Origin of the sequence: Streptomyces hamibioticus, assembly GCF_047946815.1 — a bacterium.
GTDB lineage: Bacteria > Actinomycetota > Actinomycetes > Streptomycetales > Streptomycetaceae > Streptomyces.
Genome location: NZ_JBKKQY010000001.1, coordinates 6,967,138 through 7,191,667 on the forward strand (window position 1 = coordinate 6,967,138; position 224,530 = coordinate 7,191,667).

The 224,530-nt window shown below is 73.1% G+C and carries 203 protein-coding genes and 12 pseudogenes (2 of these 215 running past the window's edge); 101 read left to right on the forward strand and 114 right to left on the reverse strand.

Going from position 1 to position 224,530, the window contains the following annotated elements; all coding sequences use genetic code 11:
* Both ACLGIH_RS31800 and ACLGIH_RS31805 read right to left on the reverse strand, forming a co-directional pair.
* Positions 1 to 1,873, reverse strand: partial view of a SpoIIE family protein phosphatase gene (locus tag ACLGIH_RS31800; protein ID WP_416528738.1) — the 5' portion only. Its footprint begins 629 nt before the window's first position; the window shows 1,873 of its 2,502 coding nt (coding positions 1-1,873); its start codon is at positions 1,871 to 1,873; its stop codon lies beyond the left edge, outside the window.
* A 100-nt stretch (positions 1,874 to 1,973) separates the two neighbouring features.
* Positions 1,974 to 5,969: a HAMP domain-containing protein gene (locus ACLGIH_RS31805; protein WP_416528739.1), complete on the reverse strand. Its 3,996-nt coding sequence runs from the start codon at positions 5,967 to 5,969 to the stop codon at positions 1,974 to 1,976.
* Positions 5,970 to 6,311: 342 nt separating this feature from the next.
* Between ACLGIH_RS31805 and ACLGIH_RS31810 the strand changes: the two genes are divergently transcribed.
* Together ACLGIH_RS31810 and ACLGIH_RS31815 are read left to right on the forward strand one after the other, a co-directional pair.
* A complete protein-coding gene (locus ACLGIH_RS31810; protein ID WP_416528740.1) occupies positions 6,312 to 6,683 on the forward strand; it encodes a PRC-barrel domain-containing protein in 372 nt (123 codons plus the stop codon).
* Between the two features lie 46 nt (positions 6,684 to 6,729).
* On the forward strand, positions 6,730 to 7,176 hold the full coding sequence (locus ACLGIH_RS31815) for an ATP-binding protein (RefSeq protein WP_416528741.1): 447 nt from the start codon (positions 6,730 to 6,732) through the stop codon (positions 7,174 to 7,176).
* Between the two features lie 21 nt (positions 7,177 to 7,197).
* On the opposite strand, the gene ACLGIH_RS31820 is transcribed toward ACLGIH_RS31815, so the two are convergent.
* Positions 7,198 to 7,632, reverse strand: a complete 435-nt coding sequence (locus ACLGIH_RS31820; RefSeq protein WP_416528742.1) for an ATP-binding protein — start codon at positions 7,630 to 7,632, stop codon at positions 7,198 to 7,200.
* 273 nt (positions 7,633 to 7,905) lie between these two features.
* Here ACLGIH_RS31820 and ACLGIH_RS31825 point away from each other — a divergent pair, with 273 nt between their 5' ends.
* On the forward strand, positions 7,906 to 8,178 hold the full coding sequence (locus ACLGIH_RS31825) for a DUF4190 domain-containing protein (RefSeq protein WP_416528743.1): 273 nt from the start codon (positions 7,906 to 7,908) through the stop codon (positions 8,176 to 8,178).
* A gap of 18 nt (positions 8,179 to 8,196) precedes the next feature.
* Here the strand turns inward: ACLGIH_RS31825 and ACLGIH_RS31830 are convergent, their stop codons facing one another.
* The gene (locus ACLGIH_RS31830; RefSeq protein WP_416528744.1) at positions 8,197 to 10,101 is read right to left on the reverse strand and encodes an AMP-dependent synthetase/ligase; all 1,905 of its coding nucleotides are present in this window, start codon (positions 10,099 to 10,101) and stop codon (positions 8,197 to 8,199) included.
* 153 nt (positions 10,102 to 10,254) lie between these two features.
* Between ACLGIH_RS31830 and ACLGIH_RS31835 the strand changes: the two genes are divergently transcribed.
* The gene (locus ACLGIH_RS31835) at positions 10,255 to 10,488 is read left to right on the forward strand and encodes a DUF6480 family protein (RefSeq protein ID WP_416528745.1); all 234 of its coding nucleotides are present in this window, start codon (positions 10,255 to 10,257) and stop codon (positions 10,486 to 10,488) included.
* Between the two features lie 31 nt (positions 10,489 to 10,519).
* Here ACLGIH_RS31835 and ACLGIH_RS31840 read toward each other — a convergent pair whose 3' ends face one another.
* From ACLGIH_RS31840 to ACLGIH_RS31865, 6 genes are all read right to left on the reverse strand, one after another.
* Positions 10,520 to 11,608 (reverse strand): glutamate--cysteine ligase 2, encoded by a 1,089-nt coding sequence (locus ACLGIH_RS31840; RefSeq protein ID WP_416529531.1) that lies wholly within the window; start codon positions 11,606 to 11,608, stop codon positions 10,520 to 10,522.
* 110 nt (positions 11,609 to 11,718) lie between these two features.
* Positions 11,719 to 13,941, reverse strand: a complete 2,223-nt coding sequence (gene glgB / locus ACLGIH_RS31845; protein ID WP_416528746.1) for a 1,4-alpha-glucan branching enzyme — start codon at positions 13,939 to 13,941, stop codon at positions 11,719 to 11,721.
* A gap of 1 nt (position 13,942) precedes the next feature.
* Positions 13,943 to 15,307: a maltokinase N-terminal cap-like domain-containing protein gene (locus ACLGIH_RS31850; protein WP_416528747.1), complete on the reverse strand. Its 1,365-nt coding sequence runs from the start codon at positions 15,305 to 15,307 to the stop codon at positions 13,943 to 13,945.
* A gap of 31 nt (positions 15,308 to 15,338) precedes the next feature.
* Positions 15,339 to 17,057, reverse strand: a complete 1,719-nt coding sequence (gene treS, locus ACLGIH_RS31855; RefSeq protein WP_416528748.1) for a maltose alpha-D-glucosyltransferase — start codon at positions 17,055 to 17,057, stop codon at positions 15,339 to 15,341.
* Positions 17,054 to 19,051, reverse strand: a complete 1,998-nt coding sequence (locus tag ACLGIH_RS31860) for an alpha-1,4-glucan--maltose-1-phosphate maltosyltransferase (protein WP_416528749.1) — start codon at positions 19,049 to 19,051, stop codon at positions 17,054 to 17,056. The genes treS and ACLGIH_RS31860 overlap by 4 nt, the downstream gene beginning before the upstream one ends.
* 54 nt (positions 19,052 to 19,105) lie before the next feature.
* On the reverse strand, positions 19,106 to 19,426 hold the full coding sequence (locus tag ACLGIH_RS31865; protein ID WP_416528750.1) for a DUF5133 domain-containing protein: 321 nt from the start codon (positions 19,424 to 19,426) through the stop codon (positions 19,106 to 19,108).
* A 240-nt stretch (positions 19,427 to 19,666) separates the two neighbouring features.
* Here ACLGIH_RS31865 and ACLGIH_RS31870 point away from each other — a divergent pair, with 240 nt between their 5' ends.
* The gene (locus tag ACLGIH_RS31870; RefSeq protein ID WP_416528751.1) at positions 19,667 to 20,182 is read left to right on the forward strand and encodes a pep a2; all 516 of its coding nucleotides are present in this window, start codon (positions 19,667 to 19,669) and stop codon (positions 20,180 to 20,182) included.
* Positions 20,183 to 20,208: 26 nt separating this feature from the next.
* Positions 20,209 to 22,335 carry a glycogen debranching protein GlgX gene (glgX, locus tag ACLGIH_RS31875; RefSeq protein WP_416529532.1) on the forward strand — a complete coding sequence of 709 codons (2,127 nt, stop codon included), beginning with the start codon at positions 20,209 to 20,211 and terminating at the stop codon, positions 22,333 to 22,335.
* A 2-nt stretch (positions 22,336 to 22,337) separates the two neighbouring features.
* Here the strand turns inward: glgX and ACLGIH_RS31880 are convergent, their stop codons facing one another.
* Positions 22,338 to 23,147, reverse strand: a complete 810-nt coding sequence (locus ACLGIH_RS31880; RefSeq protein ID WP_416528752.1) for a VOC family protein — start codon at positions 23,145 to 23,147, stop codon at positions 22,338 to 22,340.
* Between the two features lie 239 nt (positions 23,148 to 23,386).
* Here ACLGIH_RS31880 and ACLGIH_RS31885 point away from each other — a divergent pair, with 239 nt between their 5' ends.
* The gene (locus ACLGIH_RS31885; protein WP_416529533.1) at positions 23,387 to 23,716 is read left to right on the forward strand and encodes an ANTAR domain-containing protein; all 330 of its coding nucleotides are present in this window, start codon (positions 23,387 to 23,389) and stop codon (positions 23,714 to 23,716) included.
* An 81-nt stretch (positions 23,717 to 23,797) separates the two neighbouring features.
* On the opposite strand, the gene ACLGIH_RS31890 is transcribed toward ACLGIH_RS31885, so the two are convergent.
* On the reverse strand, positions 23,798 to 24,592 hold the full coding sequence (locus ACLGIH_RS31890; protein WP_416528753.1) for an RNA polymerase sigma factor SigF: 795 nt from the start codon (positions 24,590 to 24,592) through the stop codon (positions 23,798 to 23,800).
* 369 nt (positions 24,593 to 24,961) lie between these two features.
* Between ACLGIH_RS31890 and ACLGIH_RS31895 the strand changes: the two genes are divergently transcribed.
* Complete coding sequence (locus tag ACLGIH_RS31895) at positions 24,962 to 25,486, forward strand: hypothetical protein (RefSeq protein WP_416528754.1); 525 nt, start codon at positions 24,962 to 24,964, stop codon at positions 25,484 to 25,486.
* A 16-nt stretch (positions 25,487 to 25,502) separates the two neighbouring features.
* On the opposite strand, the gene hemC is transcribed toward ACLGIH_RS31895, so the two are convergent.
* The 3 genes from hemC to ACLGIH_RS31910 all read right to left on the reverse strand — a co-directional run bounded on the left by hemC (position 25,503) and on the right by ACLGIH_RS31910 (position 28,405).
* On the reverse strand, positions 25,503 to 26,438 hold the full coding sequence (gene hemC / locus ACLGIH_RS31900; protein WP_416528755.1) for a hydroxymethylbilane synthase: 936 nt from the start codon (positions 26,436 to 26,438) through the stop codon (positions 25,503 to 25,505).
* Positions 26,439 to 26,485: 47 nt separating this feature from the next.
* A complete protein-coding gene (locus tag ACLGIH_RS31905; protein WP_416528756.1) occupies positions 26,486 to 27,262 on the reverse strand; it encodes an NPP1 family protein in 777 nt (258 codons plus the stop codon).
* 162 nt (positions 27,263 to 27,424) lie between these two features.
* On the reverse strand, positions 27,425 to 28,405 hold the full coding sequence (locus ACLGIH_RS31910; protein ID WP_416529534.1) for an ATP-dependent DNA ligase: 981 nt from the start codon (positions 28,403 to 28,405) through the stop codon (positions 27,425 to 27,427).
* A gap of 108 nt (positions 28,406 to 28,513) precedes the next feature.
* Here ACLGIH_RS31910 and ACLGIH_RS31915 point away from each other — a divergent pair, with 108 nt between their 5' ends.
* The 4 genes from ACLGIH_RS31915 to ACLGIH_RS31930 all read left to right on the forward strand — a co-directional run bounded on the left by ACLGIH_RS31915 (position 28,514) and on the right by ACLGIH_RS31930 (position 32,490).
* Positions 28,514 to 29,026, forward strand: a complete 513-nt coding sequence (locus ACLGIH_RS31915) for a MarR family winged helix-turn-helix transcriptional regulator (protein WP_416528757.1) — start codon at positions 28,514 to 28,516, stop codon at positions 29,024 to 29,026.
* Between the two features lie 221 nt (positions 29,027 to 29,247).
* Positions 29,248 to 29,628 carry a DoxX family protein gene (locus ACLGIH_RS31920; protein WP_416528758.1) on the forward strand — a complete coding sequence of 127 codons (381 nt, stop codon included), beginning with the start codon at positions 29,248 to 29,250 and terminating at the stop codon, positions 29,626 to 29,628.
* On the forward strand, positions 29,625 to 30,134 hold the full coding sequence (locus tag ACLGIH_RS31925) for a peroxiredoxin (protein ID WP_416528759.1): 510 nt from the start codon (positions 29,625 to 29,627) through the stop codon (positions 30,132 to 30,134). Before ACLGIH_RS31920 ends, ACLGIH_RS31925 begins: the two co-directional genes overlap by 4 nt.
* Positions 30,135 to 30,153: 19 nt before the next feature.
* Positions 30,154 to 32,490, forward strand: a complete 2,337-nt coding sequence (locus tag ACLGIH_RS31930; protein WP_416528760.1) for a SpoIIE family protein phosphatase — start codon at positions 30,154 to 30,156, stop codon at positions 32,488 to 32,490.
* 57 nt (positions 32,491 to 32,547) lie between these two features.
* Here the strand turns inward: ACLGIH_RS31930 and ACLGIH_RS31935 are convergent, their stop codons facing one another.
* Positions 32,548 to 33,159, reverse strand: coding sequence for a DNA polymerase ligase N-terminal domain-containing protein (locus ACLGIH_RS31935; protein WP_416528761.1), 612 nt, complete (start codon positions 33,157 to 33,159; stop codon positions 32,548 to 32,550).
* A 73-nt stretch (positions 33,160 to 33,232) separates the two neighbouring features.
* Positions 33,233 to 34,063: an aldo/keto reductase gene (locus ACLGIH_RS31940; RefSeq protein ID WP_416528762.1), complete on the reverse strand. Its 831-nt coding sequence runs from the start codon at positions 34,061 to 34,063 to the stop codon at positions 33,233 to 33,235.
* 225 nt (positions 34,064 to 34,288) lie between these two features.
* Here ACLGIH_RS31940 and ACLGIH_RS31945 point away from each other — a divergent pair, with 225 nt between their 5' ends.
* On the forward strand, positions 34,289 to 35,275 hold the full coding sequence (locus tag ACLGIH_RS31945; protein WP_416528763.1) for a TauD/TfdA dioxygenase family protein: 987 nt from the start codon (positions 34,289 to 34,291) through the stop codon (positions 35,273 to 35,275).
* A gap of 37 nt (positions 35,276 to 35,312) precedes the next feature.
* Here ACLGIH_RS31945 and ACLGIH_RS31950 read toward each other — a convergent pair whose 3' ends face one another.
* The gene (locus ACLGIH_RS31950) at positions 35,313 to 35,933 is read right to left on the reverse strand and encodes an L-threonylcarbamoyladenylate synthase (protein ID WP_416528764.1); all 621 of its coding nucleotides are present in this window, start codon (positions 35,931 to 35,933) and stop codon (positions 35,313 to 35,315) included.
* A gap of 161 nt (positions 35,934 to 36,094) precedes the next feature.
* Between ACLGIH_RS31950 and ACLGIH_RS31955 the strand changes: the two genes are divergently transcribed.
* The 3 genes from ACLGIH_RS31955 (at position 36,095) to ACLGIH_RS31965 (ending at position 40,174) form a co-directional block, all read left to right on the forward strand.
* Complete coding sequence (locus ACLGIH_RS31955) at positions 36,095 to 37,624, forward strand: helix-turn-helix domain-containing protein (RefSeq protein ID WP_416528765.1); 1,530 nt, start codon at positions 36,095 to 36,097, stop codon at positions 37,622 to 37,624.
* Between the two features lie 242 nt (positions 37,625 to 37,866).
* On the forward strand, positions 37,867 to 38,103 hold the full coding sequence (locus ACLGIH_RS31960; RefSeq protein WP_416528766.1) for a hypothetical protein: 237 nt from the start codon (positions 37,867 to 37,869) through the stop codon (positions 38,101 to 38,103).
* A gap of 412 nt (positions 38,104 to 38,515) precedes the next feature.
* Positions 38,516 to 40,174: a catalase gene (locus tag ACLGIH_RS31965; RefSeq protein WP_416528767.1), complete on the forward strand. Its 1,659-nt coding sequence runs from the start codon at positions 38,516 to 38,518 to the stop codon at positions 40,172 to 40,174.
* Positions 40,175 to 40,202: 28 nt separating this feature from the next.
* Here ACLGIH_RS31965 and ACLGIH_RS31970 read toward each other — a convergent pair whose 3' ends face one another.
* Positions 40,203 to 41,096 carry a fructosamine kinase family protein gene (locus ACLGIH_RS31970; protein ID WP_416528768.1) on the reverse strand — a complete coding sequence of 298 codons (894 nt, stop codon included), beginning with the start codon at positions 41,094 to 41,096 and terminating at the stop codon, positions 40,203 to 40,205.
* A gap of 130 nt (positions 41,097 to 41,226) precedes the next feature.
* On the opposite strand from ACLGIH_RS31970, the gene ACLGIH_RS31975 reads away from it, so the two are divergent.
* Both ACLGIH_RS31975 and ACLGIH_RS31980 read left to right on the forward strand, forming a co-directional pair.
* On the forward strand, positions 41,227 to 41,550 hold the full coding sequence (locus ACLGIH_RS31975; protein WP_416528769.1) for a hypothetical protein: 324 nt from the start codon (positions 41,227 to 41,229) through the stop codon (positions 41,548 to 41,550).
* A 167-nt stretch (positions 41,551 to 41,717) separates the two neighbouring features.
* Positions 41,718 to 42,245, forward strand: a complete 528-nt coding sequence (locus tag ACLGIH_RS31980; RefSeq protein ID WP_416528770.1) for a hypothetical protein — start codon at positions 41,718 to 41,720, stop codon at positions 42,243 to 42,245.
* Positions 42,246 to 42,793: 548 nt separating this feature from the next.
* Here the strand turns inward: ACLGIH_RS31980 and ACLGIH_RS31985 are convergent.
* The gene (locus tag ACLGIH_RS31985; protein ID WP_416528771.1) at positions 42,794 to 44,155 is read right to left on the reverse strand and encodes an MFS transporter; all 1,362 of its coding nucleotides are present in this window, start codon (positions 44,153 to 44,155) and stop codon (positions 42,794 to 42,796) included.
* Between the two features lie 492 nt (positions 44,156 to 44,647).
* Between ACLGIH_RS31985 and ACLGIH_RS31990 the strand changes: the two genes are divergently transcribed.
* Together ACLGIH_RS31990 and ACLGIH_RS31995 are read left to right on the forward strand one after the other, a co-directional pair.
* Positions 44,648 to 45,637, forward strand: a complete 990-nt coding sequence (locus ACLGIH_RS31990; RefSeq protein ID WP_416528772.1) for an NAD-dependent epimerase/dehydratase family protein — start codon at positions 44,648 to 44,650, stop codon at positions 45,635 to 45,637.
* Positions 45,634 to 46,590, forward strand: coding sequence for a glycosyltransferase family 9 protein (locus tag ACLGIH_RS31995; RefSeq protein ID WP_416528773.1), 957 nt, complete (start codon positions 45,634 to 45,636; stop codon positions 46,588 to 46,590). The genes ACLGIH_RS31990 and ACLGIH_RS31995 overlap by 4 nt, the downstream gene beginning before the upstream one ends.
* Positions 46,591 to 46,750: 160 nt before the next feature.
* Here ACLGIH_RS31995 and ACLGIH_RS32000 read toward each other — a convergent pair whose 3' ends face one another.
* The 5 genes from ACLGIH_RS32000 to ACLGIH_RS32020 form a co-directional block, all read right to left on the reverse strand.
* On the reverse strand, positions 46,751 to 47,314 hold the full coding sequence (locus tag ACLGIH_RS32000) for a hemerythrin domain-containing protein (protein WP_416528774.1): 564 nt from the start codon (positions 47,312 to 47,314) through the stop codon (positions 46,751 to 46,753).
* Between the two features lie 159 nt (positions 47,315 to 47,473).
* Positions 47,474 to 48,028 carry a DoxX family protein gene (locus ACLGIH_RS32005; protein ID WP_416528775.1) on the reverse strand — a complete coding sequence of 185 codons (555 nt, stop codon included), beginning with the start codon at positions 48,026 to 48,028 and terminating at the stop codon, positions 47,474 to 47,476.
* A gap of 143 nt (positions 48,029 to 48,171) precedes the next feature.
* The gene (locus tag ACLGIH_RS32010) at positions 48,172 to 48,900 is read right to left on the reverse strand and encodes a metallophosphoesterase family protein (RefSeq protein ID WP_416528776.1); all 729 of its coding nucleotides are present in this window, start codon (positions 48,898 to 48,900) and stop codon (positions 48,172 to 48,174) included.
* Positions 48,900 to 49,193 (reverse strand): hypothetical protein, encoded by a 294-nt coding sequence (locus ACLGIH_RS32015; protein ID WP_416528777.1) that lies wholly within the window; start codon positions 49,191 to 49,193, stop codon positions 48,900 to 48,902. Before ACLGIH_RS32015 ends, ACLGIH_RS32010 begins: the two co-directional genes overlap by 1 nt.
* Positions 49,190 to 49,894: a nucleotidyltransferase family protein gene (locus ACLGIH_RS32020; RefSeq protein ID WP_416528778.1), complete on the reverse strand. Its 705-nt coding sequence runs from the start codon at positions 49,892 to 49,894 to the stop codon at positions 49,190 to 49,192. The genes ACLGIH_RS32015 and ACLGIH_RS32020 overlap by 4 nt, the downstream gene beginning before the upstream one ends.
* Positions 49,895 to 50,056: 162 nt before the next feature.
* On the opposite strand from ACLGIH_RS32020, the gene ACLGIH_RS32025 reads away from it, so the two are divergent.
* Positions 50,057 to 50,365 carry a hypothetical protein gene (locus ACLGIH_RS32025; protein ID WP_416528779.1) on the forward strand — a complete coding sequence of 103 codons (309 nt, stop codon included), beginning with the start codon at positions 50,057 to 50,059 and terminating at the stop codon, positions 50,363 to 50,365.
* A 71-nt stretch (positions 50,366 to 50,436) separates the two neighbouring features.
* On the opposite strand, the gene ACLGIH_RS32030 is transcribed toward ACLGIH_RS32025, so the two are convergent.
* Positions 50,437 to 51,618, reverse strand: a complete 1,182-nt coding sequence (locus ACLGIH_RS32030; RefSeq protein ID WP_416528780.1) for a PP2C family protein-serine/threonine phosphatase — start codon at positions 51,616 to 51,618, stop codon at positions 50,437 to 50,439.
* Positions 51,619 to 51,783: 165 nt separating this feature from the next.
* Here ACLGIH_RS32030 and ACLGIH_RS32035 point away from each other — a divergent pair, with 165 nt between their 5' ends.
* Positions 51,784 to 52,197, forward strand: a complete 414-nt coding sequence (locus ACLGIH_RS32035) for an SRPBCC family protein (RefSeq protein ID WP_416528781.1) — start codon at positions 51,784 to 51,786, stop codon at positions 52,195 to 52,197.
* Positions 52,198 to 52,382: 185 nt separating this feature from the next.
* The gene (locus ACLGIH_RS32040; protein WP_416528782.1) at positions 52,383 to 52,997 is read left to right on the forward strand and encodes a hypothetical protein; all 615 of its coding nucleotides are present in this window, start codon (positions 52,383 to 52,385) and stop codon (positions 52,995 to 52,997) included.
* A 76-nt stretch (positions 52,998 to 53,073) separates the two neighbouring features.
* Here ACLGIH_RS32040 and ACLGIH_RS32045 read toward each other — a convergent pair whose 3' ends face one another.
* Positions 53,074 to 53,436: a peptidase M23 gene (locus tag ACLGIH_RS32045; protein ID WP_416528783.1), complete on the reverse strand. Its 363-nt coding sequence runs from the start codon at positions 53,434 to 53,436 to the stop codon at positions 53,074 to 53,076.
* Between the two features lie 3 nt (positions 53,437 to 53,439).
* Positions 53,440 to 55,146: an aa3-type cytochrome oxidase subunit I gene (gene ctaD, locus ACLGIH_RS32050; RefSeq protein WP_416528784.1), complete on the reverse strand. Its 1,707-nt coding sequence runs from the start codon at positions 55,144 to 55,146 to the stop codon at positions 53,440 to 53,442.
* 288 nt (positions 55,147 to 55,434) lie between these two features.
* Between ctaD and ACLGIH_RS32055 the strand changes: the two genes are divergently transcribed.
* The 4 genes from ACLGIH_RS32055 to ACLGIH_RS32070 all read left to right on the forward strand — a co-directional run bounded on the left by ACLGIH_RS32055 (position 55,435) and on the right by ACLGIH_RS32070 (position 58,752).
* Positions 55,435 to 55,629 carry a hypothetical protein gene (locus ACLGIH_RS32055; protein WP_416528785.1) on the forward strand — a complete coding sequence of 65 codons (195 nt, stop codon included), beginning with the start codon at positions 55,435 to 55,437 and terminating at the stop codon, positions 55,627 to 55,629.
* A 278-nt stretch (positions 55,630 to 55,907) separates the two neighbouring features.
* Positions 55,908 to 56,951, forward strand: coding sequence for a polyprenyl synthetase family protein (locus ACLGIH_RS32060; protein ID WP_416528786.1), 1,044 nt, complete (start codon positions 55,908 to 55,910; stop codon positions 56,949 to 56,951).
* 164 nt (positions 56,952 to 57,115) lie between these two features.
* Positions 57,116 to 57,991 carry an ABC transporter ATP-binding protein gene (locus ACLGIH_RS32065; RefSeq protein WP_416528787.1) on the forward strand — a complete coding sequence of 292 codons (876 nt, stop codon included), beginning with the start codon at positions 57,116 to 57,118 and terminating at the stop codon, positions 57,989 to 57,991.
* On the forward strand, positions 57,988 to 58,752 hold the full coding sequence (locus tag ACLGIH_RS32070; RefSeq protein WP_416528788.1) for an ABC transporter permease: 765 nt from the start codon (positions 57,988 to 57,990) through the stop codon (positions 58,750 to 58,752). Before ACLGIH_RS32065 ends, ACLGIH_RS32070 begins: the two co-directional genes overlap by 4 nt.
* Before the next feature lie 45 nt (positions 58,753 to 58,797).
* Here the strand turns inward: ACLGIH_RS32070 and ACLGIH_RS32075 are convergent, their stop codons facing one another.
* Positions 58,798 to 59,034, reverse strand: coding sequence for a hypothetical protein (locus ACLGIH_RS32075; RefSeq protein WP_416528789.1), 237 nt, complete (start codon positions 59,032 to 59,034; stop codon positions 58,798 to 58,800).
* Positions 59,035 to 59,227: 193 nt separating this feature from the next.
* On the opposite strand from ACLGIH_RS32075, the gene ACLGIH_RS32080 reads away from it, so the two are divergent.
* Positions 59,228 to 59,842, forward strand: coding sequence for a CAP domain-containing protein (locus tag ACLGIH_RS32080; RefSeq protein WP_416528790.1), 615 nt, complete (start codon positions 59,228 to 59,230; stop codon positions 59,840 to 59,842).
* Positions 59,843 to 59,868: 26 nt separating this feature from the next.
* Here ACLGIH_RS32080 and ACLGIH_RS32085 read toward each other — a convergent pair whose 3' ends face one another.
* The 4 genes from ACLGIH_RS32085 to ACLGIH_RS32100 form a co-directional block, all read right to left on the reverse strand.
* A complete protein-coding gene (locus ACLGIH_RS32085; protein ID WP_416528791.1) occupies positions 59,869 to 60,921 on the reverse strand; it encodes a terpene synthase family protein in 1,053 nt (350 codons plus the stop codon).
* Between the two features lie 406 nt (positions 60,922 to 61,327).
* Positions 61,328 to 62,251, reverse strand: coding sequence for an alpha/beta fold hydrolase (locus ACLGIH_RS32090; RefSeq protein WP_416528792.1), 924 nt, complete (start codon positions 62,249 to 62,251; stop codon positions 61,328 to 61,330).
* A 136-nt stretch (positions 62,252 to 62,387) separates the two neighbouring features.
* Positions 62,388 to 63,539, reverse strand: a complete 1,152-nt coding sequence (locus tag ACLGIH_RS32095; RefSeq protein ID WP_416528793.1) for an alpha-lytic protease prodomain-containing protein — start codon at positions 63,537 to 63,539, stop codon at positions 62,388 to 62,390.
* 185 nt (positions 63,540 to 63,724) lie between these two features.
* On the reverse strand, positions 63,725 to 64,174 hold the full coding sequence (locus ACLGIH_RS32100) for a hypothetical protein (protein WP_416528794.1): 450 nt from the start codon (positions 64,172 to 64,174) through the stop codon (positions 63,725 to 63,727).
* A gap of 474 nt (positions 64,175 to 64,648) precedes the next feature.
* Here ACLGIH_RS32100 and ACLGIH_RS32105 point away from each other — a divergent pair, with 474 nt between their 5' ends.
* The 3 genes from ACLGIH_RS32105 to ACLGIH_RS32115 all read left to right on the forward strand — a co-directional run bounded on the left by ACLGIH_RS32105 (position 64,649) and on the right by ACLGIH_RS32115 (position 67,642).
* Positions 64,649 to 65,506, forward strand: a complete 858-nt coding sequence (locus ACLGIH_RS32105) for an oxygenase MpaB family protein (RefSeq protein WP_416529535.1) — start codon at positions 64,649 to 64,651, stop codon at positions 65,504 to 65,506.
* Positions 65,507 to 65,613: 107 nt separating this feature from the next.
* Positions 65,614 to 66,579 (forward strand): DMT family transporter, encoded by a 966-nt coding sequence (locus ACLGIH_RS32110; protein WP_416528795.1) that lies wholly within the window; start codon positions 65,614 to 65,616, stop codon positions 66,577 to 66,579.
* Positions 66,580 to 66,787: 208 nt separating this feature from the next.
* Complete coding sequence (locus tag ACLGIH_RS32115) at positions 66,788 to 67,642, forward strand: RNA polymerase sigma factor SigF (RefSeq protein ID WP_416528796.1); 855 nt, start codon at positions 66,788 to 66,790, stop codon at positions 67,640 to 67,642.
* Between the two features lie 43 nt (positions 67,643 to 67,685).
* On the opposite strand, the gene ACLGIH_RS32120 is transcribed toward ACLGIH_RS32115, so the two are convergent.
* From ACLGIH_RS32120 to ACLGIH_RS32135, 4 genes are all read right to left on the reverse strand, one after another.
* A complete protein-coding gene (locus tag ACLGIH_RS32120; RefSeq protein WP_416528797.1) occupies positions 67,686 to 69,011 on the reverse strand; it encodes a lipase family protein in 1,326 nt (441 codons plus the stop codon).
* Positions 69,012 to 69,871: 860 nt separating this feature from the next.
* Positions 69,872 to 71,938, reverse strand: a complete 2,067-nt coding sequence (locus tag ACLGIH_RS32125; protein WP_416528798.1) for an iron ABC transporter permease — start codon at positions 71,936 to 71,938, stop codon at positions 69,872 to 69,874.
* A gap of 7 nt (positions 71,939 to 71,945) precedes the next feature.
* The gene (locus tag ACLGIH_RS32130) at positions 71,946 to 72,926 is read right to left on the reverse strand and encodes an ABC transporter substrate-binding protein (RefSeq protein ID WP_416528799.1); all 981 of its coding nucleotides are present in this window, start codon (positions 72,924 to 72,926) and stop codon (positions 71,946 to 71,948) included.
* Entirely contained in the window at positions 72,923 to 73,780 is an 858-nt protein-coding gene (locus ACLGIH_RS32135; RefSeq protein WP_416528800.1) for an ABC transporter ATP-binding protein, read from the reverse strand. Before ACLGIH_RS32135 ends, ACLGIH_RS32130 begins: the two co-directional genes overlap by 4 nt.
* Positions 73,781 to 74,013: 233 nt before the next feature.
* On the opposite strand from ACLGIH_RS32135, the gene ACLGIH_RS32140 reads away from it, so the two are divergent.
* On the forward strand, positions 74,014 to 74,190 hold the full coding sequence (locus ACLGIH_RS32140; protein WP_416528801.1) for a hypothetical protein: 177 nt from the start codon (positions 74,014 to 74,016) through the stop codon (positions 74,188 to 74,190).
* A gap of 73 nt (positions 74,191 to 74,263) precedes the next feature.
* Here ACLGIH_RS32140 and ACLGIH_RS32145 read toward each other — a convergent pair whose 3' ends face one another.
* From ACLGIH_RS32145 to ACLGIH_RS32170, 6 genes are all read right to left on the reverse strand, one after another.
* Positions 74,264 to 74,899 carry a sugar O-acetyltransferase gene (locus tag ACLGIH_RS32145; RefSeq protein ID WP_416528802.1) on the reverse strand — a complete coding sequence of 212 codons (636 nt, stop codon included), beginning with the start codon at positions 74,897 to 74,899 and terminating at the stop codon, positions 74,264 to 74,266.
* Positions 74,900 to 74,940: 41 nt separating this feature from the next.
* On the reverse strand, positions 74,941 to 76,977 hold the full coding sequence (locus tag ACLGIH_RS32150; RefSeq protein WP_416528803.1) for an RICIN domain-containing protein: 2,037 nt from the start codon (positions 76,975 to 76,977) through the stop codon (positions 74,941 to 74,943).
* A 148-nt stretch (positions 76,978 to 77,125) separates the two neighbouring features.
* Positions 77,126 to 79,174: a beta-galactosidase gene (locus ACLGIH_RS32155; protein ID WP_416528804.1), complete on the reverse strand. Its 2,049-nt coding sequence runs from the start codon at positions 79,172 to 79,174 to the stop codon at positions 77,126 to 77,128.
* Positions 79,175 to 79,212: 38 nt separating this feature from the next.
* Positions 79,213 to 80,556 (reverse strand): ABC transporter substrate-binding protein, encoded by a 1,344-nt coding sequence (locus ACLGIH_RS32160; protein ID WP_416528805.1) that lies wholly within the window; start codon positions 80,554 to 80,556, stop codon positions 79,213 to 79,215.
* An 89-nt stretch (positions 80,557 to 80,645) separates the two neighbouring features.
* Entirely contained in the window at positions 80,646 to 81,521 is an 876-nt protein-coding gene (locus tag ACLGIH_RS32165) for a carbohydrate ABC transporter permease (RefSeq protein WP_416529536.1), read from the reverse strand.
* Positions 81,522 to 81,602: 81 nt separating this feature from the next.
* Entirely contained in the window at positions 81,603 to 82,529 is a 927-nt protein-coding gene (locus ACLGIH_RS32170; protein ID WP_416528806.1) for a carbohydrate ABC transporter permease, read from the reverse strand.
* A gap of 352 nt (positions 82,530 to 82,881) precedes the next feature.
* Between ACLGIH_RS32170 and ACLGIH_RS32175 the strand changes: the two genes are divergently transcribed.
* Entirely contained in the window at positions 82,882 to 83,880 is a 999-nt protein-coding gene (locus ACLGIH_RS32175; RefSeq protein WP_416529537.1) for a LacI family DNA-binding transcriptional regulator, read from the forward strand.
* A 33-nt stretch (positions 83,881 to 83,913) separates the two neighbouring features.
* Here ACLGIH_RS32175 and ACLGIH_RS32180 read toward each other — a convergent pair whose 3' ends face one another.
* Both ACLGIH_RS32180 and ACLGIH_RS32185 read right to left on the reverse strand, forming a co-directional pair.
* Entirely contained in the window at positions 83,914 to 84,726 is an 813-nt protein-coding gene (locus tag ACLGIH_RS32180) for a ribonuclease BN (protein WP_416528807.1), read from the reverse strand.
* A 546-nt stretch (positions 84,727 to 85,272) separates the two neighbouring features.
* Positions 85,273 to 85,536, reverse strand: a complete 264-nt coding sequence (locus tag ACLGIH_RS32185) for a hypothetical protein (RefSeq protein ID WP_416528808.1) — start codon at positions 85,534 to 85,536, stop codon at positions 85,273 to 85,275.
* Between the two features lie 124 nt (positions 85,537 to 85,660).
* Here ACLGIH_RS32185 and ACLGIH_RS32190 point away from each other — a divergent pair, with 124 nt between their 5' ends.
* A complete protein-coding gene (locus tag ACLGIH_RS32190; protein WP_416528809.1) occupies positions 85,661 to 86,722 on the forward strand; it encodes a glucose 1-dehydrogenase in 1,062 nt (353 codons plus the stop codon).
* Between the two features lie 54 nt (positions 86,723 to 86,776).
* Here ACLGIH_RS32190 and ACLGIH_RS32195 read toward each other — a convergent pair whose 3' ends face one another.
* The 9 genes and pseudogenes from ACLGIH_RS32195 to ACLGIH_RS32235 form a co-directional block, all read right to left on the reverse strand.
* Positions 86,777 to 87,169 (reverse strand): hypothetical protein, encoded by a 393-nt coding sequence (locus ACLGIH_RS32195; RefSeq protein ID WP_416528810.1) that lies wholly within the window; start codon positions 87,167 to 87,169, stop codon positions 86,777 to 86,779.
* Between the two features lie 153 nt (positions 87,170 to 87,322).
* Positions 87,323 to 87,652: pseudogene (locus ACLGIH_RS32200) on the reverse strand (hypothetical protein); the annotation flags it as partial.
* 109 nt (positions 87,653 to 87,761) lie between these two features.
* Entirely contained in the window at positions 87,762 to 88,985 is a 1,224-nt protein-coding gene (locus ACLGIH_RS32205; protein WP_416528811.1) for a cytochrome P450 family protein, read from the reverse strand.
* Positions 88,982 to 90,205, reverse strand: a complete 1,224-nt coding sequence (locus ACLGIH_RS32210; RefSeq protein WP_416529538.1) for a cytochrome P450 — start codon at positions 90,203 to 90,205, stop codon at positions 88,982 to 88,984. The genes ACLGIH_RS32205 and ACLGIH_RS32210 overlap by 4 nt, the downstream gene beginning before the upstream one ends.
* A 65-nt stretch (positions 90,206 to 90,270) precedes the next feature.
* A complete protein-coding gene (locus ACLGIH_RS32215; protein ID WP_416528812.1) occupies positions 90,271 to 90,888 on the reverse strand; it encodes a GTP-binding protein in 618 nt (205 codons plus the stop codon).
* Complete coding sequence (locus ACLGIH_RS32220; protein WP_416528813.1) at positions 90,869 to 91,216, reverse strand: DUF742 domain-containing protein; 348 nt, start codon at positions 91,214 to 91,216, stop codon at positions 90,869 to 90,871. The genes ACLGIH_RS32215 and ACLGIH_RS32220 overlap by 20 nt, the downstream gene beginning before the upstream one ends.
* Entirely contained in the window at positions 91,213 to 91,620 is a 408-nt protein-coding gene (locus tag ACLGIH_RS32225; RefSeq protein WP_416528814.1) for a roadblock/LC7 domain-containing protein, read from the reverse strand. The genes ACLGIH_RS32220 and ACLGIH_RS32225 overlap by 4 nt, the downstream gene beginning before the upstream one ends.
* Complete coding sequence (locus ACLGIH_RS32230) at positions 91,617 to 93,251, reverse strand: sensor histidine kinase (protein ID WP_416528815.1); 1,635 nt, start codon at positions 93,249 to 93,251, stop codon at positions 91,617 to 91,619. Before ACLGIH_RS32230 ends, ACLGIH_RS32225 begins: the two co-directional genes overlap by 4 nt.
* A gap of 316 nt (positions 93,252 to 93,567) precedes the next feature.
* The gene (locus tag ACLGIH_RS32235; RefSeq protein ID WP_416528816.1) at positions 93,568 to 94,269 is read right to left on the reverse strand and encodes a GAF and ANTAR domain-containing protein; all 702 of its coding nucleotides are present in this window, start codon (positions 94,267 to 94,269) and stop codon (positions 93,568 to 93,570) included.
* Positions 94,270 to 94,375: 106 nt separating this feature from the next.
* Here ACLGIH_RS32235 and ACLGIH_RS32240 point away from each other — a divergent pair.
* Both ACLGIH_RS32240 and ACLGIH_RS32245 read left to right on the forward strand, forming a co-directional pair.
* Positions 94,376 to 94,854, forward strand: a pseudogene (locus ACLGIH_RS32240) (Rrf2 family transcriptional regulator).
* Positions 94,855 to 95,335: 481 nt separating this feature from the next.
* Positions 95,336 to 96,043, forward strand: coding sequence for an adenosylcobinamide amidohydrolase (locus ACLGIH_RS32245; RefSeq protein ID WP_416528817.1), 708 nt, complete (start codon positions 95,336 to 95,338; stop codon positions 96,041 to 96,043).
* 180 nt (positions 96,044 to 96,223) lie between these two features.
* Here the strand turns inward: ACLGIH_RS32245 and snpA are convergent, their stop codons facing one another.
* Complete coding sequence (gene snpA, locus ACLGIH_RS32250; RefSeq protein WP_416528818.1) at positions 96,224 to 96,928, reverse strand: snapalysin; 705 nt, start codon at positions 96,926 to 96,928, stop codon at positions 96,224 to 96,226.
* A gap of 199 nt (positions 96,929 to 97,127) precedes the next feature.
* On the opposite strand from snpA, the gene ACLGIH_RS32255 reads away from it, so the two are divergent.
* The gene (locus tag ACLGIH_RS32255) at positions 97,128 to 98,120 is read left to right on the forward strand and encodes a LysR family transcriptional regulator (protein ID WP_416528819.1); all 993 of its coding nucleotides are present in this window, start codon (positions 97,128 to 97,130) and stop codon (positions 98,118 to 98,120) included.
* Positions 98,121 to 98,223: 103 nt separating this feature from the next.
* Positions 98,224 to 98,652: a hypothetical protein gene (locus ACLGIH_RS32260; RefSeq protein ID WP_416528820.1), complete on the forward strand. Its 429-nt coding sequence runs from the start codon at positions 98,224 to 98,226 to the stop codon at positions 98,650 to 98,652.
* A gap of 331 nt (positions 98,653 to 98,983) precedes the next feature.
* Here ACLGIH_RS32260 and ACLGIH_RS32265 read toward each other — a convergent pair whose 3' ends face one another.
* Complete coding sequence (locus ACLGIH_RS32265) at positions 98,984 to 99,493, reverse strand: molybdenum cofactor biosysynthesis protein (protein ID WP_416528821.1); 510 nt, start codon at positions 99,491 to 99,493, stop codon at positions 98,984 to 98,986.
* A 106-nt stretch (positions 99,494 to 99,599) separates the two neighbouring features.
* On the opposite strand from ACLGIH_RS32265, the gene pgm reads away from it, so the two are divergent.
* Positions 99,600 to 101,240, forward strand: coding sequence for a phosphoglucomutase (alpha-D-glucose-1,6-bisphosphate-dependent) (gene pgm / locus ACLGIH_RS32270; protein WP_416528822.1), 1,641 nt, complete (start codon positions 99,600 to 99,602; stop codon positions 101,238 to 101,240).
* Between the two features lie 314 nt (positions 101,241 to 101,554).
* Here the strand turns inward: pgm and ACLGIH_RS32275 are convergent, their stop codons facing one another.
* On the reverse strand, positions 101,555 to 102,385 hold the full coding sequence (locus ACLGIH_RS32275) for an SAM-dependent methyltransferase (protein ID WP_416528823.1): 831 nt from the start codon (positions 102,383 to 102,385) through the stop codon (positions 101,555 to 101,557).
* Positions 102,386 to 102,493: 108 nt separating this feature from the next.
* Positions 102,494 to 103,030 carry a cysteine hydrolase family protein gene (locus tag ACLGIH_RS32280; RefSeq protein WP_416528824.1) on the reverse strand — a complete coding sequence of 179 codons (537 nt, stop codon included), beginning with the start codon at positions 103,028 to 103,030 and terminating at the stop codon, positions 102,494 to 102,496.
* A 124-nt stretch (positions 103,031 to 103,154) separates the two neighbouring features.
* On the opposite strand from ACLGIH_RS32280, the gene ACLGIH_RS32285 reads away from it, so the two are divergent.
* From ACLGIH_RS32285 to ACLGIH_RS32310, 6 genes are all read left to right on the forward strand, one after another.
* A complete protein-coding gene (locus tag ACLGIH_RS32285; protein ID WP_416529539.1) occupies positions 103,155 to 103,514 on the forward strand; it encodes a transglycosylase family protein in 360 nt (119 codons plus the stop codon).
* Positions 103,515 to 103,770: 256 nt separating this feature from the next.
* A complete protein-coding gene (locus ACLGIH_RS32290; protein ID WP_416528825.1) occupies positions 103,771 to 104,514 on the forward strand; it encodes a PepSY domain-containing protein in 744 nt (247 codons plus the stop codon).
* Between the two features lie 148 nt (positions 104,515 to 104,662).
* The gene (locus ACLGIH_RS32295; RefSeq protein ID WP_416528826.1) at positions 104,663 to 105,232 is read left to right on the forward strand and encodes a snapalysin family zinc-dependent metalloprotease; all 570 of its coding nucleotides are present in this window, start codon (positions 104,663 to 104,665) and stop codon (positions 105,230 to 105,232) included.
* Between the two features lie 262 nt (positions 105,233 to 105,494).
* Complete coding sequence (locus tag ACLGIH_RS32300; protein ID WP_416529540.1) at positions 105,495 to 106,457, forward strand: LysR family transcriptional regulator; 963 nt, start codon at positions 105,495 to 105,497, stop codon at positions 106,455 to 106,457.
* A complete protein-coding gene (locus ACLGIH_RS32305) occupies positions 106,454 to 107,560 on the forward strand; it encodes a polyprenyl synthetase family protein (protein ID WP_416528827.1) in 1,107 nt (368 codons plus the stop codon). The genes ACLGIH_RS32300 and ACLGIH_RS32305 overlap by 4 nt, the downstream gene beginning before the upstream one ends.
* Positions 107,561 to 107,868: 308 nt before the next feature.
* Positions 107,869 to 108,798 (forward strand): dihydrodipicolinate synthase family protein, encoded by a 930-nt coding sequence (locus ACLGIH_RS32310; protein ID WP_416528828.1) that lies wholly within the window; start codon positions 107,869 to 107,871, stop codon positions 108,796 to 108,798.
* Between the two features lie 20 nt (positions 108,799 to 108,818).
* Here the strand turns inward: ACLGIH_RS32310 and ACLGIH_RS32315 are convergent, their stop codons facing one another.
* Positions 108,819 to 109,373, reverse strand: coding sequence for an AAA family ATPase (locus ACLGIH_RS32315; protein WP_416528829.1), 555 nt, complete (start codon positions 109,371 to 109,373; stop codon positions 108,819 to 108,821).
* A gap of 659 nt (positions 109,374 to 110,032) precedes the next feature.
* Here ACLGIH_RS32315 and ACLGIH_RS32320 point away from each other — a divergent pair.
* The gene (locus ACLGIH_RS32320; protein ID WP_416528830.1) at positions 110,033 to 110,641 is read left to right on the forward strand and encodes a hypothetical protein; all 609 of its coding nucleotides are present in this window, start codon (positions 110,033 to 110,035) and stop codon (positions 110,639 to 110,641) included.
* Here the strand turns inward: ACLGIH_RS32320 and ACLGIH_RS32325 are convergent.
* Both ACLGIH_RS32325 and ACLGIH_RS32330 read right to left on the reverse strand, forming a co-directional pair.
* Complete coding sequence (locus ACLGIH_RS32325) at positions 110,604 to 111,650, reverse strand: fatty acid desaturase family protein (protein ID WP_416528831.1); 1,047 nt, start codon at positions 111,648 to 111,650, stop codon at positions 110,604 to 110,606. The two genes, ACLGIH_RS32320 and ACLGIH_RS32325, sit on opposite strands and share 38 nt — an antisense overlap.
* A 265-nt stretch (positions 111,651 to 111,915) precedes the next feature.
* Complete coding sequence (locus ACLGIH_RS32330) at positions 111,916 to 112,206, reverse strand: zinc-ribbon domain-containing protein (protein WP_416528832.1); 291 nt, start codon at positions 112,204 to 112,206, stop codon at positions 111,916 to 111,918.
* A 154-nt stretch (positions 112,207 to 112,360) separates the two neighbouring features.
* On the opposite strand from ACLGIH_RS32330, the gene ACLGIH_RS32335 reads away from it, so the two are divergent.
* The 6 genes from ACLGIH_RS32335 (at position 112,361) to ACLGIH_RS32360 (ending at position 118,083) form a co-directional block, all read left to right on the forward strand.
* The gene (locus tag ACLGIH_RS32335) at positions 112,361 to 112,702 is read left to right on the forward strand and encodes a hypothetical protein (RefSeq protein ID WP_416528833.1); all 342 of its coding nucleotides are present in this window, start codon (positions 112,361 to 112,363) and stop codon (positions 112,700 to 112,702) included.
* Positions 112,703 to 112,825: 123 nt separating this feature from the next.
* A complete protein-coding gene (locus tag ACLGIH_RS32340; protein ID WP_416528834.1) occupies positions 112,826 to 113,263 on the forward strand; it encodes a Fur family transcriptional regulator in 438 nt (145 codons plus the stop codon).
* A gap of 37 nt (positions 113,264 to 113,300) precedes the next feature.
* Positions 113,301 to 115,517 (forward strand): catalase/peroxidase HPI, encoded by a 2,217-nt coding sequence (gene katG, locus ACLGIH_RS32345; protein ID WP_416528835.1) that lies wholly within the window; start codon positions 113,301 to 113,303, stop codon positions 115,515 to 115,517.
* Positions 115,518 to 115,707: 190 nt separating this feature from the next.
* The gene (locus tag ACLGIH_RS32350; protein WP_416528836.1) at positions 115,708 to 117,132 is read left to right on the forward strand and encodes a Gfo/Idh/MocA family protein; all 1,425 of its coding nucleotides are present in this window, start codon (positions 115,708 to 115,710) and stop codon (positions 117,130 to 117,132) included.
* A gap of 49 nt (positions 117,133 to 117,181) precedes the next feature.
* On the forward strand, positions 117,182 to 117,655 hold the full coding sequence (locus ACLGIH_RS32355) for a hypothetical protein (protein WP_416528837.1): 474 nt from the start codon (positions 117,182 to 117,184) through the stop codon (positions 117,653 to 117,655).
* Positions 117,652 to 118,083 carry a PaaI family thioesterase gene (locus ACLGIH_RS32360; RefSeq protein WP_416528838.1) on the forward strand — a complete coding sequence of 144 codons (432 nt, stop codon included), beginning with the start codon at positions 117,652 to 117,654 and terminating at the stop codon, positions 118,081 to 118,083. Before ACLGIH_RS32355 ends, ACLGIH_RS32360 begins: the two co-directional genes overlap by 4 nt.
* A gap of 86 nt (positions 118,084 to 118,169) precedes the next feature.
* On the opposite strand, the gene ACLGIH_RS32365 is transcribed toward ACLGIH_RS32360, so the two are convergent.
* A complete protein-coding gene (locus ACLGIH_RS32365) occupies positions 118,170 to 118,919 on the reverse strand; it encodes a hypothetical protein (RefSeq protein WP_416528839.1) in 750 nt (249 codons plus the stop codon).
* Between the two features lie 262 nt (positions 118,920 to 119,181).
* On the opposite strand from ACLGIH_RS32365, the gene ACLGIH_RS32370 reads away from it, so the two are divergent.
* Positions 119,182 to 122,556, forward strand: a complete 3,375-nt coding sequence (locus ACLGIH_RS32370; RefSeq protein WP_416528840.1) for a pyruvate carboxylase — start codon at positions 119,182 to 119,184, stop codon at positions 122,554 to 122,556.
* 35 nt (positions 122,557 to 122,591) lie between these two features.
* On the opposite strand, the gene ACLGIH_RS32375 is transcribed toward ACLGIH_RS32370, so the two are convergent.
* Both ACLGIH_RS32375 and ACLGIH_RS32380 read right to left on the reverse strand, forming a co-directional pair.
* Positions 122,592 to 122,969 (reverse strand): mycothiol transferase, encoded by a 378-nt coding sequence (locus ACLGIH_RS32375; protein WP_416529541.1) that lies wholly within the window; start codon positions 122,967 to 122,969, stop codon positions 122,592 to 122,594.
* Positions 122,966 to 123,103 carry a DinB family protein gene (locus ACLGIH_RS32380; RefSeq protein ID WP_416528841.1) on the reverse strand — a complete coding sequence of 46 codons (138 nt, stop codon included), beginning with the start codon at positions 123,101 to 123,103 and terminating at the stop codon, positions 122,966 to 122,968. The genes ACLGIH_RS32375 and ACLGIH_RS32380 overlap by 4 nt, the downstream gene beginning before the upstream one ends.
* Positions 123,104 to 123,345: 242 nt before the next feature.
* On the opposite strand from ACLGIH_RS32380, the gene ACLGIH_RS32385 reads away from it, so the two are divergent.
* Positions 123,346 to 124,644, forward strand: coding sequence for a flavin-containing monooxygenase (locus ACLGIH_RS32385; RefSeq protein ID WP_416528842.1), 1,299 nt, complete (start codon positions 123,346 to 123,348; stop codon positions 124,642 to 124,644).
* Positions 124,645 to 124,714: 70 nt separating this feature from the next.
* Here ACLGIH_RS32385 and ACLGIH_RS32390 read toward each other — a convergent pair whose 3' ends face one another.
* From ACLGIH_RS32390 to ACLGIH_RS32420, 7 genes are all read right to left on the reverse strand, one after another.
* Complete coding sequence (locus ACLGIH_RS32390) at positions 124,715 to 125,842, reverse strand: tryptophan dimethylallyltransferase family protein (RefSeq protein ID WP_416528843.1); 1,128 nt, start codon at positions 125,840 to 125,842, stop codon at positions 124,715 to 124,717.
* A 226-nt stretch (positions 125,843 to 126,068) separates the two neighbouring features.
* A complete protein-coding gene (locus ACLGIH_RS32395) occupies positions 126,069 to 127,418 on the reverse strand; it encodes a cytochrome P450 (protein ID WP_416528844.1) in 1,350 nt (449 codons plus the stop codon).
* Positions 127,419 to 127,433: 15 nt separating this feature from the next.
* Positions 127,434 to 128,027, reverse strand: coding sequence for a GTP-binding protein (locus ACLGIH_RS32400; protein ID WP_416528845.1), 594 nt, complete (start codon positions 128,025 to 128,027; stop codon positions 127,434 to 127,436).
* Complete coding sequence (locus ACLGIH_RS32405) at positions 128,002 to 128,379, reverse strand: DUF742 domain-containing protein (protein ID WP_416528846.1); 378 nt, start codon at positions 128,377 to 128,379, stop codon at positions 128,002 to 128,004. The genes ACLGIH_RS32400 and ACLGIH_RS32405 overlap by 26 nt, the downstream gene beginning before the upstream one ends.
* Positions 128,376 to 128,777, reverse strand: a complete 402-nt coding sequence (locus ACLGIH_RS32410) for a roadblock/LC7 domain-containing protein (RefSeq protein ID WP_416528847.1) — start codon at positions 128,775 to 128,777, stop codon at positions 128,376 to 128,378. Before ACLGIH_RS32410 ends, ACLGIH_RS32405 begins: the two co-directional genes overlap by 4 nt.
* Positions 128,774 to 129,949: a sensor histidine kinase gene (locus tag ACLGIH_RS32415; RefSeq protein ID WP_416528848.1), complete on the reverse strand. Its 1,176-nt coding sequence runs from the start codon at positions 129,947 to 129,949 to the stop codon at positions 128,774 to 128,776. The genes ACLGIH_RS32410 and ACLGIH_RS32415 overlap by 4 nt, the downstream gene beginning before the upstream one ends.
* A gap of 313 nt (positions 129,950 to 130,262) precedes the next feature.
* Positions 130,263 to 131,384 carry an amidinotransferase gene (locus ACLGIH_RS32420; RefSeq protein ID WP_416528849.1) on the reverse strand — a complete coding sequence of 374 codons (1,122 nt, stop codon included), beginning with the start codon at positions 131,382 to 131,384 and terminating at the stop codon, positions 130,263 to 130,265.
* A 265-nt stretch (positions 131,385 to 131,649) separates the two neighbouring features.
* Here ACLGIH_RS32420 and ACLGIH_RS32425 point away from each other — a divergent pair, with 265 nt between their 5' ends.
* Complete coding sequence (locus ACLGIH_RS32425) at positions 131,650 to 131,859, forward strand: hypothetical protein (protein WP_416528850.1); 210 nt, start codon at positions 131,650 to 131,652, stop codon at positions 131,857 to 131,859.
* Here ACLGIH_RS32425 and ACLGIH_RS32430 read toward each other — a convergent pair.
* From ACLGIH_RS32430 to ACLGIH_RS32440, 3 genes are all read right to left on the reverse strand, one after another.
* Positions 131,856 to 132,185: an antibiotic biosynthesis monooxygenase family protein gene (locus tag ACLGIH_RS32430; RefSeq protein WP_416528851.1), complete on the reverse strand. Its 330-nt coding sequence runs from the start codon at positions 132,183 to 132,185 to the stop codon at positions 131,856 to 131,858. The two genes, ACLGIH_RS32425 and ACLGIH_RS32430, sit on opposite strands and share 4 nt — an antisense overlap.
* 47 nt (positions 132,186 to 132,232) lie before the next feature.
* Positions 132,233 to 133,330 carry a winged helix DNA-binding domain-containing protein gene (locus ACLGIH_RS32435; RefSeq protein ID WP_416528852.1) on the reverse strand — a complete coding sequence of 366 codons (1,098 nt, stop codon included), beginning with the start codon at positions 133,328 to 133,330 and terminating at the stop codon, positions 132,233 to 132,235.
* Positions 133,331 to 133,615: 285 nt separating this feature from the next.
* Positions 133,616 to 133,981 carry a thioesterase family protein gene (locus ACLGIH_RS32440; protein ID WP_416528853.1) on the reverse strand — a complete coding sequence of 122 codons (366 nt, stop codon included), beginning with the start codon at positions 133,979 to 133,981 and terminating at the stop codon, positions 133,616 to 133,618.
* 164 nt (positions 133,982 to 134,145) lie between these two features.
* On the opposite strand from ACLGIH_RS32440, the gene ACLGIH_RS32445 reads away from it, so the two are divergent.
* Both ACLGIH_RS32445 and ACLGIH_RS32450 read left to right on the forward strand, forming a co-directional pair.
* Complete coding sequence (locus tag ACLGIH_RS32445) at positions 134,146 to 134,223, forward strand: 50S ribosomal protein bL37 (RefSeq protein WP_416529542.1); 78 nt, start codon at positions 134,146 to 134,148, stop codon at positions 134,221 to 134,223.
* 197 nt (positions 134,224 to 134,420) lie between these two features.
* Positions 134,421 to 135,899, forward strand: a complete 1,479-nt coding sequence (locus tag ACLGIH_RS32450) for a glutamate-cysteine ligase family protein (protein WP_416528854.1) — start codon at positions 134,421 to 134,423, stop codon at positions 135,897 to 135,899.
* Between the two features lie 15 nt (positions 135,900 to 135,914).
* Here ACLGIH_RS32450 and ACLGIH_RS32455 read toward each other — a convergent pair whose 3' ends face one another.
* The 4 genes from ACLGIH_RS32455 to ACLGIH_RS32470 are packed head-to-tail and all read right to left on the reverse strand — an operon-like array spanning position 135,915 to position 139,770.
* The gene (locus tag ACLGIH_RS32455) at positions 135,915 to 136,373 is read right to left on the reverse strand and encodes a MaoC family dehydratase (protein WP_416528855.1); all 459 of its coding nucleotides are present in this window, start codon (positions 136,371 to 136,373) and stop codon (positions 135,915 to 135,917) included.
* A gap of 44 nt (positions 136,374 to 136,417) precedes the next feature.
* The gene (locus tag ACLGIH_RS32460) at positions 136,418 to 137,950 is read right to left on the reverse strand and encodes an acyl-CoA synthetase (protein WP_416528856.1); all 1,533 of its coding nucleotides are present in this window, start codon (positions 137,948 to 137,950) and stop codon (positions 136,418 to 136,420) included.
* A 10-nt stretch (positions 137,951 to 137,960) separates the two neighbouring features.
* On the reverse strand, positions 137,961 to 138,833 hold the full coding sequence (locus ACLGIH_RS32465; RefSeq protein WP_416529543.1) for an amidohydrolase family protein: 873 nt from the start codon (positions 138,831 to 138,833) through the stop codon (positions 137,961 to 137,963).
* A gap of 16 nt (positions 138,834 to 138,849) precedes the next feature.
* The gene (locus ACLGIH_RS32470) at positions 138,850 to 139,770 is read right to left on the reverse strand and encodes an SDR family oxidoreductase (protein ID WP_416528857.1); all 921 of its coding nucleotides are present in this window, start codon (positions 139,768 to 139,770) and stop codon (positions 138,850 to 138,852) included.
* A 147-nt stretch (positions 139,771 to 139,917) separates the two neighbouring features.
* On the opposite strand from ACLGIH_RS32470, the gene ACLGIH_RS32475 reads away from it, so the two are divergent.
* Positions 139,918 to 140,373, forward strand: coding sequence for a MarR family winged helix-turn-helix transcriptional regulator (locus ACLGIH_RS32475; protein WP_416528858.1), 456 nt, complete (start codon positions 139,918 to 139,920; stop codon positions 140,371 to 140,373).
* Positions 140,374 to 140,394: 21 nt separating this feature from the next.
* Here ACLGIH_RS32475 and ACLGIH_RS32480 read toward each other — a convergent pair whose 3' ends face one another.
* Complete coding sequence (locus tag ACLGIH_RS32480; protein ID WP_416528859.1) at positions 140,395 to 140,856, reverse strand: DUF3237 domain-containing protein; 462 nt, start codon at positions 140,854 to 140,856, stop codon at positions 140,395 to 140,397.
* A 244-nt stretch (positions 140,857 to 141,100) separates the two neighbouring features.
* Between ACLGIH_RS32480 and ACLGIH_RS32485 the strand changes: the two genes are divergently transcribed.
* On the forward strand, positions 141,101 to 142,747 hold the full coding sequence (locus ACLGIH_RS32485; protein ID WP_416528860.1) for an ABC transporter substrate-binding protein: 1,647 nt from the start codon (positions 141,101 to 141,103) through the stop codon (positions 142,745 to 142,747).
* A 33-nt stretch (positions 142,748 to 142,780) separates the two neighbouring features.
* Positions 142,781 to 144,229: an amidase gene (locus ACLGIH_RS32490; protein ID WP_416528861.1), complete on the forward strand. Its 1,449-nt coding sequence runs from the start codon at positions 142,781 to 142,783 to the stop codon at positions 144,227 to 144,229.
* A 94-nt stretch (positions 144,230 to 144,323) separates the two neighbouring features.
* On the opposite strand, the gene ACLGIH_RS32495 is transcribed toward ACLGIH_RS32490, so the two are convergent.
* Genes ACLGIH_RS32495 through ACLGIH_RS32515 form a run of 5 tightly spaced genes read right to left on the reverse strand, consistent with a single transcriptional unit; the run spans position 144,324 to position 149,604 of the window.
* On the reverse strand, positions 144,324 to 145,112 hold the full coding sequence (locus ACLGIH_RS32495; RefSeq protein WP_416528862.1) for an ABC transporter ATP-binding protein: 789 nt from the start codon (positions 145,110 to 145,112) through the stop codon (positions 144,324 to 144,326).
* Positions 145,105 to 146,100 (reverse strand): ABC transporter ATP-binding protein, encoded by a 996-nt coding sequence (locus ACLGIH_RS32500; RefSeq protein ID WP_416528863.1) that lies wholly within the window; start codon positions 146,098 to 146,100, stop codon positions 145,105 to 145,107. The genes ACLGIH_RS32495 and ACLGIH_RS32500 overlap by 8 nt, the downstream gene beginning before the upstream one ends.
* On the reverse strand, positions 146,097 to 146,963 hold the full coding sequence (locus ACLGIH_RS32505) for an ABC transporter permease (RefSeq protein ID WP_416528864.1): 867 nt from the start codon (positions 146,961 to 146,963) through the stop codon (positions 146,097 to 146,099). Before ACLGIH_RS32505 ends, ACLGIH_RS32500 begins: the two co-directional genes overlap by 4 nt.
* Entirely contained in the window at positions 146,960 to 147,910 is a 951-nt protein-coding gene (locus tag ACLGIH_RS32510) for an ABC transporter permease (protein ID WP_416528865.1), read from the reverse strand. Before ACLGIH_RS32510 ends, ACLGIH_RS32505 begins: the two co-directional genes overlap by 4 nt.
* Positions 147,907 to 149,604 carry a CocE/NonD family hydrolase gene (locus ACLGIH_RS32515; protein ID WP_416528866.1) on the reverse strand — a complete coding sequence of 566 codons (1,698 nt, stop codon included), beginning with the start codon at positions 149,602 to 149,604 and terminating at the stop codon, positions 147,907 to 147,909. Before ACLGIH_RS32515 ends, ACLGIH_RS32510 begins: the two co-directional genes overlap by 4 nt.
* 188 nt (positions 149,605 to 149,792) lie before the next feature.
* Here ACLGIH_RS32515 and ACLGIH_RS32520 point away from each other — a divergent pair, with 188 nt between their 5' ends.
* From ACLGIH_RS32520 to ACLGIH_RS32560, 9 genes are all read left to right on the forward strand, one after another.
* On the forward strand, positions 149,793 to 150,380 hold the full coding sequence (locus tag ACLGIH_RS32520) for a TetR/AcrR family transcriptional regulator (protein ID WP_416528867.1): 588 nt from the start codon (positions 149,793 to 149,795) through the stop codon (positions 150,378 to 150,380).
* A gap of 10 nt (positions 150,381 to 150,390) precedes the next feature.
* Complete coding sequence (locus ACLGIH_RS32525) at positions 150,391 to 151,311, forward strand: aminoglycoside phosphotransferase family protein (RefSeq protein WP_416528868.1); 921 nt, start codon at positions 150,391 to 150,393, stop codon at positions 151,309 to 151,311.
* Positions 151,312 to 151,542: 231 nt separating this feature from the next.
* Positions 151,543 to 152,031 carry a nuclear transport factor 2 family protein gene (locus ACLGIH_RS32530; protein WP_416528869.1) on the forward strand — a complete coding sequence of 163 codons (489 nt, stop codon included), beginning with the start codon at positions 151,543 to 151,545 and terminating at the stop codon, positions 152,029 to 152,031.
* 108 nt (positions 152,032 to 152,139) lie between these two features.
* Positions 152,140 to 152,733 carry a DinB family protein gene (locus ACLGIH_RS32535; RefSeq protein WP_416528870.1) on the forward strand — a complete coding sequence of 198 codons (594 nt, stop codon included), beginning with the start codon at positions 152,140 to 152,142 and terminating at the stop codon, positions 152,731 to 152,733.
* Positions 152,734 to 152,928: 195 nt separating this feature from the next.
* Positions 152,929 to 154,341 (forward strand): dihydrolipoyl dehydrogenase, encoded by a 1,413-nt coding sequence (lpdA, locus tag ACLGIH_RS32540; RefSeq protein ID WP_416528871.1) that lies wholly within the window; start codon positions 152,929 to 152,931, stop codon positions 154,339 to 154,341.
* Entirely contained in the window at positions 154,338 to 154,571 is a 234-nt protein-coding gene (locus ACLGIH_RS32545) for a hypothetical protein (protein ID WP_416528872.1), read from the forward strand. The genes lpdA and ACLGIH_RS32545 overlap by 4 nt, the downstream gene beginning before the upstream one ends.
* A gap of 212 nt (positions 154,572 to 154,783) precedes the next feature.
* Positions 154,784 to 156,379 carry a uracil-xanthine permease family protein gene (locus ACLGIH_RS32550; RefSeq protein ID WP_416528873.1) on the forward strand — a complete coding sequence of 532 codons (1,596 nt, stop codon included), beginning with the start codon at positions 154,784 to 154,786 and terminating at the stop codon, positions 156,377 to 156,379.
* Positions 156,376 to 157,818 carry an amidohydrolase family protein gene (locus tag ACLGIH_RS32555; protein ID WP_416528874.1) on the forward strand — a complete coding sequence of 481 codons (1,443 nt, stop codon included), beginning with the start codon at positions 156,376 to 156,378 and terminating at the stop codon, positions 157,816 to 157,818. Before ACLGIH_RS32550 ends, ACLGIH_RS32555 begins: the two co-directional genes overlap by 4 nt.
* A complete protein-coding gene (locus ACLGIH_RS32560) occupies positions 157,815 to 158,525 on the forward strand; it encodes a sulfite exporter TauE/SafE family protein (protein WP_416528875.1) in 711 nt (236 codons plus the stop codon). Before ACLGIH_RS32555 ends, ACLGIH_RS32560 begins: the two co-directional genes overlap by 4 nt.
* A gap of 100 nt (positions 158,526 to 158,625) precedes the next feature.
* On the opposite strand, the gene ACLGIH_RS32565 is transcribed toward ACLGIH_RS32560, so the two are convergent.
* From ACLGIH_RS32565 to ACLGIH_RS32585, 5 genes are all read right to left on the reverse strand, one after another.
* Positions 158,626 to 159,666, reverse strand: coding sequence for a LacI family DNA-binding transcriptional regulator (locus ACLGIH_RS32565; protein WP_416528876.1), 1,041 nt, complete (start codon positions 159,664 to 159,666; stop codon positions 158,626 to 158,628).
* A 114-nt stretch (positions 159,667 to 159,780) separates the two neighbouring features.
* Complete coding sequence (locus tag ACLGIH_RS32570) at positions 159,781 to 160,770, reverse strand: ACP S-malonyltransferase (protein ID WP_416528877.1); 990 nt, start codon at positions 160,768 to 160,770, stop codon at positions 159,781 to 159,783.
* Positions 160,767 to 162,053, reverse strand: coding sequence for a beta-ketoacyl-[acyl-carrier-protein] synthase family protein (locus ACLGIH_RS32575; RefSeq protein WP_416528878.1), 1,287 nt, complete (start codon positions 162,051 to 162,053; stop codon positions 160,767 to 160,769). Before ACLGIH_RS32575 ends, ACLGIH_RS32570 begins: the two co-directional genes overlap by 4 nt.
* The gene (locus ACLGIH_RS32580) at positions 162,050 to 162,322 is read right to left on the reverse strand and encodes an acyl carrier protein (RefSeq protein ID WP_416529544.1); all 273 of its coding nucleotides are present in this window, start codon (positions 162,320 to 162,322) and stop codon (positions 162,050 to 162,052) included. The genes ACLGIH_RS32575 and ACLGIH_RS32580 overlap by 4 nt, the downstream gene beginning before the upstream one ends.
* 278 nt (positions 162,323 to 162,600) lie before the next feature.
* Positions 162,601 to 163,296, reverse strand: coding sequence for a lipoprotein (locus ACLGIH_RS32585; protein ID WP_416528879.1), 696 nt, complete (start codon positions 163,294 to 163,296; stop codon positions 162,601 to 162,603).
* A gap of 474 nt (positions 163,297 to 163,770) precedes the next feature.
* On the opposite strand from ACLGIH_RS32585, the gene ACLGIH_RS32590 reads away from it, so the two are divergent.
* From ACLGIH_RS32590 to ACLGIH_RS32610, 5 genes are all read left to right on the forward strand, one after another.
* Positions 163,771 to 164,076 (forward strand): hypothetical protein, encoded by a 306-nt coding sequence (locus tag ACLGIH_RS32590; RefSeq protein WP_416528880.1) that lies wholly within the window; start codon positions 163,771 to 163,773, stop codon positions 164,074 to 164,076.
* Between the two features lie 188 nt (positions 164,077 to 164,264).
* On the forward strand, positions 164,265 to 164,402 hold the full coding sequence (locus ACLGIH_RS32595; RefSeq protein WP_416528881.1) for a hypothetical protein: 138 nt from the start codon (positions 164,265 to 164,267) through the stop codon (positions 164,400 to 164,402).
* A 27-nt stretch (positions 164,403 to 164,429) separates the two neighbouring features.
* On the forward strand, positions 164,430 to 164,978 hold the full coding sequence (locus tag ACLGIH_RS32600) for a hypothetical protein (RefSeq protein WP_416528882.1): 549 nt from the start codon (positions 164,430 to 164,432) through the stop codon (positions 164,976 to 164,978).
* Positions 164,975 to 165,583 carry a hypothetical protein gene (locus ACLGIH_RS32605; protein ID WP_416528883.1) on the forward strand — a complete coding sequence of 203 codons (609 nt, stop codon included), beginning with the start codon at positions 164,975 to 164,977 and terminating at the stop codon, positions 165,581 to 165,583. Before ACLGIH_RS32600 ends, ACLGIH_RS32605 begins: the two co-directional genes overlap by 4 nt.
* A gap of 153 nt (positions 165,584 to 165,736) precedes the next feature.
* Positions 165,737 to 166,378: a DUF998 domain-containing protein gene (locus ACLGIH_RS32610; protein WP_416528884.1), complete on the forward strand. Its 642-nt coding sequence runs from the start codon at positions 165,737 to 165,739 to the stop codon at positions 166,376 to 166,378.
* Between the two features lie 45 nt (positions 166,379 to 166,423).
* Here the strand turns inward: ACLGIH_RS32610 and ACLGIH_RS32615 are convergent, their stop codons facing one another.
* The 9 genes and pseudogenes from ACLGIH_RS32615 to ACLGIH_RS32655 all read right to left on the reverse strand — a co-directional run bounded on the left by ACLGIH_RS32615 (position 166,424) and on the right by ACLGIH_RS32655 (position 175,136).
* Positions 166,424 to 168,298, reverse strand: coding sequence for a SpoIIE family protein phosphatase (locus ACLGIH_RS32615; protein ID WP_416528885.1), 1,875 nt, complete (start codon positions 168,296 to 168,298; stop codon positions 166,424 to 166,426).
* 178 nt (positions 168,299 to 168,476) lie between these two features.
* Complete coding sequence (locus tag ACLGIH_RS32620) at positions 168,477 to 168,797, reverse strand: hypothetical protein (protein ID WP_416529545.1); 321 nt, start codon at positions 168,795 to 168,797, stop codon at positions 168,477 to 168,479.
* A gap of 138 nt (positions 168,798 to 168,935) precedes the next feature.
* Positions 168,936 to 169,463: a copper chaperone PCu(A)C gene (locus ACLGIH_RS32625; RefSeq protein ID WP_416528886.1), complete on the reverse strand. Its 528-nt coding sequence runs from the start codon at positions 169,461 to 169,463 to the stop codon at positions 168,936 to 168,938.
* A 118-nt stretch (positions 169,464 to 169,581) separates the two neighbouring features.
* The gene (gene glpK, locus ACLGIH_RS32630) at positions 169,582 to 171,099 is read right to left on the reverse strand and encodes a glycerol kinase GlpK (protein ID WP_416528887.1); all 1,518 of its coding nucleotides are present in this window, start codon (positions 171,097 to 171,099) and stop codon (positions 169,582 to 169,584) included.
* A 24-nt stretch (positions 171,100 to 171,123) separates the two neighbouring features.
* A complete protein-coding gene (locus ACLGIH_RS32635) occupies positions 171,124 to 171,969 on the reverse strand; it encodes an MIP/aquaporin family protein (protein WP_416528888.1) in 846 nt (281 codons plus the stop codon).
* Between the two features lie 248 nt (positions 171,970 to 172,217).
* Positions 172,218 to 172,586: pseudogene (locus ACLGIH_RS32640) on the reverse strand (hydrolase); the annotation flags it as partial.
* A gap of 52 nt (positions 172,587 to 172,638) precedes the next feature.
* On the reverse strand, positions 172,639 to 173,343 hold the full coding sequence (gene cuyB, locus ACLGIH_RS32645; RefSeq protein WP_416528889.1) for a cysteate racemase: 705 nt from the start codon (positions 173,341 to 173,343) through the stop codon (positions 172,639 to 172,641).
* Between the two features lies 1 nt (position 173,344).
* Complete coding sequence (locus ACLGIH_RS32650) at positions 173,345 to 174,121, reverse strand: sulfite exporter TauE/SafE family protein (protein WP_416528890.1); 777 nt, start codon at positions 174,119 to 174,121, stop codon at positions 173,345 to 173,347.
* Positions 174,114 to 175,136 (reverse strand): TauD/TfdA family dioxygenase, encoded by a 1,023-nt coding sequence (locus ACLGIH_RS32655; RefSeq protein WP_416528891.1) that lies wholly within the window; start codon positions 175,134 to 175,136, stop codon positions 174,114 to 174,116. The genes ACLGIH_RS32650 and ACLGIH_RS32655 overlap by 8 nt, the downstream gene beginning before the upstream one ends.
* A gap of 253 nt (positions 175,137 to 175,389) precedes the next feature.
* Here ACLGIH_RS32655 and ACLGIH_RS32660 point away from each other — a divergent pair, with 253 nt between their 5' ends.
* Positions 175,390 to 176,706 carry a benzoate/H(+) symporter BenE family transporter gene (locus ACLGIH_RS32660; protein WP_416529546.1) on the forward strand — a complete coding sequence of 439 codons (1,317 nt, stop codon included), beginning with the start codon at positions 175,390 to 175,392 and terminating at the stop codon, positions 176,704 to 176,706.
* Here ACLGIH_RS32660 and ACLGIH_RS32665 read toward each other — a convergent pair.
* The 4 genes and pseudogenes from ACLGIH_RS32665 to ACLGIH_RS32680 all read right to left on the reverse strand — a co-directional run.
* Positions 176,632 to 177,636 (reverse strand): annotated as a pseudogene (locus ACLGIH_RS32665) (helix-turn-helix domain-containing protein); the annotation flags it as partial. The gene ACLGIH_RS32660 and the pseudogene ACLGIH_RS32665 sit on opposite strands and share 75 nt — an antisense overlap.
* A gap of 114 nt (positions 177,637 to 177,750) precedes the next feature.
* Positions 177,751 to 179,205, reverse strand: a complete 1,455-nt coding sequence (gene argG, locus ACLGIH_RS32670) for an argininosuccinate synthase (RefSeq protein WP_416528892.1) — start codon at positions 179,203 to 179,205, stop codon at positions 177,751 to 177,753.
* Between the two features lie 100 nt (positions 179,206 to 179,305).
* Entirely contained in the window at positions 179,306 to 180,919 is a 1,614-nt protein-coding gene (locus tag ACLGIH_RS32675) for an alpha/beta hydrolase (protein WP_416528893.1), read from the reverse strand.
* Between the two features lie 247 nt (positions 180,920 to 181,166).
* On the reverse strand, positions 181,167 to 182,747 hold the full coding sequence (locus tag ACLGIH_RS32680) for a serine/threonine-protein kinase (RefSeq protein ID WP_416528894.1): 1,581 nt from the start codon (positions 182,745 to 182,747) through the stop codon (positions 181,167 to 181,169).
* Between the two features lie 65 nt (positions 182,748 to 182,812).
* Here ACLGIH_RS32680 and ACLGIH_RS32685 point away from each other — a divergent pair, with 65 nt between their 5' ends.
* Positions 182,813 to 183,274 (forward strand): GNAT family N-acetyltransferase, encoded by a 462-nt coding sequence (locus ACLGIH_RS32685; RefSeq protein ID WP_416528895.1) that lies wholly within the window; start codon positions 182,813 to 182,815, stop codon positions 183,272 to 183,274.
* Between the two features lie 42 nt (positions 183,275 to 183,316).
* Here ACLGIH_RS32685 and ACLGIH_RS32690 read toward each other — a convergent pair whose 3' ends face one another.
* Positions 183,317 to 184,090 (reverse strand): sulfite exporter TauE/SafE family protein, encoded by a 774-nt coding sequence (locus ACLGIH_RS32690; RefSeq protein ID WP_416528896.1) that lies wholly within the window; start codon positions 184,088 to 184,090, stop codon positions 183,317 to 183,319.
* Positions 184,091 to 184,317: 227 nt separating this feature from the next.
* Complete coding sequence (locus tag ACLGIH_RS32695) at positions 184,318 to 186,873, reverse strand: DEAD/DEAH box helicase (RefSeq protein WP_416528897.1); 2,556 nt, start codon at positions 186,871 to 186,873, stop codon at positions 184,318 to 184,320.
* A gap of 130 nt (positions 186,874 to 187,003) precedes the next feature.
* Here ACLGIH_RS32695 and ACLGIH_RS32700 point away from each other — a divergent pair.
* From ACLGIH_RS32700 to ACLGIH_RS32725, 6 genes and pseudogenes are all read left to right on the forward strand, one after another.
* A pseudogene (locus ACLGIH_RS32700) lies at positions 187,004 to 187,926 on the forward strand (phosphotransferase).
* Between the two features lie 99 nt (positions 187,927 to 188,025).
* The gene (locus tag ACLGIH_RS32705) at positions 188,026 to 189,192 is read left to right on the forward strand and encodes an ABC transporter substrate-binding protein (protein ID WP_416528898.1); all 1,167 of its coding nucleotides are present in this window, start codon (positions 188,026 to 188,028) and stop codon (positions 189,190 to 189,192) included.
* Between the two features lie 216 nt (positions 189,193 to 189,408).
* Complete coding sequence (locus ACLGIH_RS32710) at positions 189,409 to 190,404, forward strand: trypsin-like serine peptidase (protein ID WP_416528899.1); 996 nt, start codon at positions 189,409 to 189,411, stop codon at positions 190,402 to 190,404.
* A gap of 272 nt (positions 190,405 to 190,676) precedes the next feature.
* Entirely contained in the window at positions 190,677 to 191,444 is a 768-nt protein-coding gene (locus tag ACLGIH_RS32715) for an SOS response-associated peptidase (RefSeq protein WP_416528900.1), read from the forward strand.
* A gap of 143 nt (positions 191,445 to 191,587) precedes the next feature.
* Entirely contained in the window at positions 191,588 to 193,495 is a 1,908-nt protein-coding gene (gene htpG, locus ACLGIH_RS32720) for a molecular chaperone HtpG (protein WP_416528901.1), read from the forward strand.
* Between the two features lie 87 nt (positions 193,496 to 193,582).
* Positions 193,583 to 194,341 (forward strand): hypothetical protein, encoded by a 759-nt coding sequence (locus tag ACLGIH_RS32725; RefSeq protein WP_416528902.1) that lies wholly within the window; start codon positions 193,583 to 193,585, stop codon positions 194,339 to 194,341.
* 40 nt (positions 194,342 to 194,381) lie between these two features.
* On the opposite strand, the gene ACLGIH_RS32730 is transcribed toward ACLGIH_RS32725, so the two are convergent.
* A complete protein-coding gene (locus ACLGIH_RS32730) occupies positions 194,382 to 195,326 on the reverse strand; it encodes an aldo/keto reductase (protein WP_416528903.1) in 945 nt (314 codons plus the stop codon).
* A gap of 172 nt (positions 195,327 to 195,498) precedes the next feature.
* Positions 195,499 to 196,071, reverse strand: a pseudogene (locus ACLGIH_RS32735) (GAF and ANTAR domain-containing protein); the annotation flags it as partial.
* Between the two features lie 145 nt (positions 196,072 to 196,216).
* Here ACLGIH_RS32735 and ACLGIH_RS32740 point away from each other — a divergent pair.
* Positions 196,217 to 197,026: pseudogene (locus tag ACLGIH_RS32740) on the forward strand (transposase family protein).
* Here the strand turns inward: ACLGIH_RS32740 and ACLGIH_RS32745 are convergent.
* On the reverse strand, positions 197,027 to 197,203 hold the full coding sequence (locus ACLGIH_RS32745) for a hypothetical protein (RefSeq protein WP_416528904.1): 177 nt from the start codon (positions 197,201 to 197,203) through the stop codon (positions 197,027 to 197,029).
* Positions 197,204 to 197,539: 336 nt separating this feature from the next.
* On the opposite strand from ACLGIH_RS32745, the gene ACLGIH_RS32750 reads away from it, so the two are divergent.
* The 13 genes and pseudogenes from ACLGIH_RS32750 (at position 197,540) to ACLGIH_RS32810 (ending at position 211,526) form a co-directional block, all read left to right on the forward strand.
* Positions 197,540 to 198,838 carry an ATP-grasp domain-containing protein gene (locus ACLGIH_RS32750; RefSeq protein WP_416528905.1) on the forward strand — a complete coding sequence of 433 codons (1,299 nt, stop codon included), beginning with the start codon at positions 197,540 to 197,542 and terminating at the stop codon, positions 198,836 to 198,838.
* A 44-nt stretch (positions 198,839 to 198,882) separates the two neighbouring features.
* Positions 198,883 to 200,928, forward strand: coding sequence for a CocE/NonD family hydrolase (locus ACLGIH_RS32755; protein WP_416528906.1), 2,046 nt, complete (start codon positions 198,883 to 198,885; stop codon positions 200,926 to 200,928).
* Positions 200,929 to 201,028: 100 nt separating this feature from the next.
* A pseudogene (locus ACLGIH_RS32760) lies at positions 201,029 to 201,436 on the forward strand (cytidine deaminase family protein); the annotation flags it as partial.
* Between the two features lie 256 nt (positions 201,437 to 201,692).
* Positions 201,693 to 204,737: a Na+/H+ antiporter subunit A gene (locus ACLGIH_RS32765; protein ID WP_416528907.1), complete on the forward strand. Its 3,045-nt coding sequence runs from the start codon at positions 201,693 to 201,695 to the stop codon at positions 204,735 to 204,737.
* Positions 204,738 to 204,742: 5 nt separating this feature from the next.
* Positions 204,743 to 205,165 (forward strand): Na(+)/H(+) antiporter subunit C, encoded by a 423-nt coding sequence (locus ACLGIH_RS32770; protein ID WP_416529547.1) that lies wholly within the window; start codon positions 204,743 to 204,745, stop codon positions 205,163 to 205,165.
* Entirely contained in the window at positions 205,162 to 206,694 is a 1,533-nt protein-coding gene (locus tag ACLGIH_RS32775) for a Na+/H+ antiporter subunit D (protein ID WP_416528908.1), read from the forward strand. Before ACLGIH_RS32770 ends, ACLGIH_RS32775 begins: the two co-directional genes overlap by 4 nt.
* Positions 206,691 to 207,293 carry a Na+/H+ antiporter subunit E gene (locus tag ACLGIH_RS32780; RefSeq protein WP_416528909.1) on the forward strand — a complete coding sequence of 201 codons (603 nt, stop codon included), beginning with the start codon at positions 206,691 to 206,693 and terminating at the stop codon, positions 207,291 to 207,293. Before ACLGIH_RS32775 ends, ACLGIH_RS32780 begins: the two co-directional genes overlap by 4 nt.
* On the forward strand, positions 207,290 to 207,556 hold the full coding sequence (locus tag ACLGIH_RS32785; RefSeq protein ID WP_416528910.1) for an MrpF/PhaF family protein: 267 nt from the start codon (positions 207,290 to 207,292) through the stop codon (positions 207,554 to 207,556). Before ACLGIH_RS32780 ends, ACLGIH_RS32785 begins: the two co-directional genes overlap by 4 nt.
* The gene (mnhG, locus tag ACLGIH_RS32790) at positions 207,553 to 207,945 is read left to right on the forward strand and encodes a monovalent cation/H(+) antiporter subunit G (protein WP_416528911.1); all 393 of its coding nucleotides are present in this window, start codon (positions 207,553 to 207,555) and stop codon (positions 207,943 to 207,945) included. The genes ACLGIH_RS32785 and mnhG overlap by 4 nt, the downstream gene beginning before the upstream one ends.
* A gap of 134 nt (positions 207,946 to 208,079) precedes the next feature.
* On the forward strand, positions 208,080 to 208,472 hold the full coding sequence (locus ACLGIH_RS32795; RefSeq protein WP_416528912.1) for a hypothetical protein: 393 nt from the start codon (positions 208,080 to 208,082) through the stop codon (positions 208,470 to 208,472).
* Positions 208,473 to 208,573: 101 nt separating this feature from the next.
* A complete protein-coding gene (locus ACLGIH_RS32800; RefSeq protein WP_416528913.1) occupies positions 208,574 to 209,044 on the forward strand; it encodes a YciI family protein in 471 nt (156 codons plus the stop codon).
* 8 nt (positions 209,045 to 209,052) lie between these two features.
* Positions 209,053 to 210,225, forward strand: a pseudogene (locus ACLGIH_RS32805) (RNA polymerase sigma factor).
* A gap of 362 nt (positions 210,226 to 210,587) precedes the next feature.
* A complete protein-coding gene (locus ACLGIH_RS32810) occupies positions 210,588 to 211,526 on the forward strand; it encodes a DMT family transporter (RefSeq protein WP_416528914.1) in 939 nt (312 codons plus the stop codon).
* Here ACLGIH_RS32810 and ACLGIH_RS32815 read toward each other — a convergent pair.
* The 4 genes from ACLGIH_RS32815 to ACLGIH_RS32830 all read right to left on the reverse strand — a co-directional run bounded on the left by ACLGIH_RS32815 (position 211,470) and on the right by ACLGIH_RS32830 (position 213,807).
* Entirely contained in the window at positions 211,470 to 212,813 is a 1,344-nt protein-coding gene (locus tag ACLGIH_RS32815; RefSeq protein WP_416528915.1) for a glycosyltransferase, read from the reverse strand. The genes ACLGIH_RS32810 and ACLGIH_RS32815 overlap by 57 nt on opposite strands.
* A 191-nt stretch (positions 212,814 to 213,004) precedes the next feature.
* Complete coding sequence (locus tag ACLGIH_RS32820; protein ID WP_416528916.1) at positions 213,005 to 213,190, reverse strand: hypothetical protein; 186 nt, start codon at positions 213,188 to 213,190, stop codon at positions 213,005 to 213,007.
* Positions 213,191 to 213,301: 111 nt separating this feature from the next.
* The gene (locus ACLGIH_RS32825) at positions 213,302 to 213,670 is read right to left on the reverse strand and encodes a hypothetical protein (RefSeq protein WP_416528917.1); all 369 of its coding nucleotides are present in this window, start codon (positions 213,668 to 213,670) and stop codon (positions 213,302 to 213,304) included.
* Positions 213,667 to 213,807 carry a hypothetical protein gene (locus ACLGIH_RS32830; RefSeq protein ID WP_416528918.1) on the reverse strand — a complete coding sequence of 47 codons (141 nt, stop codon included), beginning with the start codon at positions 213,805 to 213,807 and terminating at the stop codon, positions 213,667 to 213,669. The genes ACLGIH_RS32825 and ACLGIH_RS32830 overlap by 4 nt, the downstream gene beginning before the upstream one ends.
* Before the next feature lie 190 nt (positions 213,808 to 213,997).
* Here ACLGIH_RS32830 and ACLGIH_RS32835 point away from each other — a divergent pair, with 190 nt between their 5' ends.
* Positions 213,998 to 215,800, forward strand: a complete 1,803-nt coding sequence (locus ACLGIH_RS32835; protein WP_416528919.1) for a thiamine pyrophosphate-requiring protein — start codon at positions 213,998 to 214,000, stop codon at positions 215,798 to 215,800.
* Positions 215,797 to 216,930, forward strand: coding sequence for an SDR family oxidoreductase (locus ACLGIH_RS32840; protein ID WP_416528920.1), 1,134 nt, complete (start codon positions 215,797 to 215,799; stop codon positions 216,928 to 216,930). Before ACLGIH_RS32835 ends, ACLGIH_RS32840 begins: the two co-directional genes overlap by 4 nt.
* Before the next feature lie 715 nt (positions 216,931 to 217,645).
* On the opposite strand, the pseudogene ACLGIH_RS32845 reads toward ACLGIH_RS32840, so the two are convergent.
* Positions 217,646 to 218,620: pseudogene (locus ACLGIH_RS32845) on the reverse strand (sigma-70 family RNA polymerase sigma factor); the annotation flags it as partial.
* A 155-nt stretch (positions 218,621 to 218,775) separates the two neighbouring features.
* Between ACLGIH_RS32845 and ACLGIH_RS32850 the strand changes: the two are divergent.
* A complete protein-coding gene (locus ACLGIH_RS32850) occupies positions 218,776 to 220,575 on the forward strand; it encodes a thiamine pyrophosphate-requiring protein (RefSeq protein ID WP_416528921.1) in 1,800 nt (599 codons plus the stop codon).
* On the forward strand, positions 220,572 to 221,726 hold the full coding sequence (locus ACLGIH_RS32855; protein ID WP_416528922.1) for an enolase C-terminal domain-like protein: 1,155 nt from the start codon (positions 220,572 to 220,574) through the stop codon (positions 221,724 to 221,726). Before ACLGIH_RS32850 ends, ACLGIH_RS32855 begins: the two co-directional genes overlap by 4 nt.
* Positions 221,727 to 221,773: 47 nt before the next feature.
* Here the strand turns inward: ACLGIH_RS32855 and ACLGIH_RS32860 are convergent.
* Positions 221,774 to 222,862 (reverse strand): annotated as a pseudogene (locus ACLGIH_RS32860) (molybdopterin dinucleotide binding domain-containing protein); the annotation flags it as partial.
* 2 nt (positions 222,863 to 222,864) lie between these two features.
* Between ACLGIH_RS32860 and ACLGIH_RS32865 the strand changes: the two are divergent.
* Positions 222,865 to 223,656 (forward strand): annotated as a pseudogene (locus ACLGIH_RS32865) (cytochrome P450); the annotation flags it as partial.
* A gap of 54 nt (positions 223,657 to 223,710) precedes the next feature.
* Here the strand turns inward: ACLGIH_RS32865 and ACLGIH_RS32870 are convergent.
* Positions 223,711 to 224,530, reverse strand: the 3' portion of a protein-coding gene (locus tag ACLGIH_RS32870) for an AI-2E family transporter (protein ID WP_416528923.1). It continues 248 nt past the right edge of the window; the window shows 820 of its 1,068 coding nt (coding positions 249-1,068); its start codon lies off the right edge, out of view — the gene reads right to left on this strand; it ends in the stop codon at positions 223,711 to 223,713.

Genomic DNA, 224,530 nt, shown 5'->3' on the forward strand with positions numbered 1-224,530 from the left:
TCACGCCGGGCATCTCCAGCGGGGCCTGCTCCGGCGGCATGATGGCGTGCTGCAACTGCAGCGTCAGCCGGGCGCGCTCACTGGCCTGCTGCTCGGTGTGCGCCAGCTGGTCCCGGGTCGCGGCCAGCGCCACCTCCGTCCAGTGCTGGGCGGAGATGTCCTGGAACGCCCCCCGGACGACGAGCAGGCGGTCGTCGGTGTCGAGGACCGGCTCGGCGACGACCCTGATGTGCCGGGTCACCCCGTCGGGCCGTTGCAGCCGGAGCGCCGCCGACGCCGGCCGCCGGTGGTGCAGCAGCGTGCGCAGGAACCGCCCGATGGCCACGGCGTCGTCGGGATGGGCGTGCGCGGGCAGTTCCTCCAGCGGCACGGGGGTGCTGGACCGCGGGCGCCCGTACAGGTCGAACAGCTGCCCGTTCCAGGTGATCTCCCCGGTGAGCAGGTTCTCCTCGAAGCCGCCGATACGGCCGAGGCGCTGGGCGTGCTGGAGCAGGCTCGCCAGGCGTGCCGTCTCGTCCTCGATGCGCCAGATCAGCAGCACGGCGCTGCCGTGCCGGCTGATGCTGATGTCCGCGATCGCCGACAGCGGCACCTGGTCGACCAGCGCGGTGAGGTTCATCCGCCGGGCCCGGAACGGCTCCCCGGTGGCGTACACCCGCTCCACCCGCTGGAACAGCTCGCTCTGACCGACGGCCATCGGATAGGCCTCCAGCAGCAGCGCGCCGTTCACCACGGCGCGGGCTCGCCCCGCCGGGTCCAGGAAGCGGCTGTTGACGTGGTGGATGCGGAAGTCCACCAGGCTCCCGGCCCCGTCCAGGTGCGGTACGAGGACCAGAGCGGGGTCGTGCAGCCCGTCGGCGAGGTCCGTCAGCTCCGCCGCGTCCGGCACCACCCTCGGATCCTGGCCGGTGCCGGGCACCTGCGGGTACGTCTCCAGCGTGTGGGCGCACAGCTCGGCCAGGGCCTCCACCTGGCGGACGACCTGGGGCGGCTGCGGGGCCAGCGGCGCCGGCCAGGCGATCTCCAGGACCCCGTGGATGCGGCCCCCGGTGCCCGCGGGCACGGCGACCCGCCCGCCGTCGGGGTGCTGGTGCCGGCCGATGCTGGGCAGTCCGGTGTCCGCCAGGGACGTGATCCACTGCCCCGTACGCTCGGTCAGGCCGCGCCGCGCCACGGTCGCCACGTCCGGCGGCACATACCGCCAGCGGGCGGCCTCGGCCGGGGAGAAGCCCGCACTGCCCGCCAGGGTCAGCGACCCGTCGGGGCCCGCCGCCCAGATGGCCACACAGGCCGCGCCGAGCGGACGCAGCGCCTGCTCCAGCAGGGCGTCGGCGACCGCCTGGGTGTCGTTCGCGGCCAGCGCACCGCTCTCCGCGGCCCGCAGCCGTACGGCGGCCGACTCGGCCGTCGCGTCGGTGCCGGTCTCCGCGTCGGTGCCGGTCTCCGCGTCCGTGCCGGTCTCCGCGTCGGTACCGGTGTCGGCGGCGGCTTCGTCGGCTGCGGCGGTGGCCGCCAGGAACGCGTCCGTCACCTCCGACATCCGGTCCCGGGCGGCCTGGTTGATGACGTCGACGGCGAACTCCAGCGGCGTCACCTGGGCCTGCTCCGCCAGCTCGGCGAGCTGCCGGGCGGCCTGGGCCGGACCGCACCGCAGCCGCTCGACCAGGATGCCCTTGGCGAGTTCGATCAGGGCGCGCCCCTCGGCCTCCGCCTGGGCGGCCCTGACCTCGCGGCTGAGCCGGTCCACGGTGGCCGCCAGCCGGCCCACGGGCGAACCGGGGGCCGGGCCCGCGAGGTCGGCGGAGCCCGCCTCGGACGGGACGTCGCCCGGCTCGGCGCCGGACGGCTTGCGCGGGTCGTCGAAGGAGTTCACGGTGCGACTGCTCCTCGGCCGGCGGGCGCCGCCGGGGCGCGCGACGGAAGCCGGCGCGCGCCGCCCGGTCCGCCGGGGTGCGGGACGGTGGCCGGCGTGCTCATGCGGGCAGCCAGCGCCGGACGCAGGCCATCAGGTCGCCGGTGTCGACGGGCTTGGTGACGTAGTCACTGGCCCCCGCGGCGAGCGACTTCTCCCGGTCGCCGGGCATGGCCTTGGCGGTGACCGCGATGATCGGCAGCTCGGCGTACTGGGGCATCCGGCGGATCTCGGCCGTCGCCGTGTAACCGTCCATCTCCGGCATCATCACGTCCATCAGCACCAGGGAGACGTCCGGATGGTTCAGCAGCGTCTCGATGCCCTTGCGGCCGTTCTCCGCGTGCAGCACCCGGAAGCCGTGCAGTTCCAGGATGCCGCTGAGCGCGAAGAGGTTGCGCGCGTCGTCGTCGACGACGAGGACGGTGCGGCCGGACGGCGCGTCCTCGCCGGGCGGTGGCGCCACGCGCCGCGGTTCCTCCGGCCGGACCAGCGACAGGACGTCTCCGGGCTCCTCGGCCGACAGGTGCAGTGCGATCCGCTCGCGCAGCTCGTCGAGGCCGGCCAGGAACTCCAGCGCCCCGCCCGGCGCGTCGGAGCGCAGCCGCTCCTCCAGGGCCGGGTCCGCGTGGTGGCCCCGGTGCACCAGCACCGGCACGCTCGCCAGCGCAGAGTCGCCGCGCAGGGCCGCGAGGAAGCGGGACGTCTCGGCCTGCGGCAGGCCGAGGTCCAGGACGACGCAGTGGCAGGGGTCGGCGGCCAGCGCACCGGCCGCCTCCTGCGCCCCCACAGCGGTGATCACGTCGAGCGTGGGGCGGGTGCCGGTGTCGTCCCGGCCGTGCGTCAGATCCGCGACGACGCTCTCCGCGACGAGGGTGAGCAGCCCGCGCGGTCGCTCCTCCACGACGAGCAGCCGCCGGGGGCGCGGCCGGCTGCCGACCGTGGGCCGGGGTGCCGGTGCCGGACGGGCGAGCGCGTCGGCGGCTGCGCCGGGTTCGGCGGCCCGGCGGCCGAGCAGCTCCCCGTAGTCGGGGCGGGCGACGGGCAGGAACAGCGTGAAGGTGCTGCCCTGGCCGGGCGTGCTGTCCACCGTGACGGCACCGCCGAGCAGCTGGGCGATCTCCCGGGTGATGGACAGGCCGAGTCCGGTGCCTCCGTACTTGCGGCTCGTCGTGCCGTCCGCCTGCTGGAAGGCGCCGAAGATCGACTCCAGTTGCTGTTCCGGGATGCCGATGCCGGTGTCCTTCACCCGGAAGGCCACCACGGCGCCGCCGCGCACCACGCCGTCCGGAATCTCATCCTCCGCTGCGGGCTCGACGACCAGCTCCACGCCGCCGCGCTCGGTGAACTTCACCGCGTTGGACAGCAGGTTGCGCAGCACCTGGCGGAGCCGGGAGTCGTCGGTGAGCAGGTCGGCCGGGGCGCCGGCCGACGTCGTGACCGTGAACTGCAGGCCCTTCTGCGTCGTCATGGGCCGGAAGGTGGCCTCGACGTACTCGATGAGCTGCCGGAGCGTCACCCGCTCGGGGGCGACGTCCATCTTGCCGGCCTCGACCTTGGACAGGTCCAGGATGTCGTTGATGAGCTGGAGCAGGTCCGAGCCCGCCGAGTGGATGATGCCCGCGTACTCGACCTGCTTCGGGGTGAGGTTGCGCGAGGGGTTCTGGGCGAGCAGCTGGGCGAGGATGAGCAGGCTGTTGAGCGGGGTGCGCAGCTCATGGCTCATGTTCGCCAGGAACTCCGACTTGTACTTCGAGGCCAGCGACAGCTGCTGGGCCCGGGCCTCCAGCTCCTGCCGGGCCTGTTCGATCTGGAGGTTCTTCGCCTCGATGTCCCGGTTCTGCGCCGCGAGCAGGGAGGCCTTCTCCGCCAGCTCGGTGTTGGAGCGCTGGAGCTCGTCCTGCTGCACCTGCAACTCCGTCGACCGGGCCTGCAGCTCGGCGGTCAGGCGCTGGGACTCGGCCAGCAGTTCGTCGGTCCGGGCGTTGGCCACGATCGTGTTGACGTTGACGCCGATGGTCTCCATCAGCTGGGCCAGGAAGTCCCGGTGGATCTGGGTGAACGGGGTGACCGACGCCAGTTCGATCACGCCGAGGACCTGGTCCTCGACCACGATGGGCAGCAGCATCAGGGCGGTCGGCACGACCTGCCCGAGACCCGAGGAGATGGTGACGTAGCCGGGCGGCAGCTCGTCCACCGTGATGGTCCGGCGGCTGCGCGCGGCCTGGCCGACCAGGGTGCGGCCGAAGGGGATGCGGGTGGGACGGCTGCTGTCGTCGGGCGAGCCGTAGGAGCCGACGAGCCGGAGCTCGGGACCGTCGTCGCCGTCCTCGGCGAGGTAGAAGGCGCCGTACTGGGCCGAGACCAGCGGCACCAGCTCGTCCATGATCAGTTCGGCCACGACGGGCAGGTCCCGGTGGCCCTGCATCAGGCCGGAGATACGGGCCAGGTTGGTCTTGAGCCAGTCCTGCTCCTGGTTGGCCCGGGTGGTCTCGCGCAGGGACTCCACCATCGCGTTGATGTTGTCCTTGAGCTCGGCGACCTCGCCGGACGCCTCCACGTTGACGGACCGGGTCAGATCGCCCTCGGCCACGGCGCTGGCGACCTCGGCGATCGCGCGGACCTGCCGGGTGAGGTTCCCGGCCAGCTCGTTGACGTTCTCCGTCAGCCGCTTCCAGGTGCCGGAGACACCCTCCACCTCGGCCTGGCCGCCGAGCCGGCCCTCGGTGCCGACCTCCCGGGCCACGCGGGTGACCTCGTCGGCGAAGGCGGAGAGCTGGTCGACCATGGTGTTGATCGTGGTCTTGAGCTCCAGGATCTCGCCGCGTGCGTCGACGTCGATCTTCTGCGACAGGTCACCGCGGGCCACCGCCGTCGTCACCAGCGCGATGTTGCGCACCTGCCCGGTGAGGTTGTTGGCCATGGAGTTGACGTTGTCGGTGAGGTCCTTCCAGGTGCCGGCGACGTTCGGGACGTGCGCCTGGCCGCCCAGCCGGCCCTCGGTGCCGACCTCCCGGGCCACGCGGGTGACCTCGTCGGCGAAGGCCGACAGCGTGTCCACCATCGTGTTGATGCCCTCGGCCAGGGCCGCGACCTCGCCCTCGGCCTGCACCGTGATCCGCTGGGACAGATCGCCCTTGGCCACCGCGGTGGCGACCTGGGCGATCGAGCGGACCTGCTGGGTGAGGTTCGACGCCATCACGTTGACGTTGTCGGTCAGGTCCTTCCAGGTGCCGGACACGCCCCGCACCCGGGCCTGTCCGCCCAGGTTCCCGGCCGTGCCGACCTCGCGGGCGACGCGGGTGACCTCGTCGGCGAAGGCGGAGAGCTGGTCGACCATCGTGTTGATGGTGTTCTTCAGTTCCAGGATCTCGCCGCGCGCGTCCACGGTGATCTTCTGGGACAGGTCGCCCTCCGCCACGGCGGTGGCCACCTGGGCGACGTTGCGGACCTGGGCGGTGAGATTGCCCGCCATGAAGTTCACCGAATCGGTGAGGTCGCGCCAGGTGCCCTTGACGCCCTGCACGTCGGCCTGGCCGCCGAGCCGGCCCTCGGTGCCGACCTCGCGGGCGACGCGGGTGACCTCGTCGGCGAAGGCGGAGAGCTGGTCGACCATCGTGTTGATGGTGTTCTTCAGTTCCAGGATCTCGCCGCGGGCGTCGACGTCGACCTTCTGCGACAGGTCGCCCCTGGCCACGGCGGTGGCCACCTGGGCGATGTCCCGGACCTGCGTGGTCAGGTTCCCCGCCATGGCGTTGACCGAGTCCGTCAGATCGGCCCAGGTGCCCGAGACCCCCGGCACCTTGGCCTGGCCGCCGAGCCGGCCCTCGGTGCCGACCTCGCGGGCGACGCGGGTGACCTCGGAGGTGAACACCGACAACTGGTCCACCATGCCGTTGAAGACCGTGGCGATGTCGCCCATCAGGCCGTCGGTGTCGACGGGCAGACGGGTGCCGAAGTCACCGTCCCGCACGGCCGTCAGGCCCGCGAGGAGGCGGCGGAGCTCCTGATCCCCCGGTACCGGGACCGCATCGACGCTCCCGGTGCTGTCGCTGGTCATGCGCACCCTCGTTCCGCTCCCCAGGAGTCCTCCCGGCCGAGGACTCGGAACCCGCCCGGACCGTCGGTCGGCCCGGCCTGTTGTGCGTGCATTTCCGCAGTTCACGGATTTGCCCGATCAGAAAAATACGTCAGAGGCTAACCCACGCCCGGGGGCGGGACAAACGCAGGGGCACGGTCGTGCGCCCGGGGTCGCACCCCGGCCCGGGCGGGTCGCGCCGACGTGCCGCGGCGCACACCGAATGCGGGTGCGCAGGGCGGGTATCCGCTGCTGTGGGGCCGGGACGGCGCACCGGGGCCGCCCGGACCGGACCCGTCAGCGACCCGGTAGGGAAGGAGCAGCGTGCCGAGGGACAGGATCTGGTCGTACGCGCCGGACAGCGGGCATGCCGAGGGGCAGGACCTGACCGGCTGTACGGTCGTCGCCGGGGACGGGGCCGTCGGCCAGGTGGACCGCCAGGCCGACCATTTCGGCATGCGGCACCTGGTCGTCGACACCGGTGTCTGGGTCTTCGGGCGCAGCGTGCTGGTGCCGGTCGGGCTGATCACGGGGATCGACACCCGGGCGCGCAGGGTCACCGTGTCCTGCACCCGGGCCGACATCAAGGGGGCACCCCGGTTCCGGACCGACAGCCAGACCATGGACCGGGAGTACCTGGCGGCCGTGGGCGACTACTACGACCGGCTGCCGCCGAGGGAGACCTCCGCGACCTGAGCCCGGTGCCCGGACACAGCCGGCGGAATGCGGGGACACGACTGACATGGAGCCGACCGAGCAGACCGCCGCGCCGGTCACCGCCCTCTCACCCGACGAGGTGACCGGCCCCGCCGTGGCACGGGCGTACGCGGAGGCGGTGGTGCGCGAACAGTGGAGTGCCCACGGCCGCCGCCCGCGCGACGAGGACGTCATCGACCTGCTGCTCGTCGTCTCGGAACTGGTCACCAACGCGATCCGGCACGGCGGCGGACTGGCCGGGTTCGAGGCCCGCCCCGCCGCCGAGGGCGTGTGGGTCCGTGTCCACGACTACAGTGACGTGGTGCCCGAGGCCGTGTACGGATCGGCCCCGTTCCCCGCCGGGCACCGTGGCAACGGGTACGGCTGGCCGCTGATCGTCCGGCTGGCGCGGGAGCTCACCGCCGACCGGCGCCCCGGAGGCGGCAAGACGATCGGCGTGCTGGTGCCGGTGCGGGAGGCGCGCGGCCTGTGACCCGCACCGCCGCGTGGCGGTTCACCAGGGCAGGAAGACGTGGATGTCCTTGCCGCGCTCGTCGGTGACGACGCTGACCTGGTCGCACAGCGTGTGGATGAGGTGCCAGCCGATGCCGCCCCCGCCGTTGCTCGGATGGAAGGGGCGCGGCGCGGGCGGGGTGGTGTTGGTGTCGTGCATGATCACGTGCACGCCGTCGAAGGTACGGCGCAGCCGCAGCTGGAAGGGGCCCGGGGCATACTGCACCGCGTTGGCCGCCAGTTCCGTCACGACCAGGAGGATGTCGTCCCAGTGCTCGGGGGCCGCCGGCGGCGCCACGCGCGAGAGGTCGTAGAGGAATTCCTCCGTGACCAGTCGCGCACCGGTCACATTGTGCAGCTCCCCGGTGAAGCTGGCGGTGCGGTTCGTGATCTCCTCGGAAGCCAGTGTCCTGTCCCAACGCGACTCGGCTGCCATCTCGCCTTCCCTGGCCCGGCCTGCGGCTGGGCTGTCGTCCTCTCCCTTGCGTCCCCTTCGTTTGTTAGTTCCCGTGCGGGCCGAGGCTACGCGCCCGTATGCCGGACCGTGTCACGTGACGGGGAGTGACGGTCCGAGCGCTCATCGTCCGCCGGTGGACCGCGGGCCGGAATGCGCGGCCGGTCCGGCGGGCACACGGACTGCGGAACACCCCGCAAGCGCTCCGCTGGAGAGCGCTCGGTTGTCCAACTTCCCGACCACCAGGAGATCCTGATGACCGGTTACGGCAGTTCTTCCGCAGCCTCCAGGTCCGGCACGAACGGCCTGGCCGTCGCGAGCCTCGTCTGCGGAGTCATCGGCGTGTTCGTGTTCAGCGTGATCCTCGGGCCGATCGCGATCGTGCTGGGCGTCCTCGGGCTTCGGCAGGCACCGGCGAAGGGCGGGTCCGGCCTGGCCAAGGCAGGCGTGGTGCTCGGCGTCGTCGCCCTGGTCCTGTACGCCGTCCTGCTCGCCGTCGGCGGGTTCAGCTGGTACGTCGGCGGCTGACCCGGCCCGCGCCGCGGGTCAGCGCAGGAACACGTTGTCCGAGTCGTCCCAGGCCGCGGTCTCGTCCGGCAGAGACCGCGGCCGGCGCGACCGGGCCTCGTACATCGCGTCGATCTCGGCGGCGTAGGTCCGCACGATCTCGTCGCGGCGCAGCTTCATCGAGGGCGTCAGCAGCCCGCTGGCCACGTCGAACGGCTCCGGCAGGATGCGGAAGACCCGGATCGACTCCGACCGCGACACCGCGCTGTTGGCGGCGGCCACGGCACGGGCGACCTCCTCGCGCAGCGCGTTCTCCTCCCGGGCCTCGCGCAGCGCCGCGTCACCCGGCAGGGCCAGCCCCGCCCGCCAGTGCGTCAGGAACTCCGGGTCCAGCGTGATCAGCGCTCCGACGCAGGGCCGGTTGTCGCCCACCACGACCGCCTGGTGGACCAGGGGGTGCATCCGCAGCCGCTGCTCCAGGGCGGCCGGGGCCACACTCTTGCCGCCGCTGGTGATGATGATGTCCTTCTTGCGGCCGGTGATCGTCAGATAGCCCTCGTCGTCCAGCTGGCCGAGGTCCCCGGTGGCCAGCCAGCCATCGCGCAGCGCGGCCCGGGTGGCGGCCTCGTCACCGATGTAGCCCTGGAACACCGACGGGCCGCGCAGCAGGATCTCCCCGTCGTCGGCCACCCGGACCTCGGTGCCGGGCAGGGGCCGGCCGACGGTGCCGGACTTCTCCCGGCCGAGCGGCTGCATCGTCACCCCGCCGCTGGTCTCCGTCAGCCCGTAGCCGTCGTGCACGTAGATGCCGATGCCCTCGTAGAAGAGCGACAGCTCGCGGCTCAGCGGGGAGCCGCCGCAGGTGGCACGCCGTACCCGGCCGCCGAGCGCGGCGCGCAGCCGGCGGTACACCGTCCGCTCGTACAGCGCGTGCTGCAGCCGCAGGTCGAAGCCGGGGCCCGCGCCTCCGGTCAGCCGCTGCCGCTCCAGGGCCGCGGCGAAATCCCGCGCCGTGTCCGCGGCCCGCTCGAACAGCCCTCCGCGGCCCGCCTGCTGCGCCGTGCGCAGGAAGTTCTTGTAGATCTTCTCCAGCAGGGACGGCACGGCGTAGAGGTAGGTGGGCCGGAAGGAGAGCAGGGCCGAGGTCAGCGCCGCCTCGGTCATCTCCGGCTCGTGGCCCATCAGCAGCCCGCCGCGGATGCACAGGCCCTGGATCATCAGCCCGTACACATGGGAGAAGGGCAGGAAGGCGAGGACGGCGCCCTGTTCTCCCGGCGGTGCCACGGTGTGCCCCCAGCCGGCGAGCAGCGTGTCGCAGACGCCGGCCAGGCCGCGGTGGCTCAGCGCGCAGCCCATGGCCCGGCCGGAGGATCCGGAGGTGTAGGCGACGACCGCGGTGGAGTCCGGCAGCACGATGCGGCGCATGGAGTCCACGGTGGGTGGCGGGATGAACTCCCCTCGGGCGGTCAGCTCCTCCAGCGCTCCGGCGTCGAGCTGCCAGACGTGGCGCAGTCCCGGCAGCGAGGCGCACACCGAGCCGACCGTCATCACGCTCTGCTCGTCCTCGACCACCACGGCCACGCAGCTGGCGTCCCGGAGGATCCACTCGACCTGCTCCCGCGAGGAGGTCGGATAGATGGGGACGACCTCGGCGCCCACCGTCCACAGGGCGTAGCTGAGCACCGTCCACTCGTACCGGGTACGTGCCATGATCGCCACGCGCCGGCCGGGCGCGATCCCGGACGCGATCAGGCCCTTGGCCAGGCCGGCCACCTCGTCGCGAACCTCCGCGGCCGTCACCTGCTCCCACTCGGCCGAGGCCGGGCCGGGGCGGCGGGCGAGCAGCGGCCGGGCGGGGGTGCGGGCCGCCGTGTCGAAGAGACTGTCGGCGAGCCCTCCCGTCAGGGGCGGGGTGGCCGGGGGAGCGAGGGCGACGTGGCGCATGCGCTGCTCCTGACAGGTACGGGGTGTGACGGAGCCGACGAGCACCGTCATCGGCGGTGCTCGAATCTATCCGAGGCGGCAGCGGGCGGGGGCGGGGACGGCAGAAGTGTGTCCGCTTTGATGATCTCGGCGGAATGGGGGGACCCGGACGGCATGAGTTACACGAATCCCGACCCCGAACCCGAACGCACCTCCGGCCTGGAACCGGGGGGCGGGGTGCCACCCGGCGAGACACCGCCCGCGGAGAGCAGCCTGCCCGAGGCGGGCCCGAGGGAGGACCACAACCCGCCCAAGGGCTGGGCCAAGGCACCGCTGACGCTGATCCTGGCGGTGGTGCTGCTGGTCGCCGCCGGCCTCCTGGCCTACGCGCTGGTCCTGATCCTGTGACCGGCCCGCCGGGCCCGACGGACGGAACGCCTCACTCCTGGGTGCGGCGCACGCACCCGGTGACGACGTCCCGCAGACTCCCCGTGCGCTGAAGCAGGTCCCGCTGCACCTGGGCGCCGTTGCCGCTGCGCAGCAGCTCGGCGGAGGCCGAACGGGCACGGTCGAGGTCGCCGTCGGTGGCCAGCGCCTCCCCGACGTGCTCCAGCAGCGCCCGAACGACCGCCTCCGCGGGCATCCGCCGCATGGTCGCGGGGTGCAGCAGCTCTCCGGCGAGCCCGGAACGGGCGGCCCGCCAGGCGGCCAGCCGCAGCAGGCTCACACTGGGGTCGACCGGCTCCAGGCCCTCCCGCCACTCCCGCGCGGCGGTCTCCACCAGGGCCCTGGCGAGTGCGGCCACCAGGACCGCGGTCCCGGCGTCCAGGCAGACGTCGGCGACCCGGAACTCCACCGTCGGGTAGCGCTCGGACAGGCGGACGTCGAAGTAGACCATGGCGGTGTCGAGGATGGTGCCCGTCGCGACCATGTCCGCGACCCGGCGGTGGTAGCGCTCGGCCGAACCGAAGAGTTCGGTCGGACCGGCCGACGGCCAGCGCTGCCACACCCGGCTGCGGTAGCTCTGGTAGCCCGAGTCCTTGCCCTGCCAGAACGGCGAGTTCGCGCTCAGCGCGGCCAGCACCGGCAGCCACGGCCGTACCCGGTCGATGACCGCGACGCCCTCCTCGTCGGACTCCACGGAAACATGCACATGACAGCCGAGGACGAGTTGCTCCTGGACCACCACGCCGTACTGCTCGGCCATCCACTGATACCGGCGGTTCACGCCGACCGCGGGGGTGACCGGGAGCGGGGAGGTGGCCAGCGCGGCGACGGCGCAGCCGATCTCCCCGGCGTACTCCGCCGCCTCCCCGCGGCACCGGACGATCTCGGCGTGGAGGCGCGCCATGTCCGTCTGCGGATGCGTGGCGAACTCCACCATCTGGTCGTGCAGTTCCTTCTCGAAGACGTCCTGCCCGGCGTCCTCGTGCTCGGCCCGGGCGAGCACCGCCGCGGACAGCGCCCGCGGCTCGCCGGACTCGGGATCGACCAGGAGGAGTTCCTCCTCCACTCCGACGGTGCGCACCGCGATGCCGCCCTTCTGTAATTCCTGCACAGCGACGACCAGGATTCTCGGTCGTACGACCCCGGATGCCCCTTACCGGCGGGTCGAACACCTGGTCGTGCCGCGCGGGCTCACAGATCGGCCGGCATCAGCCACACCGTCGCCAGCGGGGGAAGGGTGATCCGGACACCGCCGTCCTCCGGCTTGACCGGGTCGGGGTTGATCACGCCGCTGCCGCCGTAGGGGGCGGCGTCGGTGTTGAGGACCTCCCGCCAGGCGACCACGTCCTCGGGGACGTCGAGCCGGTAGTCGTGGCGGACGACCGGGGAGAAGTTCGACACCGCCAGCAGCGGGGTGCCCGCCGTGTCGAACCGCAGGAACGCGAGGACGTTGTCCTCGGCGGCGTCCACGGCCACCCACCGGAAACCGCCGGGATCGGTGTCCCGCTGCCACAGTGCGGGCGTCGCCCGGTAGCGGGTGTTCAGGTCGCGCACCAGGTCCCGCACCCCACGGTGGTCGCCCGCCGAGTGGTACCCGTCGTCCAGCAGCCACCACTCGGGACCCTGCTGCTCGGACCACTCCGCCCCCTGGGCGAACTCCTGCCCCATGAACAGCAGCTGCTTGCCCGGGTGGGCCCACATGAACCCCAGGTAGGCGCGGACGTTGGCGCGCCGCTGCCACCAGTCGCCGGGCATTTTCGACACCAGGGCCTGCTTGCCGTGCACGACCTCGTCGTGCGAGATCGGCAGGACGTAGTTCTCGCTGTAGGCGTACACCATCGAGAAGGTCATCTCGTGGTGGTGGTACTTGCGGTGGACCGGCTCGTGGGAGATGTACTCCAGCGAGTCGTGCATCCAGCCCATGTTCCACTTCAGCCCGAAACCGAGGCCGCCGGTGTCGGTGGGCCGGGTCACCCCGCCCCACGCGGTGGACTCCTCGGCGATCGTCACCACGCCCGGGCACCGCCGGTAGACGGTGGCGTTCATCTCCTGGAGGAACGCCATGGCCGCCAGGTCCTCCCGGCCGCCGTAGGCGTTGGGCTCCCACTGGCCGGAGTCGCGCGAGTAGTCGAGGTAGAGCATCGAGGCGACCGCGTCGACCCGCAGACCGTCGATGTGGAACTCCTCGCACCAGTACACGGCGTTCGCCACCAGGAAGTTGCGCACCTCGGTCCGGGCGAAGTCGAAGGTGTACGTCCCCCAGTCCGGGTGCTCCGCCCGGCGCGCGTCCCCGGGCTCGTACAGCGGGTCGCCGTCGAAGCGGGCCAGCGCCCAGTCGTCCTTCGGGAAGTGCGCCGGCACCCAGTCCATGATCACGCCGATGCCGGCCCGGTGCAGGGCGTCGACCAGGAACTTGAAGTCGTCGGGCGAGCCGAGCCGCGCGGTGGGCGCGTAGTACGACGTCACCTGGTAGCCCCAGGACGGGCCGAAGGGGTGCTCGGCGACCGGCATCAGCTCGACGTGGGTGAAGCCGAGGTCCTTGACGTAGGCGGGGAGCACGTCGGCCAGCTCCCGGTAGGTCAGGCCCGGGCGCCAGGAGGGGAGGTGGATCTCGTACACCGAGAACGGGGCCTCGTGCACGGGCGTGTCGGCGCGGTGCCGCATCCACTCCTCGTCGCCCCACGTGTAGTGGGACGCCGTCACCACGGACGCCGTGTTCGGCGGCTCCTCGGCGAGGCGGGCCATCGGGTCGGCCTTGAGGAACCGGTGGCCGTACTGGGAGGTGATCTCGAACTTGTACCGGGTGCCCTCGCCGACGCCGGGCAGGAACAGCTCCCACACCCCGGACGCGCCGAGGGAACGCATCGGGAACGCCGTGCCGTCCCAGTACGTGAAGTCCGCGGCGACCCGCACGCCGCGCGCGTTCGGCGCCCACACCGTGAAGCGGGTGCCGGCCACGCCCTGGTGGGTCATCGGCTCGGCGCCCAGCGCCCGCCACAGCTGCTCGTGCCGGCCCTCGCCGATCAGGTGCAGGTCCAGCTCGCCGAGCGCCGGCAGGAACCGGTACGGGTCGTGCACCTCGTGCTCGCCGGCCTCGTACGCCACCAGCAGCGTGTAGCCGGGGACGGCGTCCAGCGGGAGCACGCCCGAGAAGAGGCCGTCGCCCTCCGAGGCGAGGGGGTGCCGCTCGCCGTCGACGACCACGCTCACGGCGCGGGCGAAGGGCCGCAGCGCCCGGAAGGCGACGCCGCCGGACACGGGGTGGGCGCCGAGCAGCGCGTGCGGGTCGTGGTGGGCGCCCGCCAGCAGGCGGCCCCGGTCGTCGGGGTCCAGCGGCGGCGCGGTGCCGACCGGTCCGGTGGCGGACGGGACGGGACCGGACGGCTCGGGGAGCGAGGTGTCACGGAGGGCCATGTCAGTCTCCTCTCACGGCGAGTCGTTCGATCGCCGCCATGGGTACGGGAAGCCAGTCGGGGCGGTGCCGGGCCTCGTACAGCACCTCGTACACGGCCCGGTCCGTTTCGTAGGCACGCAGCAGGCCGTGCTTCTTGCGCGGGTCCCAGCCGGCCCGGGTGGCGTAGCCCGCGCAGTAGGCCTCGCGGCAGCGGCGCGCCCACTCCGGGCGCCACGGGCGGCGCTGCCGGGCGGCGTAGTCGAAGGAGCGCAGCATGCCGGCGATGTCCCGCACGGGGGAGTGGACGCTGCGGCGCTCGGCGAGCGGCCGGGACGGCTCGCCCTCGAAGTCGATGACGAACCAGTCGCGGCCGGCCCGCAGCACCTGGCCCAGGTGCAGATCGCCGTGGATGCGCTGGGCGGCGGGCCCGGCGTCGCAGGTGGCCAGCGCGGCGAAGGCGGACCGCAGCCTGGGCACGAAGGGCCGCAGCGCCGGCACCGCGTGCGCGGCGGAGGTCAGCCGCTCGGTCATCGCCGCCGCCGTCCGGCCGTTCTCCCCGGGCGCCCCGGCCGGGAAGGCCGACGCCAGGGCCAGGTGCACGTCCGCCGTGGCCCGGCCCAGCTCCTGGGCCTGCGCGGTGAAGTCGTCCGCGGCGGCCAGTGCGTCCAGGGCGAGCGTCCAGCCGTCGGCGGCGCCGGGCAGGAACGGCTGGAGGACTCCCAGCGTCGCCCCGTACGGGTGCGTGGTCCGGAACCAGGCCACCGGCGCGGGCACCCGGCCGCACCCCTGCCGGGCCAGCGCGCCCGTCACCTCCAGGTCGGGGTTGACGCCGGGCTGGATGCGCCGGAAGAGCTTCAGGATGAACTCGTCCCCGTACACCAGCGAGGAGTTGGACTGCTCCGCGTCCAGCAGCCGGGGCACCAGCCCGGCGGGCACCGGCCGCAGCGGGTCGCACTCGAAGCGCAGCGGGCCGGCGGTGCCGGGGTGCCGCAGCCGTTCCAGCAGCAGCTGGGCCGTGCGCGGATCGTGCAGCGCGTCGTAGACCGTCAGGCCGGCCAGCGGACCCTCCTGCACCCGCCCGATGATCGCGCGGCCCAGCCGTGGCGACGGCCGCTCGCGCACCCCGAGCAGCAACTGGTAGCAGTCGCCGGCCGGGGGTGTGCCGCCGGGCGCGGGCACGGACCCGTGCCCGGTGTGGACCAGCAGGTGCAGACAGCCCGGGAACAGCTCCGTCATCGACAGCAGGCCGAGGTCGGTGACGGGCCGGTCCTTGCCCGCGAACCAACGCTGCCGCGGCAGCCACTCGCGCAGCAGCCCGCCGAGCGACGCCATGGGCTCGGCGAGTTGCTGCGCGGGCCTCGGGCGCAGGGATGCGGTCTTCGGCATGGTGACGCGTCCTTTCCTCGGCCTGTGCCGCTCACACTCGGCGGCCGATGCGGGATGCGACTCGGGTGAGCCGGAACCAGTAGAAGCCGTGGCCGCCGAGGGTCAGCAGATACGGCAGCTCGCCGATGGCCGGGAACCGCACCCCGCCGAACAGCTCGACCGGATGGCGCCCGGCGAACTCCCGCAGGTCGAGTTCGGTGGGCTGGGCGAACCGGGCGAAGTTGTTCACGCAGAGCACCAGGTCGTCCTCGTACTCCCGCAGGAACGCCAGGACCGCGGGGTTGGAGGAGGGCAGTTCGGTGTAGGTGCCCAGGCCGAAGGCCGGGTTCTGCTTGCGGATCTCGATCATCCGCCGGGTCCAGTGCAGCAGCGAGGATGGCGAGGCCATCGACGCCTCGACGTTGGTGACCTGGTAGCCGTAGACCGGGTCCATGATCGTGGGGAGATAGAGCCGGCCCGGATCGCTGGTGGAGAAGCCGGCGTTGCGGTCCGGCGTCCACTGCATCGGGGTGCGGACGGCGTCGCGGTCGCCGAGCCAGATGTTGTCGCCCATGCCGATCTCGTCGCCGTAGTAGAGGATCGGCGAGCCCGGCAGCGACAGCAGCAGGGCGGTGAACAGCTCGATCTGGTCACGGTCGTTGTCCAGCAGCGGGGCGAGCCGGCGCCGGATGCCGATGTTGGCGCGCATGCGGGGGTCCTTGGCGTACTCGGCCCACATGTAGTCGCGCTCCTCGTCGGTGACCATCTCCAGGGTCAGCTCGTCGTGGTTGCGCAGGAAGATGCCCCACTGGCAGCCCGAGGGGATCGCCGGGGTCTTGGCCAGGATCTCGGAGACCGGGTAGCGGGACTCGCGGCGCACGGCCATGAAGATCCGCGGCATGACCGGGAAGTGGAAGGCCATGTGGCACTCGTCGCCGCCGGCGGAGTAGTCGCCGAAGTAGTCGACGACGTCCTCCGGCCACTGGTTGGCCTCCGCCAGCAGCACCGTGTCCGGATACAGCGCGTCGACCTCGCGCCGCACCCGCTTGAGGAACTCGTGCGTGGCGGGCAGGTTCTCGCAGTTGGTGCCCTCTTCGGCGTAGAGATAGGGCACGGCGTCCAGCCGGAAGCCGTCGACGCCCAGGTCCAGCCAGAACTTCAGCGCCGCCAGCATCTCCTCCTGCACGGCCGGGTTCTCGTAGTTCAGGTCCGGCTGGTGGGAGAAGAACCGGTGCCAGTAGTACTGGCCCCGCACCGGGTCGAAGGTCCAGTTCGACGCCTCGGTGTCGACGAAGATGATGCGGGCGTCGGCGTACTGCTTGTCGTCGTCCGCCCAGACGTAGTAGTCGCCGTAGGGGCCGTCGGGATTCTTGCGGGACTCCTGGAACCACGGGTGCTGGTCGCTGGTGTGGTTCATGACGAAGTCGATGATCACCCGCATGCCGCGGTGGTGGGCCGCGTCCACGAACTCCACGAAGTCGGCGAGGTCGCCGAAGTCGGGCAGGACGGCGGTGTAGTCGGAGACGTCGTAGCCGCCGTCCCGCAGGGGGGACTTGAAGAAGGGCGGCAGCCAGAGGCAGTCGACGCCGAGCCACTGGAGGTAGTCGAGTTTGGCGGTCAGGCCCTTGAGGTCGCCGATGCCGTCGCCGTTGCTGTCCTGGAAGGAGCGGACGAGGACCTCGTAGAAGACGGCGCGTTTGAACCAGTCCGGGTCCCGGTCCTTGGCGGGCGTGTCCTCGAAGGTGTCCGGTACGGGCTCGTTGACGGTCATGAGACGTACGACCCTCCGTTCGGCGCCGCGGCGGACGACTGCTGGACGTGGAAGACGTGCGCGGGGGCCCGGCCGGGCTCCAGCCGCACGTAGTTCGCCCTGCCCCAGCGGTAGGTCTCACCCGTCAGTTCGTCGTGGACCGGCGTGGACTCGTGCCAGTCGAGGCCGAGTTCCGGCATGTTCAGTGAGATCGTCGCCTCCTGGGTGCGGTGCGGGTCGAGGTTGGCGACCACCAGCACGACGTCGGACCCGGTGCGTTTGCTGTAGGCGATGACCGCGTCGTTGTCGGTGTGGTGGAAGCGGAGGTTCCTGAGCCGGTGCAGGGCCGGGTGGGCGCGCCGGATGGTGTTGAGTCTGGTGATCAGCGGGGTGATGGTGCGGCCCTCGCGTTCGGCCGTTTCCCAGTCGCGGGGTTTGAGCTGGTACTTCTCGGAGTCGAGGTATTCCTCGCTGCCCTCGCGCAGCGGGGTGTTCTCGCACAGTTCGTAGCCGCTGTAGATGCCCCAGGTGGGGGAGAGGGTGGCGGCCAGGACGGCGCGGACCTCGAAGGCGGGCCGGCCGCCGTGCTGGAGGTAGGCGTGCAGGATGTCGGGGGTGTTGGCGAAGAAGTTCGGCCGCATGTAGGAGGCCGCCTCGCCGGACAGCTCGGTGAGGTACTCGGTGAGTTCCTCTTTGGTGTTGCGCCAGGTGAAGTAGGTGTAGGACTGCTGGAAGCCGATCTGGGCGAGGGTGTGCATCATCGCCGGGCGGGTGAAGGCCTCGGCGAGGAAGATCACGTCGGGGTCGGTGCGGTTGATGTCCGCGATGACGCGTTCCCAGAACACGACGGGTTTGGTGTGCGGGTTGTCGACGCGGAAGATCCGCACGCCGTGGGCCATCCAGTGGCGCAGGACGCGCAGCGTTTCGGCGATCAGGCCGTCCATGTCGGCGTCGAAGGCCAGGGGGTAGATGTCCTGGTACTTCTTGGGCGGGTTCTCGGCGTGGGCGATGGTGCCGTCGGGGCGGTGGTGGAACCAGTCGGGGTGTTTGGCGACCCAGGGGTGGTCGGGGGAGCACTGGAGGGCGAAGTCGAGGGCGATCTCCAGGCCGAGGCCGGTGGCGCGGGCGACGAAGTGGTCGAAGTCGTCCAGGGTGCCCAGGTCGGGGTGGACGGTGTCGTGGCCGCCCTCGGGGGAGCCGATGGCCCAGGGGACGCCGACGTCGTCGGCGGTGGCGGTGAGGGTGTTGTTGCGGCCCTTGCGGAAGGTGGTGCCGATGGGGTGGATCGGCGGGAGGTAGACGACGTCGAAGCCCATCGCGGCGATCGCCGGGAGGCGGCGGGCGGCGGTGCGGAAGGTGCCGTGGGGCTGCTCGGGGGTGCCCTCGGAGCGGGGGAAGAACTCGTACCAGGAGCCGTACAGGGCCCGCTCGCGTTCCACCAGCAGCGGCAGCGGGTCGGAGGCGGTGACCAGCTCCCGCAGCGGATACCGGGCCAGCACCGCGTCCACCTCCGGCGTCAGCGCCGCCGCCAGCCGGGTGGCCACCGGCAGTGCGTCGTCGCGCAGCGTCCGGGCCGCGGCCATCACCACGGCACGCCCGGCGTTGCGGGGGACCCCGGCGGCGGCGCGCGCGAACAACTCGGCGCCCTCCTCCAGGACCAGACCGGTGTCGATCCCCGCCGGGACCTTGATCCGGGCGTGGTGCCGCCAGGTCGCGATCGGATCGCTCCACGCCTCCACGCGGTAGCTCCAGTGGCCCGGGGTGCCCGGCGTGACCTCGGCGCCCCAGCGGTCGGTGCCCGGGGCCAGCTCCCGCATGGGCGTCCACGGGCCGGGGCGGCCCTCGGGGTCGGTCAGGACGACGTTGGCGCCCACCGCGTCATGTCCCTCCCGGAACACGGTGGCGGTGACCTCGAACGTCTCCCCGGCCACCGCCTTCGCCGGGCGCCGGCCGCACTCCACCGCCGGGTGGACGTCCCGCACCGGGATACGCCCGATCTCCGCGGTCGTACTCATCGGTTCTCACCTCCGCCGTGCTCGAAGCCGGGCCTCATCCAGCCCGTCCAGGGGTCAAACCGCGCCGGAGGGGCTCTTCCGCACGGCCGGGGAACGCCGGTCCGTCACCGGCGGGCCCCGTCTGGCCGCCCGGGCCTCCCGGGGACGTTCGTTCTGCTCCCGCGCATAGGTGACCAGGCTCGTCCGCAGATACCGCTCGGCGGCGTCCGCGGCCTCCCGTGCGCAGCGCTTGCCCATCAGCACGCACAGGGTGTAGCCCGAGTCCTCGAACGTGGCCCGCACCGCCCGGTCGGCGGGCGAGGCCAGCATCAGGCGCTCCCAGGAGCGGTAATGACGCAGCTGCCGGGCGACTTCGGCTTTCGCGGGTAGCAGCATGGCGACGTCCCCTTCCGGGACTCGATGCGGGCGATCGAGTTCTTCACACATGGTGCACGTGCGGACACACACCGTCCTGTTGGATCTTCAACTACCTCGGGTGTCTCTCGTGTTGCACGAATGGACTACTGCTCCCACTCTGGAGTGACTCAGAAGCGACACATGCTCACGCTCCGTTCACGGGGCCCGGCCCGCCTGGGCCGAGGGGAGCGAGAGCTTCGCGGTGAGGAGCCAACAGCGATGAAGACCGCAGTGCCCTGCTACTACCACCTCGACGTGGAAGTCAGCCCGGAACGGGTCGGACAGGTCAGGCGCATCCTGGCCGCTCACCTGAAGTTCTGGGACCTGGAGAACCTCGTGGACCCCGTGTGCGGCGGCGCCGAGATGCTGCTGCGGGCGATCGACGAGCACGCGAGCGACAAGAACACCTCCATCGAGATGTGGTGGAACGGTCAGCACCTCATCACCGCCGTGGGCGGCAAGGACCACGCGCTGCGCCCCCATCACGACCTGCGCGGCTGCCTCCAGCACCTGGCCGCGACCAGCGACGGCTGGGGCTGCTGCGCCACGGATACCGGGGCCAAGGTGATCTGGTTCTCGCAGCGCGCCCGCGCCGGCGAGCGCATCCCGCTGGTGCCGACGGCGCCGGAGCCCATCACCCAGGAGGGCCTGGAGGTGCCGCGCGAGGTCATGCCGGTCGCCCGGCTGGCCGGTCCGGGCAGCACCACGAACGGTGTCCTGGAGGAGGCCCGGTGAGCGCCGCCAGGCCTAACTGGAAGGGGATGCCCGTCTGGAGCGGGCACCCCTACCCGCTGGGCGCCGCGTTCGACGGACAGGGCACCAACTTCGCCCTGTTCAGCGAGGTCGCCGAACGCGTCGAGCTGATCCTCGTCGACGACGACGGCACCCACAGCAGCATCCCGCTGCCCGAGGTCGACGGCTTCGTCTGGCACTGCTACCTGCCCGGCGTGGGCCCGGGGCAGCGCTACGGCTACCGGGTGCACGGCCCCTGGGCCCCGGCCGTGGGCCACCGGTGCAACCCGGCGAAGCTGCTGCTCGACCCGTACGCCAGGGCGGTGGACGGGCAGGTGGACAACCACCCCTCGCTGCTCGAACGGACCCCGGGCCGGCCCGACCCGGCCGACAGCGCCGGGCACACCATGCTCGGCGTGGTCACCGACCCGTTCTTCGACTGGGGCGACGACCGCCCGCCCCGGCGGCCGTACGCGGACACCGTCATCTACGAGGCCCACGTACGGGGCATGACCCGGACCCACCCCGAGGTGCCCGCCGAACTGCGGGGTACCTACGCGGGGCTGGCGCACCCGGCGGTCGTCGACCACCTCACCTCGCTCGGCGTGACCGCCGTGGAGCTGATGCCGGTGCACCAGTTCGTGCAGGACGGCGTGCTCCAGGCCCGCGGGCTGTCCAACTACTGGGGCTACAACACCATCGGCTTCTTCGCGCCGCACAACGGCTACGCCGCCCACGGCACCCGCGGGCAGCAGGTCACCGAGTTCAAGTCGATGGTCAAGACGCTGCACGAGGCCGGCCTGGAGGTCATCCTCGACGTCGTCTACAACCACACCGCCGAGGGCAACGAGAAGGGCCCCACCCTCTCCTTCCGCGGCATCGACAACGCCTCGTACTACCGTCTGGTGGACGGCGACTGGCAGCACTACTACGACACCACCGGCACCGGCAACAGCCTGCTGATGCGGCACCCGTACGTGCTCCAGCTGATCATGGACTCGCTGCGGTACTGGGTGACCGAGATGCACGTCGACGGCTTCCGCTTCGACCTCGCGGCCACCCTGGCCCGGCAGTTCCACGAGGTGGACCGGCTGTCGGCGTTCTTCGACCTGATCCAGCAGGATCCGGTGATCAGCCGGGTGAAGCTGATCGCCGAGCCCTGGGACGTCGGCGAGGGCGGCTACCAGGTCGGCAACTTCCCGCCGCTGTGGTCGGAGTGGAACGGCAAGTACCGGGACGCCGTACGGGACTTCTGGCGCGGGGAGGAGCACACGCTCGGCGAGTTCGCCTCCCGGCTGACCGGCTCCTCCGACCTGTACCAGCACAGCCGGCGCCGCCCGCGCGCCAGCGTCAACTTCGTGACCGCGCACGACGGGTTCACCCTGCGTGACCTCGTCTCCTACAACGACAAGCACAACGAGGCCAACGGCGAGGGCAACCGGGACGGCGAGAGCCACAACCGGTCCTGGAACTGCGGTGCCGAGGGCCGGACCGATGACCGGGCCGTCCTGCGGCTGCGCGCCCGCCAGCACCGCAACTTCCTGGCCACCCTCCTGCTGTCGCAGGGCATCCCGATGCTCTGCCACGGCGACGAACTGGGCCGCACCCAGCGCGGCAACAACAACGCCTACTGCCAGGACAACGAGATCTCCTGGATCGACTGGCGGCTCTCCGGCGAGCAGCGCTCCCTGCTGGACTTCACCCGGCAGCTCATCGCGCTGCGCGCCGCCCACCCCGTGCTGCGCCGCAGGCGCTACTTCCGCGGCGAGACGGTCACCAACGCCGACCAGCCGCTGCCCGACCTGGTGTGGCTGCGGCCGGACGCGCGGGAGATGACCGACGACGACTGGCAGCGCTCCGACGCCCACGCCGTCGGTGTCTTCATCAACGGCGACGCCATCGCCGAGCCCGACCCATGCGGCCGGCCGGTGGTGGACGACTCCTTCCTGCTGCTGCTCAACAGCCACTGGGAGCCGGCCGACTTCCGGCTGCCGGACGTCACCTACGGCGAGCGCTGGACCGCGCTGATCGACACCGCCGGCCCCGAGGACGCCCCGGACGAGGCGGAGCACAAGGCCGGCACGGTGCGGACCGTCGAGCCGCGCAGCCTGGTGCTGCTGTCCCGGCCCTCCCGGACCGGCCGGCCGACGCCATGAGGTCAGCGTTCGCGGCGCGCGGTCACCGTGAACTGCGCGCCGTCCCGGTCACGGAGCACGGCCTCGTCGCCGCCCTTGGACAGCACGCTGCCGCCGTGCAGCTCCGCGGCCCGCGCGCAGGCCTCGACGTCGTCGGCGTAGAAGTGGACCTGCCAGTGCGGGCGGATGGTCGGGTCGGGGGCCGATTCCAGGGCGCCCGACTCGATCCGCGCGACCACGTCGCCCCGGCTGCGCAGGACGACCTCCTCCCCCTCGTAGTCGACCTCGCAGCAGCCGGGCCGGCCCGACGCCCAGTCGAGGACCTGGCCGTAGAAGATGGCGGCGTCGAAGGCGTCGCGCGTGTGGAGTCTGATGAAGGCGGGCTGCGCGTGCCGCCAGGTCTCCCAGTCGGTGAACAGCTCCCCCTCCCAGACCCCGAAGGTCGCGCCGTCCCGGTCGGCCAGCAGCGCCGCGCGCCCCGGTGGCAGCGAGATCGGTCCGACCGCCGCCGTACCGCCGCGCTCCTGGACCCGGGCGGCGGCCTGGTCCGCGCTGATCACCGCGAAGTACGGCGTCCAGGCCACGGCCATCTGCCACATCGAGGCGACCGCGGCGATACCGGCGACCGGCGCTCCGTCCGCCAGGGCGATGCGGAAGCGGTCGCCCAGCCGGGCGGGCCGCCACCGCCAGCCCAGCACGGCCGAGTAGAAGTCCTCGGTGGCCGTCAGATCATGGCTGGTCAGACTCACCCAGCAGGGGGCCCCGAACACCGAGTGGGTGGAGAGGACGTTCTTCGCCTTCGCACCGGTGGGGGAGGTCATGTCGTGGTTCATCACTGTCGCGTCCTGGTCTCGTCCACCGGCAGCCACCGGTTCCCCACCAGTGTCCGGCCGGAAGGGCTGGGTGCGCCTGCCGAGTACCCCGACCGCACCAGTGAAACGACGGCACAACGGCCCGGACGGCCCAGTGAGCAGAGCGGTGGCAGGAGGAGACGGAGATGACGACCATGGAAGCGACGGGGCGAAACCCGCGCGGCACAGGCGGTGGCGGCGCACCGCACCCGGAGGTGACCATGCCCGGTGACGGGGGTTCGAACGAGATTTTCGAGCTGCAGGAACAGGTCCGGCAGCTGAAGGAGGCGGTGGTCTCGCACGCCGTCGTGGACCAGGCGATCGGCATGATCGTCGCCCTGGGCCGGGTCGCCCCGGACCAGGGATGGAGCGTGCTGAAGGAGGTCTCCCAGCACACCAACGTCAAGCTGCGCAACGTGGCGGAGCTGATCGTCCTGTGGGGACGCACCGGAGTGATGCCCGCCGAGATCCGCGCCGAACTGGAGGACGCGCTGGACCGCCACGGCCCCGCCCAGATCCCCGGTGCTCCGCCCGAGCGGCCGCGGAGGTAGCCGCCTCGAGCGGCCGCGGAGGCAGAGGGGCGGCCGGGGGCCGGGGGAGGCGGGCTCTGGGGGCCCGGTGGGCGGCCGTCGTCAGTTCGTCTCCGCGAGGATCTCCTCGCGGAGCTGGGCGAAGCAGCCGCTGAGCAGGCGGGAGACGTGCATCTGGGAGATGCCCAGCTGCTGGGCGATCCGGCTCTGTGTCATGCCCCGGAAGAAGCGCAGGTAGAGAATGGTGCGCTCGCGCTCGGGCAGCGCTTCCAGGCAGGGCCGTACGGCCACCCGGTCCACCACCGTGTCGAAGGCGGGGTCCGGCCCGCCGAGCGCGTCCCCGAGGGCGTAGCCGTCGGTGCCGGGCATCTCGGCCTCCAGGGAGAGGGCGGAGAAGCACTCCAGCGCCTCCATGCCGGTGCGCACCTCGACGGCCGTCAGATGGGCGTGCTCGGCGATCTCCTCCACCGTCGGGGCCCGGCCCGGGGTCGTCTGCGCCAGTTCCTTGAGGGCACGGCGTACCCGGTTGCGCAGGTCCTGGATCCGGCGGGGCACGTGCAGGGTCCACATGTGGTCGCGGAAGTGCCGCTTGATCTCACCGGTCACGGTCGGTACGGCATAGGCCTCGAAGGCGTGACCGCGAGCGGGGTCGTAGTGGTCGACGGCCTTGACCAGGCCCAGGGCCGCCACCTGGTAGAGATCCTCCAGATTCTCGCCGCGTCCGCGGAAGCGGACCGCGATCCGCTCCGCCATGGGCAGCCAGACCCGGATCAGCTCGTCCCGCAGCGCCTTGCGCTCCGGGCCGTCCGGCAACCTCGCGAGCCGCTCGAAGGCCGCGGCCGTGTCCGGGGCGTCGTCGTGCGGATGCTGCTTGGTTCTGCCGGCGATACGCGTCATGCGCACCTCCCTCAGCAGGGGTGCTGGATGGCGTGCCTTCCGGTCCGAAGCACTTCCCTGCCCCTTCCCGGCCGCACCGATTTCCAAACAATCACCCATATAACCCCCTGAACTACGCCAAACGGATCCGTGGGGCCAGGTGTGCGCGAGAGCGGCCAGGGCCGTGCGGAACCGGACGGTCACCGTGCGGAACGTGATGTGCGGCACGCCGGGGGCGGCCCGGTGGCGGGGCGCCGGCGGATTCCCGCTGCGCATCGCTTGATCACCGATCAAAACGGGTGAAGGCCCTGGCCACAGCGCATTCTGCTCATTTGACAGTGCACTGAGCACACAGATAGGAAGCAGCTCTCAGAGGTCGAGAGGTGCAGTGTGTACGAGCCGAACGTGGTCGGGGACTGGCAGGAGTACGACGAACACGCCGGTCTGCGGGTCCGCGTCCACCGTGTCGAACCGGCCGAGCCGCCGCGCGGACGGGACGACGCGGCCGAGGGGCTCACGTACTTCAGCGTCCGGGTGACCGTCGAGAACCGCGGGGAGCGGCAGGCCTGCGTGCACCTGGAGGACGGCCAGATCGACGTACGGATCGGGCCCGACGGGGAGGGTGCCTTCCTCGACTGGCGCAGCTCCCAGTTCATCGAGGGCTTCGACGTCTACCCGCTGCGCCGGGCCACCGCCGTGCTCTACGCCGCCGGCCCGGAGGCGCACCTGGGCCAGGTGGACGTGCAGGTGCAGTTGCGTGTCGACGACGAGTGGACCGGCCGGCGGCTGTGGACGGGCGGCATCGGTCTGCACGACCAGCCCCCCGGGCCCGCCGCGGGCGCCGGGCGGGACGGGGGCCTCGCGCACCAGGTGAGCGCGTTCCTGCGGGACCAGGCGGGGGAGGGCACCGCCTGAGTCCGGCCGCCCCGCGTCAGTGCGGGATGGCGTCGATGATCTCGCGGGCGCCCTGCCGCAGCAGTGCCACGGCGGCCGAGGTGCCGAGGGCGGCCGCGTCCAGCCGGCCGGCCCATTCGTGGGCGTTCAGCCGGGTCTTGCCGTCCGGGGTGAACACACAGCCCCCCAGGGAGAGTTCGCCGCCGCGGTCCACGCGCGCGTACCCGGCGATCGGGCTGTTGCAATGCCCCTGCAGGACGTGCAGGAACATGCGCTCCGCGGTGGCCTCCCGGTGCGTGTCCGGATGACCGAGGGCGCTGACCGTGTCGATCAGCCGGGTGTCGTCCGCCCGGCACTGCAACGCGAGGATGCCCGCCCCGATCGGCGGCATCATCGTCTCGGGGGAGAGGATCTCGCTGATCACGTCGGTGCGGCCGATGCGCTCCAGGCCGCTGGCCGCGAGCAGCAGCGCGTCCGCCTCGCCCGCGGCCAGCTTCGCCAGCCGCCGGTTAGCGTTGCCGCGGAACGGTACGCACTGCAGATGCGGATGGGTGGCGGCCAGTTGGGCGACGCGGCGCACCGACGAGGTGCCGATGCGCGTGCCCGGCGGGAGTTCGTCGAGGGCGCGGCCGGCCGGGTCGATCAGGGCGTCACGGACGTCGTCCCGCTTCAGGAACGCCGCGAACACCGTGCCGGCGGGCAGCGGCCGGTCGGCGGGCACGTCCTTGAGGCAGTGCACCGCCAGATCGGCCCCGCCCGCCAGGAGCGCGGCGTCCACCTCCTTGGTGAACGCGCCCTTGCCCTCGACCTGCGACAGGTCGCCCAGCCACTTGTCGCCCGTGGTCTTCACGGGCACCACCTCGGTGCGTACACCGGGATGCAGGCCGGACAACTCGGCGCGGACCCGCTCCACCTGGGCCAGGGCCATGGGGGAGTCGCGGGAGACGATGCGGACCGGTTCCGGGGCGGACATGCGGACACCCTAGTGCCGACGGGTGCCCGCATTGGCGCCGTTCCGGATCAGGCGTACGGGTCGAACGGGATGCCGGCGGGTTTGGCCGAGGCCAGCTGGGAGGCGAAGCTGCCGTCCTTGAGGCCGAAGTTGGCGCTGCCGAAGTCGTGGGCGCTCAGCTTCTCCCGCAGCCCGGCCGGGTAGCCGTTCCAGCCGACCAGCGCCGGGTACTGCCAGCTGCGCTCGTGGTTCTCCGGCGGTTCGTCGTTCGCGCCGGCCAGGCGGAAGCAGTGGGTGCCGACGCCGTCCTTGTGGTAGACGACCTTCGGGTGGGTGCCCTCGAAGCGGACCGCCGAGCGCGCGTGCACGGCGTACGAGCCGTGCCGGGAGGTCGAGACGTACTCGACGGTGCCGTCGCGCACCCACACCACCACGTGCTCCCAGTCGTGCCGGTGGCCGCCCAGGCTGCTGCCCGGCAGCGCCTGGTCCTTCTCGAAGTACAAGCCGTACAGGTACGCGCACCAGCCGTTGTCGCACTTGGCGCGCGAGTAGGAGTTGGTGTTTTCCAGGTCGAAGGCGTCCCGGCAGTTGCCGTTGAGGGCGCCGGTCGGTTTCAGGCCGCCGTTGACCGTGCCGTCGGGGCCGATGGCCGGCGCGGGGTAGCAGCCGTCGGTGTCGTAGTCGAAGGCGGGCTGGTACGCCCGCTCCTGGGCGTCGGCGTTGCCCGGCAGGGCCGGGGGCGGAGCGGCGAAGGCGGTGGTGGCCGAGGCGACGACGAGAGCGAGGGCACCGGCCGGCACGGCGAGCAGTCTTCGGCGGCGGTTTCGGGACGTACGTGACGTCACTGCGTCCTCCTTGGGGTCCGGGCGCAGCCCAACGGCTGTGGGGGGCAAGGGAGTTCAGCTTGACGGCTGGTGCCCCGGCGGGCCAAGGGGGTGTGGGCGCACCGGTGGTGAAGGGCGGCTCAACACTCGAGGACGGGCCGGTGCCCGGCGCCTGACGTGGCGTCAGGCGAGGTCGTCCGGGATGTCGGCGGCCGACTCCTCGGGCGCCAGGTCCGGGCGCAGCCGCAGCCAGGAGGGCTGGCGCAGCATCCCCTCCCGGGTGCGGGTGCTGAACCGGACCTCCCCGACCAGCCGGGGCACCACCCAGCGCGCCCCCGGCACCGCCGGTACGGGGTCGAAGGGGCACACGCCGGTCGCGGCGGCCCGCAGCAGCGCGGCCAGCTCGGTGCGCTCGGCCGCGCTCCAGCCGGTGCCCACACCGCCGACGTAGCGCAGTCGGCCCGCCGCGCGCTGACCCACCAGGACCGCGCCCGGCAGACCGGTCAGCCGCCCCTTGCCGGGCAGCCAGCCGCCCACGACGACGTCCTCGCTGTGCATGTTGCGGATCTTGATCCAGGCGCGCGACCGCACCCCCGGTTCGTAGACCGAGTCCAGCCGCTTGCAGACCAGGCCCTCCAGGCCGTGCTCGCGGGTCGCGCGCAGCGCCTGCTCGCCGTGGCCGACCAGTGCGGCCGGGGTCGACCAGGAGGGCCCGTCGAGGCCGAGATCCTCCAGGTGTCCGCGCCGGCGTGTGTAGCCGAGGGACACCAGGGAGCGGCCGGACAGGTGCAGGGCGTCGAAGAGCACGAGGTGGACGGGGACCTTCGAGGCCCGGCGCGCGGCCAGGGCGGGGTCGTGGGCCAGGCCCATCCGGGACTGCAGCAGCTGGAAGTCGGCGCGTCCCTCGTCGTCGAGGGCCAGGATCTCCCCGTCCAGGACGGCCGGGGTGGAGCCGAGCGCGGTGGCCAGCGGGTGCAGTTCCGGATAGGCCACCGTGATGTCCTGGCCGGAGCGGGCGCGCAGCCGCACGCTGCCGTCGCCGGGCAGGTAGACCACCACGCGCTGGCCGTCCTGCTTGGTCTCGTACGCCCACCGCGCGTCCTGCGCGGCCGGCGGCAGGGTGCCGGGCGTGGCGAGCATCGGAGGGATCAGCGGCAGCTCCACGCAGGAGTTGTCGACGGGTCCGTACCCCGCCACGCGCGTTCCCCGGCAGGTTCGCCTGAACGCCGGGGCGCTTACTTGAGTCACGCAAAGAGAGAGTAAAGTGGCCGCATGTCCACGCCACAGCCGCCCGAGGACGCCGCGACCCCCGAGGTGACCGAGATCGAGCGCGCGCTCGCCCGCATCACCTATCTGAGCACGCGGCACCGGCAGCACGACCGCCTGATGGCCCTGGCGGGCGTGCCGCTGGACCGGGCCGCCGTGGTCCTGCTGCGTCAGGTGGCCGACTGCGACGGGGTGCGCCCGGGTGAGCTGGCCGCGCGGCTGGGGGTGGAGGCCTCGCACGTCACCCGCACGGTGCAGCAGCTCCAGCGGTCGGGATACGTCACCCGTGTCCCCGACCCCGAGGACCGTCGCGCCCAGCGCGTCGAGCTCACCGAGGCCGGCTGGCGGGCCGTGGAGCGGGTACGGGCCACGAGCGCCCGCGGCATGCAGGCGGCCCTGGCCGACTGGTCGCCCCAGGAGCTCCGGCAGCTCGCCACCCTCTTCCACCGCATGGTCGACGACTTCTCCGCCCACGCGGCCGACGAGGACACCGCCCGGCAGCCGGCCGCCCCCGCCTGACGTCCGCGCACACCGCACACCGGAGGGTGGGGCAAAAGACCCTGGCCGCCGCCACCGGAGCCGGTGAACCGGCCCCCGGCCGGGTCGCTGCCGGGCGCGCCGCCGCGTGGTCGGCCGCCCGCCCGGCATCGACCGGCGCCGTGGCCGAGTGGAGCCGGTCCGGCCGCCACCCTTCTTACCGTCCAGTAATATCGCGCGGCAGGCCCCCCGGAGGAGGAACCATGTCCCGTTCCGAACGCTCACCCCTGTTGCTCGCCGGTCTGCTGGCCGCCGCCGGCGTCGCCCACTTCGCCCAGCCGCGTCCGTTCGACGCGATCGTGCCCCGCGGCCTGCCGGGAACGCCCCGCGCCTGGACGTACGCCAGTGGCGCCGCCGAACTGGCGCTGGCCGCGGGCATCGCCCTGCCGCGCACCCGGAAGGCCGCCGCACTGGGCACCGCCGCCTTCTTCGCCGCGGTGTTCCCCGCCAACGTGCGGATGGCCGTCGACTGGCGTCACCGCCCCGCCCCGCTGAGGGCCGCCGCCTACGGGCGGCTGCCGCTGCAGGTGCCGCTCGTGCTGTGGGCCCGCAGCGTGAGCAAGGGCGCCGAGGGCCGGCCGTGAGCGGGCGCCCCGCCGTGGGCGACACGGTCGAGGACTTCGCGCTGCCGGACGAGACCGGCACCGTGTGCCGGCTGTCCGGCCTGCTCGCCGACGGGCCCGTCGTGCTGTTCTTCTACCCCGCCGCCCTCACCCCCGGCTGCACCGCCCAGGCCTGCCACTTCCGTGACCTCGCCGCCGAGTTCGCCGCCGTCGGAGCCCGGCCGGTGGGCATCAGCGGCGACCCCGTCGAGCGGCAGAGCGAGTTCGCCGGGCGGCACGGCCTCGGCATGCCGCTGCTCTCCGACGCGGACGGCACCGTGCGTGAGCGGTTCGGCGTGCGGCGCGGGTTCTCCCTGGCGCCCACCAAGCGGGTCACCTTCGTCGTCGGGCAGGACCGCACGGTCCTGGAGGTCGTCCGCAGCGAACTGCGGATGGCCGCCCACGCCGACCGCGCCCTCGCCGCCCTGCGTGCACGCCGGGGCGGAGCGGCCGGGCAGGACACCGCCGCGGTTGATACCGGGCCGTAAACGGATAATCCTGGACGACATGGAGCACGCCTCGGCTGCGGCGATCGTGGACACCCACGGCATGGTGACGGGGTGGAGCGCGGGCGCCCGCCGGCTGACCGGCTACTCGGCCGAGGAAGCGGTGGGGCGGCCCGCGCGGGAGCTGCTGGCCGAGGACGTGGCACCCGGTGCCCTGTCCGCGCTGTCGGGCCCCGTCCTGATCCGCCACCGGGACGGCTCCACCGTCCCCCTCGGCCTGCGGGCCTGCCGGCTGCTGGCCGGGGACGGCGAGCCGGGCGCGTACGTGGTCACCGCCGATCCTCCCCAAAGGGGCCGTGAGCCCCTCACCGGGGAGGTCTTCCGGCAGGCGTCCGTGGCGATGTCCGTCTTCGACGTCCGGCAGCACTACCTGGGGGCCAACGACACCGCGTGCCGCATGCTGGGCATGACCGAGGACGAACTGCTCGGGCGGTATCTGCCGGACACGATGCGGAACATGGACGTCGACCACCTGGCCATCGCACGGCAGCTGCGGACGGTGGCCGAGACCGGCCGCCCCGTCAGCTGCGAAAGCGTCACCAGGGGGCCCGTGGTCCGGGAGGAGGCCCGGACCATCGAGATGTGGCCGATCCTCGACCCGTCCGGCGAGGTCACCGCGGTCGCCGTCGCGGCGTTCGACAGCACCGAGCAGCACTGGGCCCGGCAGCGACTGGTCGTGCTGAACGAGGCCGCCGCCGCCATCGGCACCACCCTGGACGTGGTGCGCACCGCCGAGGAACTGGTCGAACTCCTGGTCCCGCGCTTCGCCGACTTCGCCAGCGTCGACCTGCTCGACTGGGTGCTCGGCGCGGACGAGCCCTTCACGGTGCCGGCCGACGCCGTCGAACTGCGCCGGGTGGCCCACGGCGCCGCCATCGAGGGGGAACCCCGACCCTCGATCCATCTCGGCCAGAGCGACCTCTACCCGCCGTACTCGGCGCCCGCGCGGGCCCTGAGGGAGGGACGGGCGATACTGACCGCCCCGGGCGACCCGGACTTCGACCGGTGGATGCGGAAGCGCAACGCCGAGGCTCCGCAGAACCGCTCCTTCCGGGACCGTGTCTGCTCCGCCCTGGCAGTGCCGCTGCGCGCCCGCGGCACCAGTCTCGGCGTCGCGGTACTGGCCAGCGCCGCCCCCCAGGACCCCTACGACGCCGACGACGTGGTGCTGGCCGAGGAACTCGCCAGCCGGGCCGCCGTCTGCATCGACAACGCCCGCCGCTTCGCCCGCGAGCGCAGCACCGCGCTGGCCCTGCAGCACAGCCTGCTGCCCCGGGGCCTGCCCGGACAGGCCGCGGTCGAGGTCGCGCACCGGTACCTGCCCTCCGGGTCGGCGGCCGGTATCGGCGGCGACTGGTTCGACGTGATCCCGCTGTCCGGCAGCCGGGTGGCCCTCGTCGTCGGGGACGTCGTCGGCCACGGCATCGCGTCCTCGGCGACCATGGGCCGGCTGTGCACGGCCGTACGCACCCTCGCCGACGTGGACCTGCCGCCCGACGAACTCCTCACCCACCTCGACGACCTGGTCACCCACCTCGCGGCCGACGACAACGGCGAGGTCGCCGAACTGGGCGCCACCTGCCTGTACGCCGTCTACGACCCGGTCACCCGCGAGCTCTGCCTGGCCGCGGCCGGCCATCCGCCGCCCGCGCTGGTCCTCCCCGACGGCACCGCCCGGCTGGTCCCCATGACCGCCGGGCCCCCGCTCGGCGTGGGCGGGCTGCCGTTCGAGGCGACGGGGCTGACGCTGTCCGAGGGCTCCGTCGTCGCCCTCTACACCGACGGTCTCGTCGAGGGCCGCGACCGCGACGTCGACCACGCCACCGACGAGCTGTGCCGCACGCTGACCGCCCCGGCCAGCTCCCTCGACGCCCTGTGCGACACCGTGCTCAAGGCCGTGATGCCGGAGGACCCCAGCGACGACGTGGCGCTGCTGCTGGCCCGCACCCGGGCGCTGGGCGACGGCCAGGTCGCCACCTGGGACGTGTCGCCGGACCCCGCCCGGGTGGCCGCCACCCGGCAGTCCGCCACCGAGCAGCTCATGGCGTGGGGCCTGGCCGAGACCGCGTTCGTCACCGAACTCGTCGTCAGCGAACTGGTCACCAACGCCATCCGCTACGGCGAGCCGCCCATCCAGCTGCGCCTCATCCGCGACCGCAGCCTCATCTGCGAGGTTTCCGACGGCAGTTCCACCTCACCGCACCTGCGCCGGGCCCACGCCTACGACGAGGGCGGGCGCGGACTGATGCTGGTCGCCCAGCTCACCCAGCGCTGGGGGAGCCGGCAGACCGGCAGCGGCAAGACCATCTGGGCCGAACAGACACTGCCCCCGGGCTGAGGCCTCCGCTCGCTCGTCCGTCGCCGGCGCCGGCCGTTCCCCGGCCGGGCCGCCCGGTCACTCCTCGCTGCCGGCCGCCGCGACCTGTGCCAGCGTGCGGCCGGTCCGCGCCGACCGCGCCCGGTGCGGGTCCGGCGTGCCGTGTCCGGCCCCGGCGCCCGCGGCCTTGACCAGCAGCCACGCCTCCTCGCCGTCGTCGCCGGTGCGGAACCGGGTCAGCGCGTACTCGCCGCGCAGTTTGGCCCCGCGCAGCCGGAATGTGGCGTGTCCGCGCTCCAGCGACTCGGCGAAGTCGACCGGCCGCCCCCGGCGGTCGTGGCTCAGCGGCTCGTAGGTGCCCTGGTCCCAGACGATCACCGTGCCGCCGCCGTACTCGCCCGCCGGGATGACGCCCTCGAACTGGTCGTAGTCCAGCGGATGGTCCTCGGTGGGCAGGGCCAGCCGCTTGTCCCGCGGGTCGCCGGACGGCCCCTTCGGCACCGACCAGGACTTCAGCACGTCGTCCACCTGCAACCGGAAGTCGAAGTGCAGGGTGCTCGCGTCGTGGATCTGCACCACGAACCGGGGCGCCTCGTCCCCGCCGGACGGTGCCCGGCGCCCCTGCGGCTCGCCGGTCCGGTCGAAGTCCCGCTTGCCGCGGTACTCCCGCAGCCCGTTCCGCTGACCCACCGTGGACCCCTTTCCCGCGGGCTTCCCGCGGTTCTCCTGCGCTACCCGTGCCGACCGGCCACGAGTACCCCGGTCAGAACTCCTCGTGCACCTCCGGATCCCCGCCGAGCCGCCGGGGATCGCGGTCGGCCACGGCCCGCATCTGGGCGTCGTCCAGGCGGAAGCCGAAGACGTCGAGGTTGGCGCGCTGCCGCCCCGGGGCCGCCGACTTCGGGATCGGCACCGCGCCCAGCTGGGTGTGCCAGCGCAGCACCGCCTGGGCGGGCGTCACGCCGTGCGCCCCGGCGACGGCGACGACGGCCGGGTCGTCCAGCAGGTCGCTGCCGCGCCCCAGCGGGCTCCAGCTCTCGGTGCGGATGCCCTTGCGCTCGTGGAAGGCGCGCAGCTCGTCCTGCGGGAGCAGCGGATGCAGTTCGATCTGGTTGACGGAGGGCAGCACGCCGGTCTCCTTCTCCAGCCGTTCGATCTGCCCGGCCGCGAAGTTCGAGACGCCGATCGACCGTACGAGGCCGTCCTCGCGCAGTTTGACCATGGCCTTCCAGGAGCCGACGTACTTGTCCACCCGGGGCAGCGGCCAGTGGATCAGGTACAGGTCGACGTAGTCCAGGCCGAGACGGGCACGGGACTCCTCGAAGGAGGCGAGGGTCTCCTCGTAGCCGTGGTGCCGGCCGGGCAGCTTGGTCGTGACCACGACCTCCTCGCGGGGCACGCCGCTGCCGGCCACACCGCGGCCGACACCGGTCTCGTTGCGGTAGTTCGTCGCCGTGTCGACGAGCCGGTAGCCCGCCTCCAGGGCGCTGCGGACCGCCTGCTCGGCCGCGGTGTCGTCCAGCGGCCAGGTGCCCAGGCCCAGGGCCGGGAGCGTCGTGCCGTCGTTGAGCGTGTGCGTCGGGATGCTGATCACCGGGGGGCCTTTCCCTCGACTAGATACGGCCGGTGCGACGGTGCGCCGTCCCTCCAGAGTCACGGACAGGGCGCGCACCGATCAACCGGAGCGCGTCGCACACCGCGGTCCCGGGCAGCCGGCCCGGACGTCGGCCGCCTCGGCCCCGAGGCCCTGTCGCCACCGCCGCCGAACGCTGTCACGATCTCTGGTGGAGCCGACGACGGACGACCGACGGAGTTGCGCATGACGACGGACAGGGCCACGGCGGACGAGGCGTCGCGGGCGGCGGAACGGGCCGCGGGCGTCGAAGTGAAACCGGCCGCCGGCCACATCGGCGCCGAGATCACCGGCGTCGACCTGGCCGGCGGCCTCGACGACGCCCAGGTGGCCGTGATCCGCGCGGCGGTGCTGCGCTGGAAGGTGGTGTTCTTCCGGGACCAGCGACTCGATCACGCCGCCCACGTCGCCTTCGCCCGGCGGTTCGGCGAACCGGTCGTGCTCGGGCGGCGCGGCACGGCTTCGCCGCCCGACGTCCCGGAGATCGAGACCACCGCCGACCGGCTGGAACTGGGCGGCCGGTTCGGGATGGAGCACGACGAGTGGCTGCGGCGCCGCCGCCACACGCTGCTGCGCGGCTGGCACTGCGACCACGGAGCCCGCGTCGACCCGCCGGCCGCGACGATCCTGCGCGCGGAGACCGTCCCGCCGTACGGCGGCGACACCACCTGGGCCAACCTCGCCGCGGCGTACGCCGGACTGTCCGGGCCGGTACGGGACTTCGCCGACGGGCTGCGGGCCGAACACCGCTTGGGCGTCGGCTACCAGCCCCGGCCCGGCGACGACGCCTACGTCCGGCACCTGCTGGACCATCAGGTGGCGAGCGAGCACCCGCTGGTGCGCGTCCACCCGGAGACGGGGGAGCGGACGCTGTTCGTCAACGGCTACTACGTCGAGCAGATCGCCGGGCTCTCCCGGCACGAGAGCCGGGCGGTCCTCGACATGCTGCTGGAACAGGCGACCCGGCCCGAGTACACGGTCCGCTTCCGCTGGGAGCCGGGCAGCGTGGCCTTCTGGGACAACCGGGCCACCATCCACCTCGCCCCGAGCGACGCCGCCCACCTGGACCACCCCCGGATCATGCACCGCGTGATGCTGGCCGGGGAGGTGCCGTTCGGTGTGGACGGCCGGCCGTCGGAGCCGGTCGCCGGCACCGCGCCGGGACGCTGGTGACCCGCCGCCGGGCGGCCCGGTGCCGTGGGCCCCGCTCCTACTCGAAGCGCGACGTGTCGCCCGCTCCCTGGCGTACGATCTCCGCCTCGCCGCCGGAGAAGTCGACGACCGTCGTCGGCTCGGTGCCGCAGTCCCCGGAGTCGACGACCGCGTCCAGCACGTGGTCGAGCCGGTCCTTGATCTCCCAGCCCTGGGTCATCGGCTCCTCCTCCCCGGGCAGCAGCAGCGTGCTGGACAGCAGCGGCTCACCGAGTTCCCTGAGCAGGGCCTGGGCGACGACGTGGTCGGGGATGCGCACGCCGACGGTCTTCTTCTTCGGGTGCTGGAGCATCCGCGGCACCTCGCGCGTCGCGGGCAGGATGAAGGTGTAACTGCCGGGGGTCGAGGCCTTGAGCGCCCGGAACACGTCGTTGTCGATCCGCACGAACTGCCCGAGCTGCGCGAAGTCCTGGCACACCAGCGTGAAGTGGTGCCGGTCGTCCAGCTGACGGATCGTGCGGATCCGGTCGATGCCGTCGCGGCTGCCGAGGCGGCAGCCCAGGGCGTAGCAGGAGTCCGTCGGGTACGCGATCAGCGCGTCGGCGCGGATGCTGTCGGCGACCTGGGCGATGCTGCGCGGCTGGGGGTTGTCGGGGTGCACGTCGAAGTACTTCGCCATCCGTCGAGCTTATGCCTCCGGCGGACGGGCGCGGAGCACGCCCGGGGTGATGCCGCCCGCGGGCCGGCCGGGGGCGGCTTCGGTACCGGCGGGGCGCCGGCCATGAGGTAACGTCCCCGGCCTGGAGCCGACAGTGGGGCGAGGACGAGGAGCGGGCCGACGTGGCGGGCCGAGACAGCGACGGGACACGGCAGGGCGACGGGACGACCGACGGGGTGTGGGCGGCGGAGCTGCTCGACCACCTGCGGCCGGCCGGCCGCGATGTGCGCAGGGTCGTCTCCTGGCTGGCCGGGGCCGTCGACGCCACCGTGACGCTGCAGGACGGCACCGGGCACCTGCTGGCGGGGACCCCCGGCGCACTCGACGAGGACCTGGTCCGGGACATCGCCACCGGCCGCATAGCCTCCGCCGCCTGCGAGGACCGGGGGCGGCACCTGCGCCTGGTCCGGGTGGAGCGGCCCCGGCCGGCCCCGGCCGCCGTGCTGTCGGTGGCCCGCGCGACCCCCTTCGACCGGCCGGCCGCGGAGATCGTCACGCACACCGCCCAGGTCGTCGCCCTGCTGCTGGCCGCTCAGGAGTCGACCTCGGCGGGACAGCGGCTCCGGCGGGCCGCCTCCGACCTGCGCCTGGCCATCCTGCAGTTGCTGATGGTGGAGGACACCGTCTCCGCGCGCCGGGTCGCCGCGGGCCTGTGGCCGGGGCTGCTCGACACCGACACGGCCTGCGTCTACGTGATGGAGTGCGCCCCCGCGCAACGCGACCGCCTCGCCGAGGAGTGCCTCGACGCGACCGGCGAACGGGCCCTCGTCGTGCGGTGCCCGGCCATGGACGGCCACGTGATCGTCCTGACGCCGCGCGAGGCCACCGACGACATCCTGCGCACGCTGGTCGACCGGCATCCGGGGACCTTCCTCGGCGGCAGCGCACGGCACGGCCTCGCCCGCACCGCGACCGCCTACGGGCAGGCGGTCAGTGCCCTGGCCGTGGCCCGGTTCCGCGAGGAGCGCGCCGCCGTGTACGCCGAGCGGACCCGCCCGGAGCGGCTGATGGACCCGGCCGCGCTGTACCACTGGACGGCCCATCTACTGCGCCCGCTGGACACCCTGCCGCACCACACCCGAGCCGAACTCCTCGCCACCACCCGCCTGGGCCTGGAGTTCACCGCCGTCAGCACGGCCAAGGTCCTCGGCGTCAGCCGGAACACGGTCCGCGCCCGGATGGACCGGGTCGAGAGCCTGCTGCACACGGACTTCACCGATCTCACCGCCCGCGCAGCCGTCCACCTCGCGCTGAACGCCCAGGCCGGGCTGGACCGGCACCCGGCCGGCGGCGCCCCCGGCAATCCGGGCGCCGCCCGGCTGGCGGACCTGCTGACCGGGCCCGCGCTGCGCACCTGGGCGCACGATCTGCTCGGCCGGCTGGAGACCGATACCCGGAACCTGCGCCGCACACTGCGCGCCTGGCTCGCCGTCGGCGGCAACGCCGAGCGGGCCGCGCGGACCCTCGGTGTCCACGCCCAGACCGTGCGGGAGCACGTGCGCAGCGCCGAGCCCGTGCTCGAACGCCGGCTGCTCGACGCCGGCAGCGACCTGTACGAGGTCGTCCTGGCCCATCTGGCGGTGGGGGACCTCGACCAGCCCGTCCTGCACGGGACGAACCCGGACAACGTGGACTCACCTGTGCACGGCTGAGCCAGGACGGCCCGCCGACGGGCATCGACACGGTTCACAACGGCCGAGTCGTCCGCGTACGTTCAACGGGCCGCGGGGGCACGACCGGAACGGGGGACCGGTCGCGCCCCCGCCGCCCCGTTCCTCCCTGCCGGTCCCTTCCTGTCCTGCCGGCCCCTTCCGGGGGCTGTGTGCACCGCTCGGGTACGGGTACTCGGCCGTCCCGAACGAACGAGGACGGCCAAGAGGAAGAGGAGGCCCGCATGACCAGCGGCACGGAGACCGGCGGCCTGACCGGTACGCAGGACAAGGACTACAACCTGATCTGGTACGTCGAGTCGTGCCTGAACAACGCGCTCCGCCTGGAGAACTACATCCAGGACGCGGAGCGCCAGAAGGACACCGAGGTCGCGGAGCTGTTCCGCAAGGCGCAGGCGGACAGCCGCAAGGGCGCCGAACTGGGCAAGGGGCTTCTGCGCGCACGGCTCAACGGCGGCTGAGGGGATCGACGGCCGCCGGGCCCGGACACCGTGACGTACCGGTGTCCGGGCCTTCGGCGCGGCCGCGCGGCCGGCCGGGTGTCACGGCTGCGGCGACAGCTCCGCCATCCCGCCCCACCCGTGCTGGTCGGGAACGTCGACGTTGATGATCTCCGGCGTCTTCGCGATCGCCTCGACGGGTGTCACGTATGGGTGTGCGGCGACCGGCCCCGGCTGGCGGGGACCCGGGTCCGGCCCGAGGCTTGGTCCCGGGCGGTGCGCCGGAACGGCCGGTGAGTGACCCGCCGGTGCCGGGTACTCGGGCGGCCCGCGCGGGCCGCCGAGCGCTGCCCGCGGCAGCACCCACGCCTGACGGAAGCCACGAGTCGGACGTCACCCGCCTGACGTCACGCACGAAGGAGCCCACGAAACCATGACGGACGTATCGAGCCAGGGCCCTGCTCCCGGCGACGACCGCAAGGTGCTCACCAACCGGCAGGGCCATCCGGTCTACGACAACCAGAACCAGCGCACGGTCGGCGCCCGCGGCCCGGCCACGCTGGAGAACTACCAGTTCCTGGAGAAGATCAGCCACTTCGACCGGGAGCGCATCCCGGAGCGGGTCGTGCACGCCCGCGGCGTCACCGCGTACGGGTACTTCGAGGCGTACGGCGCCTGGGGCGACGAGCCGATCGACCGGTACACCCGGGCCAAGCTGTTCCAGGAGCGCGGCAAGCGCACCGACGTGGCCGTCCGCTTCTCCACCGTCATCGGCGGACGCGACTCCTCCGAGGCGGCCCGAGACCCCCGCGGTTTCGCGGTGAAGTTCTACACCGAGGACGGCAACTGGGACCTGGTCGGCAACAACCTCGGCGTCTTCTTCATCCGGGACGCGATCAAGTTCCCGGACGTCATCCACGCCCTCAAGCCGGACCCGGTGACCTTCGAGCAGCAGCCCCGGCGCATCTTCGACTTCATGTCGCAGACGCCGGAGTCGATGCACATGCTGGTCAATCTGTTCAGCCCGCGCGGCATCCCCGCCGACTACCGCCACATGCAGGGCTTCGGCGTGAACACCTACAAGTGGGTCAACGCCGAGGGCCGCACCGTGCTGGTCAAGTACCACTGGATGCCCAAGCAGGGCGTGCGCAGCATGACCGAGGAGGACGCGGCCAACGTCCAGGCCGACTCCCTCGGGCACGCCACCAAGGACCTCTACGAGGCGGTGGCGCGCGGCGAGTACCCGGAGTGGGAGCTGCTGGTACAGATGATGGACGACCACGACCACCCGGAGCTGGACTTCGACCCGCTGGACGACACCAAGACCTGGCCCGAGCAGGACTTCCCGCCGAAGCCGGTCGGCCGGATGGTGCTCGACCGGATGCCGGAGAACTTCTTCGCCGAGAACGAGCAGATCTCCTTCGGCACCGGCGTCCTCGTCGACGGCCTGGACTTCTCCGACGACAAGATGCTGGTCGGCCGGACCTTCTCCTACAGCGACACCCAGCGCTACCGGGTCGGCCCGAACTACCTGCAACTTCCCGTCAACCAGGCCAAGAACGCCCAGGTGCGCACCAACCAGCGTGACGGCCTGATGACGTACCACGTGGACGGCGGCGGCGAGAACCCCGTCGTCAACTACGAGCCGTCGATCACGGGCGGGTTGCGGGAGGCCGAGTACCCGACGCACGACGAGCAGGGACCGGAGATCAGCGGCCGGGTCACCCGCAAGCGCATCCCGCGCACCAACGACTACCAGCAGGCCGGCCAGCGCTACCTGCTGATGGAGCAGTGGGAGCGGGACGATCTGGTGAAGAACTTCGTCAACCTGCTCTCCCAGTGCCCGAGGCCCATCCAGGAGCGCATGGTCTGGCACTTCCTCCTGGTCGAGAACGACCTGGGCCTGCGGGTCGGCGAGGGCATCGGGATCAGCCCCGAGGACGTGGCGGGCCTGGAGCCCCTGGCGGGCCAGGACCTGACCGACGAGGACCGCAAGAGGCTGTCCAGCCTGGGCAAGAACCCGCCGCGGGACGTCGAGGGCCTCACCATGACCCACTGCGTCCCCGACGAACGGCACGTGGTGACCCGCTGAGCCCACCGGGCCCGGTGAGCCCGACGGGTCAGCCCCGCAGGGCCGCCCGGGCCACCGAGAGGGCCTGCGCGGCGTAACCGCGCCCGAACAGCACGGCGTGCACCAGCAACGGGAAGAGCTGGTGCACGCCGATGCGGTCCGCCCACCCGTCGGCGAGCGGCGCCGCCTCCCGGTAACCGTCGACGATCCGGTCCAGGTGGGGGCAGCCGAACAGGTGCAGCATCGCCAGGTCGGTCTCCCGGTGCCCGCCGTGCGCGGCCGGGTCGATCAGCCACACCCCGCCGTCGGCGCCCCACAGCACATTGCCGCTCCACAGGTCCCCGTGCAGCCGGGCGGGCGGCTCCGGCGGCCCCGCCAGCTCGGGCAGCCGCTCGCAGACCCGCTCGACGTCGGCCGCCTCGGCCGGCCGTACGGTGCCGTCGTCGACCGTGCGCCGCAGATACGGCAGCACCCGGTGCTCGGCGTACCAGGCCGGCCAGTCGGTCCCGTGGACGTTGCGCATCGGGGCCCGGCCGATCCAGGCGTCCTCGGGCCCGCCGGGCGGAGCGGCACCGAACGCGGGCGCACCCGCGGCGTGCAGCGCGGCGAGTTCCCGCCCGAACCGCAGCGCCGCCCCGGCACTCGGGCGGCCCTCCGCGACCCGGTCGACGACCAGCCGGTGCGGGTCTTCGCCGTACACCGCCGGCACCCGGACCGCGCCCGCGTCGGCCAGCCAGCGCAACCCGGCCGCCTCGGCCCGGGCCGCCCCGTCATGATCACCGTGCTTGACCATGACCACCCGGCCGTCGTCCAGGGCCACCTCGGCGAGCCCCGCGGACAGCGGGCGCTCCCGGACGACGGCCCGGCCGGTGAGCCGGGCCGCGACGGCACCGGGGCCCGCGCCGTCGAACGAACCGAAGGGGGAGGAGTCGTCGGCATGCACGGCGCCCAGACTACGACCCCCCGCCGCCCGCGTCCCCGGCCCGCCCGACGGTGGGACGCGCCCCGCCGACCCGGTGAAAAAGCCCCGTCGGGCCGTGGGAAGCCCCACGGAGCGGGGGAGCAGTGGGACCATGACCAGTTCAGCGTTCCACCGCACCGTCACCCTCCCGGCCTCCATCGCCGAGCAGGCCGCACAGCACCTCGAGCACGCCGTGCAGCGGGCCATCGACGGGGCCGCGACCCCGTGGCGGGCCTTCCGCGGTGCCGACGGCGGCGACTTCTCCCTGCCCGTCTCCGTGGTCGAGCAGGCCGCCGGCTGTCTGCTGGTGCTGGCCGCCGAGAGCGCCCAGAGCCTGCGGCCCTCGGCCCTGCGCGCCCTCATCGGCGTCGCCCTGCACCTGCGGGACGCCGCCGAGGCCGTCCACCGGCCGGCCGTGACGACTCCCGCCTGGTAGGAGGGCGGAAACTCGGTGACGCACCGTTGGCCTCTGCGCGCATGGGGGCCGGCGGATGTGTCCGAGGCCACGTGTTGCGGGAGACCCGGACTATGTCCTGCGGAAGGACCGGCGGCTACGGTTTCCGTACCCCTGTCTTCTCGAAGATCAGTTCGGACGGTCCGGCAGTGCATGCAGAACTCTCCCCGGTCATCGCGGCGACCGCCCAGTGGCTGACCCGCGCCTACCCGGCGTCGGGCGGCGCGCTGGCCGCGGCCCTGTGCGAGGTGCAGGCACGCCAGGCCGTGACGGTCGCGGCCTGGCTGCGCTATCCGACGCCGATGGACGCGGCCCTGGTGGGGGTCGCGGGCCCCGGCGGATCCGCCCGGCTCGACTGGGTCTCCGGCGCGGACGACGCCGCGGCCGGTGACTCGGCCGACGACGCCTGGCGCACCTGGGTCGACGAGGTCGTGGCCAGCTGGGCGGCCACGCTCCTGACCGATCCGGAACTGGCGGTCCTGGCCGTGACCAGCGTCGCCGACGACCACCACCGGGACGCGACCCCGGCCGCGTTCCGGCGCCTGCTCGACCCGGACGACCAGGACCGCCGGGCGGCGGCCCTGCTGCGCCACCCCGACCTGCTCGCCGCGGTGGCCGACCTGCACCGCACCGAGCTGCTCGGCCGCCTGGGACCGGGACGGACGCTGGCGGCCTGAGACGGAACGCCGGGCGGCCTGCGGCCGAACACCGGTGGTCTGCGGTCGGACGCCGGCGGTCTGCGCCTGAACACCGGCGGTCTGAGGCCGAACGCCTCGGCGGCGGCACCCGTCGCTCCCCGGGACCGGACCCCCCGGCCCAGTGTTTTCCCGAGTCCGGCCTGGGACACCGTGCTGTCCCGGCCCCGGCCCCGGCCTCTGGCCCCGGCCTCTGGCCCCGGCCTCTGGCCCCGGCCTCTGGCCCCGGCCTCTGGCCGCGGCCCCGGTCCCGGCCTTCGTACGGCCCCTCCGCCCCCCGGCCGGGGGGAACGCCGTCGGAGCCGCCGGGCCGACCCGGCCCTCGGCCGGCTGACCCGCCGGACCTGCCGGGCGGGCTCGTACGCTCCGCCCTCAACCGTCAGACGTCGTAGGGGCCGCCGGGCACGTTCGTCCGCCCAACTCCGTCTGCTCCCGGCTAGGCCACCGCGCTCGCCCGGCCCCGGCTGTCGAACCCGGCCGGAGCCGCCGGGCCGGCGGGGCGGGTCGCCCCGCCCCGGCAGGGCACGCGTTCAGGCCGCCGTGCCGATGGCCGCCCGGTCGGCCAGGTCGCCGCCCTCCGCGCGTATGACCAGGGGCGCCGCCGAGCGGCGGGTGTGCAGCAGGTAGCCCGCTCCGATCGCGGCGGCGATGGTCAGACCGCCCATGATGAGGGCGCCCCGGGCACCCGCCAGCTCCATCAGCAGGCCGACCGCGGGCGGACCGCCGAGGCTCCACACCGTGCCGACGCTGCCCCACACACCGAGGACGCGTCCGCGCATGTGGGCGGGCGGATCGGTCTGGAGGACCGCCGTTCCCGCGGTGTCGGAGACGGACTCCACCACGGCCATCGGCAGCACCAGCACCAGCAGCACGGCCAGCGACGGCGACATGCCCGCCACCACCTGCAGCAGCCCGCCCGCGGCGGCCAGCGTGCCGACCAGCCGGACGGAGGGCCTGCGCAGCCGGCCGCCCAGGACGGCGCCGATGATGCCGCCGACCGCCAGGACCGTGGAGACCGTGCCGAAGGACCCGGCACCGCCCGCCAGCGGCCCGGTGACGAGCACGGCCAGCGTCAGCGCGTAGTTGCGGCCGAAGACCGCGCTCACCCCGGTGACACCGGCCAGCGCCAGCAGGCGGGGACGACGGGCGAAGAAGGCCAGACCCTCCCGCACCGTCATGTCGCCGCCCGCGCCGCGGGACCGGCCGGGCGCGGCCTTCCGGACGGCCCCCCGCGCGGGACGCAGGAACGGGACGACCGAGGCCACGAACAGGAACGACACCCCGTTGGCCGCATACGCCGCGGCCGTGCCGAGGAAGCCGACCGTCACACCGGCCAGCGCCGCCCCGGTGAGCCGGCCCGCCTGGTGCACCAGGGCGCCCACGCCGATGGCGGACGGCACGTCCTCCGCGGGCACCAGGTCGTTGCCCAGCAGGGAGCACGCCGGGCCGTCGACGGTGGCGATGACGCCGGTCACGGCGGCCAGCACCATCAGGGAGGTCAGGTCCAGTCGGTCCAGGGCCACGAGCACGGCCGTCGTGAAGGCGACCGCGCCCAGCAGGGCCTGACTGACGGTGGCCGTCAGCTTCCGCGGCCAGCGGTCGACGGCCGCGCCGCCGAACACGCTGATCAGCAGCGCGGGCGCGGCCTGCACGGACATCGACAGACCCGTCGCGGCGGCGGATCCGGTGATCTGCAGGACCAGCAGGTTCTGCACCGTGAGCTGCATCCACGTACCGGCGTTCGACACGAAGTTCGCGAGGGACCACCAGCGCATGCTGCGGTAGCGCAGGGACCGCCACGGCGAACGGGAGGCGGGTGCGGGCGTGGACGGCGAGCCGGCGGGTTCGGGCGCCGGGACAGGGCGGACGGAGGCAGGAGAGGTGGAGGACACAGTGCGCTACTCGAAGGCGAGCCGAGAGACCCGGAGGGGAAAGGGACCGGAGCGAGGTCGCCGGCTGCACTGCACGGCCGCTCCACTGAGCCGGTGTATGGCGCGGACCATGGTGGCAGAGGGGGCCGGTCGGTCGGTGCCGGCGCACTGCGCCGGGCCGTCCTCACCGCGGCCAATCTTCCCTGAGCGGACGCCACTTGGTGCCGCGAGTGTGGTTGATCACAGCCGACGGGAGCCGTCGCTCCGGACCCGACGGCCGTGACCGCGGACACAGCGTCTCTGTTCACGGCCCCGGCCACAGCCCCGGTCATGGGCCGGTCATCGCCCGCTCCTCGGCCGTCGACGCCGTCACGTGGCCGCCCACCCTGCCGGGGTGGGACACAGTAGGCGTCAAGGTATGAAAGCGACTCACTGGGGCACCCGGGGACGCGTCTGTCGGCGCCGCGCAGCGGAAGGATGGTGGTCCTCGTGTTGCCGATGGCGGCATGCACCATGAAGACCGAGCCCACCGCGCCCTGGTCCCGCGCCCTGGTCACCGGTGGCGCGGGGTTCCTGGGCTCGCACCTGTGCACCCGGCTGCTCGATTCAGGAGTCGAAGTCGACTGCGTCGACAACCTCTCCACCGGCCGGGCGGAGAAGGTGGCCCACCTGGCGGGCCGGCCCGGCTTCCGCTTCCTCGAACGGGACATCACCGACCCCGGCTGCCCCGAGGTCCTGACCGGCCCGTACGACCTGGTCCTGCACCTGGCCGGCCCCGCCGTCGCCCGGCCGGACCGGCCCGCGGAGGTGCTGGACGCCGCCGGCCTCGGCACCCGCGTGGCGCTGGCCGTCGCCCGCCGCGACGGCGCCCGGTTCCTGCTCGGTTCCTCGCCGCCGCAGTCGCACGCCGCCGCCCACGGAGGCGACGCCGACCCCCTCGGCCCGTACGGTCCGTACGCCGCCGCCGTCCGGTTCGCCGAGGCCCTGGTCGCGGCCCAGGCGGGCGACCCCGACGCGAACGCCGGGATCGTCCGGCTGTTCCCCACCTGCGGGCCTCGGATGCGCACCGACGACGGGAGCCCGCCCGCCAGCTTCATCGAGCAGGCCCTGTCCGGAGAGCCGGTCACCGTCGCCGGGGACGGCAGCCGGACCCGCTCCCTGTGCTACGTCGACGACCTGGTCGACGGCGTGCTGCTGGTGGCCGCCGGCCGGTCGGTCCGGCCCGTGGACATCGGCGGGGACGAGGCGCCGTCGGACGCCGAGGTCGCCCGCCGGGTGATCGAGCTGACCGGTTCCGCGTCACCGCTCACCTTCGTCGACGGTCCGCAGGACCCCGCCCCTGCTCCGCGGCCGGTCACCGGCTTCGCCCGGGAGATCTTCGGCTGGATGCCGAGGGTGACCTGGCAGGACGCCGTCGAACGCACCGTCGCAGCCCTCCGGGACCTGCCCGAACCCGTGCCGACGGTGACCGTCGGGCGCGACGGCGGGGAGTGGTGGGCATGAAGGCACTCGTCGCCCACGCCGGCGAATTCGGCGACGTCCTCCAGACCGGACCGGCCGTCCGGGCGATCGCCAACCGGGCCGGCCGCGTCACGATGCTGTGCGGCGCCCGCGGCGCACCGGCCGCCCGGCTGCTGCCGCACGTGGACGACGTGGTGACCTGGGAGACACCGGGGGAGGGGACCGCGCCGGCCGCACCGGACGGCACCGGCACCGACACCGACGCGGTGGTCCGGCGGCTGCGCCGGGAGGCATACGACGTGGCACTCGTCCTCACCCCGGAGCGGCACGACCCGCTGCCTCTGGCGCGGCTGCTCCGCACCGCCCGGGTGGGCCGCATCGGCGCCGCCGGCGGCGGCACGGCCGACGGCTCCTTCTCCGACGATCCTCTCCTCGACGTCCGGCACCCCTGCCGGCCGGGCCGGCCCGAGGCCGAGGCGGCGCTCGGCACCGCCCTCGCCATGGGCTTCGGCCTGCGCACCGGGGACGACGGCCGGCTCCGCGTCCGCCCGGCCCCCGACACCGCCTCGCTCACCGGCAACGGCCCGTACGTCGTCGTCCACCCAGGCGCGGGCGACCCGGCCCGCGCCTGGGACGCCGACCGCGGCGCGGAGGCCGTCGCCCTGCTCTGCGACGCCGGCCACCGGGTCGTCGTCACCGGCGGGGCCGACGAGACCGCCCTGACCCGCAAGGTCGGCGGGGACACCGCCGTGGACCTCGGCGGGCGGACCACGGCGCGGGCGCTCGCCGGGGTGCTGCGCTCCGCCGACGTGCTGGTCACCGGCTCGGCCGGACCGGCCCACCTCGCCGCCGCGGTCGGCACCCCCGTCGTCTCGCTGTCGGCCCCGACGGCCGCCCCGGCTCCGTACCAGGTGCCGACGGCATGCGTCGACGCCCGAGGCCCGGCCGACGACGTGGTGCGCGCGGTGCGCGGGCTGCTGGGCGCGGGCGTCTGAACACACCCGGGAACCCACCCGGCGGAGAGCCCGCGGAGCCCACACGGCAGGGGGAACCCACGGCAGAGTGCCCGTGGAACGAACACGCACGGCTGAGGGCCCGGCGCTTCGGCGCCGGGCCCTCCACCATGTCGTCGTCCGCCAGGACGGACGGGACGTCTCAGTCGGCCTTGCCCCGGCCCGAGAGCGCGTCCCGCATCCGGTCGACCAGCCCCGCACCGGGGGCCATCAGCTTGTTCATCGGCGGCTTGTCCGGCGCGGACGGGTGCGGCCGCGTCGGGGCCGTCTTCTTCGCCTGCCGGACCTTGTCGCCCAGTTCGTTCAGCGCGTCCGGCGGACACGCCTCGCGCAGCCGGGGGAAGAGGTTGCCCTCCTCGTCGGCCACGTGCGAACGGATCTCACTCATCAGCATGCCCATGAGCCGGTCGAACTCGGGGTCGTCCGCCGCGCAGCCCTCCAGATCCTTCATGATCTGCTCGGCCTGGGCGTGGTCCTCGAGTTCCCTGTCCGCGAGGGCGTCGCCGTTCGCGACGTGCTCACGGACGGCCGGGTACAAGTAGGCCTCCTCCGCCACCGAGTGCCGGACCAGCTCCATCGTGGCCTGATCGGCGTACAGCTTGCGGTCCTTGTGACCCGACGGCAGGGCCTCGATCTTGCCGAAGAGCTCCTCGACCTCCCGGTGATCGGTCGTCAGCTCGTCGATGACGTTTCCACCATGTCCCATGCTTTCACCTCCACATAAGTCGCGGCGGCCTCGGGACCGGCCCGCCACGGGCATCGGGTCCCCCTGTCCCCGGCGGGCTAACGCCGGATCTGCTGGGGCATCCGGAACCAGCCGACCACGGACGGCCCTTCGCCGCCCGTCCGGCTACTCCTTCGGCGGCTAGCGGTGCAGCTTGGTGCGGAGACCGCCGGCCTTGGTGCGGAGACCGGCCGCTGCCGACGCCGGGCGCGTGGTGGCCCGCACCGAGCGGCGTACCAGGTGGGCGTCCCGCCGCAGGTCGTGAGCGGCGTGCCGGCCGCGCCACAGCAGCGACGGGGCGCTGCCGGTGTCGTCGGCCGCGATGAGCAGACCGCCCAGCATGGACAGGTTCTTGAAGAAGTGGATCTGCTGCCGGCTGCGTTCGGACGGATCCTCCGCCTCCCAGAACCGGTGCGCCGCCAGTGTGGTCGGCACCAGTGTCCCGGCGATGGCCAGCGCGGACAGCCGCGGGAAGCGGCCCAGGCCGAGCAGGATCCCGCCCGCCACCTGCACGGCGCCGCTGAGCCGGACGAGCTGTTCGGTGCGGTCCGGCAGCTGTGGCACGTTCTCGGCGATCGGCCGGACCACGGGTTCGGCCACGGGGGCCACGGATTCGGGATTGCGGACGGAGTTCAGGCCGCCGGTGACGAACATCGACGCGAGGAGGGGGCGGCCGACCAGACGCAGCGGACTCATGGTGTACTCCAGAGGTGTAGTGCTCTGCGGTCTCCAGCGGTCACCGGGTGCCCCGCCCGGTCGCCGCCATGCGGCACGGCTCCCCGGCCGGCGAGCCGTGCCGCATGGCGGCGACCGGTGCCGCGACCGGTCGGTGCCCGCGATCAGCCGGCGCCGTGCAGCCGGTACACGTTGAAGGCCCGGCGGATCACCGGCTGAGCCACATTGCGCACCCGGACGCCACCCGCCGTCATGCCGTGCTCCGTGCCCAGGTGCGCGTGTCCGTGCACCGCGAGATCGGCGCCGGCCGTGTCGATCGCCTCCGCCAGCAGATAGCTGCCGAGGAACGGGTAGATCTCCAGCGGCTCGCCGGCCAGCGTGTCGGCCACGGGAGAGAAGTGGGTCAGCGCCACCCGCACGTCGCAGCCCCGGTCCTGAAGCTCCTTCAGCGCGGAGCCCAGCGCGTCGGCGCTGCGTCGGGTGGTGCGCACGAACTCCTTCATCAGCGGCTCGCCGAACTCCCCGGCGCTGCGGCCGACGAACCCCCCGCAGAAGCCCTTGACGCCGGCCACGCCGACGCGGGCCCCGTCGCACTCCACCACGGTGCTGTCGCCCTCCAGGACCGTCACCCCGGCGTCCTGGAGGATGGCGGTGACCTTCTCGGGCTGCTCGTCGTGGTGGTCGTGGTTGCCGAGCACGGCGACCACCGGCACCGGCAGACCGCGCACCTCCTGCGCCACCACCCGCATCTCCTCCGGCGTGCCGTGCCGGGTGAGGTCCCCGGCGAGCAGCAGCAGATCGGCGGACTCGGGCAGCGTGTCGAAGGCGGGGCGCAGCAGGCCCTGGCTCTCCGGGCCCATGTGGATGTCTCCGACGGCGGCGACGCGGACCATCACAGCTCCTCCGCATGATCGGGCCGGGTGGTCTCCGCGACCACGATGTCACTGTGCACGGTCAGCCCGGCCAGCTCCTCGTGGACGACCCGCAGCAGGGTCTCCCGGCACTGCACGGAGGGCACCGTGCCGGTCACCACGACGGCCCCGGCCCGGATCTCGGACCGCACCCCCAGTTCGCCCAGCTCCTCGGCGGCGAGCCGGTCCTTGAGGTGGGCGACCCGGTACTCGACGTTCTGCGCGGGGGGCGGGGCGCCCGCCGCGGGGCCCTGGTGGGCGACGGGGTCGCTCATCGGTCCTCCTCCTTCGAGTCCTTCGGGGGAATGATCTCCAGCCGCTCCAGGATGAAGAAGAAAGCGGCCGGCATCGCCTCGTCCCCGCAGTCCCGGCGCACCGCCGCCCAGTCGATCTTCTCCCGCAGGGTGCGGGCGATCGGCAGCACCGCCCCGAAGTCGCAGTGGTGCTCGGAGAAGGCCGCCAGCAGGCTCCGCATGAGGTCGGTCGGGGACAGCACCGGCATGAGGACGGAGTCGACCGACAGCTCCTCGGCCCGCCCCAGCAGCTCCGCCGAGACCGGCTGGTGCGCCATCTCGAAGATCAGATCGACCTGCTGGCCGAGGCAGGTCGCCTTCAGCAGCCAGTCCTCGGGCGGCGTGTAGACCGTCAGCCCGGCCTCCCGCAGCGCTTCGGCGACGGACCCGGCGTCCTCGGGACGGATGCAGAAGTCGACGTCGTGCTGGAGGTTCTGGGTGCCGCCGTGCGCGTACACCGCGACGCTGCCGGCCAGGGCGAACGGCAGCCCGGTCTTCTTGAGCAGCGAGCCGACCTGCTTGGCGGCCTGGAGAATCGCCTGGTTGCGGTCGATCGGCAGGTCGTCACCGGCCGGGCCGGCCATGCCGTGCTGGGGGACCGGCCCGGGGGGCCCTGCTGCCAGACGGAGTTCGGACACGCCGGCGCGCTGGTCGAGAGCGTTGTCGTCGGCGGGCTGCGTCATCGCTGTCCCCTTTCCGGACCGTGCCGTGCTGCTCCGGCCACCAGGGAGGACGGGTTCCCCCGAGGCCGCCTCGATGTCCTTCGGGTACCCGGCGCCGAGGCGTCGACACGATCCGCGCCGATCCGGGCACTCGGGGGGCATGAATCCGGGCACTCGGGGGGCATGAACACGAACGACAGGCAGCACAGCGGCGCGGACGAGCGCCGGACCGTCGAGCGGCTGGTGTCGGCCTGGCTGGCGGAGACCGAACGGCACGACGACGCGGCGGCCCGCGAGGCCCGCGTCGGCTGGGAGCAGGGCTCCCTCAGCCCCCGGGCCGCCGAGGACCTGGCCACCTGGGTGACCGCCCGGGTCACCGACACCGGTTTCAACGAGGACGAGGGCCCGCAGGTCGAGGGGCCGCTGCGGATCACCCCGGCCGACAAGGACACGGTGCACGACTGGCTCCGGTCCCAGGGGCACCCGGTGTGAGACCCGCACGCGGACCGGACGGGCGGTGGGACCCGCGGCCCCCGGCCGGTGGGGACCCGCTCCGCCCCGGCTCACCCGGACGGGGGCCGCCACTCGAACATCAGCAGCGTCGCGTCGTCCCGCAACCGGTCGGTCTGCGCGTCCAGGATCGAGTGGATCAGCCGGCGCAGCGCCTCCGGGGCCAGCTCGCCGCCGGCCGTGGCCCGGATGACGTAGTCGGCGAACCGTTCGAGGCCCATCATCTTGGCCTCCCGGGTACGGGCCTCGGTGATCCCGTCGGTGTACATCAGCACCCGGTCACCGGGCTGCAGCGCCATCTCGTGGGTCTGGCGCGGCCGGGAGGCCAGCAGGGACGGCAGCCCCATCGGCGGGTCCGGCTCCCGCTCCATCGCGTCGATGAGCAGCTCGTCGTCCCGGATGAGCAGGGGCGCGGGATGCCCGCAGTTGCTCCAGCGCAGCACGCCGGTGGCCAGGTCGAGCTGGGCGACGACCCCGGTGCAGAACTTCTCGGGGAGCCACCGGGACAGCGCGTCGTCGATGCAGTCCACCAGTTCGGGCAGGTCGGCACCGGTCCGCCGGGCGTTGCGGCAGGCGGCCTGGGACACCGAGCTGGTGAGACCGGAGGCGAGGTCGTGGCCCATGGCGTCGAAGACCGAGACGTGCAGGGTCGTCTCGGTGAGCGCGTGGTCGAAGGCGTCGCCGCCCATCTCGTAGGCCGGCTCCAGTACGGCCGTCGACACCACGTGGGCGTTGCCGATCGTGCGCGGCGGCAGGAAGGCCCGGAGCATCTCGGAGGGAAGCTGCATCCGCTCCGTGCGGGTGCGCCGTACGAAGGAGTCCTCGAAGGCCCGCTTCGACGTGATCATCATCGCGAGCAGGGAGGCGAGCGCCCGGCCCCGGGTCAGCGACGCCGCGGTCAGGGAGGCCTGGTTGACGGCCAGGACACCCAGCCGCTCCGCCCCGTCCAGCAGGGGGTACCAGGCCGTGATCCCGCCCGTCTCCGACTCCTCCACGCGCAGCGACTGCGTGCGGTACGCCCAGCCGGCCAGCGAGCCGTCCACGGGCATGGCGGAGGCCACGTCGGTCTGCGGGACGAGATGGCGCTGCTGGATGTCGACGAGGTACACCACGGCGTGCTGCAGACCCAGCGCCCGGGCGCAGCGCGCCACGGCGGTGGACAGGTCCAGCGTCAGATGCTCCGGATCGGCGAGGAACTCCAGGAGCAGTCCCTCGCTCGGCTCTGCCGTCGACACTTCGTCTCCCCTCGTCGGAGATCCGCCGGAACGGGACGCACTGCCCAGCAGTCTGGCACCGGCCGGCCTGCCTCGCGCGCCGAGCGGATCACCCCGGGCACGCTTCGTGCCCGCCGTCCGGGGCACGCGGTCGGTGCGCCCGACACCGAGCCGAGGAGGGACGCCATGACCGAGTACGAACGCTCCCGCACCATGACCGCCCGGCCCGAGGACGTCTTCGACCGGGCCGCCGACATCGACGGACTCGACACCTGGCTGCCCCGGGACCTGCACGTGCACGCCGGGGAACCGCCCGCCGTCACCGTCCACGAGGACCGCACCGACCAGGACACCTCCGCGCTGCTGCGCGCCCGGCGCGAGCAGATGCGGCTCGAATGGGGCACCCGCGAGCAGGGCAGCTACGCGGGCTGGCTCCAGGTCGCCGGTATCGGCAGCGGCGCCAGTGAGGTGACGGTGCACCTGTCGTTCTTCGACGACAGCCACGACCCGGGACGGCGGGAGGTGACCGAGGCCCTCGACACCAGCCTGCGGCGGCTGGAGGAGCAGGTACAGGGGCACACCGGGCGCGCGGCGGACTGACGGGCCGGGCGGACTGTTGCCCGGCGGTGACAATCGGGACGGATCCGTTGCGGTGGAGGAGGGCAACGTTCACGGGTGCTGCCGGGTCGTACAGGGTGCCGGGACCGGGAGCGAACGGGAACGCGGTGCGCGCTCCCGCCCGGTCCGGCCCGACCGGCACCGTGACCGACCCACATGGGGGAAACATGTCCGTCCGTGTCCGAACCGCCCGCATCGCCCTGACCGCGTCGGCAGCCGCGGCGGCGCTCGCCGTGACCGCCGTCCCGGCCGCCGCCGCTCCGTCCGCCGCCACGCCCCGCTTCCTGGCGCCGGCCGAACTGCCGCCGCACCCGACCTCCGGCTGGTACGCCGGACCGGTCACCGCCGGGCAGCCGGACCCGCTGCCCCTCTGCGTGGGCGAGGCCCTGCCGTCCACCTCCACCCACCGCCGGTACTGGACCGAGTACGACACCGGTGCCCTGCAGGTCACCGTGGTGGAGCGCACCACCCAGCGGGCCAAGGAGTTCGCGGCCCAGCTGCGGCGGGATCTCGCCGACTGCGCGCGGACGCTGATGGAGCAGTACCCCGAGATCACCGCGAAGCAGAAGTACTACGGCCGGCTCGACGTCCAGGAGGGCGCCCACGTCTACGGCATCCACACCGAGGCGACCTGGGGAGCCTCCGACATCGGCCTGATCTCGGTGGGCCGGGACGGCCGGACCGTGACCGTCGTGAACTGGGGTCAGATGGGCACCTTCCGGCACGCCCAGGTCGCCGACTTCAAGGCGACCACCGTCCGGGCCGTCGAGAAGCTCCACTGACCGCATGCGTGCGGGGGCGGGCCGGTCGATCCGGCCCGCCCCGGCGCGCCGTGCGGCGCGCGCCGACGTGTCGCCCTCAGCAGTCCGGGACCCCGGCGATCTTCTCGCCGCCCCGGAGGTAGAGGTTGTCGACCCAGGCGATGCCGCTCCCGGAGAACTCCTGGACCGCCGTCCACCAGCGGTTGCCGCCGACGGCCGGGTCGTTGACGTACGCGCCGCGCTTCTGGCACACGGCGTCCAGCCAGTACTGCGACCGGACCGCGAGCACGTTGGACTTGGTGGTCGGGTGCTGGCGCAGGTTGACGTCGGTGGCCCGGATGCAGACGTCGGTGAGTGCCGGGTCGCCGCCGGCGGGCGCGGCCGGAGCGGCCTGTGCCGTGGTGGCGGGCGCGCCGGCGGTGAGCGCGGCCGCGGCCAGCACGGTGGCGCAGCGGCGCATCGGTCACCTGGCGTCCGGACCCTCCGGCTCCACCGCGTCCCGCCGTCCTGAGTACTCGGCCTGGTCGAGGCGGGAGATGCCGGGGTGGTGGAGGTCGAAGGCGGGGGATTCGGAGCGGATTCGCGGCAGTTGGCAGAAGTTGTGGCGGGGTGGGGGACAGGAGGTGGCCCACTCCAGCGAACGCCCGTACCCCCAGGGGTCGTCCACCTCGACCTTCGTGCCGTGTCTGGCGGTCTTCCACACGTTGTACAGGAACGGCAGGGTGGACAGGCCCAGCAGGAAGGCGCCGACCGAGCTGAGTGTGTTCAGCGCCGTGAAGCCGTCGGCGGCCAGGTAGTCGGCGTAGCGGCGGGGCATGCCCTCGGCGCCCAGCCAGTGCTGGACCAGGAACGTGGTGTGGAAGCCGACGAACAGCGTCCAGAAGTGGATTTTTTCCAGGCGGTGGTCGAGCATCCGGCCCGTCATCTTCGGCCACCAGAAGCTGAATCCGCCGAACATCGCGAACACGATCGTGCCGAACAGCACGTAGTGGAAGTGCGCCACCACGAAGTACGAGTCGGTGACGTGCCAGTCCATCGGCGGCGAGCCCAGCACGACCCCGGTCAGGCCGCCGAACAGGAACGTCACCAGGAAACCGGCCGCCCACAGCATCGGCGGCTCGAAGGACAGCGAGCCCTTCCACATGGTGCCGATCCAGTTGAAGAACTTCACGCCGGTGGGCACGGCGATGAGATACGTCAGGAAGGAGAAGAACGGCAGCAGTACGGCACCGGTGGCGAACATGTGGTGCGCCCAGACGGTGGCCGACAGCCCGGCGATGGCGATGGTGGCCCCGACCAGGCCCATGTAGCCGAAGATCGGTTTGCGGGCGAAGACCGGGATGATCTCGGTGATCACACCGAAGAACGGCAGCGCGAGGATGTACACCTCGGGATGGCCGAAGAACCAGAACAGGTGCTGCCAGAGGATCGCCCCGCCGTTGGCCGGGTCGAACACCTGAGCGCCGAAGCGCCGGTCGGCCTCCAGGGCCAGCAGCGCCGCGGCCAGCACCGGGAAGGCCAGCAGCACCAGGACCGAGGTGAGCAGGATGTTCCAGGTGAAGATCGGCATCCGGAAGATCGTCAGGCCGGGGGCGCGCATGCAGATGATGGTGGTGATGAAGTTGACCGCGCCGAGGATGGTGCCGAACCCGGACAGTGCCAGCCCCATGATCCACAGGTCGCCGCCGACGTACGGGGAGCGCAGCGGGCCGCTCAGCGGGGTATAGGCCGTCCAGCCGAAGTCGGCGGCGCCCTGCGGGGTGAGGAAGCTGCCCAGCACGATCAGCCCGCCGAACAGGAACAGCCAGTACGACAGCATGTTCAGCCGCGGGAACGCCACGTCCGGCGAGCCGATCTGCAGCGGCATCACCGCGTTGGCGAACCCGGCGAAGGTCGGGGTGGCGAACAGCAGCAGCATGATCGTGCCGTGCATGGTGAAGGACTGGTTGTACTGCTCGGCGGAGAGGAACTGCAGTCCCGGCCGGGCCAGCTCCGCGCGGATCGCCATCGCCAGCGCCCCGGCGATCAGGAAGAAGGCGAACGACGTGACGAGGTAGAGGTGACCGATCCGCTTGTGGTCGGTCGTGGTCAGCCAGGAGACGACCACCCGGCCCCGGGCGCGGCGCCGTGCCGCCCGGGCCGGAGCGATCGGTTCGGTCTGTGTCGCCATGGGCATCCTCGGTCGGTGCGGGACGCGCGGGCGGGTTCCGCGGGGCGGTCGCCGCGGCCGCGCTGTGCGTACCAGCGCAGCCCACGCCCGGGCGCACCGGCGGACGCCACGTCAGATGACGGGCGAACTGAGGCCGAATGGCTGAGCGTTTCTATCCGACCGGGTGGGTCGCCGGACGCCCTGGTGAGCCGGGCCGTCGTCACCCGAATGGCCCTCGACCGGTTCAGGTCACAGGGCGATCCGGTGTCTCCTGGAGAGTGACAGCGGCGTCCACGCTGGGAGGCCGAAATGTACGAGATGTGCGTGGGCCCGGAAGAGCCGGGCGGAGCACTGGTGTGGCATGTGATGGCCAAACAGGCCGCGGCCACCCTGTGCGGACAGAAACTGCGCGAACGGATCGCGGCGACCGACGGCGAGCGGGCACGGCACTGCCCGGACTGCATGGCGTCGTTCGAGAAACTGATGGCCACGACATCGTGCTGACGGACGTCGTGCGACCGGGGCCGCCCCACCGCATCCCGCGGCGCGGCGGCCCCGGCCGTGCGGTCGGAGTGATTGTCGGCTGGGTGCATGGTCATAGGGCTGCGCTGCCCCGGTGATCTTTCCGCGGCGGGTGCGCCGTGACGTCTCCGGGCGGCGTGTCAGCCGATTGACTGGCGCAGCGGCCGACGCCGTGCGCCGCCGTCGGCCCCCGAGGTGTCCCCCGGTCGCCCCGTCCTTCCGTCCTGCCCGAAACCCCGTGTCCTCGCAAGGAGTTGTACGTGTCGCAGATCACCGACCCGGCCCCCACAGGTGTCGTTCCACGTCTGGACTGGGTCGACGACGCATTCTCCCCCGCCCTGCGGGCGGCGATCGAGTCGCTGCCGGCGGCGGAGAGCCTGGTGGCCCGGTACCACCGGGGATGGTGCGAGGCCGACGGTGCCCCCCGCGCCACGGCGTCCGGCGGCGGCAAGACGGTCCGTCCGGCGCTGACGCTGCTGTCCGCGGTGGCCGTGGGGGCGAGCCCTTCGGACGCGGTGCCCGGCGCCGTGGCGGTGGAGCTGGTGCACGACTTCACGCTGCTGCACGACGACGTCATCGACGGCGACGCGCTGCGCCGGCACCGGCCCGCCGCCTGGTCGCTGTTCGGCACCCCGGCCGCCGTGCTCACCGGGGACGCGCTGCTGGTCGCCGCGCTGCGGGCACTGGCCGACGGGCCGCCGAACCGGGCCGCGGCAGCGGTGCAGGAACTCGTCTCCGCGCTGCTCGAACTGGTCGAGGGGCAGAGCCGCGACGTGGCGTTCGAGAAGGCCCACGAGGTGTCGGTGGCGGACTACCTCGACATGGCGGCCGGCAAGACCGGTGCGCTGATGGGCTGCGCCTGCGCCCTGGGCGGCGTGCTGGCCGGCGCGGACGCAGCCCGGATGGGCGGGCTGCGGGAGTTCGGCCGCCGGCTGGGCGTGGCCTTCCAGTGCGCGGACGACGTCCTGGGCATCTGGGGCCGCTCGGCGCGCAGCGGCAAACCGGTCGGCGCGGACCTCGCCGCACGCAAGAAGTCACTGCCCGTCGTCGCGGCCCTGGCCGCCGGCGGCCGGGCGTCCGAGCGGCTGCGCGCCCTGTATCGCGCACCGCAGCCGCTCGGCGACGACGACATCGCCCTGGCCCGCCACCTGGTGGAGGAGGCGGGCGGACGGCAGGCGGCCGAGGAGGAGGCACGGCGCCAGCTGGCGGCCGCGCTGCGCTCCCTGTCGTACGCCCGGCCGACCGCGGACGCCTACCGGCAACTGCACGACATCGCCTGGGCGATGACCCGGCGCGAGGCCTGAACCGACCCGTAACGACGAGCCGACCCACCGGGGCGGCGGGCCGGCGGTTCCCGTGACTTCGGTCCCGGAGGGGCGTTGTCCCAGCCGAGGCCGCCTTCGGACCCTCGCCCCGGCCGTGCCGTGGCCGCGTCGCGCGGCCCGGCCCGACGAAAAACAGTGGAGCCGTGCAGCACACCGAGCACAGCACAGCACTTCCGGACGACCTGCCGGCCGTCGCCGCCTACGGGCTGCAGGTGGCCCGCGGCACTCATCCGGTGCTGCGGAACGTCAGTTTCACCATCCCCCGCGGCTGCATCGTCGGCCTGCTCGGGCCGAGCGGCTGCGGGAAGACGACGCTGCTGCGCTGTGTGGTCGGCGTCCAGCAGCCGACGGCCGGCCACGTCCAGGTCCTCGGCCACGCCGCCGGCGCCTGGGCGCTGCGCACCCGCGTCGGCTACGTCACCCAGGCCCCGTCCGTCTACGCGGATCTGACGGTGCTGGAGAACCTGCGCTACTTCGCCGCCGCCCTCGGCATGCGGGGCTGGCGGCGCGAGGACGCCGTGGTGCGGGTGGTGAAGGAGGTGGACCTCGCGGCGTACGCGGACCAGCCGGTCGCCCGGCTCTCGGGGGGCCAGTACTCGCGGGTGTCCCTGGCGGTGGCCCTGCTGAACCGGCCCGACCTGCTGGTCATGGACGAACCCACGGTCGGTCTCGACCCGATGGTCCGCCGGGATCTGTGGCTGGTCTTCCAGCGGCTGGCGGAGGAGGGCACCACGCTGCTGGTCTCCAGCCACGTCATGGACGAGGCCGACCGCTGCGACCGGCTGCTGCTGATGCGCACGGGCCGCCTGCTGGCCAGCGCCGACCGGGAGAGCCTGCTGGAGCACACCGGCTGCGGCGAGGTGGAGGAGGCGTTCCTGCACCTGGTGCGGGCCGCGGCAGCGGCCGAGGCCCGCGCCCGGCAGCGTGACTGTCCCGACGGCCCCGTGCCCCACCTCCTCGACCAGGCCGGCGCACCCGACGCCGAGCGCACCTTCTTCGCCGCGGACACCCTCACATGACTGCCACGCATCTGACCGACCGGCTGCCGTTCTCGCCCACCATCACCACCGCCACGGCGGTCCGCGTGTTGCAGCAGATCTCCCGGGACAAGGGCAGCACCGCCCTGCTGCTGGGCATTCCCTGCATGCTGATGGTGCTGCTGAAGCTGATGTTCCACGACTCCGAGGCCACCTTCGAACGGGTCGGTCCGCAGGTCTTCGGCATCTTCCCGGTCATCGTCATGTACCTGGTGGCGTCGGTGTCGACGCTGCGTGAGCGCACGTCCGGCACCGCGGAACGGCTGCTGACCATGCCGGTACGGCGCCTGGACATCGTCCTCGGCTACAGCCTCGCCTTCGCGTTCCTGGCCCTGCTCCAGGCGGTGCTGTCCACACTGCTGGCCGTGGGCCCGCTGGGGCTGGACATCAAGGGCCCGGCCTATCTGCTGATGGTCATCGCCATGCTCGGCGCCCTGCTGGGCCTGGCGCTGGGCCTGCTGGTGAGCGCCTTCGCCCGCAACGAGTTCCAGGCGGTGCAGTTCCTGCCCGCCGGGGTCCTGCCCCAGTTCCTGGTGTGTGGCCTGTTCGTGTCCCGGGACGAGATGCACGGCGCCCTGTCCGCCGTGGCGAAGGTGATGCCGATGACGTACGCCGTGCAGGCGGCGGGCGAGGCCGCCGGACACTCCGGCATCACCGGGCTGTTCGTGAGGGACGCCCTGCTGATCCTCGCGTGTGTGATCCTCGTGCTCGTGGCCAGCGCCGCCACCCTCAAACGCCGGTGAGGGCCGTCGGATCGACGGCCCTCACGCGCACAGCCGACCGCGTCCCTAGCGCTGCAGCCCCCAGGAGAAGCCGCCGGAGACGCTGCCATACTTCGGGATCTCGAACGGGCCGAAGTGCATCGGCGGCTCGTGACCGCCGTGACCGCCGTGCCCTCCGCCGGGACCGGGCGAGATGACGCCCGGGGCCGGCAGCGGCGCGGCGCCGGCGGCCGACACGGCACCGCCCGCGGTCACGGCGAGCGCCACCAGCGAGACGAGGGCGGCACGACGCAGCAACGACATGGATAACCTCCAGGAACGATTCGGAAAACGGGGAAGTGGACTGTCGCCACCATATCCAATGCCGCTTGCCGAAAGCGTTGGAAATAGGGTCGTGTTCCCCCGAATGAAGGGGGAAGTCGAGCTGCGAATACACGAGCCGAAAAACACCTCCCCATACAAATTCAGGTATGGAGGGTGGCGTGTGAAAGGAAAGGTGGAACCGAAATTGTCCGGGACCTGGAAGACGGTGATCGCGGCCTGCGCGGCGCTCGCGGCGCTGTGGGAGATCCGCACCGCACCGGCGTGGGCGGGGCCGCCGCCCGTGCCGTCACCGCCCGCCCCCTACCAGGCACCCCTGTGGCCGACGCCCGAACCGGGCCGGTGGCAGGCCCCGTCCGCCCCCCCATCCGTCCCGGCCGCCCCGCAGAGCCACGAGCCCGCCGGGGGCGACCGGCGCGTCCGCATGGTCGCCGCCGTCAACCAGCACCGCCGGAAGGCCGGCTGCAAACCGGTGCGCGCGGACGCCGCCCTCGGCAGGGCCGCCCAGGCGCACAGCGAGCAGATGGCCCGCCGTCACCGCCTCACGCACACCGGAACCGACGGCAGCAGCCCCGCCGACCGGATGCGGGCCGCCGGATACCCCGTCGGCTCCGCGGGCGAGAACCTGACCGCCGGTCCCGGCACCGCCCAGGCCGCCGCGGCGGTGTGGATGCGCAGCCCCGCGCACCGCGTCATCCTGCTCACCTGCCGCTACACCCACGCCGGCGTCGGTGTCGCGGACGGGGCCGGCGGCCCGTGGTGGACCCTGGACCTGGCCTCGGGCCGCTGACACCCGCCGCCGGCGCAGACGGCCGGTCAGGCCAGGTCCGCGTCCCACCACCAGGCGATGCCGGGAGCGCCCTCCACCGGCCCGGGGCGGGTGTCGGCCGGTGCGTCGGCCCAGGGCGGCAGCGTGTCGTCCATCGCGTCGGGCCAGTGCCCGAGGCTCAGGTAGCGCGGCACCCGCAGTCCCCACTCGTTGTTGCCGCGGATGCCGTACCTGAGCCCCTGGAGATAGGTGGCCAGCGCACTGCCGGCCGACGGGCGGACCCGGTCGTGGAGCTGCAGGAACCGCAGCAGGATCCGGTCCCGCACGGCGGTGGCGAGTTCCACCGCCTCCGGCAGCGAGCAGGACCGCTCCTGCATCAGCACGGTGTAGATGTTCTGGTCGGCCTGCCCGCCGGACAGCTCCTTGACCAGCGAGTGCCGGTCGTTGTCCAGAGCGGCCACCATGATGGCCATCTCCGTCAGCGCACGGACCGCCGGCCGGTGCATCTCCCGGTCGGGGACTTCGGCGCCCGTCGCCAGTTCCAGCAGGGCGAAGGTGGGCAGGCCGCCCGAGGACAGCAGCCGCAGGCAGAGGAAGTCGTCGAGGTCCGGCATGAGCCCGGTCGCCTGGTTGCCGATCTGCCAGGCCACCCCGGACAGCCACGCGCGGTGGGCGTGCGCGAACCGGCTCACCTGCGTGGGCGGGGAGAAACCGCGGAAGCGGCGCACGATGTCCTGCAGCGCGGGGACGAACCGGTCCGTGTCCGCCGCCGAGTCCGTCTCGCAGGCCCGCTGGACGCGCCCGGCCAGAGCGTTGAACTGCGCCGGCCGGGTGCTCAGCGGGCCGCTGTCGCAGCGGGCGTCGTCGAAGGCGAAGCCCCAGTACACCCACAGGGCCGTGGCCAGCAGCCGGTCGTCCTCGGCCACCGGGGCGAACCGGGCGAAGAAGTCGGTGCTGTGCGTGGCCACGGTCCACGCCTTCTCACGCTCGGTGGCGCACATTCCACTGGCGCCGATCCATTCCACGGCCCGTTTCTCGACCTGCCGGACCCGGGGATGAATGGCGGACTCGAGGGGGCAGTAGATCGGCGGCAATTCCACGCCGGATACGGTGGATGCGCGAGAACCCATGACGAACGGGCACCTTCCGGTTGGGAAAACGGGAATGTGCCAACGATCATGCGGAAATGGCCGAGCCGATGACGGCAGGCCATCCCGCCGGGCGGACCGGGTCATTCGAAAGAGTGGTCGCCGCTTGGCCGTTGATGCCGGTTTCGGGGGGCGAGGGGGTCACGTGCGGCACCGGCCGGGCCGGGTCCGGCCATCACCCGCATGACGCAGTGTCATGGCGTCGGGCCGGGGCACCCGCAGTTGTGCCCGGGTGTGCCGTCCTCCCGCGCCCGGGCCGGGAGGGTGCGCCGCGGCCGGTATCCCCGAGTCGGCCGCGGCCCACCCGTTGCGCGACGACGCCCGGCGGCCGGGGACCCGCGCTCGACGACGGACGACATCAGGACTCGCCGGCAGAGCCGTCCGCCGGGTGTTCCGTGCGAGCGCCGTGTTCTTCGGCGCTCCGCCAGAACCTGCGCAGGGCGACGACGAGTTCCCCGGGCGCCTCTTCGGCGATGTGGTGTCCGGAGGCGATCGGGCCTCCGTCCAGCCGGTCGCCCGCCCAGTCGCGCCAGACGCTCAGGACATCGCCGTAGAGGTCGGCCATGTCGTCGCGGGTGGCCCACAGCACCTGCAGCGGACAGCCGATCCGTCGGCCGTCCCGTCGGTCGGCGTCGTCGTGCTCCCGGTCGACACCGAGGCCGGCCCGGTAGTCCTCGCACATGGCGTGCACGGTGGCCGGGTCGTGGACGGCGCGCCGGTAGTCCTCGTAGGCCTCGCGGCCCATCTGTTCCGGGGTGGCCTTGTACCACGCGTCCGGGTCGGCATTGATGACACGTTCGGCGGGCTTGTCGGTCTGTCCGAGGAAGAACCAGTGCCACCAGCTCGCGGCGAACCCGGCGTCGCAGCGCCGCAGTGCCTCGCCGATGGGGACGGCGTCCAGCACGCTGACGGCGGTCACGGCCTCCGGGTGGTCGAGGGCAAGGCGCGTGGCCACGTACGCGCCCCGGTCGTGGCCGACGACGGCGAACCGCTGGTGCCCGAGGCGGCGCATGACCGCCAGGCAGTCACCGGCCATGGCGCGTTTGGAATACGGGCTGTGCCGCCGGTCGGTCGGTGGCTTGCCGGACTCGCCGTAGCCCCGCAGATCGGGGCAGACCACCGTGTGACCGGCCGCGGCCAGCAGCGGGGCGACGCGGTGCCAGGTCGCGTGCGTGCGCGGATGACCGTGCAGGAGCAGTACCGCCGGGCCGCTGCCGCCGTGACGCACTCGCAGTTGTGCCCCGTCTCCCTCGCAGCGCGTCAGCTCGAAGCCGTCGAACACGTAGCCTCCTGTGTCTCGGAAACCCCGCTCCTCTGCCCCGAAAGCGCTCCGTCCATGTGAGGGCCGTCCAGTGGGGGCCCGGACCTCTTCGGGTCCGGGCCCCTTCGGGCCGGGGCTTGGCCGGGCCCGGGCTCCGTCAGGCCGTGTGCAGGGTCAGCCCGTAGCGGGACAGGATCTCGTTGACCGGCTGGAACCAGGTCTGACCGCCGCCGGAGCAGTTGCCCCAGCCGCCGGAGGTGACCCCCTGCGCCTGGTCCCCGCTGATGAAGGACCCGCCCGAGTCGCCGCCCTCGGCGCAGACGCTGGTCTTCGTCATCTGGTGCACGGCACCCTGGCTGTAGTTGACGGTCTCGTTCTTGGCCAGCACGGTGCCGCAGTGCCAGTGGGTGGTGGACCCGGAACGGCAGACGGAGGCGCCGACCGGGGCCTCGGCCGACCCGCGCACCAGCCGGTCGGGGACCGTGCCCCAGCCGAGCACCACCGGCACGGTCCACCAGCCGCTGCCCACGCTGACCCAGGCGTAGTCGTCGCCCGGGAACGACGAGCCCTGGAACGTGCCGATGTGCGAGCCGTCCCAGCCGCGGACGCCGGCACCCGTCCCGCCGCAGTGTCCGGCGGTGACGAAGCCGCCGTGCACCGAGAAGCCGATGGAGCAGCGGACGTTGCCCGTGTAGTACGGGTCGCCGCCGACCGTACCCGCCGCGAAGGTCCGCGGCGCGGACGGCACGGTCCGCACGGTGACCGGTCCGGCCTCGCGGGCCTGCCGCAGGAAGCGCCGGACATCGTTGTCGGCACGCTCGCTCGCGACGACGTCCACGACCACCGCGTTGGCGGCCGGATCGACATGCCAGCTGCTGACGCCCGCGGGTGCGCCGAGCCGGTCGACGCGTGCCTTCACGGCATCGAGCCGGCGGGCGCTGTGCTCGACGGTGCGCACGTCGGCGCCGGCGGCCTTCACCGCCCGTACCGTCGCGGGCGCCGCGTCCGGGGTCAGGGCCACGGTCAGCCGGCCGCGGTCGGCGTCGAACCACGAGCCGCCGTAGGCGGCCCCGGCGGTCCGGCGGGCCTTCGGCGCGAGCTCGGTGGCCTCGCGCTCGGCCGCCAGCCGCGCCTCGGCCTGTGCCCGGGTGAGGCCGAAGTCCCGCTGCATCGCCGTCAGAAGACCGGCGGAGGCGGGTTGGGTGGCGGGAGAGTCGTCGGCGGCGGCGGGCACGTTTCCGGCCGCGGTCCAGCTGCCGAGCATGAGCAGGACGGCGAGCCCGGCGTGCTTGAGTCTGCTGCGTCTCACGGGAGTTGCCCTTCGTCGTTCCAGCAAGGTGGGGTGGAACAACCGCGTTCTGAGAGCGCTCTCACGGGTTGGGCAGAGCTTAGCCAGCGCGAGGCGTCAGGTCCATGCCAATGGTGGGCGTTCTCCGGTACACGCCGGCCGCCCCTCCGGCCTGTGGGGTGGCGAAGAGGCGGCCGGGCCGGCCGTCAGTACCAGCCGGTCTGGGTGAGGACGTGGCCGTCGCAGGCGAGCCGGGTCCGCGAGACCCGCCCGTGCAGGTTGTTGCCGATCATCGTGCAGGCGTAGGTGATGCCCCGGTCGACGGTCTCGGAGACCCAGCCGTCGGCGCGCCCGGCACCGGAGTTCGAACGCTCCAGTACCGCGGCGCAGTTGGTCCGAGAGTTCTCGATCCGGGCGAACGACCCGCACTTGCCGGAGTAGAAGTACTTCAGCGCCATGCCCTCGGCGTACCGGGTCGGACCGATCTGCCGGAAGGTGCCGGCGCAGCCGGAGACGGTCGGGTACTGGCTCTCCATGCCGTAGGCCCCGTAGTTGCCGCCCGAGTGCGGGGCGGCCTGGGCGGGGGCCGGGGTGAGCGCCGGCATCGCGGCGGCTCCGGACGCGGCCAGCCAAGTGGTGAGCGAACGACGGCCCATGAGCCTCATTTCCGTGTCGGCGTGTGCTGGGACAGCGGACGCGACCGGCCGACGGCGGGGCCGGTCCCTGTTCCTGCCGCGACGTCAGGAGGCGGCCGGGGCGGCCGGTACCTCGCACATGTCAGGGCGGGGCCCGGCGAAGTCTCCCGTATCGCCGGTGCGGCCGTCGCCACCGACGGGTGCGCGCGTGATCGCTCCGGTCCGCCCGCGTGGCCCGCGCGCCGGCGCCCGGCGATGCGCGATGCCGCCGGTACCGGTCGCCGGTGGTGCGCGACCCCGCCCACGCGCCGGCTGCCGCGCGACCGCGGGCGCGTCACCCGGATGATCATCGCGAGGCGGCACCGACGCGCTGCTGCCGGGCCGCGGAGGCGCGGACGGAGCGGACGGAGCCGGGTCGCCCCGGAGCGCGAGCCGTGACGGCGGTGGTCCGCCGGGACGAGGCGCACACTTGAGGCAGGAGGCGAGGTGGCCACCGTGCTGTCGGGAACCCGCGAACAGCTGGGCCGGGCCCTGTTCCGCCGGGTGGCGGGGCCCCAGGGGCCGGCCAACCGTGCCCGGATCCACGACACCCCCGGCCCGCGGTGGTTCGGCCCCGAGCGTCCGATACGCGTGGTGCACGGCGACGCCTCGATGTTCGTCGGCGGGCTGCGCGCGCTGCTCCTCCAGTCGCTCCACCCGTCGGCCATGGCCGCCGTGGCCGCCCACTCCGGCTTCCGCGGCGACCCCTGGGGACGGCTCCAGCGCACCAGCACCTTCCTCGCGGTGACGACCTACGGCACCGCAGCCGACGCCCGGGAAGCGGTCGAGCGGGTCCGCGCCATCCACGAGCGGATCCGCGGCACGACCGCGGCGGGCGAGCCCTACCACGCCGCCGACCCGCACCTGCTGACCTGGGTGCACATCGCCGAGACGGACAGCTTCCTGTACGCCCACGAACGTTACGGCGCCCGCCCCCTCGACGCCGCGGGCTACGACGCCTACGTCGCCGACACCGCCCGCGTCGCCCGCGCCCTGGGCGTGCCCGACCCGCCGCTCACCCGGCAGGAGCTCACCGACCGGCTGGCCGCCTACCGACCCGAGCTGCGGGCCACGCCGGAGGCCCGCTCGGCCGCGCGCTTCCTGCTGCTCCGGCCGCCCCTGCCGCTCGCCGCACGGCCCTTCTACGCCGTACTGGCCGCCGGCGCGGTGGCGAGCCTGCCGCCCTGGGCGCGCGACCTGCTGCGGCTGCCCCGCATCCCGGTCGTCGAGGACCTCACGGTCGTACCGGCCGGAGCCGTTCTGACCCGGACCATCCGCTGGGCCATGACCCCGCCGCCCCGGCGTGCGGACTGAACGGACCTCGCGGCGGACGGTGACGTCTTCCGGCCGTCGATTGGTCCTCGACGGCGCCCGGAAAGTGGACCTCTCGGCGGGCCGCCGTGCTCCCTAGCGTCGCTGCCATGAACGCCACCACCACGCGCGGCGCCCTGCTCGCCGCCCTCGCCTGTGTCCTCGTCGGAGGGTCCTTCACCGCCAACAGCGTCCTCGGCGACTACCCGTACGCCGGCGGCCAGTTCCTGCGCTACGCCCTGGCCTTCCTGCTGCTCGTCCCCCTGGCCGGCGGGGGCGCGGCGGACCGGCTGCGGATGCCAGGGCCGGGCGGGTGGCTGCGCCTGGCGGTGCTCGCGGCCGTCGGCATGGTCGGCTTCAACCTGGCCGTCCTCGCCGCGGAGCGCACGGCGGAACCGGCGGTCCCCGGCGTCTTCGTGGGCTGCGCGCCGGTCGTGGTCGCCGTCCTCGTCCCGCTGCTGGACGGACGCCGCCCGCAGCGGCTGGTGCTGTGCGGGGCGCTGCTGGTGGCCGCCGGGGCGTTCACGGTGCAGGGCTGGGGCCGCACCGACGCGGCCGGCATCGCCTTCTCCGCCTGTGCCCTGGCCGGCGAGGTGGGGTTCGCGGTGCTCGCCGTTCCCGTGCTGCGGCCGCTGGGCCCGCGGCTGCTGTCGGCCGCCGTGTGCGGTGTCGCGGCCGTCGAGTCGGCGGTGGCCGGGATGCTCCTCGACGGCGCCGGGTGGCTGCGGCGGCCGGACGCCGTGGAGACGACCGCGCTGCTGTGGCAGGCCGTGGTGGTCACCGTCGTCGGGTTCGTGTGCTGGTACGTCGGCATGCAGCGGATCGGCGCCGAGCGCGCCACCCTGTTCTCCGGTCTCATCCCCGTCGCCGCCGCCTGCACCGCCCCGCTCGTCGGCACCGGCGCCTACGGCCTCGCCCAAGCCGCGGGCAGCGCGCTCGTCTGCGCCGGGGTCGCCGTGGGCTCCGGCGCGGTGCCCCGCCGCCGGGCGGCGCCGCCCGGGCCGGACGCCTTGCCGGCGGGGCGGGCGGAATCCGGGCGGACTGCGGAATCCGGGCGTACTTTGGAGAAGCGGTAGCGCGCCCGGGATGGGGCCAGGGCTCCGAACCCGCCCTCGGCCGCGAGCCGTTCGGCGGCCGCCGGCCGCGCCCGGTCCCGGACGCGAGAGGCACGGCACCGAAGTGGCCGGAATTCCCGGGTGCGTTCCCGGAATTCCGGGGTACCCGGACTGACGTCGGCCCGGCACGGGCAGGCACGGGGCACCGGCAACTGCGGGAGGACACCAGATGAGGACGGCGGCAACGACCCAGACGGCCAAGGCCGGTACGGACGCGGCGCGGCTGCCCGTGGTCGAGGACCCCTCCAAGGTCGCTCCCAAGGACGCCCGCGAGCTGTCGCGGCTGTTCTTCGACCAGCTGGCGGTGCTGGAGGAGGGCACGCCCGAGCACCAGTACGCGCGCAACACCCTGATCGAGATGAACATGTCCCTCGTGCGGTACGCGGCCTCCCGGTTCCGCAGCCGCGGCCCGGAGGAGCGGGAGGACATCGTCCAGGTCGGCATGATCGGGCTGATCAAGGCGATCGACCGGTTCGAGCTGACCCGCGAGGTGGAGTTCACCTCCTTCGCCGTGCCGTACATCGTCGGTGAGATCAAGCGCTTCTTCCGCGACACCTCCTGGGCGGTGCACGTGCCGCGCCGGCTCCAGGAGGCCCGGGTGGAGCTGGCGAAGGCGACGGACGAGCTGCGCAGCCGCCTGGGCCGCACCCCGACCGTCAAGGAGCTGGCCGAGCTGATGAGCCTGACGGAGGAGGAGGTCATCGAGGCCCGGGTGGCCGCGAACGGCTACAACTCCGCCTCCCTGGACGCCGCGCTCGGCGGGGGCGAGGACGGCGAGACGGTCCTCGCGGACTTCATCGGCGCCGAGGACGCGGCGCTTGAACTGGTGGAGGACTTCCACGCGCTCGCCCCGATGATCGCCGAACTGGGCGAGCGCGACCGGCGGATCATCCACATGCGGTTCGTGGAGGAGCTGACCCAGGCCGAGATCGGCGCACACCTCGGGGTGTCCCAGATGCACGTCTCCCGCCTGCTGTCCCGCACACTCGCCCGGCTGCGCGAGGGCATGCTCACCACGCGGTGATGCGGGTGGCAGGCCCTCGCGGCGGGTCGTCGCGGCGCACGGCTCAGGGCTGCACGGGCATGCTCCAGCAGTTGGAACCGGCCGGCTTCCCGGCCAGGCGGTCGGTGAGCCAGGAGATGGCCTTGCCCTGGTCGGCGAGGAGCGGCGAGACGTGGTTGAGCAGGTCGTTGCCGACGGCGGGCAGCAGCACCGCGTCGTAGGTGACCTTCGCGCCCTTGCGGCACCAGTCGACGGCCAGTCGGCGTGACTGGGCGTGCGGGACGAGGTTGTCGGCGACGCCGGTGGCCACCCGGACGGGGCTCTCGGGCTTGAGCGTGCCGATGCGTTGCTCGGCCAGGAGGGACCGCAGCGCGGGCTCCGACCGGACGATCTCGCCGAGCGACTGGCCGGTGGTCGTCCACGCCGTGGTGCGCGCGCCGTTGTAGGCGAACAGCGCGTCGCCGACGCACATGGTGGACAGGTCCTCCAGCGCCTCCCGTCCCGCCCGGTTGATGTACCGGTCCGCGATGGGCCGCAGGGACGGCTCGGTCTGCAGGAAGCCGTTGAGCGACCAGCCGATCGCGCCGGCCAGGTCGCCGCCGTCGATCGCCTCGGTGACCTCCGCCAGATCGGCGGGCGGGGCGCCGGCGTAGGTGCCCGCCAGCCGGACGTCCGGGGCGTAGGAGGGCTGGAGTTCGGCCGCGGCGGCCGCCGCGCCGCCGCCCTGGCTGTAGCCGAACAGCCCCACCGGTGACTCGTCGGTGACCGACGCCGACTCCAGCGCCCGGGCGGCGCGTACCGCGTTCAGCACGGCGTGCGCCTCGTCGACCCGGTTGACGTAGGTGTGCAGCCGGTCGGTGGCGCCGAGGCCGACGTAGTCGGTGACGACGACCGCGATGCCCCTGGCCAGCAGCCGGTAGATCGACACGTCCTCGTAACCCACCGACACCGTCCGGCCGTTGAACAGCAGCGGGCGCTCCAGGCCCATGGAGGCGGCGCACTGGTCGCCCTGGCCCATCGTGCCGGGGGCCACGGCCACCAGGGGGCGCGGTCCGTCGCCGCGCCACTTCGCGGACGGCTCGATGTAGGCGCCGGTCACGGCGACCGGACCGCCGTTCGCGTCCGTCGACTTGTACATCAGCCGGGTCGCCCGCCCCGGCAGCGGGCCGTCGAGGCCGGGCAGGCTCAGCGCGAGGCGGAGCGGTTCGCTGCGGACCAGCGCGCCGTCCTTCTCGGGCAGGTCGGCGGGTGGGGTGTAGAACGCCGGGATCGTGACGCCGCGGGACACCTCCGTGGCCGATCCGGTGGTGGCGGCGGCCGGGACGGCCTGGGCGCCGAGGGCGAGTGCCGCGGCGATGGACGCGGCGAGCAGGCGTGGGCGTGCGGGCATGGCGCACCTCCTGGGGAGGAAGGGGCGGACGGACCGGTCGTCCACGGTCCGGTGGGGTGGGTGGCGCTGCTCCTGTGGGGGTTACCGGACGGTATCCGCACAGGAGTTACCCCTGGTAGCACCATGCTGATTACGGTTCAGTAACTTGACGCTCTGTCTAACAAGCGCCACGGTGTGCGCAGCCGTACGCACGCGCCTCAGCCGGGCGGCCACCCCGGCCGGGCGCCCCGGCACACCAGGTCCGGGACCAGCGCGGCGATGTTCCAGGCGTCGCCCTCGCCCCGGTGGTGCCGTCCCTCCGGCGGCAGCCGGCGACCCGGAGGGCCTGGCCATGCCCGGCCGGCGCTTCAGCCCGTGGGCCTCGGCGAAGACCGCCTTGGCATGGGCGTGGGCGTGGTCGCGTCCGGGCGCCCGTCCGAAGGGCAGGCCGACGCCGGTCGCGCGGCACTGGCGGACGGACCGGCGCCGGGTCGTGGTCGCCCCGCCTCGCGCAGGGCCGGACCCCGGCGCCGTGCTCGCGCGCCAGGGTCCGGCAGTCCTCGGCGAAGCTCACGCCCGCATCGGCCACGTCCCGGGTGGAGCCGGTCAGCCCGCTGCAGAACGCGCCGGCCCCCGACCGGGCGGGCCCCCAGGATCCGGTGCCTGGCTACTGGCTTACGGGCCCGCTGGCCCAGGACGGCGAGCCCGATTTCGACGGTCTCGCTCACCGCGCCCGGCGACGGCCCGCCCGTCCCGGCAGGTGGCCTCCACGTCGATGACGTTCAGCAGCTCACCGTGCCCTCCCCCGGCGGCGAGTCCCTCCATGCGGGCACGGTACGAGGGCCCCGGCTCGCCGGCATCCGGTTTTCGGCGCGCGGCGCCTACCGCCTGCTCCGCACGAGCAGGTAGAGGAAGTACGGCGTCCCGATCACCGCCGTCATCAGGCCGGCGCCGAGCTGCGCCGGGGCGATCACCGTGCGGCCGGTCAGGTCGGCCGCGCACACCAGCGCGGCGCCCAGCAGCAGCGCGACCGGCACGACGCGCACGTGCCGCCGGCCCACCAGGCCGCGGGCCGCGTGGGGCGCCACCAGCCCGACGAAGCCGATGGTGCCCGCGCAGGCGACGGCGGTCGCGCTGAGCAGGACGCTCACCACCAGGAAGCCGAGCCGGCCCGCACCCAGCCGGAGCCCGAGCAGCCGGGGCGTGTCCTCGTCCAGGGACACCAGATCCAGCTCGGTGCGCCGGGCGACCGCGACGACGACGCCCACGGCCAGCACCAGCGCCACCGGCAGGACGTCGGGCATGGTGCGCCCGTAGGTCGAACCCGACAGCCAGGTCAGCGCCTTCGTCGCGTTGAACGGGTCGGTGAGCACGATCAGCAGGCTGATCAGTGCCGTCGAGGCGGCGGCGACGCCGACGCCCACCAGGACCAGCCGGTTCTGCCGGAAGCCGCCCCGCGCCGCCAGCCCGAAGACGAGCACGGCGGTGACCGCCGCGCCCGCGAAGGCCGCGCCGGCCACGCTCCACGTCGCGGCGGCGGGCACGGTGGTCACCAGGATCACGGCGCCGAGCGCGGCCCCGCCGGACACACCGAGGACACCGGGTTCCGCCAGCGGATTGCGGGTCACCGCCTGCACCAGCGTGCCGGCCAGGGCGAGCGCGGCACCCGCGCAGAGCGCCGCGAGGACCCGGGGCACCCGGGTGTCCAGGACGAAGGAGACGGTCCGGCCGGCCCGTCCCTGCGCCCAGTTGGCGACGTCACCGAGCAGCAGCTTGGTGTCGCCGACCAGTACGGCGGCGATCACCAGACCGACGAGGGCGGCCACGAGCACGGCCACGGTGGCCAGGAACGCCGCCCGGCCCGGGATGCGCAGCCGCTCCGGCGCGCCGGCCCCGGCCGTGTCCCGCAGCCGCAGGGCCATCACGACCAGGAAGACGGCGCCGACGAGGCTGGTGACGACGCCGGTGGGCACCGCCACGGCCGTGTCCGACGGGACGAGCGCCCGCAGCAGCACGTCGGAGCCGAGCACCAGCGCCGCCCCGGTCAGCCCGGCCGCGGGCAGCGCCGTACGCGACCGGGCGAAGCCGTGGAACCGGCGCACGAGCGGGCGCACCAGCGCAGGCGCGCACAGGCCGACGAACCCGATCGGCCCGGCCAGCGTGACGGCCGCGGCGGACAGCAGCGCGGCCAGCGTCACCACGGTGACGCGGGTGGCCCGCACCGGCACGCCGAGGCCGCGCGCGGCGTCGTCGCCGAGGGCGAGCGCGTCGATCCGGCGTCCCGTCAGCAGCAGCCCCACCAGACCGGTCAGCGCGAGCGGCAGCATCCACAGGACGCCGTCGAAGCCGTTCTGGCCGATGCTGCCCTGGTTCCACTGGTAGAGGCCCTCGGTCTGCTCGGGGAAGAGCAGCAGCAGACCCTCCGTCATGGAGTTCAGGCCCAGCATCAGCGCGGTGCCGGCCAGTACCAGCCGGACGGTGCCCGTGCCGAGCCCGGACAGCCCGAGCACCACGGCCGCCGCCGCCAGGCCGCCGGCGAAGGCGACGCCGGAGGACGCGAGCATCGGCAGGGAGAGGCCCGCGGCGCCGGCCACACCCAGGGCGAGGTACGAACCCGCGTTCACGGCGAGGGTGTCGGGGGAGGCCAGCACATTGCGGCTGACCGCCTGGAGGACGGCACCGGCCACGCCGAGGACGACGCCGACCAGGATCCCCGCGGTCATCCGCGGCAGCCGGGAGGCGATCACGACGGAGGCGTCGGCCGGGTCGGCCCGGCCGGTGAGCGCCTTGACCACCTCGGCGGGGCCGACGGCGGCGGTGCCCTGGGTGATGTCGACGACGGCGAGGGCGGCGACCAGGAGGACCAGCGCGGCCGTCACCGCGGCCGCACCGGGCCGGGACGTGACCGCCGGCGGACCGAGGACGGGCTTTGTCGCGGTGACGGCCATGGCCCCGCTACTTCGTCAGCGCGTCGACGACGGCGTCGATGTACGCCTGCATCGACCCGGGACCGCCGAACATCCAGATGCCGTCGGGCAGCCGGTACACGTCGCCGGCCTTCACGAACGGCAGGTTCTGCCACACGGAGTTCTTCGCCAGCGCGCCGGTGAAGGGCGTGCTGTTCTTGTCGCCGTCGTTGCCGATGTAGGCGAAGCGGGTGTCCTTCGGCAGCTCGGTCAGGCCTTCCACGTCGGTCGAGGCCAGGCCGTAGGCGGCGTCGCCCTCGACCTTCCAGGCGTTCTTCAGACCCAGCTCCTCGCTGACGGCGCCGATGAGGGAGCCGCTGGTGAAGGGGCGGATCGAGACCTGGTTGGAGGTGACGTAGCCGTCGGCGAAGGCGAACCGCGCGCCGTCGAGACCCGCGTCGGTCAGAGCCTTCCTGCCCTCGGCAGCCTTCGCCTCGAAGTCCTCGCGCACCTTCTCCGCCCGGTCCGTGGTGCCGGTGGCCTTCGCGATCAGGTCCAGATTGTCGAACATCTGGCCGATCTGGTCGGAGGCGTCGGCGGACTTCACCGCCAGGACCGGAGCGACCTCGCGCAGCTGCTTCACGGCGGCGGGCGGCAGGTCGCTGCCGGCGACGATGAGATCGGGGGAGAGCGAGGCGATGGTGTCCATGCTGGGCTCGCCGCGGGTGCCGATGTCCTTCGGCTCGTTCTTCAGCGGGACCGCGGTGTCCCAGGTCTTGTATCCCTTGACGTCGGCGACGCCGACCGGATCGACCCCCAGGGTGACGAGGCTCTCGACCTCGTTCCACTCGGTGGCGACCACCCGCTTCGCGGGGCCGTCGAGCTTGACCTCCTTGCCCGCGCCGTCGGTGAGGGTGATGGCCTCGGCGGGCTTCTCGGAGCTGTCGGCGGCGGGCTCGGTGGTGCCGCAGCCGGCGAGGGTGAGCGCCGCGGCGGTGACGGTCGCGGCGGTGAGCAGGAGGCTTCTCATGAGGTGGTGCCGAGCCTTTCGGGTCGTATGTGGTGGCGGCCGATCGGGCGGGTGCGCAGTCGGCCGGTGAGGGGGTCGGTGTCGACCTCGATCCGGATGCCGTAGACGGCGGTGAGGCGGTCCGCGGTGAGCACGTCCTCGGGCGGGCCGTCGGCGACGATCCGGCCCGCTTCGAGCAGCGTGATCCGGTCGGCGACGGCCGCCGCCTGGTCGAGGTCGTGCAGGACGACGCCGACGGCGATGCCGTGGTCGTCCGCCAGGTCGCGGATGAGGTCGAGGAGTTCGACCTGGTAGCGGAGGTCCAGGTAGGTGGTCGGCTCGTCGAGCAGCAGCACGCCGGTCTCCTGGGCGAGGCAGCTCGCCAGCCAGACCCGCTGCAACTGCCCGCCCGACAGGTGGTCGGCGCCCCGGTCGGCGAGGTCGGTGACGCCGGTCAGGGCCAGCGCGCGGTCGACCGCGGCGGGACCGTCCGGGTCCGGGCGGCCCCAGCGGCCCCGGTACGGGTAGCGGCCGAACTCGACGACGTCCCGGACCGTCAGCCCGCCGGGCGTCGGCCGCCCCTGCGTCAGCAGGGCGACGTAGCGGGAGAACTCACGGGGCGACAGGGCCAGGCCGTCGGTCCCGTCGATCCTGAGCGTGGCGCTGCGGGCTCGCTGCAGACGCGCCACGGTCCGCAGGAGCGTGGACTTGCCGCTGCCGTTCGGCCCCACCAGGACGGTCACTTCGCCGGGCCGGAGGCCGACCGCGGCGCCGTGTACGACGTCCACGCCGTCGTAGGCCACCGTCACGTCGGTGGCCGCCAGCTCATGACCGCGCAGCCGGAACGAGCCGTCCGCTTCTTCACCAGATCTCACGCGGCGAAGGTTAGCCTAACCTAATATCGGCTGGTGACGGTGGGGTCGGTCTGCCGCGCGTCACGCGGCCGGGCGCACCAGGCGGGGCGGGGAAACCCGGCGGCGGTGTTCACCGGGACGGACCGGGGCGTCCCGGCCGCCCCGGTCCGTGTTCGCCGGGCGGACGGGGGCATACGGGTGACACACCGTTCCGGACCACCGTCCGGAACCACCGACGACCGAGGGAGCGCACCGTGCTGGCCATCATCGCGGCGGTCCTGTTCTTCATCGCCTTTCTGATCAACGCAGCGGACATCTCCACCAACGACGTCTTCGCCTCGACCAACATCATGCTGATCGGGCTCACCGTCCTCGCCCTGCACCTGGCCGGGATCGGCGGCGGCTGGTCCGCCCGCGGCCGCCGCCGCTGAATCCCCGTCCCCGGCCGCCGCCCGGCGGCCGGGGACGGGGCCGCGGGTCACGCCCGCGCGGATGCCCGAGGCGTCAGCACGCGGGACGGCCGAGTGTGCGCGGCGGCCGGTGGGTCCACTCCCGGTCCGCGTCGGTGATCTCCCGCAGCACGCGCGCCGGGCTCCCGGCGACGACCGTCATGGGCGGCACACGCGCCGTCACCACGCTGCCCGCGCCGACGAGCGAGCCCCGGCCGACCGTGACACCCGGCATGATCAGCGCCCCCGCCCCGATCCACACGTCGTCCTCGACGCGCACCGGCGCCGAGAACTGGCTGCCGTCCCGGCGCAGCGCGGGGTGGACGGGGTGCCCGGTGGTGCTGACGGTCACGTGCGGGGCGAACATCACGCGGTCGCCGACGACCGCCTCGACGTCGTCGACCGGTGTCAGACCGAAGTCGGCGTACACGTCGTCGCCGAGGTGCACGTGGTTGCCGTGGGCGACGTGCAGCGGCGGCTCGATCCACACGCCGGTGCCCAGCGGGCCCAGCATCTCCCGGAGAAGCGCCCGGCGGCCCTCCTGGTCCCGGGCGCCGGTCCGGTTGCAGGCGTCGGCGAGTTCCTTGCCCCGGAAGCGTTCCTCCGCCAGGCCCTCCAGCCCCGGCCCGCCGTCGGAGTACAGCTCCCGCGCCGCCATTGTCCGGCGCACCTCGCGCTCTTCGGGTGTCATGGTCCTCTCCGGTGCGGTCGTTGGCCGTGGCGGGGCCTGGGTCAGCCGGTCACGTCCGTCACCGTCCAGCGCTGGTTGGCGCCGGAGTTGGGCGGCCACGTGGTGACCGAAGCGCCCTCGTGGGTGGCCTGGCCGCCGACCTCCAGCAGCCGTCCGGTGGCCGCGTTGACCAGCGTCCAGGTGCCGTCGCCGGTGGTCGACGCGATCCACTCGGCGGCCTCGTCGCGCCGACCGGTGCCGGGCTCCGCGACGGGCACGTCGTCGCGGACGGCGAGCCGCCTGCTCTGCGCCGGGTCGGTGAAGACGTAGCGCTGCCGGACGCCGTCGCCGGGGCGCACCGCGCTCAGCCGCCACCGCTGGGCGGCGCCGCCGTCACCCGTGCCGATGACGAGGCGCCTGCCGTCGCCCGCGACGGTCAGCGCCTTGCCGCTCTGCACGCCGGTCAGCGTGTAGGTGCGGCCCTCGCGCAGCGTCGCCGCGTCCCCCACGACACCGGACACGCCCGTGATCTCGAAGGACGTCACCGACTGCGCCGGCACGGTGAAGGTGGCCGTGCGCCCGTCGACCCGGACCGGCCGGTGCCGCTGGAGCTTGGCGCCGGCGCTGGTGACCACCGGGGTGACGGTGGCGTCGCGGCCGACATGAGCGAACTTGGACAGGTCGAGGGTGACCGTGCGGGACGCGGTGGTGCGGTTGACGTGGACGACCGAGGCGCCCCGCCCGTCGCGGGTCACGGCGGCGGCGCTGGAGGTGTCGTTCACCTTGACGAGCCGGTCGCCGGGCTTGATGAAGTGGGTGAAGTTGCGGGCGGTGTCGTACTTGGTGTTCGTCCGGATCGGGCAGGTTTCGAGGGTGTCCTCGGACGTGCAGCTGAACGGGATCTGGATGCTGCCCCAGTTGCCGCCCTTCGCCGACTCGCCGCCCGGCTGCATGTTGTCGTAGTCCTCGACCGGCTGCCAGAACACCCAGGCCCGGGGCTCCAGTTCGCGCAGGTCGTCGACGATGTGCTGGGCGAGCCCGAGGCCGGGGCGCATGTCGGTGAAGTCCTGGCCGTCGCCCCAGTCGCCGCCCACCTCGCTCATCCACAGCGGTTTGTCCGCGGCCTTGGCCAGGTCGCGCACGGTGGTGCGCTGCCCGGTGCCGTAGGTGTGGACGTTCATCCGGGCGACCAGGGCTCGGTCGGCCGGGGTGTAGGCGCTCCAGTTGCGGGCGAAGGTGCCGGGGTTGGTCTCGTCCATCGCGGAGATCCGTGCCTCGGTCCTCGCCTTCTTCAGTGCGGGCGCCAGGGCCTGGAGCACCTCGCGCTGGAGCCCGGGGCTCATGTGGGCACCTTCCTGGCGTCCGCCGACGGGTTCGCCGTCGGGGCCGAGGCGGGTGCTCCAGTAGGGCGTGTTGGGCTCGTTGAACGGGTCGACGGTGCGGACCCGGATGCCGTGCGCCTGCTCCAGCCGCTCGGTCGCGCCCGCGAGGTACGCGGCGAAGTCGTCGACCGCCTCCGGCTTGAGCTGGTCGGCCTCGGCGTCGAAGCCGCCGGAGACGTAGCCGCTGACGGTCATGAACCAGGGCGGGGAGTTGCTGAACGTCTCCCAGTGGTCGATGTCGTCCTTGACGCGCTCGACCCACCAGCGCTGGGTGGCGTCGGCGTCCTTCTTCCAGTCGGCCGGGTCCTCGGCGCTCCACCAGCCGGTGTCCTCGCGGGTGGTGCCCTCGGGCGCCCGCCACCAGCCCTCGACGGCGCCGCCGGCCCGCAGGTAGTCCCGGACGTCGGGGGCGTTGCCGCCGCCGATGTTGTAGCGGGCGATGTTCAGCGCCAGCCCGTCGTCGCCGAAGAGCATGCCGGCGAGCTTCTCGCGGATCTCGGGCGGGTAGTCGCCGGTGGCGTTGGCGAACCAGACCAGGCTGGTGCCCCAGCCCTCGAACCGCTCCTGCCGGTACGACGGGTCCGGCTGCACGGTGACGGAGGCGGCGGCCCCGGCCCGTGCCGCCGGGGCCGGAACGCTGACCAGCGTGGCCCCGGTGACCAGGGCGGTCAGGGCCGCGGCCGGGAGGAGCCGTCTGCTGGGGGTGCGGCGTGCCATCGTGTGCTCCCAACTGAAGGTGTGGTCGCTGCGGTGGCCCCTGCCGGCCGCGGGCGGGCAGCAGGGGGCGGCCCCGGAACGGGCGCGTGCCGTTCCGGGGAGTCGTGGGCGTGCGGCGGTGCCTCGGGTGCGGTGTGCGGGGGATGTCTCAGGCGGTCGCGGGCTGCCGCAGGACGGCGACCTCCCGGGGACCGAGCACCACGGTGCCGTCGGCGTCGGCGGTGCCGGTCAGCACCTCGCCGGTGAGCCCCGCGACCGGCACCCGCTCGTCGGTCCGGTTCACCAGGAACAGGAACCGGCCGCCGGGTCCCCGGCGCACGGCCGCCTCGACCCGGCCGCGCACGGCGGCGGGCAGTTCGCTGCCCACGCCGGCCGGCTCCAGCAGCCGCGGCAGCAGCGCGCTGAGCCCCTCGACGCCGAGCCGGGTGGAGACGTAGGCGGCGGACCCGGTGCCCGTCGGACGGCGGGTGACCGCGGGGCGGCCCGCCTGGTCGCCGGTGCGGTAGCGGGCGAGGACCTCGGTCTCCGGCGCGGTGACGGTGATCCGGTCGGTCCACAGGGCGCCGGTGACGGCGTCGTCGAGTTCCACGGTGTCCCCGGCGGGCAGCGGCCCGAACTCCTCGATGCGGATGCCGAGCAGTTCCCGCAGGGCGCCGGGGTAGCCGCCCAGCCAGACGTGGTCGTTCTCGTCGACGATCCCAGAGAAGTACGTGGTGACCAGGTGCCCGCCCTGCTCGGCGTAGCGCGTGAGGTCCTTGGCCAGCCCGCCGGGGACCAGGTGCAGCACCGGCGCGATCAGCACCCGGTGGCGGCCGAGGCCGGCGCGGGTGGTGACGACGTCCGCGCGGATGCCGAGGGCGAGCAGCGCGGAGTACCAGTCCAGGGCCTCCCGGTGGTACTTCAGCAGGGAGGTGGGGTGGGAGTCCTGCTCGGCGGCCCACCACGACTCCCAGTCGAAGAGGATGCCGACCTCGGCGGGCTCCCGTTCGCTGCCCGCCACCGGTGCGAGGGCCCGAAGCGTCTGCCCCAGGCCGGTGACGGCACGGAACAGGTCGCTGTCCGCCCCGGCGTGCGGCACCATCGCCGAGTGGTACTTCTCGGCGCCCGCCGCCGACTGCCGCCACTGGAAGAAGCAGACCGCGTCGGCGCCGTGCGCCACGTGCAGCAGCGAGTCCCGGGCCAGTTCGCCGGGCCGCTTGGCCAGGTTGACGGGCTGCCAGTTGACGGCGCCGGTGGAGTGCTCCATGAGGAACCAGGGCCGCCCGCCGGCGATGCCGCTGGTGAGGTTGGCGGAGAAGGACAGCTCGTCGCGGTCCTGGGGGCCGGGGTGGACGTAGTGGTCGTTGGAGACGAAGTCGACCTCACCCGCCCAGTCCGCGTAGTCCATGCCGTTGATGCCGCCCATCACCATGAAGTTGGTGGTGACCGGGACCTCGGGGGTGATCTCGCGGAGGACCGCCCGCTCCGCGCGCAGGTGGTCCTTGAGCGCGTCGGAGGAGAACCGCTTGAAGTCCAGCTGCTGCGTGGGGTTGGGGTGGGAGGCGGCGAGCCGCGGCGGCAGGATCTCCTCCCAGTCCCCGTAGCGCTGCGACCAGAAGGCCGTCCCCCAGGCGTGGTTGAGCGCCTCCAGCGTCGAGTACCGGGCGCGCAGCCAGTCCCGGAAGGCGCGGGCCGCGTCGTCGGAGTAGTCGTAGACGTTGTGACAGCCCAGCTCGTTGGAGACGTGCCAGGCGACCAGGGCCGGGTGGTCCGCGTACCGGGCCGCCAGCTCCCGGACCAGGCGCAGGGCGTGCTCGCGGAAGACGGGCGAGGTCGGGCGCCAGTGCTGCCGTGCCCCCGGCCACACCGTCTCCCCCCGCTCGGTGACCGGCAGCACCTCCGGGTGGGCGGTGGTGAGCCAGGGCGGCGGCGAGGCGGTGGCGGTGGCCAGGTCCACCCCGACCCCGCCCGCGTGCAGCAGGTCCATCACCTCGTCCAGCCAGCCGAAGTCCCACTGGCCGGGCCCCGGTTGCAGCCGGGCCCAGGAGAAGATGCCGACGGACACGACGTTGACGCCGGCCTCGCGCATCAGCCGTACGTCCTCCTCCCACACCTCCCGGGGCCACTGCTCGGGGTTGTAGTCGGCGCCGTACAGGAGCCGGGGGGCGGGGGCACCGTCCGGCCCGCGCCGCGGGCGGGACAGGAGGGTGGAGATCATGGGCGGTCCTTTCCGGTGGGTGACACGGGGCGGCGGTGCTACTGCTCGACGGTGAATCCCTGCTCGTCGCCGTACTCGGCGGACGCCTCCTGCCAGGACCTCAGGCCCTCGGCCAGCGTGGTGGAGGAGACGTAGGCCTTGCCGACGGTGTCGTTGAAGATCGAGTTGGCGTACACCTGGTAGGGCAGGTACGACCAGTCGTCGGCGACGTTCGCGGCCGACTCGGCGAAGATCTTGTTGGCCCGCTGTCCGCCGAAGTGCGGGAACTCGGCGTCCTGGAACTCTGCGGACTCCAGGTCCGCGGTGGTCGCCGGGAAGGCGCCCTCCTCGATCCGGGTGCGGACGCCCTTCCCGGCGTTGGCGTACTCGACGAAGGCGTAGGCCAGCGCCTCGTTCCGGCCCAGCTCGGGCAGGACCAGCGCGCTGCCGCCGTTCTCGGCGCCGGCGTCGCCGCCCGCGGCCCACTGCGGCAGCGGGGCCACCCGCCAGTCACCGGCGGCCTCCTTGACGCCGGAGGCGAGGTTGGCGGGCATCCAGGCGCCGATGGCGAGGGTCGCGATCGTGCCGTCGCCGAGGCCCTTGTACCACTCGTCGGACCAGCTGGTCACGGGTGCGACCAGCTTCTCGTCGAGCAGCTTCTGCCAGGTGGCGGTGTACTGCCGGGCGCCCTTGTCGCCGAAGTCGATCTGCACGCGGGTCCCGTCGACCGTGTACGGCCGCGAACCGGCCTGCCAGAGCATGCTGGTGGTGAAGCCGGCGTCCCCGGTGTCGTTGGTGATGTACGCCTTCGGGTCCGCCTTGCGCAGGGCGCGGGCGGCGTCGACGTACTCGTCCCAGGTGGTGGGTACGTCGATGCCGTGCTTGTCGAAGACCTTCTTGTTGTAGAACAGGGCCATCGGGCCGGAGTCCATCGGCAGGCCGTAGATGCCCTCGCCGCCGGGCCGCACCCCGTTCCACGGGCCGGGGGAGTAGCGGCCGGCGAGCTTGCCGGCGCCGAACGCCTTGAGGTCGGTGAGCTGCTCGGTCAGCGCGTACTGGCCCATCGCGTAGTACTCGACCTGGGCGACGTCCGGGACGCCCTTCTGCGCCGACATGGCGTTCTGCAGGGCGGTGTACTGCTCGTTGTTGGTGCCCGCGTTGACGAGGTTCACCTCGACGCCGGGGTGTTCCTTCTCGAAGTCGGCAGCCACCCGCTTGAGCGTGGGCTCCCACGCCCAGACGGTGATGGTGCCGCCCTTCTCCAGGGCCGCGCCGATGTCCGCCTCGGTCACCGCCTTCCGGTCCGGTCCGCCGTCGTCGGAGCCTTGGCAGGCGGTCGCCGCCAGGGCGAGGGCGCAGACGAGGCCGGTGCCGCGCAGCAGGCGGCGCGAGTGCTTGCGCATGGTGGTGGTTCCACTTCCTCGTGAGACAGGGACAGGGACAGGGACAGGGACAGGGCGTGGGGGTGACGAGCCGGGAAGAGGGGGCCGGGTCACTCCTTGACGCTTCCGGCGGCCAGCCCCGACCGCCAGTACTTCTGCAGCAGCAGGAACGCGACGACCAGCGGCAGGACGGTGATCAGCGATCCGGTGACGACCAGGTGGAAGACGGGCTCGCCACCCGCGGTCTCGGCCTGGGCGTTCCAGCTGTCCAGGCCCAGGGTCAGCGGATACCAGTCCGGCTCCTTGAGCATGATCAGCGGCAGGAAGTAGTTGTTCCAGGTCGCGACCATCGTGAACAGCAGGACGGTGACGATCCCGGGCGCCGGCAGCGGCAGCGCCACGGTGAAGAACGTGCGCGCCTCGCCCGCGCCGTCGATCCGGGCGGCCTCCATCAGCTCGGTGGGGACGGCCTCGCCGGCGAACACCCACATCAGATACAGGCCGAACGGCGAGATCAGCGACGGGACGATCACCGCCCAGGGGGTGTCGGTGAGGCCCATCTCGCTGAACATCAGGAAGGTCGGCACCGCCAGCGCCGTACCCGGCACGGCCACCGCGCCGGTGACCACGGCGAACACCGCCCGCCGGCCGGGGAAGTCGAACTTGGCCAGGGCGTAACCGCCGAGCACGGCGAGGAAGGTGGCACCGCCCGCGCCCACCACCACGTACAGCAGGGTGTTCAGCAGCCAGCGGGTGAAGACGCCGTCGTCGTAGGTGAACGTCTCGGCGACGTTGTCCCACAGGGCGAAGTCGCCGTCGAACCACAGACCGAAGGAACCAGACAGCCCCTCCTGTGTCTTGGTGGCGCTGAGCAGCAGCCAGACGAGCGGCACCAGACTGTAGAGCAGCACCAGGCCGGTGAGGACGGTGAGCAGCACGCTGCGCCGGGGCCGGCCGGGCCGGTACGGGCGGCGCGGGCCCCGCAGCCGGGGCGCGGGGCGGGGGCGCGGGGCGGGGGAGCCGTGGAGCGGCCGGAGACGGTGGCGACATCGCTGGTCATCGCTGCTTCACGCTCCCTTGCGCATGCCGCGCAGCTGGACGGCACAGGCGATGACCATGGTGATCAGCCCCATGACGATGGCGACCGTCGCGGAGTAGTTGTGCTGCCGGCCGTTGAAGGACAGCGAGTAGGTGTAGAGGTTGGGCGTGTAGTCGGTGGTGAGGGTGTTCGGCGCCAGCGGCCGCAGGATGGTGGGCTCGTTGAAGAGCTGGAAGCTGCCGATGACCGAGAAGATCGTGGCGATGACCAGGGCGCCGCGGAGGGCGGGGAGCTTGATGGCGGTGATGACGCGGAACTGCCCGGCGCCGTCGATCTCCGCCGCCTCGTACAGCGAATGCGGCACGACGCGCAGCGCCGAGTAGAAGATCAGCATGTTGTAGCCGACGAACTCCCAGGTGACGATGTTGCCGAGGGCGGCCAGCATCAGGTCCGGGGAGAGCGGGTCGGGCAGCGAGACGCCGAGCGCCTCGTTCACGTCGCCCACCAGCCCGAAGCGGCTGCCGTACAGGAAGCCCCACATCAGGGTGGCGACCACCGCGGGCACGGCGTACGACAGGAAGATCGAGACCCGGAAGAAGTCCCGGCCGTAGAGGCGCCCGCTGTCCAGGGCGAGCGCCACCAGCAGCGCGATGCCGAGCATGACCGGCACCTGGACGGCCAGGAAGAGCGAGACCCGGCCGAGCGCGGCCCAGAACCGGTCGTCCTGGAGGGCCTGCCGGTAGTTGTCGAGGCCGACGAAGGCGGTTCCGCCGATGAGCTGGTCGCGGAAGAGGCTCAGGTGGAGCGAGTACGCGATCGGCGCGAGGAAGACCAGGGCGAAGACGGCCGCGAACGGTCCGAGGAAGCCCCACCCCGTCCAGGAGCGGCGGTCCCGTCTCGCCGGGGGCGGTGCCGGCCGCGGCCCGGCGGCCGCCGGCGGTTGCAGCGTCGTCATGTACCCCTCGCTCGTCCACGTCCCGGAGGCGTCCGACGTTTACGCAAACATCGAACACCGCGAAAGAACGGAGGTCGACGAGGGGGTGGCTATGTTTACGTAAACATCCAGTGGCGGCATGCCTACACTGCCCCGAGGACGGCGGTCAAGGGTCCTTCGGGAACCCCGAGCCGGCCGCCGGGCGGACGACGGAGAGGCGGCGGACGGCCAAGTGGACACGGTGGAGAGCGCCCCGGCGGACGCGCCCGCGCCCGACGGCACCGAGGACCTGCCGTCCGGCTCGGCGGACGCGCCGGCCGGGCGGAGCGGGGGACGCGGGCGCCGGCGCGGTGCCCGCGCCCACTCGGCCTCCATGGCGGACGTGGCCCGCCTGGCGGGGGTCTCCTCGCAGACCGTCTCCCGGGTGTCCAACGGCTACGCCGGCGTCACCGAGGAGACCCGGCGCCAGGTGCTGGCCGCCATGAAGGAGCTGGGCTACCGGCCCAACAGCGCGGCCCGGGCGCTCAAGCGCGGCGAGTTCCGCACCATCGGCGTCATCACCTTCACCCTCTCCACCACGGGCAACGTGCGCACCCTGGAGGCCATCGCCACCTCGGCGGCCGCAAAGGGGTACGCGGTGACCCTGATGCCGGTGGCCCTGCCCACCCAGGACGAGGTCCGCGGCGCGTTCACCCGGCTGGAGGAACTCGCCGTCGACGCCGTCATCGTCATCATGGAGGTCCACCTGCTGGACGCGGCGACCGTCAGGCTGCCGCCCCATGCGCAGGTCGTGGTCGTCGACTCCGACGCGGGCGCCCACTACACGGTCGTCGACACCGACCAGGCGGGCGGCTCCCGCACCGCCGTCCGGCACCTGCTGGACCTCGGGCACCGCACGGTGTGGCACCTGGCCGGGCCCGAGGACTCCTTCGCCGCCCAGCGCCGCGCGGACGCCTGGCGGGCCACGCTCACCGAGGCCGGCCGCACCCCGCCGCTCGTCAGGGGCGACTGGTCGGCGGACTCCGGGTACCGGGCCGGGCTGGAGCTGGCCGCCCGCGAGGAGTGCACGGCCGTCTTCGCGGCCAACGACCAGATGGCTCTGGGGCTGCTGCGCGCCCTGCACGAACACGGCCGGCGGGTCCCCGAGGACGTCAGCGTCATCGGCTTCGACGACATCCCCGAGGCAGGCTCCTTCCTGCCGCCGCTGACCACCGTGCACCAGGACTTCGCCGAGGTGGGGCGGCTGTGCGTGGACGCCGTGCTGCGCAAGATGCGCCAGGAAGGACCGGAGCGGGGGACGACGCTGGTGCCGACCCGGCTGGTGGTGCGGGAGAGCACGGCGCCGCCGCCGCGGCCCGGGGCCGCTCCCTGACCCCGGACGGGGTCCTCTTCCACGTCCGGCGGCTCACCGGCGGTCGGCCCGCGGCCACCAGTGGTGCTCGCAGAACCAGCGGCCGACCAGGGCGCCGCCGAACACCACGAAGCCGACCCCGATCAGCCACGACTCCACCACCAGCACGATGCCGACCGTGCCGTAACTGATCGCGTTGTCGAGGATGAGCGGCGTGAAGACCAGGTAGGAGAAGCCCCGCAGGCCGATCAGGCCGGCCATGGTGGCGACGGCCCCGGGCAACAGGTCCCACCAGCGCACCTGACTGCCCAGCAGGAAGTGCTGCCCCCACCAGAAGAAGAGCACGCTGGCCACGATGGACAGCACGATCCGCAGCGACCCGTGCACGGCGGTCCGGGTCTGCACCTCCTGGTAGAGGTAAGCGGTCAGCGCCACCACCCAGGTCAGCTGGCGCCAGACCCGGTGCCACGGACCGGACGGCAGGCCCCAGATCCGCTCGTACCCGTTCTGCACGCTGCCCGCGAACGACACACCGAACACGGCGAGGGCGATGGCGCCCCACACGCTCGTGGTGCCGATCACCTTCGGCGGCGGGCTGATGATGTCGGTCAGTACCCGGGCGGACCGCCCGGTCAGCCCCATGCCGTCCGCCAGCCAGGCCGCGAAACCGCCGCGCCCCAGCGGATCGGCGGCGGCCACCACGATCAGCAGCGGGCCGAGGGTGACCAGGGCGAGCGTGGCGAACCCGAGCGCCCGGTGCAGCAGCTCCACGTCACGGCCGCGCCGGATGAGGGCGGTCGCGGCCAGCTGTTCCCACAGGTGCGGGAGCCGGTGCCGGTACCGGTTCACGGCATGCTCCTCGGGCACGGCATGCTCCGCGGAGAGGTCCTCCGACGGCTCGGGGAGGTGAAGGGGGTGACCCTGGTGGCGGCCCGGCAGGCGTGGCCGCCAGGAGACCCGGGCGGCCGGGCGGTCCGCCGCCCGGCGCGCCGGAACCGCGGGCCGCGGGACACCGCCGGACCGAGGAGAGCGGCGGCCGGAAAGCCGGCGTGGGCGGCGGTCCTGGTCCCGGCCGGCGGTGCCGTGGTGGCGGGGCCGGGATGGGGCGGGTCCGCCGTAGTGCGTTTCCTGCTCGGCATCCTGCTCCTCGTCGTCGTGACCGGCTCGTGCCCCCTGGCCTACGAGGCGGCCTTCGCCGGCACCGTGGCGGGCGCGCTGTGCTGCGACCCGGCGGGTGGTGGTACCGGCTGCTCCCGGAACCGGGGACGGCCGTGCCACCTGCCGCTCACCGCGACCGGCTCGGTGGTGGGCTTCTGCGTGCTCCTGAGGGCCGGCGGCCCGCCGCTGCCCGCCGCCGTCGCGGAGGCGCCGCGCCGGGGGCGGGGACATACAGCTGGAACAAGGGGTTTTCGGTCAGGACGTTACGGTCGTGCGATGACGCCGCCGCCCCGCGACACGCCGCTCGCCCGCCGTGCGGCGCCGGTCGTCAGCGGTCACCGAGGCCGGCGTGCCGGGCGTACGGCAGCAGGGCCGGCGGGCCGCCCGCGGCGCGCGGCGCGGGCTGACGGCACCGACCGCGGCGCCCGGGTCCGACACCATGTGCTCGTCCGGCACGGCCGGTTCGCAGCCGGCGGCGGCCGGCTGCTTCAGCAGCACCAGGACCGCGGCGGGGTCCATGCCGTACCGGGCGGAACCACGCGCGAAGGGCCGACCGGAAGGGTGACCTTTGCATGGGCCAAACGAAGCGGGGGACTCGCTCCTGCGAGCAGTGAGACGACGACCCGCCGAGAGGATGACCACCATGCGGGCACTGACCGTCCGCCCGGGCCGGCGCGGCTCGCTCGCGGTCGAGGATGTCGAGGAGCCGACACCGGCCGCCGGTGAACTCCTGGTCAGGGGCCTGGCGCTGGGCGTCTGCGGCACCGACCGCGAGATCGCCTCGGGCGACTACGGCCAGGCGCCGCCGGGGCGCGACCGTCTGGTCCTCGGCCACGAGTCGCTCGGCCGGGTCGAGCGGGCCCCGGAGGGCAGCGGGTTCGCCGCCGGGGACCTCGTGGTGGGCGTGGTACGGCGTCCCGATCCCGAGCCGTGCGGGGCCTGCGCCCACGGCGAGTTCGACATGTGCCGCAACGGCCGCTATCGGGAGCGGGGCATCAAGGAACTGGACGGCTACGGCGCCGGGCTGTGGCGCGTGGAGCCCGACTACGCCGTCGGCGTCGACGCCGGGCTCGGTCTCGCCGGCGTGTTGACGGAGCCCACCAGCGTCGTCGCCAAGGCATGGGAACAGATCGAGGCCGTGGGCCGGCGGGCCTGGTTCCGGCCCCGCCGGGTGATGGTGACCGGCGCCGGGCCCATCGGCCTGCTGGCCGCCCTGCTCGGACGGCAGCGGGGTCTCGACGTGCACGTCCTCGACCGGGTCACCGACGGGCCGAAGCCTGAACTCGTCCGCTCGCTGGGCGCCACGTACCACAGCGAGGACGCGCCGGACGCGCTCGCCGCCGTCCGGCCGGACATCGTCGTCGAGGCCACCGGCGCCGGGCGGGTGGTGTTCGACTCGATCCGGGCGACGGCGGCGTACGGCATCGTCTGCCTCACCGGCGTCTCGCCCGCCGGACGCCGGCTGACCGTCGACGCGGGCAGCATGAACCGCGAGATCGTGCTGGAGAACGACGCCGTGGTGGGCTCCGTCAACGCGAACCTGCGGCACTACCGGCAGGCCGCCGAGGCCCTGGCCCGCGCCGACCGGGAGTGGCTGCACCGGCTGCTCACCCGCCGGCTGCCGCTGGAGCGGGCGGCGGAGGCGTTCGACCACCACCCGGACGACGTCAAGACGGTGATCACGCTGGACGCCGACGCCGGCTGACCGGCCCGCGGTGCCCTTGCCCGGAGCCGGACCGGTTCGCGGAGCCGCGCCGGTTCAGGGGTCCGTGCGGTGCCGCAAGTGCTGGTTGTGCCACGTGATCGCGCGCCGGATCTGCGGTTCGTCCAGGCCGGTCCGGCAGCCTAGCTGCTCCATGCTGAGGGCGGACGGGCCGATGGTCAGCGCCCGGGTGAGCTTCGCCGCCCACAGCTCCTCCTCCACGAACGGACGGTGCCGGTAGCCCTCCCGGACGGCGTCGAAGTGGGGGTCGCTGCAGGCCGTGATCAGCCGCAGGCCGTCGTACCGGTCCTGGGTGGGGTGCGCGGCGGAGGAGTCCGGGACGTAACCCGTCACCGCCCGGTCCGCGGGGAACGTCGTGCCGCACAGGTCGCACAGTTCCAGCGGAACGGGCTCCTGTGCCCGCCGCTTGTTGCGCCGGCGCTTCCACATGGCGACTCCCGGTGCTAGCGCGTCGGCGTCCCGGCCATGGGGGACCGGTGCCGCTTTCCTGGAGTTACCCGGTCCGGCGGACGCAAACGCGTTCGGCGTCCGCACGCGGGACCGCGGGCGACTTCTTCACGCCGCGCCGCGGCTGCCGGAAGCCGGTCCGGCCTCCTCCGCCTGCTTGTGCTGCACCTGCAGACAGCGCACCGTCAGCCGCACGGCGGCGCCGGGCACAAGGACCCGCAGCAGGCACTCCGTCTGCTGGTACCAGGAGTCGGCGGACCCAGACCCCCCGGACACGACCGGCCCGTCCCGCTCCACCCAGTCCCGGGGGAAGAGGACGCCGAACCGCCATCGCACCCGGTTCTTCGGCGGGGAACGGCGGTACGGACAGAGCAGACAGTCCTCGTACAGGGCGGCGTCGGCGACCGCGCTCAGCCGGGCCAGGGCCGGCCCCGGCCCGGTGACCTCGGCGGTGGGCTCCGGCATTCTGCCTCCTCGACGGCAGGTGGGCCCGTTCCGCACCCACCTTCACACCACCGGGAGACCACCGCCGCCCACGGCGCGGGCCAGTGGACCGACCAGGTCACGGACGTCCTCAGGCCAGCTTCACCGGCAGCTCGAACAGGTCGTTCTGCGTCACCACGGGCTTGTTGCGCAGCTCGGACGCCGGCACCGCCAGGTCCAGCCGGGGGAACCGGGCGTACAGGGCGGGCAGCGCCACCCCGGCCTCCAGGCGGGACAGGGCCGCGCCGGGGCACACGTGCGGGCCGTGCCCGAAGGAGATGTGCCGGTTCTCCGACCGCCGGGAGACGTCGAAGTCACCCGCCGTCGGGCCGTGCGCCCGCTCGTCCCGGCCTATCGCGCCGTACGACACGATCAGCGCGTCCCCCGCGGGGAGCACCTTGTCGCCGACGGGGACGTCCTCGGTCGCGAAACGGATCAGGACGTGCGAGGTCGGCGTCGAGAAGCGCAGGGTCTCCTCGACCACCGCGGACCAGTCCACCTCGCCGGACAGGACCAGGGCGCGCTGCTCGGGGTGGGTGGAGAGGTTGACCACCGCGTTGACGATCAGCGAGATCGTGGTCTCGTGACCGGCGGCGACCATCAGCTGGAGGGTGGAGACGATCTCCTCGTCGGTGAGGCGGTCACCGTCCTCCGAGGCGAGGATCAGCGCGCTGGTGAGGTCGTCGCCGGGCGCGGCACGTTTGGCGGCGACCGTGTCGGCCATGATCCCGGCCAGCTCGGTGAGGGTCGCGACGACTTCCTCGGGCGGCGTCTGGGTGGAGAAGAACTTGTCGAACAGCACCTTCAGGCGCGGCAGCCGGGCCTCGTCGATGCCCATGAGGTCGGAGATCACGTACATCGGCAGCGGGTAGGCGAAGGCCGCCTTGAGGTCGACCACGCCGCCGTCCGCCGGCAGGCCGTCCAGCAGCCGGTCGGTGAGTTCCGTGATCCGCCCGCGCATGTGCTCCACCCGGCGCGGGGTCAGCGCCTGCGCGACGAGCGTGCGCAGCCGCCGGTGCTCGGCGCCGTCCACGGTCAGCATCGAGCGGCCGGGGTTGGCCAGGCCGATCAGCGGCCAGTCCGCGGGTATCTCGCCGCGCTGCCAGGCGCCCCACACGTTGATGTCCTTGACCAGTCTGGGGTCCGTCAGCAGCGCCTTCGCCTCGGCGTGGTGCGTGACCGCCCACACGGGCACGCCGCCCGGCAGCTCCACCGCGGCGAGCGGCCCCGCCGCGCGCAGCCGGGCGCTCTCGGCGTCCAGGTCGGTGACGAACGGGTCCAGCGGGATCCGGGCCTGATCGATACCGGTCGTCATGGCTGAACGCCTCCCAGGGCAGGGGTCGGGGTGAACCGCACGGGCAACTCGGTCAGCCCTCGCAGCCAGGGCGAGGGACGACGGGTGAGGGATGCGGCGGGCACCGCCAGGTCGATGTCCGGCAGCCGGTCGAGGACGACCTCGATGCCCGTCCGCGCGATCACCTCGGCGATCTCCTGCGCGGGGAACGGGCAGCGGTGCTCGCCGTGCCCGAAGGAGAAGTGCGCGCTGTTGCCGCCGGTCAGCGCGGAGCCGTCGGTGCGCACCTGCGGGTCGGAGTTGGCGCCCTGCAGACCGAGCAGCACCAGGTCGCCGGCGCGGATGCGGCGACCGCCCAGGTGTGTGTCGCGGGACGCCCAGCGGCCGGCCACGTTCTGAGTGGGCGTGTCCTCCCACAGCACCTCGTTCATCGCCTCGGCGACGCTGTTGCGGCCGCCGAAGAGGGAGGCGGCGAAGCGGTCGTCGGTCAGCATCAGGCGCAGCGAGTTGCCGATCCAGTCGGCGGTCGGCTGGTGGCCGGCGGCCAGCATCACCATCAGGTCCTGGGCGATCTCCTCCTCGCTGAAACCGCCGCCGTCGGCCAGCATCCGGGAGGCGACGTCGTCCGCGGGCCGCTCCTTGCGGTCGGCGAGCAGCCGTGCCATCGAGGTGGCGAGATGCGTCTGCCCGGCGATCGCCCGCTCCCGGCCGTCGATCATGTCGTTGAGGGCGGTGACCAGGGCGGGCCCCTGCTCGTCGGGGAAGCCGTACAGCCGGGCGAGGACACGCACCGGCAGCAGCATCGCGTACTCCCCGACGAGGTCGGCCTCGCCCTTGGCGCACAGCCGGTCGACGAGTTCGTCGGCGAACCGCTCGGCGTGGCCGCGCAGTTCGGCGGCGGGGACCTCCTCCAGCGCGTTGCTGATCATCGCGGCGCGCTCGCGGTGCCGTTCGCCGACGGTGTAGAGGATCGACGGCTGCTTGCGGCCGATCATCGGCAGCAGCGGCCAGTCGGCGGGGATGTCGTCCCACTGGTTCCACAGGTCGGAGTCCCGGCTGAACAGCACCGGGTCGCCGGTGACCTGGTGCAGTTCGCGGTAGCCGAGTACCAGCCAGGCGGGGACGCCGCCGTCCAGGAGCACGGGCGTGACGGCGCCGTGCTCGCGGCGCATCTCCCGGTACAGCCGGGCGGGGTCGGTCTGGAAGCGCGGGCCGCTCAGCGGAACGGCTTCGGTGGTGATGTCGGCGGCGGTGCCGGTCGTGATACCGGTCGTGGTGTCGGTCGTGATGTCGGTGGTCTCGGTGGTCACACGAACTCCCGTCGGGCCAGGGCGGCCTGGTCGGCGTAGTGGTCCTTCAGGTGCTCGACCAGCGTGATCAGGACCTGCTTGCTGGACTCGCGGGACCGGGCGTCGCAGTCGATCAGCGGCACCCGCGGATCGAGGTCGAGGGCGTCGCGGACGTCGGCGGGGGAGTGCCGGGGGCCGCCGAAGTCGTTGCAGGCGACGACGAACGGGGTGCCGTGGTGCTCCAGGCGGTCGATGGCGTACCACGAGTCGTCGATGCGGCGGGTGTCGACCAGGACGACCGCGCCGAGCGTGCCGGAGAACAGCCGGTCCCACAGGAACCAGAACCGCTCCTGGCCGGGCGCGCCGAACAGGTAGAGCACGTTGCGCGCGTCGAGGGTGATGCGGCCGAAGTCGAACGCCACGGTCGTGGCGGTCTTGCCGCGCACCTCGCTGATGTCGTCGACCGTCTCGCCGGCCTGCGTCATCGTCTCCTCGGTGTTGAGGGGGCGTATCTCGCTGACCGAGCGGACCATGGTCGTCTTGCCGACGCCGAACCCGCCCACGACCACGATCTTCAGACCGTTGTCGGCGGTGGCACCCAGCGGGGTACGGGCGTCAGAGATTGCGGAGTCCAACGAGCACCTGCTCCAGGAGGTCGGGGTCGGGGACGGCTGCGCTGCGCGGGTGGCGGGCGCTCACCCGGCCCGCGGCGTGCAGGTCGGCGAGCAGGATCCTGGTGATGCCCACCGGCAGCCGCAGCTCGGCGGCGATCTCCACCACGGCGGTCGGGAACCGTGTCATCCGCAGGATCGCCGTGTGCTCCGACTGCATGCCGGGCACCGGATCGCACTCGGCGACCACCAGCGTGACCAGGTCGAAGGGGTTGCCGGGCCCCGAACGGCTGCGCCCGCCGGTCAGGGTGTACAGGCGGTCCGGGGCGTCGTCCCTGCCGGGGCGGCTCATGACTCGCGTGGCGAGGCGCGCAGGTGCTCGCCGAGCTGCTCGACCAGTTCGCTCATGTTGTGGCCGACGAGCCCGACGTCCGCGTCCTCGCCGGTGACCACGGCGAGGTGCGCGCCCTCGCCGGCCTCCACGATGAACAGGATCCCGCCGTAGAACTCGGTCATCGCCGAGCGCACGCCGCCGCTGCCGTCGCCGAACTCCACGGACGCGCCGTGGGACAGCGACTGGATGCCGGCGGCGATCGCCGCGAGCTGGTCGGCCTGGTCCACGGACAGCTCCGGGGTGCGGCACAGCCGCAGGCCGTCCCGGGACAGCACGAGCGCGTGCCGCGCGCCCGGCGTGCGCTCCAGGAGACCCTCGATGAGCCAGGTGAGCTTCTCGTCGGCGGTGGTCGTGCCGGTCATGAGGTGGTGTCGCCTTCCGGGTGCGCATGCGAGTGGGACGGGTGGTCGGAGGGGGCCTCGGCCGGTGTCTCGGCCGGGACCCCGGTCGGTACGGGGCCGGCGGGGTCCGATTCGGTCTCCCGTGGGGCGGCGGGGCCGCCGCCGGAGGCGCGTACGGCCTGGCGGAAGCTGCTGAAGCGGGCGGCGCGTGTCTTGGCGTCGTCGGCGGCCGGCGCAGGGCGCGGCTCGGCGGTCCGGGCGCCCGCGCGGGCGCGTTCGGCCTCGGCGAGGGTACGTCCCCGGCGGCGCCTGGGCAGGCTCACCGGCCGTTCGCCGGTGTCCTGGCCGTCCGGTTCGCGGCCGGCCGGTTCGTGGGCGGGCGCGGGCTCGGCGTGGGCGGTGCGGTAGGAGGGCGCGGCCGGTGGCGGAACGGCGAGGTGCGAGGGGCCGTCCGGGGCGGGCCGGGCCGGCTGCGTCACCGGGGCGGCGGCGGGCGTCGGAACCGGAGTGGGCGCCGGGTCGCTCAGGATGTCCTGCGGGATGAGTACCAGCACCCCGGTGCCGCCCCGCGCGGACGGCCGGAAGGACACCTTCAGGCCGTACTTGCGGGACAGCCGGCCCACCACGGCGAGTCCCAGCCGGGTTCCGGACAGGCCGCCCAGCCCGGCGAACTCACCGGACACCGCCCGCTCCGCGCGGCGCAGCTGCACCTCGCCCATCACCAGGCCGCTGTCCTCCACGGACACGATGAGCCCGGACGGCACCTCCTCGACGTACACGTGGACCTCGGCCGTCGGCGGCGAGAAGTTCGCGGCGTTGTCGAGGATCTCGGCCAGCGCGTGCATCACGCCCTCGGCCGCGTGCCCGGCGACGGCCGTCTCGCTGGTCGAGTGCACCCGCACCCGCTGGTAGCCGGCGATCCGGCCCATCGCACCGCGCAGGATCGACTCCATGCCGATGGGGCGTGCCCAGCGGCGCCCGGAGCGGGCCCCGGCGAGCACGGCGACGGAGTCGGCGAGGCGGCCCGCCTGCGCGGTTCGGTGGTCGAGGTGGAGCAGGTCGGTGAGCACCTCCTCGTCGCTGTGCCGCTCCTCCATGGCGCGCAGGTCGGCGAGCATCCCGGTGGCCAGCGCCTGCATCCGGGCGGCCGCGTTGGCGGTGGCGGCGACGGCGGCGTCGCGTTCTGCGGTGGCCCGGTCCAGCCGCGCCCGGACCCGGTCGGTCTCGGCGCCGAGCCGCGCGACCTCCTCCGCGTGCCGTTGCGCCAGCCGCTCCCGCTCCTGCGCGAACTCCGCCGTCAGCCGGGCGCGTTCGTCCGCGAACTCCATCCGCAGGCGTTCCTGCTCCCGGCGGGTCCGCTCGGCCAGCCGGACGCGCTCCTCGGCGAGGCGTCCCGCGTCCGCGGTGGCCGCGTCCAGCCGGCGGCGGAGGAGCCGGAGGGCCCACAGCGCGTGGGCGGCCAGGGTCACGGCCACGCACAGCAGCAGCGCCGCGGCGCTCGCCCCCAGCCCGAGCGGGGCGCGCACCGAGGCGGGGGCCGCGGCGACGGCACCGCCGACGACGAGCGCCGACACCACCGCGCAGGGCAGGGCCACGGCGGTGAGGATGCGGGGCAGGGCTGGTCGGTCGCCAGGGCGGGCGGGCGCGGTCATCTTCGGGTCCTCGCCAGGCCGCCGGAGCGGCCCTCGTGTCGTCCATGGGGGCGGAACTGAGCGGGCGTCGGTCACACGGTGCTCAACCGGCGATCACTATACGAGAGTTCGTGATCGGTCAGGGGTGGGTCTTGTTCAAAGCTCGCCCATCTTTCTGGCGAAGCCGTCACGCCGCGCAGGACGACAGGGGCGAGGACGGTGGCGAGGAGGGTGGCGACGAGGATCACGAGGACGCGGGCGGTGGGGGCGAGTGGCAGGTCACGGAGGCCGGGGCTCCGGCGGCCGGGCTCAGGGGCCGGCGCTCAGGGGCCGGGTCTCAGGGCAGCCGGCCCTTCTCGCAGACCTGGCGGGCGACTTCGCGGAGCTTGACGTTGCGGTCCTGCGAGTAGCGGCGCAGCGCGTCGAAGGCCTGGCGCTCGGTGAGGTGGTGGCTGCCCATGAGGATGCCCATCGCCTCGCCGATGAGGTGCCGGGTGTCGATCGCCTGCTGCAACTGGGCATGCGTACGGGCGCTGGAGAAGGCGACCGCGGCATGGGAGGCCAGCAGCCAGCCGGCGGTCTCGCTGGCCTCGGTGAAGGCGCCGGGCCGGTGGGAGTAGAGGTCGAGCGCGCCGAGTTCCTCGTCCTCGGTGTACAGCAGGATGCCCATCATGCTGCCGATCCCGAGCTTCCTGGCCTCGGGTACGTAGGCGGGCCAGCGCCGTGCCGCGTCGGTGCCGCCGCCGAAGTCGACGATCCGGAACGTCCGCTCCGCCGAGGACGGGCGGGCCGCGTCGAAGCACGGGCCCTCCGACAGGCGTTCCTGGAGCCCGTCGCTCTTCACGACCAGTTCATCGGTGGGCGCCAGTGACTGCACCCGTTTCCCCCGCAGGATGAGGATTCCCGCGGCGTCACAGCCTTCCACCAGCTCGGTGGCGGATGCGGTGATCCGCTCCAGGGTGTCGTCCAACGACTCCTGCGCCAGCAGGTCGCGCGCCATCGACGCCATCTGACGAGCGAATGTGCGCCAGTCGTCCATGCGGTCCTCCTCCGTTGACCCGAGGTCCCCGTGCCCGACCCATGGTCGCCGGGGACCTCCCTGTTGTCCCCGGTGGGTCGAGGGCCCAAAGCGCAGCGGGCGGCTTCTGCCCGGCCGGGCGACGTCCGGTGCGCCGACCGCCGTACGGTCCGAGGCTGCGGTGCCGGGTGCCCCCCCGGCCCGGAGCGCCACTCCGGTGAGCAGGCCCGTGGCCGATGCGGCCGAGCCGGGGCGGGGACGGGGGTGCGCGGACTCAACCGCCCGCCGTGCCGTGCGGCCGGATGCGCATCCCGGGCCGGCCCCGGGCGGCGGGCCTCCGTGGGCCGGCTGGTACGGGAGCTGGAGGACGAGGAGGAAGTGGTCGGCTGCGAGGGCGAACCGCCCTGCCCGCTGCGGGCCGCCTGCCGGCTGCGCGGGGCGCTGCGCAGGGCGCAGGAAGCCTTCCACGCCGCTCTCGACCCGGTGACCGTGTCCGATCCGGTGGCCTCGCCGACCGGGCCGGTGCTGCTGGGGCTGACGACCGAGCGCCCCTACGGGCAGCGGCCCGGGACGCGGGCGCCGACGGTCCGCGGGCCGACCGGCTGACGGCCACCGCACGGCCGGAATCACGAAGATCACCCACCGATGACGACCATCTGCCGATGACCCCGACCTCCGGCTCGCCCGGCAGCGGCCCTCCCGCAGCCGATGGGGACCTCCCGCGACAGCAGGTCCAGCCCCCAGTGCGTTGAAACGGCTCTTCCGGAAGCGGCAGCCCGGGGCGGGCCATCAGCGCCCGCGCGATCAGGAGGCGGGCCCGCCGCCGGACCTCGTCGTCCTACATCCGCCCGCGACGAACGGCGTACCCGCTCGCGCCCGGAGGCCGTCGTGGGAAGCGGAAGGCTGTCGCCGGAAAGCGGAGGCCGTCGCCGGAGGCGGATGCCGTCGCGGGGGGTGGAAGGCCGTCGCGGGGAGTGGAAGAGCACACCGCCCGAGCAGGGGGCACGGCGGCCTGCTCCTCGGCGGGCGGCACGTACGATCGTCCGGTTCCACCCGACCGCCCCGTCCTCCCGAGGAGCCACCGCCGGTGCCCGCCGTCCTGCCGCATCCCCGTACCGGCCCCGGTCCTCGCACCGGTCCGCACCTGCTCACCTGGGACCGTCTGACCCGGGTGGAGGACGGTGAACGGCTGCACGCCCTGCTGTGGCGGGCTGGCCCGGGCTGGCGGACGGCCAGCAGCGCCGTCCTCGGCGGCGGCATCGCCGAGCGGGCCTGGGTGCTCAACGCCCAGGTGTCCCACGGCTACCGGCGCACCGACCCCGCCCGGCACCTGGCCGACCTCGCCCGGGAGGCGGGCGCCGGCGGCCCGGGGGTCGGCCTGATGACGGCCGCCGACGTCCGTGCCGCCGGGTGCGCGCGGGACGGCGGCGTGGAAGCGGTCGCGACCGCGGGCATCGCGGTGCGCGGATGGGCGGCCTCGCCCCGGGAAGGGGCCGCCGGGGCCGCCCCGCCCGGGACGATCAACATCGTCGCCGCGCTCCCGGTGCCGCTCGACGACGCCGCCCTCGTCAACGCGGTGATGACGGCCACCGAGGCCAAGGTGCAGGCGCTGCTGGACGCGGGGCTCGACTGCTCCGGCACGCCCACGGACGCGGTGTGCATCGCGGCCCGTGCCCCGCACGACGGTGCCGAGACACATGCCTTCGCCGGTCCCCGCTCGCTGTGGGGCGCCCGGCTGGCCCGCGCCGTCCACCGGGCCGTGCACTCCGCCCTGCCCGCCGGCGCACCCGGCTGACCGTCGTCTTCCGCGGACCGTGGGGCGCGAACGCCGAGCCGGGGATCCGCGCCGCGTCACCACCGTCCGCACGGTGGGACGCACACGGACGCGGGGCGGCCTCGGCCGGCCGCCCCGCGCCCGCTCGTGCGGTCACCGCTCGTGCGGTCACCGCTCGTGCGGTCTCGTGCTCGACGTGCGCTAGCGCCGGGCGGACTTCTCCAGCGCCTTGTCGAGAGCCTGCGCGAAGCCGTACGCCCACAGCTGGTTCACCCGCGCGCGCTCACGGGCGTCCGGGTAGGCGTTGGTGCAGGACGGGCCGGGGCCGCCGCCCGACATCAGCTCGCTGCACGGGCCCGAGTAGCGGTCGGGCAGGCCGAGCACGTGACCGGTCTCGTGCGCGGTGACCCGGGTCGAGTCGTACACCTGGTTCTGCCGGTAGTCGAGGAAGATGTAGCCGTTGCCGCGCCCGTCGGTGGAGGCGTACGAGCCGCGCGAGTCGTTGCCCTCGTAGTAGGCGAAGTCGGCACCCGAGCTTCTCTCCTGCAGCCGCACGTTGGACACCGAGCTGTTCCAGATCTGGGTGCTCCGGGATATCTGCGAGCGGAAGCTGGGCGCGCCGGAGGCGCTGTAGTAGACCGTGACGGCGGCCGTGGACTTCGGGTCGGCGGCGCGCCGCTCGGCGACGGACCTCAGGACCGCCTCGAAGAACTCCCGGGTGTCCTGGGCCTCCTGGGCCTTCTGGCTCGACGGGCCGGGCGTCGGCTGATAACCGGCGTACGTACCCTGGGCCTGCGGGGAGTGCGGCTGGGGAGCGGCCGCCGTCGCCGCCGGACCGGTGCCGAGCGCGGTGGCCGTCAGACCGAGACCGACCGCGGCGGACAGCATGGGCAGGGACAGTCGCATCGATGACTCCTTGTGTGTGGGGGAGAAGTCGTCATCGGTGAGTGTGAGGTCCGCTTCCGTCCACCGGGATGATGGCAACCGCCGATAGTTCCGCGCTATCACCGCCCCGACGAGTCGGACCGGAGTTGCCGGAACTCGCCCTGGTCCGCCGCCTTTTGTTCACCTGGCGCAACGAACTGTTCCGCTCTACGCTCCCCGCATGGAGCTCGAGGTGAGGCATTTACGCGCGCTGTGCGCCATCGCCGACGCCGGCAGCCTGCACCGGGCGGCCCGTCAGCTCGGCGTCGCCCAACCCACGTTGAGCACCCAGCTGGTCCGGATCGAACAGGCCCTGGGCGGCCCGCTGTTCGTCCGTGAACGCACCGGCTGCCGCCCCACGCCGCTGGGGCGCACCGTCCTCGGCCGGGCCCGGCCGCTGCTGGCCGACATGCGGGCCCTCGTCCGGGAGGCCCGGGCCGCCGCGGCCGGCGGCGACAGCCGGCTGCGTATCGGCTCGACCGCCAGCCGGGCCCTGGCCGGCTGGCTGCGCCGACTCAGACGTCCGGGCCTGGAGCCGACGCTCCAGATGGACGTCTCCGCCAACGCCCTGCTGCGCAGGGTCACCGACGGCCAGCTCGATGTCGCCTTCGTGCACGAGGTCGAGGGCTGTCCGCTGCACGTTCCCGAGGAACTGTGGCTGCGGGTCCTGGTCGAGCGGGAACCGCAGTTCGTCATGCTGCCCGCCGGCCACCCCGCCGCCGCCCGGCCCGTCGTCCACCTCGCCGACCTGGCCGCCGACTGCTGGATGGTCGACCCCACCGTCGACGGCGAGTGGGACGGCGTGCACCGCATGCTGCGCGCGGCCGGACTCGACCCGCGCGTCCTGCACGGCGACTACCACACGGCCGCGTCCCTGGTGGCCACCGGCGACGTCGTGACCGTCTGCCAGCCCAGCTCCCAGTCCCGCCCCGACGCGGCCGTACGCCGCCTGTACGGGGACCCGCTCGGCGTACGGCTGCTGCTGGCGGCCCGTACCCGCGCCGAACTGGATGCGGTCTACCCGGCGCTGGAGGAGGCGTACTGGGAGGTGGCCCGGCAGTCGTCCGCCTACCGCGAACTGCTGGAGAGCGCCGACCCGACCGCCCCCGCGCAACCCGCGTCCGGCCGACCGGTCCCCGGCACGCACCGCCCGGTGTGCGCGCCGGTCCGCTGAGCGTCCGTCACCGGCGGCACGCGGCACGGTCCAGCCGAGAGCCTCGGCGCGATGGGTGCCGTACGCCGTGTTTGCCACCGGAGCGAGCGGCAAAGCGGTGTCCATGACCGAATCGAACAATCACACGCAGCGTAAGACCGACGGCGCCCGCACGGCCGCGGGCAAGGCCGAGCGGACCGCGGACCGGGCGACCGCCCCGGCGTCCTCGGCCGCGACGAGCACCGCCGCCAAGGCCGGTGACACGGCATCAGCGGCAAAGTCCGGTGCCCAGCGGTCGGCCGAGGCCGCCACCGGGGTCGCGCACAGCGCGGCCAAGGGCGTCGAGGCGGGACGCCGGGCGATCGTCACGACGTCGGGTCAGGTCGCGGCCGGCGCCAAGACCGCCTGGACGGTCATGGCCGACCGCAAGCTCGTCGCCGCGGGGGCCGCCGCCGGTCTGACCGCGCTGAGCGCCGCCTCGTTCGCGGTGGGCCGCCGCTCGGGCCGCCGGACCCAAGGCCCCCTCACCCGCCTCACCGGTGGCCGCATCTGAGCCCCCGGGCCGTACGGGCCTGAGCGGTGTCCGGGTCCGAGCCGCAGGCGTCTGCCGGGTGGCCGGGTCCGAGTCGCGAGCCGCGCGGGTGTGACCGGCGGCCGGGTTCGGGCCCCGGGCGGCGCGCGCCTCACCGGTGGCCGGATTTGAGCCCTGGGCCGCACGTTGTCTGCCGGGTGGCCGGGTTCGACCCGCGAGCCTCGCGGGGGTGACCGACGGCCGGGTTCGAGCCCGGGGCGGCACCCGTCTCACGGCGCCGGTCGTGAGCCCGGGCCGTGCCGGCACAACCGGTGGGTGGGCTGAGGCCCGGTCGTCCGGGGGCCGGCTCCGGTCAGGTCGCGGCGGCCGGGTCGCGGACGACCCGGAACGTCGCCGGGCCGACCTCGAGCACTCCGTCGCTCAGCGGCGTGCACCGCACCCCGCCCTTGCCGCGCAGCGCGCGCTGGGCACCGGGGCCGACGGTGACGTCCATCCACGCACACGGCCGCGCGGGACGGTTCACGGCCAGGGTCACGGGCCCGTGTCCGCAGTCCAGGGCGATGGTCGCGCCGACATGGGCGTCGATGTCGACGCCGCGCAACAGCACGTTCCGGCGGGTGTGCCGCAGATCGGCGGCCGGGGCGATGGCCGTCGGCAGGTTCTCGGCGGACATGAGGGTCACCGCGGCGTCCCGATGGGCGGGCCGGGCGAAGAACCGGTCGCCGGCCAGCCCGAGACCGCGGCGTACCTCGACGCGCCGCACCCGCTCGTCGGCCGGGCCGGGGGCCGGTCCGTCCGCGGGGCGCCCGGCCAGCCGGTGGGCTGGCGACACCAGCAGTTGCAGCACCTCCACCTCGATCACGGTGCCCAGCCTACGCCCGGCCCTCTGGCAGTGGTCCCGTTCGCCCGAGGCACGGGGGAAGATGGGGACCGCGAGCACAAGGAGCACCGACGAGGAGGAGCGGGGCATGCACCCTGACCGAGCCGGCAAGCCGGCCGGACCCGAGGACCTGATCGACGTCGCACGGCTGGTGACGGCGTACTACGCGCTGCACCCCGACCCGGCCGAACCCGGCCAGCGCGTGGCCTTCGGCACCTCCGGACACCGGGGCTCGTCCCTGGCCGCCGCGTTCAACGACGACCACATCGCCGCGACCAGCCAGGCCATCTGCGAGTACCGGCAGGACCGGGGCATCGACGGGCCGCTCTTCCTCGGCGCCGACACGCACGCCCTGTCCGAGCCCGCCAGAGTCACCGCGCTCGAGGTCTTCGCGGCCAACGACGTCACCGTGCTGATCGACGACGCCGACGGCTACACCCCCACCCCGGCGGTCTCGCACGCCATCCTCACCCACAACCGTGGCCGCACCTCCGGCCTGGCCGACGGCGTGGTGGTCACCCCGTCGCACAACCCGCCCGCCGACGGCGGCTTCAAGTACAACCCGCCGAGCGGCGGCCCGGCCGGCTCGGACGCCACCTCCTGGATCCAGGACCGGGCCAACGAGATCATCGCGGCGGGCCTGAAGGACGTACGGCGCATCCCGCACGCCCGGGCACTCGCCGCGCCCGGCACCGGCCGCTACGACTTCCTCGGCACCTACGTGTCCGACCTGCCGAGCGTGCTGGACCTGGACGCGATCCGGTCGGCCGGGGTGCGGATCGGCGCCGACCCGCTGGGCGGGGCGTCCGTGGCGTACTGGGGTCGCATCGCCGAGCAGCACCGCCTCGACCTGACCGTGGTCAACCCGCTCACCGACCCCACGTGGCGGTTCATGACGCTGGACTGGGACGGCAAGATCCGTATGGACTGCTCGTCGCCGCACGCGATGGCCTCGCTCATCGAGCGGCGCGAGCGCTTCCGGATCGCCACGGGCAACGACGCCGACGCCGACCGGCACGGCATCGTCACCCCCGACGCGGGCCTGATGAACCCCAACCACTACCTCGCCGCCGCCATCTCCTACCTCTACGCCCACCGCACCGAGTGGCCCGCCGACGCCGCCGTGGGCAAGACGCTGGTCTCCTCCGGCATGATCGACCGGGTCGCCGCCGATCTCGGCCGCCGGCTGGTCGAGGTGCCCGTCGGCTTCAAGTGGTTCGTGGACGGACTGGTCGACGGCTCGCTCGGATTCGGCGGCGAGGAGTCGGCCGGGGCGTCCTTCCTGCGGCGGGACGGCTCGGTGTGGACCACCGACAAGGACGGCATCATCCTGGCGCTGCTCGCCTCGGAGATCACCGCCGTCACGGACCGTACGCCCTCCGAGCACTACGCCGCGCTCACCGAGCGGTTCGGGGCACCGGCCTACGCCCGCATCGACGCGCCCGCGACCCGTGAGGAGAAGGCCCGGCTGGCCAAGCTGTCCCCGGCCCAGGTCACCGCCGACACCCTGGCCGGAGAGCCGGTCACCGGCGTGCTCAGCGAGGCGCCGGGCAACGGCGCCGCCATCGGCGGCATCAAGGTCACCACCGAGAACGCCTGGTTCGCGGCCCGGCCCTCGGGCACCGAGGACGTCTACAAGATCTACGCCGAGTCGTTCCGGGGCCCCGACCACCTGACGCAGGTCCAGGAGGAGGCCAAGCTCGTCGTCCTGTCGGCCCTGGGCGGCTGAGCCGGCGGCCGGCTGGAGAATCCGCCCCCGACGGACGGGTGTGCACCGGCGGCCGGTGGGCACCCGGCTTCCGCGGGAAGGTGCAGGGGCGTGGCGGCGCGGCAAGGGACGGCCGCGCCGCCACCTGCATGCGGTGACGCTCGCCGGCACCGGCCGGTGACCCCCGTTCGACGGGAGCCGCAGGCCGGTGCCGGGCACGGTCACCGGCCACGCCTTCGGTCTCACGGTCCGGCCGTGGTCTCGCGGTCCGGCCGTCGCGTCGTCGGTCAGGGCGTTGTCCGGCCGGTCAGCCGGTCAGGACTTCGTCTCGCCGGTCAGGGCGTCGCGTCGCCCGGCTTGCGGCCCACTCCGCCGAACATGGCGACCTCCGCGGGCAGCGTGTCGCCCCCGGGTTCCGGGCGCCAGCGGTTGCAGGAGACGACACCGGGGGAGAGCAGCTCCAGACCGTCGAAGAACCGGGCGACGTCCTCCGGGCTGCGCTGGGTCAGCTTGGGCGTGCCGTGCTCGTTCCAGAAGGCCACCGCGGCGTCGACGTCGGGCATGTCCGGCCGAGTGACGGTGTGCGACAGCACGAGGTGACTGCCCGCCGGCAGGGCGTCGACGAGGCGCCGCACGACGCCGTACGCCTCGGCGTCGTCCTCGACGAAGATGACGACGCCCAGCAGCATCAGCGCCACGGGCTCGCTCAGGTCCAGTGTCCGTGCGGTGTGCTCCAGGATGGTGTCGACGTTGCGCAGGTCCTCGTCGAGGTAGTCCGTGCGGCCCTCCGGTGTGCTGGTGAGCAGCGCCTCGGCGTGGGCGAGGACGATCGGGTCGTTGTCGACGTAGACGACGCGTGACTCGGGCGCGATCCGCTGGGCGACCTCGTGGGTGTTGTCCGCGGTGGGCAGCCCGGTGCCGATGTCGAGGAACTGCCGGATGCCGCACTCGCCGACGAGATGCCGCACGGCGCGGCCGAGGAACTGCCGGTCCGCGCGTGCGTAGTCGCCGATCCCGGGGTGCAGTTCGCGTATCCGGTCACCGGTCTGCTGGTCGACCGGGTAGTGGTCCTTGCCGCCCAGCCAGTAGTTCCAGATCCGGGCCGTGTGCGGCTGGTCGGTTCTGATTCTGTCGCGCAGCTCGCTCGCCACGGGCCTGTCGGTCATGCGAAGTCCTCCGTCGCGGGCCCGATCGCCCGCCGTGATCCCTTGCCGTGATTCCTTGCGGAGTACGGTAGTTGACCCGGCGGGGGGCCGGTCACCGGACACCGGGCTTCACTGCCACACCTCGTGGCTGTCGCACACCCGCGCCCCCATGTTGCGCTCCATCATGCGCAGGGCGGCGTCCGCCAGATCGGCGTGGATGTGGGCGACGGCGTCGCGCGGCACTACGACGTCGAGGTGGCGGATGTGCGCGTCGAGCGACGAGTAGAGCACGCACTGCTCCGTCACCTGCCCGCACAGCACGAGCCGGTCGATGTCCTGTTGCTGGAGCAGGTAGTCCAGCGGAGTCCCGAAGAAGATCGAGTGCCGCGCCTTGACCACGAACAGGGAACGGTCGTCGGGCCGCAGCGGCTCGACGAGACCGGCGTGCGGGCCGGACAGCGCCTTGTCCAACAGCTCGCCGTGGTGCGAGCGCCACTCGCCGAAGTTGTCGTTGACGTAGATCACCGGTGCGTCCCGCTCCCGCGCCTGCCGCAGCAGGCGGGTCAGGACCGGCACCACGGACTTCACCGAGGGGATCAGCAGCTCGGCGTCCTTGTGGTCGTACGTGTTGATCATGTCGATGACGATCATCGCGGTCTTGCCCATACGGCCAAGGCTGCCACCCGCCGACCGCGGAGCCGGTCAGGCGCAGCCGCCATCCGTCCGGAGTACCCGGCGGCCCGTACGGCGAGTGCGTTCCGTGAGTGTATGTAACAGTCCGTTCATGATGATGTGCCAGAATGATCATGTGACCGGCCTGTGTGGTGCCGGGAGGCGCCGGATCGGGACCGCCCTGGTGACGCTGGCGGCCGCGGCGGCGCTGAGCGTCCCCACCACCGCCGTCGCGGCCTCGGCCGCCCCCCTCGGGCCCGACTGGGACGCCATCGCCGCGTGCGAGTCAGGGGGCGACTGGCAGGCCAACACCGGCAACGGCCACTACGGCGGGCTGCAGTTCGCGCAGTCGAGCTGGGTCGCGGCCGGCGGGCGCAAGTACGCCCCGCGCGCGGACCTGGCCACCCGTGCGGAGCAGATCGCCGTGGCCAAGCGCCTGGCCGCCCTGCAGGGCCTGTCCGCCTGGACCTGCGCCTGACCTCGCCTGCGCCTGGGCTTGCGCCTGGGCCGGACCCGGTCTGCGCCTGCGCCTGCGCCTGCGCCTGCGCCTGTGCCTGTGCCTGTGCCTGTGCCTGTGCCGGACCCCGCCTGCACCTGACCTCGCCTGCGCCTCGCAGGCGGGGTCGCCGACGGGGCCGGCATCGCACCGCGGCCTCCCGCCGCAGCGCGGCCAATCCGGTGGTTTCCGGCCCGTACCGGCGTGACCGGGCGGCGCCGGTGATACCGACAGCTCCATGAGCTCTGCGCGACGTCATCCCTCTCTTCCACACTCTCTTCGCTCCACGGCCCTGCGTACGGCGGCCGCACTCTGTGTCCTGGGCAGCTCGGCACTGGTACTGGCCGGCTGCGGAGACACGGACACGCGGGCCACCGGCACCGCGGCGGCACAGACCACCGGCCCGGCCACCGCCTCCCCCTCGCTCACCGACGACCAGGCCGAGCGGAAGGACCTGATCTCCCGGACCGAGGTCGGCTGGGACGACGCGGTGGACACCGCAGTCAAGGAGGTCCCCGGCGGCAAGCTCGTGGACCTCGAACTGAAGGCCACCCCGCGCGACGCCACGGCGTCGCCGGGCACGGACGACCCGACGCCCAGCACGCCGAACCCCGCGCCGTCCGCAGGGGCCCCGGAATGGGCCGTCAGGGTGGCCGCGGCCGACGGCACCGTGCACCACGTCGACATCGACGCCGTCAACGGCAAGGTCTTCCGCACCCAGTTGGACCCGGACCAGGACGCGGACGACAAGCGAGAACTCGCCGACCGGCTGAGCCGCGCCACCCAGACGCCGCAGCAGGCCGTCCAGAAGGCCACCGACCGGACCGACGGCACCGTCACCGGCATCGAGCTCGGCGAGAACGACGACCAGCGTCTCATCTGGTCCATCGACATCGTCACGACCGACAAGTGGGACAAGACGACCTACGACGTCGACGCGACCAACGGCGAGATCCTGCGCGAACACGTCGACCGGGACTGAGCAGCAGGTCGGTCACCACGTCGGACACCGGGCCGGCGCCGTACGCACACGGCGCCGGCCGATTGAGGGATTGGCCCCCGGGACCGGCGGGCAGTGAGCCCGACGTATGTCATGCGCACGACTGCCTTCCCCCACAAGGAGGTCGACCATGCACGTCCGCAAGCTCACCCTCGGCGCCGCTGCCGTACTGGCGGTGGCCTTCCCCCTCTCCGGCGGCCAGGCCACGGCCGCCCCCGCCCCGAACGCCGACCGCGCGCAGGCCGCCCGCGTCCTCACCTACGACGCCCGCGGCGCCGCGGAGTTCAAGACCGCCGTCGACCGGGGAGCGGCGATCTGGAACGAGAGCGTCGACGCCGTCGAACTGCGCCCGGTCACGGCCGGGCAGCGCGCCAACATCCGGGTCCTGGCGGACAACGGCTGGCCGCGCGCCCTGCCCACCTCCCTGGGCAACGGCACCGTGTACATCGGACGGCAGGCCGTGAACCAGGGCTACGACACGGTCCGCATCTCCTCCCACGAACTCGGTCACATCCTGGGCCTGCCGGACCGCAAGCCCGGCCCCTGCTCCAGCCTGATGTCCGGGTCCACCGCGGGAACCTCCTGCACCAACCCGTACCCCGACGCCGCCGAACGAGCCCAGGTCGAGGACAACTTCGGCGGCGCGCTGACCGCCCCGCGCGGGGAACCGGCGCCGCGGGCCGTGCTGATCGTGGACTGACGCCCGCCGGTCCCGGGCCGCACCGGCCGGCCGCCGGGCGCGCCACCAGCCGACCCGTCAAGCAGCCGGAGGCGGGTCGGCACCCTTCCCCGCCGTCCCCCCGTCAGGTCCGGACTCGGCGAGGGGTGACGGGGGCGGGTTGCCGCCCTGGGCCCGAATCGATCACCGTTGAGCCGCGAAGGTCCAGTCAATCCTCGGGTGTTCTTGCACATCCCCAAGCAACTTCTTGGGGGAGGCGCCGCATACTGTGTCGCCCGTGCCGATGACCTTCGACGATCTCCGCGTCTTCGTGGCGGTGTGCCGGGCGGGCAGCCTCAGTGCCGTCGCCCGTGACCTGTCCTGCACCCAGTCCGCGGTGAGCCAGCACGTCAAACGCCTGGAGCGCGCGACGGGCGTGCGCCTGCTGGAGCGCCGGCCGCGCGGTGTCGTGCCCACCCCGGCCGGCCAGGTGCTGCGCGCGGCGGCCGTGGAGGGGATGGCCGGACTGGACCTGGCGCTGCGCCGGCTCGGCGAACTGGCCCGCGGTGAGACGGGGTCGGTGCGGGTGACGACCGGCGCCACGACGGTGCGGCACTTCATGGCCGACGCCGTCGTCGCCTTCCGGGACCGGCACCCGGGCGCCACGCTGGAGTTCCGCACCGGCACCTCCAGCCGGAGCTGCTTCGACGCGCTCGCGGACGGCACGGTCGATCTGGCCTGGGTGACCATCGGCGGACCCGTGCGGGGCATCGAGCAGCGCCCCGTCGTCGAACTGCCGTGGGTCCTCGCGGTCCGGGCCGACGACCCCCTCGCCCGGTGTACCGGGATCGGGCCCGCGGAGCTGGCCGCCGCCCGGCACATCCGCCTCCCCGAGAACTCCTCGTCACGGGCGCACCTCGACACGGCCCTGGCCCGCCTGGGCGTCCACGTCACCTCGGACACCGGGGTCGCCGACTGGGACACCGCCATCCTGCTGGCGGAACTCGGCGTCGGACACGCCGTCGTCCCCGCCCTGCCCGGCCGGCGCTCCACCGGCACCCTGACCTTCCTGCCACTGCCGGACCTGGCACCGCTGCCGGTCGGCTGGGCGGTCCGCCGCTGGACCGCGCTGTCCCCCTTGGCCCGTACGTTCGCCGACACCGTGGCCCGCAGCTGTGCCCCGGCCGGTGCCCCCGCCGACGTGGCCGAGGACCACCTCGTACCCGCAGGATCCGACGATGCAGCAGGTGAAGGAGACGCCACATGAACGACCACGCCGACGAGGCCGGCACGGCACGGCTCAAAGAGCGGCTGATGGCGCGTGCCGCCGGATACGAGTCGGCGTTCGGCGCACGGTTCGAGGAGTACTTCGACACGCTGGAGGCCACCTTCGACGCACCCTCGTTCAGCCGCTACACCGCGGACTGCCTGCGCCTGCTGCGCAGCCTGTCCCTGCGCGGCGGGAAGCGGATGCGGGTGGTGCTCCTGCACGAGGCGGCCCGCCTGGTGACGGCCGACCCGGTCGAAGGGCTGGACGCCGCGGCGCTGAGCATCGAACTGCTGCAGACACACGGCCTGATCCACGACGACCTCATCGACGACAGCCCGCTGCGGCGGGGCGGCCCGTCCACCTACTACGCCTACCGGGAGAGGTTCCCGGACCATCCGCAGGCCGCGCTGGGCCTCACCGTGCTCGCCGGCGACCTGGCACTGGCGCTCTCCCTCCAGGTGCTGCTGGACGCCGGGGTTCCGCTGCCGGTGCGCCAGGCGATGGCCGAGGTGCAGACGCAGGCCGCGGCCCACACGTTCGTGGGTCAGATCGCCGACCTGGAGCGCGACTTCACCGACCGGCCCGGCGAGGAGGTCCTGCACGCCGTGGCCGACTACAAGTCCGCCCGCTACTCGGTGCTGGCCCCCATGCGGCTGGGCCTCCTGGCCGCCGGCGGGGACCCCGAGCGCCACGCTCCCGAACTGCGCCGCTACGCACGGCTGGTGGGGATCTGCGGCCAGATGCGGGACGACTACCTGGACCTCTTCGGCGATCCGGACGCCATGGGCAAGCCGGTGGGCACCGACCTCCGGGACGGCAGGCGCAGTTACGCCGTCGCCGCCCTGCTGTCCACCGTCACCGGCCCGGACCGCGCGGTGGTGGAGGCCGCGCTCGGCGACGCCTCGTGCACCCCGGAGACCATCGCCGCCGTCCGGCGGATCGGGCACGACCACGGGGTCGCCGACCGGATGCGGCGGGACATGGCCCACCATGCGCGGCAGGCCGCCGAGACGGCCTCCCACTGGCGGTCGCACTGGCGAGACGACGCGGTCGCCTTCTTCGAGGCGCTGCCGAGGTGGAGCGTGGAACGGGCCGGATGAACCGACCGGGCCGCACGGGCAGCGGCCCGCCCTCCGGCGGCGTGCTCCGGCCTAGGATGGCGCCATGGCCGTGGTCCACTTCGCAGGTGTCCCCGTCGACGACCGCGCTCCGGCCCAGGCGGCGCGGGCCGGAGCCCACCCGGCACGACGAGACCCACGACAGCGGCGTCCGGAACACCGGCCACCACGATCCGGACGGTGGGACCGGGTCCCCCTCGACGGCGGCACGCGCTGAGCCCCGGGCACCGTGCCCACCGGACGGTCCCGCCCGGGCCGCCCGGACGATCCCCGCGAGAGCTGGAGCACCCATGTCCTTCCCCACGCCCCTGTGCGGCGTCGTCCCGCCGGTCCTCACCCCCCTCACCCCCGCCGGGGAGGTGGACGTCCCGTCGGTGCGCCGGCTCGTCGAGCACCTGATCGGTGCCGGTGTGCACGCAGTGTTCCTGCTCGGGTCGAGCGGAGAGGCGGCCCACCTGACCGACGCCCAGCGATCGGCGGCGCTGGAGGCCGCCGTGGACACCGTCGCGGGCCGCGTCCCCGTCCTGGCCGGCGTCATCGACATGACCACGCCCCGGGTACGGGAACGCGCGGCCGACGCCGTCCGCGCGGGCGCCGACGCGCTGGTCGCCACGGCACCCTTCTACACCCGCACGCACCCCGTCGAGATCGCCGACCACTACCGCCGCGTCCGCGACGGCGCCGGCCTGCCCCTGTTCGCCTACGACATCCCGACCGCCGTCCACACCAAGCTGCCCCGCGGCGTGGTGGCCGACCTGGCCGCCGAGGGCACGCTCGCCGGGCTGAAGGACTCCAGCGGTGACGAGGGATCGCTGCGCCGTCTCCTGGCCGAGCTGCGCCGCCGCACCCGCGCCTTCTCCGTGCTCACCGGCTCCGAACTCACCGTCGACGGCGCACTGCTGGCCGGTGCCGACGGCGTCGTGCCCGGGCTGGCCAATGTCGACCCCGGAGGTTACGTACGGCTCTACGAGGCCGCCCGGGCCGGGGAGTGGACCGCGGCCAAGGCCGAACAGGACCGGCTCGCGGCCCTGTTCGCGCTCACCGAAGCCGGCGACCCGGCCGCCATGGGCCCCAACTCCCGGGCCCTGGGCGCCTTCAAGGCGGCGGCCCGGATGCGCGGCCTCATCGACTGCGCCGCCACCGCCGTACCGCACGTACCGCTCGACCCGGCCGCCGAGGACCACATCCGTACGTGCCTCGCCGAAGCCGGTCTCCTCTGACCCCGGGGCGGTGCCGTGCCCTACGCCCCGCCACCGGTGCGCGGCTCGGCCCAGCCGGTGACGGACAGCACTTCCCGCGCGATCTCCCCGACCGTCCGCCCGTCCGTCTTCACCCGCACCGCCTCGGCCGGTGCCCGGTCGTCCAGGAGCCGTGCCTTGCGGGTGCTGCTGCGCAACTCCCGCTCCAGCTCCGAGCCGATCTCCCGGCCCCTGAGCCGCTCCGCGGCGGTGACGTCCGAAGCGGTGAGCACGACACGGACGCTCCGCACCCCGGCGCCCATGGCCCGCTCGACCATGGCCGTGGCCTCGGGCAGCACACACAGGGTGTTCGTGTAGACGAGCCGGCGATACCCCCGCCGGGCGAAGTTGGCCCACACGTCCCGGAGATTGGCCTCCGCGATGCCGGAACGGTCCGGGTCGCCCTCGGGTGCCGGGTGCACCATCCCCATGAAATCGCCCTCCACCACCGCGTGCGGCACTTGCGCGGCCCGCAGCAACGCCGAGACCTCGAACGCCACGGTCGTCTTCCCCACTCCGGCCCGTCCGCCGATGAGCAGCACTTCCGTCTGATCCATGCGCACAGACTGCCGCAACACCGCAGGTGGCGGCACCGGGATAACGGGTGGCCCCCTCGCCGCCGGGCAGCGACAATCCCGTTCGGGACGGGACGGACGGGGCGGGAAAGGAAGAGGGGCGGGAAAGGAAGAGGGGCGGGACGGGAAGGGGGAGCACAGGGTCCTGACCGTGTTCGGCTGCGGGCGGTGCGGTACTCCGCTGACCGTGCCGGTGTCCCGGGTGGCGCTGCCCGTCCACGCCCATCAGTCCTACGGGCACGAGCTGTTGCCCCCGCTGATGGAGCCGGGGACGTACGCCGTGGACCCGGAGCCGTCCGGGCCGCCGTGGCGGAGGTGGAGCGAGGTCGGGGCCGAGGAGGCGGAGGCCAGAGGCGTCCACGCCCCGGTGCCTGTCCTGTCGTTCGGGGAGCCGGGGGCCGTCGTCGTGGCGCCGGGCGACGTCCGCGACACCGTCCTGATCCCCGAGCGGTGCGACGGCTACTGCGTGGGGCCCGACGGGCGAGACGGCCCCAACCTTGCCTGCGCGCAGTGCGGCCTGCCGGTGGCGACCCGCATCGACGACTGCACGTTCTGGCAGGCCGTGTGGCTCGCCCCGCACGCCGTGCACCGTATCGCCGAGGACGCCCCCCGCCGTCCCGGCGGCCGACTGGGAGACGGTGGTGGACCAGTGGCCCAGGACGCCGCCGGTCGAGCCGTCGGGGTGGTGGGACCCCCGGTGGGAGGCGGCGCTCGGCGCGGCGCTGGCCCATCTCCTGGCCGCCTCGCGGGGTGCGCCCGTGGCCCTGCCCGAGGGCCTGCTCACGCAGACACTGGGCCGTGCGCTCGACGTGCTGCTCCCGTCGGGCCCGCCGGCGCGGACCGCGGTCCTGGCCGGGCCGGGCCTGCCCGCACCTGACCCCGCGACCGACATCGCCCTGGTACCGCGGCATCCGCAGACGGGGGAGGTGTGGCGAGCGGGTGGCGACACGGCCAGGGTGCCCGTGGCCGCCGAGGTGTGGCTGCACCTGGCCTTCCCGCACGACCGGCCGCTGGTTCCGGTGGCGGGCCGCATGCCCGACGGGGTACTGCGCGACGATCCGCCGCCCCCGCGCCCCTGGTCCCTGTTCCGCCCGGACCGGCGGGTGTTCCTCGGCACCCTCGCCCGGCTGCCCGACGTCCGCCTGCCCTGGTCGCGGGGCATCCACGACCGGCTGACCGGGCAGCCGTGCGCACGCCCCTTCCAGAGCCTGTTCAGCGGGCGTCACGCAGGGGTTCCCCGACGCTCCTGAGGTGGCGCAGCGCCTCCCGGTGCGAGGCGAGCAGGCCGGTCTGGTGGTAGGGGATGCCCAGTTCGGCGCAGTACCGCTCGGTGATGACCTGGGCCCTGCCCAGGGCCGGGGTCGGCATGCTCGGGAAGAGATGGTGCTCGATCTGGTAGTTGAGACCGCCCATGAAGGCGTCGACCAGGGGGCCGCCCCGCACGTTGCGGGAGGTGAGGACCTGGCGGCGCAGGAAGTCGAGCCGCATGCCGTCCTCGATCATCGGCATGCCCTTGTGGTTGGGGGCGAAGACCGAGCCGAGGTAGATCCCGAACAGGCCCTGGTGGACGGCGATGAAGGCGAGTGCCTTGCCGGGGGAGAGGACGGTGAACACGCCACCGAAATACACCAGGAAATGGGTGACGAGGAGCGTGCCCTCCAGAACCGGCCGCTTCACCGAGGGATTTCGCAGAGCCCGGAAACTGCTGAAACTGAGGTTGAGGCCCTCCAGGGTCAGCAGCGGGAAGAAGAGGACGGCCTGATGCCGTCCGATGAAGCGCGGAAGTCCGCTGGCCCTGAGGGCCTGACGGCGGGACCAGACCAGAATGTCCGGGGCGACGTCCGGGTCCTTTTCCTCGTGGTTGGGATTGGCGTGGTGGCGGGTGTGCTTGTTCATCCACCAGCCGTAGCTCATGCCCAGCAGCAGGTTGGCGACCACCAGCCCACCGGCCTCGCTGGGGCGCCGGCCGGAGAAGACCTGCCGGTGGGCGAGGTCGTGGGCGGCCAGCCCGAGCTGGCCGAAGACCACGGCCGCCGCCGCGGCGACGAACAACTGGGCCCAGCTGTCACCCAGGGCGAGAAATGCGCCGACGCATCCCGTGAGGACGAGGGCGACCGTCCCGAAACGCAGGGTGTAGTGGAGCGGGCGGCGGCGCAGCAGACCCGCTCGGGATATGCGGCGGGACAACTCGGAGAAGTCGCTTCCCGTGTGCCGGTCGCGCGTGGACGAAGGCTCGGGGAGCACGATGGAATGGGCCATGTACCTCAGTATGGGAACGGCGCGGCGCCCGCAGAATGCGGCAGGCCCCCCGGGTGAGGGTGCAGGTAGCACCACCCCGCGGGGCGTGATTACCGGCATTTCCGGGTGACCGTGTCGGCCGCCCGTCAGCCGAACGCCTCGACGTACTCCTCGACCGGGCCCGGATCGGGCCCCTCGCGCAGGGCGAGGCGGTCGCCGAGGCGCTCCAGCTCCAGGACGGTGATCGTGTTCGCGCCGGGGCGGAGCAGCCGGCCGGCCCCGGCGGTCAGTAGCGGTACGGCTGCTGCTGCGGCTGTCCGTGCGGCCGCCCGTCGGGGTCACCGGCCGCCCGGTCCTGCAGCTGCTCCGCCTGCTCCGCGGTCAGCCGCTGCTCCGCGCCGCAGAACGTGCACTGCGTGGCGTACTTCGTGGAGACGGGGAACAGCGGCACGAAGAACAGCGTGAACTTCGTGACGCGCTTCCTCAGCGTGTGCGCGGCGGGATTCCCGCACTGGGTGCAGACCAGCGTCAGTATCGCGAGCTGGTACAGATACCCCTTGGTGCCGAAGATGATCATCTTGATCCCCGTCCTTCCCGTTCGATGCTGCTCACACAGTGCCAGAGAGCGGCGACAGGCTGTCGTGGAGGGCCCGATCGCCGTGCCCCGCGCCCCTCGCGTTGCGACAATGGACCCGTACCGCGTACCCAGCACCTGCTACGAGGAGGTCGCCGTGGCAGAGGAACACCCCGCGCGACCCGGAGCGGGGACGGCCCGGATCGCCGAGGCCGACGAGCAACGCGCCGTCCTGGTGCTCTCCGGCGATCTGCGCGGCGCCCCCGCGCTGCGGGACCTGGAGGAACTGCTCCTCAGCGAGCGGCTGCGCCGGTCGCGGAGCTGGGTGCTGGAACTGGCCGACCTGGACCATCTGGGCCTCGCCTGTGCGTATGCCGTACTGCGCGCCGTGACGAGTGCCCCGCAGCCGGTGGACCTCACCGTCCGCGGTGCCCACCGGCCGGTCCACCGGACGCTGCGCGAGGCGGGCATCGACGCGCTGGCCCGGTTCGAGCACTAGGGCCCGTCCGGCAGACCCTGACCGGCGGGTCACCGCGTGACGGACGCCCGGCACCCGGCGGCGCACAAAAATGAACGGTTCGTTTCCTTGAGTCGGTCGGGTTATGGGGATAGGTTCGCCCGCATGACGGGACCCCAGCCTCCGACCCCCGCCGAGGAAATCCGGGGCGTCGGCCTGCGCGTCACCGCGGCCCGTGTCGCCCTGCTCGAAACGGTCCGGCAGGGCGACCACCTCGACGCCGAGTCGATCGCCGCCGGGGTGCGCCACCGCGTCGGCCACATCACCCTGCAGGCCGTGTACGAGGGCCTGCACGCGTTCACCGCCGCCGGCCTCGTCCGCCGCATCGATCCCCCCGGCAGCCCCGCCCGCTTCGAGGGACGGGTCGGGGACAACCACCACCACCTCGTGTGCCGGTCCTGCGGTGCCCTCGCCGACGTCGACTGCGCGGTCGGCGAGGCGCCCTGCCTGACCGCCTCCGACGACCACGGCTTCGCCATCGACGAAGCCGAGGTCATCTACCGGGGCCTGTGCCCCGCCTGTTCCACCGCTCCCACAACCTGAGCACCGCGATCCGCCAGTTCGGAAGGAACGGAACACCATGTCCGAGAACCACGACGCCATCGTCACCGATGCGAAAACCGAGGACGCGGGCGGCTGCCCGGTCGCGCACGGGCGCGCCCCGCACCCGACCCAGGGCGGCGGAAACCGTCAGTGGTGGCCGGAGCGGCTCAACCTGAAGATCCTGGCCAAGAACCCGGCCGTGGCCAACCCGCTCGGTGAGGACTTCGACTACGCGGAGGCGTTCCGGAGCCTCGACCTGGCCGCGGTGAAGCGGGACATCGCCGAGGTGCTCACCACCTCGCAGGACTGGTGGCCCGCCGACTTCGGCCACTACGGCCCGCTGATGATCCGCATGGCGTGGCACAGCGCGGGCACCTACCGCATCAGCGACGGCCGCGGCGGCGCGGGCGCCGGTCAGCAGCGGTTCGCCCCGCTCAACAGCTGGCCGGACAACGGCAACCTCGACAAGGCCCGCCGTCTGCTGTGGCCGGTGAAGAAGAAGTACGGCCAGAGCATCTCCTGGGCCGACCTGCTGATCCTCACCGGCAACGTCGCGCTGGAGCAGATGGGCTTCGAGACCTTCGGTTTCGCCGGCGGCCGCGAGGACGTCTGGGAGCCCGAGGAGGACGTCTACTGGGGCCCCGAGACCACGTGGCTCGACGACCAGCGCTACTCGGGCGACCGCGAGCTGGAGAACCCGCTCGGCGCGGTCCAGATGGGTCTGATCTACGTCAACCCGGAGGGCCCCAACGGCAACCCGGACCCGATCGCCGCGGCCCGCGACATCCGTGAGACGTTCCGGCGGATGGCGATGAACGACGAGGAGACCGTCGCCCTGATCGCCGGCGGCCACACCTTCGGCAAGACCCACGGTGCCGGCCCCGCCGACCACGTGGGCGCCGACCCCGAGGCCGCCTCCATGGAGGAGCAGGGCCTGGGCTGGCGGAACACCTACAACACGGGCAAGGGCGCGGACGCCATCACCTCCGGCCTGGAGGTCACCTGGACCACCACGCCCACCCGGTGGAGCAACGGGTTCTTCAAGAACCTGTTCGAGTACGAGTACGAGCTGGAGCAGAGCCCGGCCGGCGCCCACCAGTGGGTCGCCAAGGACGCCCCGGAGATCATCCCGGACGCGCACGACCCGGCGAAGAAGCACCGCCCGAGAATGCTCACCACCGACCTGTCGCTGCGCTACGACCCGGTCTACGAGCCGATCTCCCGCCGGTTCTACGAGAACCCGCAGGAGTTCGCCGACGCCTTCGCCCGCGCCTGGTACAAGCTGACCCACCGGGACATGGGCCCGAAGTCGCTGTACCTCGGCCCGGAGGTCCCGGAGGAGACCCTGCTGTGGCAGGACCCGCTGCCGGAGCCGGAGGGCGAGGCCATCGACACCGCCGACGTCGCGGCACTGAAGGCCAGGCTGCTCGACTCGGGCCTGACCGTCGCCCAGCTGGTCGGCACCGCGTGGGCGTCGGCCTCGACGTTCCGCGGCAGCGACAAGCGCGGCGGTGCCAACGGCGCCCGCATCCGCCTGGAGCCGCAGCGCAACTGGGAGGTCAACGACCCCGACCGGCTCGCGGTCGTGCTGCGCACCCTGGAGAGCATCCAGCGGGACTGGAACACCGGGGCCCGGAAGGTGTCCCTCGCCGACCTGATCGTCCTCGGCGGCTGCGCCGCCATCGAGAAGGCCGCCAAGGACGCCGGGATCGACGTCGAGGTGCCGTTCACCCCGGGCCGCGTCGACGCGACCGAGGAGCACACGGACGCCGAGTCGTTCGCCGCGCTGGAGCCCGCCGCCGACGGGTTCCGCAACTACCTCGGCAAGGGCAACCGGCTGCCGGCCGAATACCTGCTGCTCGACCGGGCCAACCTGCTCACCCTGAGCGCCCCCGAGATGACCGTCCTCGTCGGCGGCCTGCGGGTCCTCGGCGCCAATCACCAGCAGTCGCAGCTGGGCGTCTTCACCAAGACCCCGGGCGCGCTGACCAACGACTTCTTCGTCAACCTGCTCGACCTGGGCACGACGTGGAAGTCGACGTCCGAGGACCAGACCACGTTCGAGGGCCGTGACGCCGCCACCGGCGAGCTGAAGTGGGCGGGCAGCCGCGCCGACCTCGTCTTCGGCTCCAACTCCGAGCTGCGGGCGCTCGCCGAGGTCTACGCGAGCGACGACGCGAAGGAGAAGTTCGTGCACGACTTCGTCGCGGCGTGGGACAAGGTGATGAACCTGGACCGCTTCGATCTGGTCTGATCTCCCCGCCCCTCCAGGCCGGCCGGTGTCCCACCGGCCGGCCTGTCGCGTGTCCGGACGAACCGCGCGATGCGCAATGTTGATTGAAGTGGCTTGTCTCTGAACACGTATTGACATGGAAATGGCACTGCCCGCAGAGTCGTGCCTCGACAGTGATGCAGGCCTCCACTCATCGAGGAGCGTTGCCGCCATGTCCCACATCCCCCCTGTCTCCCGCCGACTGCTCCTGGGCGGCGCCGCCGCGACCGGCATGCTGGCGGCCGGATTCGCCGGTTCGGCCCAGGCCGCGTCGGCGGCGACCGAACAGGCACCCCGTCGCAGACCCGGTCAGAAGTCGATGATCGGCGTGCCCTTCGACACCCACCGGACCGTCCGCGTCGGCGTGATCGGCCTGGGCAACCGCGGCGGGGGCATGATCACCGGCTGGGCGGCCGTCCCCGGCTGCACCGTGACCGCCGTCTGCGACATCCGCGCCGACCGCGCCAAGCGCGCCGCCGACCGGCTGGAGGGCAAGGGCGAGCCACGCCCCGCCGAGTTCGGCGGATCCGCGGACGCCTACCGGCGGATGCTCGCGCGCGACGACATCGACCTGGTGTACATCGCCACGCCCTGGGAGTTCCATCACGAGCACGGCCGGGCGGCACTGCTGAGCGGCAGGCACGCCATGGTCGAACTCCCCGTCGCCACCGAACTGCGCGAGCTGTGGGACCTGGTCGACACCTCCGAACGCACCCGCCGGCACCTGATGCTGGCGGAGAACTGCAGTTACGGCCGCAACGAGCTGGCCATGCTCAGGGCGGCGCACGCCGGTCTGTTCGGGGACATCACCAACGGCCACGGAGGCTACCTCCACGACCTGCGCGAACTGCTGTTCTCCGACACCTACTACACCGACGCGTGGCGACGCCTGTGGCACACCCGCAGCACCGCCTCCCTCTACCCCATGCACGGACTGGCCCCGATCGCCGCGGCCATGGACGTCAACCGCGGTGACCGCCTGACCACCCTGACCGCCACCGCGTCGGCCCCGAAGGGCCTGGCCGACTACCGGGAACGGTTCGTCCCCCGGGACCACCCGTCCTGGAAGGAGACGTACATCAACGGCGACCGGATCACCTGCATGATCGAGACGGCGCGAGGCAGGATGATCCGCGCCGAGCACGACGTCAGCTCCCCGCGTCCCTACAGCCGTATCAACACCCTGGCCTGCAGCCGGGGGATCATCGAGGACTACGCGGGCCCCGCGCCGACCGGTGCACGGATCTACATCGAACCCGACCACGGCGGCCACTCCTGGCGCGACTTCGACACCTACCGCAAGGAGTTCGACCACTGGCTGTGGCTGAAGGTCGGCGACGACGCCGCGAACAACGGCGGCCACGGCGGCATGGACTACGTCCTGCAGTGGCGCACGGTCCAGCTGATGCGCGCGGGCCTCGTCCCGGACATCGACGTCTACGACTCGGCGGCCTGGTGCGCCCCGGTCCCGCTGAGCGCCGCGTCCCTGGCCCGGAACGGACGCCCGGTGGAGGTCCCCGACTTCACCCGGGGCGGCTGGCGGAGGGCGCGGCCCGGCCTCGACTCGCGGGAGACCGAGATGCCGCCCGCGGCGTGAGAAGGCGGAGCGCGGAACCGTTAAGTTCGATCATGTGCATGCAGATCCAGTGAAGTTCCGTGAACACAGCAGGCGCCTCAAGAACCTGGGGATCGGGCTGCTGTCCGCGGCGGCCGTGCTGTGGGTGTGGTGCGGTGTACTGCTCACCACCTCGTACCGGATTGGTGACGCACTCTCCGGCAACAGGCTGACGTGCGAGCCCCGGCTGACCGCCCGCGACGGTACGGCCAACAACGGAAGCCCGGAGGACCGCTGCGCGGACGAGCGGGACTGGCCCGAGGCGCTGGCCGTGCTGGGCCTGTCGGTCCCGCTCTCCGCCGCGGGCGCCGGGCTGCTCGCCCACGGCGGTCTCGGCCTGCGGCTGAGCGAGCACGGAGCCGTTCTGCTCGGCCTGCGCGTTCACGCCGCGCGCACGTCGCAGGCCGTGGCGGAGCGGGCGGCAGCGGAAAAGGAAGAGACGGGGACGGACGAGGCGGGGGAGGATGAAGCCGTGAAGGACGAGGGCAGGGGGAACAGCACGTGAACGACACTCCGGACCTGGCGGCCGCCCAACAGGCGCTGGCCGCACAGCCGTTCAGCAAGCTCCTCGGCGCCCGCCTGGTCGGCTTCGGTGCGGGCGAGGCGACGCTCGAGCTGGACATCCGCGACGACCTGCGCCAGCAGAACGGCTTCGTGCACGGCGGCGTGCTCGCCTACGCGGCCGACAACACGCTGACCTTCGCCGCGGGCACCGTGGCCGGCGCCCGGCTGCTGACCGCCGGGTTCACGCTCGACTACCTGCGCCCCGCCGACGGCACCCTGCTGCGGGCCCACGCCCAGGTCGTGCGGGCCGGCCGCTCCCGTGTCGTCTGCCGCTGCGACATCTCCGCCGTGGACGGTGCCGGGGCGGCGACCCTGTGCGCCGTGGCACAGGGCACCATCGCGGTCCCCGAACCTCCGCGGGAAGCCTGAGCCCGCAGCACCGCCGGAAAGGCACCCGGGCCGGCAGGGCCGGTCGCCACGTGACGAGAGCCGCGGTCACGTCCTGAGAGCCGCGGTCACGTCCTGAGTGCCGCCGCCGGCCCCATCACCACGACCGGCTCCTTCTCCGGGTCCAGGGCGCGCAGCAGCGCACGCATGTGCTCCCTGCGCAGGGACAGACAGGCGTTGGTCGGTCCGCCGTGGTCCACGTGGATCCAGACCCCGCCGCCCCGGTCCGCGCCCAGCGGCCGCTCCTTGTTCAGCGGGGTGGTGCCGGGCACGCGGTTGTAGTCGATGGCGACCACGTAGTCGAACGAGCCCTCCAGCGATTCCCCGAGGTGGCCGGTGCCCGAGATCGCGAACTCGGGGTCCTGGTCGTACGGCAGCCCGCTCCCCGGATCGGGCAGCCGGCCGCCGGCGTCCCGCAGCCCGAACACACCGATGGGCGTACGCAGGTCGCCCGCACGGTGATCACGGGTCCAGCCCCGCAGACCGTTGTGCGCGGGCCAGGGCCCGGCGACGGTATGCCAGCCGCGGACGGGGTCCTTCTCGTACAGCACGGCCTCCGCCCCGGCCGTGTTGATCGTCGTGCCCTCGACGACCAGGACCTGCCCGGTGCCCGCGGGGACACGGGACCGCATCACGGGCCCGAGGCCGGGAAGCGGACGGTCCGAGGGCGCGGGAGGAGCGGCGGGGGGAGCGGGGGCGCCGGATGCCGGGCTCGGAGCGGATCCGCCCCCCGGCTGCTGCTGCGCACAGCCGGTCGCAAGCGCCCCGGCGCAGACGACAGCGCTGATCACGAACGTCAGAGCCTTCCCGACGGTCATACAACCTCCGACTCCATGGGTGGACAACTCATTGCTTGACCGCCGAGGAGCCGGTTCCTCCGTCCCCCCGCCCGGGTCCCCCGTACGGCGCAGGAAGGCGGCGACGGTCGCGGCGACACCGGACGGCTCCCGGCCCACCCGGGTGACCGGCACGGCGTCTGCCCGTGCGGCCGTCGGCATCGAGTGGTCCGAGTCACATGGCGTACCGCCGGTGCCCCCGACACGATGGTCTTCCGTCACCGGCAGGCTGAAGGGATCACCGATGTTCCGCAAGGTGCTGGTAGCCAACCGCGGTGAGATCGCGATTCGCGCGTTCCGCGCGGGCTACGAGCTGGGCGCCCGAACCGTTGCCGTCTTCCCGCACGAGGACCGCAACTCACTGCACCGGATGAAGGCCGACGAGGCCTACGAGATCGGGCAGCCGGGCCACCCCGTGCGGGCCTATCTCTCCGTCGAGGAGGTCGTCCGGGCGGCCCACCGGGCGGGAGCGGACGCCGTGTACCCGGGGTACGGCTTCCTGTCCGAGAACCCCGATCTGGCGCGGGCCTGCGAGGAGGCGGGCATCACCTTCGTCGGGCCCGGCGCCGACATCCTGGAGCTGACCGGCAACAAGGCGCGCGCCGTGGCCGCCGCCCGCGCGGCCGGTGTCCCGGTCCTCGGCTCCTCGGCGCCCTCCACCGACGTCGACGAACTCGTCCGGGCCGCCGACGGCATCGGCTTCCCCGTCTTCGTCAAGGCCGTCGCGGGCGGCGGCGGGCGCGGCATGCGCCGCGTCGAGGACCCCGCCCAGCTGCGCGAGGCCATCGAGGCCGCGTCCCGGGAGGCGGTGTCCGCGTTCGGCGACGCCACCGTCTTCCTGGAGAAGGCCGTCGTCGAGCCCCGCCACATCGAGGTGCAGATCCTCGCCGACGGACAGGGCAACGTCATCCACCTGTTCGAGAGGGACTGCTCGGTGCAGCGCCGCCACCAGAAGGTGATCGAGCTGGCGCCAGCGCCCAACCTCGACCCGGCGCTGCGCGACCGCATCTGCGCCGACGCCGTGCGCTTCGCCCGGCAGATCGGCTACCGCAACGCCGGCACGGTGGAATTCCTCCTCGACCGCGACGGCAACCACGTCTTCATCGAGATGAACCCCCGCATCCAGGTCGAGCACACGGTCACCGAGGAGGTCACCGACGTCGACCTGGTCCAGTCCCAGCTGCGCATCGCCGCCGGCGAGACCCTGGCCGACCTCGGCCTCGCGCAGGAGACCGTCAGCCTGCGCGGCGCCGCGCTGCAGTGCCGGATCACCACCGAGGACCCCGCCAACGGGTTCCGCCCGGACACCGGCCAGATCAGCGCCTACCGCTCACCCGGCGGTTCCGGCATCCGCCTCGACGGCGGCACCACCCACGCCGGTACGGAGATCAGCGCCCACTTCGACTCGATGCTGGTCAAGCTCACCTGCCGGGGCCGGGACTTCGCCACCGCGGTGGGCCGCGCCCGGCGCGCCGTGGCCGAGTTCCGCATCCGCGGCGTGGCCACCAACATCCCGTTCCTCCAGGCGGTGCTGGACGACCCGGACTTCCGGGCGGGCCGGGTCACCACCTCCTTCATCGAGCAGCGCCCCGAGCTGCTCACCGCACGCCACTCCGCCGACCGCGGCACCAAGCTGCTGACGTACCTCGCCGACGTCACGGTGAACAAGCCGCACGGCGAACGGCCCCGCACCGTCGATCCGATGACGAAGATCCCGCCGCTGCCCGCGGGCGAACCCCCGGCCGGCTCCCGGCAGCGGCTCGCCGAACTCGGCCCCGAAGGCTTCGCCCGCTGGCTGCGCGAGTCGCCCACCATCGGCGTCACCGACACCACCTTCCGCGACGCCCACCAGTCACTGCTCGCCACCCGGGTGCGCACCAAGGACATGCTCGCCGTCGCCCCGGCCGTGGCCCGCACCCTGCCGCAGCTGCTGTCGCTGGAGTGCTGGGGCGGCGCCACCTACGACGTCGCCCTGCGCTTCCTCGCCGAGGACCCCTGGGAGCGCCTCGCCGCCCTGCGCGAGGCCGTGCCCAACATCTGCCTGCAGATGCTGCTGCGCGGCCGGAACACCGTGGGCTACACGCCGTACCCGACCGAGGTGACCGACGCGTTCGTGCAGGAGGCGGCGGCCACCGGCATGGACATCTTCCGCATCTTCGACGCCCTGAACGACGTCGACCAGATGCGGCCGGCCATCGACGCCGTACGGGAGACGGGCACCGCCGTGGCGGAAGTGGCCCTGTGCTACACCGGCGACCTCTCCGACCCCGCCGAGCGGCTGTACACCCTGGACTACTACCTGCGCCTGGCCGAGCGGATCGTGGCCGCGGGCGCCCACGTCCTCGCGGTCAAGGACATGGCCGGCCTGCTGCGCGCCCCGGCCGCCGCCACCCTCGTCTCCGCCCTGCGCCGGGAGTTCGACCTGCCGGTGCACCTGCACACCCACGACACGGCCGGCGGTCAGCTCGCCAGCTACCTGGCGGCGATCCAGGCCGGCGCGGACGCGGTGGACGGGGCGGTGGCGTCCATGGCCGGCACCACCTCGCAGCCCTCCCTGTCGGCGATCGTGGCCGCCACCGACCACTCCGACCGGCCCACCGGCCTCGACCTCCAGGCGGTCGGTGACCTGGAGCCGTACTGGGAGAGCGTCCGCAAGGTCTACGCCCCCTTCGAGGCGGGACTGGCCTCGCCGACCGGCCGCGTCTACCACCACGAGATCCCGGGCGGCCAGCTCTCCAACCTGCGCACCCAGGCCATCGCGCTGGGCCTCGGCGAGCGGTTCGAGGACATCGAGGCGATGTACGCCGCCGCCGACCGGATGCTCGGCCGCCTGGTGAAGGTGACCCCGTCCTCCAAGGTGGTCGGCGACCTCGCCCTGCACCTGGTCGGTGCCGGTGTCTCCCCGGAGGAGTTCGAGGCGGCGCCGGACCGGTACGACATCCCGGACTCCGTCATCGGCTTCCTGCGCGGCGAGCTGGGCACCCCGCCCGGCGGCTGGCCCGAGCCGTTCCGCAGCAAGGCGCTGCAGGGCCGCGCGGAGGCCAAGCCCGTGCAGGAACTGACCGCCGAGGACCGCACCGGCCTCGCCAAGGACCGGCGGGCCACGCTCAACCGCCTGCTGTTCCCCGGCCCGACGCGCGAGTTCGAGACGCACCGCAGCACCTTCGGCGACACCAGCGTCCTGGACAGCAAGGACTTCTTCTACGGGCTGCGCCCCGGCAGCGAGTACACCGTCGACCTCGAACCGGGCGTCCGGCTGCTCATCGAGTTGCAGGCCGTCGGCGACGCCGACGAGCGCGGCATGCGGACGGTGATGTCGTCCCTGAACGGCCAGCTGCGTCCGATCCAGGTCCGCGACCGGGCCGCGGCCTCCGACGTTCCGGTCACCGAGAAGGCCGACCGGGCGAACCCGGGCCATGTCGCGGCGCCGTTCGCCGGCGTGGTGACCCTCGCGGTCGCCGAGGGCGACGGGGTGGAGGCCGGTGCCACGGTGGCCACGATCGAGGCGATGAAGATGGAGGCCGCGATCACCGCGCCCAAGTCCGGCACGGTGGCCCGGCTGGCCATCAACCGGGTCCAGCAGGTGGAGGGCGGCGACCTCCTGGTCGAACTTGCCTGAGCCCCGGCTGCCTTCGCCCTCTCGGACGGGGCCGGTCACCGCTGCGCGGTGCTGCCGGCCCCGTCCAGTGCTTCCCGGATGATGTCCGCGTGACCGGCGTGCTGGGCCGTCTCCCTGATCAGATGGAGCAGAATCCGGCGCGCGGACCAGTGGACCGTCTCGGGCGGAGACCAGGGAGTCCTCGGCAGCGGCACCCGCCCGTCCAGGTCCGGCAGGGCGCCGACGGCCTCCTCGGTGCCCCGCGCGGCGGTCGCGTAGGCGTCCAGCAGGCCGGCGAGCGACTCGCCCTCGGCCATGGCGTACTGCCCCATGTCGAGCATGCCGTCCGGGAGTTCCCCGTTCCCCTCGGCGAGGAAGCGCGTCCATACGCGTTCCCCGCACGCCAGGTGCTTGACGATCCCGCCCAGCGTCAGCTCGCTGACGTCGTGCGCCGCGCGGCCTGGGCGTCGGTGATGCCGCGGACGGTGATCAGCAGCAGCTCCCGCTGCTCGGCCAGGGCCTGGAGCAGGTCGGGGACGGGGACGGGGGCTTCAGCAGGAGTGGTCATGAACCTCACGGTAGGAGGGCAGTAGGACAGAGTGTGTCCTCGATGGGCCTCGGGTCCCCACGCTGCTCCGACGGCGCCGAGCCCGCGCGACCGGCGTGCCCACGGGGTGGAACGCCGTGCCGACAGGGCGAAACGTGAGGACTGCCACGTCGGTTCGGCGCGGGTACTGGTGTGCGGTGAGTGGCGGATGGGCAGTCAATGCCTGTCGGGGGAGGATCACGTGTGAGTGCCGGGGAGAAGCTGTGCGTGTGTGTGTCATCGGTGCGGGGCTGTCGGGGCTGGCTGTGGCACACGCCCTCAACGAGCGCGGCATCGGGTTCGTCTGCCTCGAGCGGGCTGCCGACGTCGGCGGCATCTGGCGTCAGCCCGGGGCCGGCGAGCGGGGGCCCGGCTACCGGTCACTGCACCTCAACACCGCCAAGCAGCTGACGGGTTACGCCGACTTTCCGATGCCGGACTGCTACCCGCTCTACCCCCGGCACAGCGATGTCGCCGCCTATCTGCGGTCCTTCGCCGAGTGGGCTGGCCTGCTGGAGCACGTGGAGCTGCGCACCGAGGTGGTGTCCGCACGCCAGGAGCCCGACGGCACCTGGACGGTGGTCAGCCGGAAGCCGGACGGCACGTCGGCGACGCGGCGGTTCGAGCACGTGGTCGTCGCCTCCGGGCACCACACCGACCCGGCCCTGCCCGACCCGCTCCCGCCCGGCGCCGCATCCTTTGCCGGAACGATCCTGCACTCCCTCGACTACCGCGACGGCAGCGATTTCGCCGGACGACGCGTCGTCGTGGTCGGTCTCGGGGCGTCCGCGGTGGACATCGCCGCGGACCTCTCCCGGCACGCCGCGCGGACCCTGCTCTCGGTGCGCCGGGGGCTGCACATCGTGCCCAAGCAGCTCTTCGGGGTGTCGGTCGACCTGATCGCCGACGCCCCGTGGTGGGGAAAGATGTCCTTCACCGAGCAGCGCAGGTTCGTGGAGCAGGCCCTCCTGGTCGCGCGCGGCCGGCTCGGGGACTACGGCCTGCCCGAACCCGACCACCCGATCTTCTCCTCGGCCGTGACCATCTCCGACGAGATCCTCAGCCGCATCCGGCACGGCGCCGTGACGCCGAAGCCCGCCATCGCCTCCTTCGACGGCGACCGGGTCGTCTTCACCGACGGAACCGCCGAGGAGGCCGACGCGGTCGTCTACTGCACCGGCTTCCGCATGGCCTTCCCGTTCCTGCCCGACGGCTGCCCGCTGGGTCCGGGCGGCGCCGTCGAGCTGTACAAGCGGGTCGTCGCACCCGGCCGGCCCGGCCTGTACTTCGCCGGCCTGGTCCGTCCCGTGGGCGCGATCACCCGGCTCGTGGAGGCCCAGGCACGCTGGCTGGCGGGGATCATCGAGGGCGAGACCGCACTGCCGTCCGAGGACGCCATGCGCCAGGAGATCGACACCTACCTCGAAGCCATCGCCCAGCGATACGGCCGGACCCAGGGCGCCTCGATCCAGGTCGACGTGACCCCGTATCTGGAGGAACTGCGGGAGCTGCTCGGCGTGTAGCCGCTGCCGCCCGCCCGCCGCCCCATGGGCGCGAGGCTCCCGGTGCACCCGTGCCGGGAGCCTCGTCACGTCAGCGCAGGGCCTCCGCCGCCAGCGGCGCCCGGGCGACCGGCGGCCGGACCGCGTACGCCTCGGAGGAGACGTACGCCGTCACCCGCGGCGGCCGTCCGTGCTGATGGGCCAGTGCCAGGTAGGCGATCAGCCCCACCCCGTCCTCGGGCCGCCGCTCGGTGACGGCGGCCAGGGAGCGGGCGAGCACCCCGGAGTCCAGACCGTGCCGGCGCAGCGCGCTCACCGCCCGCGCCAGCGCCTCCCCGTCGTGCCGGACGTAGTCCCGGACCGGCACGTGCAGGGTGAAGCCGGTCGGGTGCGCGGCCGCGGTGTCGGTGAAGGAGTGGCAGGTCAGGCCGGGGCGCCGGCTCAACCGGGAGTCCCCGGAGCCGGCTCCCGCGGCTGTGCGGAAGAACCCCTCGATCCCCGCCGCGGCGGGACCGGGGTCCATGCGGGACAACCGCCCGGCACGGACGGCCGTGAGGCCGTCGTGGCGCAGATAGACCTTGGCCCGAGGCTCCTGCCAGTCCCCGAGGTCCAGGGCGAAGAACGGGTATCCGTCGGCCTCGGGCAGCGCGGGGGCGGCGTGCCGGTGACCGAGCCGCCGCAGAGCCTCCCGCACCGTAGCGGCGGCGCGTTCCGGCCCGGAGGCGGACGGGTCCAGGTAGACCTTGACCTTGGGCACGCCTCCGGGCCGCAGCTCCAACGCGCACCACAGGGCCAGCGTGCCCCGGGGGGAGTCGGGCAGGAACAGGTCCTGGAGGTCGTCCAGCTCGGCGGTGGAGAAGCGCCAGCGCCGGGCCATCGCACGGACCGTCGCGAGCCCCGCCCGGCCGGCGGCGGCCAGGCTGCCTGCGCCGCAGCCTGGTTCCACCAGCACCCGCAGGGCCGGGTCCGCGCCGCGCTGGAAGGAGAGCGAGAACTCGACGGGCGTGTGGTCGTCGGACAGGAAGGTGCGGTTCGCGGGGGGCAGGTCCAGTGGCCGCCCGGCCACCGGACCCAGGGAGTCGGTCAGGACCTGGGCGTAGGTCTCGGCGTCGGCGTCGGACAGGCCGACGACCCCGCACAGCCGCCGCAACTGGCCGCTCGTGAACGCGCCGAGAGTCGGTGTGCCGGGCTCCTGGCGACCGGCCGGGGCGGCGCTCACCGGGCCGCCCGGAGCCGCAGGGCGTGCGGCCGCGGCGGGCGCACATGAGGATACCCGCCCGGTGGGGCGGGTATCTGGGGTCTGACCGACAGGAAAGCAGCGTTCGTGGATATGTGGTCCACGACACCTCCTTCACCTCGTAAGCAACTCGAATGCCGCGTTGCTCACTACCCCTGCCGTCGAACCATCATGCGAAGGGGGAGAGTTCAGGAGGGTGTTGCGCACATCACCGTGTGAGCCAGTTGAGGAACTGGCTCCACAGTCCGGCGCGTCCGGCCGAACGCGCCGCCCCCGCCGCCTGCTCGTGCTCGGCCGCCGCCGGAGCGGACCGGTCGGCCGGCCGACGGGCCGGCTGCACCGGCGTGAACCGGGCCGGAAGCGTGACCAGCGCCCGGTTGAACGGCCCCGGACGCCACGCCAGACTGTCCTCCGGCACGGCCAGTTCGACATCGGGCAGCTCGTTGAGGAGGTTCTCGATGGCCGTCACCGTGATGTGCCGGGCCGGTTCCTTCGACGGGCAGGCGTGCGGGCTGGCGCTCCACGCCAGATGCGCCCGGTTGCTGCCGGCCTGGCGCGAGGCGGTGAGCGTCGGCCCGGTGTTGGCCGCGGCGAAGCTCACCAGCAGCAGGTCGCCGGCCTGCAACTGCTGTCCGGCGAACTCCATGTCGGTGGCCGGGTAGTGCGGCGCGTAGTTCGCCATGGGCGGGTTCTCCCACAGCGTGTCGTCGAGCGCCTCGTCGATCAGCCCGCCCTCGTGGGCGTACCGGTCGTGGGTGAGCAACCGGTGCAGTGTGTTGCCGATGAGATTGCGCAACGGCTCGGCACCCGCCCCTAACAGCAGTGCCAGCTGGTGGACCATCTCCTCGTCGCTGAGCCCGGCCTGATGTTGCATCAGCCACGAGGTGACGTCGTCGCCGGGCTTGCTCCGCTTCAGCGTGACGAGTTCCCGCACGGCCTGGAACAGCACCTCGGTGGCCTTGTCGGCGTTGACTCCGTCGAACATGCCGGAGATGCCGAACAGCACCCGGTCGCCGATGCCGGCGGGGCAGCCGAACAGCTCGTTGAACACGAACAGCGGCAGCTGCTTGGCGTAGTCGCCGAGCAGGTCGGCCGAACCACGGGCGCTGAACTGGGAGATGAGGTAGCCGGAGATCTGCTCGGTGCTGTGGCTCAGCCGGCGGGTGTCCACCCGCGCCATGCTGTCGGTGACCGCCTGACGCAGCCGCAGATGGTCGGCGCCGTCGGCGAACATGCAGTTCGGACGGTAGGCCAGCAGCGGGGCCACCGGGCTGTCCGGTCCCACCTTGCCCTCGTTGAAGGCCCGCCAGCGGCGTGCGTCCTTGCGGAAGGAGGCGGAGTCCTGCAGCAGTTGCAGGGCCGCCGCGTAGTCGGTGACCAGGGTCGCCTCCACGCCCGGAGCCAGCTCGACGGGCGCGGCGGGCCCGTAGTGGCGCAGGAACTCGTAGTAGCCCTGCGGGTCGGCGGCGAACTCCGGCCCGTGCAGCGGCACCCGGCCGCCGGAGCCGTGGGCCGGGCACCCGGGCGGCGGCACCGGGGCGTTGTCGTGAGCGTGCATGTCTGCTCTCAGTTCCTAGTGGGCACGGTCCAGCAAGTGGCGGACGAGCGTGGTCAGCACGGCGGCCGAGGACTGCTCGTCGCGGGCGTCGCAGGTGACGACGGGGGTGTCGTCCAGCAGGTCCAGCGCCTCGCGCAGCGCCCGTTCGTCGCGCGGCGGCGCACCGTCGAAGTGGTTGACGGCGATGGCGTAGTCGAGCCCGTAGTGCTCGATGAGGTCGATCACCGGGAAGGAGTCCGCCAGCCGCTCGGGATCGACCAGCACCAGGGCGCCGAGCGCGCCGCGGGCCATGTCCTCCCACATCTGTACGAAGCGCTGCTGTCCGGGTGTTCCGAAGAGGTAGAGCACCACCCGGTCGCTGATGGTCAGCCGGCCGAAGTCCATGGCGACCGTGGTGGTGGTCTTGCCCTGGACCCCTTTGAGGTCGTCGACCGACTCGGCGGCCCGGGTCATCGTCTCCTCGGTGGACAGCGGCTCGATCTCGGAGATCGAGCCGATGAACGTGGTCTTGCCCACCGCGAAGTGCCCGACGACGAGAATCTTCACCGCGGTCTGGGTCGCCCCGCCGCGGACATAGGCCTGCTCATCCAAACTTGGCGCGGAGACCATTGAGCACCTCCTCCAGGATTTCCTTGTCGGCGAGGTGGGCGCGGGCCACCGGCGGGCGGGTGACGACATGGCCGCCCTCGATGAGCGAGGCCAGCAGGATCCGCACCACGCCCAGGGGCAGCCGGGTGTGCCCGGCGATCTCGGCGACCGAGAGATAACCGGCGGAGCAGAGACCCAGCAGGCTCTGCTCCTCGGGAGACAGCCGGGCGGCCGGCCGCCGGCCGTGTGCCTCGGCCGCGGTGACCAGCGTGATGAGGGAGAGCTGCTCGTCGTCGGGCAGGTCGCGCCCCTTGGTGATGACATACGGCCGTACTAACTCCGCGGCCTCGGGCTCCCAGGCGTCGTGGTTCATGAGCGGGTGCCGAGGTTCTCGCGCGGCGGAGTCGTCAGCTCCTTGCCGAGCTGGGCGACGAGCTGCTGCATCCGGAAGGTGATGTCCGCCATGTCGACGTCGGGAGTGGCGGACACGCCGAGGTAGGCGCCCTCACCGGCGGAGATCAGGAAGACCCAGCCGCCGTCGAACTCGACCAGGGTCTGCCGCCACCGCTGGTGGGGGTCCTCACAGAAGAACCCGAGGGTCCGGCTGAGCGACTGCACACCGCTCATCGCCGCCGCGACCCGGTCCGCGTCATCCTTGTCGAAGTCCTTCGTCCGGGCCATCAGCAGCCCGTCGGCGGATATCAGGACCGCGTGCAGGGCCCCGGGTATCTCCAGCGCGCTGTCGAGCATCCATGACAGATCGTCCTTCACGAGACCTCATGTCCTTCGCTGCTTGCACCACGTGTGCTGCTCGTCTGATCCGGGTCGTCCGGCTGCGCCGCCCGGCCCGACTGCGTGCCCCGCTGGAAGGCCGCCATGACCTGTGCCTGCTCGGCCTCGGAGCGGGTCTCCGAACGCGGGGCCGAGGTGCCGCCCGGCACGATGGCCATCGGCCGCTTGCGGCGCCGCCGGGGCAGGCCGTCGGCCGTCGAGGAGGCGGTGAGCGCGGCTTCCGGCCCGCCGTCCGTACCGGACCGGCCGGCCGCGCGGACCGCGGGCGCCGACGGCGCCTTCTTCTCCGGCATGGCGGTGAGCAGGTCGTGCGGCAGCAGAACGACCGCACGCACCCCGCCGTACGGGGAGGAGGAGTCCACCGACACCTCGAAGCCGAAGCGCTCGCACAGCAGGCCGATGACCGCGAAGCCGAACTGCGGGGGGTTGCCGAGTCCCGCCACACCCGAGGCACGCTCACTGGAGAGCAGCTTCTGGGCGCGGTCGCGCTCCTCCTCGCTCATGCCGACACCGGCGTCGTCGACGACGATGCAGATGCCCTTGGGAACGGTCCGGATGTTGATCTCGACAACGGTGTCGGGGCTCGAGTAACTGGTGGCGTTGTCCAGCAGTTCGGCCAGGGTCAGGGCCACGGGCTCGACGGCCCGGCTGGTGATGCCGAAGTCGACCTGGGACAGGATCTCCACCCGGCGGAAGTGCCGGATCCTGCCCTGGGCGCTGCGCACCACGTCGTACACCGAGGCGGTGTCGCGCCGCCCGCCCAGCCAGCCGTCGCACAGCACCGCGATGGACTGCGCCCGCCGCCCGAACTGCGAGTTGGTGTGGTCGATTTCCAGCAGGTCCTGCAGCATCGCCGAATCGCCGTACTTGCTCTGCAACCGGGACAGCACCAACTGCTGTTCGGCGGCAAGGCCCTGAAGTGTCCGCATGGCGGATTTCAGGACGGTCTTGGTCTCTTCCTCGGCCCGCTCCTGCGCCGCACGCACGGACTTTCCGTAATCGTTCTCCAGCTCTGCGTAATGAACCTTGAGGTCCTGGACTTCCTGCCGCAACGCGCGCGCCGCCCTGCGCTGGCGGACGACAAGGGTGATGGCGGCAAGGAGGGCGAAGAAGAGAACCCAGAGCAAGGGGTTCCCTATGTATTCCGTCATAAGACTCTCTTCAGGCGACTGACGGCCAGCTTGCTGATTTCCCGTCAAATGCGGGCGGCCGCGGACCGCCCGCTCGGGATTGCCGCCCGGGCTGTCCCTGAAGCCGGACATGTCGTCACTCGGTCGTCCGCCCGCTCCGCAAACGCGGTGATCGTATCACCGCTCGAACAGGTGACTGGACGTCAAGACTCCGGAGACGCAGCGGTGTTGGCCACCTGCCCGGGTCATGCGCACCGGCGGGCGGGAAAGCCGGCTCCGGGCGGGCTCGCGGCAGGGGCGAGGCGCGGGCGGCCGGTCAGTCGAAAGGGGCCGGTCAGTCGAAATAGGACTCGAGAGCCCCGCGGCGCCGGATGTCGAGTGTCGCGCAGTGGAACGAACCCCCGAACGGCGCGTAGTGCAGCAGGTCGCAGGGGATCGGTTCAAATCCCCATTTCTCCAGTGCGCGCAGCATGCCGGTGTGATGCCGTTCCGCGATCACCCTTTTGTCGTCGATCATGAGGACGTTCATGCTGAGCCACTTGCCGCACATCGACGTGAGCTTGAGCAGACGGTCCCCGATCGGATCCGGCTCGGGGGCGATCAGGACGTCCCACGACTTCAGGGTGTCGGGCAGGCGGTCGACATCGATGTACTCCGGGTTGACCAGCACCTTGCCCGGGGCGAGCAGCGCCAGCGTCGTGTCGATGTGCATGGGCGTACGGCAGCGGCTCTCGATCTCGTGGATCCGGTACCCGGGGCCGAGGTGACGGCGCAGCCAGTCGATGCCCATGCCATTGGTGACGTTGCTCCGGGTCACGAACAGATCGCGACCGGCCCGCACGAAATCCGCCGCGTCGAACACCGGCTCGAACTCGGTGAGGATGTAGCGCATGGGCTCATCCTCCTTGGGGATGCGGAAGTCCGGGTCGAACAGCTCATCGGTGAGCTGCGGCCTCGGCGCCGCCGTCCAGCGGGCCCCACGACGGAAGTAGTCCTTGAGCAGCGAACGGTAGGAGTGGGTCTCGAAATACCGGCACGGCCACGCCATCGGCGTCTCGATGATCTCGTCGCCGATGACCAGCATGCTGTCCCTCGGACAGGTGTTGCAGAAGCCGCGTGACGTCCAGTCGGGAGTGGCGAAGCGCTGCCGGTGGTCGACCGCGTCCGGACGCGTCACCGTGATGCCGAGGGACTGCAGCAGCGCGACGAATCCGTCGAGTTCCTCCTGCGCCTGCTCGATCAGCCTGCGCGGATACTTGAAGCCTGCGGCGAGCCCCTGCAGCCGCGCCGCCCACGGCGGAATGTTGCAGGCCACCACCGGGTGGTTCGCCGGGATGGTCGCGCCGTCGAGACGCCCGACGACGATCTCCTCCAGTGGATCCCACTCGTTGTGCGAACGGACCGGCGACGCGAGGGGCTCGGCGGCTTGGTCGGTGGTGACCGACGGGGCCGTCATCGCGTGCAGTCCACGGCCCCCGCGGGGGCGTCGCTGATTTCCGCGGCCTTCAGGAGGCAGGGCCTTTTCGCAACCGGCATGCTCAACCGCTTTCGATTACGGAACCAGTGATCCTTTGCACCCACCAGACTACTCAGGGTGGCGCCGGAGGGCGCTCCGCGTCAATGATTCTGCGCGTCGCGCGCCGGGTCGGCGCAGGCCGAGTCGCATCAGCACGCGGGGTGGCCGGCCAGTACCGAGGAGGTATCGAGGAGGTGTCGGCGACATGGACGGACCCCGCCCGTTCGAAGTCCTTCCCGGGGGGCGTCGTACGCCGTACCCGGACGCACCGCAGGGCCCGGACCGGCAGGCCGCCGGGGTGCGGGATGTGCGACTGCGCGCGAACGAGGTCTGCGTGCGCGGCGCCGCCGCCCGGCCGACCGGTGGGTACGGGGATGCCGCCGGGCCCGGCACCCCGCCCCAGGGCCGGCGCTAGGACGTCTTCGGCGCCGCCTGCTGCACCACCTCGAAGGACCACAGCGTCGCATTGCTCGCCGCGGGCGCGGGGCGCTCGCCGCCGTCCCCCGGCCGGCCCTGGTGGGCCGCCTTCATCGGTCCTTCCATCCAGGCCTGGAAGGACTCCTCGTCACGCCACCGCGTATAGACCAGGTAGGTGTCGGTGCCTTCCACCGGACGCAGCAGCTCGAACCACTCGAAGCCGTCCGAGCTCTCCACGGCGTGCGCACGGGAGGCGAAGCGCTTCTCCAGCGTCTCGCGCTGCTCGGCGGGGACGGTCAGCACGTTGATCTTCACTACGCTCATGCCCACATCCTGCCCCACCCGTCCGGCGGCCGCGGGGCGGGCCCCGCTCATCGGGGGGAGGCGCGGACGCGCACGCGGTGGCTGTCGCCGTCGGCGAGGAACGCCGCCAGTGCCCGCCCCTGTTCCCCCACGGCGGTGCGCTCGGTCCGGGTGAGGCGGCGCAGCGGAGTGACGCTCACGGTGCCGTCCGCCACCGTCCAGGTCGCGGCGACCCGGCCGTCGACCAGGACGACGCGGGCGCCGGCGACCGACAGCCCGCGGTGGGCGTCGTCGATGATCCGGCTCCGGTCGTCGTAGCCGAGGATCGCGTTGTCGAACGCCGGCAGGAACCGCACGGGGGCGGGCGTGTCCGGGTCGGGCCGCGGCGCGTCGGGAAGGTCCAGCAGTTCCCGGCCCCGCTCGTCCCGGAAGGCGACCAGCTCCCCCCGGAGCGCGGCCACCGCGGCGGGAAGTCCGGCGAGCCCGCACCAGGCGCGCAGGTCGGCGGAGGCCGCCGGGCCGAACGCGGCGAGATAGCGCCGTACCAGCACCTGGCCCACCGGATCGTCCTCGTCCGGGGACGCCGGGTCGATCTCGCGGCCCAGCCAGGACGACAGCAGTACGTTGCGCACCCCTGCGTTCGTCCGCCACAGTCCGCGCGGCGGCAGCTGCACCACCGGGACGAGGGCGATCAGCATCTCACCCAGGGGCCGCGCTCCCGGCTCCGGCCAGTGCTTGGCGAGGGCCCGCCCGAGCTCGGCCATCGAACGCGGCTCGCCGTCGGCCAGCACCGCCCGGCCCGCCGCGGCGATCTCGTCGAGGTCGGTACCGGCGAGTTCGCGGCGGTAGACCCCCAGCACCCGTTGGCGCAGCATGGCCCCGTGGCGGGCGCGCCAGGCCAGCGCGTCCTCGGCGGTCACGAGGTGGACGGTGCGGCGCATCAGATGGGTCCGCACCACCCTGCGCCGGAGCAGCAGGCCGGAGAGCGCCGCCGGGTCGAACGCGCGCAGCCGCGACCAGAGCCCGACGAACGGTTCCTGCGGCTCCTGCGCCTGAAGACCGCACAGGTGCGCGACGGCGTCCCGCGGCGGTACGTCGGCGCGCTCGAGCAGCCACTGCCGGGCGAGCGTGGCCCGGTTGAGCGAGCGGGCGTCGAGAACGGTCATCGCGGCCGTACCTCGGTGCGGTCGCCGTCGAGAGGGCCGAGAAGGCCGGGAGAGGAGGGTGGTGTGGTCGGCGTGGTCACCGTGGCAGGCCCTTCCGGTTGTGATCCTCGCTGGGGGTGGGACCACGGTCGCAGGCGTTGCGGTCAGGACGTGTCCTCATCCCCGGCGCAAGCGCGCGGGCGCGCAGGGGCCGGCCGAGCACACCGTGAGCCCCCGCGGGACAGGAGATCCGGCGCGGGAGAGTCCGGTGCAGGAAGAGACCCGGCGGGGAGGGGGCGCGGAGCCTCAGGAACGGTCGGCGGGCCGTCCCGAATCGGACGTCGCCTCCAGGAACCGCTGCCGGTCGACGACCGCCCGGTCGATCTCGCCCTCCGCGACCGGCCTGCCGGTCCCGTCGACCGCCCGCACCCGGAACGTGAGGCGGCGTCCGGCGGCGTCCGGCGGCTCGGCGGAGACATCCACGTACCCCCCGACCGCGGTGGCGCGGAGGTGTTCGACACGTACCGCGGTGCCCACCGTCGTCTGCCCCGCCGCGGTGAACGGGGCGGCCGCCCGCACCGTCGCCGCCTCCAGCCAGGCGATCAGTCGAGGGGTGGCCAGCACGGGCACGTCCCCGCTGCCCAGAGTCACGGCGGTATCGGCTTCGGTCACCTCATGGCGCATCGTCACACGCTAACCCGTCGCGCCGGCCCCGGGCGAGGGCCGCCCCCGCCGCCGCGAGGGCAGCCCGCCGCCGGCTTCGGATCGCGCGGCCCGCGGCACTGTGCGATCGTGACCACCACAGCTGACGAGAAGCCGACGAGAGGGGAGTTCACATGTCCTCGAAGCGACGCAGGAAGAAGAAGTCCCGCCGCAACAACGCCGCGAACCACGGCAAACGGCCCCAGTCCTAGCGGCCGCGGACTCCCCACGAGCGCCATCTGCTCCGGCCGCGGATCGGTTCCGCGCCGTCCGCGCCGGAGTGGTCGGGCGCGTCGTCGGGACGTCCCGGACGCCTCCGGGCGCACCCCGCGCCCGCCTGGTCGGACCCGCCCGGTGGTGCGACGCTGGGAATGAGAGGGGTCCGAGGCCGGGAGCCGGGAGGAGACCGATGGGACGGGACGTTCCGGCGCTGGTCTTCACCCGCGAGGACCGCCGCCGGTACCGGGTCAAGATGCAGCAGTGCCTCGACACGTTCGCGCAGATGCTGCGCGAGGCGCGCTTCGAGGCCGAGCGTCCCCAGGTGGGTCTGGAGATCGAGCTGAACCTGGTCGACGACCGGGCGGAGCCGGCGATGCGCAACAGCGATGTGCTGGAGGCGATCGCGGACCCGGCGTGGTCCACCGAACTGGGCCGCTTCAACCTGGAGATCAACGTGCCGCCCCGCCGGCTGACCGAGGGCGGCCCCGACGCCTGGGAGTCCGAGATCCGCGCCGCGCTGAACCACGCGGAGGAGCGCGCCGGATCGGTCGGCGCGCACCTGATCATGACCGGCATCCTGCCCACGCTGCGACAGGAGGACGTCGGCGAGGCCGCGCTCTCGGCGAACCCGCGCTACCGCCTGCTCAACGACCAGATCTTCGCGGCCCGGGGCGAGGACCTGCGTATCGAGGTGGACGGTGTCGACCGGCTGCGGACCTACGCGGACACGATCACGCCGGAGGCCGCCTGCACCAGCACCCAGTTCCACCTCCAGGTGTCACCGGAGCAGTTCGCCGACTACTGGAACGCGGCCCAGGCGATCGCGGGTGTCCAGGTGGCGCTGGCGGCCAATTCGCCCTTCCTGTTCGGCAGGGAGCTGTGGCACGAGACGCGCGTCCCGCTGTTCGAGCAGGCCACGGACACCCGCCCGGAGGAGATCAAGGTGCAGGGCGTACGGCCCCGGGTGTGGTTCGGGGAACGCTGGATCACCAGCGTCTTCGATCTGTTCGAGGAGAACCTGCGCTACTTCCCCGCCCTGCTGCCCCTGTGCGACGAGCAGGACCCGACGGAGACGCTGGACCGGGGCGACGTCCCCGACCTGGCCGAACTCACCCTGCACAACGGCACCATCTACCGCTGGAACCGCCCCGTCTACGCCGTTGCCCACGACAAGCCGCACGTCAGGGTGGAGAACCGGGTGCTGCCCGCCGGCCCGACGGTCGCCGACACCCTCGCCAACGGCGCCTTCTACTACGGCCTGACCCGCGCCCTGGCGGAGGAGGAGCGGCCGGTGTGGTCGCGGATGTCCTTCTCGGCCGCCGAGGAGAACCTGCACACGGCGGCCCGGCACGGCATCGACGCCCGGATGTACTGGCCGGGCATGGGCGAGGTCCCGGTGGCCGAGCTGGTCCTGCGGCGCCTGCTGCCGCTGGCCCACGACGGCCTGGAGCGTTCCGGCATGGACGACTCCTGGCGGGAGCCGCTGCTCGGCGTCATCGAACAGCGCTGCGTGACGGGCCGCAACGGAGCGGCCTGGCAGAAGGAGATGTTCCACCACATCGAGGCCACCGCCCACTGCGGCCGCCACGAGGCGCTGCTGCGGATGACGCAGCTGTACATCGACTACATGCACCTCAACGCCCCGGTCCACACCTGGCCGGTCGACTGAGCCGGGCGGCGGGCGTCAGGCGTAGTGCCGGTACACCGCCTGAGCCACGCAGGCGGGCTTGTCGCCGCCCTCGACCTCCACGGTGAAGGTCAGCGGCATCTGCACGCCGTTGCCCTTGACCTGCTCCACGGAGCCGACGGCACCGTGCAGACGGATCTTCACGCCGACCCGCACCGGGCTGGGGAAGCGGACCTTCTCCAGGCCGTAGTTGACGCTCATGGAGACACCCGTGATCTCCAGCAGCTCGCCGAAGAGCGGGATGATGAGCGACAGGGTCAGGTATCCGTGGGCGATCGTGCCCCGGAAGGGGCCCTCCTTGGCCCTGTCCGGGTCCGTGTGGATCCACTGGTGGTCGCCGGTGGCGTCGGCGAAGGTGTCCACCCGGTCCTGGGTGATTTCGTGCCAGTCGGTGCGTCCGAGGTCGGCCCCGCTGAGGGACGTGAGGCCGTCGAGGCCGTGGGCGGTGGTGGGCATGGGGTTCCTTTCGACGGTACGGGCGGATCGCCGGTACGGGCGGTTCAGGAGGAGGGCCGGTTCGCGAACGTCTCGCGCAGGGCGGGCTTGACGATCTTCCCGGAGGGGGTGCGGGGCAGACCGTCCGTGAAGGTCACGGACTTGGGGATCTTGTACTTGGCGAGCCTGCCGAGCAGGTGGTCGAGGATGTCCTGCTCGCCGGCGGTGCGGGAGGGCTTCAGGACGACGACGGCGTGGCCGACTTCGCCCCAGACCGGGTCGGGCACTCCGACGACCGCGCATTCGGCGACGGCCGGGTGGCCGAGGATCGCGTCCTCCACCTCGGCCGGGTACACGTTCTCCCCGCCCGAGACGAACATGTCCTTGATCCGGTCGACGATGTAGGCGTAGCCCTCGGTGTCGGTCCGTGCGACGTCGCCGGTGCGCAGCCAGCCGTCGCCGGTGAAGGCCGCCGCGGTGTCGTCCGGCCGGTTCCAGTAGCCCGTCATGACGTTGGGGCCGTGCACGAGGATCTCCCCGCGCTCGTCCGGCGCGGCGTCGCGGCCGTCGGGCAGCACCACGCGGGCGTCGGTGAAGAAGTGCGGCACACCCGCGGAGCCCGCCTTGGCCGCGGCCTGCTCCCGGTCCAGGAAGAGGACGCCGGGGGAGGCCTCCGTCATGCCGTAGCCCTGGCTGAAGGCCAGACCGCGGCCGAGGTACACGGCGATGGTGCGGGCGGGGACCGGTGCGCCGCCGCAGGTGAGGGTGCGCAGGCTGGACAGGTCGGTGTCCGCCCAGCGCGCGGCGGCGGCCATCGCGTCGTACATGGTGGGCACGCCGAACATGTAGGTCACGCGCTCGGTCTCGATCAGCTCCAGCACCCGGCCGGGGTCGAACGCGCCGAGCAGCAGCACCCGCCCGCCCTTGAGGAGGGTGGGCAGGCACGTCATGTTCAGCCCCGCGGTGTGGAACAGCGGGGCTGCGACGAGGGTCACTTCGTCGCCGGCCAGATCGGTGTCGACGAGGACGTTGACGCTGTTCCAGATGACGTTGGCGTGGGAGAGGACGGCGCCCTTGGGCCGGCCCGTCGTCCCGGAGGTGTACATGATCATGCAGGGGTCGCCGGGGGCCACGTCCTCGTCCAGCGCCTCGGCGGCGGCGCCGGTGAGCAGGTCCTCGTAGCCGAGGGCGCCGCCGCCCGCCGTGCCGACGGTGATGCGATGACGTACGCCGGCCCGGTCGGCGGCGGTGGCGGCCGCCCGGGCCTGCTCCGGGCCGTGGACGAGGACGGTGCTGCCGGAGTCGGCGAGGTTGTGGGCCAGTTCCGGGGCGGTCAGACGGGTGTTGAGCGGGACGAAGACGGCTCCGAGCGTCCCGGCGGCGAACAGCGTCTCCAGGAACGCCGGATGATTGGCGCCGAGGTAGGCGACCCGGTCGCCGGGGCCCGTGCCCAGGGTGCGCAGCGCGTGTGCCAGGCGCAGCACCCGCTGGTGGAGTTCCCGGTACGTCCACGCGCGGCCGTCGTGCACGACGGCGGTCCGCTGCGGGGTCTTGCGGGCCCGGCGGGCCGGCCAGGAACCGATGCCTTGGTTCAGCACGGCGACTCCCTCAGTCCTCGGCCAGGCCGAGCAGTCGGGCGGCGTTGTCCTTGAGGATCTTCGGCCGGACCTCGTCCTTGATGTCCAGCCGCTCGAAGTCGGCGAGCCACCGGTCGGGCGTGATGACGGGGTAGTCGGAGCCGAAGAGGACCTTGTCCTTGAGCAGGGTGTTGGCGTACCGCACGAGCTGCGGCGGGAAGTACTTCGGCGACCAGCCGGACAGATCGATGTACACGTACGGCTTGTGGGTGGCGACCGCCAGCGCCTCGTCCTGCCAGGGGAAGGACGGATGGGCCAGGATGATCCGCAGCTCGGGGAAGTCCACGGCGACGTCGTCGACCAGCATGGGATCGGAGTACTTCAGCCGTATCCCGCCCCCGCCCGGGACACCGGCGCCGATGCCGGTCTGCCCGGTGTGGAACAGGGCCGGCACGCCCAGTTCCTCGATCGCCTCGTACAGCGGGTAGGCGAGTCGGTCGTCGGGTGAGAAGGCCTGGATGCTGGGGTGGAACTTGAAGCCGCGTACGCCGTACCCGGTCACCAGGCGACGCGCCTCGCGCACCCCGGCCCGGCCCTTGTGCGGGTCGACGCTGGCGAAGGGGATGAGCACGTCCGGGTGGGCGGCGCAGCTCTCGGCGATCTCCTCGTTGGCGATCCTCGGATGTCCGGTGGCGTGCTCGGCGTCCACGGTGAACACCACGGCGGCCATCCGGCGTTCCCGGTAGTGGGCGGCCATCTCCCCGATGGTCGGCTGCCGGTGCCCGTGCGCCTTGAAGTACTTCTCGGAGGCGCCGAACAGCTCGGGGCTCAGCGCGCCATGACCGTCCTTGGAGATCTCCGCGTGGGTGTGCATGTCGATGGCGGTCAGATCGTCCAGGCGCAGTGCGGGGCGGCTCATCTCAGACCCCCGGTGCCTGGGGAGCGGGGATGCCGTACGTCTCGGGCTCCGCACCGACCCCGTCGTGCCAGTGCTCGGCGATCGCGTCGGCGCTCCAGCCGCCGTCGGCGAAGGCGACGGCCTTCTCCTTGGGGTGCGCCCACAGGGCCAGCCGGTCGCCGCCGACCCCGATGGCCTGTCCGGTGATGCCCTTGGCCGCGTCCGAGGCCAGGAAGGTGATGAGTCCGGCGACGTCGTCGACCGTGCCGAGGCCCTCGTCCCTGCGCAGCCAGGCGGGCAGCGGGGCGCCGGTGCGCTCCGACTCGGCGATGACCGGCCCGAAGGCCGCAATGGTCTTCGTCATCTCGGTGGCCGCCACGGGCACCACGGCATTGACCGTGATGTCGGCCCTGGCCAGCTCCAGCGCCCAGGTCCGGGCCATCGCGACGATGCCCGCCTTGGCGGCGGCGTAGTTCGTCTGGCCGAAGTTGCCCCGCTGCCCGGCCGGTGAGGAGATCAGGACGATGCGGCCGCCCGTGCCCTGCTCCCGCATCCGCACGGCGGCCGCCCGGGCGCAGGTGAACGTGCCCCGCAGATGGACCCTGACCACGGCGTCGAAGTCGTCGTCCGTCATCTTCCACAGCACCCGGTCGCGCAGGATGCCGGCGTTGGTGACGAGCACGTCCAGCCGCCCGAACTCCCGCACCGCCGTCCCGACGAGCCGCTCGGCCGCATCGGTGTCACCGACCGCGGCCACGACGCCGGTGGCCCTGCCTCCCGCGGAGGTGACGGCGGAGACCGCGGCGTCGACCAGGTCGCCGTCGACGTCGTTGATCACGACCGCGGCCCCGGCCGCCGCGAGGGCCTGGGCGTACCCCAGGCCGAGTCCGCGTCCGCTTCCGGTGACGACGGCGACTTTTCCGTGCAGATCCATCTCTGGCACCTCTGATGTGGTGGGCGTGCCGAGGGCGTCGGCCTCACGGCTGATCGACAGGAATCCTGATGAAAGTAGTGTTGCGATAGGCAGGATTCCTGTCAATGGCCTAGGGTGGGCTCCCTTCGGCGCAGGTGACACCCAGTGGAGGACGACATGGCCGAACCCGCACGGACCGCGGCCCAGGGGGGAGTGGGGATGAGCCCCTCGCTGCTCTATCTGGTCAAGAGGACCGAACTGGTGGTGCGGGCACGTCTGGAGGAGATGCTCAAGCCCGCCGGTATCACGGCACTTCAGTACACCGCGCTCACCGTGCTGGAGCGGCACGACGGCGTGTCCGCGGCGCAGCTCGCCCGGGACTCCTTCGTCACGGCCCAGTCGATGGCCGACATGGTGCGTGCGCTGGAGGGCCGCGGGTTGATCCGCCGCGAGCCCAATCCCCGCAACCGGCGGGAGCGGCTGATCCTGCTCACCGGCGCCGGGCGGCGGCTGCTGGCCGAGTACGCCGAACCGGCCGCCCGGCTCGAGGAGCGCATGGTCGGCGAGCTCACCCATGAGCAGGCCGACGGCTTCCGGGCCGCCCTGAACCACGCGTACCGGGCGCTGTCCTGAGCGGCTTCGGGCCGGCCCCCGCTACCTGAGGGCGTACATGCGGATGACGACCACGTCGTCGCCGTCCGGTCGGGCGAGTCCGACGAAGACCGTCTCGGCCAGCCACCGGTGGGCCGGTGCGTCGGTCCGGAACACCGGGGACGTCCGGTAGTAGTGGCCGGCCTCCGAGACCTTGAGGTCGCCGTCGTACTGGTCCGGGCTGTCCGGCTTCGGCCGGTAGTAGCCGCGGTTGGCGATGTCGATCACCGTGCCGTCCTCGGCCCGGATCAGGTAGCGCGCGTCCAGCTCGCAGACCTCGCCCCGCGTGCTGCTCCAGTCGCCGCCGCCCGCCAGCACCTCTCCGCGCAGCAGGGGGCCGTCGACGCTGCCCCCGACGATGGGCGTGAATTCGGTGACCTCCCCGTCGCCGTGGCCGATGTGGAGCGTCTCGGCCACGTGGGCGCGGATCTCGAACGCGAAGTCGAGGGCAGGGGTGAAGGGCATGGGGTGCTCCTTTGCGGAAGGCGGAGGGGGTGGGATGCGGGGCCCGGGGCGAGTGCCCGAGGTCTTGACTCGGTAGCTCACCAGATGCAAGCGTGAGATGCAACAGTGTTGTATGACGTTCGTTTATGTCGACCGGCCCACTTCTCCCGCGCCTCGACGGTGAGCGTCCCTCTCTTCTCCCTCGCTTCCCCCTCTCTTTTCCTCCTTCCCCCTCCCGTCCTCCCCTCGGCAAGGAGCTCCAGCCATGGCTGTGAAAAGACCGGCGCTGACGGTGTGCGTGAGCATGGGCCTGCTGGCCACGGCCGCCTGCACCTCCCCGTCGAACGGAGGAGACGGCGCTCCCGGCCCCGTCCGCCTCACCACCACGACCCCGCCCGGTACCGCCGCCGTGGACCGCGTCGGCTGGGCCCTGCCCTACGGGGAGCCGACCACCCTGGACCCGGCGAAGACCGGCGACTACTCGCCCCAGACCGTCGGAGCCAACCTCTGCGACACGCTGACCCGGATGAACCCGGACTTCTCCCTGAGCCCCGGGCTCGCCGAGAAGGTCACCTGGACCGACGACCGGACCCTCGTGCTCGACCTGCGCTCCGACGTGACGTTCTGGGACGGCTCGCCCATGACGCCGCGGGACGTGATCCACAGCCTGGAGCGGCAGCGGGACCCGAAGACACAGGCCCTGTACGGCAACTACCTCTCCGCGGTGACGTCGATCGAGGCCACCGGCCCGCACCAGGTGACACTCCGTACCAAGACGTACGACCGGACGCTGCCCAAGGCGCTGTCGACGTCGTTCGGCGCGGTGAACCAGAAGGCGTACACCGAGCAGGCCGTCCCGGCCTACGGCACCGCCGAGGGCGGCCTTATGTGCACCGGACCGTTCGAGCTGGGCTCGTGGAAGTCCGGCGCCGGCATCGTCCTCGAACGCAACGAGCGGTACTGGGACGCGAAACTGAAGCCGAAGGCGGGCCGGGTCGAGTTCACGTTCATCACCAACAGCAACACACTGACCAGCGCCCTGCTCTCCGGTGAGGTGGACGGCACCTACGAGCTGCCGCCCAGCAGCGCCACGGCGCTCGCCAGGGCCGACAGCGGCGCGGTCCACCTCGGCCCGTCCACGCAGAACGTCCTGCTGATCCCCGGCAACGCCGAGTCCCCCGCCGCCGATCGCCGGCTCCTGGACGCGCTGTCGCACGTCATCGACCGCGAAGCGTTGATCAAGAACGTCTTCGGCGGCGACGCCACCACCCTGAAGTCGCTCGTCCCGCCGCTCACCTGGCGCGGCGACCCGGCCGCGGAGCGGTTCGACGCGGCCTACGAAGCGCTGCCGGCCGTGCCGAAGCCCGACCCGGAACGCGCCAGGAAGCTGCTGGAACGCGCGGGCCCGGTCGCCCGGCCGCTGGTGGCCGCCATCCCCGCCGGTGACCAGCGAGGCCTGCAGGCACTGACCTTCATCCGGGCGGCGGCCGGGAAGATCGGCGTGGACATCCGGATCAAGCAGCTCCAGCCCACCGAGATGTCCTCGCTCTTCTACGACCCCTCCGTCCGCAAGGGCCTGGACCTGATCCTGACCTTCGGCTACGTCGGCATGCCGGACCCGGCCTCCTACGTCGCGGAGATGGTCACCCCGCGAGGCCTCTTCAACTGGACGAACTACCGCAACCCCGAGGTGACCCGGCTGCTCGCGCAGGCCCGCACGTCCTCCGACCCCGAAGCGTCGGCCACGGCGTACGCCGAAGCGCAGGCCCTGTTCACCCCCACCATCCCGGTGGTCTACCTCGCCACCACCCATGAACGGATGTTCATGAACAAGCGCCTCAGTGGTGCGCCCACGTCCTTCGCTTACATGGGCATGCCGTGGGCCGCCCACCTCGGCGGAACCGGCAAGTGACCCGCACGCCCCCCACCACCCAGGAGACAGACGATGACCGACACCCAGGGCGACAAGCCGCTGTGGGACCGCCCAGCCGGCGAACTGGCCGCCGGCATCCGTGACAGGTCCTTCTCCGCGACCGAGGTCGCGGAATCGTTCCTGGAACGGATCGACGAGACCAACCCGGCGCTCAACGCCCTGGTGGACCTCCGCCCCGAGGAGGCGCTCGCCCAGGCGGCGGCCGCCGACGCGGCGGTGGCCGCCGGGCAGGACCTCCCGCCGCTGCACGGCGTGCCCGTATCCACCAAGATCAACACTTCGCAGCGCGGCTACGCCAGCTCCCACGGCCTTCCCGCCTGGGCCGGCGCCGTCGCGCAGGAGGACGCCGCCTGTGTCGCCGCGCTGCGCCGGGCGGGCGCGAACCTCATGGGCCGCAGCAACAGCCCGGCCTTCGCCGTACGCTGGTTCACCGGCAACGACCTGCACGGCAGAACGATCAACCCGTGGCACAGCGGACACACGCCCGGCGGATCGTCCGGCGGCGCCGCCGCCGCGGTGGCGGCCGGGATGGTGCCGATCGCGCAGGGCAACGACATCGGCGGCTCGATCCGCTTCCCGGCCTACTGCTGTGGCGCGGTGGGTCTGCGCCCCACGGTCGGCCTCGTCTCCGGCCGTGAGCCCCGCGGCGAGGAGGAGTTCGACAGCCCGCTGTCGTTCCAGACCATGGCCGTCCACGGCCCGCTCGGCTGGACGGTCGACGACGTCCGGCGGGGGCTGCACGCCATGGTCACGCCGGACCTCGTCGACCCGGTCGGGCTGCCGGCGCGCCCACCGCTGGGCGAGCCCCGCCCGGTCAAGGTCGCGCTCGTCCGTGACGTCGGCCTCGCCAAGCCCCACCCCGCGGTGAACGCCGCGCTCGACGACGCGGCGCGGTGGCTCGGCGAGGCGGGACACGAGGTGACGGAGGTCGAACTGCCGCTGCTGTCGGAGGCGGCCCGGCTGTGGTCGCTGCTGCTCTACGAGGAGCTGCGCACGATGCTGCCCGAGATCGAACGCTTCGGCGACGACCCGGTGCGGGTCTCCCTGGCCGCCTCGTTCGCCGCCGCCGCCGAGACCTGGGGCGAGCGGCCCACCCTGGAGGCCTACATCAAGGGCTACGCGCGGCGCGGCACCCTCATCGGCCGTCTCCAGCAGTACCTGGGCGACGACCGCGTCCTTCTGACACCGGTGTCGGCCGAGCCCCCGTTCGAGCAGGACGCCGACCTGGGCGGCGACCACCGGGTCCGGGAGCTGCTCGCCGCCCAGTGGCCGATGCAGGCCGTGCCGGTGCTCGGCTTCCCGGCGATGGCCGTGCCCACAGGCACCGCGGACGGGCTCCCGTCGGGTGTCCAGCTGATCGGCGGACGCTTCCGCGAGGACCTGCTGCTGCACGTGGCCGCGGCCATCGAGGCACGGGCCCCGCGCACGCGGCCGTCCCCGGGCCGGGTGAGCGCCGGCTGACCCGGCACCCGCACCAACGATCGTGCCCCCGTCGGTCACCCGGACCGACGGGGGCACGATCGTTTCCGCGGTGGGCGGCGCGGCGCGGCGCCGCTCAGGCGGCAGGCTGGCGCGTCCTTCTGCGCGGCTTCCAGCCCGGCTTCGGGATCGACTCGATGAGACGCCGCGTATAGGGGTCCCGCGGGTCGTCGAGAACGGTCGTGACCGGGCCGTGCTCCACGAGCCGGCCGGCCCGCATCACCAGCACCTCGTCACTGACGTGCCGGACGGCACCGAGGTCGTGCGTGATGAACAGCAGCGCGGTACCGGTGGTCTCGCGGATGTGGGCGAGCAGGCCGAGGATCTGCGCCTGGATCGACACGTCCAGCGCCGCGATCGCCTCGTCGAGGACGAGCACCCGGGGTTCGGCGGCGAGCGCGCGGGCGATCGCGACGCGCTGGCGCTGTCCGCCCGACAGGGCCTTCGGCAGGGACCGTGCCTGCCGGTCGTCCAGGCCCACCATGTCGAACAGTTCCGCCACCCGGGCCCGCAGCGCGGGCGCCGGCAGGGACCGGTGCAGTCCGACCGCCTCGGCGACGGCGTCGCACACCCGCTGACGCCGGTCGAGCGAGGCGTACGGATCCTGGAAGACCAGCTGGATCTGCCCGGCGCGAGCGCGCCGTTCCCGTGACCGCGGCCGTCCGGGCCGCCGTTCCTTGCCCGCGACGACGATCCGGCCCGCGCTGGGCGTCTCGAGGCCGGCGATCATGCGTGCGGTGGTGGTCTTGCCGGATCCCGACTCGCCGACGACGGCCAGCGAGCCGTGCTCCGCGAGCGAGAAGGTGACGTCGTCCACCGCGACGAAGTCACCGTAGACCTTGCGCAGGTGCTGTACCTCAAGCATGTCGGCCGGCCTCCTCGGGCGAGGGCGTGTAAGGGAAGTGGCAGGCCGCCGTGGCGTCGCCCACCGGGTGCGGCCGGGGCCGCTCCTCGCGGCACCGTTCCCGCACCCGGGGGCAGCGGTCGCCGAAGGCGCATCCGGCGGGTGCCTCGAAGGCGGACAGGGGGCGGCCGGCGATGGACCGCAGTTCCGCGTCACGGTCCGCGACCGAGGGCCGGGACGCGAGCAGCGCGCGCGTGTACGGGTGGGCGCCGCTGTCCCGGAGCCGGCCGGCCGGGAGTTCCTCCACGGTCGTGCCCGCGTACATCACCACGACCTTGTCGCAGACGGCGGCGGCCAGCTCCAGGTCGTGGGTGATGAACAGCATGGCGAGGCCGCGGGCCGCACGGGCCTCCGTGACGATGGCCATCACCTCCTCCTGCGTGGTGACGTCGAGGGCGGTGGTCGGCTCGTCGGCGAGGAGCAGCCGCGGCTCGGCCGCCAACGCCGCCGCGATCATGACCCGCTGCAGCAGGCCGCCCGACAGCTCGTGGGGCCGCTGCCGCATCCGCCGGTCGGCGTCGCCGATGCCCACCTCCCGCAGGATCCTGGTGACCTTGGCGACGGCCTCGGCGGTGGGCACCCCGCGCGCGGCCGTCAGGCCCTCCACGAGGAAGTCGCCGACACTGCGCGCGGGGTTGATGTGCGCCCTAGGATCCTGGAACACCATGGCGACATCGGCGGCACGGAAGGCGCGCAGGCGCTCCGGCGGCATCCCGGGCACGGACTCGCCCGCGAAGAGCAGCTCCCCGTGGACCCGGGCGCCGCCGGGCAGCAGCCGCAGCACGGACCGGGCCGTCAGCGACTTGCCCGACCCGGACTCGCCCACCAGGGCCACACCGGCGCCCTCGGGGATGCGCACGTCGGCACGGTGGACGACGGTGCGCACGATCCCGTCGACGGGAAGCTCGACGCGCAGCGCGTTGATCTCGAGCAGCGGTGACGGACTCATCTGTCGCCTCCGAGCAGACGCCGGGACAGTCCCGTACCCAGCAGGTTGAACGCCACCACGACGAGCAGGATGACCACAGCCGCGTACAGCGACTGCTGGGGGTGGCCGGCGAGGAGCGACGGAGCCCCGTTGGCCACCATCAGCCCCCACTCCGGATCGGGCGGCTGGCTGCCGAGCCCGAGGAAGGAGATCGCGGCCACGTCCAGCAGGGCGTAGCCGAAACCGATCGTGGCCTGTACGAGGACCAGGGGCCACAGATTCGGCAGCAGGTGGCGGAGCCAGATGCGCGCGGTGGGAGCGCCGAGGAGCTGCAGCGCCGCCACGTAGGGGAGATGGCGCTCCTTGAGCGCCGCGGACCGTACGACGCGGGTGATCAGCGGCAGATACGCGATCGACAGGGCCACGATCGGCGCGACGAGGCCCGCCCCGAAGACGGCCGCCGCCAGCACCGCCATGATCAGGCCCGGGAAGCCGAACACGACGTCCAGCGCACCCGAGACCAGGCGGTCGGGCCACCCGCCGAACCAGGCGGCGGACAGCGCGAGCAGGGTGCCCAGGGTCGTGGAGACGGCGATCACCGCGGCGGGCGCGGCCAGGCTCGCGCGGGTACCGCTGATCAGCCGGGACAGGATGTCGCGTCCGGTGTCGTCCGTCCCGAGGAGATGGGCCGCGGACGGCCCGGCGTTGACGTTCAGCGGGTCGACGGCGTTCGGATCGTGCGGGGCGATCAGCGGTCCGAGGACGGCCAGCAGCACGAACAGGGCGACCACACATCCGGCGCCGAGCGTCAGGCGGTCGCGCGGGCGTCCGCCGCGCGACCCGGTACGGGTGCGGGCGGTGCCGGTGGACAGGACGGTGCTCATCGGGCCCCCTTCCGGGCGGCCCGGGGATCGAGGGCGGCGCCGGCCAGGTCGACGACGGTGTTGATGACGACGAAGACGACCACGAAGATCAGCGACACGGCCTGGACCACGGCCATGTCCTGCTTCGACGCGGCCTCGATCATGAGCGCGCCCAGCCCTCCCGTGCCGAACGCCTGCTCGGCGACGGCGGCCGTGGCGATCAGTCCGGCGATGCCGACGCCGGACACCGCCAGGACGGGGCCCGACGCGTTGTGCAGCACATGGCGTCTGATCACCGTCCACTCGGGTACGCCACGGCTCCGGGCCGTCTCCACGTGCTCGGCGCTGAGCTCCGCGCGGACGGCTGTCCGGGTGACCTGGGCGACGTAGCCGATCCAGGTCATCGCCAGGGCGAGGGCCGGCAGGGTCAGGTGCGCGAGCGTGCCGGTGAGGCCCTCGCCGGAGCCGTACACCGGGAACCAGGGCAGCCGCACGGCGAAGAGCCAGATGAGCAGCACCGACATGACGAAGGTCGGTACCGCCATGGCACCCGCCGTGAGCGTGGTGGCCAGCGTCTCCGTGCGGCCGCCGCGCAGCGCGGCGACCGTGCCGATGACGACGCCCGCGGTGAGGACGAGGACGGAGGCGTAGCCGACGAGGGCGAGCGTGTCACCGGCCCGCGCGCCGATCAGGTCGGCGACGGAGTCGCGGTAGACGAGGGACCTGCCGAAGTCCCCCCGCAGACAGCCGCTCAGCCAGTGCCAGTAGCCCTGGACGAACGGATCGTCGAGGTGGTACTCGCGGCGGATCTGCGCCAGCACCTCGGGGTCGGGGTCCCGGCTGCCGCCGACGAGGAGCGTGGCGGGGTCCCCGGGCGTGAGGAACATGGCGCCGTAGATGGCCAGACTGGAGACGAGGACCGTCACGACGAGCGTGGCCAGCCGGGCGGCGACGAACCGGAGGGTCATCGTGGGCCGTCTCCTTCGCCGCGCCCCGCCCCGGGCAGGACGGTCAGCAGCAGGCGCGAGGGATGGGCCGGGCCGGTGTGGAGCGTCTGCAGGCTCGCCTTGGGGGCGGTCGTCAGCCAGGGGTCCTCCCGCGTCCCGGAGTTGGGCACGTGGTTCGGGAAGTCACTGCCGGCGATCATCAGCGCCAGGCGGTGGCCCGGGCGCAGCCGGTAACCGGTGTGGCCCAGCGCGATCTCCACCGCGCCGGGCCGGTCCGCCTGTGCGCACCCGCGCACGATCAGCCGCGCCGTCCCGTCCGGCGCCAGATCGAGCAGGCGGACGAACACGTCGTACGTGGGTGCCGTGCTCTCCGTGTGCAGCACCGCCTGTACGGGTCCGGCCAGGTCCAGCGGCGCGTCCGAGGCCTGGGTGGTGAAGACCAGGACGTCGTCCCGCTCCAGGGTGCGGCGCTCGTCGGGGTGGTCGCGCAGCAGCATGAAGGTGTTGTCCGCGGCGGACGGCACGAGGTCGTCCGGGTCGTACCGCCACTGCGCCGATTCCGCTCCGCCGGCCGGACGGGCGGCGAGCCTGCCGCCGGGGACCGCGCCGGTCGCCGCGGCCGGCTCCGCGAGGTACAGCTCGGTCCGCGTGGCCTGTGGCGGCGGCCAGCGGGCCGCGGTACGCCAGCCCACGTGACCGAGCTTCCAGCGCACCCGGGGCAGCCTCTCGGGCGGGGCCACGCCCTTGAGGAAGACGTCGAAGAACTCGAGAGCGGGGGCGGTGTAGGTGTCGAGCATGCACTCCAGAGCGGTGTCGTCGGTCTGGTGATCGGCGTCGGGCGACACCGGGGCGTTCTCCAGCGAGTAGTTCTCGTGGTCGGTCGCGTCGGCGATCAGGTACTGGACGGCCGCCCAGCCGGGGCGCCGGGCCAGCTCCGTGTAGTCGCGCAGGTGAGCGATGCCGAGGTTGTCGAACCAGCCCACGCAGTGCAGGACCGGCACCGGCCGGGCGTCGTAGGGATGCGGTCCGTTGTACGGGGAGAGCCGGATGCCGCCGGTCATCAGGTCGAAGCCCGCCGAGCGCTTCCCGATGCTCGCGAACGCCTCGTCGTAGGCGGTGATCAGGGGCCGTACGGTGAGGTCCGGGGTGAACTCGTACGTGTCCTGGTCCACCCAGATGTGCGCCTGGTAGTCGGCGCCCTCCAGCCACGGCGGCTGCGGGCCGCCCCCGGTGTCGTAACCGGCCACCCCCGGCCCGTTGTTGGTGCACGTCACCCGGGGGACGATCGCGCGGAGCGCGGGATGCTGACCGGAGACCGCCGACCACTGGGTGAACCCGTAGTAGGAGTCGCCGAACATGCCGACGGTCCCGTCGGACCACGGCTGGCGGGTGACCCACTCGATGGTGTCGTACCCGTCGTCCACCTCACCGGTCCAGCCGAGCGTCTCGCCCTCGGACCGGAACTTGCCGCGCACGTCCTGGACCACCATGACGTAGCCGCGCGCGGTGAACCGTGCGGCGATCCGGTCGAAGAACACGTAGCGGCTGTTCTTGTCGTAGGGCAGGCGCACCAGCACCGTCGGCGCGGGGCCGGCCGCCGGGCCGGTGCCGTACACGTCGGTGGCCAGCAGCACGCCGTCCCGCATCCGCACCATGTGCTGCTGTGCGTGCGGGGGGACGGGCTCGGGGGTGACGCGCCGGACAGCGAGGCTCATGGGTCCTCCGTAAGTTGTTGGGTGGCCCGGGAGGGCCGGGTGTGGCTTATGGGTTCTTGCCTTCAGTGGCTTGCCTGGAGTGGCCGCCCGGCTCCCAGGACGGGGCAACAGTGAAAAAACATCGTGATACAACAACGTTGCATCTCGCTGTGTTCAGCGTCAACCCCCCTCTGAGTTAGGTTGCCTCCATGCCGATCGACGTCGACGAAGTCCAGCGCCGCAGGGAAATCGCCGAGGCCACGCTCGCCGTCGCCGCCCGTGACGGGGCGCGCGCGATCACCATCCGCGCCGTGGCGAAGGAACTGGGCGGCTCCACGGCGATGGTCACCAACTACGTGCCCACCCGGATGGCGTTGATCACCAATGCCGTCCGTGCCGCGGAGTCCCGCTGGCGCGCCGACCTGGACGAGCACCTGGGCGACCTGGACGGCACGGACCGGCTGCGGGCGACGGTGGAGTGGCACCTCAGCACCGAGCCCGAGGACCTGCTGCTGCGCACCCTGTGGGTCGAGATGCTCTCGTCGGCGCGGACCGACCCCGAGGGGGTCGACCACCGCGAGCCGCGCGAGTCCCGGCAGGAGTTCCTCGAGGCGTCCGTCGCCGCCGGCGTGCCCGACGCCGAACTGGCGGCCGACGTGCTCTCCCTGCTGACGCGCGGGTACTTCGTCTCGACGGTGGAGGAGCCGGCCTACTGGACGCCCGAACGGGCCGGCCGCGTCGCCCGCGCGGTCGTCGACGCCCTGGTGGGGAACCAGGTCCGCCCGACTCCCAGTTGAGCGGGCCCGGGTGATCGCGGTACCGGAGGCGTTCGCGCGGGCCACCGTCGAGCGCGAAGGACGGCCGGGGGAGGCGTGGCTGGCCGAACTGCCCGGGATCGTCGACGACCTGCTGGAACGCTGGGAGTGCGCACCGGACGGCGCGGTGCTGCACGGAGGCGTCGGTGTCGTCGTTCCCGTACGGCGGGCCGAGGGCCCCGCCGTGCTCAAGGTGTCGTTTCCGCATCCCGGCAACGTCCACGAGCCGGACGCCTTCGCGGCCTGGGCCGGGCGGGGAGCCGTGGCGCTGTACGAGCGCGACGACGAACGGTTCGCGATGCTGCTCGAACGCGCCCGTACGACGACGCTGGCCGAGGCCGAGGACGGCGACCGCGTGGCGACGGTCGCCGGCCGGATCAGCCGCCGGCTGGCCGTCCCCGCACCGCCCGGTCTGCCCCGGTTGCGGGACCGGGCGGACGCCTGGGAACGCCGGCTGCGCAAGGACGCCGGGGAACTGGCGCACTCGCTCCCGCGCCACGTGGTGGACGCGGCCCTGGCGACGGTCCGGGAACTGGGCCGCGACCAGCCGGACACCCTCGTCCACGGCGACCTGCACGCCAGGAACGTGCTGCGGGCGGACCGCGAGCCGTGGCTCGCCGTCGATCCGAAGGGCTGTGCGGGGGACCCCGCCCACGACACCGGCACACTGCTGACCTCACGGGCGTTCCAGCTCCTCGCGGCGGACGACCTGCGCAGGGCCGCCCACCGGGTGATCGACGTCTTCGCCGAGGCGGCGGAGCTGGATCGCGAGCGTGCCCGGCGCTGGTGCCAGTTCCATGCCGTTCAGGCCGCGTTCGGCGGGCGGCGCCGTGGCTTCCGGGTCGCTCGCCGGGGACCGCTGCTGACCCGGCTCACCGGGTTCGCGGACGGCCTGGCGGAGCTGCTCACCTGACGCCGGGGTGGCGCACGGCCGCCTGGCAGTGCTGCTCACCCGACGCCGGGGCCCGACGACCGCCTGGCAGCGCCGGACGGTGCGGCCGGCAACCGGATGCCACCCCTCCGAAGACCGCCGTCCGCTCATTACCCCCGCGGTAATCGACCGCTCCCGCCCCGCCCGGCAGGATCGGACACACCGACGGACACCCGCCGGAATCCGAGAAACCAGCCGCCAGGAGTCACAGACATGTCCGCCGAGTCCACCGCTCCCACCACGAGTTCCGCCACCACTGGGCCCGCCGCCACGAGTTCCGCCCCCGCCGCGGACTCCGTCGCCGAGGCCACCCGGGCCGTCGTGCGTGAGTTCCTCACCGCCCGGCTGGCCGGGGACACCGAGCCGCTCGTCGCGCTCTTCGCCGACGACGTCGACTGGCTGCTGGCCGAGAACCCCACCGTCCCGTGGATCCGCCCGCGGTCCACCGCCGCCGAGTGCGCCGCCCAGTTCACCGAGTTGACGGAGCACACCGTGCCCGAGGACGCGCGCGCCGACGTCGACACCTTCCTCGTCGACGGCACCGACGCCGTCCTGATGGGCCACGTGTCGGGGACCGTCCGGGCCACGGGCAAGTCCTTCGAGGGCCCGTTCGCGCTGCGCCTGACGGTCGAGGACGGCCGGATAACCCGCCACCACCTCTACGAGAACAGCCTGTCGATCGCCCGGGCCTGCACCCCGTGAGAAGGCCGGTGGCCCGCGGCCCGCGGCCCGCGGCCCGCACCGGGCGCCGGGGCCGTCAGCGGTGACACGGGCCGTGGACAGAGCTCGCGCGAACGGCAGACTGGGCCCATGACAGCCTCGGACCCCAAAGCCGACCTCCACTTCTACCTGCAGTCCGCCCGCGACGCCCTGCTCTGGAAGCTCGAAGGGCTCCCGGAGTACGACATCCGCCGCCCGCACACGCCGACCGGCACCAATCTCCTGGGCCTGGTGAAACACGCGGCCACCGTCGAGCTGGGCTACCTCGGCGACACCTTCGGCCGTCCCTCACACGAGCCGCTTCCCTGGCTCGCGGAGGGCGCGGAGCCCAACGGCGACATGTGGGCCACGGCGGACGAGTCGCGCGAGGACGTCGTGGGCCTCTACCGCCGGGCGTGGGCGCACGCGGACGCGACGATCGACGCGCTCGCGCTGGACACGACCGGCAGGGTGCCGTGGTGGCCGAGCGGCCGCGACGAGGTCACGTTGCACCACGCCGTGGTGCGCGTCATCGCCGACACCCACCGGCATGCCGGGCACGCCGACATCGTCCGGGAACTCCTGGACGGCTCCGCCGGGATGAACGAGGGCAACGACGGCATGCCGACGGGCGACGCCGCCTGGTGGGAGGAGTACCGCGGCCGGCTGGAGCGCGCGGCCCGGGACGCCGGCCGCACGGCCTGACACCGGACGGGCCCGAGGGGGCGCCGTCCGGTGCTGCGCGAGTGCGGCGGGAGGCGCGGCAGGAGGTGCGCCCGGAGACCGCCTTCCCGTCCTGGGCAGCGGTTGCGGGAGGCGGTACGGCGCGTGGATGATCCGGTTGAGGCCGCTCAGCGCCGCCCGATGCCCGACAGCGCCCCGGAAGAAGGGACATTCCCCATGCCCGAGCAGGACGAACGCTTCGACGTCGTGGTCCTCGGAGCGGGTTCCGGCGGCTACGTCGCCGCCATCCGTGCCGCCCAGCTGGGCAAGCGGGTGGCGGTGGTCGAGGAGAAGTACTGGGGCGGCGTGTGCCTGAACGTCGGCTGCATCCCGAGCAAGGCGCTGCTGCGCAACGCCGAGCTGGCGCACATCGTCACCCGCGAGGCGAAGACCTTCGGCATCAGGATCGAGGGGCAGGTGTCCTTCGACTACGGCGAGGCGTACCGCCGCAGCCGCAAGGTCGCGGACGGCCGGGTCAAGGGCGTCCACTACCTGATGAAGAAGAACAAGATCACGGAGTTGGACGGCCGCGGCACCTTCCTGGACCCGCACACCCTCCAGGTGGCCGGATACGACGGCGAGACCCGCACCATCGGGTTCGACCACTGCATCATCGCCACCGGCGCCACGCCCAAGCTGCTCCCCGGCACCCGGCGCACCTCCCGGGTGGTGACCTACGAGGAGCAGATCCTCGCCGACGACCTGCCCCGGTCGATCGTCATCGCGGGCGCCGGCGCGATCGGCGTCGAATTCGCCTACGTGCTGCACAACTACGGGGTGAAGGTCACGATCGTCGAGTTCCTGGACCGCATGACCCCGCTGGAGGACCCCGAGGTCTCCGCCGAACTGGCCAAGCAGTACCGCCGCCTCGGCATCGACGTGCTCACCTCCACCCGCGTCGACGCCATCGACGAGTCCGGCCCGCAGGTCCGCGTCACCGTCACCGCGGAGGACGGCTCCCGGAAGGTGCTGGAGGCGGACAAGGTCCTGCAGGCGATCGGCTTCGCCCCGAACGTCGAGGGCTACGGCCTGGACACGACCGGCGTACGGGTCACCGAGCGCGGCGCCATCGACGTGGACGGCCGGTGCCGTACGTCCGTCCCGCACATCTACGCCATCGGCGACGTGACCGCGAAGCTGATGCTCGCCCACGCGGCGGAGGCGATGGGCGTGATCGCCGCCGAGACCATCGCGGACGCGGAGACCATGGAGCTGGACTACGCGATGATCCCGCGCGCCACCTACTGCCAGCCGCAGATCGCCAGCTTCGGGTACACCGAGGCCCAGGCCCGCGAGCTGGGCCACGACGTGAAGGTGGCCAAGTTCCCGTTCACCGCCAACGGCAAGTCCCACGGGCTGGGAGACGCCACCGGCTTCGTGAAGCTGATCAGCGACAGCAAATACGGCGAGCTGCTCGGCGGCCACCTCATCGGCCCGGACGTGACCGAGCTGCTGCCCGAACTGACCCTGGCCCAGCAGTGGGACCTCACCGTGCACGAGGTCGCCCGCAACGTCCACGCCCATCCGACCCTGGGCGAGGCGGTCAAGGAGGCGGTGCACGGACTGGCCGGTCACATGATCAATATGTGAGACCTGCCGGACCGGACTGGGTTGGGACCCGGGTCGCCCACCTGCTGGACCGCACCCGGCTCGGCCTGCTGCCCGACGGCGCCACGCTGATCAACACGCCCCGGGACTCCCTCGTCGACCCTGGACGGGCTGGAGCGCTGCACGCGGGGCCTGCCGTACGCGGACCCGGTGCGGGCCGGGCGGCCGGCGCGCTCCGCGTGACGGCGGTGCGGGGCGACGCGGCGCGGTGAGGAGGCGTTGTCGGGAAGTCGTCGAAGTGTTGCTGCGCCTGCACGGTCGGTCCCGGCTCCGGGGAGCGACCGTGCAGCTGCTCTTGACGGTGGGGCGACGGCCTCACATACTGACGGCCAAATCGATTTGGCCAAATCGATTTGGCTCTCCGTCCAGGGCCGGATCGCGGCTGAAATCCGAGCGTGCCCGTACGCCCGAACGGAGCCCGAACGTGTCCAGTCCCCGCCAGAACCGGCCCGGTGCCGGCCAACCGCCGACCTCCGACCGCCCGGCGACCACCCACCCGGCGACCGTCGACCCGGCGGCCGGCCACCCGGCCGCCGACGACCCCGCCGCCCCCGCCCCCGTCCCCGCCGCCGCGGCCGCGGCCGTCCGCCGTCCCGCCCCGCCCGTCCGCCCTGACGACGGCCCCCGTCCCGAGGACGCCCCCGCCGGGGAGGCCGCGTCCTTTGCCGTGGAGGACGGCGCGCGGCCCGCGATCCACCCCGTGGACGAGTCACGCCCCCTCGGCCGGATCCTGCTCTTCGGGGTCCAGCACGTCCTCGTCATGGCCGCCACCCCCATCTCGGCGATCTTCCTGATGAGCGCCACCCTGGGGCTCGGCGCCGAACTGACCGTCAATCTGCTCTCCGCGGCCTTCGTGCTGTCCGGCGTCGGATCGCTGATCCAGTCGCTCGGGCCCTGGAAGTTCGGACCCCGGCTGCCGTTCGTGATGCTGCCGGGCGGGGCGCCGCTCATCCTGTTCCTCGCCATCGCCGAGCAGCACGGACTGCGCACCGCGACCGGCGCGGTGATCCTGACGGCGGTGTTCTACTTCGTCGTCCTTCCGGTGTTCTCCCGGCTGCTGAAGTTCTTCCCCGCCCTCGTCATCGGCACGATGATCGTCATCGTCGGCGTCAACCTCGTGAAGGTCGGCGCGGTCCTCGTCACCGGACGACCCGGCACCCCCGGCTTCGCCGATCCCGTCAACCTCGGGCTCGGCATGGCGACGATCGGGTTCACCGTCCTCTTCTACCTGTTCTCCACCGGCATCCTGCGCCAGCTCGCCGTGATGCTCGGCCTGCTCGCCGGCACCGCCCTCGCCGCCGTCGTCGGCGCGGTCGACGCCTCGAGCGCCGCCGGCGGCGACCTGGTCAGCCTGCCGCAGCCGATGCCCTTCGGCTCGCCCGTGTTCAACCTCGTCGCCGCGCTGCCGCTGATGCTCTACAGCCTGGCGTCCATGGCCGAGGCCACCGGCCAGACCGTCATCAACGCCGAGGCCGTCGGCAAGGACATCGACAAGCGGACCGACGTGCCGAAGACCGTCCGCGGCGACGCCGTCACCTCGCTCTTCGGCGGATGCTTCGGACTGCCGCTGCTGGTCACCAGCGGGGAGAACATCGGCATCGTCCGCGTCACCGGCGTCCGCAGCCGGTACGTCACCGCAGCGGCCGGCGTCGTCCTCATCGTCATCGGATTCCTCGCCCCCGTCACCCGCGCGATCAGCGTGATCCCCTCCGCGGTCGTCGGCGGCACCGCCATGGTCGTGTTCGCCGTCATCACCGTGCTCGGCATCCAGATGCTCGGCCGCTCCGACCTCGACAAGCACACCAGCACCTTCATCTGCGCGGTCGCTCTCTCGCTGGGGCTGCTGCCGATCCTCGTTCCCGGCGTCTACGGCCACTTCCCGCCGAACGTCCGCATCCTCCTCGAAAGCGGCGTCGCCGTAGGCGCGTTCGTCGCCGCCGTCCTCAACCTCCTCTTCCACCATGTCCGGCCGGGCATCGCCGCCCGTCTGACCACCGCCCGCACAGGAAGCGACCGATGAACCAGTCCGACCGCGATCTCCTGACCGCCCCCGGCCCCCTCCTCCTCGTACCGGGAGCGGTGCTGCTCCCGGAAGGCCCCGTCGGCGGCTGGGCCGTCGTGGTCGGCGACGGCCGCTTCGAGGCCGTGGGGCCGGCGGACGAACTGGAGCGCACACACCCGCAGTTGCGGGCCGTACGGCTGCCCGACCGGCTGCTGATGCCCGGCTTCGTCGACGCCCACCACCACCTCACCCAGAGTTTCGGCGCCGCGCTCGCCTTCGGGGAACCCTCGGAGATCTTCCGCCGGGTCTGGGTACCGCTGGAGGGCGCGCTGGACGAGGAAGCGGCCTACACCGCGGCCAAGCTCGCCGCCCTGGAAGCGCTGCGGGGCGGCTTCACCACCGTCGCCGACGCCGGCACCCGCGCCGACGTGGACGTCGACGTCGTCGCGTCGGCCGCCCGCGACGCTGGGATCCGCTGCGTCCTGGGACTCGTCTGCAACGACGCCGACGGCGGCCCCGAGGACGAGAACGGTGCCGGGAACGGGGCGGGGCGGCCCGCCGTCCTGGAGGACGCCGAGAAGCACCTCGCCCGGTACGCGGACGACCCGCTCGTCCACGCCTCCCTGGCCGTCTCCGTCCCGGAGGCCGCCACCGAACGGACCCTGCACGCCACCGCCCGACTGGCCGCCGAGGCCGGAGCCGTCGTCCAGATCCACGTCAACGAGCACCTCGCCGGCGTGGAACGGTCCCTGGTACGGCACGGGCTGCGGCCCCTGGAACACCTGCACCGCGTCGGCGCGCTCGGCCCCCAGCTGCTCGCCGCGCACGCCACGCTCCTGACCCCGCACGAGCTGACCCTGCTCGCCGACACGGGAACCGCCGTCAGCTACAACCCGGTCGCCAGCGCCTGGAAGGGCAACGCGGTCGCGCCCGCGACCACCATGGCCGAGCGCGGCATCCGCTTCGGACTCGGTACCGACGGCACCCGCGGCGACGGCTTCCGGCTCGCGGACGCCGCCGAGTTCGCCCAGCGGCTGGCGTACGGGCTGAGCACCGGAGACTCCTCGTGCGGTGCCGGCTGGACCTGGCTGGAGCACGCCACCCGCGGCGGTGCGAACGCCGTCGGCCTCGGCGCCCGCACCGGCACCATCGCCCCGGGCCTGGCGGCCGACTTCCTCCTCGTCGACGTCGACACCCCGGAGCTGGCGCTCTCCTGGGACCTGCCCTGGGAGCTCGTACGCCGCGGCAACCGCGACCAGATCACGGCCGTCTTCGTCGCCGGGCGGCTGCGCATGTGGCACGGCCGGCCGGCCGACTGGGACGGGGCCGCACTGGTGCGGCGCGCGGCCGAGCTGGCCCGCGCCGCCGTCGGCCGGGCGGACATCACCCGGGTGCATCCCACCTCCGCGGCGGCCCGGGCGCTGCACCGGTCGCGGGAACGGAGCGCGGCGCAGTGACGGTGCTGACGCTGACGGTCCTCGCCGTCACGGTGGCCGTGGCCGCGTTCGTCCAGGGCAGCAGCGGACTGGGTTTCGCGCTGATCGTGGCGCCGGTGGCCGGGATGCTCGACCCGCACCTGGTCCCGGTGTTCGTGCTGGCGTCGATGATCCCGCTCAACCTGTACGTCGCCTGGCGCGAACGGGCATCGCTCGACCTGCGCGGCGCGGGCTGGATCACCGGGGCGCGGCTCGCCGCCACCCCGGCCGGGCTGGCGCTGCTCTGGCTGATCCCGGAACGCAGCCTCGGCGTGTTCGTGGGCGTCGCCACCGTGCTCGCGGCCGTCGTGAGCCTGGCCGCGCCCGCGTTCACGCCCGGCCGGGCCGCCTACGTCGGCGCGGGCGCGGTGACCGGGCTGACGGAGACCGCAACCGGCGTCGGCGGCCCTCCGCTCGCGCTGGTCTACCAGCACCGGCCGCCCGCCGAACTGCGCTCCACCGTCGCCGCCTGCTTCCTCGTCGGGGAAGTCGCCTCCCTGGCGCTGCTGTTCGGCACCGGGGAGGCGGACGCCGCGGAGCTGGGCCACGCTGCCGTGCTGCTGCCGGCGATCGCCGTGGGCGCATGGCTGAGCCGCCTGGTCCACCACCGCTTCGACGCCCGCAGGATGCGCCTGTTCGTGCTGGTCTTCGCGCTGGTCTCCGGACTCGTGCTGATGCTGGGGGTGTGACGGCGTTACGGGCCGCCGCAGGGCCGTCCGGCAATTCCCCCCTGCCCCGCGACGCCTGGCATGCGACGCCTGCACCGCGACGCCTGGCACGCGCGTTCGCTCAGCTCCGGCCGGTCCGCAGCGACGACGCCCGGACGATCACCCGCGGCTCGGGGGACACCGCCACCGACGGCGTGGCGGTGTCCCCGCGCAGCCGCCCCAGCAGCAGCTCCACCGCGTCGGACGCCGCCCGGTCCAGATGCAGATCGACCGCCGTCAGCGGCGGCTCGCAGGTGCGCGCCCGCAGCCCGTCGTAACGGGTGACGACCATGACGTCGTCCGGCACGGCACGCCCGCTCTCCCGGATCGCCCGGACCGCACCCACCGCGAAGGCGTCCACCAGCGCGCAGACCGCGTCGATGCCGGGGTGTTCGGCCAGCAGCGCGGCGCACCGCTCGTACCCGGCCTGCTCACCGCCCGACTCCGCCACCCGCGCCACGATCGGCGTCCAGCCGTACTCCTCGGCGATCCGCTCGTAGGCGGCGATCGCGTCGACGGACGAGTGCCGGGAACCGGCGCCCACGATCAGCGCCGGCCGGACGGCGCCCTGCTCGTGCAGATGCCGCAGCAGCAGCTCCGCGACCGTCCTGCCGCGCAGGTCGACGTACGGGGCGTCCTCGTCGGGCGAGACCGGCCGGCCGAGCGCCACATACGGCAGCCCCCGCTCGCGCAGCTGGGCCGCCGCGACGTCCTCGACGTCCGGTTCCACCACGATGGCCCCGTCGATGTCGACGGAGTACAGCGCCGCACCCGACTGCACCGGCGGCACGAGCACGAGTGCGTAGTCGTGCAGCAGGGCGCTCTCCGCGGCGGCCGCCGCCACCTCCATGTAGAACCCGAGCCGGGACGGGCCGCCCGCGACCGCGAACGGCATCGAGGAGGCGAGCGCGATCGCCTTCGCCTGCCCGCGCCGCAGCCGCTGCGCCCGCAGATTGGGGCGGTAGCCGAGTTCCGCCGCGACCTGCCTGATGCGCTCGCGCGTGCGCGGGTCGACCTTGCCGAGCCCGTTCAGGGCGTGCGACACGGTCGTGCGTGAGACTCCGGCGACGCGTGCGACATCCGCGATCGTCGGCGGCCGCTGGCCGGGGGCGGACGTAGCCATCTGCCCGGACACTCCTCGCTGGCGGGAACGGTTGACCCGACCATCTTCGCCGACCCGCCGCCCGCCGGCGCGGCCCGGGGCCGCCTTCGTCCGCGCCGTCGGGCCTGCCCCCCTTCACTTCAGGCGGTGGCGTATCCGGTCGGCGTCGACCGGGGTGCGCAGTGGCGCGGCGGTGCGGCAACCGGGCAGATTGGCCTTGGCCAGGGTGCTGAGCAGGGCGCGCGGGCCGCTGTCGATGAAGGTGGTGCCGCCGGCCGCGTGCAGCATCCGCAGGGTGCGGTCCAGGGCCATCGGCCGGGTGAGGTGGGCTGCCGCGGCGCCGCGCAGCTGGTCGCGGGTGTGCAGTGGCCCGTCGCCGGTGGCCGTGTGGAGCACGAGGGCGGGCGGCTGCACCGGCTGGCGCCGCAGGAGGCGACGGAAGGCGCGGTCGACGTCGTCGAGCAGGGGGTGGTGGTAGGCGGTGCGGGTGGTCAGGGCGGTGGCGCGGTGGCCCCGGCTCCGGGCGGCCTGCCGGACGCGCTCCAGGTCGTCGTCCGGGCCGGCGAGGACGACCTGCGCGGGGCCGTTGCGGGCGGCGACGCGTATGTGCGGCGACCGGCAGGATTCGAGCAGGGCCGCCGTCTGGTCCGGGGTCGTGTCGGTGGCCAGCAGGCCCGCCGGGGGCAGTGCGGCGTCCCGCAGGAGTTGGTCCCGAAGGCGCAGCAGACCGGCGCCCTGGTGCACGGTGATGACCCCGGCCACGGTGAGCGCCGCCAGGTCGCCCACGCTGTGGCCGAGGACCGCGTCGACGGGTGTGCGCAGGTGCTCGAGCAGGACGGCCGCGGACGCGACGACCGCGGCGTACGTGGCCAGGTCGAAGGCGAGGGGATGGCGGGCCAGCAACTCCTCGGGCCCGGGCGCGCCGTGGTCGGTCAGGAGCCGGCTCACCGGTGGCGCGGTGTCACCGGGGCCGCGGGAACGGGCGTCGACGGCCTGCAGCACCCCGCGTACGGCCGGGATGCCGTGCAGGTGCCGGAGTGCGCCGGGAAGGTAGGCACCCTGCCCGGGGCACATCAGCACCGTGTGCGGCGGCCGGCCGTCGACGACCGGCTGACGGTGGGTCATGAGTCGGTGGCGAAGGCCAGGGCCACGTTGTGCCCGCCGAATCCCATGCTGGTGCTGATGGCGGCCAGCGGACCGGAGGGCAGTGGCTGCGGGCTGCGGCCGACGACGTTCAGTTCGATGGCCGGATCGAGGCGGTCGAGGGTGCACACGGGCGGTGCGGTCCGCTCGCGCAGGGCGAGGACCGTGGTGGCGGCCTCGATGGCCCCGGCGGCCCCCAGTGTGTGCCCGAGGGCGGCTTTGGGGGCGCTGACCGGGACGTTCTTCAGCGCGTCGCCGAACACGCTGCGCAGCGCCTGGGCCTCGCCGAGGTCGCCCAGCGGGGTGGAGGTGGCGTGGGCGTTGATGTGCTGGACCTGGCGGGGGGTGAGACCGGCGTCGCGCAGGGCGGCGGTCACCGCGTCGGCGCAGCCGGTCCCTCCGGGGGCGGGCTGGGCCACGTGGTGACTGTCGTTGGTGATGCCCGCGCCCGTCAGGTAGCAGTGCACCCGGGCGCCACGGGCGGCGGCGTGCTCGGGACGCTCGACGACGAGGATGCCGGCTCCCTCAACCATGACGAACCCGTCCCGGTCCGCGTCGAAGGGCCGGGACGCCCGCTGTGGATCGTCGTGCCGCCGGGACAGCGCCTGCAGACGGGCGAACCCGGCGAGCGCCAGTGGCACCAGCGCGGCCTCGGTGCCGCCCGCGACCACCACGTCGGCATGACCGTCACGGATGATGGCGAGAGCCATGGCCAGGGCCTCGGCACCGGCCGCGCAGGCGCTGACCGGTGTCTGCACCCGCGCCTTGGCGCCGACGAGCAGCCCGACCTCGGCCGCCGGATGGTTGGGCAGCATGATGGGGATCGTGCGCGGCGTGACCCGGTCGGCCCCGCCCGTCTCCAGACGGTGCTGCTGCTGCAGGATGCTGGAGAGGCCGCCGAGGCCCACGCCGACGACCGCGGCCGTCCGGGTGCCGGACGCCGTACGGGCCGCCGGGTCCGCCAGCCCCGCGTCCCGCATGGCCTCCTTCGCGGCGATCAGGGCGAGCTGGGCCGAGCGGTCGCAGTGCGCGGCCTTCGCCGCCGGGAGCACCGAGCGGGGGTCGACCGCCGCGCGGGCCGCGAGGTAGTCCTGTGAGGAGCCGTCGGGCATCTCGAAGCCGACGCGTTCGACGCCGCACAGCCCGCCCAGCAGCGCCGCCCAGGTGGAGGGGGCGTCACCGCCCAGCGCCGTGGTCACGCCCAGTCCGGTGACCGCCGCCGCCGTGTCCTTGCGGACCGGCGTGGCCCGGTGCGGAGCACTCACGAGACCTCACCGGCAGGAGCGGTGACGGCGGCGATGTGGGCGACGATCTCCCGCACCGTGGTGAGTCGTTCCGCGTCCTCCAGCGGCACCTGGATCTGCCAGTGCTCCTCGATGGCGGTCACCAACTCCAGCCGGGCCAGGGAGTCGACGCCCAGGTCGTCCTTGAGCGAACTGTCGAGCCGGACGTCCTGCACGGACAGGTCCTCGACGGTGGTGGCCAGCAGTTCCTGGAGCTCTCCGAACAGCTGTCGTTCGTCAGTGGCGGGCAGCATGGAAGTTCCTCCTCGGTCCGCGCGGCGGGCGCCGGATCGACGCTCCGCCGAATCACAACCGCAGGCTTTCCGGCCATCCGGAACCCCAAGCGCCACTTGAGGTGGGCGGAGGGTGCATGCGAGGCATCCGGTGGGCGCCCCGTCGAGGGACCCGCCGCGGCTTCGCCCACAAGCGCCCCGTGCCCGGGTAAGGGTGCGGCCCGGCGGACGCGTAACGGAGGCGACCGGTGGGCGGACCGCCCCACGGCGGGTGATCCACGGCGGCGGTCTCCGGCTCAGGCCGTCCCTGTGGCCAGGCTGCGCTTGGCCAGTTCGTAGGCGGGGAGCATCGCCTCGTGCTCCTGGGTGTCGAGTCCGCCGAGGTGGACGACGACCGGACCGCCGGGGGTGCTGACGGCGAGGGCGCGCTCCTGCTTCGTCTCCTCCAGCACTTCGCTCGTGCGGAGGTACGCCACCTCGACGCCTTCGACGCCGCCCGACTCGAACGCGCTGTACTCCTCCTCGCTCACCCCGCTTTCCGCCGCGACGAACTCCTCCAGCACGCCACGGGGGTCCGCATCGCCCGCCTCGCCGGTCCAGATCCGCAGGAAACCGATGTGCCCGGCGGGCTTGGCGTCCACCTCGCAGACCAGTGTCACCGGCCCCTGGCTCAGCAGCGCGTCGGAGAGCTCCGCGGCCGACTCGCCGCCGGTCGCGCCCGGGGGGCCACCGACGGCCTCCGCCTGCCATCCCTCGGCGACGTCGAGGGTGACGGGCAGTTCACAGGCCGAGCCCGTGGCCCCGATCGTGCCGCCGCTCTTGACCTGCGGGCCGCCGCGCCCGGCCAAGGCCGCGGACGTGGATGCCGACGCGGATGCTCGGGGGCCGCCTCCGGCGCCCTCGTCCTCGCCGGCACACCCCGTCAGACCGCCCACCGCGAGCGCCACGAGTGCGGCCGTCCCGCGCCACGCGTTCCCCACCCCGACCTGCACTGCGCTCTCCTCTCGCTCGAACCGCGTCACTGTAACCGGGTGTTGCTTCACGGCCGCGGACGGGGTGGCTGAACGATGCCCGCCGGGCCGGGCCGGGCGCCGGCCTCAATCAACTGGCCGTCCGGCAGGCGAGGTGATTGGGGTGTGCCTCAAGTTGCGTGGAATTGAACGGAGTTCAGGGTGGAGGCCGTGGTTCGGGGGACAGCGTGCGCAGTGGCGCTGATGGCGGCGTCGACCGGCTGTGGAGGTGACAAGGACACGGCTTCCGGATCGGGCGGCGGGGAGGCCGGGGCGTCCGCCGTGCTGTCCGCGGAGCAGATCCGGTCGGCGCTCCCGACCGACAGGAGCTTGGGCGATGTCTTCGCCGGGGATGACGCGGTCGTGGTCGTGGGGGAGGAAGCACGCCGGTTCTGTGCGGAAAGCAGCGGGAAGACGTGCGACGGACTGGTGGCCGGAGGACACAAAGAGCTTGCGGTGAGGGGCTCCGCGGACGACGGCAAGGTCGAGTTCACCCTCTTCTCGTTCGATTCCCCGCAGGCCGCGAGCGCGGTGGCGAAGGGCATGGCGGCCCGCAAGAGGGATGGCGGCGGCACCGCACTCGAGCCGGTGCGGATCGAGGCCGGTGCGGACGACACCGACGCGTTCTCCTCCGGCAGGCTCACCGACGTGGTCATGCGGGTCGGCGGTGTCGTCGCGTACGTCCGGGCGGTGGAGACCGAGACCGGCAATGTGAACCACGCGGCCACGCATCAGGCCGACCGGATCAAGAACGTCGCTTGAGCGCGACCGCCGACCGGCACTCAGGGCGCGCGCGGCACAGGCGCCGCGCGGAAGTCGGGGGCGGCCGTGGATCGGACGTCGCCGCCTGTTCGTCCGGTGGTGTGGGTATCGTTCGGCCTTCGCATTGGCTTGATCGGGGGAGCGGCCGATACGCGCGGTCCCCTGGGGGACGTGGAAAGGAACCGTGCGTGAAGATCAGCAGGGCGGTGATGGCGCTCGTGGCGGCCGGTGCGCTCTCGGCGTGCAGTACAGGCGGTGACGCCGGTACGGCGCCGGGCACCGCGGTGCCGTCGAAGGGCGCGACCGCCTCGTCCGGACCGGGGTAGGCCGCGCCGCCGACAGCCGGGCTCAAGGTGCCTGCCGCCTATGACTCCTCCCGAGGCCGGCAGCTGACGAAGGAGCAGGCTCCGCAGTACCAAGTCCTGCCGCAGGCGGGACTGGTGGCCGTGCTGGTGGGCGAGGACGCCACCTATCGCGTACGGGCGCTCGAAGCGGCCACCGGCCGACTCCGGTGGGAGAGCAAGCCGTTCAAGAGCCTCCAGCAGCGGTGGGCTCCGCGGTTGCTGGTCACCGGTTCCGGCGGGGAGGAACACCTGGTCGTCTGGTCGACCGGCCGGGTGGGCGGGGACGCGGTGACGAAGGCTCGGGAGGTGTACTCCATCGACATCTATCGAGCCGACGGCTCCGGTACGGGCCTGGCACCCCGGCACCTGGAGGTCCCGATGCCCACGGGTGGCAGGCACGAGGTGCTGGACGGGGGCGCCGGGCTGCTGCTGGACTCGACGACCGCCCGGTCACGGTCATCGACGCCGGCACCGGCGCGCCGGAGGTCATCGAGCCCAGGTCCTTCACCCCGCCGCCGGGTTGCACGTCGTGCAGTGGCCGACAGGTCAAGGCGATGACGTCCCAGGGCCCGGTGTTCACCGACACCATGAACTCCGGCCGGTTCTGGTCCCCGGCCGGCTGGGACTCCACGGAGGTCGCACCGCCCGAGGCCGAGGCCGCCAGGGGGTCGATATGGCCGGTGGCCGGCGGTCATCTGCTGGCACGCTGGGAAGAGAAGAACGACGGCGACCACAATGTGTGGGCCGTGCTGGACGGTGACAGCGGCCGGGTACAGGCATCGGTCCTGTGTGACAAGCCGTTCGCCGCGGTGAACGGTGACCCGCATTCCGCCGTCTCCCCGAACGGCCGTTACCTGGTCTCCGGACACCTCGCCTTCGATCTGGACGGCAAGAAGGGCTACTGCTTCGAGGAGAGCGAGACCTCCAAGCCACTCACCTTCCGTTCCGTCACCGAGGAGGGCACCGCCTACGGCACCTCACGCACCCGGGACGGCAGCGTCTCCGGCTCGGCGGCACCTGTTGTGCTGCCGATGGACACCGGCACCCCGCAGCCCATGGGGAGCGGATCGGCCGCTCCCGTGGCCGACTTCGCCGGTGTCGGGGTCTTCGAGATCCCGCGGCCGGAGGGCGGCGGCCTGGTCGTCCACCCGCACAAGGACTGAGTCCCGTGTTTCCGGATGGGCGCCGACCGGGCTGATCGTCGGTGGCTGCGCGCCGCCGGAGCGCGAGCGGCGTCACGCCCGCGACGGAACGCCTGTGGCGACCGACGGTGCCGCCCTCACCGATGTCCGCAATGGTCCCTATATGCTCGATCAGTGCCGATTGTTCCTAAATGGGCTTTGGTCTCGTCGGCGTGCGCGCCCGTTCTGCTCGTCCTGGGCTGGGTGGTCGCGGGCGGCCTGGAAGGCCGCGCCTACGACCCTGCCACGCAGACCATCAGCGTCCTGGCGGCGTACGGCGCCTCGGGGTACTGGGTGATGACCGGGGCGTTCCTCGCGCTGGGCGTCTGCCACCTGGTGACGGCCTGGGGGCTGCGGCCCGCCGCGCCGGCCGGACGCGTGGCGCTGGCCGGTGGCGGACTCTCGGCCCTGGCGGTGGCACTGGTCCCCGCGCCCAGCAGCGGGGGTTCGCTGCGCCACGGATCGGTGGCCGCCGTCGGATTCGCTCTGCTGGCCGTGTGGCCCGTCCTGGCCGCCGACCGCAGCGGAAGCGCTCCCTGGGCTCTCCGGCCCGTGCCCTCGACCCTGGCCACGGTCGCCATGGCCGCGGGCGCCGCCTGGTTCGTCTTCGAGATGCAGTGGCAGGGCGTCGCAGGCGCGGCCGAACGCGTCGTCACGGCCATGCAGTCGGTGTGGCCGTTCGTGGTCGTCGCGTCCTGCCTGCACGGCTCCGGGCGTTCCCCGGACCCGGGCGGCCCCCGGTCCGGACAGCGGAGCGCCGGCTCCATCGAGCCGTGAGGGGCCCGCCGCTCCCGCCACCCCCCGTGACGATGTCCGCAGGGCCTACTCCTCCAGTCCGTCCCGGTGCCGAAGCGCCTCGCGGGCCTGACGTGTGGGGTCCTCCACCGGGGCGTGCTCCTGCAGCGAGCCGGGGGCCGCCCGGTCCGGGGCGGCGGGACTGCGGGAGGTCTGCGGGGGCGGAGGCGGGCCGTGGTCGCCGGGGGCGCCGGCGCCGGCCGCGGGCAGACGCAGGGCGAGCAGGGCGGTGTCGTCGCCCTCGGGGGAGAGGCGGGTGAGCAACTGGTCGCAGAACACGTCCACGCTTCGCCCGGTCAGTCGCTGAGCCAGCACGGAGGCGTGATGGCGGAGTTTCGCCATGCCGGCGTCGATGGGACGGCCCCTGCTCTCGACCAGGCCGTCGGTGTAGAACAGCACGGTCGCGTCGGCGGGCAGGTCCTCGTGGGCGTCCGGCCAGCTCAGTCCGAGGTGCAGGGTGGCGCTCATGCCGATCAGCGGTCCGTGCCCGCCGGTGAGGAAGCGGGTGCCTCCGTCGCGCGTGATCAGCAGTGGCGGGGGATGGCCGGCGTTGACCCAGTGCAGTCGCCACGGCCCTCCGTCGGGGCCCTCGAGGCGGGCGAAGACGAGTGTGGCCATGGGCGCGTCGCTGGTGTGGGTCACCGCCTCGTCCAGCCTGCGCATGATCACGCTGGGGGGCTCCGTGTGGGTCCACGCGAGGGCGCGCAGCATGTTGCGCACCTCGGCCATGTGGGCGGCGGCCTGCAGGTCATGACCGACCACATCGCCGATGACCAGCGCCATGACGCCGTCGGCGAGCAGAAAGGCGTCGTACCAGTCGCCTCCGATCTCCATGGCGCTCTGCGCGGGCAGATAGCGTGCGGTCATCCGCAGATGGTCGACCTGTGGCAGGGGCGCCAGCAACTGGCGTTGCATGGTCGCGGCGACGTTGCGCTGCTCGTCGTAGAGCCGGCCGTTGTCCAGCACCAGGGCCAGGCGCCGGCCGATGTCCGCGAGCAGGCGCACTTCGGTGTCGGGCGGCGCGGGGGAGTGGGCGGCACGCGCCACGGTCAGCGTGCCGTAGTGGTGCCGGCGGGATCTGATCGGGGCCACGGTGGCCCAGTGGCCGCCGAGCCGGTCGAACAGGATGCGGTGGGTGGCGGCGAGCGGTGCCTCCGGATCCCGCAGGCCGGTGGCGTTCACCACGAGCGGGCGGTCGCCGCGGGCGAGCGAACGGTCCGCCCGACGGTGCCGGGCGGGCAGCGGCAGCGGTCCCTCCAGGCGTTTCGCGCGGCGTGGGCGCGCGGGACTCCGCACCGCGACGCGCTCCAGCTGCCCGGAACGGGCGTCGGCCAGGTCGACGGCCGCCCACTCCCCGAGTTCCGGCACCAGCAGGGGGAGCAGCCGGTGCGTTGCGGCAAAGGGGTCCATGCTCGACATCAGCACCGAGGAGACGTCGGCCAGGAGGTTCAGCCGGCCGGTCAGCGCCTCCAGGGCGGCGGTGTGGGCGGCGGCCCGGTCCTCGGCGTCCCGGTGCATGCTGAAGTCGCTGAAGACGACCACCAGGCCGCTCCTGTGGCCGCCCAGCACGAGGGGCGTCGTCGACCAGATGATCGGCAGGGTCTTGCCGTCGCCTCGCAGGAAGTACTCCTCGCTGCCCTCCTCGGCGTCCCGGCTGCCCAGCAGCGGAGTCCGCATCAGGCACTGCTCGCGCGGCACGGGGCTGCCGTCGGGGCGCCGGTGCAGCAGATCGTGCGCGTCGCGGCCCAGCATCGCCGCCGCCGACCGGCACAGCAGCCGTTCCCCCCAGGGATTGACGTACGTGATGAGCCCGGCCGTGTCCAAGGTCAGGACGCCCGCCCCGATGCCGCGCAGGACGGCATCCGCGAAGTCGGGATCCAAGGTGTCGCCTGATCCGGTCATGGGCTTCCACTCCTCGTGGCACAGCTCCTACGTAGCAGACCACATCGCGCGGCCCTCGGCGTGGGTGACGCGCTGCGGACGGGCCCGTGCCCGGACACCGGACAACGGGCACCGGCGGCCGGCGCGGCGGCCCGCCGGCCGGCGGGCAGCGCCTGCGCCGTGACGGACCAGCCGCGTTCTACGGCGTGCCGTCGCCGTCGAGGAAGCGAAGCAGCACCGCGGCCTCCGCGCGCAGCCGCGCGACTCGGCCGGCGTGGGCGGGCGCGGTCAACTGCGCTGCGGCCGCCAGGCGTTCGGTGGCCTCGGCGCGCACGACTTCCGCCACGGTGTGCTCACTCAGCTCCCGCCGCGTCACCTCGGTGGCACCGGCGCCGACCGGTGACTGTTCGAGGGCCGGGCCGCGCATGCCGGCCTCGTCCACGGGCACCGCCTCCGCGTTGTCCAGCGCGGCCAGCGTCGCGCGCAGGGCGCTCACCGCGGCCTTGTCGCGGGCGCGCATCGCTTCCGGAAGGGCTTGACGCATACGAAGACGCAGAGACATGCCGGGACCCTATGGCCGGGCCCCCGACCCCACAACGGGATATCCCCGCACCATCAGGGCCCGGCCACCAGGGCCCCGACCGCCGGACGGCTCGGCTCACCGCGTCGGCGAAGGACTCTCGTCGCGGACGGGAACCTGCGCCGCGATGTTGAAGGTGATCGGTCCCGCGTTCTCGAACCGCAAGGTGAACTTCATGAAGTCGCCGCCCCTGATGGTCTCGCTCACGTCCCGCAGGACCAGGTGGGGCCTGCCGGATTCCAGCTCCACGAGCTGGTTCACCGGTAGCTCGACGCCGTCGGGAAGCACTTTGCCGTCGGAGTCGACGATGTCCACGGAGGCCGCGTTCGGCGTTTCGGCGCCCACGAGCCTGTCCGCCTCGTCGCCCTTGTTGTAGAGCCACAGGTATGCGGGGACGTCGTCTCCGGGCTGCCACGGTTCCTCCCGCGGCTCGGCCACATGCGCGTACCGGATCATGATGTCGCCGACCCGGGCGTTCTGGCCCGGCGCCCCCCAGTCCGGCAGGGAGAACTCGTCGTCCCCGCCGCATCCGCTCGCGGTCACCGCCAGGGCGAGGGCGGCCGCCGCGAGCGCGCCCCGGCCGCGGAACGCTGACAAGGCTGTCACGGTCACTCCTCTCACGAGCCCACGCGTTCCACCTTGAGTGCCCCATGGCGTCAGGACAAACGGAGTGGGCTGATCGGTACGGCGAGCGCCGACATCGACGCGGCCCACCCACGGGCCGCTAGTCGACCTTGACCCAGCCGAGAGTGCGTTCGACCGCCATCTTCCAGCCCTCGTAGCCCGCCGCGCGCCGTTCCTCGGACCACTGGGGTTCCCAGCGCCTGGACTCCTTCCAGTGGGTGCGCAGTTCGTCGGTGTCCCGCCAGAACCCGGTGGCCAGTCCCGCCGCGTAGGCGGCTCCGAGCGCGGTGGTCTCCGCGACGACGGGCCGGCTGACCGGGACACCGAGGACGTCGGCCTGGATCTGCATGCACAGTTCGTTGGCCGTGACACCACCGTCGACCTTCAGGACGTCCAGGTGCACTCCGGAGTCCTGTTCCATGGCCTCGACGACATCGCGGCTCTGGTAGCAGATGGACTCCAGCGTGGCCCGCGCCAGATGCCCGTTGTCGTTGTAACGGGCGAGGCCGACGATGGCGCCCCGGGCGTCGGAGCGCCAGTAGGGGGCGAAGAGCCCCGAGAAGGCCGGCACGAAGTACATCCCGCCGTTGTCCTCGACGGTACGGGCGAGATCCTCGCTCTCGGCCGCGGTCTTGATGATCTTCATCTGGTCGCGCAGCCACTGCACGGCCGACCCGGTCACCGCGATGGACCCCTCCAGGGCGTAGACCACGGGAGCGTCACCGAACCGGTAGGCCACGGTGGTGAGCAGCCCGTGCTCGGAACGCACCAGGTCCGTTCCGGTGTTGAGGACGAGGAAGTTGCCGGTGCCGTAGGTGTTCTTGGCCTCGCCGGGAGTGAAGCAGACCTGTCCGACGGTGGCCGCCTGCTGGTCGCCGAGTACGCCGGTGATGGGGACGGCGGCGCGCAGGGGCCGGGAGGTGCGCGCCGCACCGTAGGCCTCGCGGTGGGAGGAGGCGTTGATGGTGGGCAGCATCTCCCGCGGGATGCCGAAGAAGCCCAGCAGCTCGTCGTCCCAGTCGAGGGTCTCCAGGTCCATGAGCATGGTGCGGCTGGCGTTGGTCACATCGGTGGCGTGGATGCCGCCGTCGGGCCCGCCGGTCAGGTTCCACAGCACCCAGGCGTCCGTGTTGCCGAACAGGGCGTGCCCGCGTTCGGCCGCTTCCCGGACGCCGTCGACGTTCTCCAGGATCCACTGGATCTTGCCGGCGGAGAAGTACGTCGCAGGCGGCAGACCCGCCTTGCGCCGGATGACGTCGCCCTTCCCCGAGCGTTCGAGGTTCGCCGCGATCCCGTCGGTACGGGTGTCCTGCCACACGATGGCGTTGTAGTAGGGGCGGCCGTTGCGGGGGTCCCAGACCACCGTGGTCTCCCGCTGGTTGGTGATGCCGATCGCGGCCAGGTCCGTCGCCGACAGACCGTTGTAGCGCAGGGCGTTCTGCATCACCGAGTTGGTGCGCTCCCAGATCTCCACCGGATCGTGCTCCACCCAGCCCGAGCGCGGAAGGATCTGGGCGTGTTCCAGCTGGTGCTTCGCCACCTCGTTGCCGCCGTGGTCGAAGATCATGAAGCGCGTACTGGTGGTTCCTTGGTCCACCGCACCGACGAAGTCCGCCATGATTGCCGCCTCTCCGGGCCGGGGTCAGGGCTCTGGCGCCGGGACGCGTCCCGGCGGCTCGGGCTCCGCCTTCGGCAGGAACCGGCCGACGAGAGCCTTGTACAGGCCGGCGCCGAGGACACCGCCGACGAGGGGACCGAGGATCGGCACCCAGAAATAGAGGTTCCCGTACTGGTCCCGCCACGCCCCGCCGTAGCCCGTGAGGAAACTGGCCAGCCGGGGCCCGAAGTCACGCGCGGGGTTGATCGCGTAGCCGGCGTTGGTGCCCCAGGCCATGCCGATCGCGACGACGATCAGGCCGATGATGAAGGGGGCCAGGTTGGCGCCCGGCGGGGTGTTCAGCAGGTCCGTGACGGCCATGACGAGCAGCAGCAGGATGGCGGTGCCGATGACCTGGTCGCGGAACGCGCCCCACTCGCCGATCGGCAGGTTCGTGTTGCCGTTGGCGGGGAGCGTGGAGAACACCGCCTGGGTCTTGATGGTGTGCCCGGGGTCGGCCTTCGCCAGTGCTTCCGTGTAGTTCCAGCGGACCAGGAGCGCCGCCACGAAGGCGCCGGCCGTCTGGGCCACCATGTACGGTGCCACCTTGCGCCACGGGAACCCCTTGAACACGGCGAGCCCGAGCGTGACCGCGGGATTGATGTGGGCGCCGCTCAACCGCGCCGCCACATAGACGCCCAGCGTGACGCCGAGGCCCCAGGCCCAGGCGATGCTGTCGTGGTCTCCGAGGCCGCCCGCCGGATCTGTCAGTGCCCCGCCCGCGATCACCTGGGCGACCACGCCACAGCCGAAGAGGATGAGGATCATCGTGCCCGCGAATTCGGCCGACAGCTCTCCTGCCAGACCGGACCCGGTACGCCGCTCAGCCATGGAAGCTCGCCTTCCGCCGGCTCAACCGACCGTTGGTTGCCCGCGTCTCTCCTCTGAGAGGTTAAGGCGATATGTGGCATATCGCACGCAGGGGGGGCGTACCGGTAGTGGGGGCGCCGGGGTGAGGGCGCGGTCGACGGCGAACGCACCGTCCACCTCGATCACCCGGGTGGGGGGAGGGGCGAACCCGCCGTCGGATCGTCACGCTGCCGCCCGGCCTCCGCCGCGCCGCGCCGACCGCCCGGCCACTCGAAGAACTTGAGGCTCCAGCCGGTGTCGTGGGGCGCGCCGGGAACGTCGCTGCGGCTGTAGGTCGTGTTTGCCCACCAGGCGAACGTCCCGGTGTACCAGTGGCGGTCCTCCCACGCGTACGGCGTTCCCTTCGGCACCGCGTGGAACATCAGCGGGAACCCGGGGCCTGCCGGAGGGCTCGTGCCGATGTCGCCGTCGAGCAGGACGAAGCTGTGGTGGCCGGGTCCGTCGGCGTGCAGCGTCGGGTCCCAGCCGGCCATCATGGTCGCCCGGTGGGAGCCGAACAGGCAGCCGTTGGACTTGTACCAGTCCCACACGTGCGCCGGGTCGCCACCGGGGCGCAGCCGCGGGTCGGCCAGGCAGTACCCCGGGTGGTCTCCGCAGAGTTGAACGGGCGCCGCTCGGACGGCACCGGCCTCAGACGGCACCGGCCGGAGCCAGGGCCTCCCGTACCGTCGCCCTCGCCAGTGCGGCCGTGGGGTCGACGACCGGCAGGCCGGCGCTCAGCTCGCCGAGGAGCAGGGGCAGTTCGGTGCAGCCCGCCACGAGCAGGCCCGACCCCCGGGCCGCCAGCTCCTCGGCCGCGCGCTCGATGAGGCAGACCGCGGCGGGACCGACGTCGCCCGCCTTGACCCGGCGGATGGCGCCCGTCACCGCCTCGCCCTGGCAGAGTTCGCCCGGCACCACGACCCGCAGCCCCGCCGCCTCCAGGGCTCGCTGATAGAGCCCGGCGCGCACCGTGCCGGTCGTGGCCAGCAGCCCGGCCGACGTCACCTCGGGGTGGCGGGAACGGATCTCGCCGACCGTCTCCGCGATCATGTCGAGCATCGGTGCGCGCACACTGGTCCGCACCGCGTCGAGGAAGGCGTGCGCGGTGTTGCACGGGGTCGCGATGACCCGCGCCCCCATGGCCTCGAGCCGGTGCGCACCCCGGACCAGCCACGGCGTCGGGTCCGGCCCGCGACCGGTCAGCGCCGCGGAGCGGTCCGGGACCGTCGGGTCGGCCCACACCACGACCGGCAGATGGTCCTGGTCGGCACCGGCCGGGGTCGCGTCGATCACCTTCCGGTAGAAGTCGACCGTGGCCAACGGGCCCATTCCGCCCAGGATTCCGATGGTCATCTCAGGTCCCCCATTGGTCGAGTGCCAGCTTGCCGACCAGCACGGTCACCACGACGAGCAGTACCGCCCGCACGAAACCGCTGCCGCGTTTGAGCGCCATGCGCGCGCCCACCGAGGCGCCCGCCAGATTGAACATCGCCAGGAAGGGGGCCAGCGCCCACAGCACCGTTCCCTGGTACGCGAACATCGCGAGCGCGCCCAGGTTCGTCCCCACGTTGACGACCTTCGCGGTGGCCGACGCCGTGACCATGTCCATGGACAGGACCGCGACCAGGCCGATCACCAGGAAGGTTCCGGTGCCGGGCCCCAGCAGACCGTCGTAGAAGCCGATGCCCGCGCCGACGACCACCACGGCGGCCAGGACCCGCTGCCGGGACACGGCGCCACCGGGCCGCTGTCCGAACTGCGGCTTCAGAACGATGAACGCGGCGACGGCGAGCAGCAGCACCATGATCACCGGGCGCAGGACCTCGCTCTTCACGCCGGCCGCGAAGAACGCCCCACCCACCGCCGCCAGGGCCGCCACAGAGCCGAGCCGGGCCGCGAGCCGCACGTCGACGGGGGCTCTGCGGGCGTACGTCACCGCCGCCGCCGAGGTGCCCACCACGCCGACCGCCTTGTTGGTGCCGAGGGCGTACGCGGGGGCCAGCTGCGGAAAGGCGATCAGCAGGGCGGGCACCTGCAGCAGCCCGCCGCCGCCGACCACCGCGTCCACCCAGCCCGCGAGCGCCGCGGCGATGCAGAGCAGCACCGCCGCGGTCAGGGTCAGGTCATGCACGGGCGTAGCTGTCCTTGCTGAGCACCCGGCCACCGGCCCGCACCAGGACGTCGGCGCGCAGCTCGCCGGGGTACGGGTAGAAACGGCGCAGCCAGCGGTCGTCGCCGTCGTAGCGGGGCGTGAAGTCGCTGCGGCCGTGCACCACGATCCGGTTGTCGACCAGGAGCAGTTCGCCCCGGTCGGCCCGCACCGCGCGGTGCACCGTGTGCATGGCCCGGTTGAGGCGCTCCAGGGCGGCCTGTGCCTCCGCGTCGGTGCCGAAGGTGTTGTGCATGTTGAACCGGACCCGCGTACCGGGGGCACCGTCCGGGCCGTCCATGAGGACCGGGTGCGGCTCGGTCACCGGCCGCTCGTCCTCGGCGAGACCCCGGGTGAAGGAGAGCGGGAAGCGGCTCCGGTAGCGGTCGGTGCGCAGCAGCTCCCGGTCGGCGGCGGAGAGCAGCGGCTCCGCCTCGCGGACCGAGGCGACCATGGTGGCCGCCCGCCGGTCGTGGTCGGGGCGCAGGCACAGCAGGCCCAGGTGCGAGGGCCGTACCGGGTGGTGGACGTTCTCGGTGTGGAAGTCGAAGAGGGTGGAGCCGGAGTTCAGAGGCTTCGCCGCGTCACCGGCGACCGGGTACACGTCGTGCACGAGCGCCCCGGACTTCTCGTCCTCGTAGCCGATCAGCCCGCCCAGCGGGTGCGCGACCAGGGCGACGAGCAGACTGGAGGCGTGCCTCTCGCCGAGGACGTTGGCGCCGTACGCCGCCGGAGTCGCCGGGATGTCGCCGACGGGCAGTCCGCGGACCACGAGCAGACCGTGGTCCGGCGGTGTGTCACGGAAGGACTCGATGCCGGCGCGCAGCCGGGACGGCAGACGTCCGGCGAGCGAGGCGAACTCCGCGGTCTGCAGCATCTGTTCCAGGGGACCCGGCAACTGCGCCGCGTCGCGCAGCAGTTCGTCGAGAAGGGCGGTGTCGGCCGGCTCCAGGGCGAGCGCGGCGAGGTCTGCACGGGGTTCCGCATAAGTCGTCATGCCGGAGATCCTGTGGCCCCGGCGAACGCCGTGACCAGGGAAGTTGACCGTCCGGAAACGTCCATGACCCACACCGGTCACGCCTCGGACCTGTCCGGTAGGGGACGCGGCCTGAAGCGGACGCCCCCCGGGGTGCCACCGGCCCGTGCGGTGCGGCAGCATGTGGGACGGCGCGGCAACGGCTTCGGGGGAGGTGTCGCGATGTCTGAAATCTCTTTGTTCTCCTTCATCTGGGGATGAGTCGGTGCGAGTGATGCGGTCGGTGTCCTTCTCCGCGGTCAACGCGGGCGTGGTGGCGATGGCGGTCTCCTACGCGGGGCCGCTCGCCCTCGTCCTGGCCGCCGCCGACGCGGCCGGCCTGAGCGCGGCGCAGAGTTCCTCGTGGGTGTGGGCGATCTCCATCGGCGCGGGCCTGACCTGCGTCGGGCTCAGCTGGTGGACCCGCACACCGGTGATCACGGCGTTCTCGACGCCGGGCGCCGCCATCCTGGTCACGGCCCTCGCCCAGCACGACTACGCCGAGGCCGTCGGCGCCTTCCTCCTCGCGGGCGTCGCGGCCACGGTGCTGACCGCCACCGGGGTGTTCACCCGCGTCCTGGCCCGGATCCCGGAGGGCGTCGTCTCGGCGATGCTCGCCGGGATCCTCTTCTCGTTCGGCACGGCGATCTTCACCTCGTTGCGCTCGGCCCCACTGCTGGCCGGCGCCATGGTGGTCGGCTACCTGCTCGTCAAGCGCCTGTGGCCGACCTACGCGGTGATGGGTGCGCTCGCCGCCGGGCTCGCCGTCGCCGCGGCCGGCGGCGGCCTCGGCCCGGACATCACCGACATCACCGGGCCCGGCCTGGCCGTGCCGCATCTGACGGCACCGCAGTTCTCGGCGGGGGCGCTCATCGGCATCGGCGTGCCGCTGCTCGTCGCCACGCTCGCCGGGCAGTACGCGCCGGGCATGGCCGTGCTGCGCGCGGACGGCTACCGGCCCGACGAGCGACTGGTGTGCGGGACGACCGGCGCGGTCTCGACGCTGCTCGCGCCGTTCGGCTCGCACGCCGTCAACCCGGCGGCCATCACCGCCGCCATCTGCACCGGCCCCGAGGCGCACCGCGATCCGGCCAGGCGGTGGGTCGCCGGAGTGAGTTGCGGCATCGGCTACCTGGTCGTGGGTTGCTTCGGCTCGACACTCGTCGCCCTGTTCACCGGGTTGCCGAAGGCGCTCGTGGCGACCCTGGCCGGGGTGGCGCTGCTCGGCGCGCTCTGCGGAAGCCTGGCCCGTACCGTCGCCGACGAACGCCACCGGGAGGCCTCCGTCATCACCTTCCTCGCGACCGCTTCCGGAGTGACGGTCGCCGGCATCGGCTCACCCTTCTGGGGACTCCTCGCCGGGGTCCTCGCGCACATCCTGCTCAGGCGCCGCCGGGACCAGCCAGCCGGCCCGCTCGGCGAGGACCGCGACCTGGAACCGGCTGGTGGCGCCGAGCGCCGAGGTCAGCTCGCCGACCATCCGGCGGACGGTGCGGTCGGAGACGCCGAGCCGCCGGGCGACCGCCTCGTCGGTCAGACCCTCCGCGAGTAACCGCAGGACCGCCCGCTGCCGCCGGTCCGGCCGGCCCCCCGCGAGTTCGTCCTTGACGGTGTGCGCCCCCGAGCCGAAGGGGGCCGCCTGCGCCCACGCGTACTCGAACTGGCTGCGGAACACCTCGACCAGGGAGGGGTCGTAGACGACGACGGCCGCCTGCTGCCCGTCCGTGCCGGTGGCGGGCACGATCGCCAGATGCCGGTCGACGACGATGAGCCGGTGCGGCAGCGTCACAGCGGTACGCACCCGGCCGCCCGCCTTCTGCAATTCCCGGAGATAGGCGGCCATGTGGGGCAGTGCGGCGGACGAGGCGAGATGGACGGTACGCATCGCGACCCCCCGCCGCAGTGCCCGCCGGTCGCGCGCGAGGCCCTCCTCCACCATGTGCTCGGGCGCCCCGCGGCCCGGGTGCAGCGAGACCACCTCTTCGTGCGCCTGCTGCGCGGCGTCCTCCAGGGCGGTCGCGATATTGGCCGTGCCCTCCACCAGCTGGGCCTGGGTGCCGGAGACGCGCATGGCGTGGATGGGGTGGAAGTCGGTGAGCATGCGCACCATCGCCTCGCGGGTGCGGGTGGTCTGCTCGACGAGTTCGGCGACGCGGCGGGCGTCGGCGGCGAGGAGGTGATCGAGCGCGGACTCGGACGACACGCAGGCCCAGCCGCTGGGCGTGGCGGTGGTCCGCACCAGCAGGCCGAGTTCGGACAGGACCTGGATGGCCGCCGTGTACTCCTCACTGCTCCAGCCCAGCCGCCCGCACACGGCCGCCGGTGACCAGGCGGCGTCCTGGACGGCGATCACATAGAGACGCTGCGCGAGTTTGTGCTCCAGCGCAGTACTGCCGGTCAATGGTTCCCCCCTCATCGACGCCGCCCCCGAGCGCGCGGAAGGGCCGGCCCTCCCGCGCGGGGGAGTGACGGCCCTCGTCATACAGCACCAACACCCTACGCCGACCGCTCCGGTTGACGGCTGCGGACAACGGCGAAGGGCCGGCCCCGCGCCACCGGCGCGGGGCCGGCCCGATGTCCCCCGGGCCGCCGGAGGTCAGTCCGTGCCGGACTCCATCGCGGCGCGGTCCAGCAGCTCGTCCTCCCCGGAGACCTCACCGCGGGAGGCGATGGCCTCGGCGCCGCCCTGCGGCATCTCCGGCATGGTCCCGATCAGTCCGGTCGCGGCCGCCTGGGCCGCGCCGATGGCGGAGCTGCCGGTGCCGATGAGCCCCAGGCCCGCGTACTGCTCCAGCTTGGCGCGCGAGTCGGCGATGTCGAGGTTGCGCATGGTGAGCTGGCCGATCCGGTCGACCGGGCCGAACGCGGAGTCCTCCGTACGCTCCATCGACAGCTTGTCCGGGTGGTAGCTGAACGCCGGGCCCGTGGTGTCGAGGATCGAGTAGTCCTCGCCGCGCCGCAGCCGCAGGGTGACCTCGCCGGTCACGGCCGCGCCGACCCAGCGCTGCAGCGACTCCCGGATCATCAGCGCCTGCGGGTCCAGCCAGCGCCCCTCGTACATGAGCCGACCCAGGCGCCGGCCCTCGACGTGGTACTGGGCGAGGGTGTCCTCGTTGTGGATGGCGTTGACCAGACGCTCGTAGGCGGCGTGCAGCAGGGCCATCCCGGGGGCCTCGTAGATGCCCCGGCTCTTGGCCTCGATGATCCGGTTCTCGATCTGGTCGGACATGCCGAGACCGTGCCGGCCGCCGATGGCGTTGGCCTCCATCACCAGCTCGACGGGAGAGGCGAACTCCTTGCCGTTGATGGTGACGGGGCGCCCCTGCTCGAAGCCGATCGTCACGTCCTCGGCGGCGATCTCGACCGACGGGTCCCAGAACCGGACGCCCATGATGGGCTCCACCGTCTCGACGCCGGTGTCCAGGTGCTCCAGGGTCTTGGCCTCGTGGGTGGCACCCCAGATGTTGGCGTCGGTGGAGTACGCCTTCTCGGTGCTGTCGCGGTAGGGGAGGCCGTGGGCGAGCAGCCACTCGGACATCTCCTTGCGGCCGCCGAGCTCGGTCACGAAGTCCGCGTCCAGCCAGGGCTTGTAGATCCGCAGGTGCGGGTTGGCCAGCAGGCCGTACCGGTAGAAGCGCTCGATGTCGTTGCCCTTGAAGGTGGAGCCGTCGCCCCAGATCTGGACGTCGTCCTCGAGCATCGCCCGGACCAGGAGGGTGCCGGTGACGGCACGGCCGAGCGGGGTGGTGTTGAAGTAGGCGCGCCCGCCCGAGCGGATGTGGAACGCCCCGCAGGTGAGGGCGGCCAGGCCTTCCTCCACCAGCGCGGCGCGACAGTCGATCAGTCGTGCGATCTCGGCGCCGTACGTCTTCGCGCGACCGGGCACCGAGGCGATGTCGGGCTCGTCGTACTGGCCGATGTCGGCCGTGTACGTGCAGGGGACGGCGCCCTTGTCACGCATCCATGCGACCGCGACGGAGGTGTCGAGGCCGCCGGAGAAGGCGATGCCGACGCGTTCGCCGGAGGGAAGGGAAGTGAGAACCTTGGACACGAGGAAAAGTATGCAAGATCTCGCATGATCATGCAAGTCGGGCCGCGAATACGGCGGTGGGGCCCTGCCACCGGTGCAGGGCCCCGCGTCGCTCAGCCGGTCAGCGGTGCGTGTCGCGGAACCGGTCGTGCAGTCCCGGGACCCCGGGCGGGGCCGGAACCGGGAGCTGGAGCCGGTCCCGGCGCTGGTCGGCCGGGGCCCTGCAGGTCAGGTCCTTCGCCGGGAGCCTGCCGGTCGTCAGGTAGGCCGTCGCCGTTCTGTCGGCGCAGGACTTCGAGCCGTAGATGCCGTGGCCCTCGCCGCCGAGGACCGTGACCATCCGGGCGCCCTTCATCGCCCGGCGCAGGCCCTGCCCGCTGGTCAGCGGGGTCTGGGAGTCCCACTCGTTCTGCAGGATGAGCGCGCCGACCTTGTTGTTCACCTTGGTGGCGGGCTCGGCGCCGCGCTTCCAGAACGCGCAGGGCTTGATGTGGGAGGCGAAGTCGCCGTACAGCGGGTACCGGGCCTTGTCGCGGACGGCGTCGCGGCGGTACTGCTCGGGGTCGCGCGGCCAGGAGCGGGTGTCGGCGCAGACGACGGCCCAGAAGCTCGCGTCCCCGTTGTCCGAGGGGACGGCGCGGGCGAAGGACGGCGGGACGTGGCTCGGCGACGAGCCGCGCTCGCGGGACGGCGCCGGCTTCTTGCCCGCGGCGGCCCTCTTCAGGGCGGCGACCGTCTCGGCGGCGTAGTCCACTTCGAAGAAGATGGCCCGTCCGGCGCGGATGTCGTCGCCCGTCACGGGCGTCCCGTCGAGGTCGACGGGTGTGCGGTCGGCCCGCGCGACCAGGTTCCAGAAGGTCTTGCGGACCTTGGCCGGGGTGTCGCCCAGCCGGTACTTCGCGTGGCGCCGGGCGGTCCACTCGGTCCATCGGTCGAACGCGGGCTCCGCGCCCTCCGCCCACACCTGGATCATGCCCCGCCAGATCCGCTGCGGATCGACGGCGCTGTCCAGGACGAACCGGTCGGCGCGCCTGGGGAACATCTGCGTGTAGACGGCGCCGAGGTAGGTGCCGTAGGAGTACCCCAGGTAGGAGATCTTCTTCTCGCCCAGTACGGCGCGGATGACGTCCATGTCCCGGGCGGTGTTGCGGGTGGTGAAGTGCCGCAGCGCGTCACCGCCCTTGGCCCGGCACTTGTCGGCGACGGTGCGCGCCCACTTCACGTCCTTGTCGAAGGTCGCGGCCTTGTACGGGCGGTCCCAGTCGAGTTCGCTCTCCTTCAGTCCGCAGCCGAGAGGAGAGCTCCGGCCGACGCCCCGTGGGTCGAACCCGATGAGGTCGTACTGCTTCTTCACGGCCGCCGGCAGCTCGGTCGCCAGGTACAGCGGCATGTCGAGGCCGGCGCCGCCGGGACCGCCCGGGTTCAGCAGCAGCACGCCGCGGCGTTCCTTGGTGCCGGTCGCCTTCATCCGCGACACGGCGAGGTCGATCGTCTTGCCATCGGGGCGGCTGTAGTCGAGCGGCACCTTGAGGGTCGCGCACTGGAGGGCGGCCGGGCTCTCGGCGTCGCAGCGCTTCCAACGCGCCTTCTGCTGGGCGTACTTCCGCAAGGGGTCCGCGGCCGCGGAGCCCTGGGGTGCCGTGGTGGCCGCAGAAGCGGTGGCGGGCGTGAGCGCGGGCACCAGGGCCGCGGCCGCGCTGACGGCCAGGACGGATGCTATTCGTCTGTTTCGCACAATAATGCCGGTCCTTGTGAGGGGGGTGGCTGAATCGCCACCCACCCTGTCGCGTGCGGCAGTTCGGCACATCCGCCGCCGGGACCGAGGTGGGTCCCACCGGAGGAGTAGGCGCCCGCGAGCCGAATGGATCTCGAGGCGGAGAACGGAAACCGCGGTTTTCCCGTCCGGGGGCCGGACCGCGGCCTCCTCGGCCCCCGCGGACACGTGACGGACGATGAGGCCGTCATCCCGTGCTGCCGGGCCGTCAGCCGTTGCGGACGCAGCGCCCCGTGGGGTTCGTGGCCGGGGGGCGGCACTGGAGGGGCGCGTCGGACGGGTCACGGCTCAGGTACCGGCCCAGGCACGTGTTCGCCGTCGTACGGCCGTGCTCGGCGCAGTACTCGAGTGCCGCACGGCCGTCGCCGAACGGTCCGGGGGCATAGACCACCCAGTATCCGGGGCGCAGCGAGGCGTAGTCGTCGCTCCGGAGCAGTCGGGCGTCCGGGACGGTTGCGCGGACCAGGGCGAGTCGCCGGTCCCGGGCAGCCGTGCCCGAGGACACGGGCTCGGAGTGCAGCTGGGCGATCCAGCGGCCACTGGGATCGCGGCCGTCGGGCGGTGCGGTGGTGGCCGGAGCGGGGGAGTGGGACGGGGACGTCGCAGCGGACGGGCCGGGTCGCCGGGCCGGGCCTTGTTCCGGGTCGGGCGACTGCGGCTGCGTGGAGGGAGTGGGGCTCGGGGACGGCGTGGTGGACGCGCCTGTCGTCCGGCCGCCCGTCGCGCGGCCGGTGCCGTCCTTCCCGCCCGTCCACGGCGGCGACAGGGCGACCGCCACCGCGGCGGCGATCGCGGTGACGGCCACGCCGGCGAGGACGGGCCTGCGCAGCCGCCGCGGCGGCGCCGGGACCGGCACATCCGGACGCGGAGCGGGGGCCGAGGCGTCCGGCCACGATGCCGGTGCCGGCACGTCCGGCTGCGTGGGCGTCGCCGCGGGCGCCGGTGCGGGACCGGCCGTCACCGTCGGCCGGTCCCAGTGCGCGGCGGCACCCGACTCCGCCTGCGCGAGCATGGCGTCCAGCCGGGCCGCGTCGGGCCGTGCCGCCGGATCGCGCACCAGCAGCGCGGTGAGCGCGGGGGCGAGCGGGCCGGAGCGCACGGGCGGCGGCACCGGGTCGTCGAGGACCGCCGCCAGCGTGGCGAGCGTCGTCGTGCGGCGCAGGGGGTTCACGCCCTCGGCGCAGACGTACAGCACGAGGCCGAGGGACCACAGGTCGGAGGCCGGGTCGTCGTCCCGGCCCCGGATGCGCTCCGGAGCCATGTACTCGGGCGAGCCGACGAGTTCGCCGGTGGCCGTGAGCGCGGTCGCGCCGTGCAGCGCGGCGATGCCGAAGTCGGTCAGGACGGCGGTGCCGTCGGCCCGCAGCAGGATGTTGGCGGGTTTGACGTCCCGGTGCCGGACGCCCGCCGCGTGGGCGACACTCAGCGCGGACAGCACCTGCCGGCCGACCCGCGCCGCCTCCCGAGCCGTCAACGGCCCCTGGGCGAGGCGCTGTTCCAGTGAGACGCCGGGGACCAGCTCCATCACGATCCATGGGTGGGGGCCCGCCTCGATCACCTGGTGGACCGTCACCACGTGCGGGTGGTTCAGCCGCGCCAGCGCCCTGGCCTCCCGCAGCACCCGCTCACGGACCACGTCCGTGGCCTCCGCGTCCGGACGCACCGCCTTGAGCGCCACCTCGCGTTGCAGCACGGTGTCGAGGGCCCGCCACACCGTGCCCATGCCTCCGTTGCCGAGCCGTTCCAGCAGCTCGAACCGCCCGTCGATCACGTCCCCCGGTGTCTGCATGACGTCAGCCTAGAACGACGCCGCTCGCGGCCGGCCGCGCGGTGGTCGTCTGTCACACTGGCCCGATGACGGTGAGACCGGCACAGGAGCAGGACTTCGACGGCTTTCTCGGCCTCGCGGCACAGGTCGAGCACTGGTTCGGCCCGATGGTCGCGGAACCGGGCTTTCACCGTGCCGTGCGGGAGCACATCCGGCGGTCCACCGCCCTGGTCGCCGATGCGTCGGGGCCGGGGCTCCTCGGCGGCCTGCTGTTCGGCGCCGAGGGCCCGGTCCACCACATCCACTGGCTGGTCGTGTCGCGGGAGCAGCGCGGGACGGGGGTCGGCCGCGCCCTGATGGCGGAGGCCGTGCGCCGGTTCGTACGGCAGCCGGGCACCCTTGAGGTGGTCACCTTCGGCGTCGACCACCCGGCCGCCGTGGCCGGCGGCGCCCGTGTCTTCTACGAGCGCCTCGGCTTCGAGCCGGCCGAGGTCACCGACCCGGGCCCGGAAGGCGGTTCACGCCAGGTCTTCCGCCGTGCCGTCTGACCGCCGCGCCGTGTGGCTTCGCCGGCCGCCCCCGCGAACGTCTCAGCGCAGCAGGAGCTGGACGATGGCGAAGGTGCCGACGACGACGATGAAGAGGCGGAGCGCCGCCGCAGGCAGCCGGCGCCCGATCCGCGCGCCGAGCTGCCCGCCGATCGCGGAGCCCACGGCGATGAGCAGGACGGCGGTCCAGTCGAAGTCGGCGACGAAGAGGAAGAACAGTGCCGCGATGCTGTTCACGATCGCGGCGAGGACGTTCTTCACGGCGTTCAGGCGCTGGATGCTGTCGTCGAGCAGCGTGCCCATCAGGGAGAGGTAGATGATCCCCTGGGCCGCCGTGAAGTAGCCGCCGTAGACGCTGGCGAGCAGGAGGCCGCCGAAGAGGACCGGACCGCCGTCGGTCCTCGTGGCCGTGCCCGCGCGGGCACGGCGCCGCTGGACCAGCGCCGACAGTCGCGGCTGGAGGACGACGAGGACCAGCGCGAGCGCCACGAGGACGGGGACGATCGTCTCGAAGGCGGTCTCCGGGAGCATGAGCAGCAGTACCGCCCCCGCCAGTCCGCCGATCGCGGCCGCGGTGCCGAGCCGCAGGACCAGTGGGCGCTGCCCCGTCAGCTCCGCCCGGTAGCCGATGGCGCCGCTGACGGACCCGGGGATCAGCCCCAGGGCGTTGGACACGGTCGCCGTCACCGGCGGCAATCCCGTGGCGAGCAGCACCGGGAACGTGATCAGGGTTCCCGAGCCGACGATGGTGTTGATGGTGCCGGCACCGATGCCGGCGGCGAATATCGCCGATGACTCCCAGATGGACAACGCCATCTCCTTCGCGTTCGGTAGGCGCCTCCCCGCCCTGAGGTCGAGGGGCCTCACCGATCATGCACGAGGCGGGTCCGCGCCGGCGGACCGGGGTGCGCGGGGGCCCGCGGAAACGCAGGCCGGCGCGAGTTCCGGGCGCCGAGTGCGAACGGCACCCACGCTCGCCACCCGCTTCGTTCGCACCGGGCACCCGCCGGACCGCCGCGATACCCCATCGGCCACGGCGACCGCTACGCCCAGCGCATCCCGATCGCGGACAGCCGCTCGACCCGTTCCGGCGTGAGCGCCGCGGCCCTGCTGCGTTGATTGCCGATCCACGCCCCGAGCCGGATCTCCAGCTCCTGCCGCTCATCGCCGTCGCCGGCGCGGTCGTCGTCCCCGCCGCCGACCACGATCCGCTCGACGTGCCTGCGCGGCACGCGCAGGTGCCCTTCACGTTCGTAGAACTGCCGCGCGGCGGCGTAGTTCACGGCCCACTTCTCCGCCTGCGTACGACGCGCGGGCGGCCTCTCGCCCTCGGTGGCGGGCCGGATGCCGAGGATGTGCTCGCACATCCACTGCTGTACGCCGGTGAGCCCGTCCCAGCCGAGCCTGACCGACGCCACCCACCGCCCCAGGTCCTCGCCCTGGCGGACGACCTCGCCCGGCGCCGTGGGCAGCGTGCCGCCGGCCTCCAGGTGCAGCCGGGTCAGATGGAAGCAGCGCTGCCACTCGACCGGCCATGCCGGGCACCAGGCCGGGTCGATGTCCTCCAGCTGCTCACGACGCTCCTGCGACAGGGCACCGGCCGTCGGCCTCCCCGGCCGGCCCTCGGCCCGCCGCCGCTCGTTCTCCTGTGCCCGCCGCGCGGCCGCGCGCGCGTTCTTCAGCCAGATGCCCACCTTGTGACCGCGGTGCACGGCGTCCAGCGGTGCCAGGAGGTGCCCGTGCTCGGCGGCCCACCCGCGGGCGGCGGCCAGCCCTTCCTCCCACGCGACGTCGTGGTGCGACCAGACCATGTCCAGCTTCTCCAACTGCACCACGCGCTCGTCGTCCATGGCGCCGCGGGCGTGGAGGCGTCGGGCGTCGGCGATCCACTGCCCCAGCGGAAAGGCGGCGAGCGAGGCCGACCACCCTGCCTCCCGGGCCCGGTCGCCCTCGGGGACGCGGTAGGTGAACGGCACCTTCAGGTCGCCGTGGAGCCGGTGGTAGACGGCGGCGGCCTCCATGCCGCGGCGCCAGTGGGCGTGCTCGGGCCGGAGGACCCGCAGCTTGATGAACGCGGCCAGCTGCGCGGGGTCGCGCGGGGTGCTGAACTTCAGCAGCGCCTGCGCCGGCAAGGACACCGCACCGCGGTCCTCGTCGCCCGCGGTCCGTGTCTGTACACCCCTGACACCGCTTCGGGCCTGGGGTTCGGCCAACTGCTCCACGATGCGGGCGTCGTGCGCCCTGAGTGCCTCCAGGAGCTTCGCCAGCCCGCCGTACGCCCGGGAGGTGAGCATGGTGTCCGGCGTCTCGCCGGGGCCGAGCAGGACCGGCACGACCAGGGAGGCGAGCTTGCCCTCGCCGGGGCGCATCCGCAGCGCCCGGCCGACGGCCTGGACGAGGTCGGGCATGGAACCGCGCACGTCGGCGAAGTAGACGCTGTCGCAGTCGCGGATGTCCACGCCCTCGCCCAGGACCTTCACCGAGCCCAGGAAGGCCTTCTCGGCGACCGTGCCGTCCGCGGCGACGCCGCCGGCGAACTCGCCGAGAACCCGGCGGCGGTGCCGGGGCGCGTGTTCTCCGCACAGCCAGTCGGCCCATACCGTGCGCGGATACGACCGCGCGTCCACGGCGTGCAGCCGCCGGGCGACGTCCGGCAGGCCGGCGGCGAACGCCTCGGCCTCCCTCACCAGGTGGTGGAAGACGAGCGTACGCGCGAAGCCCTCCTCCGAGGCCGCCTTCACCAGCGCGGCCTGCAACGCCGCGAGCCGCGCCCCGCGCACCCGCTCCGACCGCCCGTCCGCGCCGAGCAGCACCGCCGCCCGGAAGTGCGTGTCCGTGACATCCACGCACACCACCTGGTACGGCGCACAGATGCCGCGGTCGATCGCCTGGGACAGCGTGAGGGTGTGGCAGCGCGCCCCGAACGGCCCGTCCGGATCGTCCTCCATCGAAGCCACCAGCTCACCCGGCGCGCCCCGCCCCTGCTCGCCCCCCAGTCCCTGCTCCTGTCCCCGTCCCTGCTCCTCGTCCAGCTGCCACAGCCGGGGCGTGGCGGTCATGTACAGGCGGCGCAGCGACGGGATCCGCCGGTTGTCGTGGACGACCGCCCACGGCTTGCCGATCCGGCCCGAGGTCCGGTGCGCCTCGTCGACCACGACCAGGTCCCAGCCCGGAAGGCCGGCGGCGTGCGCGCGCTCCAGCGTGCCGAGCCCCAGCGAGGCGTACGTGGCGAACACCGTCACCTTGTCGAACGGCCGGACCCGGGCGACCAGCTCGTCCACGTCCGTGGTGTTGGGGAAGGACGCCTCCGTCCCGCGCAGGGACGACACCCCGACCACCGGGCCCGTACGGCCTCCCTCGCGCCACGCGGCCTCCGTCTGCGCGAGCAGGTCCAGCGAGGGCACGAGCACCAGCACCCGGCCCGCCCGCAGCTCCTCCGCGCTGCGTACGGCGACGAGACTCTTGCCCGACCCGGTCGCCATGACCACCTGTGTCCGCAGTCCCCGCTCCGGCACGGTCCGCCCGGCGGGCAACTCCAGGGCCCGCAGTACCGCGTCCACGGCTTCTCGCTGGTGGGGGCGGAGTTCCTTTGCCGCCATGTCGCTGTGCTCTCTCCTGCGGGCCGGGGTGGCGGTCGTTGCGACAGCCGTACGACAGGTAACGGTAGACCGTGGACGAGCCGGAAAACCTCGTTGCCTCCCGGCGACCGGCGGAAGTACGGTCCCGATCATGCTTCCTCCCGTGGAAACGTCCGGGCAGTGGGACGCGGTCGTCCCCGACGAGACGGTGATGCGTCCGGGAGCGGAGGATCTCTGTGCGCGTCTCGGTCTCGCCGGCGTGCCGCTGACTCGGTTCCCGGACGGGTCCCAGCCGGTCTACGCGGTGGGTGACGAACACGTGCTCAAGCTCTTCCCCGGAACCGCCGCCCGCCGGGGCGTCGCCGAGGGCCGCGTCCTCACCCACCTCCAGGGGCGGCTTCCGGTACCGACACCGCAGGTACGTGACTTCGGCCCGTACGAGAACGGCTGGCGGTACGTCCTGATGTCCCGGCTCCGCGGCGAGAACCTGGCCCACGCCTGGGACCGGATGCCGCGGAGCCACCGGGAACGGCTCGTCACCGAGATCGGTGAGACCCTGGCGGCGCTGCACTCCCTCGGCCCCGATCCCCTCGAGGACGTCCTCGGCCCCGGGGACTGGGGCGCCTTCCTGGACCGCCAGGCTGCCGGGGCCGTGGAACGGCAGCGCGCCCACGGCCTGGCGGCCGCCTGGCTGGAACAGATCCCGGATTTCCTCGCCTCGGTGCCGCTGCCGCGCGCCCCGCACCGTGTTCTGCTGCACACCGAGGTCATGCGGCAGCACTTCCTGGTGGACCCCGACGGCCGGCGCCTGACCGGGGTCTTCGACTTCGAACCGGCCATGATCGGGGACCGCGCCTACGATTCGTGGGCGCCGGCCTGTTCGTCACCCGGGGCGATCCGGAACTGCTGGCCCGGCTGGCCGGGGCGTACGGGCACACCTTCGAGCCGTCCACGCTGCTCGCCCACACGCTGCTGCACGTGTACAGCGACCTCCCCTGGTACATGCGGGAACTGGGTGTGCCTGCCGAGGGAACGCTGCCTTCACTCGCTGAGGCGTGGTTCGGCACGGTGTGACGCCGGTGCGCCACACCGCCGACCGGCGTCTCGTCGCCACCGGCGTTCCCTCTGCAGTCCGGGCGAACAGCCATACCGTCACTCGGGAGACGTCAACGCATGAATGCTCCGCCACCGCCACCGCCACCGCCACCGCCACCGCCACCGCCACCGCCATCGTCCTCACCGCCGTCGCCCGTCGCGGAGCGGGCCGACGGACCAGCCGTCCGGATCGGAGCTCTCGTCCCGCTGACCCGGCCCGGCTGGGTCGAGGCGGGCCGGCACCTGCTCGCCGGAATGGAGCTGGCCGTTCGCGACGTCAACGACGCCGGCGGGATCGTCGGAAGGCCGCTCCGGCTGGTGGTGCGCGACACCGCGGCCGACCCGGAGCGGGCCGCGGCGGCCGTGGACGAATTGGCCCGCCTGGACGTGGCTGCCTTGGCGGGGGAGTACCACAGCGTCGTCGCTCGCGCCGCTGCCGCCCGGGCCGACGCCCTCGGTCTGCCGTTCCTCTGCTCGTCGGCGGTTCTCGACGCGCTCACCGAGCAGCCGACGGAATGGGTCGCGCGCCTCGCCCCGGCACAGTCCCACGGCTGGCGGATCTACGCGGACTTCCTCCTCGGGGCGGGCCACAGCCGCATCGCCGTGGCAGCCGAGCCGAGTGTCTACTGGGCGTCCGGGGCCCGCATCCTGCGGGACCACCTCGCTCCGCGCGGCGGCACCGTCACCGAACTCGACATGCGCGCGCTCGGCCCCACGGGCGTGTGCGACGCCCTCGCCGGCCGGCGTGCGACAGCCCTCCTTCTTCTGGTCGGCCACCCGGAACCGGCGGTGTCGGTCGTCCGGTCCGTCCGCCGGGACCGGCGCCTCGCCGAGACCGTGATCGGTGCTCCGGCCGGGCAACCGGAGTTCGCCGAATGGGCGGCCCTGCTGGGCGGCGACGGCGCCGCGATCCCGTTCCTGCGCTACCTGCCCGAGCGCCTCGGCCCACTCGGCGCGCGCGTCGAGACGGCCCTGCGGGAGCGGCTGGCCGAAGCGCCCTCCTTCGTCGCCTTCGAGGGCTACGACACGGTCACCGTCCTCGCCGATGTGCTCCGCACTCACGGCGCGGACCGGGCGCGCACGGCCGGAGCCTGGCCGCGCGTCGCAGTCGAAGGCACTCGCGGCCGGATCCGGTTCTCCCGCACACCGGGCACCAGCGTCTGGCAAGGGGCTGGGACGCCGGTCCAAGTCGTCGATCGAGACCCGGCGGATCCCGATCGCTTTCGGATCCTGCACGCCGGCTGAGGACGTGAGACCGGCCCGTCATCGCGCCGGCTCGACGGCTGCGGCACGGCCAACTGCCCCCCGTTGCCCCGGCGGTGCCGCAAAAACTCTTGTGACGCGCACCTGACAAGCCAGGTTTTCCGTGGCACGCTGCGTAACGCACGTCTATCCGCACCGCTCTTCGTACCCCCACCCTGCCCGGGCGCGGCCGTTCGGGCACGGCAGAAGGAGACATGCGTGAGACGCCATCGTACTGCCGCGGGCATCCTGCTGACCGTCGGAGCCCTGTTCACCGGCGGCCTGGTCGGGGCTGGCGCGGCCAACGCGGAAACACCACCGTCGACTTCCGGAAAGCCCGTGCCGGCTCGCGCCGTCTCCCAGGCCGAACAGCACGCCTCCCGCACCTACTGGACCGCCGAGCGCATGCGCGGCGCCACCCCACTCGATCTGCTGCTCACCCCGCAGGCCGCAAAGCGGCTGAAGCCTCCCGTCGACGCCGGACGCACGGCCGCGGCCACGACTACGGTCGAGCCCACCGCGGCCCCTGCCGCCTTCCCGCAGGCCGGCGGTGCGTGGACCGGCGGCGGAGCGGTCGTGAAGACGTCGGGCCGCGTGTTCTTCACCTTCCAGGGGCGGACCGCCTCCTGCTCCGGGAACGCCGTGACCAGCCAGAACGCCAGCACCGTCATCACCGCCGGACACTGCGTCAAGTACCAGGGCAGCTGGCACACCAACTGGGTCTTCGTACCGGCCTACGACAACGGCAGCGCGCCGTACGGTCAGTGGACCGCGACCAAGACGCTCACCACCCCGCAGTGGGAGGCGAGCGAGGACATCAACCACGACGTCGGCGCGGCGGTCGTCGCCCCGCTGAACGGCCGGACGCTCACCTCGGTCGTCGGTGCGCAGGGCCTCCAGTTCAACGGCGGTTACAACAAGCCGATGTACGCCTTCGGCTTCCCGGCCGCCTCGCCGTACGACGGCTCGAAGCTGGTCTACTGCAGCGGCAACAGCTCGAAGGACTTCCTGTTCTCGCAGGACCACAGCCTCGCCTGCAACATGACGGGCGGTTCCAGCGGCGGACCGTGGTTCACCGGCTTCAGCGAGGCGACCGGCACGGGGCTGCAGGTGTCCGTGAACAGCTTCGGCTACACGTTCCTGCCGAACCGCATGTTCGGCCCGTACTTCGGAAACGAGGCGAAGGCCCTGTACGACAAGGCCCAGGTCTCCTAGCCGGCAGCGGCGGGGCGCGGCGCGGCGCCCCCCGGGACACAGACACCTCAGGCGCTCGGGCCCCGGCACCCGCCGGGGCCCGCACTCACGGGCGCCGGCGCCGGTCCCCGTCGCCGGTACCGGCCCCGGGGTTCAGCCGGACGGCGACACGAGGTCCGGTCCGCCCCTTCCGCACCTTTCCGCTCGTCCTCCGCTCGGTTCGCGCTCGGCTTCCACTCGACACGGGCACCCGGCCGCCGCGCGGGAGGCACCGTCGGTGGGAGAGTGACGGCATGTGCGGCCGTTACGTCTCCACCCGCAGTCCCGAGGACCTGGTCCAGCTCTTCCAGGTCACCGACTGGCGTGCCGAGGAGCGCCTCGCGCCGAACTGGAACGTCGCGCCGACCGACGACGTGTGGGCCGTCCTCGAGCGCACTCCCCGCGACGAAGACGATGCCGCCCATGCCGCCCACGCCGCACAGGCGGCGCGGGAGCTGCGGACGCTGCGCTGGGGCCTGGTGCCCTCGTGGGCCAAGGACGTGAAGACCGGCGCGCGGATGATCAACGCCCGGGTGGAGAGCGTCCATGAGAAGCCGGCCTTCCGTGCCGCGTTCGCCCGGCGCCGCTGCCTGCTGCCGGCCGACGGCTTCTACGAGTGGCAGCAGCGCGAGGACCCCAGGACGGGCAGGTCCCGCAAGCAGCCCTACTTCATCCACCCGGAGGACGGCCGGGTCATGGCGCTGGCCGGGCTGTACGAGTACTGGCGCGACCCGGAGGCCGCACCGGACGACGGGTCCGCGTGGCTGATGACCTGCACGGTGATCACCACCGAGGCCACCGACGCCGCCGGTCGCGTGCACCCCCGCATGCCCCTGGCCCTCACCGAGGACCACTACGACGCCTGGCTCGACCCCGCCCACCAGGACCCTGACGAACTGCGCGCCCTGCTGACCCGGCCCGCCGACGGGCGGCTGAACGCCCGGCCCGTCTCCACGGCCGTCAACAGCGTCCGCAACAACGGCCCGCAACTCCTCGACGAGGTGACCGAGGTGACCGAGTAGAGGCGGCGGGCCGCGGCCGTCGGGCCGTCTCCCGCACCGCGCCGAACGGGCCGCCCCGCCCATTCCGCCCAACTGCGCTGACGTGGTGTTTTACAGTAGCTTCCACCAGTTCCGACGACAGGACCTGTGAGGTATTCGCGATCATGCCGGCCGAGACGTTTGAGTTTCAGGTAGAGGCCCGTCAGCTGCTGCAGCTGATGATCCACTCGGTCTACTCGAACAAGGATGTCTTCCTTCGAGAGCTCGTCTCCAACGCCTCCGACGCGCTGGACAAACTGCGCCTCGAGAAGCTCCGGGACGACACGCTCGACGCCGACGTCTCCGACCTGCACATCGAGATCGACGTCGACAAGGACGCCCGCACCCTCACCGTGCGGGACAACGGCATCGGAATGTCGTACGACGAGGTCGGCCGGCTCATCGGCACGATCGCCAACTCGGGCACCGCGCAGTTCCTCCGGGAACTGCGGGAGGCCAAGGACGCGGCCGGTGCGGAAGGGCTCATCGGCCAGTTCGGCGTCGGGTTCTACTCCGGCTTCATGGTGGCGGACGAGGTCACCCTGCTGACCCGTCGCGCCGGCGAGAGCCAGGGCACCCGCTGGACGTCGCGCGGCGAGGGCACGTACACGCTGGAGACGGTCGACGACGCGCCGCAGGGCACCTCCGTCACCCTCCATCTCAAGCCGGCCGACCCGGAGAACCAGCTCCACGACTACACCTCCCCCTGGAAGATCAGGGAGATCATCAAGCGGTACTCGGACTTCATCACCTGGCCCGTCCGGATGATGCCCGAAGGCCCCGCCGCCGAGGACGAGAGCGGTGAGGAGCCCCGGCCCGAGACGCTCAACTCGATGAAGGCACTGTGGGCGCGGCCGCGCGACGAGGTGTCCGACGACGAGTACCACGAGCTGTACAAGCACATCGGCCACGACTGGCGGGACCCGCTGGAGACCATCCGCCTCCAGGCGGAAGGCACCTTCGAATACCAGGCACTGCTCTTCCTCCCCGCCCACGCCCCCCACGACCTGTTCGCACGGGAGTTCAGGCGCGGCCTGCAGCTGTACGTCAAGCGCGTGTTCATCATGGACGACTGCGAGGCGCTGCTGCCGTCGTACCTCCGCTTCGTCAAGGGCGTCGTCGACGCGGCCGACCTCTCGCTCAACGTGTCCCGCGAGATCCTCCAGCAGGACCGCCACATCGAGATGATGCGGCGACGGCTGACGAAGAAGGTCCTGTCCACGGTCAAGGACATGATGGCCAAGGACCAGGAGCGCTACGCCACCTTCTGGCGGGAGTTCGGCACGGTGGTGAAGGAGGGACTGGTCACCGACGCAGAGAACCGCGACGCCCTCCTGGCCGTCGCGTCGTTCGCGAGCACGCACCGCGACTCGGAGCCGACCACGCTCAAGCAGTACGTGGAGCGGATGCAGGACGGACAGGAGGAGATCTACTACCTGACCGGCGAGTCCAGGCAGAGCATCGAGAACTCCCCGCACCTGGAGGCGTTCCGCGGCCGGGGCATCGAGGTGCTGCTGCTCACCGACCCCGTCGACGAGGTGTGGGCCGACGCCGTCGGCGAGTACGAGGGCAAGAAGCTGCGGTCCGTCGCCAAGGGCGACATCGACCTCGACGCCGGGGGCGACACCGCCGACGGCGGCCGGGAGAAGCAGGCCGAGGAGTACTCCGCGCTGCTCGGCTGGATGAAGGAGCAGCTGGACGAGGACGTCAAGGAGGTCCGGCTCTCCTCCCGCCTCACCGTCTCACCGGCCTGTGTCGTCTCCGACGCGCACGACCTGACCCCCGCCCTGGAGAACATGTACCGGGCGATGGGACAGGAGGTCCCCCGCGCCAAGCGGATCCTGGAACTCAACCCGGACCACCAGCTGGTGAAGGGGCTCAACCAGGCGCACCGGGACAGTGCGGACCGGACCGACCTCGCCGAGATGGCGCAGCTCCTGTACGGCCTGGCGGTGCTCGCCGAAGGGGGTCAGCCGAAGGAGCCGGCCCGGTTCGTCCAGCTGATGGCGGACCGCCTCCAGCACGCGCTGTGACCGGCGCCCGGCAGCCGCTTCACCCGTTGGACTGACGGGGAAGCGACCGGCCTCGGCCCATGATGCCGTGACCGTACGGTCCGGGGCATGAACCATGGAGACGACATCCACGGCATCGTGGGCCGCGTGCGCAGCGAGATGGGTGACGAACTACGGAGCCGGGTCCGGCGCGCTCTGCGCGACCGGCCGCGCGACTGGCTGGTGCAACAACTCCTCGACCTGGCGTTGCCGCCGGCACTGCCGGCGCCCCGCGCCGGGGAGGCACCCGCCCCGCGGGAGGAGACGGAGGACGAGCGCGCCGCGCGCCTGGCACGCGTACGCGCGCTCGCCCTGGACCACGCCGTGCTACGGGCCTGGGTGGACGAGCACCGCGGACTGACCCGGCAGGACCTGACCGACCGGGGCGCCCTGCGCACCCCGCCACCGAAGGGCGGCCCGGTGATCGGCCCGCAGCACCGGTCGCCGGAGGCGGAGGACTTGCTGTGCCGGTCCAAGGACGTCCTCTGCGCCCTGCTCTTCGGCGACGAGGAGACCGGCGTCCGGCTGCGGCGGGCGGAGCGTGAGCTACTGACACTGACCGTGCCCCGCGCCAAGGCGCACACCATCGCCTTCGTCTTCCAGGCGGCGACCGAGATCGGCGCGCACGGCACCTGGCGAGACCCGCACGGCACCGCCGACGACGACCGCGCCGCCAACACCGTCTACCAGGTCGAGTACGGAGAGACCGCCGACGAGCTGGTCGGCAACGGCATCAGCACCTGCCTGAAGCTCATCAACGAACTCGAGACCAACGAGCAGGTGCTGTACGGACGTACGGAGAACGTGGAGGAGAGCACACTGACCTGAGCGACCGCCGCGCCCCGCCGCACCGGCGAGCGCGAAGCCGTCAGGCGGACGCCTTGGTGAGCCGGTCGAGTTCGTCGTCCGTCAGTCGCAGCTCCGCCACCTTCAGCAGGGCCGGCAACTGGTCGACCGTCCGGGCCGAGGCGATCGGCGCGGTCACCGTCGGCCGGGCCGCGAGCCAGGCGAGGGCCACGGAGGCGATCTCGGCGTCGTGGGCCCGGGCGACCTCGTCGAGAGCGGCGAGGACCCGCCGGCCGCGCCCGGTGTGCAGGTGTTCGGCGGCGCCCTGCGCCCGCGCGCTGTCCACCGTGGCGCCCGGCCGGTACTTGCCGGTCAGGAAGCCGGATGCCAGCGCGTAGTACGGGACGGCGGCGAGTCCGGCACGCTCGGCGACGCGCTGCAGCTCACCTTCGTAGGTGTCGCGGGAGACCAGGTTGTAGTGCGGCTGGAGCGCCACGTAGCGCGCCAGGCCCTCGCGCTCGGAGAAGTCCAGGGAGGCCCGCAGGCGGTCGGCGGAGATGTTGGAGGCCGCGATGTGGCGGACCTTGCCCGCCCGCACCAACGCGTCCAGCGCGCCGATGATCTCCTCGACCGGCACCTCCGGCTTGTCGAAGTGCGTGTAGTACAGGTCGATGTGGTCGGTGCCCAGGCGGCGCAGGGAGGCCTCGGCCGCGGCCTTGATGTTGGCGGCGGTCAGGCCCCGGTACTCGGGGTGCTGGCTGACCTTGGTGGCGATGATCACGTCGGAGCGGTTGCCGCGGGCCCGCAGCCACTCGCCGATGACGGTCTCGGACTCTCCGCCGCGGTTGCCCTCCGCCCATGCCGAGTAGGAGTCGGCGGTGTCGATGAAGTTCCCGCCGGCGGCCGTGTACGCGTCCAGGACGGCGAAGGACTGCTTCTCGTCGGCGGTCCAGCCGAAGACGTTGCCGCCCAGGGCGAGCGGGAAGACCTCGAGGCCGGACGTGCCGAGCTTGCGTGCGGAAGTCATGCCGGGCAACAACAACCACATGGGAGCCCTGCATTCCCCCGCGCTGCTCCGCGGCCCCGGCGGGGGACCACGGCAGCCGCAGCGGCCGCGCCGGGCTTGCCCGCACGGCCGCGGCCCGCACCGCACCGGCGGTCCGGACGCAATGGAGAGGCGGTACGGAAGGGAGGGGCGGTCAGGGCCGGGGACGGAAGGTGTGCCCGTCCGGGGGCCGGCCTCCACCGATGTTGGTGATCAGTTCCCTGCACAGGTCACGGAGCTTGACGTTGCGGTGCTGGGAGGCCTTGCGCAGCAGGGTGAACGCCTCCTCGGCCGGGCACCGCTGCTGGGCCATGATCACGCCGATCGCCTGGTCGATGACACTGCGCGACTCCATGGCCGTTTGCAGGTCGGCGGCGTACTGCTGGGCGTCGGAGATCCGCTGCGCGAGCGCGATGGCCCCGGTGGCCTGGGACGCGAGCGCTCGCAGACCGAGGAGATCGGTGTCGGTGATGCCGGACGCCTTCGGTGAGTAGACGTTCAGCGCGCCGGCCGTGTGCGTATGGGCGGCGATCGGCACCGAGGCGGACGAGCGGGTGCCCTGGGCGGCCGCGTAGGCCGGGTAGGGGCCCCAGCGGTGCTCGTCCAGCATGTCCGCGACGATGATCTCCTCGCCCGTGCGCAGCGACTGGAGGCATGGCCCGTCGTCCTGCCCGTACTGCGCCTCGTCCAGCTCGGCGGCGCTCAGGCCGGCGCTCACGACGGTCAGTGAGGTTTTCTCAGTGAAATGATCGAAGCGAACCGGTGTGGATCACCGGCGAGAGCGGGCCGGCCACGGCCTCGGACAGACGTAAAGCCCCTGGTAGGACAGGTCTCACCACAAGATCATGTCCGTAACCACCAGAGGCCTCACGTTGGTCACCTATGTTGTCATGCTCGATGTCCCGCGCCATGTCGTGGAGTACCTGTCGCGTCTGCTCGCCGCGCACCGACGGCACATCGGTACCCCGCGCGGCAGCCGGGCGCTTGGCCCGTTCCGCCAGGCGGTGCTGGTGCTGCGCTGGTTCCGAGAGCGCGGCTGCGTACACTGCCTGGCCCGGGATGCCGGAGTCTCACAGGCCACCGGGTACCGCTACCTGCACGAGGGCATCGATGTCCTCGCCGACCAGGCCCCGGACCTGCATGAAGTCCTGGACCGTTGTCGGCGCGAAGGTATGACCCACGTGATCCTGGACGGCACGCTGATCGAATCGAACCGGCTGGCCGGTGTCCGCGACAACGGCAACGACCTGTGGTTCAGCCAGAAACACAAGGCGTTCGGCGGCAACGTGCAGTTCCTGGCCGCTCCGGACGGCACCCCGCTGTGGGTCTCCGGCGTCGAGCCCGGCTCTACCCCCGACATCACCGCCGCACGCATTCATGCCCTGCCCGCCCTCTAGAAGGCGGCGGCCGACGGCCTGCCGACCCTGGCGGACAAGGGCTACATCGGCGCCGGCATCGGCATCCGCATCCCCGTCCGACGCCCAAAAGGCAAGTCCGAGCAGGCGCTTCACGTCGACACCCGCATGTCCAACACCCTGCTGCGACACCTACGGGCGCTCGGCGAGCGCACCGCCGCCGAACTCAAGCAGCGATGGCGCACCCTGCAGCACGTCACGCTCAGCCCCAGCCGCATCGGCGACATCGCCCGCGCGGCCCTCGTCCTCAACGGAATCTGGAAGTGATCACCGTTGAGAAAACCTCAGTGGCCGGTGCTGCCGCTCCAGGGTGATTCCGGTACCGCCGGCCGCGGGCACCAGGGACAGCGCGCTGTCCGCGAGGGCCTGGAGGAACTCCTCCAGCGAGTCGGTGCTCAGCAGCAGCGAGGTGACGTCCGGCAGGTCGGACGGCTGATCGGTCATGGTCGTCGCATCCTTCCGGGCCCGGGCCCGCGGTCGGACAACGTGTGCCGCCGGGGCCCGCGGGGCACCCCGGCCCGAAGCGGCACCTTCAGTGAGACGGGTCCCCCCGATCCCGGAAGGAAACGGTCCGTTCGCCGGTCATCCGCCGCCGGAGCACGGTGCCGCCGCTCGTCGGTCCGGGTGTCCGCGCAGGCCGGGAGGCCCGGTGCCCCGTCTCCGATGCTTGTTCGGACCACTCGGTGGTACCCGCCGCCTGCGTGCGGTCACCGGCCCCGCCGGGCTCCGCACCGGGGCGTGCCACACAGGGGGCGTGCCGGCGATCCTGAAAGGAGATTCATGTCTGACGACGACGTGAAGAACGTCTTCGTGGTCGGCCTGGACGAGGCCAACCTCGCGACCCTCAAAGCCGTACCGGGCGCCGATGCGCTGCGCTTCCACGGCCTGCTGACCGTGGAGGAACTCCAGGTCGGCGAGGTGTCGCTGCCGACGGTCATCGAGAAGGCGCAGAGTGTGCTGGACGCCTTCGACGGAAGCATCGACGCGATCGTCGGCTACTGGGACTTCCCGGTCAGCACCCTGGTCCCCATCCTGGGCGAGCGCTACGGCACCCGCACCACGAGCCTGGAGTCGGTGGTCAAGTGCGAGCACAAGTACTGGAGCCGGCTGGAGCAGCAGAAGGTCACCGACTGCCACCCGCGTTTCGGCCGGGTCGATCTCGCCGCCGACCGGCCGAGCCCCCCGGACGGCCTGCGCTTCCCGATGTGGGTCAAGCCCGCCCTGTCCTACTCCTCGGAGCTGGCCTTCGGAGTCGGTGACGAGGAGGAGTTCCGCAGCGCCGTCGCCGAGATACGCGAGGGGATCTCCCGCGTCGGCCGCCCCTTCGAGAGGATTCTCGAACAGGTCGAGGTCCCGTCCGAGATGGACGGTGTCGGCGGCCGGGTGTGCCTGGCGGAGGAAGCGCTGACCGGCATCCAGGTCGCCGTGGAGGGCTACGTCCACCAGGGCGAGGTGACCGTCTACGGCACCCTGGACTCCATCGACTACCCGGACTCCCCGTGCTTCCTGCGCCACCAGTACCCCTCGACGCTGCCACCGGACGTGGTCGCCCGGCTCCATGACGTCACCGAGCGCGTGATGCGCCGTATCGGGTTCGACTCGGCGACCTTCAGCGTGGAGTACTTCTACGACCCGAGCAGCCAGGAGATCAACCTGCTGGAGATCAACCCCCGCCACTCCCAGTCGCACGCCGAGCTGTTCCAGTACGTGGACGGGGTGCCCAACCACCACTGCATGCTCGCGCTCGCCCTGGGCACCGACCCGCGGATGCCGCACCGGCAGGGCCCGTACGCGATGGCGGCCAAGTGGTACTACCGCTGGTTCACCGACGGTGTCGTGCGCAACGTGCCCTCGCCCGAGGACATCGCCCGCATCGAGCGCGAGATACCGGGCGTGCGGATCGAGGTGGTCCCCGAGGAGGGACAGCGGCTGTCGGACCTTCCCCAGCAGGACAGCTACAGCTACGAGCTGGCGCACATCTTCACCGGCGGCGACGACGAGGACGACATGCGCCGGAAGTACGACAAGTGCGTGGCGGCCCTCGGACTGTCCTTCGACGAGCCGCCGCAGGAACGGTGACGCGCCCCCGCGGCGACCGCAAGGAAGGAGGAGAACGCCGGCCCATGCGTTACGTGACCCATCTGCCGTACGCGACGAAGGAAGAGGAACACGTCCTCATCCCCATGTCCGACGGCGTCCGCCTGTCCGCGCGTATCTGGCGCCCCACGTCGTCCGACCAGGAGCCCGTGCCCGCGGTCCTGGAGTACATCCCGTACCGGAAGCGGGACCTCACCGCCGTCCGCGACTCGGTCAACCACCCCTACATCGCCGGGCACGGCTACGCCTGTGTCCGCGTCGACCTGCGCGGTACCGGCGACTCGGAGGGCGTCCTGAGGGACGAGTACCTGGAGCAGGAGCAGACCGATGCCGAGGAGGTCCTGGCCTGGCTCGCCGACCAGCCCTGGTGCGACGGCAGCACCGGGATGATGGGCATCTCCTGGGGTGCCTTCGCGGCCCTCCAGGTGGCGGCCAGGCGGCCGCCGAGCCTGAAGGCCGTCGTCATCGCCTCCTTCACCGACGACCGGCACGCCGACGACATGCATTACATGGGCGGCGCGATGCTGTCGGACAACCTGGCCGAGGCGGGCACCATGTTCGCCTACGGCACCTGCCCGCCCGACCCCGCCCTGGTCGGCGAACGCTGGCGCGACATGTGGCTCCAGCGGCTGGAGCACACCCGGCCCTGGGTCCTGCAGTGGCTGCGCCACCAGCGCCGCGACGACTACTGGCGGCACGCCTCGGTCGCCGAGAACTACCAGGACGTACGCTGCCCGGTGCTCGCCTCCAGCGGCTGGGCGGACGGCTACTCCAACGCGGTCACCCGGCTGCTCGCCAACCTGGACGTGCCCCGCAAGGGACTGATCGGCCCCTGGTCGCACAAGTTCCCCCACCTCGGCCAACCCGGCCCCGCCATCGGCTACCTCCAGGAGGTGGTGCGCTGGTGGGACCACTGGCTCAAGGGCGCCGACAACGGCGTGATGGACGGCCCCATGCTGCGCACCTGGATGCAGGACAGCGTGCCGCCGTCCACGTCGTACGAGGAACGGCCGGGCCGCTGGGTGGCGGAGCCGAGCTGGCCCTCGCCCAACGTCCACCAGGTCACCCACCCGCTCACCCGGCACCGGATCGCACCGCCCGCCGAACCGGCCGGGCAGCCGGCCCCGGCCGGGGCGGGGGCGGCGCTGACCGTGCAGTCGCCGCTGTCCGTCGGCCAGTTCGCGGGCAAGTGGGCCTCCTACAACGCACCCCCCGACCTGCCCTACGACCAGCGGGAGGAGGACGGCGGCTCGCTGGTCTTCGAGACCGAGCCGCTGACCGAGCGGCTGGAGATCCTCGGTTCGCCGACCGTGGACCTCGACCTGTCGGTCGACGAGCCGGTCGCCATGGTCGCCGCCCGCCTCTCCGACGTCCGCCCCGACGGAGCCGCCACCCGGGTCACCTACGGACTGCTCAACCTCACCCGGTGCGAGAGCACCGAGGAACCCGAGCCGCTGGAGCCCGGCCGGCGCTACCGCGCCACCGTCCACCTCAACGGAGTGGGGCAGACCTTCCCGCCCGGACACCGCATCCGGCTCTCCCTGTCCACGTCCTACTGGCCGCTCGCCTGGCCGCCGCCGAAGCCGGCCCGGCTCAGCGTCCACGAGAACACCAGCACGCTCACCCTCCCGGTCCGGCCGTCCGACCGGCCCGAGGACACCTCGGCCGACCTCTTCGGCGAACCGGAGGGCACCCCGCCGCTCAGCGTCACCACGCTGACACCGCGTGAGGAACGCTGGGAGGTCAGGCGCGACCTGATCGGCTACAAGGCCGAACTGGACATCGTGAAGGACGGGGGAACGACGCGCTTGGAGGAGATCGGGCTGGATGTCGGCCGCCGCGCCCGCGAACGCTACGCGAACGTCGCCGACGACTTCACGTCCGTCAGCGGCGAGTCGACGTGGACCATGAGCTTCCGGCGTGACGACTGGGACGTCCGCGTGGTCACCCACACCCGTCTCACCTGCGACGAGCGGGACTTCTTCGTGGACGCCACGCTGGACGGCTACGAGGGCGGCCGACGGGTGTTCTCCCGCACCTGGAACGAGACGGTCCCGCGCGACCTGCTCTGACCGGTCGTCTTCGCGTCCGCGGCGGAGCGGGCGACACTGACGCCGAAGGTGCCCGGCGTTCCACCGGCCGGTGGACGCTCCCGTACCGGAGGCGGAGAAGATGACCACGCAGACCCATCACGTCGACCACGAACTCGTCCAGGCCGCGGCGCGGGTCGCGCGTACTCGCTGCCGGGGCGACAACCACACCATGGCAGCCGCCGCCCGCGCCCGGGACGGCCGGATCGTCACCGCGGTGAACGCCTACCACTTCACCGGAGGGCCCTGCGCGGAACTGGTCCTCATCGGCGCGGCGGCTGCCCAGGGCGCCTACGAACTGGAGACGATCGTCGCCGTGGGCGACCGCGACCGGGGGGTCGTTCCTCCGTGCGGCCGGTGCCGGCAGGTGCTTCTCGACTACTTCCCGGCCCTCAGGGTCGTCGTCGGCGAGGGGGACCGCACCCGCACCGTCCTGATCACCGACCTGTTGCCCGAGAGCTACGTCTGGGCCGACCACCAGCTCGACGCCGACGAGGCACGCTGCGCGGCCGTCAACGGGCAGCCGGCGGATGGCAGTCGGGCGGCGTTCCCGGCGACGGCGACGGCGCTGCCTCCCTCACCCGATGACCACCCGGACCGGACGGCGATGCACCCGTCTGCCCCACCGCAGGACTGATTGCGGCGACACCGGGCACCCATGGCTGTCAATCGGGGAACTGCCCCAGGACGATCGACACGAGTCGGTCGCACACCGACGGCCCGGGCGTCACGAAGGAGTTGAAGCGGTGCTGTTCCTGCTGGCCGCCCATGCGGGGGTCGCGGCGGCGATCCCGTGGTGGCAGCGGCGGCTCGGCCGCACCGTGTGGCTCGTGGCGGCCCTGGTGCCGCTCGCCACGGTGGCCTGGGCCGGCACGCGGGCGGCGCGGGTCCTGGACGGCGGGGAGTACCGGGCATCCCTGGCCTGGGCGCCGTCTCTCGGGCTGACGGTCGACCTGCGGCTGGACGCCCTGTCCCTGCTGATGCTGTGGATCGTCGCCGGTGTCGGAGCCCTGGTGCTGCTGTACTGCCGGCACTACGTCGAGGAGGAGGACGCCGGCCGCCTGGCCGCCCTGCTGCTCGCCTTCGCCGGGGCGATGGTGGGGCTGGTCCTGGCGGACAACCTCTTCGTCCTGTACGTCTTCTGGGAACTGACCACCGTCGCCTCGTTCCTGCTCATCGCGGGGCGGGGGAAGTCGGACGAGGAGCGACGGGCCGCCCGGCAGGCGCTGCTGGTGACCACGGCCGGCGGCCTGGTCATGCTGCTCGGCCTGATCCTGCTCGGGCAGACGGCCGGCACCTACCGGGTCTCGGAGATCCTCGCCGCCCCGCCGCACGGCGGCGCGGTGCCCGTCGCGGCGGTGCTCATCCTCATCGGGGCGTTCGCCAAGTCCGCCCAGATGCCGCTGCACGGCTGGCTGCCCGCCGCCATGGTGGCTCCCACACCGGTCAGCGCCTACCTGCACGCCGCGGCGATGGTCAAGGCCGGTGTCTACCTGATCGCCCGCCTGGCACCCGCCCTCGCCGAATCGGGCCCGTGGCGCCCGATGGTGCTGGGCGTGGGCCTCACCACCATGGTGCTGGCCGCGTGGCGGGCGCTGCGCGCGACCGACCTGAAACTGCTGCTGGCCTACGGCACCATCAGCGAACTGGGCCTGCTCACCGCCCTGCTGGGCGCCGGAACCCGCACCGCCGCGCTCGCCGGGGCCGTGATGCTGCTCGCGCACGCCATGTTCAAGTCGGCCCTGTTCCTGTCCGTCGGGATCCTGGACCACCAGACGGGCACCCGTGACCTGCGGGAGCTGTCGGGACTGGGCCGTCGTATGCCGGCGCTGTGCGCGATGGCCGCGCTCGCCGCGGCCTCGATGGCCGGCCTTCCGCCGTTCATCGGCTACCTCGGCAAGGAGGCCTACGTCGAGGCGTTCCTGTACGGCACCGAACTCGGCGGGCACGGCTGGCTCACCGCGGCGCTGCTCGTGGGCTCCGCGCTGACCGTGGCGTACGCCGCACGGTTCCTGCAAGGGGCCTTCGGCGGGCGCCCCGGCGCGACGGCGGACCGGGCGGAACGGCCGGCGCCCGGGTTCCTCGCGCCGGTGGCCGTACTGGCGGCCGCCGGCCTGGCCCTGGGCGTCGGCCACGCGGGCACCGCGGCCGTCGCGACCGCCTACGCCGACGTCTATCCGCCGGGGCCGCACGGGCCGTACGAACTGTCGCTGTGGCACGGGTTCACGGCCGTGCTCGGCCTGTCGGTACTGACCTTCGCCGTGGGCGGCCTGGTGCACGCGGCCAGGCGTTCGCTGCCCGCCGTGCCCCGGCTGCCGGACGCGCAACGCGCGTTCGACCGTACGCTCACGGGCGCCGACCGGTTGGCCGTGGCCGTCACCCGGCACACACAGGTCGGCTCGCTGCCGCTGTACCTGACGGCGCTTCTGGTGACCGTGGTGGCGGTGCCCGGCGCGGCGCTGATGGCCGCCACGCCGTCCCTGGGCTCCCCCCGGCCCTGGTGGTCCCCGGTCGAACCGTTCCTGGCCGTGGTGGTGCTGACGGCCGCCGCGGCGGTGGTGGCCACCCGGCACCGTCTCACCGGCATCCTGCTGGCGGGCGCCGTCGGCTACGGCGTGGCCGGCACGTTCCTGGTGCGGGGGGCGCCGGATCTGGCGCTCACCCAGTTCCTGGTGGAGACCATGACGTTGGTCGTGGTCGTCCTCGTGCTGCGCAGGATGCCGGCCCGGTTCAGTCCCGGCCGGACGCTGACCCGGGTGCGACTGGTGCGGGCCGCGGCGGCCGGGGCGGTCGGTGTCCTCGTCACCTGCTTCGCCCTGATGGCGTCCGCCGCGCGCAGGACGTACCCGACCTCGGCGGAGTACGCGCACCGAACGGCCGAGACGGGGGCGCACAACATCGTCAACGCGATCCTGGTCGACTTCCGCGCACTGGACACGCTGGGCGAGATCTCGGTGCTGCTGGTGGCGGCGGTCGGGGTGGTCAGCCTGGTCCGGGTGGGCGGCCGGGGCCGGGGCCGGGTGAAGACGTCCGGCGGCCGACCGGGCGCCGGACCCGGCGGCCGGACCGCCGGTGGCACGGGCGGGCCCGGTGGCGGGCGCGGTCGCGGACAGGGCGGTGGTGCCGGAGGCGGCTTCGGCGGCGGACCGGGCGCCGTCTTCCCGACGGCGCACTGGGACGAGCCGGTACAGACCTGGCTGCCGGGTGCGGGTGAACGGCCCGGCGGTGAGCGTTCCGTCCTGCTGGAGGTGGCCACCCGCTTGCTCTTCCCCTCGATCCTCGTACTCTCCCTGTTCCTGCTGTTCTCCGGGCACTACCGCCCCGGCGGCGGGTTCGCCGGCGGCCTGGTGGCGGGCCAGGCGTTCGTGCTGCGGTACGTCGTGGGCGGACGCGCCGATCTCGGGGCCGCCGTACGGCTGCCCGCGGGCGCGGTCGCCGGCTCGGGGCTGCTGCTCGCCGCCGCCGTCGGGCTGTTCCCGCCGCTCCTCGGGGGTGCCCCGCTGGAGAGCACGGTGGTGACGCTGCATCCGCCGGTGCTGGGCACGGTGAAGTTCGCGACCAGCCTGTTCTTCGACGTCGGTGTCTACCTGCTCGTCGTGGGCGTCGCCCTCAAGCTGCTGGCGGCGGTGGGCGTCTCACTCGCCGAGGACAAGGCCGCCGCGGGCCGGGCCACGGCCATCGCCGAAAGGGCGACAGCCCCCGGCGGGCCGCCGACCACGCCCGGAGAGACGGCCACGCCCGGAGAGACGGCCACCACGGCCGGGGAAGAGACGGAAGGCGGTACCCGGTGAACGCGATGGACGTGACGATGTCCCTCGTGGTCGGTGGCCTGTTCGCCGTCGGCTTCTACCTCATGCTCCAGCGGTCGGTGATGCGGATCCTCCTCGGCTTCATCCTCCTGGGCCACGGAACCAACCTGCTCCTCCTGGTCGCCGGGGGCACACCCGGCCGGCCCCCCATCCCCGAGGACGGAACCGCGGACCCGGCGCGGCTCGCCGACCCGCTGCCCCAGGCCATGGCACTGACGGCCATCGTGATCACCTTCGGTCTCACGGCGTTCCTCGCGGCCCTGGCCTACCGGTCCTGGCGGCTTTCCGGGCACGACGAGGTGCGCGACGACGTGGAGGACCGGCGCATCGGCAGCGTGCGAGAACGCGACGAGGCCCACTCCGTCCACGGCCGGGAAACGGGCGGCACCACCCGCGGGGGTGAGCGATGACCTCGGTGCTGCCCGCCCTGCCCGTCATGCTGCCGGCGCTGGGCGCCGGCCTCTCCCTGCTCGGCATGGGCCGGGCGGTGGTGCGCGGGCTCGCCATCGGCGTCCTCACGGCGGTGGTCGCCTGCGGCGCGGCGCTCGTGGTGCTGGCCGACCGCCACGGGCCGCAGACCGTCCATGTCGGCGGCTGGCCCGCGCCGCTGGGCATCACCCTCGTGGCCGACCGCCTGTCGGCCCTGCTGCTGACCGTGTCGGCGCTGGTGGCGCTCGCGGTGCTGCTCTTCGCCATCGGCCAGGGCACGGCGGAGGAGCGCCGCGCCTCGTCGGCGGTCTTCCATCCGGCCTACCTGGTGCTCGTCACGGGGGTCAACCTGGCCTATCTCACGGGCGACCTGTTCAACCTCTTCGTCGCCTTCGAGGTGATGCTCGCCGCCTCCTACGTTCTGATCACCCTGGACGCGGACGAGAAGCGCACCCGGGCCGGCATGACGTACACGGTCGTGAGCCTGACGTCGTCGCTGCTGTTCCTCACCCTGGTCGCCCTGGTCTACGCGGCCACCGGCACCGTCACCCTGGCGCAACTCGGCCCGCGGCTGGCGGAACTGCCGGACGGCCTGCGCTCGGCACTGGCCCTGCTGTTCCTGGCCGTTCTCGGCATCAAGGCGGCGATCGTCCCGCTGCACTTCTGGCTGCCCGACAGCTACCCCACCGCGCCCCCGCCGATCACCGCCGTGTTCGCCGCGCTGCTGACCAAGGTGGCCGTGTACGCCCTGCTGCGCACCCAGACGCTGCTCTTCCCCCGCACCGGGGTGTGGACGCTGCTGGCCTGCGCCGCGATCATCACCATGATCGTGGGCATCCTCGGCGCCATCGCCCAGGACGACCTCAACCGGCTGCTGGCCTTCACCCTCGTCAGCCACATCGGCTTCATGCTGTTCGGCCTCGCGCTGTTCGACACCCCCGGAGTGACCGGCACCATCCTCTACGTCGTCCACCACATCGTCGTCCAGGCGGCCCTCTTCCTCGTCGCGGGCCTCGCCGTGCGCCGGACGGGGACCGCCGCGCTGCACCGCATGGCGAAGCGCCCGCCGCTCGGCACGGCGGCCGTCGTGCTGTTCGTCCTGCCCGCCCTGAGCCTGGCCGGCATCCCGCCGTTCTCCGGCTTCGTGGCCAAGCTCGCCCTGCTGCGGGCCGGCGTCGCCCAGGGCGGGCCGATGGCGTACGCGCTCGCCGCGGCCGCCCTGCTGACCAGCCTGCTGACGCTGTACGTGATGACCCGCGTGGGCACGTCGGTGTTCATGGGACGGCCGTCGCGCCGCGCGGAGGCGCGGCCGTCGAGGTCCGCGGTCCCCCGGCGCGGGCGTCGGCGCGGCACCCGGCTCATGCTCGCCGCCGCGGCCGGGATGACGGCGACCGGGGTCGCGGTCGCCGTGTGCGCGGGCCCGCTCGCCCGCCTCGGCGAACGGGCCGCCGACGACGTGCTGCACCCGCACGCCTACCGCTCCGCCGTGCTGGGGGAGGGGCACCGATGACCCGGTCCACCGGCCACCCGGAACGGGCCCGTCGAGTCCTGCGCCACCTGCCGATGATCGCCTGGCTGTGGCTCCTGTGGATCCTGCTGTGGGGATCCACCGGCGCGGTGGTGCTCGTCGGCGGACTGCTCGTCGCCGTCGCCGTGGTGCTGGCCTTCCCGCTGCCCACCCTCGGGACGGCGGCCGCGCCCCGGCCGCTGCGGGCCGGGTGGCTGCTGGTCCAGCTGCTCACGGACCTCGTCAGGGCGGGATGCAGCGTCGCCTGGCAGGTCGTCCGCCACGGCAGAAAGGTCCCCTCGGCGATCATCGAGGTACCCCTGGAGGCCGACAGCGACCTGCTGATCACCATCGTCGCCGAACTCACCACCATGACCCCCGGAACGCTCGTGGTGGAGATCGACCGGCGCCGCAAGCGCCTGTACGTGCACGCGCTGCCGGTCCGCGGCCGGCAGGACATCACCCGTCGCCGGAACAAGGTCCAGGACGTGGAACGCCGGGTCGCTCGCGCCGTCGTCCGCCACCGGGGCGCCGACGGCGGCGGAGCGGCCCCGGATCGTCCGGACGACACCTCACGGCACGGCCGAGGGAGGAAACCATGACCGTCCTGTACGTCGTCACGCTGTCCATGGTCGTAGCGGCCGGCCTGCTCACCCTGCTGCGTCTGGTACGCGGCCCCCGCGCGCTCGACCGGATCATGGCGCTCGACGTCCTCGTGACCATGTCCATCGCCGCGACCGCCGTGGGCATGACGGTGCGCGGCGACACCACCGCCGTCCCGGTACTGGTCGTACTCGCCCTGCTGGCCTTCATCGGGTCGGTGACCGCCGCCCACCTGATCGAGAAGCGGGAGGGCATGCGATGACCGTCGTGCGCGACACGATCACCGCCGTGCTGTTCCCCGCCGGAGCCGCCTTCTGCCTGCTCGGCGCCCTGGGGCTGCTCCGCTTCCCGGACACCACGAGCCGTCTGCACGCCGCCGCCAAGGCCCAGACCCTCGGCCTGCTGCTGCTCCTCGTCGGAGCTGCCGCGCAGATGTCCCTCAGCCACGCCCCGGTCCTGCTGCTCGTCGCCTTCTTCCAGCTGCTCACCGCGCCCATCACCAGCCAGGTCGTCGGCCGCGCCGCCTACCGCACCCACGGCCTCGAACGCCGGCTGCTGGTTCGCGACGAACTCGCCGACCGCCTCGCGCGCGAGGGCACACCCGTCGACGGGCGCGACCGGCCGCAGGGGGACGAGGACGCCGAACGCTGACGCCACCCCGCCCGTCCGGGCGGCGCAGCGCAGGGCCGCACCCGCCGCCTCACGCAGGGCATCGAGCGTTTCGCCCGGTGCGTCACCGGTCACCCGTGCGGCAGGGCACACCCACACACGACGAGGTGAGAACCATGCTGCTGCTGGGTTTCCTGCTCATGGCGGGCGCCGCCGCGTTCGCGGGCCTGCTGATCGCGTACAACCTGTCCGGCAGTCCGGACTACACCGTGACGCTGCTGGGGAGCCAGCCGTTCACGATCAGCACGCTCGGGGCGTTCCTCGGCGGCATCGCCCTGACTCTGATCTTCGGCCTGGGCCTGTGGATGCTGGTGGCCGCGACGGCGCTCGCGCGTCACCGCAGCAAGAAGCGCCACAGGGACCGGACGACGGCCAAGCGGGCCACGGCGGAGCGCGACGAGATGGCCGGCCGCCTGGAGGACGAGCAGGGCCCCGGCAGCGCGGGCGAGACCAGGGGGCACCGCCGCCCGAACCACCGGCCGCACTGGCCCCGGCTGCGGAGCCACTGACCGACGCTCTCGGCGTCCGGTCCCGTCGGGGAAGCGGCCGGAAAAACGCCGTACCACTTGGACGGCGATGTCGAGAACGCGGAACTGGCTCCGTCCCTGGGGTGAACGCGGCCCACAAGGGGGCGCACCAGTACCGAGGAGACGACACGACGGCCAAGTATCTGCTGCTCAAGCACTACCGCGGCGCCCCGGCTGCGGTGAACGACGTGCCCATGGACCAGTGGACGCCGCAGGAGATCTCGGCGCACGTCCAGTACATGCAGGACTTCGCCGCCCGGCTGGAGAAGACCGGCGAGTTCGTCGACGGCCAGGCGCTCGCCCCCGAGGGGACGTGGTCCGGTACGACGGTGAGGGGCGCCCGCTGGTCACCGCGCCCGCCGGTCACCGACGGGCCGTTCGCGGAGACCAAGGACCTGATCGCCGGCTGGATGGTGATCGACGTCGACAGCCACGAGCGTGCCGTGGAGCTGGCCGGGGAACTGTCGGCCGCCCCCGGGGCCGGCGGCAGGCCGATCCACGAGTGGCTCGAAGTGCGCCCGTTCCTGGCCGCGCCGCCCACCATCACGGAGTGACCTCATCGATGGACGAGGTTCTGCTCCGGAGCCTCACGCCGAGCGTGCTCGCCGTCCTCGGCCGCCGCGGAGCCGACTTCGCGGCGGCCGAGGACGCAGTCCAGGACGCCCTCGTCGAGGCGGTCCGCGTCTGGCTGGCCGACCCGCCCCGGGACCCCAAGGGCTGGCTGGTCACCGTGGCCTGGCGCAAGTTCCTCGACGCGACCGGGCGGCCGCCGCCCGCCGCCGGCGGGAGAACTTCGTCGAGGAGGAGCCGGCGCCCGGACCCGCCCCCGACGTCGGCGACACGCTCCAGCTGCTCCAGCTCTACTTCCTGTGCGCCCACCCCTCGCTGACGCCGTCGTGCGCCGTCGCGCTCACGCTGCGCGCCGTCGGGGGGCTCACCACCCGTCAGATCGCCCAGGCCTATCTGGTGCCCGAGGCGACCATGGCGCTGGGGGTGCCCCCTCTGGGGGAGCGTCAGCCGGGCCAAGCGCACCGTCTCCGGCGTGCGGTTCGACCGGCCCGGCGATGTCGCCACCGTGCTGCGCTTCCTCTACCTCGTCTTCAACGAGGGCTACTCCGGCGCCGTCGACCTCGCCGCCGAGGCCATCCGGCTCACCCGGCGGCTCGCGGCCGCGATCGACCACCCCGAGGTGGCGGGACTGCTCGCCCTCATGCTGCTCCACCACGCCCGGCGGGCCTCCCGGACCGCGCCCGACGGCAGCCTGGTGCCGCTCGCGGAGCAGGACCGCGGGCGGTGGGACACCGGGTCCATCGCCGAGGGCATCGGGATCCTCCAGGCGGCCCTGGCCCGCGACCGGCTGGGTGAGTTCCAGGCCCAGGCCGCCATCGCCGCCCTGCACGCCGACGCGCCCACCACCGAGGAGACCGACTGGGCGCAGATCGCCGAGTGGTACGACGAACTGCCCCGCCTGACCGACAGCCCGGTCGTGCGGCTCAACCGGGCTGTGGCCGTCGGCGAGGCCGACGGACCGCGCGCCGGGCCGGCGGCGCTCGCCGCGCTGGACGACTCGCTGCCCCGCCACGCCGCCGTGGCGGCCCACCTCCACGAGCGCGACGGCGACCCGGCGACAGCGGCACGGCTCTACGCCGAGGCGGCCCGGAGGGCACCCAACCTCGCCGAGCGGGACCACCTGACCCGCCAGGCCGCCCGGCTCAACGCCCTGGGGCGCCGCTGACGGACCGAACGGCCCGGCCGTCGTCTCGCGGGCCCGGGTGGGCTCTCCGGCCCGCCTGTGCGGCGTGTCCCCTCGGCGGCACCGGGAGCGGACGTACGACGGCGCATCCCCCGGCTGTTCCCGGACCGACACCCTGCTGCGCGACCCGCGCCTCGAGGAGGCGGCGCGCCGAGCCCGGCACGGGTGCCCCCGGCTTCGGCGGCCGAAACGGGCGCGGAGGGGGCACCGCGTGCCGCCGTCGGTCTCGCGCGGGTCCCCGATGTCCGGCCCGTGACGGTCCCACCAGGCATGACCGGAGGTGATCACGGGAACACATGGCGGGCCGGTTCGGGTTCGCGCCATCACGGATGACCAGGTGCTGCATGATCATCACTGTTCTGGCCGCGCTCGCCGCGGGCGCCTGCTTCGCGGTGGCCGGTGTGCTGCAGCAGCGTGTGGCGAGTGCCCGGCCGGACAGGGAGCGGCTGTCGTGGCGGCTGCTGTGGCATCTGGCCCGGCACCCCGTCTGGCTGTCCGGCATCGCACTGGCGGTCCTCGCCTACGGGTTCCAGTCCCTGGCGCTGGCGTTCGGGCCGTTGAGCCTGGTGCAGCCGCTGATCGTCTGCGAGCTGGTCTTCGCCGTGCCGCTCGCCGCGCACCTGCGGGGCGTTCGGCTGGGACCCAGGGAGTGGCTCGGCACCCTGGCCGTCGCCGCCGGCCTCGCCGCCGCGCTCGTCACGGCCCGTCCGACGGGCGGTGATCCGGCGTCGGCCCGGGTCGGCGCGTGGCTGCTCGCCGTCGGCGCGACCGTCCTGGTCGTGGCCGCGGCCATGGTCCTCCGCCTGGTCGTCACCGGCGTGGGACGGGCCTCCTGCACCGCCCTGGCCGGCGGGACGGTGATGGGGTTCCAGTCGGTGCTCCTCGACGCCACCGTCGACCGGATGAGCCGCGGCCCGGTCGCGCTCGCCTCGGCATGGCAGACCTACGCGCTGGTCGCCGTCAGCGTGGGCGGCCTGCTCCTCATCCAGAGCGCGTTCCAGGAAGGCCCGCTGGCCGCCACAGTGACGGTGATCGACACGGTGGAGCCGGCGGTGGCGGTCGCCGTCGGAACCACGCTCTTCGGCGAGACGCTGCACCTCGGCTGGCCGGTCGGCGCACTGACCGCGCTGGGCGTGGCCGGGACCGTCTTCGGGATCGTTTGCCTGGACACCTCGCCCGCGATCGCCGCTCTGCACCGCGGTGACGCGGGGTACCCGCCGACGGGTTCACGGGCGCCGGACGGCCGTACGCGTCCGGGCGCTCTCGGTCCACACGGGCAGTAGGTCCTCCTCCAGCACCTCCGTCCAGGTGGGGTGCCGGGAGCGCGCCGTCCGGGCGGCGCGCCGGCCCATCGCCCGCCGCGCCTCGGGCCGGACGAGCAGCTCCTCCAGAGCCCTGGCCCACCCCTCGGTGGTGTCGTCCGCCACGACCATGCCGTCCCGTCCCGGGTCGGCGAACCACTGGGTCGTGGTGGCGTTTGCCGGCAGGACGACCGGCAGACCGCAGGCCATCGCCTCGGCCACCACGTTGCCGGCCGTCTCGGTGCGGGAGGGGAAGGCGAACACGTCACAGGCCGCGTACACGCGTGCCAGGGTGTCCTGCGGCTGCGGGCCGAGCACGCTCGCGGCGGGGCCCAGCAGTCCCGCGATGCGGTCGGTGTCGGAACCTGAGCCCACGACGACGAGGTGCGCGTCATGGCCGCACCGCCGGAGGCGGTGGACCGCCTCGGCGACGAGCAGGGCGCGTTTGGAGGCGTCCACCCGGCCGGCGAACAGCACCAGCGGCCGGTCGGCCGGGACCCGGTGGGAGAGGGCCAGCTCCGCCCGGGCCGCCGGGTCGGGGCGGAACCGTTCGTGGTCGATGCCGCGCCGCAGTCCGGCCACCCGTTCCGGGCCGATCATCGCGCCGACCTCCTCGCGCGCGCCGGGCGAGGCGGCGAGCACGCGGTCGCACAGGCGCAGCAGCCGGTCGCGGCGGCGCCGGAGGAGACCCTCGACCAGTCCGGGCAGTCCCGCCGCCGGCCGCCCGGCCGAGGACGGGACGCCGGGCACCTTGCCGAGCACCTGACGGGTGTAGACGGACGCCAGGGCCGGGACGTCCGTATGGAGCGAACACACCATTCCCGGCCGCCGGCCCGGCGGGGAGCGCCGGACCAGGCGGGCCGCGGTCGAGCCGAAGGAGAACGTGTGGGTGAGGTGCCAGACGTCGTGCCGTGGCAGCAGCCCGGCGAGACCGGGGTGGAAGGGCGACAGATCGGTGACGTCCCCGCCGCCCACCGCGGGCATCACCGGGGCGGTGCTCAGCACGGGCCGCAGGGCCGCGAAACGGACCCGGGGAGACAGCTCCTCGAGGTGGGCGTGGTCCCCGAGGACGTAGACGGTCAGGTCCACCTCGCCGGGCCCGCCGTCGGGAGCACGCCGGGCCGCGGCCTCGGCGAACCTCTCCCAGCACTTCACGTGCCCCCCTGCCGAGGCGTTCCTCAGCAGGTCCACCAGGACCGCCACGGACAGGACGCCGGACCGGCCGCCCTCGACGGCGCCGGGGACCGGGTGGGGTGGGGGCGTGGGCATGGCTCAGGGGTACCCGACCGCTTCTTCGCTCAACCAGTCCCCTCCTTCGCTCAACCGGTCCCCGAGCCACCGGACCGCCGGGCCGGGCCGCGGGTGGTGGAGGCCGGCATCCGGCCACGCCGACGGCGAACGGCGCCGGGGGGGGCCGGCCCGCCGGCCCCCCACAACGTTGCCGGGCGCCGGCGTCCGGGCTACTCGCCGCTCGAGTCGTCCCCGGGCCTCGGGTTCCGGACGCTCCGCTGGCTACGGAAGTCCAGGACGTCGGCGGCCTGGCGCCGGGTCTGCTCCGCGACGCGCTGCACCTCGGCGACGACGTCGCCGCGCTCGTCCAGCAGACGGTCGTAGATCGGTGCGGTACTCGATGCGGTGATACTCACGCGGTTATCCGTTTCTCCGGTAGACATCACGGGCCGGGCACAGCGTAGACGCCGGTCGCTGCCCGGCGAGCGGCGGTCCGGAGTCCGGGCGGCCGGCGGGGCCCGCCGGAGCTACCGGGTCAGGGTGCTCGTGAGCGCTCCGAGGCCGGTGGCGCAGGCGAGAACGACTGCCGCCGCGGCGGCATGGCGCTTCAGCAGGTCACGTCGCAGTGCCGCATAGCGGGACTCGTATTCGTCCCGCAGCTGTTCGGCGCGTTCGGCGGTCGTGCGCAGAATCCGGCGGGTGAGGTCGAGCCGATGGTGCACGTACCTGCGGGACACCTCCTCGGCCTGCGCGGTGGTCAGCCAGGGCAGCTGCGCGCACAGGGCCGCGGCCTCCTCGCGCGCCGCCGCGTACTGCCCGTGGGCCAGCAGATAGCCCTCGGCCTCGGCGGCGAGCGCGGAGCCGCCGGTGTCCGGCCGGTCCCCGGAGTACGTCATGGCCGGCCGCCCTCGTGCCGGGGCGGCGGGCAGGCCGTGGCCCACTCCAGGGAGCGGCCCCGGCCCTCGATCAGCCGGCCCCTGCCCCGGCGTCCCCTGGCCGGCGCCACGGTGACCGGATCGGTCTGTGTCGTCATCAACGGCTCGATCCACGCAAGAGGGTCCATGGCTGATCAAACAGTCAAGATGCCCCGGTCGCGGGGGGCCGAGCCGGGGCGCGCGCGTCGGCGGGACTGCCACCCGTGCGGCGGTACGGCGGACGGTTTACGGGCCGGTGGGCGAGGCAACCCAATCGAGCACTGACCCTCCCTCGTTCAGGAGCAGCCCATGACCCAAGTCTCCGATTACGTACTGCAACGCCTGACCGAGTGGGGTGTCCGGCGCGTGTACGGATACCCCGGCGACGGCATCAACGGACTGCTGGGTGCCTTCGACCGTGCCGAGGGGGATCCGGAGTTCATCCAGGCGCGGCACGAGGAGATGGCGGCGTTCATGGCGTGCGCGCACGCCAAGTTCACCGGCGAGGTGGGCTGCTGTGTCGCCACCTCGGGCCCCGGCGCCATCCACCTGCTCAACGGCCTGTACGACGCCAAGCTCGACCACCAGCCGGTGGTGGCCGTGGTGGGCCAGCAGAAGCGGCTCAGCCTCGGCACGCACTACCAGCAGGAGGTGGACCTCGAGCGGCTGTTCGCGGACGTCTCCGAGTTCTGCCAGATGATCGTCCACCCGGGGCAGGCCCGGCACGTGATCGACCGGGCGTTCAAGACGGCGCTGACCACGCGCGGGGTGGCGACGATCATCATCCCGAACGACGTGCAGGAGGAGGACGCCCAGCCCTCGCCGCCCAAGGAGCACGGTTCGGTGTTCTCCAGCGTCGGCTGGAGCCGCCCCCGTGTCCTTCCCGACCCGGACGAGGTGCGCAAGGCCGCCGACGTCCTCAACGCGGGCGACAAGGTCGCCATGCTCGTCGGGCAGGGAGCGGCCGGCGCCCGGGAAGAGGTCGTCGAGGTGGCGGAACTGCTGGGCGCGGGAGTGGCGAAGGCGCTGCTCGGGCGTGAGGTGCTGCCCGACGACCTGCCGTTCGTCACCGGCCCCATCGGACTGCTCGGCAGCAAGGCCAGCGACGAGATGATCCGCGGCTGCGACACCCTGCTCATGGTCGGCAGCAGCTTCCCGTACTCGGAGTGGCTGCCCGACGAGGGGCAGGCCAGGGGCGTGGAGATCGACATCGACGGGCGGATGATCGGGATCCGCTACCCCATGGACGCCCACCTCGTCGGCGACGCGAAGGAGACGCTGCAGGCGCTCATCCCGCTGCTGCGGCGCAAGGAGGACCGCTCCTGGCGGGAGAAGATCGAGAAGAACGTCGCCGAGTGGAGCGACGTGGTGGACAAGTGGGCCGCCCAGCACTTCGGCGGTTCCATCAACCCGCAGGCCGTCGCCTCACAGCTGTCCTCGCGGCTGCCGGACCGCGCGATCCTGACCGCCGACTCCGGTTCGGGCACCAACTGGTGGGCCCGCAACATCAAGCTCCGTGACGACATGCACGCCTCGCTGTCCGGCACCCTGGCCACCATGGGCCCCGGTGTCCCGTACGCGATCGCCGCGCGGTTCGCCCACCCGGACCGTCCCGTCATCGCGTTCGTGGGCGACGGGGCGTTCCAGATGAACGGCATGAACGAGATGATCACGGTCAAGCGCTATCTGGACCGGCTGTCCGGGCGGGCGCCGTTCATCTTCTGCGTCTTCAACAACCAGGACCTCAACCAGGTCACCTGGGAGCAGCGCGCCATGGCAGGCGATCCGAAGTACCCCGGCTCGCAGGACATCCCGGACATCCCCTACGCGGCCTACGCCCAGCTGATCGGCCTGAAGGGCATCGTCTGCGAGGACCCGGAGAAGATCGGTGCCGCCTGGGACGAGGCCCTGGCCTCCGACGTGCCCGTCGTCCTGGAGTTCAAGGTCGACGCCGAGATCGCGCCGATCCCGCCGCACATCATGGCCGAGCAGGGCAAGAAGGCGGCCAAGGCGGCGCTGCGCGACCCGGAGAAGGCGGGGATCACCACCAAGGGCGTACGCCAGAAGCTCACGCAGTACGCGGAGCACCTGCCCGGCAGGGGGAACTCATGAGCCACCGGAACGGGACGCACGCAGCTGCCGGGGTCGTCGTGGTGACGGGCGCGTCCGGCGGTGTGGGCCGGGCCACGGCCCGGGCCTTCGCCGCGCGCGGCGCCGCCGTCGCGCTGCTGGCCCGGGGCCAGGAGGGCCTCGAAGGCGCCGCCCGCGACGTGCGCGAGGCGGGCGGCGAGGCGCTGGCCCTGGCCGTCGACGTCGCCGACGCGGAGGCCGTCAACGCGGCGGCGGAGCGGGTGGAGCGGGAGCTCGGCCCGATCGACGTGTGGGTGAACGCCGCGTTCTCGACCGTGTTCGCGCCCGTGACGGAGATCCGGCCCGACGAGTACCGCCGGGCCACCGAGGTGACGTACCTCGGCTTCGTCCACGGCACCCTGGCGGCCCTGCGCCGCATGCGGCCGCGCGACCGGGGCACCATCGTGCAGGTCGGCTCGGCCCTGGCGTACCGCAGCGTGCCGCTGCAGTCGGTGTACTGCGGTGCCAAACACGCCATCCGGGGGTTCACCGAGTCCCTGCGCTGCGAACTGCTGCACGAGGGCAGCGGCGTGCACGTCACCATGGTGCAGCTGCCGGGGCTGAACACCCCGCAGTTCAGCTGGGTGCTGTCGCGGCTGTCCCGGCATCCGCGCCCGGTGCCCCCGGTCTACCAGCCGGAGGTCGCCGCGCGGGGCGTCCTGCACGCGGCCGACCATCCGCGGCGGCGCGAGCACTGGGTCGGCGGATCGACCGTCGCCACCCTGCTCGGCCAGCGATTCGCCCCCGCTCTGCTGGACCGGTATCTGGCCCGGACGGGCTACGACTCCCAGCAGACCGAGGACCCGGTCGACACCTCACGTCCGGCCAATCTCTGGGACCCCGCCGACGGCACGACGGGCCGGGACCACGGGGCGCACGGCGTCTTCGACGACGAGGCGCACGGGCGCAGCCTCCAGCTGTGGCTGTCCCGGCACCGCCGTCCGCTCGCCCTCGGCGCGGCCCTGGTCGGCACCGCCGGCACGGCCCTCGCCGCCGGGCTGCGGCAGGACGGTCACGGCGGCAGGGCCGAGGCGTCGCTGAGGCGGACCGCGCACTCCAGCGGCAAGGCGTGGACGAAAGCCTGCGGCGGGTTGCCGCGCAGCCGGCGCTGACGTACGTCGTACTCCTCGGCGTACAGCCCGGGCGGTCCGCAGGCCGCCCGGGCAGGACGTCCGCGATGCCGCGGCGCAGGGGCCCGGCACCGCTGGGCCGCGAGTGGGGCCACCAGCGCTCCCCCGGGCTCCCACAGGCCCTCCGGACGGTGCCGGTCATGTCTTCGGATCCGTGGGCATCCGTGGGCAGGGGAGGAGCCCGCGCCGGTCGCCCGTCGCGCGGAGCGCGGCCCGCCTGCCGCGCGGACCATCGGGCGGCCGTCGGTGTGTGCCGTACCGCCCCGGCGCCGGTCCGAGGCGCCCGGCGGTGCGGCACGGCAGGGTCCGGAGTCGTCCGGCGGGTGCGGACCGGCGTCCCGCACTCGGATCGCCGCCGAGACGCCCGGTCCGTCCCGGCCGTCGCGCACCGTCTCACCGGAGCGGGACGACTCACCGGTGCGGAACGCCTCGCCGTGCGCCGGGCGGGTTCCGTTTCCGCGGCGGCCGTGGCACCGGCCGCCGGACGCGCCGGACCGAGGGTTCCCGCGGGCCGCACCGCCTCCGCCGGACGACGGGAACCGCGCCTGGAGCGCGTCGGCCGCGCCACCTCCATGCCGCGGAGCATCGACCGGTGCTCCGGCCGGTCCGCCGGCCGCTCATCCGGCCGGTGCTCCGCCCTCTGCTCCGCCGCCGCGCCCTCGCCCAGCGACCCGTTCGCCAGCAGACCCTCGCGCAGCCGGCCGAGACAGCGGCGCAGAATGCGCGAGACCTGCATCTGCGAGACCCCGATGACGTCGGAGATCTGCTGCTGGGTCCGGTCCCGGTAGAAGCGCAGGTGGAGCACCTCGCGCTCCCGCTCCGGAAGCTCCTTCACCAGGGAGGCCAGGGCCACAGTGTCCACGACCCGGCCGTAACCGGCGTCCTCGGCGCCGATCAGACAGGAGAGTGGTTCCTCCCGTCCGTGCGCCGCCGGCTCATCGAGGGACCGCGGACGGCACTCGTGCAGGGCACGCAGGGTGGACAGCACACGGCCGTGGTCGAGCCCGGTGTGCTCGGCGATCTCCTCCGCGGTGGGGGACCGGCCGCCGAGCCGCTGCTCGAGTTCCTCGACGGCCTGGAACACCGGCCCGCTCGCCTCCCGAAGGGGACGGGGGAGCCGTACGGTGTCGCAGTGGTCGCGCAGGTGCCGCCGCAGCTCACCGGTGACCTTGGGCAGCGCGTAGGACAGGAAGGCGTGCCCCAGCGCCGGGTCGTAGCCGTCGACGGCCTTGATCAGTCCGAGGGACGCCACCTGTACCAGGTCGTCGGGCTCCTCCCCGTACCGGTGGAACCGGCGCGCCACGCGGCGGGCCATCGGCAGCAGCAGCCGGATGACCCGGTCCCGGAGCGCGGCACGCCGCGGCCCGGGCGGCTGCTGCGCGAACTCCAGCAGCAGGGCGTCCAGGTCGTCCGAGGAGGGCTGCTCGGCCGCGGAGGCACCGTGGTGCGTCCGGAGCGGGGCGGTGATGCAGGAAGACATGGGCCTCTGGGGATCGGGCCGGGCGGGGACGCACGGCCTCGGGACCGTGGACGCCGAAGGCGATGCTGTCGTCGACGTGGCGGTGATGCTGTTGTCAGGGACGTCCGACCGTGGCCGCCGCCCTCTCGTGGCGGTTGCCGAATGCGCGTCTGTGCTTGGGTGACCCGGCGGACACGCCCCGAAACACGGCATCACTCTTCGTCACCGGACCGGGCGCCACCCGGGTGACGCCGATTCCGCCACCCGACGGCCGGTCCAAGAGAGTGGCGAAGCGCGGCGCACCGTTTACGCGTCCGGGCGAGGGGTCACCCACAGACACGGCAGAGCTGTGTCCGAGGGAGGACGTCATGACGCTGGTCGCGGATTTCGTGCTGGAGCGCCTGCGGCAATGGGGTGTGGAACGGGTGTACGGCTATCCCGGTGACGGGATCAACGGACTGCTCGGCGCGTTCGACCGTGCCGAGGGGGATCCGGAGTTCATCCAGGCGCGGCACGAGGAGATGGCGGCGTTCATGGCGTGCGCGCACGCCAAGTTCACCGGTGAGGTGGGCTGCTGTGTCGCCACCTCGGGCCCCGGCGCGATCCACCTGCTCAACGGTCTGTACGACGCCAAGCTCGACCACCAGCCGGTCGTCGCGGTCGTCGGCCAGCAGAAGCGGCTGTCGCTGGGCACGCACTACCAGCAGGAGATCGCCCTCGGACAGGTGTTCGCGGACGTCTCCGAGTTCTGCCAGATGATCGTCCACCCGGGGCAGGCCCGGCACGTGATCGACCGGGCGTTCAAGACGGCGCTGACCACGCGCGGGGTGGCGACGATCATCATCCCGAACGACGTGCAGGAGGAGGACGCCCAGCCCTCGCCGCCCAAGGAGCACGGTTCGGTGTTCTCCAGCGTCGGCTGGAGCCGCCCGCGTCTGCTGCCCGACGACGGGGAACTGCGCAGGGCGGCCGGTGTGCTGAACTCCGGTGAGAAGGTCGCGATGGTCATCGGCCAGGGGGCCGCGCACGCGGAGAGCGAGCTCGTGGAGGTGGCGGAACTGCTGGGCGCGGGAGTGGCGAAGGCGCTGCTCGGGCGCGAGGTGCTGCCCGACGACCTGCCGTTCGTCACCGGCCCCATCGGACTGCTCGGCAGCAAGGCCAGCGACAACATGATCCAGGGCTGCGACACCCTCTTCATGGTCGGCAGCAGCTTCCCGTACTCGGAGTGGCTGCCCGACGAGGGCCAGGCCAGGGGCGTGGAGATCGACATCGACGGGCGGATGATCGGGATCCGCTACCCCATGGACGCCCACCTCGTCGGCGACGCGAAGGAGACGCTGCAGGCGCTGATCCCGCTGCTGCGGCGCAAGGAGGACCGCTCCTGGCGGGAGAAGATCGAGAAGGACGTCACCGAGTGGCACGCCATCTGCCAGAAGCGGGCCGGCCAGCACTTCGGCAAGACGATCAACCCGCAGGCGGTGGCCTCGGAACTCTCGCCCCGGCTGCCGGACGACGTCATCCTGACCGCCGACTCGGGCTCCGGCACCAACTGGTGGGCGCGCCACCTGAAGCTGCGCCGGGGCATGCAGGCCTCGCTCTCGGGGACGCTGGCCACCATGGGCCCCGGTGTCCCGTACGCGATCGCCGCGCGGTTCGCCCACCCGGACCGCCCCGTCATCGCCTTCGTCGGGGACGGGGCGTTCCAGATGAACGGCATGAACGAGATGATCACGGTCAAGCGGTACCTGGACCGGCTGTCCGGGCGGGCGCCGTTCATCTTCTGCGTCTTCAACAACCAGGACCTCAACCAGGTCACCTGGGAGCAGCGCGCCATGGCCGGCGACCCCAAGTTCCCCGGCTCGCAGGACATCCCGGACGTGCCCTACGCCCAGTACGCCGAACTCCTCGGCCTGAAGGGCATCCACTGCGACAAGCCGAAGAAGGTCGGCAAGGCGTGGGACGAGGCACTGGCCAGTGACCGGCCGGTGGTACTGGAGTTCAAGGTCGACGCCGAGATCGCGCCCATCCCGCCGCACATCATGCTGGAGCAGGGCAAGAAGGCCGCCAAGGCCGCCGTGAGGGACCCGGAGAAGGCCGGCATCACCACCAGGGGCGCCCGGCAGAAGCTCACCGAACTGGCCGAGCACCTCCCGGGACGGCACTCGTGACCGGCCCGGACGCCGTCGGCGGAGAGGCACTGGCGCACTGCCGGATCGACGCGGTCGACGTGCACGCCTTCGAGGTGCCCACGGACGGCCCCGACGGCAGCGAACAGGACGGGACGCTGGAGTGGGACTCCACCACCATGGTCCTCGTCCGGGTGCACGCCGGCGGCAGGACCGGCCTGGGCTACACCTACGCGGACGTGTCCGCCGCCTCCTTCGTCGACTCCAAGCTGGCCCCGCTGCTGCGCGGGCAGGACGTCACCGCGCCCGCGGCGCTGTGGCACCGCATGGGCGCGCAGATCCGCAACGCCGGCCGCCCCGGAGTCGGCGCCATGGCCGTCTCCGCCGTCGACGTGGCGCTGTGGGACCTCAAGGCCAGGCTGCTGGACCTGCCGCTGATCCGGCTGCTGCCCGCCTACCACGACCGGGTACCGGTCTACGGCAGCGGCGGTTTCACCAACTACTCCCTCGACCGGCTCACCGAACAGCTCGCCGGCTGGGTCGCCCAGGACATCCCCCGGGTGAAGCTGAAGACCTCCCGCGAGCCCGACCGCGACCCGGAGCGCCTGACCGCGGTGCGGAAGGCGATCGGCGACGGGCCGGAGATCTTCACCGACGCCAACGGCGCGCTCACCCGCAAGGAGGCCCTGTACTGGGCGCGCAGGTTCCACGACGAGTGGGACGTGCGGTGGTTCGAGGAGCCCGTCAGCTCCGCCGACCTCGAGGGGCTGCGCATGCTGCGCGACCGGGGCCCGGAGCGCCTGGAGATAGCGGCGGGCGAATACGCCTTCACCTCCCGCGACTTCGTCAACCTCGTCGAGCCGCCCGCCGTGGACTGCCTCCAGGCCGACGTCACCCGGTGCGGAGGCATCACCGCGGTCCTGGAGACGGCGGGCCTGTCCGCGGCCCGGCACCTCGACCTGTCCGCCCACTGCGCCCCGGCCGTCTCGGCGCACGCCTTCTGCGCGGTCCGCCGCCTGCGGCACCTGGAGTACTTCCACGACCACGTACGCGTCGAGAACCTGCTGTTCGACGGCACCCTGACGCCCGACGGCGGCACCCTGCGCCCCGACCCGGGCCGTCCCGGTCTCGGCCTGGACGTCAAGTGGGCCGACGCCGAGCCCTACCGGGTGTACGGAGCACGGCCGGCCTGACCGGCCCGCGGAGAGACCGGGGCCCCGGCCGCCCGCGTGACGTGCGCTCAGGGCTCCGTGCCGGTGCGGTCGTCGATGCCCGCCCGTGTCCGGTAGTACCGCACCAGCCGAGTGGCGGCCGGTCCGCGGGGCCGGCGCCCCGGCCGGATGTCGACGGCGAAGGCCTTGGACTCCTGGATGTGGGTGTTGGGGTCCAGGGACATGTGCAGCAGTTCGTTGGCCGCGTCGCCGGTGCTGTATCCGTTCGGGCCCCAGTGGTAGGGCAGACCCACCTGGTGCAGGGCGCGTCCGTGCACGGTCAGGGGCGCCATCCGGTCGGTGACCAGCACCCGCGCCTCGATCACGCCGCGGGCGCTGACGATCGTCGCCCAGCCGATGTGCTCCAGACCGCGCTCGGCGGCCAGCTCGGGGGAGACCTCGCAGAAGAACTCCGGCTGCAGTTCGGCCAGGTAGGGCTGCCAGCGTGACATGCCGCCCGCGGTGTGGTGCTCGGTCAGACGGTAGGTGGTGGCCACGTACGGGAACACCTCCGCGCCGGGCTCGTCGCCGCTGGGCTGGTAGCGGTTGTCCGGGTGCGGCGGCAGCAGGTGCCGTACGGGGTTGCGCTGCTGCCGGTACAGCGCGTTCGGGAACGGGGAGTCCTGCGGCTCGTAGTGGGTGGGCAGGGGCCCGTCGGTCAGCCCGGCCGGCACGTAGAGCCAGGCCTTCCCGTCCGCCTGCATGATGAACGCGTCCGTGCCCGTGAGGGCCTCCGGGCCGCTCGCGTCCGGCGGCGGCTCGTGGCCGGGGGCTTTGTCGGGTTTGAAGTCCGGGATGTCGTGGCCGGTCCACTGGCCCTGCTCCGCGTCCCACCACACCAGTGCCTTGCGCTCGCTCCACGGCCTGCCGTCGGGGTCGGCCGAGGCGCGGTCGTACAAAATCCGGCGATTGGCGGGCCAGGCCCAGCCCCACTCGCCCGCCACCCAGTCCTGCTGCTCGCCGGGCTTGCGCCGGGCCGCCTGGTTCACGCCGTCGGCGTACACCCCGCAGTAGATCCAGCAGCCGCAGGCGGTGGAACCGTCGTCTCGCAACTGCTCGTAGGAGGCCAGCGGGCCGCCGCTGGAGTCGCGGCCGTTGATCTCCGCCAGCACGGCATCCGATGTCCCGCGATCTGCGGGCCATGGTCGACGGCTTCGCCACCCTCGGGCCGCGCCACTGGCGCGCACGGCTCGGGCGCCGCCGCCAGGAGGACCGGCTGGCCCGCCTGGTGGACGACGTCCGCTCCGGCAATACGACCGCACCCGCGGACTCGATGCTCGAACGGATCTGCCATCACCGGGACACGGACGGACGACAGCTCGACCCGCACACCGCCGCCGTGGAACTGCTGAACGTCCTCCGGCCGACGGTGGCCGTCAGCCGGTACCTGGCCTTCGCCGGCCACGCCCTGCACCGCCGGCCCGAACACCGCGAACGGCTCCGCGAAGGCGACGACGCGTACGCGACGGCGTTCGCCCATGAGGTCCGGCGCTTCTACCCGTTCACGCCCTTCCTCGCCGGGTATGCGGCCAGGGACCTGTCCTGGCGCGGCGAGGAGATCCCGGCCGGGGGCCTGCTGGTGCTGGACGTCTACGGGCAGGACCACGACGAGGGCCTGTGGAGCGACCCGTACACATTCCGGCCGCAGCGGTTCCTGGAACGCGCACCCGATCGCGACGAGCTGATCCCGCAGGGCGGGGGCGATCCGCGGACGAGCCACCGCTGCCCCGGCGAAGCGGTCACCGTCCGTGTGCTGGCGGCCCTCGCGGTGCGCCTGGCGCGGCTGGCCCACACGGTCCCGGACCAGGACCTGACGATTCCGCTGTCGCGCATCCCGACCCGTCCGCGCAGCGGCTTCGTGATCGGCGACGTACGCCTCCCGGCCGCCGGCCGGCTCGCCGTCGCCGACTGAACGGCTCCCGGTGGCGGAGCCGGTCCGGGCGGTGCGGCCGGCTCCTCGTGCTCCTCACCGGGCGGGGGGCCCCGCAGAGGGCGACGGGCCCGGGGCCGGCGCGTAGCGCGCTCGCAGCTCGTTGACGACTCCGAACGCGGCCGCGGTGACCGGCACCGCGAGCAGCACTCCGACGATCCCGGCCACGGAAGCCCCCGCCGTGAGCGCCACCAGGACCACCGCCGGGTGAATCCGCACGGTACGGCTCTGGACCATGGGCTGGAAGATGTTCCCCTCCAGCACCTGGACCACGAGCACCACCCCCAGCGCCCACAGCGCGATGACGAGCCCCCGGTCGGCGAGCGCCACGAGCACGGCCGCGGCCCCGGAGGCGAACGCGCCGAGGTACGGGACGTAGGCGCCGAGGAAGACGATCGCGCCGAGCCCGAGCGCCCCCGGCACGCGCAGGACGAGCAGGCCGACGGTGATGCAGACCGCGTCGATGAGCGCCACCACGGTGGTGCCCCGCATGAACCCCTCGACGCCCTCGAAGGCCCGTCGGGCCATGGCTTCGACGGTGTCGGCACTGTTGCGCGGGACGAGCGAACGCAGGGTGCCGGCGGCCCCGTCGGAGTCGCGCAGGAAGAAGAAGACGAGAAGCAGTGCGAGCACCGCCATGCCGAGGGCCTGGAGGACCAGGCCGACCCCGCTGACGATGCCGGAGGCGGCTGTCCCGCCGAACCTGGCCAGCAGGTCCAGGGCGTCGTGGGCGAGATCCTCCAGCGACGTGCCGGACGCACCGAACCGATCGGCCAGTTGCCGCACCGCCCTGCGCAGCGAGGCCACGATCTGGCCCCAGGTGTCGACCAGCGCGACGGTGACGGCGTACACGGCA

Coding starts and splice junctions, on each gene's coding strand:
- ACLGIH_RS31805 (WP_416528739.1), bottom strand. CDS start 5,969: ATGACCAGCGACAGCACCGGGAGCGTCGATGCGGTCCCGGTACCGGGG.
- ACLGIH_RS31815 (WP_416528741.1), top strand. CDS start 6,730: ATGGAGCCGACCGAGCAGACCGCCGCGCCGGTCACCGCCCTCTCACCC.
- ACLGIH_RS31820 (WP_416528742.1), bottom strand. CDS start 7,632: ATGGCAGCCGAGTCGCGTTGGGACAGGACACTGGCTTCCGAGGAGATC.
- ACLGIH_RS31825 (WP_416528743.1), top strand. CDS start 7,906: ATGACCGGTTACGGCAGTTCTTCCGCAGCCTCCAGGTCCGGCACGAAC.
- ACLGIH_RS31830 (WP_416528744.1), bottom strand. CDS start 10,101: ATGCGCCACGTCGCCCTCGCTCCCCCGGCCACCCCGCCCCTGACGGGA.
- ACLGIH_RS31835 (WP_416528745.1), top strand. CDS start 10,255: ATGAGTTACACGAATCCCGACCCCGAACCCGAACGCACCTCCGGCCTG.
- glgB (WP_416528746.1), bottom strand. CDS start 13,941: ATGGCCCTCCGTGACACCTCGCTCCCCGAGCCGTCCGGTCCCGTCCCG.
- ACLGIH_RS31850 (WP_416528747.1), bottom strand. CDS start 15,307: ATGCCGAAGACCGCATCCCTGCGCCCGAGGCCCGCGCAGCAACTCGCC.
- treS (WP_416528748.1), bottom strand. CDS start 17,057: ATGACCGTCAACGAGCCCGTACCGGACACCTTCGAGGACACGCCCGCC.
- ACLGIH_RS31860 (WP_416528749.1), bottom strand. CDS start 19,051: ATGAGTACGACCGCGGAGATCGGGCGTATCCCGGTGCGGGACGTCCAC.
- ACLGIH_RS31865 (WP_416528750.1), bottom strand. CDS start 19,426: ATGCTGCTACCCGCGAAAGCCGAAGTCGCCCGGCAGCTGCGTCATTAC.
- ACLGIH_RS31870 (WP_416528751.1), top strand. CDS start 19,667: ATGAAGACCGCAGTGCCCTGCTACTACCACCTCGACGTGGAAGTCAGC.
- glgX (WP_416529532.1), top strand. CDS start 20,209: ATGCCCGTCTGGAGCGGGCACCCCTACCCGCTGGGCGCCGCGTTCGAC.
- ACLGIH_RS31880 (WP_416528752.1), bottom strand. CDS start 23,147: ATGAACCACGACATGACCTCCCCCACCGGTGCGAAGGCGAAGAACGTC.
- ACLGIH_RS31885 (WP_416529533.1), top strand. CDS start 23,387: ATGCCCGGTGACGGGGGTTCGAACGAGATTTTCGAGCTGCAGGAACAG.
- ACLGIH_RS31890 (WP_416528753.1), bottom strand. CDS start 24,592: ATGACGCGTATCGCCGGCAGAACCAAGCAGCATCCGCACGACGACGCC.
- hemC (WP_416528755.1), bottom strand. CDS start 26,438: ATGTCCGCCCCGGAACCGGTCCGCATCGTCTCCCGCGACTCCCCCATG.
- ACLGIH_RS31915 (WP_416528757.1), top strand. CDS start 28,514: ATGTCCACGCCACAGCCGCCCGAGGACGCCGCGACCCCCGAGGTGACC.
- ACLGIH_RS31920 (WP_416528758.1), top strand. CDS start 29,248: ATGTCCCGTTCCGAACGCTCACCCCTGTTGCTCGCCGGTCTGCTGGCC.
- ACLGIH_RS31930 (WP_416528760.1), top strand. CDS start 30,154: ATGGAGCACGCCTCGGCTGCGGCGATCGTGGACACCCACGGCATGGTG.
- ACLGIH_RS31945 (WP_416528763.1), top strand. CDS start 34,289: ATGACGACGGACAGGGCCACGGCGGACGAGGCGTCGCGGGCGGCGGAA.
- ACLGIH_RS31950 (WP_416528764.1), bottom strand. CDS start 35,933: ATGGCGAAGTACTTCGACGTGCACCCCGACAACCCCCAGCCGCGCAGC.
- ACLGIH_RS31960 (WP_416528766.1), top strand. CDS start 37,867: ATGACCAGCGGCACGGAGACCGGCGGCCTGACCGGTACGCAGGACAAG.
- ACLGIH_RS31965 (WP_416528767.1), top strand. CDS start 38,516: ATGACGGACGTATCGAGCCAGGGCCCTGCTCCCGGCGACGACCGCAAG.
- ACLGIH_RS31975 (WP_416528769.1), top strand. CDS start 41,227: ATGACCAGTTCAGCGTTCCACCGCACCGTCACCCTCCCGGCCTCCATC.
- ACLGIH_RS31990 (WP_416528772.1), top strand. CDS start 44,648: ATGAAGACCGAGCCCACCGCGCCCTGGTCCCGCGCCCTGGTCACCGGT.
- ACLGIH_RS31995 (WP_416528773.1), top strand. CDS start 45,634: ATGAAGGCACTCGTCGCCCACGCCGGCGAATTCGGCGACGTCCTCCAG.
- ACLGIH_RS32000 (WP_416528774.1), bottom strand. CDS start 47,314: ATGGGACATGGTGGAAACGTCATCGACGAGCTGACGACCGATCACCGG.
- ACLGIH_RS32005 (WP_416528775.1), bottom strand. CDS start 48,028: ATGAGTCCGCTGCGTCTGGTCGGCCGCCCCCTCCTCGCGTCGATGTTC.
- ACLGIH_RS32010 (WP_416528776.1), bottom strand. CDS start 48,900: ATGGTCCGCGTCGCCGCCGTCGGAGACATCCACATGGGCCCGGAGAGC.
- ACLGIH_RS32015 (WP_416528777.1), bottom strand. CDS start 49,193: ATGAGCGACCCCGTCGCCCACCAGGGCCCCGCGGCGGGCGCCCCGCCC.
- ACLGIH_RS32020 (WP_416528778.1), bottom strand. CDS start 49,894: ATGACGCAGCCCGCCGACGACAACGCTCTCGACCAGCGCGCCGGCGTG.
- ACLGIH_RS32025 (WP_416528779.1), top strand. CDS start 50,057: ATGAACACGAACGACAGGCAGCACAGCGGCGCGGACGAGCGCCGGACC.
- ACLGIH_RS32035 (WP_416528781.1), top strand. CDS start 51,784: ATGACCGAGTACGAACGCTCCCGCACCATGACCGCCCGGCCCGAGGAC.
- ACLGIH_RS32040 (WP_416528782.1), top strand. CDS start 52,383: ATGTCCGTCCGTGTCCGAACCGCCCGCATCGCCCTGACCGCGTCGGCA.
- ACLGIH_RS32045 (WP_416528783.1), bottom strand. CDS start 53,436: ATGCGCCGCTGCGCCACCGTGCTGGCCGCGGCCGCGCTCACCGCCGGC.
- ctaD (WP_416528784.1), bottom strand. CDS start 55,146: ATGGCGACACAGACCGAACCGATCGCTCCGGCCCGGGCGGCACGGCGC.
- ACLGIH_RS32055 (WP_416528785.1), top strand. CDS start 55,435: ATGTACGAGATGTGCGTGGGCCCGGAAGAGCCGGGCGGAGCACTGGTG.
- ACLGIH_RS32070 (WP_416528788.1), top strand. CDS start 57,988: ATGACTGCCACGCATCTGACCGACCGGCTGCCGTTCTCGCCCACCATC.
- ACLGIH_RS32075 (WP_416528789.1), bottom strand. CDS start 59,034: ATGTCGTTGCTGCGTCGTGCCGCCCTCGTCTCGCTGGTGGCGCTCGCC.
- ACLGIH_RS32100 (WP_416528794.1), bottom strand. CDS start 64,174: ATGGGCCGTCGTTCGCTCACCACTTGGCTGGCCGCGTCCGGAGCCGCC.
- ACLGIH_RS32110 (WP_416528795.1), top strand. CDS start 65,614: ATGAACGCCACCACCACGCGCGGCGCCCTGCTCGCCGCCCTCGCCTGT.
- ACLGIH_RS32115 (WP_416528796.1), top strand. CDS start 66,788: ATGAGGACGGCGGCAACGACCCAGACGGCCAAGGCCGGTACGGACGCG.
- ACLGIH_RS32120 (WP_416528797.1), bottom strand. CDS start 69,011: ATGCCCGCACGCCCACGCCTGCTCGCCGCGTCCATCGCCGCGGCACTC.
- ACLGIH_RS32125 (WP_416528798.1), bottom strand. CDS start 71,938: ATGGCCGTCACCGCGACAAAGCCCGTCCTCGGTCCGCCGGCGGTCACG.
- ACLGIH_RS32130 (WP_416528799.1), bottom strand. CDS start 72,926: ATGAGAAGCCTCCTGCTCACCGCCGCGACCGTCACCGCCGCGGCGCTC.
- ACLGIH_RS32145 (WP_416528802.1), bottom strand. CDS start 74,899: ATGACACCCGAAGAGCGCGAGGTGCGCCGGACAATGGCGGCGCGGGAG.
- ACLGIH_RS32150 (WP_416528803.1), bottom strand. CDS start 76,977: ATGGCACGCCGCACCCCCAGCAGACGGCTCCTCCCGGCCGCGGCCCTG.
- ACLGIH_RS32155 (WP_416528804.1), bottom strand. CDS start 79,174: ATGATCTCCACCCTCCTGTCCCGCCCGCGGCGCGGGCCGGACGGTGCC.
- ACLGIH_RS32160 (WP_416528805.1), bottom strand. CDS start 80,556: ATGCGCAAGCACTCGCGCCGCCTGCTGCGCGGCACCGGCCTCGTCTGC.
- ACLGIH_RS32170 (WP_416528806.1), bottom strand. CDS start 82,529: ATGACGACGCTGCAACCGCCGGCGGCCGCCGGGCCGCGGCCGGCACCG.
- ACLGIH_RS32175 (WP_416529537.1), top strand. CDS start 82,882: ATGGCGGACGTGGCCCGCCTGGCGGGGGTCTCCTCGCAGACCGTCTCC.
- ACLGIH_RS32185 (WP_416528808.1), bottom strand. CDS start 85,536: ATGGACCCCGCCGCGGTCCTGGTGCTGCTGAAGCAGCCGGCCGCCGCC.
- ACLGIH_RS32190 (WP_416528809.1), top strand. CDS start 85,661: ATGCGGGCACTGACCGTCCGCCCGGGCCGGCGCGGCTCGCTCGCGGTC.
- ACLGIH_RS32195 (WP_416528810.1), bottom strand. CDS start 87,169: ATGTGGAAGCGCCGGCGCAACAAGCGGCGGGCACAGGAGCCCGTTCCG.
- ACLGIH_RS32205 (WP_416528811.1), bottom strand. CDS start 88,985: ATGACGACCGGTATCGATCAGGCCCGGATCCCGCTGGACCCGTTCGTC.
- ACLGIH_RS32220 (WP_416528813.1), bottom strand. CDS start 91,216: ATGAGCCGCCCCGGCAGGGACGACGCCCCGGACCGCCTGTACACCCTG.
- ACLGIH_RS32225 (WP_416528814.1), bottom strand. CDS start 91,620: ATGACCGGCACGACCACCGCCGACGAGAAGCTCACCTGGCTCATCGAG.
- ACLGIH_RS32230 (WP_416528815.1), bottom strand. CDS start 93,251: ATGACCGCGCCCGCCCGCCCTGGCGACCGACCAGCCCTGCCCCGCATC.
- ACLGIH_RS32235 (WP_416528816.1), bottom strand. CDS start 94,269: ATGGACGACTGGCGCACATTCGCTCGTCAGATGGCGTCGATGGCGCGC.
- snpA (WP_416528818.1), bottom strand. CDS start 96,928: ATGCGACTGTCCCTGCCCATGCTGTCCGCCGCGGTCGGTCTCGGTCTG.
- ACLGIH_RS32255 (WP_416528819.1), top strand. CDS start 97,128: ATGGAGCTCGAGGTGAGGCATTTACGCGCGCTGTGCGCCATCGCCGAC.
- ACLGIH_RS32260 (WP_416528820.1), top strand. CDS start 98,224: ATGACCGAATCGAACAATCACACGCAGCGTAAGACCGACGGCGCCCGC.
- pgm (WP_416528822.1), top strand. CDS start 99,600: ATGCACCCTGACCGAGCCGGCAAGCCGGCCGGACCCGAGGACCTGATC.
- ACLGIH_RS32275 (WP_416528823.1), bottom strand. CDS start 102,385: ATGACCGACAGGCCCGTGGCGAGCGAGCTGCGCGACAGAATCAGAACC.
- ACLGIH_RS32280 (WP_416528824.1), bottom strand. CDS start 103,030: ATGGGCAAGACCGCGATGATCGTCATCGACATGATCAACACGTACGAC.
- ACLGIH_RS32285 (WP_416529539.1), top strand. CDS start 103,155: ATGTGCCAGAATGATCATGTGACCGGCCTGTGTGGTGCCGGGAGGCGC.
- ACLGIH_RS32290 (WP_416528825.1), top strand. CDS start 103,771: ATGAGCTCTGCGCGACGTCATCCCTCTCTTCCACACTCTCTTCGCTCC.
- ACLGIH_RS32295 (WP_416528826.1), top strand. CDS start 104,663: ATGCACGTCCGCAAGCTCACCCTCGGCGCCGCTGCCGTACTGGCGGTG.
- ACLGIH_RS32300 (WP_416529540.1), top strand. CDS start 105,495: ATGACCTTCGACGATCTCCGCGTCTTCGTGGCGGTGTGCCGGGCGGGC.
- ACLGIH_RS32305 (WP_416528827.1), top strand. CDS start 106,454: ATGAACGACCACGCCGACGAGGCCGGCACGGCACGGCTCAAAGAGCGG.
- ACLGIH_RS32310 (WP_416528828.1), top strand. CDS start 107,869: ATGTCCTTCCCCACGCCCCTGTGCGGCGTCGTCCCGCCGGTCCTCACC.
- ACLGIH_RS32315 (WP_416528829.1), bottom strand. CDS start 109,373: ATGGATCAGACGGAAGTGCTGCTCATCGGCGGACGGGCCGGAGTGGGG.
- ACLGIH_RS32325 (WP_416528831.1), bottom strand. CDS start 111,650: ATGGCCCATTCCATCGTGCTCCCCGAGCCTTCGTCCACGCGCGACCGG.
- ACLGIH_RS32330 (WP_416528832.1), bottom strand. CDS start 112,206: ATGATCATCTTCGGCACCAAGGGGTATCTGTACCAGCTCGCGATACTG.
- ACLGIH_RS32340 (WP_416528834.1), top strand. CDS start 112,826: ATGACGGGACCCCAGCCTCCGACCCCCGCCGAGGAAATCCGGGGCGTC.
- katG (WP_416528835.1), top strand. CDS start 113,301: ATGTCCGAGAACCACGACGCCATCGTCACCGATGCGAAAACCGAGGAC.
- ACLGIH_RS32350 (WP_416528836.1), top strand. CDS start 115,708: ATGTCCCACATCCCCCCTGTCTCCCGCCGACTGCTCCTGGGCGGCGCC.
- ACLGIH_RS32365 (WP_416528839.1), bottom strand. CDS start 118,919: ATGACCGTCGGGAAGGCTCTGACGTTCGTGATCAGCGCTGTCGTCTGC.
- ACLGIH_RS32370 (WP_416528840.1), top strand. CDS start 119,182: ATGTTCCGCAAGGTGCTGGTAGCCAACCGCGGTGAGATCGCGATTCGC.
- ACLGIH_RS32380 (WP_416528841.1), bottom strand. CDS start 123,103: ATGACCACTCCTGCTGAAGCCCCCGTCCCCGTCCCCGACCTGCTCCAG.
- ACLGIH_RS32395 (WP_416528844.1), bottom strand. CDS start 127,418: ATGCACGCTCACGACAACGCCCCGGTGCCGCCGCCCGGGTGCCCGGCC.
- ACLGIH_RS32400 (WP_416528845.1), bottom strand. CDS start 128,027: ATGGTCTCCGCGCCAAGTTTGGATGAGCAGGCCTATGTCCGCGGCGGG.
- ACLGIH_RS32405 (WP_416528846.1), bottom strand. CDS start 128,379: ATGAACCACGACGCCTGGGAGCCCGAGGCCGCGGAGTTAGTACGGCCG.
- ACLGIH_RS32415 (WP_416528848.1), bottom strand. CDS start 129,949: ATGACGGAATACATAGGGAACCCCTTGCTCTGGGTTCTCTTCTTCGCC.
- ACLGIH_RS32420 (WP_416528849.1), bottom strand. CDS start 131,384: ATGACGGCCCCGTCGGTCACCACCGACCAAGCCGCCGAGCCCCTCGCG.
- ACLGIH_RS32425 (WP_416528850.1), top strand. CDS start 131,650: ATGGACGGACCCCGCCCGTTCGAAGTCCTTCCCGGGGGGCGTCGTACG.
- ACLGIH_RS32430 (WP_416528851.1), bottom strand. CDS start 132,185: ATGAGCGTAGTGAAGATCAACGTGCTGACCGTCCCCGCCGAGCAGCGC.
- ACLGIH_RS32435 (WP_416528852.1), bottom strand. CDS start 133,330: ATGACCGTTCTCGACGCCCGCTCGCTCAACCGGGCCACGCTCGCCCGG.
- ACLGIH_RS32445 (WP_416529542.1), top strand. CDS start 134,146: ATGTCCTCGAAGCGACGCAGGAAGAAGAAGTCCCGCCGCAACAACGCC.
- ACLGIH_RS32450 (WP_416528854.1), top strand. CDS start 134,421: ATGGGACGGGACGTTCCGGCGCTGGTCTTCACCCGCGAGGACCGCCGC.
- ACLGIH_RS32455 (WP_416528855.1), bottom strand. CDS start 136,373: ATGCCCACCACCGCCCACGGCCTCGACGGCCTCACGTCCCTCAGCGGG.
- ACLGIH_RS32475 (WP_416528858.1), top strand. CDS start 139,918: ATGGCCGAACCCGCACGGACCGCGGCCCAGGGGGGAGTGGGGATGAGC.
- ACLGIH_RS32480 (WP_416528859.1), bottom strand. CDS start 140,856: ATGCCCTTCACCCCTGCCCTCGACTTCGCGTTCGAGATCCGCGCCCAC.
- ACLGIH_RS32485 (WP_416528860.1), top strand. CDS start 141,101: ATGGCTGTGAAAAGACCGGCGCTGACGGTGTGCGTGAGCATGGGCCTG.
- ACLGIH_RS32490 (WP_416528861.1), top strand. CDS start 142,781: ATGACCGACACCCAGGGCGACAAGCCGCTGTGGGACCGCCCAGCCGGC.
- ACLGIH_RS32495 (WP_416528862.1), bottom strand. CDS start 145,112: ATGCTTGAGGTACAGCACCTGCGCAAGGTCTACGGTGACTTCGTCGCG.
- ACLGIH_RS32500 (WP_416528863.1), bottom strand. CDS start 146,100: ATGAGTCCGTCACCGCTGCTCGAGATCAACGCGCTGCGCGTCGAGCTT.
- ACLGIH_RS32505 (WP_416528864.1), bottom strand. CDS start 146,963: ATGAGCACCGTCCTGTCCACCGGCACCGCCCGCACCCGTACCGGGTCG.
- ACLGIH_RS32510 (WP_416528865.1), bottom strand. CDS start 147,910: ATGACCCTCCGGTTCGTCGCCGCCCGGCTGGCCACGCTCGTCGTGACG.
- ACLGIH_RS32515 (WP_416528866.1), bottom strand. CDS start 149,604: ATGAGCCTCGCTGTCCGGCGCGTCACCCCCGAGCCCGTCCCCCCGCAC.
- ACLGIH_RS32520 (WP_416528867.1), top strand. CDS start 149,793: ATGCCGATCGACGTCGACGAAGTCCAGCGCCGCAGGGAAATCGCCGAG.
- ACLGIH_RS32530 (WP_416528869.1), top strand. CDS start 151,543: ATGTCCGCCGAGTCCACCGCTCCCACCACGAGTTCCGCCACCACTGGG.
- ACLGIH_RS32535 (WP_416528870.1), top strand. CDS start 152,140: ATGACAGCCTCGGACCCCAAAGCCGACCTCCACTTCTACCTGCAGTCC.
- lpdA (WP_416528871.1), top strand. CDS start 152,929: ATGCCCGAGCAGGACGAACGCTTCGACGTCGTGGTCCTCGGAGCGGGT.
- ACLGIH_RS32555 (WP_416528874.1), top strand. CDS start 156,376: ATGAACCAGTCCGACCGCGATCTCCTGACCGCCCCCGGCCCCCTCCTC.
- ACLGIH_RS32565 (WP_416528876.1), bottom strand. CDS start 159,666: ATGGCTACGTCCGCCCCCGGCCAGCGGCCGCCGACGATCGCGGATGTC.
- ACLGIH_RS32570 (WP_416528877.1), bottom strand. CDS start 160,770: ATGACCCACCGTCAGCCGGTCGTCGACGGCCGGCCGCCGCACACGGTG.
- ACLGIH_RS32605 (WP_416528883.1), top strand. CDS start 164,975: ATGACGTCCCAGGGCCCGGTGTTCACCGACACCATGAACTCCGGCCGG.
- ACLGIH_RS32615 (WP_416528885.1), bottom strand. CDS start 168,298: ATGACCGGATCAGGCGACACCTTGGATCCCGACTTCGCGGATGCCGTC.
- ACLGIH_RS32620 (WP_416529545.1), bottom strand. CDS start 168,797: ATGCGCGCCCGCGACAAGGCCGCGGTGAGCGCCCTGCGCGCGACGCTG.
- glpK (WP_416528887.1), bottom strand. CDS start 171,099: ATGGCGGACTTCGTCGGTGCGGTGGACCAAGGAACCACCAGTACGCGC.
- ACLGIH_RS32635 (WP_416528888.1), bottom strand. CDS start 171,969: ATGGCTGAGCGGCGTACCGGGTCCGGTCTGGCAGGAGAGCTGTCGGCC.
- cuyB (WP_416528889.1), bottom strand. CDS start 173,343: ATGACCATCGGAATCCTGGGCGGAATGGGCCCGTTGGCCACGGTCGAC.
- ACLGIH_RS32655 (WP_416528891.1), bottom strand. CDS start 175,136: ATGACGACTTATGCGGAACCCCGTGCAGACCTCGCCGCGCTCGCCCTG.
- ACLGIH_RS32660 (WP_416529546.1), top strand. CDS start 175,390: ATGCGGTCGGTGTCCTTCTCCGCGGTCAACGCGGGCGTGGTGGCGATG.
- ACLGIH_RS32680 (WP_416528894.1), bottom strand. CDS start 182,747: ATGCAGACACCGGGGGACGTGATCGACGGGCGGTTCGAGCTGCTGGAA.
- ACLGIH_RS32685 (WP_416528895.1), top strand. CDS start 182,813: ATGACGGTGAGACCGGCACAGGAGCAGGACTTCGACGGCTTTCTCGGC.
- ACLGIH_RS32690 (WP_416528896.1), bottom strand. CDS start 184,090: ATGGCGTTGTCCATCTGGGAGTCATCGGCGATATTCGCCGCCGGCATC.
- ACLGIH_RS32695 (WP_416528897.1), bottom strand. CDS start 186,873: ATGGCGGCAAAGGAACTCCGCCCCCACCAGCGAGAAGCCGTGGACGCG.
- ACLGIH_RS32705 (WP_416528898.1), top strand. CDS start 188,026: ATGAATGCTCCGCCACCGCCACCGCCACCGCCACCGCCACCGCCACCG.
- ACLGIH_RS32715 (WP_416528900.1), top strand. CDS start 190,677: ATGTGCGGCCGTTACGTCTCCACCCGCAGTCCCGAGGACCTGGTCCAG.
- htpG (WP_416528901.1), top strand. CDS start 191,588: ATGCCGGCCGAGACGTTTGAGTTTCAGGTAGAGGCCCGTCAGCTGCTG.
- ACLGIH_RS32725 (WP_416528902.1), top strand. CDS start 193,583: ATGAACCATGGAGACGACATCCACGGCATCGTGGGCCGCGTGCGCAGC.
- ACLGIH_RS32730 (WP_416528903.1), bottom strand. CDS start 195,326: ATGACTTCCGCACGCAAGCTCGGCACGTCCGGCCTCGAGGTCTTCCCG.
- ACLGIH_RS32745 (WP_416528904.1), bottom strand. CDS start 197,203: ATGACCGATCAGCCGTCCGACCTGCCGGACGTCACCTCGCTGCTGCTG.
- ACLGIH_RS32750 (WP_416528905.1), top strand. CDS start 197,540: ATGTCTGACGACGACGTGAAGAACGTCTTCGTGGTCGGCCTGGACGAG.
- ACLGIH_RS32755 (WP_416528906.1), top strand. CDS start 198,883: ATGCGTTACGTGACCCATCTGCCGTACGCGACGAAGGAAGAGGAACAC.
- ACLGIH_RS32770 (WP_416529547.1), top strand. CDS start 204,743: ATGGACGTGACGATGTCCCTCGTGGTCGGTGGCCTGTTCGCCGTCGGC.
- ACLGIH_RS32775 (WP_416528908.1), top strand. CDS start 205,162: ATGACCTCGGTGCTGCCCGCCCTGCCCGTCATGCTGCCGGCGCTGGGC.
- ACLGIH_RS32780 (WP_416528909.1), top strand. CDS start 206,691: ATGACCCGGTCCACCGGCCACCCGGAACGGGCCCGTCGAGTCCTGCGC.
- ACLGIH_RS32785 (WP_416528910.1), top strand. CDS start 207,290: ATGACCGTCCTGTACGTCGTCACGCTGTCCATGGTCGTAGCGGCCGGC.
- mnhG (WP_416528911.1), top strand. CDS start 207,553: ATGACCGTCGTGCGCGACACGATCACCGCCGTGCTGTTCCCCGCCGGA.
- ACLGIH_RS32795 (WP_416528912.1), top strand. CDS start 208,080: ATGCTGCTGCTGGGTTTCCTGCTCATGGCGGGCGCCGCCGCGTTCGCG.
- ACLGIH_RS32810 (WP_416528914.1), top strand. CDS start 210,588: ATGATCATCACTGTTCTGGCCGCGCTCGCCGCGGGCGCCTGCTTCGCG.
- ACLGIH_RS32815 (WP_416528915.1), bottom strand. CDS start 212,813: ATGCCCACGCCCCCACCCCACCCGGTCCCCGGCGCCGTCGAGGGCGGC.
- ACLGIH_RS32825 (WP_416528917.1), bottom strand. CDS start 213,670: ATGACGTACTCCGGGGACCGGCCGGACACCGGCGGCTCCGCGCTCGCC.
- ACLGIH_RS32830 (WP_416528918.1), bottom strand. CDS start 213,807: ATGACGACACAGACCGATCCGGTCACCGTGGCGCCGGCCAGGGGACGC.
- ACLGIH_RS32835 (WP_416528919.1), top strand. CDS start 213,998: ATGACCCAAGTCTCCGATTACGTACTGCAACGCCTGACCGAGTGGGGT.
- ACLGIH_RS32840 (WP_416528920.1), top strand. CDS start 215,797: ATGAGCCACCGGAACGGGACGCACGCAGCTGCCGGGGTCGTCGTGGTG.
- ACLGIH_RS32850 (WP_416528921.1), top strand. CDS start 218,776: ATGACGCTGGTCGCGGATTTCGTGCTGGAGCGCCTGCGGCAATGGGGT.